This is a genomic window from Neorhizobium descurainiae, assembly GCF_051400715.1.
Classification (GTDB): domain Bacteria; phylum Pseudomonadota; class Alphaproteobacteria; order Rhizobiales; family Rhizobiaceae; genus Neorhizobium.
This window is the reverse complement of sequence record NZ_JBLFFK010000003.1, coordinates 52,987-251,735: the sequence shown is the minus strand read 5'-3', so window position 1 is coordinate 251,735 and position 198,749 is coordinate 52,987. Positions and strand designations below refer to the sequence as shown.

Here is a 198,749-nt window from a genome sequence, read left to right as displayed (position 1 = left end):
AGATGGCGCGAGTGACGGGGCTCGAACCCGCGACCTCCGGCGTGACAGGCCGGCACTCTAACCGACTGAGCTACACCCGCGCATGATGCCGGCTTGCGGCAGCCGCTCCCTTGCGCATGAGCGCCAAGCAGCGGATCGTTCGAGGAGAGAGATGGCGCGAGTGACGGGGCTCGAACCCGCGACCTCCGGCGTGACAGGCCGGCACTCTAACCGACTGAGCTACACCCGCGCATTACTCGTGAGGCGCGAAGCCTCGCGGCCGGCGGCCTCGACCGCCCGGTTGAGCGGCTAACTAAGAGGTTCGGGTTCGGGTGTCAAGCAGGTTTCAAGACAAAAGGATGACGGCTCACTGCTTTGCCCTCCCCGGCCGCCGCAGAGCCACGGCTTTCCCAAAAATTTCAAAAAAACATCATGAAAGCTCTTGCGGTTTTTCCGCGATCCGCATAGATCACGGCCACCGATGCGGCGGGGCTTAAGTCTCGCATCCGCGAAAGGGCGATTAGCTCAGTTGGTAGAGCGCCTCGTTTACACCGAGGATGTCGGGAGTTCGAGTCTCTCATCGCCCACCATTCCCCTCCTTCAAAAACTATTGAAACGTCGCAGTGCCGAACTGCTGCGCGGTGTTGCCCGGGCTTTTCCGAGTAAATGGCCTGATCGTCTCCCACGCGTGAGCGACGACAAATGCCTTTGCGGCTGCCGGTGTCGTTATTGTCTTGCAGCAAACAGACGATAAAGTGCCATGGAAACCGCATTTATTTTCCTCGCAGCCACATCCGCCCGACGCCCGCAAAGGTAGATCATGCGCTTCCGACTCCCCGAACTCGGCCGCCGACCGCCGCCGATCGTCTATGTGCTGTCCGCCCTCGCGATGGCTGGGCCAGCCGCGGCAGACGCAATCCATATCTTCTGGGCCAGCGATCCGGTGAAACCGGGACAGACCGTCCAGGTCAGCGGAATGGGACTGGCCGCGGTCGGGAAGGTGGAAGTCACGGGACTGAATGACGAGGCGGAGGAGCAAACAGACCGCGGGCCGGAACCGGAACAGGCCGAGGTGCTGGCGAAATCCGACAGCAGCCTCTCCTTCCTTCTGCCCGGAAAATTGGCGGCAGGCGTTTTCTCGGTCACGCTTCGAACCGGAAATACGACTTCGAGCTTCCAGTTGAACGCCCCCGACATCTACTGGATGCAGGGCGACAGAGGACCGGCTGCAACTCCCGGCGGCTGGCTGCGGCTCTCGGGACGCAACATGGCCGTAACCGAAAAGGCGGCGGTTAAGTTGATTGCAGCGGATGAAAAGGAAACCAGCCTCAACGCCGCCGGCCCGGACACATGGTCGGCATCCTTTCCAATCCCGGAGGATATGCCGACCGGCTCCTACCGGGTCATGCTGTGGAACGGAACGGGCGACGTCTCCGCTTGGCGGGATGCCGGCACGGTCGAGATAGAGCCCAGGTCTCAAACGGAACGGCCGGTGATGGAGCTCTTCAGCAACCAGCCGGACAGCGCCGATCACGACGATACGGCGCGGATCAACGCCGCCATGAACGCCTTGCACAAGCGGGGCGGCGGTACGCTGCTGCTGCATTACGGCATCTATCGGCTGGCGGGAACGCTCGACGTTCCAGACGGCGTCGTCCTCAAGGGCGAGTCGAGCGATCTCGTGACGCTGATATGGAAGGATACGGAAAACCCTCCCGATGCGCTGATCGAAGGGGTGCGCGACTTTTCCGTGGAGGACATGACGATCAATGCGGTCCGCCATTTCAACATCATCAAAGGCGGCTTCGATGCCGTGTCGGGGAGCGTGGCCGGCCGGAACATCGCTGTAAGAAGAGTGATCATCCGGGCATCTTCCTTCCTCGGCCGAGTAACGGACGAAGACGCGGCCAAGCGGCTGCAGGCCATGCGGGATCATCGTCGGTCAGGCGTGGTTGGACTTCTGCTTGCAGGCAGGAACATCGTCGTCGAGGATTGCGACGTGCTTTCCTCGATGCGCCCCTTCGTCCTCGTGAGGCCAGCAGGCGCGCGACTCGCCGGCAACACATTCCGCACCGGCCGCCGCGGCTGGTACGGCATCTCGGGGCCGGACGGTGTTCTGTTCGAAAACAATCGGATCATCGGGGCGGACTTCCAGGCCTCCGGCGGCGGAATCAATACTCTCGAAGACTATGTCTCCGCCCGCAACGTGCTTATCCGCAACAACCGGTTCGAGACCATGTATGGCAACGATCGCGAGGCCATGACCTCCGATGGCCCCGGTGGCTATTATAGCGGCCCCCTGACCGCGGTGCTCGGCCGATCGGTGCGGATAGACCCTGCCGGCCTTGGCGTGCTCCAAGACAGGAACTGGGAGAGGGCGGGCCTGTTCGTGGTGAAAGGGCCGGGGCTGGGGCTTGTGGCGAGAATTGTCAAAAGAACCGGCGACGTCCTCGATCTGGACCGGGATATCTCCGGACTGGCGGAGGGCGCTTCCATCGTTTCGGTCGTGCCGATGCAAGAAAACCATCTGATCATCGGCAATCATTTTCAAGACGTCGGCCAGGTACAAGTTTACGGCGTGGGTTACAAGCATGTCTTTGCCGGGAATACCGCGTTGAGGAGTGCCGGCTTCGGCGCAACATCACTCTATTACAAACATCTGCAGCCGAATTTCTACGTCCAGTTCCTGGGCAACGACGTCACCGGGCCAGCCTTTCAGCATGCGGCCCGCATCGACATTGCCGGTCGGCAGTTCAAGGACAACGACACCTTTCTCGCCTTCGGGACGGTCATCCGCCAGAACCGGCTGCACGCCGCCGCGACGATCCGCGTGGATGGCCGCTCGGCAATCGCACCGGCCATCCGGAACGTCCTGATCGAGCAGAACGAAATCGCACGCACCGATATCGGTATCGAGATCGGACAAGGCGTGGACGAACTGATCCTCCGAGACAATGTCATGAGCGATGTGCGGATATCCATAAAACAGCCGATCCGCAAACCGGATCAAGTGGTTGGCGGACCGTAAGATTTGTGTGGCTCAGGCCGATCCGCGGATTTCTCCTGATATTTCATCCCCCTCCCCGAACCTGTTCTTACAATCGGAGGCAGACACCCGGTCATTTTACCGGCCGGATACACCTGAAGGAGCAGGACTGGATATGCAGACTTCAACAATGCCGGCAGCGAGCCGACGAGACTATCGCGATGGAATCGCCGCCGCGCACAATCTGACATTTGCAGAGCGACGGTTTGCCGGCATTATAGAAGCCTCTGCGATCGGGAGGTCCTGATGCTCGATCTCAGTCTTTCGGTCGCAGGCCTGCCCGCTCTCGCTAAAGGTAGTGAGAAAAGCCTTCTTTCGCTGTTCGCCAATGGCGAGAGCGGATTCCTGATCTACCCCTTGGACGATCTTTCAAGGTTATTTCAGGATAGCGCAGCCACCACGTCGGTAACGGCCGACAATGATCCGGTAGGATATGCCGGAGACAGCAGCGGCAACGCCTGCAATGCCACCCAAGCCACATCATCATTGCGGCCCCTCTGGCGAGCGAATGGCGGAAAGCCCTATCTCCAGCCGGATGCCGGCGACGACCGGCTCTTGACGACCTTCATCCCAACCGCCGCGCTCACCCTGGCATTCGCGGGTCGCCTCTCCGGCATCAATCAAATCGTTCTTGGAGGCGGCATCAGTCCCGCGAACAATCGCGCGGTATTGGGGACATCGGGCACAGGTAATGTCGCACGCGTAGGTTGGGGAGCATCGGCGGAAGCCCTCGTCGGCGTGACCAACATCACCAACAGCGACCATGTCGTGGTCATGACCGGTAACGCAGACGCCATCGAACTCTATGTCGACGGCATCCGCGAAGCCAATGGTATACCGAGCGGCACACCAGCTGGTACAACTTCGCCTGTCGCGCTCTGCGCTTACAACAATGGCAACAGTCAGTCACTTTTCGCCGGCGGGCGCCAATATGCATTCCTTGGCCTCAACCGCCGTGTCACTTTCGCGGAAGTCACTCTTATCACCAACAAATTCCGGGGTGCATACGAATGAATACATATTACAGCGGGTTGGACGCATAGAGCCATTCCCTAGCCTTAGCTAGAGGGCCAAACCGGTGAGCCGCGCCAGAACCGTACGCTTCTCCTCGGACGTGGCGAGCGCCCGGATCGTCCGGTCGAACTCCAATACCTTGGCGCCCACGAGGAAACGGTACCAGTAGCCTTGCAGGAAATGATAAATCAGCCCTTCACGACCATCCAGGAATCCCAGCTGAATGACATAGCGGAACAGGAAATAACCAAGCGTGGAAAGAGGAAACGAAATCCTGTTGTAGATGCGTTCCTTGATGAACCGCTTGGCGGAAGCCTGCAGCGAAGAGCCGTCGCTCGTCAGCCGCACATCCTCGGCAAACAGGCCGTAGCGTCGGTTGAGAACGTCGACAGCCTCGCGCGTCGCATATTTGTTGTGCTTTTCGGTGAAAAAGCCGAGGTCGTTGAGATTGTGATCGGAGAAAGGCGCGTCGAACAGCACCGTGCGCCCACCCCACACGATGACATGCTCGTCCATCCAGCGGTCCTCGATGCGCCCCTGTCCTTTACGCCAGATGCGGGTGAGAATCAGCGGATAGCGCCCCCCATGGCGAATCCAGCGCCCAAGGAAAATATGCTTGCGCTTTAGATTGACGCCGACGATGTCGGGTCCCAGCCCCGGAAACTTTTCGACGATCTCTCGCGCCAGTTCCGGCTCAATCACTTCGTCGGCATCCAGCCGCATCACCCAGTCCGCAGTGATCGGCGCGTTGTCGAGACCCCATTGGAATTGTTTGGAATAGTTGGTCCAAGGATTGCTGAGCACCACGGCACCGAGGGAACGGGCGATCTCCACGGTTCGATCAGTCGAGAAGGAATCGACGACGAAAACTTCGGACGCGAAGGAGGATACGCTCTCGATCGCCCGGCCGATATGGCGCTCTTCATTATAGGTGAGGATAAGGACAGCAACCATTCGTCACAATTCACATCATCTATATGTTGCGTTTCTAGGAACAATTCTTCCATTGAAAATACCGCATGACCTCTCGCCCAGCATTACAAGTCCCTCCTGCGCCTGGTGGTGGCGCGGGCAGGATTGCCGGCCACGACAGTAAAAGGTTCGACATCCCGCGTTACCACGGAGCAAGCCCCGACGAGAGCATAGCGTCCGACCGTAATCCCCGGCATGACAAAAGCACGTGCACCGATGAAGGCGTCCTCCTCCACCGTGATCTTCGCCGTGACGAGGCGAAGGGACGGACCGTCGAAATCATGGGTACCGGTGCAAATGTAGGCTTCCTGCCCCACAGTGGCCCGATCTCCGATTTCGATCTCGCCAAGACTATAAAGGTTGCTGCGGTCTCCCAGCGTGGCACGGTGATGCAAGGTCACGTGCCAGGGGATCTGGATCCGGGCGCGCTGATGCACGAACGGACGTCCCTTGATCTTGGCGCCGAAGGCACGCAGGACCAATAATCGCCAGCGGTTTGCCGGCTTGGGAGTCCAGGCGCAGAAAAGCAGCCAGCAATATTCCCAGGCCAGCATCGCGACGCGCATTCTAAACGACCAGGGACTATCGTTGGGCGCCTTCTGATGGTCGAACTGCTTAACCTGCGCCATGTCCTGCCAATCTCTGAAAATCCATCAACATCGCCTCGGCAATTCTGGCAGGCGTAAATCTTCGAGCAGTTTCCATGGCCGCGAGCCCCAGCCGTTCGCGCAAGGCGGCATCCTGCATCAATCGCTCAAGGGCGGATGCGAGGTTGGCATCGGCATCATGGCGATGATCGAAGACCAGACCGTTTTCCTCCGATTGCACAAAATCCTGGAAGCATTTCAAAGCGGAAAGGATAGGAGCACATCCGCAGGCCATCGCCTCGACCGGTGCGACGCCGAATGCCTCTCCCTTCTCCGCGATCGAAGGATAGACGAAGATATCCGCTTTCCTTAGATGCGAGATAATATCCTTGCCATCGTAGATCGGCCCGACGAAGCGAATGCGATCTCCCACGCCCGCTGCCAGCGCCTTCAACTCCGCGAGATAATCGTCGCCGTCGCCGCCCCGCGAGATTTCCCAAGGGCCGATCAGAGCGAGCCGCCAATCGGGAAAACGAGGGGCGAGAACCGCAAAGGCCTTGATCAGGATATCGATGCCCTTCTCTCGGCTGATGCGTCCCAGATAAGCGATCTCCCGCTCTCTCGGACCTCGCTCAGCCTCGATCGCCTGGGCAAAATCATGGCTGATGGCGTTGTTGACCACATGGACCTTCGGGGCAATGCTGGGCGATTGTTCGATGATGGCATCGGCGATGTAGCGGGATGCGGCATGCAGGCGAGCCGCACGCCTATAAAGCGCCATCTGCCCCTTCGGGTAACGACCGACGCTGACAGCAATCTTTCCGGCCTTCCGGAGAGGCAGAATGAGCGGAGCGCTGACGCTGTTGGTGACGGTCACGTCGGCCTTCGGCATGTGGAAGCCGACGAGGATGCTATAGAGCGCGTCCATCAGCCGGTATTTAAGACCGGGTTTCGGCGGATCAAAGGAAGGAACCCGAATGTGGTTGACTCCATCCTTGGTCTCCCGGTTCGGAAAACCGGAAAATCGTCGCGAAATCATCGTCACGTCATGCCCCGCCTTGGCATATTCCAGGGCCATGGCATATTGGCGCTTCTCGACGGCCAGTCCCCTCACCGGCGGAATGGGATAGAACGGCCCCACGACGATATTGATCTTCATGCTCTCTCCTGAGAGGGCATTAGCCGCCCCTCGTACAACATACGATCGTAGCGCTCGATTGCGCCGTCGGAGAACCGTCGTTTGATAACCCGAGCCGGATTGCCAGCAACGATGCTGTACGGTTCAACATTCTTCGTGACGATCGCACCCGCTGCAATAACCGATCCCTTACCAACGGTGATGCCCGCCTTGATTGTGGCACCATGTCCCACCCAGACATCCGCTTCGAAGATGGTGATGTTCTGCATCCACCTAAACGCCAGACGCATGGGGGTCTGCTCGTCATCGAAACCATGGTCATTTCCAACAATGGTTACAGACGTCGAGATCATAGCCAGATCTCCTAAACTAATAGGCCCAGCGGAATAGAAACCTTTGCCTATGTAAGCAAAGCTGCCGATCCTACTCCCGGGAGGGATCCTGGTTACGATAGAAGACTGAAATCCTTCCCCAATTTCCGCCAATCGCCATCGAGTGGCAACGCAATAATTCAAAGCCTTTCGAACAGTTGACTTTATCCTACCGTCCACGGTCTTTTTACAAAGAGCCAATATTTCCGGCCGAACAGACATAGGCTTCGGCACTTCTGGCAATGCTCCCCTTCTTTTCATCTTACGGAGCATATAATTGCGATACCGCTTGATCTATAAGACGCCTCTGATTTTGAGGTGTCCAATGCTCCTTAATTTCGGCCATGCATGCGTCCCTCACCAGATTCCTGTCGGTTGATCGACTTAGCCACTCCTGAATCTTATCAGCCAGATCCAAGTAGTTCCCACGCTCAAAAAAAGCTCCTGTAACATTAGGAATAATTGCTTCGGCCTCTGGCATCTGAAAATCCATATCGCCGTGTGTAATTGCTGGCGTTCCATAAGTTAGGCTATGGATTACGGTCAAACCAATCTTTCCAGGAGACACCGTCAGGTCTGAAAAATATATCAATTTCCCTAACACTTCCTCATCGTAACACGCGCCAAAAAAATGAACATCAAGCAACAGTTCTTTGGCCAGAGCCTCTAAATCTGCGCGCTCAGGCCCATCTCCCACCAAAAGAATATTAAGTGGGCGGTTACGCCGTTTCAGTTCAGCAGCAGCTTCGAAAAGCAAATCAAAACGGCAACTCCTTATTAATCTTGAAGTACAAATAACTAGCGGACGCTTTTTTTCTTCAAAAAAATTTTGAGGTTTTCCCGTGTTGCCATTTTTATTCATAGATATACGATTCAATATCTTTTTTGAATTATTAAAGTCCAGACTATTGTATATTACAGCGACATTTTTTTCCGAAAATCCCCCTGCAGCAGCAATTGATTTAGCACGCTCGCCATATACCAAGACCTTATTGGAGAGCCGGAAATAAATATTTCTGATCCTGGCCTTTATCGGCGGCTCAGGCCTGCGCCAGCCATGACTCCAGAACAGCACCCTTTTTCCTAAAATTCTTCCAATACACGCTATTATCCAGCTAGCCGGCATGTTTGGATTCCCCAACACTATGAATACTTTTAAATTACTTCTGAAAAAAATTTTCCAATATCCGCTCAAAAGCCAAACCGGCCCCAAGCGGCGAAATGAGAGTCTATTTATTTCTACTATTTCATCACCTGTAAACGGCTTTATTCCTGAAATTTCTTCAACATCGCCCCAAAACTCATAATTATGCTCCCCATTTATTTTTAATTCTCTCAGTATAGGAGCCCTATAATGGGGATAGTGGTGATAGATAATACAAACATTAATGCCCACTGAAGTTCATCCTTCGTATCCTGGGACCACTTTTAACGATCCTGGCCGCCAGCAGAGCCTGGATCGGAATACGCGATAATCGAAACACGAATTGGAATGCAAAAAGGGCTACCAGCCCAATGAAGGCGGATGACATGTCGAAGCGCCAAAGCGCAAAACCGATGAAAAAGCTCGCGCCGTTTACAAACGACCACCTACGCCCCAGAGTCCTGAATATCCAGGAGAGAAGGTACAACATCGAAAGCAACGCAAGCGGCCAAAAGTAGAGGAAATTGCCATACGCTTCACCAAAGAGAGTTGAATTTAGCGCAAGGCCCGGGACACCCTGAAGGCTCGTTCCGACATCGACACCGAAGACTCCGGGCTTATTAGGCCACAAGGTCGAGGGGATGAAAACCGTAAGCGGCCGCACAATGAACGTGGATCCATATAGCACAGGGAAGTATTCTCCCGTATGCTTTACCAACCAATCAAAGACAATAATATTTTCCGAATCAAAGATCGCATTGGTAGAGCGTCCGTCGCTATAACTACTGACGCTCCTTGCAGTTTCAAAGGCATTCATAAAGCCTGAAATGGAATAACCATCCATCAGCGCGAGCCCACGGATTGCCGTCCACAGGCTACTAAAATAACTGATAAACGGAAGCAGAGGCAGAGACACTAACAAAATCTGTAAAAAATGCTTCCTGAACATCAGCAAGATCACTATTGCAAAATAGGCGAAAGTAATCCTATTAAATGTAATTAGAATATCTACCAAGCACACGGAAAAACCAAATGTAATAACTGTAAATTTTGTAACTTTCCCGTTTGACCAAAAATTGTATAAAATCCCAAAAATAGCTCCCCGGTAAACATTTGCGAAGTTGCCAATTATAATCAATAGAGGATTACTCCGTAGACTAGCCTCCAGATTACCTTGCCAATGCCCACCACCAGCGCGGCCCGAATAGAAAAATGTAAAAACTGCGCACATTATGTACAAAAAAAGTAATACTAAAATCAGGCCGACGCCGCCGTCTGCTTTTTTCTTATAGCCTCCCTTCGACAGGCGAGAAGCTAAGATATGAAAAAGAAGAACTACACCCGCACCGAGCGCAAGGTTTAATGATGTTCGCCAATCAGCGACGGGTTCATAGGGACCCGCCCGCATTTCTGCGCTGGCTATGTCTCCATAAATCAAAGTCAGCGTAATAGGGGCAATCAGAAAGAAGCCCATTCCTACCAGTATGCCATCATGGAATTGAATGTTCCTGTAATTGATGGAACGGAACCTCGCGATAGTTCCCATCATTAACAGAACATACAAGCAGAGCAGCAAACCTTCCATTTCATCGCCTCTCCGATCTGAGCAGCATCAACGTCCCAGATTGTCTTTCCTTGAAACCATCTGCCCGTAAGCCGGATTGAACGGCGTCCTTCTGAGGGCGAACAGTGCTCCCGTCACGCAGAAGGCCTCGCAGGCGACCGTGGCGAGGGCCACGCCCGTAAGTTCTCCGACCGAGGCGCCGATATAGACCAGGATGACGGTGAGCGGCGCGGACAGGACCATGATCTTCGAGAAGTCACCGTGGGAATTGGTGGCCAGAAGCATGTTCGAAACCAGGTACCATCCTCCATGAAGAACCATGGAAACAGCCATCGCGGCCACGAAGATCCTGTCGGGCTGGATAATCCCTCGCGTCCACGCGCTGACGATCCTGTCGCCGAAGAATCCGAAAGCAATTCCGGCCGGGACCAGGACAAAAACCGCGAGTGCACAGTTCAACAGAACAAGCTGCGAGATCTTTCTCTTGTCGTCCCTTGCCAGGGTATGGGCGATTTCCGGCATCGTCGCCCTGTTGACGATGCCCACGAACTGGATGGCGATGCGGCTGAGGGTTCGGACAGGCGTAAAGATCGCCGCAGCGCCGGGAGAAATGACTGCTCCCACCAGGACGACCGTGCCCTGCAGCGTGAAGGACAACGAGACCGGAATGGCCATTCCGCTGACCGCCGGCTTGAACAGCCGCTTCAATTCGGTCCAGGAGACAGCTTCAATGTTGTAACTAAGCCATGGCAGGCGCCGCCTCAGGAGCGCATAAAGCAGCAGCATGTTCAGCAAACGGCCGACAATCATCGTCGATATGGCGGCGGCGAATCCGCCGTGCAACGTGACGACCAGCAAGGTCACGAGCCCTTCGCACAATACCAATGTATCGTAGCTCACGGTTCCGGCCGCATACATTCCATTTGCCCGGAAACCTGCCAGATTTACGCGCGACAGCAGGGTCAACGACGAATAGAAGGCAAGCATATGCAGATATAGCTGGTAATCCCTCACCCAGCCGATATCGACAAGCACCGCAATCCAGACAGCTGCGGCAACAACCATGTTCACAATGATCGCGAAGGCGATAAACAACGCGAAAACGGAGCTGAATATCTCGATGATCGCCTGCTTCTCACCCCTTGCCGACTTCATCGTCATGTCGCTGGTGGCCGCCTGGACAAAACCCAAATCGGTCAGCGCAAGATAAGTCGGTATGGTGGTCAGCATCAGCCAGGTGCCGTAGACTTCAGGCCCCCAGGCAGAGGCAAGTACCGGGACGCTGACGAGTTGCACGAAAGCGCTGATCCCTATCCCGATGGCGTTGGCAACGCTGCTGCGAAAAATATTGGCGACGATCGTCATCGGTTGGAAGCTTCGAATAACTCGCCAAGGGCTTTGGGCTTCGACAATGTCTGCGCAAGCGCAATGCCTGCTTGAAATGCTTCCGTTTTTCTGTCCGGCAAAGACCGGATTGCGACGCACAAGGCCTCCGCTTCACCGGGAGGAACACGCAGGACGCAATCACCCAGAAATCCTGCGAGCTCCGTCCCCTCATCCGCCGTCACCAGGATCGGCCTGCCGCTTGCCAGCATGCCGCCGAGCTTGGACGGCAGGACTAGATCGGCAGCCCCCCTCTCCTGCGGCAGGACATGCAGATCCGGCATGTTCAGAAACTCGTTCAGCCGCGCATAGGGCTGGAACGGGAGGAAGCGGACGTTCTTCAGATGGCCGTAGCGCGTCAGGAGATCCGTCTTGAGAGGCCCCTCGCCGGCAATCACGAAATGAATATGCGCCTCGTCCTTCAGGCGCTCGGCGGCCTCAAGCAGGACGCTCAATCCCTGCTTGGCGCCGATATTGCCGGAATAGAGCACGACGAAATCGCCGCCCGAAAAGCCCAGTTCCGCCCGATAGGGGCTTACCTCTTCCAGCGGATAGATGTGCGAGAGATCCACCCAGTTCCGGATCACCGAAACCTTGTTCTCGGAAATCCCCTTCTCAAGCAGCTTCTCGGCCATGCGATTGGAAATGGTGATGACCTTGTCGAAACCGCGAAGCGTCGAGCGCTCGAAGGCGTAACCGAGCTTCTTGACCCAGGCTCTCGCGCCGAGATGGCCGACGGCGAAGGCCGCATCCACCTCAAGGTCCTGCACATGCAGCACGGTCTGTGCTCCGACGAGCCTTGCCGCAAGCTGGGCGACGGGCGCGGCGAAAAGGGTCGGCTCGACGCAGAACACGGTCTCCGGGCGGCGGCGGAGGATCTGCCAGAATATGACGGGAGCGGAGCTCAGCGCAAAGGAGAGCGGCGCCACAAGCCGCCAGATGCCCTTCATCCTCTGCCGCAGAACCAGCGGCGCGCGGATGATGCCGACTCCGTTTTCTCTCGACGAGGAATACCGGTTCCCGTAACCGGGTTGAACCCTCCAGTCGCCGAAGAATCCTTTGTATTGGAACGAAATCTGACTATTCTACCCGTATATTCGTGAGCCAAGACGAGCGCATGGTTCAGCTTCCTTAAAAGAAGGAAATCGGGCTCTCCGGCGGCGACAATAACGGTTTGCATTACCGATTGACCAGGATTTTCCCATCGAAGACCGCCGGATCTTCAGCCGATACGGCAATGCAACCTCCCAAGCCACGCGGCTTCGGAGTGCTGTTCCTGCTGATATGCCTGGTCGTCGCGGCTCTTCTGGCGACCGTCCTGTTCGCCAACGAAGGGCGAAACATTCTGGCTTTGGCGAAGGCGTTCAACATCGATCTGCGGTTCGGGCGGACGCCGGAACCGGCGGCGGAGCCTGCCGACGACACGACGGGGCCGGCCGCGAATACGGGATGGCCGTGGCGCCCTCTTCCTCCGGCGGAAGGGCTTTCCTTGCAGCCCAACCTGGCGCCCACCCAGATCTGCAATTCCATAGCGGAAGACGGCCAGGAGACACCTTCTCTCGTGACCCGGGAAAACGGCGGCTGGGAGTGCTCGAGCCTGAGGGAATATGCCGCCCCGGAAGGCCAATCCTCGTTGTTCGTGCAGATAAGGGGCATGCGGGACGGCACGTTTTCCGGCTTCCGCATCAAGTTCAATCTCGGCGCCGGCGGCATGACCGCCGAACTCGGCGACCAGGCATCCCGCCTGGTGGCGGCCGGCATCAGGCCCCTGGCGGTCAGCGCAGATATGGAGGCGGCACTGAAGCAGAAACTGATGTCGCAGACTGATTTTTACTTCCTGCTGGGTTATTATCCGATCGCCTTCAAACGGGAAATCAGCGAGGCAACCCGCTTCAACATGATTGCGGCCAACCGGCCCGCTCCGCCGACCGAACTGTCGCAGAGGCCGGTTGCGACAACCGCCAGGGCAGACGCAGATCGGAACATGCGTATCGGCAAAGGTTCGCGACTCCCGGCCCCCACGCTGCAGGTCCCTTAGAGGGTCGAAGTTTTCCAATGGGTAAGCCGCGCATGAGGTTGTCAATGGTCCCTTAGGCAGCCATTTCTCATTGTCGGCACGATTCTCATACAAGGCGGATGACAGCAAGCATGCGTAAGTTGACGGACTGGTTTTCAAGACGCCGATCGAACCAGGTGCCGGAGCCCCGCCGCCGCCGGATCGACCTCGGCTCGAACCCGCCCAACTATCCCATCTATGTCATCGGAGACATTCACGGCTGCATCAACGAATTGAAGCATGCCGAAGCGCGGATCGCCGCGGATATCCAGGCAACCGAACGCAGCGGGCTCGTCATCCTGCTCGGCGATTATATCGATCGCGGACCGAGTTCGCGCCACGTTCTCGAACACCTCATCCGGCCGAGCGAACTCGGCCTGAAAAGGCTTCCGCTTTGCGGCAACCACGACGACGTCTTTTTCCGCTTCCTGAGAGAGCCGGAGCTCTATGCCGAATGGCTGGGACTGGGCGGAGAGCAGACCCTCATCTCCTACGGTATCGACCTGCATCATCTGAGCTCCCGCCAGAAGGGCCGCAGCGCGAAGCTGAGCGAGCTTCTGACCGAGGCCGTACCGATGTCGCACCGACAGTTCCTCTTCGATCTGCCGATCTGTCTGAAAATCGGCGAGATGCTCTTCGTGCATGCCGGGATCAGGCCCGGAATCCCTCTCGATGAACAGGATGACGAGGATCTGCTTTGGATCCGGGAACCATTCCTTACGTTGGGGCCGCAGCTTCCCCTTCTCGTCGTCCACGGCCATACGCCGACCGCCGATCCAGATATCGGCCCCGGCAGGATCGGCATCGACACCGGCGCCTACTATACCGGCAGGCTGTCCGTCCTGAAGATGGACGGCGGGGAGGCCGCCATTCTGTAAAGCCGGTTCTCAGGACGGTTTTCGGGTGTACCACCACATCAGGACCGGCTTCGCCAGCGAGCCGAAAAGGCCGAGCGCCGTTATCGAAAATCCGAAATAGAGCCTCGGCGCGCCGCGATCGATTGCCCGGACGATCCGCTCGGCAACCGCCGGCGCGGTCCAGGGCGGGGCCTTCCCCATGAGGACCTGCGCCTGAGGCGGCCGTTTCGCCAATTCCCCTTCGAGCTGCGGCGTGAACGTATCGGGGGGAAAGCAGACGGAGATGCCAACGCCCGATCCGGCGGCCTCGAACGCAAGCGCTTCGACAAAGCCCGTCAGTGCCGACTTGGAGGCGCAATAGGCCGTATAGCCATGAAGACCGATCAGGGCGGCCCCGGAGGACACGATCATGACGCGGCCGCGCCCTCGCGCCTTCATGCCGGGGTAGACGGCCCTGACGGCATTGGCCGTACCCAGGAGATTGGTCGTCACCTGTGCGGCAAAGGCCTCGCCGGAAAGGGTTTCGAAAGTCCCCGGCTCGACGATGCCCGCCGAGGCGATCAGTACGTCGCAAGCTCCGAGCTTTGCCTCAGCACCGGCGATCGCGGCCGAGACGTCGGCATCGCGGCCCACATCGGCCATGGCGATATGGATATCCGTATCTTGGATACGCCCCGACGAAAGAAGTTCCCGGCGCGCGTTTTCCAGCTTCACGGGATCGCGGGCGACGAGCGTCAGACGCGCGCCGCGCGCCGCATAGAGTTTTGCGACCTCCAGACCGATCCCGCTCGATCCCCCGGTGACGATGACGTGCATGGCCCTACGCGTCCGGAGTTGGCGTTGGCGGTTCAGGATTTGCCGGTGCTCTGCAGCAGCGGCGAAAGCTGCATCACCTTTTCCATATCGAGCGACGCTAGGCCGAAATTGCGGTCCTGTAAATCTTTGAGCTTGCGGGCCGTGACTTCGACCGAATGGCGGATCTGCTCTTCCGTATGGTTGCAGGTGATGAAGAAGCGAAGCCTCGCCATGCCTTCGGGCACGGCAGGGTGGATGATCGGCAGGACGTTGATTCCCTCCCCCAGGAGATCGTTGGAAAGCTGCACGGCGCGCAAGGAATCGCCGACGATCACCGGCACGACGGAAAAGCCGACGCTCAAGCCCGTATCGAGGCCTGCCGCTCTCGCGCATTCGAGGAAGCGCGCCCCGTTGCGATGCAGTCTTTCGGTCCGCTCCGGCTCCGTGCTGAGGATATGCAGGCCTGACCGCGCCGCCGCCGCCAGGACGGGGGCCAGGCCGACGCTGTAGACGAACCCGCCGGCCTCGGCCTTCAGGATATCCACAAGTGCCTGGGAGCCGGCGATATAGCCGCCGCAGCTCGACGTCGTCTTGGAGAGCGTCCCCATCCAGATATCGACCTCGCGCGGATCGACGTCGAAATGCTCGAACGTGCCGCGGCCGTTCCTGCCGAGCACGCCGAGCGCATGGGCCTCATCCACCATGAGCCAGAAGCCGTAGCGGGAGCGCAATTCCAGAAGCCCCGGCAGATCGGCGATATCGCCGTCCATGGAATAGACGCCCTCGACGATGACCATGATCCGCCGGAAATCGGCGGACAGCGTGCCAAGCACGGATTCCAGGTTCTCGATGTCGTTGTGCCGGAAGAGCCGCCGCGTCGCGCCGGACTGCTTGATGCCGGCAAGCGCGCTGTTGTGAATGAATTCGTCGTGAATGACGAGATCCTGCGGTCCCATGAGACAGCTGATCGCCGCGACGTTCGTGAGATACCCGCTGACGAAACAGACCGCGGCGTCGACGCCGTAGATCGAGGCGAGGTCGGCTTCGAGTTCGGTATGCACCGGCCGCTCGCCGGCGACGAGACGGCTTGCGGAAGCGGAAATGCCGAACAGGTCGATCGCGCCCTTGGCCCTCTCCGCCGTCCGCGGATCGGTATTCGTGCCCAGATAATCGTAGGATGCAAAGTTGATGAACTCGCGCCCGGCCATCGTCGTGGTCGCCCCCGCGGCCCTGTCGTGGGAGCGATAGAAAGGATTGGCGACGCCGGTCAACTCGCCCGCCATACGCTGGAGCTGGACGCGCTGATATTCCGCAAGCTCATCGAAGCGCAGGGCCTGGCGTGCCGGCGGCTGCGGTTGCCGGTTCAGCCGTGCGGCGCGGTTGCGTCCGGATGATTCGCTTGCCCGGCGCATCTTGTCCAATAGACCGCGCTTTCCCTCAGTGCCCAGCCCAGAGGGAGTTTCATCATCCGGACCTTTGCTCATCACTGCGTCGCTGCTTTCTGCTGCTGGGAAACGGAATGGCTCTTCACGAGCCTGTCGACCACCGCGCTCTGAGCCGGGGCCGCTTCCTCGCTCTCGTCGTTATGCTTCGACACGCGCTCGCGCAGACGCGTGACGACGTCGCCGACGGTCGTGTCGTCGCCGACGCCGCTCAACGGAATATCGAATCCTGTCTTCTGCTGGAAGCCCATGCCGAGTTCCATCGCCATCAGGCTGTCGAGACCGATATCCTTCAGGATCTTGTCCGGCGTGATCGCCTCCTCCGTCACGCGCAGGATCGCGGCGATCTCGCCGGCGACCAGCTTATGGAGAATCTGCTGCGCCTCCTCCGCCGACTTCCCGCGGATCATCTCCTCCAGATCGATCGTATCGCCGTCGCTCGAAGCGGCATTGCTGCCGGCGTGGCGGATGATCGTTTCGAAGATCGCACCCTTGGCGACCGGCAGCATGCGCACCGCGCTCCAGTCGACCTCCGCGATCATCACGGCGGCCGCATCGACGCTGCCCGTATCGGCGACGATATAGCGCTCCACCTGCTCCAGTGCCTCGCGCGCCTTCATCGCGGTCTTGCCGATGCGCTTGGCGAGCATCTCGTTGACCTCGGTGTTGCGGGCGAGGAAACCCGTGTCGGCGATCGCGCCGAAACCGACCGCCAGGGCGGGAAGGCCGGCGGCGCGGCGGGCACGTGCCAGGCCTTCGAGATAACCGTTGGCGATGACGTAATTCGCCTGCCCCGGATTGCCGATCATCGTGGTCGCCGACGAGAAGAGCAGGAAGAGCTCGAGGTCGTCCTTTTTGGTCAGGCGATGCAGGACCTCGGCGCCCCTCACCTTCACATCCACGACCGGCTTGTTTCGCTCGGGCGTCAGGTTCGAAAGCAGCGCATCGTCGAGGACCATGGCCGCATGGATGACGCCCTTCACGGGACCTTCGGCCCGGAGGCGTTCCAGCAGCGAAGCAGCCGCCGCCTCTTCCGTGATGTCGCAGGCATGGACGGTCGCACGGACGCCCTTCTTCTGCCATTCGGCTATCGCGGCCTTTGTCTCGTCATCCGCCACCCCGCGGCGCGAGCACAGCGCGATGCGGCGAACACCCTTGGCGACCAGCCATTCCGCCGCCGCAAGGCCGAAGCCGCCGATGCCGCCGGCAATCAGGAAAACGCCATCCGCCGAGAAACGCAGCGGCTTGCCGGGTGCGGCCAAAACCTTGTCGCTGCCGATCGCCGGAGGCCGGACGACGATCTTGCCGATATGACCGGCATTCTGCATCAGGCGGAAGGCGCTGCCGATCTCGTCATGGCCGAAGGCGCGATAGGGAAGCGGCGTCAGCTTGCCTTCCGCAAACAGACGGCCGATTTCCGCAAAGATCTTCTTGGTGACCGCCGGCTGGCTGACCAGAAGCTGGTCGGCGTCGATACCGAAATAACTGATATTGCGGCGGAAGGGCCTGAGCCCGATCTTGCGGTCGGAATAATAGTCGCGCTTGCCGAGCTCGAGGAAGCGGCCGAACGGTTTCACGAGCTCGATGCTGCGTTCCATCGCTTCGGAGAAGAGCGAGTTCAAGACGAGATCGACGCCTTCCCCATTGGTGACGCCGCGCACGCGGGCGACGAAATCGAGCGAGCGGGAATCGAAGATGTGATCGGCGCCCAATGCTTCGAGGAAGCGCCGTTTTTCCACCGTCCCCGCGGTGGCGATCACAGTCGCCCCCTTCAGCTTGGCGATCTGAAGCGCCGCGAGGCCGACCCCGCCCGCAGCGCCATGGATGAGGATCGTCTCGCCCTTCTCGATATGGCCGAGGTGAACCATGGCGTAATAGGCGGTCAGGAAGGCAACCGGCACGGTGGCGGCGGCCGGGAAAGCCATCCGATCCGGGAATTTCGTGACACCGTCCCGGCGAACCCGGACATGGGTCGAGAAAGCGGCCGGCGCGATCCCCATCACCCGGTCGCCGGGCCGAAGGTCGTCCACAGCCGGTCCGACCTCGACCACGCGTCCGGCCAGTTCCATGCCGATCGTCGCGCCGGCAAAGCCGTCCTCCAGCGCCTCTTCGGGCAGCAGGCCCATGGCCCACATGACGTCGCGGAAGTTAAGGCCGGTCGCTTCGACGGCGATCACAACCTCGTCTTCGTTCGGAACAGGCAGGTCGCACTCTTCCCAGGCGATGCTGTCGACGCGGCCGGTGACGAACTGGCGGATGGTCGCAGCCTCGTAATCGGCGCGCGTGACGTCGGAGGACGGGAACGGGCCAGCGGCGGCGCGAATTTCCCGAACGCGGCCATCGACGATCATCCATTCGCGGTTGGCCGTCGGTGCGGAGGATATCTCGGCGAGAGCCCGCGACAGGGCAGTACCTTCGGTTTCGGCGTCCAGCAGGTGGACGTCGAATGCGTCGTATTCGTTCTGCAGAACGCGGGCGAAGGTCCAAAGGCCGGCACTGGCCTCGTCCGTCCGCTCGCCGGCAAGCGGCGAACCGCCGGGCGCCACGATGACGAGCCTCGGCCTGACGGCGGAGGCTCCCGCATCCCTGAGATGGGCGGAAAGTGTTTCCGCCAGGCGACCCAGCCGTGTGAGACGATCCTGCGTCAGCAGAGATGCATCGCGATCCCCTCTGCGTTCCGCGACATAGATCAATCGAAGCGGCCGGCCCCCGGTACTCTCGAAAGCTTCCGCCAGCGCTGCCGCGCCGGCTTCGATATCGACCGCCTCAACCTTTGCATCGCCAACCGCGATCGGGCGGTCGGCCCTTTCGGCAAGCACCAGGACCGGGCCGGCGGCGTCGTTTGCGGCAGCCTCTCGCGGCGAGGCCTTCGAAGCTGCGGCCGCCAGAATCAGCGCTCCGTGAGGATAAGCGCGCTCCTCCACGTTGGGCTTCGTGAAGCCGAGAGCGGCGATCAATTCCTCTACCTGACGGGCGGTGCCAAGCCGGCCGACCGGGAATTCCGCAGATTGGCTGTTTTCGAACCAGGCCTCCGACTGCCCGAACACGAAATCGTTGAAGGCCGACGGCGCGCGGTCGACAAAAAGCAGGGAAGCGCCATTGCCCGACGCGGCGCGGATTGCGGAACGGACCTCCTCATGGCTCGACAGGAGCTTCTGGCTCTGCGTACCGGCCGCGATCACCAGATCGGCGACCGGCTGCGCGCCGAGCTTGTCGATTTCGGGAAGAACCACGTGCACGTCCTGCTCGAAAGCGATTTCGAGCGTCCGGCGGACGCTTTCGCGCGGCTCGGCGATGATCAGCATCGCTCCGTTTTCCGCGGCGATCGCCGCCAGGCGGCGGCTCATGGCGACCGAGGTCGCGCCGGCTTCCAGGATATGGCGAATTTCACCCCGCCCCGCAGCAAGGGCCGTCTCCACGGCCTCAACCGCCGCAGCAAGGCGCCTCTCGGCGAGCGGCGAATGGACGAGGACATGGTCGAGCATCGCTTCGCTGGTCGTGTCAGCCCTTGCAGCCTTTTCGCCACCGTCGCGATGGGCTGCGACAGACAGACGTTCGAGCGCATCGCGATAGGCATTGTTGACCAGCACCGCCTCCGCGACGCGGCCGGCATCCTCACGATAGACTTCCTGCAGGATTTCGCTCACCGGCGGCAGCGTGAATTCCTGCGGGATATGCCACTCGTCCTCGTCCGCCGTGGCGATGCCGGCGTCTTCCAGGATGAAGAGGCAATTGGTGAGGAAGGAGCGGAATTCTCCGTCTGCGGGCAGGCGCCGGGCGGAAACGACACCCCTTCGGTCGGCGATCACCGCGGCGATCTCATGGCAGGCCCGGTAGATCGCCGCATCCAGAAGCAGCGTCGCGTTGTCGGAGGGCCTGGTCTGAGCAGCCCCGAACGCCGCCGAGATATTCGGCCGTATCTCCTCGCGGATGGAGAGAAGCGTTGCCGGCACGGTTTCGTAATGGAATGCGACGGACGCGAGCGTGTGGTGACGGCGGAGCGACGTGCGGCGGAAACGGCAATCGTCCAAGGTCGCGACGCAGGTCCCTTCCGCATCCAGCATCCGGAAGCGGACCTTGATGGAATAACCGCTGAACCGCTCGATCTCGATCATCGCGCGAGCGATCGGACCGCCCTTGCCCGAAACGCGGACCGAGCCGAACCGGACGGGGATGTAAGGCGCCCCGGCCTCGTTGCCGGAGAGCTGATCGAACAGCGCAACCAGACCATGGAATGCGGCATCCACCGAGAACGGGTTCAGGTTGTATTCGACATAAGGATGCGCCGGCGCTTCCGCGGGCTTCAGTTCCACCTCGACAAAGGTGCGCCCGACTGCCGTTGCCTTGGACAGGAGCTGGAAGCGCGGGCCGTATTGAAGGCCGAAACGCTCGGCCATCTCATAGGCCTCATCCGCGGTCACGACCATGCCCTGCCCTTCGGCGGGCCTTGCGATGGGCGCGTCGTATTCCCCCTCGATGGGACGGCGGCTGCGGGCAACCGCGTGCACCGTCCAATCGTCGTGGCTCAACCGCTCGCGCGACCGGATCTCGATATTGCCGGTTTCCGGCGACAGCAGGGTCGACAGTTCGACGATGCGGTCCTGGCGCAGCTCCAGCGGCCGGACGATCTCCAGATTGGAGATCTCGACTTCATCCGTGCCGTAATAACGCTGTGCGGCGGTCACCGCGATCTCGATGAAGCCGCTGCCCGGCAGAATGGCGCGCGAATCCACCACATGCTCTGCGAGATCGGGGAAAAGCCGCGCGTCGATATGGTTCTTCCAGTGCGACGCATTGGGATCGCTGCGCCAGCCGAGCAGCGTGTAGGGCTTCCTTCCGTTGCGGCCGAAGACGTCGATCTCGTCGGTCGTCGGCGGGCTTTTCATCTCCACCGGCTCGAACGGCAGGTTCGGCAGATCGACGAAGGCATTGCGCTTGCCGCTATGGCGCGACAGGAGCGGCGAAGCGCCATGCGCGACCGCGCGGGCGAAGGATTGCGCGACCGGATCCCTGCCCGGCACGGGCGTCTCGCGCTGCAGCGTCGCGGTGACGACGGCCTGCACGGACTGCTGCTTGGCGATATCGCTGAGATAGTTCGAGAGGATCGGCCGCGGCGAGATTTCGACGAAGAGATTGCAGCCCATGTCCATGGCGGTCTGCGCCGCGGCCTTGAACAGGACCGGCTCGCGGACATTGTGCCACCAATATTCGGCATCCAGGCCCCGGCCGTCCTGAACGGCGCCGGTCACGGTCGAAATATAGGTGCAGGTCCCCGCCTCCGGCTCGACCTGCGGCAGGTCGGCAAGGAAGGCGTCCTTCGCCGCATCGATGATCGGATGGTGGAACGGATAGTTGATGTCGAGAACATGGGCGACGATCTGCGCCTTGCGGGCAGCATCGCGGAACGCCTGTATTTCCTCGGTCGGGCCGGAAATCGTCACCGAATTCGGCGCGTTGATCGCCGCGATACAGATATCGTCGAGGCCGTTAGACCTGGCGAAGGCGAGTGCCGCCTCCTCGTTCAGGACAACAGCCGCCATCCTGCCCTGGCCTGCGAAGAGGTCCTGATATTTTGAGCGCTTGGCAACGATCGCGACCGCTTCGGCGGCGGTCAAGGCCTTTGCGGCATAAGCCGCCGCGATCTCCCCGACGGAATGGCCGAAAACGGCTTCCGGCCGTACTCCGAGGGCAACCAGGCAGTCCGAGAGCGAAGCCTGCATGGCAAACAGCAGCGGCTGGGCGATCTTCGTGTCGCCGAGCCGCAAGGCAAGGTCCGGCGAGACGATCAGATCGGTCAGCTTCTCCCCGAGATAATATTCGAAGAGCGCGCTGAAGGATTGGAAACACTGACGGAAGTGCCGGTTCTCCTGATAGGCCTCAACGCCCATGCCGGCCCACTGGGCACCGTTTCCGGAGAAGACGAAGGCGATTTTCGCGCTTTGAACCGGCGCTTCGCCACGCTCGCCTTGCGACGCCTCGCCCGCGAGATGGGCTTCGATCGCCGTCAGGACGCCTTCGCTGTCTCCGGCTTCGACTGCGAACCGGTGGCGTAACGCCTCCCGGTTGGCCGCCGCGGCGCTGACGATCCGGCGCGCTTCGGCCGGAGCCGCTACGGCAAGCCGGTTCCGGTAGTCTTCGAGGAGCCGCGACAGTGCGGATGCCGTGTGAGCGCTTGCGACGAACAGGGCGCCTTCGCTCTTCGGAGGATCGAGCGGTGCAACCCGTTCCGGATCGCTGATCACCACATGCGCGTTGGTTCCGCCGAATCCGAAAGAATTGATGCCCGCGAAACGAGCCTCCTTGGCGGGAAGCAGCTTTATCGCGGACGTGTTGACCCGCACGTTCAACCCGTCAAAATCAATATCCTCGTTGACCCTCTCGATATGCAGCGAGGCCGGCAGGAAATTGTTCTCGAGCGCGATCATCGCCTTCAGGAGGCCGAACAGACCGGAGGCGGGCTCGGTATGTCCGATATTCGTCTTGATCGAGCCGATCGGCACCGGCGCGCGGCGCCTCTTGCCGATCACCGTGCCGATCGCCCAGACTTCCGCCGGGTCGCCGACCCGGGTGCCCGTGCCGTGGCCTTCGATGAAGGCGAGACGATTCACGTCGATCTCGTTGTTCTCGTAGATCGAATGCAGGAGCTCCGCCTGGGCCTCTCGGGAGGGCAGGCTGATGAAGTTCGTGCGGCCGGAGGAGTTGACCGCGACCGCATGCAGCCGGGCATAACTGCGGTCCTGCTCCTGCCGTGCCCTGTCCGACCGGCGAAGGATGATGGCAACGCCGCCTTCCGAACGAACATAGCCGTGGCCGTTGGTGTCGTAGGCACGGCAGAGCCCTTCCGGCGACAGCATGCGCGCCTGCGCAAAGCCGACGAAGGATAGCGGGTGGACGAGCAAATTGACGCCGCCGACGATCGCGGTGTCGATATCGTCCCTTTCCAGAGCCGCGACGGCCTGGTCGAGGGCGACCAGCGAGGAGGAACAGGCCGTATCGATCGTCATGCTCGGTCCCTTGAGACCGAAGACATGCGAGATGCGGTTGGAGACGATCGAGAGCGTATTGCCCGTCATGAAATACGGGCTGCCTGCGGCCGGATCCTCGGAAATCAGATTGCCGGCCTCCAGGCTGGAGGCGCCGATGTAAACGCCGACCCGTTCTTCGGCGAGCTTGTTCACCGGCAGGTTGGCGTCTTCGAGCGCCTGCCAGACCAGATTGAGGAGAACGCGCTGCTGCGGGTCCATCTGCATCGCTTCGCGCTGCGACAGACCAAAGACAGCCGGATCGAAAGCGTAGATATCGTCGAGAACACCGGCGGCGAAGGTATAGGTCTTTCCGGGCACGCCCTGGGCCGGATGCCAAAAACGGGCGCTATCCCACCGGTCATCCGGCATCCGAGTGATTGTGCAACGCCCCTCGCTCAGAACCTTCTGTAGTTCCTGTACAGAATTTGCGCCTGGGGCAACGCTGGCCCTGCCGATGATTTCGATCGTCATGGTCGCTCGGTGTTCGTCACATCTATCCGTGGCAAGGTACTCGCCATCCCGGAAGATACTCTAACAACATACTTATCGAAGGTTGTCACGAAAAAATCTGCTTGCATTCGCACCTTCGCACAAAGACCAAGTCGCCACCGGATCATGCCTCGCGCAGCCAACAAAACTTCATCGAAAAGCTGACAGCCGAAAACTCCGGCCGGCGTGCGATACATCCAAAACCGCTCCGGCCCTTCCGGCTCAGTCGCTGATCCGCTCCAGGTTGTAGGCAACCCCGGCGCCTTGCGATGCGATGCCGAGCGGTGCGCCGATGAGCGTCAGGAACTTCCTGAGATCGACGGTGGTATGGCGAGACGCGTAGATCACGTCGCGATTCTTGACAGGGAATGTCTGTCCGACCAGCAAGCTGTCCGGATGCGTCATGTTGAAACTGTAGACGATCGGGTAACGCCCCTCTCTGTCCGGCTTCATTCCCTTGCTCAGGAGTTCGTTGAAGCGCTGCGTGCCGAGCAGGCCCATGACGATATCCGGCTCTTCGTAGCGGAAGAGGAAATAGCCCTTGGCATCGACCGCGGCGTCGTTGCCGCCTCCGCCAAGCGCCACGGCTTCGAGAAGATTGAGGTCGCTGGCGCCAAAGTTGATGCGGGCATTCGCCCTGACCGCGCCGAGCAGCGTGAAGGTGCGCGGATCGCGGGAAACGAAAATCTGATCCCCGGGCTGGACATAGATGTTCTCGCTCGGATTGCCGATGACCGAGGAGAGAAGCGCAGTGCCCGTCCTTTTGCCGCGCACAAGCGTGACATAAGTCTCGTAAGGCTGCCCCGTCGGGCCGCCGGCCTTGGCGATCACGTCCGTGATCTTCTCGCCCACCAGGCCAAGGGATACCTGCGAAGAGCTCCCCACGGCACCCGAAACCGTGACCTTGCGCGACGCCGTGTTGACGCTGGAAACGATGACATCGGGCTCGACCGCCTTGCTTGCCAGCGCCGACAGGATCGCCTGCCGCGCTTCCTCGAGCGTCCTGCCGGAAAAACGCACCGAGCCGACATAGGGGATCGCGGCGGTGCCATCCGGCTGCACGACGACATCGAGATTGGTCTGCTTCGATTCGGATGTGGAAAACAGGCCGTCGGCGCCTGCTTCGAAGATGCTGATCTTCAGCTGATCGCCCACGCCGATGACCACCCGTCCGCCACCGCCGCCGATTCCGAACCGGCGATTGAGAGCAGTCGCCACATAATCGGAAACGAGCTTCGCAGTCCGGTTGTCCACGTTGACGATGTCGAACACCGCCGCATCGATCCGGCCGATCTGGGCGGGGGATTGACCCGCAGCAGCCTTGATATCCGCCGTCAATGGTCCTTCACCGGGTACGGCCTGACAGCCAGCCAGAACCGCACAGATCATGATCGCAGTCACTCGAACCAAATTCGGCACTCCAAGTCCGGGCCATGTGCCTGCCGGGCGACATGACACCTCGCGTGAATCCAACCGCCTCTGAAAAGCACACCGGGCCTTCAACAACAAGCCGGATTGCAAGGAGCCCCCGAAAATAAAATTCGTGTGCGCTTTTAAGGCCATAGTCCAAGGCAGCCTAGTATTCCGAAGGGAACCTAAACAAGTTGAGTTAAATGCCTTCTAATGAATTTGGTTAACGGCGCCGTCCCCGCCCGATCCCGTACGAACATTCGCCGCCGCTTGAAATCCCGCTCTTTCTCCAACATCCTTCTCGCCGCCCGGCATGACCGGCATCGGCCACCATTCTTCCGTCGGAATTCGTCATAATCTCCCCTTGACCGGGCTGGCATGGAGCGGTTTCAGGTTGTCCGGTAGTATGTTATGCGCACTGCCGACCGCCGGACATTCCTCGATCGGAAATGGAGCCCATGCCGGAAGAGGAGGCAAACATTCTGACACCGATAGACCGGCGCCGCAGGCAGCGCACCGCGGCTCTCGTCTTCGGCCTTTTCCTTGCCCTCGTGCTGGCGGGGCTCGCGACGACCGTGCTCGCCGTCAACAACGGCCGGAACTATCAGCGTCTTGTCCGGCAGTTCGGGCTGGAGGACTATCTCCTTCCCGCATCGCCTCCCCCGAACCTGCGTATCGGCAGGCAAAAGCCGCAGCCCCCGGCCGGCCATTATCCGCCCTGGCTTCTCAGAGCCGGTCTCGAACGGAGCGCCGTCTTCGAAAGGGCTCTATCGCTTCCCGCCGAAGAACGCTGCGACCGGCTGGCGAACGAAAGAGGGATCGAGCCGACATTCACCAGCACCGATAATGCCTGGGAATGCCTGTTCTTCGAAGAATTCGGCGCCTCCGCCGAACCCGCCTCGCTCTTCGTTCAGGCCAGGGGTACGGAACCGGACGTCGTGCGCATCCTCCGGCTCAAGCTCAGCCTCATAGACCCCATCTTGGAACGTTCCGTGCTCGACGAGACGATCGCCGCCTTGCAGCGCTTCGGTTTGCCGATGACGCCGGAGACCAGAACCTATCTCGCCGACAAAATTCTCGCGCGCACGGACTTCACTTCGATCGCGGAGAATTACCGGATGACCTTCAGCCGGGAGATGACGGACGCGCGGCGATACAACCTGCTCATTCAGCCGGAGCCGCAGACGATCGCCTGCGGCGAGCCGCCGCCGATGCCGCCGGACAGGGGCAGTACGCCGATATACCACATGCCAGTCAGCTGCCTGGCACTGCGCGGCGTTCCTGCCCGGCCGCAGTCGTCCTCTTAAGCCCTCTCCAGAAGAACGAGGTCGAGGCCGTCGCCGATCTCGCGGCGGGCAGCCTCCACCAGGCTCATCTGGTGGGTGAAGAGCACGGTCTGGAACTTTCCACCCGCCGCGGCCAGGGTGCGGATGCCAGCGGCGGTCCGTTCGTCGTCGAAGGTCTGGAAAATGTCGTCGAGGATGAGCGGGGCAGGCTCGTTGCGGCTGCAATAATCTTCGAGGAAGGCAAGCCGCAGAGCCAGATAGAGCTGGTCGCCGGTTCCTTCGCTGAGGCCTGCGAGCGGAACCTGCTCACCGGTGTTCCGCTCGACGGCGAGCTGCAACTCGTCCGCTTCGTCGTAGAGCTGGACAAGACGCGAGAAGCGGCCGCCGGTGAGACCGGAAAAGACTTCTCCCGCGCGCTTCATCACCGGATCGGCCTGGCGTTCGCGATAAGCTTCCATGGAGCTCGCCAGAAGGCTGGACGCCAGCTTGAGCACCACCCAGCGCCGCGCAAGCTCCTTCGCCTCGGCCTCGGCGGCAAGCTTCTGGAACACCGCACGTTCGGCGCCCATGCCGGTCTCGAGCTCGCGGCGACGACGGAGATTGTCTGCCTCGGCGGTCCTGAGCGCGGAAATCCGGTCCACCTGGCGGCTGTCCTCCGCCTCCAGCCGCTCGATCTCCAGCCCGGCGGCGATGCGGTCGAAACCGGCAAGCGCGTCACGCACCTCCTCCTCGTCGGAGCCGTCCGCCTGTTCGGCGAACCGGGCGCGGCATTGCCGGAGGTCTTTCTCGATGCGGCTGCGCTGCCGCAGGCCTTCAAGCACGGCGTCGAGATCGGAAACGGGCTTCGAGACCGACGCGGCAAGCTCCGCGCGTTCGTTCCGCAGTTCGCCCGCTTCGGCGGCATGGCGCGCCAGGGAGAGTTCGGCACGCTCCAGCGTCGCGCAGAGCGTGACGCGCTGGTTCTCGGCGGTCTTGGCGGCCGCCGCCCTTTCGTTCAGCAGGCCCGCGGCCACGTCCGCTTGAACCGAGGCGAGATCATGCGCGACTTCGGCCGAAAGCTTCCGGATCTCTTCCTCGAACATCTCCATGTCGCGCACCATGCCGCGTACGCGACGGTCGCGGTTTTCCCGTTCGGAGAGGAGGTCGGGCACGATGCGCCAGACGTCCAGCGCGGCGAGCGCCATATCCACCGTCGCCTCCTCCGAAAGACCGGCAAGAACCGCAGCGCGGGCGAAATCGGCACGCCAGCGCTCGACATCGCGGCGCAGGCTGGTCTCGCGCTCTTCCAGCCGCTCCAGCGTCTCCTCGGCCGAATGGCGCTTGCCCTCAAGCGACCGGCTCTCGGTCCAGCGATCGGCAATCTCGCCGATCCGGCGATCGAGCGCACGGGCAAGGGCAAGCGGCGGCAGGGTTGCGGAGGCGAGGCCGATCGCGTCGGCGAGCGCCAGGAGAGCGGGCTTCAGCTTCTCCTCCTTGAGGCGCAGCGCGTCAACCCCGTCCCTTGCCTCGTTCAGCGCGTCCGACAGAAGGGAGAGCCCGTCGACCGCCCTGCGCCACTCGATCATCCGCTCTGGTGTCGAAGGAACCACAGGCGCGGCGTGGAAAAGGTCCTCGAATTCGGTGACGGCATCGGAGGCAGCGATCTCGGCCTCCTTCGCGGCGCGTTCGGCCGCCCCGATCGCCTGCGCCAGTTCCCGCTGCCGCAGCGTGAGCTGCGCATGGCGCGAGACCCGCTCGGCATCGGCAAGTGCGGCATCCGCCAGCCGATCGGCTTCGCCGATCGAGGTTTTCAGCTCGTCCAGTTTCCCGATGGAAGGCTTCGCCGCCAGCGCATCGAGATGTTCATCGCGCAGCGCACGGGCAGCCGTGATGTCCTCGCGCGAGACGATCCGCCCCTGCCCTTCCAGAGCCGCAAGCTGCCCGGCGATCGCTTCCGCCTCGTCGCGAAATGCCGCAAGCTTCTGCGCCGCCTGCGCGCTTTCCGCCTTGGCCGCATCGATCAGGCGGCGATGGTTCGTCAGCGTCGCAATGTCCGGCAGCGGCACGGAAAGAAGCCTTTCCACATCCCGGGCGGGCGGATCGAGACGGCCGGCGGCCATGTTGAAATTGGCCTCGGCCCTGGTCATCCTCACTTGGAGGTTTTCGAGGTCTCCGATTGCATTGATGTCCGGCCTCAGGGCCGCAAGCTGCTCCACCCAGGGCTTCGGGTCGATCAGGCGGCCATCCGCGCCATCCGCCTGCAGCCGACGCAGCGTCTCGCGCTCTTCCCCGATGCGCTGGCGAAGCTGCTTCAGGCTGCGGTCAAGCTCGCTTCCTTCGTCGATCAGCTTGCGAAGCCGGGCTAGATCAGCGTCGGCCGGTTGGGCGCGCTGCAGGTCTTCCGGCTTGGCAAAACCGAGCCGCCGCGCCGCCTGGGAAAGTCGCAGGTCGAAATCGTCCACCTCGCCCCGCACGCGGGCGATATCTTCCCGCGCCTTCAGGTAGGCGCCCTTTTCCGCATGGGCCGCGAGGATTTTGGGAGCCGCCGCGATCAGCGCCCCGTCCACATGCACGGCCTCGATCTCGTCCCCGAGCCGCTTTACTTCCGCCTCGGCCGCGCGGTGGGCCTCGGCATTCTGGCGGGAGGCATCGAGAGCCCTGGCAAGCCTCTCCTCGAAACCGGGCGGCAGCGCGGCAAATTCCGCATATTGCGCAAGAGCCTGCTGCTCGCGGTCGATCTCCCGCAGAACCGGCTCCAGCGCCAGAAGTTTTCGCAGGCCGTCGAGCGCGTGCTTGGCTTCCTGCCTTTCGGCCTGGACGGCCGCAAGCTCCGCCTCGATTTCCGCCCGCTCGGCGATGAGCTTCTTCCAGTCGCCGGATTTCAGCTCGTTGTCGCGCTCGGCCTTGCGGGCCTCCTCGTGCGTGTCGAGCACCTGATAGAAGAGCCGGTCCTTCGATTTGCGCTGTGCAAAGATGCCGTCGGCCTCCGCTTCGAACTGCTTGCGCAGATCGGAAAGTCCCGTGAGGCCGGAAGCGGCGGAGAACAGGAGGCTGCCGATCTCGCCGCCGCTCTTCAGCATGGTCTCCCCGCCGGCGCGCAGCGACGCGGAATCGAGGCCGAAGGCGCGTTGAAAGACGTCGCGGGAGAGCGTGCCGAGGAACGGCGCCAGCGCATCTTCCGGCAGCGCCTCCTCGGTCTCGCTTGCCGCAAGCAGGGTGTTCTTGCGGCCGCGCCGGCGTCGAAAGGCGAGTGTCTGGCCGTCACGCGCGGCGATCTCCGCCCCCACCCTCAACGAGGTCGGGTCGTGCAGGAAACTCATTTCGGCGGCATTGGGGAAACCGAAGAGCAGATCGGAAATCGCCGAGAGCGCTGAAGACTTGCCGGCTTCGTTAGGGCCGTAGATCACATGCAGCTTCGCATCCGGCCTGAAGGCGAGCGACCTGTCCGTCAAGGCGCCATAGCGGAGGATATCGAGACGGTTGAACCGCATCAGCCCCTCGCCGCCCGCGACAGCAGAAGGTCGCGCGCTTCGTCGAGCAGCGCTTTCGCATCGTCTCCGAGCGCCAGTTCGCCCGCGCCGATGCCGCCCGGCAGGCGGGCGGCGATCTCGGCGATCCTGGCATTGGCATCCGCCAGCAGTTCCGGTGGGAAATCCCCCATCGGGATCAGCCCTTCGAGGCCGAGCATGTCGGCCGGTGCCGCGGCCCCCGCCGTTTCCGGCTCCACCCGCACGTCCAGTTTTTCGAGCCAGATATCCTCATGGCAACGGTGGCAGGCGGCCTGCACCTCGTCGCGGAAATCGTCGGCGCGCGCCATGAGTTCCTTGCGGAAACGGCTTCTGCCGGCGAGCCGGATGCGCAGCGCCAGCGGCCTGCCTTCCATTCTCTCCGCGACCGCTTCCAGCGCGCCCTCCAGCCGGCGCAGAATGGCCGGGATATCGTCGTCCGGCTCCACCGTGACGGCGAGCTCGGCGAACCGGGCGCTGTCGGTGATGATCCGCTCGTGGGTTACGCGGCCGTCCTCGACCGTCACCAGAACCGCGCCCTTCGCCCCCTGCTCGCGGATCGAGCGGCCCTGCAGATTGCCCGGGAAAACGACCAGCGGCTCCTCGGCGACGATCTCGAAATCATGCACGTGGCCGAGCGCCCAGTAATCGTAGCCGCGCGAGCGCAGGTCCTCGACCGAGCACGGCGCATAGGGCGCATGCGGCTCGCGGCCGGTGAGCGAGGTATGCAGCACGCCGATGTTGAACCAGCCGGCCTCCGGCTTCGGATAGGCCAGCGCCAGGTTTTCGCTCGCGGAGCGTTCGGCAAAGCCCTGGCCGTGGAGCGCCACCTTCAGATGCTCCAGCTTGAACGTGCCGGGCTTGCTGACCGGGAACTCGCTGACGTTCTTCGGCAGGGTGATGGTCTTGGTGATGACGCTTTCGGCGTCGTGATTGCCCTTCAGCAGGAAGACCGGGATGCCGGCACGCTCCAGCCGCGCCACTTCGCGGTTGAAAAACAGGCCGATCTTGTTGTCCTTCCAGTCGCCGTCATAGACGTCGCCGGCGACGATGAAGAAATCTATCCTGCGCTCGACCGCCTGGTCCACCAATGTCGAAAAGGCTTTGCGGCTCGCCTCGATGAAGAGTTCCGCGATTACCGGATCCTTCAGCGCCAGCCCCTGGAAGGGACTGCCGAGATGCAGATCGGCAGCATGGATGAAACGGAAGGACGTCATTGATTCGCTTGTTTTGATTGCCCGGCTTGAACATGTGTTTTAGGCAAATGCCGGGCAAGGCGGAAGCGCCGCCTGTGGATAGATCGGAGGACATCATGAGACAGCACGCGTTCGGACGCACTTCCTTCACCGTCAGCGAGATCGGCTTCGGTGCCTGGCAGATCGGCGGCGCCTGGGGCGACGTCAGCGAGGCGGACGGCCGGGCGGCGCTGGAAGCGGCGCTCGACGCCGGCGTCACCTTCATCGATACGGCGGACGTCTACGGCGACGGCCGCTCGGAAAAGATCATCGCCGGTGTGCTGAAATCCCGGGGCGGCGCCCGCCCTATGGTCGCCACCAAGGCCGGCCGGCGGCTGAGCCCGCATGTCGCCGACGGCTATACAAAAGCCAATCTCGAAGGTTTCATCGACCGCAGCCTCAAGAATCTCGGCGTCGACAGCCTCGACCTCGTGCAGCTCCACTGCCCGCCGACCAAAGTGCTCTATCGTCCGGACGTGTTCGGCGCGCTGGACGATCTGCGCCGCGCCGGCAAGATCAGGAATTACGGCGTCAGCGTCGAGAAGGTGGAGGAAGCGCTGAAGGCGATCGAATATCCGGACGTCGTCAGCATCCAGATCATCTACAACATCTTCCGCCAGCGCCCGGCCGACCTGTTCTTCAAGGAAGCGAAGCGCAAGAACGTCGCCGTGATCGTGCGCGTGCCGCTGGCAAGCGGCCTGCTCTCCGGCAAGATCACCCGCGACACCGCCTTCGCCAAGGATGACCACCGCCATTTCAACCGGCACGGCGAGGCGTTCGATGTCGGCGAGACCTTTGCCGGCGTGCCGTTCGAGGTCGGCCTCGAAGCGGTCGAGGAAGTCCGCAAGCTGGTGCCGGCAGGCGCCTCGATGGCGGCCTTCGCGCTCAAATGGATCCTGATGAACGAGGCGGTCACCGTCGTCATCCCCGGCGCCCGCAACGCGGCGCAGGCGAAGGGCAATGCGGCAGCCGCCGATCTTGCCGCCCTTTCCGGCGACGTGATGACCGCGGCAAAGGAAATCTATGCGCGGCTCATCGCCCCGCATGTGCATCAGCGCTGGTAGGAATTTCCGCGATCCGTATGGAGACAAAAACCGGAGCATTCGGAACCATGGACGAGATTGCGAAACCGCCGGTCGAAGCCGAACAGGCATTGCTGGCCGCCCGACAATGCCTCGGGGACGCGATCGTAGCGGCTTACCTCCACGGCTCGGCGGTGTCGGGCGGCTTGCGTCCGCAGAGCGACGTGGATCTGCTTGTCGTCGTCGAACCGCCAACGACGCACGAACTGCGGGCGCACCTGACGCGCGCGTTGATGAAGATTTCGGGACAACCAGGCAGGAGCGGTGACCGGCGCCCTTTGGAACTGATCGTCTTCCGCCGTGCCGATCTCTCCGCCTCGCTCTTTCCCGCCCGGAGCGAGTTCGTCTACGGCGAATGGCTGCGGGACGAATTCGAAGCCGGGATCGTGCCCGCCCCCTCGTCGGACCCGGAGTTCACTCTCCTGCTGGCTCAGGCAAGACGGGAAGCAAAGCCGTTGATCGGTCCCGATCCCCATGAGCTCCTCCCGCTTATCCCCGAGGCAGACATACGCCGCGCGATCGGGGCAGCGCTCCCGGCGCTGCTCGGCACGCTCACGGGTGACGAACGCAATGTCCTGCTCACTCTGGCGCGGATGTGGCGAACGTTGACGACGGGCGACTTCGTTCCCAAGGACGTCGCAGCCGAATGGGCCATAGAGCGCTTGCCTACCGAGTCCGGCACATTGATCGCCCATGCCCGGGAAGCCTATCTGGGCATGGTCAACGACGATTGGCGTACCCGCCAGGACGAGGTTCGCAATGTCGCGGACGAATTGGGCCGGCACATAGCTACATTGCTAGATTGAGAATCTGCAGACATCGGGACCCATTCACAACTGAGGCAGCAACCTTTCTTTCGTCATGCTCGGGCTTGTCCCGAGCATCTGCAAACCGGTGACGTTTATAGATCCTCGGCACAAGGCCGAGGATGACGCCGAGCAAAACACGAGGTTTGTCATCAAGCAGAGGCCGGGCGATGCCCGGCCTCTTCATTTCAGTTGCTGGCAACCTTAGTTGGTGACCTTCAGCTCGACCGGGAAGAACAGGGTCTCGCCGGAGCTATCGTCCACACCGTCGTTGTCGGTCACCGCGAAAGCCTTGCCCGACTTGTCGAAGGTGAAGCCTTCGAGCTTGTCGACGACATAGCCGTTCGTCGCGGACTTGAGGTCCGGGATGAAGTCGTGCACCTCTTCCTTCTTCACGAGCGGCAGCTCGCCGCCGAGCTTGCCCGGCTTCAGGTCGGCGATCGCGACACGATAGAGCTTCTTCAGCTTGGCATTGTCGCCGATCTGGTTGTCGCGCTCGATCAGGTAGACATGATCGCCATGAGCGGTGATTTCCGAGAGGCCGACCCAGCCGGCGTCGGCCTTCTCGATCGGATAGCGGACGGCACCCCATTCCTTGGTCTTCGGCTTGTAGGAGACGAGCTTCACGGTGCCCTTCGGATCGTCCTTCCACTCGCGCTGGATCGCCATCCAAAGCGTCAGGTCGTCGCCGGAGCCGATCGTCGTCACGCCTTCGAAGCCGAAGCGGGTCTCGCCGGCAAGCAGTTCTGCCGGCAGGCCGATCTCGGCCTTGATCTCGCCCTTGGCATTGACGTTGTAGAGGCCGTGGCCGACGAGCTTGGCGGAGTCGCCTTCGGAGGCGAGCCAAAAGCCGCCCTTGCCGTCGAGCGCGATGCCTTCGATGTCGAGCTTCTGCGCCGCCTGGCCGTTGCGGGTCACGCGCACCACGCCGGTGATCTCGGCCGGCTTCTTGGTGGTGTCGATGGTGAAGATCGACGGCTGCATGCCGTAGACGCTATCGCTGACGGCATGGAGGATGCCGTCCTTCTCCGCATCGCCGACGAGACCGGAGAGAGCGCCCCAGCCGAGCACCTTGCCATCGACATCGTTGGAGACGAGCATCGGGTAGTTCGGCTCACCTTCGGCGAGCTCGTAGATCATCACATGCGAGCGGGCGAGGCCGTCCTCGCCGAGGTCTACCTCGTTGGCGGTGACAAACAGGTTGCGGCCGGGAATGGCGACCGCGCCTTCCGGCGAAACGCCCGACGGCAGGATCTGGGTCAGTTGCGGCTCTGCGCCGGTGTCCTTGTAGACGCCGACGACCGAGGCGCGCTCGGACAGGATGAAGACGTAGTTCTGGCCGTTGAAGGTGGCGAACTCCATGCCTTCCGGCTCGATGCCCTTGGACTTGGCGCGCGGCTCCGGAAAATGGCCGATGCGGGCGATCTCCCGTTCCAGCGAGGCGCCGGATTCATAGAGGACCTTGCCGGTGCGGTCGAAGATGGTGAAGCTGCGCGAACCGCCTTTCCAGTCGCCTTCGTTGGCGACGACGAGGCGGTTGTTGTCGAGCCACTTGATGGCGTCCGGCTCGCGGACCACGCCTTCGGCCTTGCCGGTGAAGGAGAGCTGGCCGTCCGTCTTGTTGTCGATGCCGTCCAGATCGGCCTTGCCGGCGGAGAAGTGACCGACGACCTTGGCCGTCTTGCCGTCAACGATGGCGATATGGTTGTTCTCCTGCAGGGTGACGGCGATCTCGCCGGCATCGTTGATGGCGACGAATTCCGGCTCCGGATCCTCGGGCGCCACTTCGGCAATCCCGGTCAAAGCGACATGCTTGATCGAGGCGCAATCGGCGATGCCGTCCTTCAGCGAAACGATGACGAGGTCGCCGGCCGGCATCTGCGGAATGGCGCCGTCGTTCACGTCCTCGTCACGCTCGTTCTCGATAGCGATCGCGGCAAAGGTCTTGTCCTTGGAGACGGCGACCGAATCCGGCTGGCCGCCGAGATCGCAGGTAAGGTCCACCTTCTTCGTGGCGAGGTCGACGACGGCGAGCATGCCGGACGGCTTGGCCTTGCTTTCGCTGGTGTTGACGGCAGCGAGAACCTTGGAACCGACAGAGGCCACCGAGGTCGGCTCGCCGTCGAAGCTCAGCGCCCCGAGCGCCTTCGGGACCCTGGGATCGGTGATGTCGATGAAGCCGATCGCGCCGAGCGGGCTGTCCGAATAGATGAGCGTATTGCCGTCTTCGCTGGCGGTGACGATCTCGGCAGAGGTGGTGGTGAGCTTGTCCTTGCCGGCGGGAAGATTATTGGCGACGGGGAAGGATGCGATGCGGTTGAAGACCTGCTCTGCGCCGGCAGGCGTTGCGACCGAAGCGAGAAGCGCCGCCGTCAGCGCGGCGTGAATACGGAATGTCATAGGAGCCCTCCTGTCCATGAAACCACAGGTGGCTTTTGAGCCACGGGTATGACAGGCGGATGACAGTTTTTCCACGTTAGAACTGTCTAATCAGCCAGGAATGAAGTCCGGGCGAAAGCATTTCTGTGCGGAAATGAAAAAGGCTCGGGAATGCCCGAGCCTTTCGAGAGCGACAGGTTGCCCGAAGGCACCGCCTTAGCTGTTGACAGCGTCCTTCAGGCCCTTGCCGGCCGAGAACTTCGGCACGTTACGCGCCGGGATGTCAACTTCAGCGCCGGTCGAGGGGTTACGACCCTTGGACGCTTCGCGGCGGGAAACGGAGAAGCTGCCGAAACCGGCAAGACGAATATCGCCACCCTTCTTCAGTTCACCCTGTACAGTCTCGAAAACGGCATCCACGGCAGATGCGGCATCAGCCTTGGAGAGGCCGGCTTTTTCGGCCACTGCGGATACCAGCTCGTTCTTGTTCATGTTTCCACCCCTTTCAACGGTTTTGGAACGACTCATTCATTTCGGGCTCGACAATAATTTGGTGTCGGGCCTTGGCAACCCAAAAGCTCCGCAATCGCCTGAAAAACAAGGGGGAAGCGTTAGTTTTCACAAAAAAAGCCGGCTTTCTGCCGGCTTTTTTCGTGGATGGTGTCAATTTGGCATAACCAAAAGGCCATCGATCAGTGCGCGACGGCCGCTCCGACGTCGTCCACACCTTCGACGGTGGCGATCACCGGCGTCTCCACCGTACCGTCCCAATCGATCCGTTCGGGCTGGCGGACGAGCGCGTGGCGGATCACTTCGCCCATGCGCGAGACCGGGATGATCTCCATGTTGTTCTTCACGTTGTCCGGAATCTCCGCCAGGTCCTTAGCGTTTTCTTCCGGGATCAGAACCTTCTTGATGCCGCCGCGAAGCGCCGCAAGAAGCTTTTCCTTGAGGCCGCCGATCGGCAGCACGCGGCCGCGCAGCGTGATCTCACCGGTCATCGCGATATTCTTGTCGACCGGGATACCGGTCATGACCGAGACGATCGCCGTCGCCATGGCGACGCCCGCCGACGGGCCGTCCTTCGGGGTCGCCCCTTCCGGAACGTGGACATGGATGTCGCTCTTGTCGAAGCGCGGCGGCTCGATGCCGAAATCGACGGCCCTGCTGCGGACATAGGAAGCCGCCGCCGAGATCGATTCCTTCATCACTTCCTTCAGGTTGCCGGTGACCGTCATGCGGCCCTTGCCCGGCATCATCACGCCTTCGATCGTCAGGAGCTCGCCGCCGACTTCCGTCCAGGCGAGACCGGTGACGACGCCGACCTGATCCTCGCGCTCGGCTTCGCCATGGCGGAAGCGCGGCACGCCGAGATAGTCGTTGACGTTGGCCGCGGTGACCTCGACCGACTTCGTCTTGCCCTTGATGATCTCGGTGACCGCCTTGCGGGCGAGCTTCATCAGTTCGCGTTCGAAGTTACGGACGCCGGCTTCGCGGGTGTACTGCTGGATGATCGCCATCAGGGCATCGTCGCTGACCGAGAATTCGTTCGGCTGCAGCGCATGTTCCTTGATCGCCTTCGGCAGAAGGTGACGCTTGGCGATCTCCCGCTTCTCATCTTCCGTATAACCGGCGATGCGGATGATCTCCATGCGGTCCATCAGCGGGGCCGGGATGTTCAGCGTGTTCGCCGTGGTGATGAACATCACATCGGACAGGTCGTATTCGACCTCCAGGTAATGGTCCATGAACGTCGAGTTCTGCGCCGGGTCCAGCACTTCGAGAAGCGCCGAGGACGGATCGCCGCGGAAATCCATGCCCATCTTGTCGATCTCGTCGAGCAGGAAGAGCGGGTTGGACTTCTTCGCCTTCTTCATCGACTGAACGACCTTGCCGGGCATCGAGCCTATATAGGTGCGGCGGTGGCCGCGGATTTCGGCTTCGTCACGGACGCCGCCGAGCGCCATGCGGACGTATTCGCGGCCGGTCGCCTTGGCGATCGACTGGGCGAGCGAGGTCTTGCCGACGCCGGGAGGACCGACGAGGCAAAGGATCGGGCCCTTGATCTTCGTCGCGCGGGCCTGGACGGCCAGATACTCGATGATGCGTTCCTTGACCTTGTCGAGGCCGAAGTGATCCTGCTCGAGGATCGCCTCGGCATTGTTGAGGTCGGCCTTGATCTTCGACTTCTTGCTCCACGGAATGCCGAGCAGCCAGTCGAGATAGTTGCGCACGACGGTGGCTTCCGCCGACATCGGGCTCATCTGCCTGAGCTTCTTGAGCTCGGCCTCGGCCTTCTCGCGGGCTTCCTTGGAGAGCTTCGTCTTGGAGATGCGCTCCTCGATCTCGGCCATCTCGTCGCGGCCTTCCTCGCCGTCGCCGAGCTCCTTCTGGATCGCCTTCATCTGCTCGTTGAGGTAATATTCGCGCTGGGTCTTCTCCATCTGGCGCTTGACGCGCGAGCGGATGCGCTTTTCCACCTGCAGGACGGAGATCTCGCCTTCCATGAAGCCGAGCGCCTTTTCAAGCCGCAGCTTGACGCTGACGGTCTCCAGCATTTCCTGCTTTTCGGTGATCTTGATCGACAGGTGCGAAGCAACCGTATCGGCGAGCTTCGAATAGTCTTCGATCTGGCTTGCGGCGCCGACCACTTCCGGCGAGATCTTCTTGTTCAGCTTCACGTAGTTCTCGAACTCGGAAACTACGGAGCGGGACAGAGCCTCCACCTCGACGGCGTCCTCATCGGGTTCTTCGAGGGTATGCGCCCGCGCCTCGTAGAATTCCTCGCGGCCGGTATAATCGTCTATCTTGGCGCGCGAACGGCCTTCGACCAGCACTTTCACGGTACCGTCGGGGAGCTTCAGGAGCTGCAATACGTTCGCAACCGTGCCGACCTTGTAGATCGAAGACGGTTCGGGATCATCGTCGCCGGCGTTAATCTGGGTAACGAGCATGATCTGCTTGTCGGAACCCATGACTTCCTCGAGGGCGCGAATGGATTTCTCCCGTCCGACGAACAGGGGCACGATCATATGCGGAAAGACCACAATGTCGCGCAGCGGCAGCACCGGATAGGTTTCGCCGCCAGGTGCCGCAGACGTTGAATTCGTCATTTCATTTCCTTTCCATCGTCCCGTTTCCGGGATACGTCCCAGGTGAATTGCCCGGGCACTTCACTCCCGCCCAAAGTGGAGTTTCTGAAAATTGATTTCAAGCCTTGCAAGGCCGCCGCCGTGAAAGCATTGTGACAGTGGTATTACAAAGCGTGAGCATGACGCTTACGCGGAACGCCAAGGGACGCGAGACGCGATTGCCGGTGGTGCGGGCCTGCCATCGGACAGACGAAGCAGCCGGCGTGACTATGATCTTCCCGCACAGCTTCTAATGCAAGATGAACGCGGCGCAACTCTTCGCGATGCAAAAATGGTGGAATAAGCAGAAAAAGCAAGTCCGTACGCCGGCATGAAAAAAGAGGCCCCATCGGGGCCTCTCCGAAACGATATCCCAAACGGCTCCGATCAGGCCGACACGTTGGCCTTTTCTTCCTGCCGGTCGGCGTAGATGTAGAGCGGGCGCGCGGTGCCGCGGACCACATCTTCGGAAATGACCACTTCGCGCACGCCTTCCAGCGCCGGAAGCTCGAACATGGTGTCGAGCAGGATCTTCTCCATGATCGAACGCAGACCGCGGGCGCCGGTCTTGCGGACGATCGCCCTCTTGGCGATCTCGCGCAGCGCGTCCTCGTGGAAGGTCAGGTCCACGTCTTCCATCTCGAACAGGCGCTGGTACTGCTTGACGAGCGCGTTCTTGGGTTCCGAGAGGATCTGGATCAGCGCATCCTCGTCGAGGTCCTCCAGCGTTGCCAGAACCGGCAGGCGGCCGATGAATTCCGGGATGAGGCCGAACTTCACCAGGTCCTCCGGCTCGAGCTCGCGCAGCACTTCGCCGACGCGGCGCTCGTCCTGCGCCCTGACGGTCGCGCCGAAGCCGATCGAGGTCTTCTCGCCGCGGGCGGAGATGATCTTGTCGAGGCCGGCGAAGGCGCCGCCGCAGATGAACAGGATGTTCGTCGTGTCGACCTGCAGGAATTCCTGCTGCGGATGCTTGCGGCCGCCCTGCGGCGGAACCGAGGCGACCGTGCCTTCCATGATCTTCAGAAGCGCCTGCTGCACGCCCTCGCCCGAGACGTCGCGGGTGATCGACGGGTTGTCGGACTTGCGGGAAATCTTGTCCACTTCGTCGATATAGACGATGCCGCGCTGGGCGCGCTCGACATTGTAGTCGGCAGACTGGAGAAGCTTCAGAATGATGTTTTCGACGTCCTCGCCGACATAACCGGCTTCGGTCAGCGTCGTGGCGTCCGCCATGGTGAAGGGCACGTCGATGATACGGGCGAGCGTCTGGGCGAGATAGGTCTTGCCGCAGCCGGTCGGGCCGACCAGCATGATGTTCGACTTCGCAAGCTCGACGTCGCCGCCCTGGGAGGCATGCGCCAGACGCTTGTAGTGGTTATGCACCGCCACCGACAGGATGCGCTTGGCCTGCTTCTGGCCGATGACATATTCGTCGAGGACCTTGATGATGTCCTGCGGCGTCGGAACGCCGTCTCGGGACTTGACCATCGAGGTCTTGTTCTCTTCGCGGATGATGTCCATGCACAGTTCGACGCATTCATCGCAGATGAATACGGTCGGTCCGGCAATCAGCTTCCGGACCTCGTGCTGGCTCTTTCCGCAGAAAGAGCAGTAGAGGGTATTCTTGGAGTCGCCGCCGTTGCCGCTGCTGACTTTGCTCATATCACTTTCCTTCCAGCACTCCACGCTCACGTCAAAAACGGGCGCTGTCCATTTTACCGCCTGCCGGCACGCGTGCCCGACGGGCTTCACGTGCCTGCTTTGCCCTAGGGGTACTCTACCGATCCGGGCACATCATGCAGATCGGCGGCAACGAAACCCCTAAAGAAACGTACGCCATGTCACAAAAGTTCAACATAGCATTAATAGGTACTAATAGCGTTTTCCGTAGGACTTGAAACCCTTTTTTGCTCACAACGGGGTGAGACCAACGGTTACGCCATCGCCCTCATTCTCCGGAGCTGCCCTCGATTTCCAGACGCGATGTCAGGATCTTGTCGATGACGCCCCATTCCCGGGCTTCGTCCGCATCCATGAAGTGGTCGCGGTCGAGGGTCTTCTCGACCTCCTCGTAGGTGCGGCCGGTATGCTTCACGTAGACCTCGTTCAGACGCCTTTTCATCTTCAATATGTCACGGGCATGGCGCTCGATATCGGATGCCTGGCCCTGGAACCCGCCCGACGGCTGGTGAACCATGATGCGGGAATTCGGGGTGGCGAAACGCATGCCCTTCTCGCCGGCGGCAAGCAGAAGCGAGCCCATGGAGGCCGCCTGGCCGATGCACAGCGTCGATACGGCAGGCTTGATGAACTGCATCGTATCGTAGATCGCCATGCCGGCGGTGACGACGCCGCCCGGCGAATTGATGTAGAGGGCGATCTCCTTCTTCGGGTTCTCCGCCTCGAGGAAGAGAAGCTGGGCGCAGACGAGCGACGCCATATGGTCTTCCACCGGACCGGTCAGGAAGATGATCCGCTCCTTCAGGAGGCGCGAATAGATGTCGTAGGAGCGCTCACCGCGATTGGTCTGTTCTACGACCATCGGCACCAGGGCCATTGCGGTATCAACTGGATTTCTCATGTCCGTCCTTTGTCAAGCACTTGCCGAAGGCAGCCAGGCGCTCCGGAATCAAATGGGAATGGGTCATCCCCTACATAGAGTGTCAACGCCCGGTACTTCAAGACGGAGCACCCGATATCCTTAATTGGCCGGGGCTCAGCCTCAATGCGCAAAGCCGCCGCCAGGACGATTTCCCCGACATCGCAGCCGGTCGGTAGGTCCATGCGACGACGCGCACAGCTTTTTGCGCGATCAGGGTAAAGCAGGCGTGAAGGCATGTCCCTCTTTGCCTGCCGGTCTCCGACAGTGTGCCGGATTTCGGTCATCCGGCAACTTCGTCTTAAAGACTCTCCGTCATTCTTGCCCCGCCCGAAAGAGGGCGCGGGGGTTGAAAGTGGATATTTTGACGGGCCTGATGATCTGGGCGGCGGAAGCGCTGACGCTTGCCGCCCTCCTATGGTCACGCTGGCTTTACGAACGGGACGATTTCTACCTGAGCTGGGGCGGCGGTTTCGCGCTGCACGGCGCGGGCGTGGCGCTTGTGGCGCTTCGTGGCGACATTCCGGACTTCATCTCCATCGAGATCGCCAACACGATGGTGCTTGCCGGTGTCGGCCTGTGGATCATCGGTCTTCTGCAGTTCGACCGCAAACCCGTCGAAGGCTATATAGCCATTCCGCCGCTCATCTGGATCGCAGGCATGTTCCTCAACCCCGTCCGCGAGGATTTCTCAAACCGGGTCGCGCTCTACAACGGCGCGGCGATGGTCGGCTACGCGATCATGATCGGCCTCCTCCTCCGGCATGACGGCGCGTCCAGGACGACGCGGCGCCTGATGGCTTGCTTTATCGGAATCCAGCTCGTCGCCAGCGGCGTGGTCGCCGTCATGAGCGTCGTTGCCGATGCGCAGTCCTTCGAGACCTCGCCGAATGCCGCATGGCTCTTCTTCCCGGCCGCCTTCTGCTTCATCGCCGGCATCATGAGCGGTGGAAAAATGCTAACCGAGCGTTCCGAAGAGAAGCTGAAGGCGCTCGCCGTCACCGATCCGCTGACCGGCGTGCTCAACCGGCGCGGCCTGATCGACGAGTTCCACAGCCTCCGCGAAATCGCGGACCCCGACAAGCCGCTGATCGCGCTCCTGCATTTCGATCTCGACAGTTTCAAGCAGATCAACGACCGCTGCGGCCATCAGGCAGGCGATGCCGTCCTGGTTGCCTTTTCCCAAGTCGGCCGGACTTCCTTGCGGGGCCGGGGATCATTCGGCCGGATGGGCGGCGAGGAATTCGCCGCGATCCTGCGTGTCGCCGATATGGTGGAGGCCGCGAGCATCGCCGAGGCGATCCGCCTCACCCTCAAGCACGAGACGATCACGGTCGGCGAGCACAGGATCAGGGTCACGGTAAGCGCCGGCATTGCCCTTGCCCCAGTCGATGGTGCGGATCTCGACCTCCTGCTGAGCGCCGCCGACCGGGCGCTTTACACCGCCAAGGAAAACGGGCGTGACCGGACTGCGATCGATACCGGCGCGGAAGCTTCCATCGTTCCTGCCGCCGACCGGCAGGGCGAAGGCGAAGCCCCCAACGACATACGCGCCAGCCACCAGGTGGCGGCCCTGAAACGCCTCGCCGCGCTCGGCAAGCGCTGATCCGATCCCTATCTCTGCTCTCTTGTCCTCGGGCCTCTTGCCCCGGGCTTTGTGGGGCCCAAATCAACTGCAAGGATCAAAGCTGCGGAGGGCGCCGCCATGTGGGCGAAGATTTCAACGGGCATCGTGTTTTCTCTTCTGGTCTCGGCCGCGGCTGTAGCGCAACAGGCGTCGGACACCGTGGCGCCGGAACGCGCGACCGGTTTCAGCGCGGCAAAACGTGTCGAGACGAAGAGCTTCATGGTGGCCGCCGCCAATCCGCTGGCGGCGGAAGCCGGCCGCGAGGTGATCGCCAAAGGCGGCAATGCGATCGACGCCCTTGTCGCGGTGCAGACGGTGCTCGGGCTCGTCGAGCCGCAGAGCTCGGGCCTCGGCGGCGGTTCCTTCCTCGTCTATTACGACGCGGCGGCAAACAAGATCACTACCTTCGACGGCCGCGAGACCGCGCCGATGGAGGCGACGCCGAAACTTTTCCTCGATGCACAAGGCCAGCCGCTGAAATTCATGGATGCGGTGGTGGGCGGCCGTTCGGTCGGCACGCCCGGCACCGTGCGGCTGCTCCACGAAGTTCACAAGCGCTACGGCAAATCGGAATGGGCGAGCCTTTTCGAGCGAGCCGAAATCCTTGCGGCTGAAGGTTTCGAAGTGTCCCCCCGCCTCGCTTCGCTGATCGCTGCCGAAGGCGACAGACTGAAGAAATACGACGGGCCGCGCAGCTACTTCTACGACGCTTCCGGCGCGCCTCTGAAAGCCGGCACGGTTCTCAAGAACTCGGCCTACGCGGAAACGCTGAAGACCATCGCGACCGGCGGTGCCGACGCTTTCTACACCGGCCCGATCGCCGAGGCGATCGTCAAGACGGTGCGCGAGGCGGCCGGCAATCCGGGCGTGCTCTCGGCTGCCGATCTCGCCAACTACCGGATCAAGGAACGCGAACCGGTCTGCATCAGCTACCGCGCGCTCGATGTCTGCGGCATGGGGCCGCCCTCCTCCGGCGCCGTCGCCATCGGCCAGATGCTCGGCATCATCGAGAATTTCGATATCAAGGGCCTCGGGCCGCAGAATGCCGAAAGCTGGCGCATCATCGGCGACGCCCAGCGCCTCGCCTTCGCCGACCGTGAACGCTATCTCGCCGATACGGATTTCGTGCCCTCGCCGATCAAAGGCCTCCTGAAGAAAGACTATCTCGGCCAGCGCGCGGCGCTTCTCGACGGAGACAAGGCACTTGCGGCGGATGCCGTGAAAGCCGGCGAGCCGGAGTGGGACCATGCGCTCCTCTTCGGCCGGGATGCGGCGATCGAACTGCCCTCCACCAGCCATTTCGCGATCGTCGACAAGGAAGGCAACGTCGTCTCGATGACGACCACGATCGAAAGCGGCTTCGGCTCGCGGCTGATGACGAACGGTTTCCTGCTCAACAACGAACTCACCGATTTCTCCTTCAAGACCCATGACGGCGCCCTGCCGGTGGCCAACCGCGTGGAGCCCGGCAAGCGGCCGCGTTCCTCCATGTCGCCGACCATCGTGATGAAGGACGGCAAGCCGCTCATCGCCATCGGCTCGCCGGGCGGCAGCCAGATCATCGGCTACGTGGCGCAGGCGCTGATCGCCTATGTCGACTGGGGCATGCCGGTGGAACAGATCGTCGCCCAGCCGCATCTCATCAACCGCTTCGGAACCTACGAGATTGAGGCCGGCACGGCGGCCGAGCAAATGGCCGAACCGTTGAAGGCGCTCGGTTACGAGGTGAAGCCGGGGGAGATGAATTCCGGCCTGCATGCGATCGAGATCACGCCGAACGGCTTCGCAGGAAGCGCCGATCCGCGCCGCGAGGGCGTCGCGGTGGGCGAATAGGCATCTTCCGCGTCATAAGAGATTGCGTTACGCATCGGGCATGACCGCTTTGCCCGACTTCCTCCGTATCGATCCCGCAACCCGCCGCGTTTCGCTCGACGGACGCGACCCCGCCTTCTACGGCGATCCCAACCGCGTCTATGCCCTCCTGCACGAACATTGTCCCACCTTCTACTGGGAAGAGCAGCGGCAATGGTTCTTCACAGGCTACGACCATGTGAACGGGCTTTTGCGCGACCGGCGCTTCGGCAGACAGATCCTCCATATCGCCAGCCGCGAGGAACTCGGCCTCCCCGCCCCCCAGCCGCATCTTCGGAACTTCGACCTTGCCGAGCGCCATTCGCTGCTGGAGATCGAACCGCCGGAACACACGCGGCTCAGAACCCTCGTCAACCGCGCCTTCGTCTCGCGCCATATCGAAAGGCTACGGCCGGAGATCGCCGCGCTCGCGGAAAAGCTCATCGACGGTTTCGAGAAGGACGGCGGAACGGAACTGCTCTCCTCCTTCGCCGACATCATTCCCGTGACGATGATCGCCCGGATGATCGGCATTCCGGACGAGATGGGACCGCAGCTTCTTGCCTGGTCGCATGCCTATGTCGGCATGTACATGTTCAAGCGGACGCGCGAGGACGAACATGCCGCCGACCGCGCAGCAGAGGAATTCGCTGGCTATGTCAAAGGCTTGATCGCCGAGCGCCGCCGGATGCCGCGCGAAGACCTGCTCACCCACATGATCCATACGGAGCACAAGGGCCAGTACCTCACCGACGACGAACTGGTCTCGACGACGATCGTGCTCTTGAATGCAGGCCACGAGGCGACCGTCCACCAGATCGGCAATTCGGTACGGGTCATCCTGGAAAGCGGGCTTCCATCTGCAGACCTCTTCCGCGACGAAGCGATGACGGAACGGACCGTCGAGGAGACGTTGCGCATCTGCGCGCCGGTGCACATCTTCCAGCGCTGGGCGCTCGAAGACGTCGAGATCGACGGACTTTCCTTCAAGCGCGGCGACAAGGTGAGCCTCATCCTCGCTGCCGCCAATCTCGATCCGAAGACGTTTTCCGATCCGCTGACCTTCAGGCCCGGCCGGCAGGAAGCGCCGAACCTCTCCTTCGGCGCCGGCATCCATTTCTGCATCGGCGCGCCGCTCGCCCGGCTGGAACTCAACACCGTGCTGCCGATCCTCTTCACGCGCCTGCCCGGGATGAGGATCGCCCGGGCGCCGACGGTGAAGGATGTCTACCATTTCCACGGGCTGGAGCGGCTGGACTTGGCTTGGTGATGGCATCTTGAATAATTAACCTAATAGGTTATTTTATGAACGAGAAGCGGAAGGCGCACTGCCCGCTGGAAAGAGTGAAATCGCTTGTCAAAGCAGGTCAGGTCCGTACGACCTACTCTGCCTTAGCTGGCGCATCGCGGCTCGATTTCACGCTTTCCGAAATGTACGAGACGGTTCTGGCGTTGACCCCTGTCGACTTTTACAAATCGATGACGACCTATGGCGACCACAAGGTATGGCAGGATGTATACCGGCCGATGACGAAGGCGGGGCGGATCTATCTGAAACTGACCGTCATCGATGACGTGCTGATCGTTTCTTTCAAGGAGTTGGACGAATGAGGTGCCCGGCTTGCGGTGAGGCAGAACTTTCCCGCCAAACCCGCGACATGCCCTATTCCTATAAAGGGGAAGAGACCACGATCGCGAGTGTAGCCGGTGATTTTTGCGCGGCCTGCGGCGAGATCGTGCTAGGCGACGCCGAAGCCAGACGGATCAATGCCGCCATGCTGGAGTTTAACAAGCAAGTGAACGCTGGCAGCGTCGATCCAGCGTTCGTAGCATCCGTTCGCAAGAAGCTAAAGCTGGACCAGAAGGAGGCCGGCGACATTTTCGGCGGCGGCGTCAATGCGTTTTCCCGCTATGAAAACGGGAAAACGAAGCCTCCCGTGGCGTTGGTCAAGTTGTTGAAGCTTCTCGACAAACATCCCGAGCTTCTTCAGGAAATTCGCGCAGCCTGACGCAAGACGGCCGGCGCATGTCCGTGCCAGCCGTCGCGTGCATTCCAGGCGCTGTTCGGCAGAGGTCGCAATCAAGCAGCGTCGGCAAGATAGCGCGCAGCCGGCCTGCTCAATGACAGGTGCGGCCGCAGCTCGCCGCGAGCCGCTTCGAGCTTGTCATAAAGCGCCTTGTCCGCGAGCGAGGGAATGGTGATCAATTCGCCCTGGTCGAAACCGGCGAGCGCCGCATCGACAAGGTCGGTGACATCCATCACCATGTTCGGGTCCATGTTGTCGAACGAGCCGCCGACGCGGTCGAAGATTTCCGTGCGGGTCAGGCCCGGCAGGACCGCCTGGATGCGCACGCCGGTGCCGGCAAGTTCGGCCGCGAGCGATTCCGTCAGGATGAGGACGAAGGCCTTGCTGGCAGTGTACGTGCCGCTGAAGGCCTGCGGCCACAGCGCAACGACGGAGGCGGTGTTGATGATCGCGCCCTCGCCTCTTTTAGCGAAGGCCTGCGCGGCGGCGACCGCCAGCCGGTTCGCGGCCGTGACATTGAGATCGACCATCCGGTCGAGATAGTCGGCATCGCTCGTGAGCAACGGTCCCTTCGGACCGATGCCGGCATTGTTGACGAAGAGGGTGATCGAGCCGTCCTGGCGCAGACGCTTTTCGACCGCAAGCACGTCGGCGCGCTCGGTCAGGTCGGCGCGCAGGACATCCGCCTGAACGCCGTTCTCCCGCGTGAGCCGCTCGGCAAGCGCCTTCAGACGCTCAGCATCACGGGCAACGAGAATGAGGTCGTAACCGCGCTTTGCAAGCCGGTCCGCATAGGTCGCGCCGATGCCGGAGGATGCGCCGGTCACAAGTGCGGTTCCGAGTTTCGATGCCTTTGTCATGGGTCCATCTCCTTTGATTGGAATTTACAGGCATATGCCACTATATATGAAAAGGAGGCTTTGAGGCCGCAAGAGGAGGCCCGCAAATTTTTATCGGGAGTGGAAGCGCCGGGCAAAAACGGGCATTCTGCCGAACCTGACATCAGGACGAGACATGAAGGACGACAGGCATATCGAAGACGGCATCTGGCTCCTTTGCAGCAACAGCGCCGTGCGCCGCGCCGCGCGGCAGCTCGGCCAGCTCTACGAGGATGCGATGGGCGACACGGGCCTCAAGGGCACGCAATTCTCGCTCCTCTCGCAGATCGCCCGCTCCGGCGAGCCGAGCTTGAAGAACCTTGCGGAAGCCATGGTGATGGACCTCTCGGCCCTCGGGCACACGCTGAAGCCGCTCCTGCGCGACGGGCTGGTGGAACTGGTGCCGGACGGCAGCGACCGGCGGGTGAAGCGCGTGCGCCTGACAGAGACCGGCGCGACGAAGCAGCGGGAACTCACCGCGCGCTGGCAGGTCGCCCAGGACCGGTTCGACAGGGCTTTCGGCAAGGAGAGGTCGGAGGAGCTGCGTCGCACGCTCGCCTTCATCTCCTCACCGGACTTTGCAGCGAGCTTCGGCAAAGGCGGAGCGGACTGACGCTTCACACCCGGATCACATAATCCTTGCGAGTCGTTTCAACGACTTCCCAGCTTCCCTTGAAGCCCGGTCTGAGCACCATGCTGTCGCCGGGCTTCAGATGGACGGGCTCGCCGCCCTCTTCCTCCACGATCGAATGGCCGGAGAGGATGTGGAAATATTCCCACTCCTCATAGACGATCTTCCACTTGCCGGGCGTCGCCTCCCAGATGCCGGCATAGAGCCCTCCTTCCGCCTCCTCGACATTCCAGGTGCGGAAGGTGGGATTGCCGGAAACCAGCCGGCCGGGCTCAGGCGCGCCCATCTCCGGTTCGACCGCGTCGATATCGAACTTGACCCAGTTGCTCATGCCCAAACCTTGCCTCTCTCAAATCCTGGAAAGCGCCTGATCGAGGTCGGCGACGATATCGGCGATATCCTCTATCCCGACCGAGAGCCTTACCACGTCCGGCCCGGCGCCGGCAGCGATCTGCTGTTCCCCGGTCAACTGCCGGTGGGTCGTGGAGGCTGGATGGATGACCAGAGACCGGGTGTCGCCGACATTGGCGAGGTGCGAGAAAAGCTGCAGGCTTTCGACGAGGGCCTTTCCCGCCTCGTAACCGCCCGTCACCCCGAAGGTGAAGACGGCCCCCGCGCCCTTCGGCGAGTAGCGCTGCTGCAGGGCATGGTTCGGGTCGTCCTCCAGACCGGCATAACTCACCCATGCGACCTTGGGATGGTTTTTCAGCCATCTGGCGGCGGCAAGCGCGTTGTCGCACTGTCTCTGCATTCTCAAGGGAAGCGTCTCGATGCCGGTGAGGATCATGAAAGCGTTGAAGGGCGAGATCGCCGGGCCGAGGTCGCGCAGGCCCAGCACCCGGGCCGCGATCGCGAAGCCGATATTGCCGAAGGCCTGGTGCAGCACGATGCCCCCATATTCCGGCCGCGGCTCCGAGAGCATCGGGTAGTTGCCGGATTTCGACCAGTCGAACGTGCCGCCGTCGACGATGACGCCCCCCATGGAATTGCCGTGGCCGCCCAGGAATTTCGTCAGCGAATGGACGACGATGTCGGCGCCGTGCTCCAGCGGCCGGACGAGATAGGGGCTCGCCATCGTGTTGTCGACGATTAGCGGAATGCCGCGCCGCTGCGCGATCTCGGCGATCGCCGCAATATCCACGAAAGTGCCGCCAGGGTTCGCAAGGCTTTCGATGAAGATGGCGCGGGTGCGCTCGTCGATCCCGTTATCGAAGCTCGCCGGATCGTCCGTATCGGCCCAGCGGACGTGCCAGTCGAAACTCCGGAACGCATGGCCGAACTGGTTGATCGAGCCGCCGTAAAGCTTGCGCGCCGCGACGAAATTGTCGCCGGGCTGCATGATCGTGTGGAAGGTCAGCAGTTGCGCCGCATGGCCGGAGCCGGTCGCCAGCGCCGCCGTGCCGCCCTCGAGCGCGGCGACGCGTTCTTCCAGCACCGCCTGGGTCGGATTCATGATGCGGGTATAGATATTGCCGAACTGCTGCAGGCCGAAGAGAGCTGCGGCGTGATCGGCATTTTCGAACACGAAGGACGTCGTCTGGTAGATCGGCGTCGCCCGTGCCCCCGTCGCCGGATCGGGTGCCGCGCCCGCATGCACGGCCAGCGTCGAAAACCCCGGATTGATCGTCGGCATCTTCATCCCTCCCTTTTGAAAGGCATCCGTTTTACCGCTCGGCAGTCCCCGCCGTTGATCGCGATCAAGGAATATCATTCCCCGGAAACCTATTCTCCTTGGAAATAGAGAGGAATTGACGATGGGCAACACGACCACCGCACCCGACAATCTTGGGGACGGCAGCGCGGCTCAGGCGACGAGACGCGGATATTCGATCGCCGGGCAGCGATCCATGACGACCTTGATGCCGGCCGCCTCCGCCTTGGCCGCCGCCTTGTCGTCGCGGACGCTCAGTTGCCCCCAGATCACCTTGGGCTTGGTTTCAAGAGAAAGAGCCTCGTCCACAACGCCGTTCAGATATTCGGCGGCACGGAAGACGTCGACCATATCCACCGGTTGCGGCACGTCCGCCAGCGTTCGGTAGACCGTCTGACCGTGGATACGTTTGCCCGCCTGGCCGGGGTTGACCGGAAAGACCGTGTAGCCCTTCGCAAGCAGGAAGCCCATGACCCGGTTGCTCGGACGATCCGGGTTGGGAGAGGCGCCAAGGAGCGCGATGGTCTTGGTCGTCTTCAGGATGTCGGCGATGTAGGCGTTGTCGTAACGGTCGTGATTCATGCGGCGGCTCCCATGATGACGCGCCCCTGGCGGCACAGTCCCTACGCCCTATGTAAGTCGGCAGCCCGGCAAAAGGGATGCAGGTCATGAAAAAATTTCTTGCAGGCCTCGCCTTCACCGTCTGCGCCGCCGCCCTGCTTGCGGCCGGCCCCGCGCTTGCCATCTCGCGCTACAATTCGACCGCCATGTCCTGCGCCGCCGTGCAGCGGGCGATCGCTCGCGAAGGCGCCGTCATCCTCCGTTATCCCTCCCGAAACAGGGCCCGACTCACCCTCTACGATCGCTATGTCGCCGGTAGCGGCTTCTGCGACGGACACGAATTTGCCGACCGCGTGACGGTGCCGACCGCCGATACGCCCCGTTGCCCCGTTCGCGCCTGCAAAAGAAGACCCGATCCGGAAGACTGTTTTCCGCTGCAGCCGGGCTGCCTGCGGTTTTAGCCTTCCCTTGATCAAAAAATCGCAAAACTCAGCAGAAACAAAGGATTCCGCAAATGTTCCTAAAATTTTCCGTTTCCGTACGAGCGCATATTAGCGCCATCTTATAGTTGAATTAGAATATGCTACTAATTTTCATTAGTTACATCTAATACTTTGAAACATGCTCCGAATCATCTCTATGCAATTCCGCAGCACAGCAAAAATATGAATGAAAAACGGCACTTACGTGGTCGATCCCTCTCAATACCCATTAATTTTAAGGGGTTTTTACATTTTGGAAAAGCAATTCCAGATTGTACTATTGAAAAATCAATGGCGACCCAGGTAGCACCGATCCCAATGTTTTATGGATGAGATTTGATAGGCATTTTTTGATTTCCTCCCCCAAATGAGGCTTGCCAGAAGATCATGGATCTGCCGGCCCTGAATTTGCCGATGGATTTTTCTTCACCGCCGGAAGGACCAAAGGCAGCCCGCCATCGAAGAAGCCCATGCCGTTCTCGATCGCGAGTTTCCGGCAATCCGTGCGGGCCGTCGGGTGCTCGCCGCGCCGCTCCCGGGCCCGGCCGGCGGTGATCGAGTGGCTGTTCATCCAGAAAAACACAGGGGAGCCGCCGGTTCAGGCCACCCACGGCCCTTCGTTCCCGGTCAAATAAATTGTGGTATTATAAAACCACATAATCAAACCTTTGATTTCATTTGATATATTTTTATGCCTTGCAGAACCGCTACCTTGACGCTTTTACTCCTCGCGGGTATAAGCCGCCGCAGATTGCGGACCTTCTCGGGCCCGCATTCTTTTTTGCCGCCCTTTTTCCCTTCAGGATAATCGGCCGGCAATCCAAGCAACAAGAAACGCTCTCGCATCCGGCTTTCGGATGCCGCGGGTCCAGATGAAAGAGAAAACCATGTCAACCTTCGTTCAGAAGCCCGCCGAGGTGGAGAAGAAGTGGGTGATCATCGATGCCGAAGGTCTCGTCGTCGGTCGCCTCGCCACCATCGTCGCCAACCGCCTCCGCGGCAAGCACAAGGCCACCTATACCCCCCATGTCGATGACGGCGACAACGTGATCGTCATCAATGCGGAAAAGGTCGCCTTCACCGGCAAGAAATATTCCGACAAGGTCTATTACTGGCATACCGGCTATCCAGGCGGCATCAAGGAGCGCACCGCGCGCCAGATCATCGAAGGCCGCTTCCCGGAGCGCGTCATCGAGAAGGCCGTCGAGCGCATGATCCCGCGCGGTCCGCTCGGCCGCCGTCAGATGAAGAACCTGCGCGTCTATGCCGGTTCCAACCACCCCCATGAAGCACAGCAGCCGGTCGCCCTCGACATCGCCTCGCTGAACAAGAAGAATGTAAGGAGCGCCTGATAATGGCCGATCTCTCCTCTCTGAAGGATCTCGCTCCGGCGGCTGAAAACCAGGCTCCGGTCCATGTCCGCAAGGTCGATAACCTCGGCCGTTCATACGCCACCGGCAAGCGCAAGAACGCGGTCGCCCGCGTCTGGGTCAAGGCCGGCTCGGGCAAGATCATCGTCAATGGCAAGGACTTCTCCGCCTATTTCGCCCGTCCGGTCCTGCAGATGATCCTGCAGCAGCCGATCGTCGCGGCTGCCCGCACCGGCCAGTTCGACATCGTCGCGACCGTTGCCGGCGGCGGCCTTTCCGGCCAGGCCGGCGCCGTGCGCCACGGCCTCTCGAAGGCTCTCACCTATTTCGAGCCGGGCCTGCGCTCGGTCCTCAAGAAGGGTGGCTTCCTGACCCGCGACAGCCGCGTCGTCGAACGTAAGAAGTACGGCAAGGCCAAGGCCCGTCGTTCCTTCCAGTTCTCCAAGCGCTAATCGCTTCGGATTTTGGACTTTCGAAAGGCGGGGCTTCGGCTCCGCTTTTTTCGTTTCGGCCCTTGTTTTTCACCTGCCGCCACAGCACCTTGACGCTCGCATCCGGAGGGGCACATGCCGTCAAAGACCATCGACCACGCCTTCACCGCCAGGAACCTAACCTCGGCGGCGACCGACCCGACGTTCGCGGGCGCGCTTTCCTTCATGCGCCGCCGGTTCACCAAGAACCTCACGGGCGCCGATGCGGTGGTATGGGGCATTCCCTTCGATGCGGCGACCTCCAACCGGCCGGGCGCGCGTTTCGGACCGCAGGCGATCCGGCGGGCCTCCGCCATCTTCGACAACGATCCGCAATATCCCTTCTCGCGCGATCTCTTCGCCGAAATGGCGGTGATCGACTATGGCGACTGCCTGCTCGATTACGGCAATCACCACAAGACGCCGGCGACGATCGAGCGGCAGGCTGCGAAAATCCTCGCGAGCGGCGTCTTTCTGCTCACCCTTGGCGGCGACCATTTCATTACCTGGCCGCTCTTGAAGGCGCATGCCGCCAGGCACGGGCCGCTGGCCCTGGTTCAGTTCGACGCCCATCAGGACACCTGGTTCGACGACGGCAAGCGGATCGACCACGGCTCCTTCGTGGCGCGCGCCGTGCGCGACGGCATCATCGATCCCGTCCGCTCGATCCAGGTCGGCATCCGCACCCATGCGCCGGAGGATTTCGGCATCCGCCTGCTCCATGGCCATGAGGTGGAGGAGATGACGGCGGCGGAGATCGCCAAGGTGATCCTCGACCATACGGGCGGGCGCCCTGCCTATCTCACCTTCGATATAGACTGCCTCGACCCGGCTTTCGCGCCCGGCACGGGCACGCCGGTCGCAGGCGGCCCGTCGAGCGCGAAAATCCTCTCGGTTCTGCGCAAGCTGGGCCCGCTCGATATCCGCGGCGCGGATGTCGTCGAGGTGGCGCCGGCCTATGACCATGCCGACATCACCGCCATTGCCGGGGCGACGGTTGCGATGTATATGCTCGGGCTTCGCGCGGAACGACGGGCCTCGCGTTAAATTTCTTTCTCAACCGGCTGGTAAACTGAATCCGGCTTCCAATCCAAGGCACTGATCTTACAGGACAAAGACCATGACAGCGAAAATCTTCATCGACGGCGAACACGGCACGACGGGGTTGCAGATCCGCACCCGCATGGCCGGCCGCCGCGACGTCGAGCTGCTGTCGATCCCGGAAGCGGAGCGGCGCAACGCCGCAATGCGGGAAGACCTGCTGAACAGCGCCGACATCGCCATCCTCTGCCTGCCCGACGAAGCCTCGAAAGAGGCGGTCTCGATGCTCTCCGGCAACAACAAGGTGCGGGTGATCGACACCTCGACCGCCTTCCGCGTCGATCCCGCCTGGGCCTATGGCTTCGCTGAGATGGACAAGGCGCAGGCAGACAGGATCAGGTCCGCCCGCCATGTCGCCAATCCGGGCTGCTATCCGACCGGCGCAATCGGCCTCATCCGTCCGCTGCGCGCAGCCGGCATCCTGCCCGACGGCTATCCGGTGACGGTCAATGCGGTCTCCGGTTACACCGGCGGCGGCAAGCAGCTCATCGCCCAGATGGAAGACCAGTCCCGGGAAGACGCGATCAGCGCCAACAATTTCCTCTACGGCCTGCCGCTCAAGCACAAGCACGTGCCGGAGATGAAGGTTCACGGCCAGCTCGACCGCGCACCCCTATTCTCGCCCTCGGTCGGCCGCTTCCCGCAGGGCATGATCGTGCAGGTGCCGCTGTTCCTGGAAGACCTGAAGGGTGAAGCAACGATCGAAGGCATCCACAAGGCGCTCAACGAACACTATGCCGGCCAGGACGTCGTCACCGTCGTGCCGCTGGACGAAAGCAAGGCGCTGCCGCGCGTCGATGCCGAAGAGCTTGTCAATACCGACGGGATGAAGCTCTTCGTGTTCGGCACGCCGGGCGGAGCGCATGTCAACCTCGTGGCGCTCCTCGACAATCTCGGCAAGGGTGCTTCCGGTGCAGCCGTCCAGAACATGGACCTGATGCTTTCGGCATGACCGGGAACGGGATGACGGCGAAGAATCTCCCTGCCTTTCCGCCCGAATGGCGTATCGAAAGCGCCCGCCGGATTGCCGACACGGTGGCCGGCACCGTCTATGAGGTGAGCCGCGCCGGCGGCGAGATCGACATTGTCAAGGCGCTGAAGCCGAAGGTGCTTGCCGACAATCTTCGCGGCGTCGATTTCCTGGAATGGCGCGATGGCGTCGGCGCCATCCGCCTGTTGGCGCGCTCGGAAAACGTCATCCTCCTCGAACATGCCGGGACGGTGACGCTGCGTGACCGCATCGTCTCGCACGGGGACGAACAAGCGACGCGGATCGCGGCCGAAGTGCTCGTGGAATACCATCGTCCGTCCGTCACGCCGCCGCCCGCAAGCCTGCTGCCGCTTTCCGGCTATTTCGCAAGCCTGTTCAGGAAGGCCGAGGAAGATCGCAAGGAGGGGATCGAAAGCCCCTACATCGAAGCGGCGGAGATGGCGGAAGAGCTGATCGCACATCAGCAGGACGTCAAGCCGCTGCATGGCGACCTGCATCACGAGAACATCATGCTCGGACCGCGCGGCTGGCTGATCATCGATCCGGCCGGGCTGATCGGCGATGCGGCGCTCGACGTCGCCAACATGTTCTCCAATCCGCTCGACCGTTTCGACCTCACCCGCGATGAAGGGCGGATCGCCTCGATGGCCGGCATCTTTGCCGAAACGCTCAAGCGAGACGTCCGCACCATCCTGCGCTATGCCTTCGCCTATGGCTGCCTCTCGGCCGCCTGGCATGAGGAGGACGGCAGCGAAGAGGAACGCGACAACGAACTCCAGGTCGCCGCCGCGGTCCGCAACGTGCTGAAGCAGGCCTAGGCAGTCTGCCGCGCCGGCACGAGCACCTGCTTCTGCCCCAGATGGATGGCGAGCCTTTCACCCGGTCCGTGCACCGCCGCAAACAGCAGGCCGGCTAAAAAGGTGAAATGGTCGACGAAGAAGCCGAATTCCGCCTGATTGCCTTCCCACCGGCCCGGGCCATGGAAGGCAAAGGCGAGGAAGATGACGTAGGCGCCGGCCAGCAGAGCCGCTTCCGAAAAGAAGGCGCCCGTCAGGAAGGCAGCGGCCAGCCCCAGCTCGAAGATCGCCGCCACCCAGGCCAGGAACAGCGGGAACGGAAAGCCGGCGCCCGCGATAGCGTTTGCGGTCGTCTGCATGTCGATGAACTTGAATGTCGTCGCCATGACGAACAGGCCGCCGAAGATCAGCCTTGCGACGAGAATTGCGATTGTCCTTGCCATTGTCCTGTCTCCTCTCCCTGGCCGCAGCCGTTGAACTCTGCTTCAAGGACGGGGAGCCGGTACGTCGTCCGACATGGGACTTGAAAAATTCTTCGAGGTCAGTTCCGGACTTCGATCGACGTCTCCGGCGCGTATTCGCCGACGAAGCCGCGCCAATGGGCGACGGCAAAGCCGAGAACGACCAGCGCGCCGGCCTGATGCGCCAGCGCCAGGTCAAGCGGCACCTGCATGAGAAGCGTCGCGATGCCGATCACGGCCTGAAGACAGACGAGGCCGAAGAGCAGCACCGAGCGCCGCGCATGGGTCGTTCCCGGCGCGGCCCTCAGCACCGCCACCATGTGCCACAGCGCGACCGCGAGGAGCGCATAGGCACCGATGCGGTGGACGAACTGCACGGTCTTCGGGTTTTCGAAGAGGTTGATCCACCAGGGCTGCTGGATGAAGAGATCGCCCGGGATCACGGCGCCGTCCATCAGCGGCCAGGTGTTGTAGGAGAAGCCCGCATCGAGGCCGGCGACCAGCGCGCCGAGATAGATCTGGAAAAGGCTCATCACCGCCACGAGCACTGCACCGGCCCTCGCCCGGCCTTCCGGCGCCGCGTCGTCGCTGTGCGGCGACAGGCCCCGCATGATCCACACGCAGACTGCGAAGATCAGGCAGGCGATCACCAGGTGCGTGGCGAGCCGGTATTGGGAGACGCTGACCAGCTTGGTCAGTCCGGAAGAGACCATCCACCAGCCGATGAAACCCTGGAACCCGCCGAGCGCCAGCAGGCCGACGAGCGGCCAGCGCAACCGTTTCTCGATGCGGCCGGTCACCCAGAAGAAGATCAGCGGCAGGGCAAAGACCACGCCGATCGAGCGCGCCAGGAAGCGGTGCGCCCATTCCCACCAGAAGATCGACTTGAACTCGTCGACCGTCATGTCCTTGTTGACCTGCTGGTATTGCGGGATGCGCTGGTAGAGGCGGAACTCCTCCTCCCATTCCTCGGCCGAAAGCGGCGGAATGACGCCGTGGATCGGCTTCCACTCGGTGATCGAGAGACCGGAATCGGTGAGACGTGTCGCGCCGCCGACCAGCACCAGACAGAAGAGCGTGAAGACGACGACGCCCAGCCAGATGCGCACCGCCTTGCGGTCGCGCTCGCGGCGCTTCGTCTGTTTGATGACATCGATGATCACGGCATCGGTCGCCGACATGGGGCACGCTCCTGTCGCTCACGCCAAAGACGCATTCATACGCCTTTTGTTCTTTCGCGTTGCTTTGCCCCATCGACCCGTGCAAAACAAGCCCCGGCGCTTTGCGGCATCCAGTCGCGGATAGGCGGTCGCGGCCACATGATCACCGGCCGGCGGCCGCCATAGAGGAGAAGGCATTTTGGTCCCGCGTTTGAGAAGTTTCATCGGCACCATTCTGATCATCGTCCTGGTGATCGTCTATGCGCTCGCCGCCACGACCGTCGCGACGCTGCTTCTCGCCACCTCGCCCTGGTGGGTGCATTTCCTCTATTTCCTGCTTTCCGGCCTCATCTGGATCCTGCCGGCCATGCTGATCATCAAATGGATGGCCGGGCCGAAACCGAAGGGCTGAGCTTTACCGGCGATTAACCAGCCACGGCGGTTTCGCCGAATATAAACCGATTGTTGGCGTCTTCGCCCCATCCTGCCGGCAGAACGGCAGATGCGGGCGAAGCCATGCAGCGGAAGATCAAGCACGAGGAAGCGATCGTCGAGACGCCCGGCGAGCCGACCGGCGCGGAAGCGGTCCGCTTCTCCGCGCTGATGATTGCCGTCGCAAGCGATCCGCGCACCGCCGAAAGCGAATGGCGCCGGCTCGAAAATTTCGCGATCAACTCGCTGCATCAGGGTTTCGGCTGGTGCCTCGGCTGGACCGAAGCGCACGGACGCGAGTTTGCGATCGTTCAAGGCATTGCGAAGGGCCGCACGCTTCTCATCCTGCCCCTTGAAATCGTCCTGGAAAAAGGCGTGAAGATCGCCCGTTTTCCCGGCGACCGCTTCAACAACATCAATACCGGCCTTTTCGATCCAGACCTTGCGGCACCGGATGCGGAAGAACTCCTAAACTTCGCCTATGCGCTGAGGATCGCGCTCAAGGACAGGGCCGATCTCGTCGTGCTCGACAATATCCCGCTCCGCTGGCGCGGCCTGCGGCATCCGCTCACCGAACTGGCGACGATCGAGAACCAGAACCGCTCCTTCCAGCTTCCGCTCTTTGCCGATTTCGAGGCGACGATCGCCCAGCTCAACGCCAAGAGCCGCCGCAAGAAGTTCCGCTCTTCCAGCCGCAAGATCGAGGCGATCGGCGGCTACGAGTATATCGTCCCGAGGGGGCATGACGAGAAGCATGCCCTTCTCGACCTCTTCTTCCGCCAAAAGGGCGAGCGGCTGCGCCTGTTCGGCCTGCCGGACGTCTTCCAGCCCCGGGAGATACGCGATTTCTTCCACCGGCTTCTCGACGTTCCGACGGAAGGCAGCGATACGCCGCTCGTCCTGCATGCCATCCGGCTCCGCGGCGAGCACGAGGGGCATATCCCGGCGATCGCCGGCCTGTCGCGCAAGGGCGGCCACGTCATCTGCCAGTTCAGCTCGATCGACGAGACGGTCTGCCCGGAGGCAAGCCCCGGCGAGCTCCTCTTCTGGCTGACGATCGAACGATCCTGCCGCGAGGGCGCCGCGATCTTCGACTTCGGCATCGGCGACCAGCCCTACAAGCGCAACTGGTGCAGCCAGGAAACCGTGCAGCACGATATCCTGCTGCCGCTGACATGGAAGGGTTCGATGGCGCGCCCCCTGCTGATCGGCATGACCAGGGCAAAGGCCGCGATCAAGCGCAATCCGGATCTCTATTCGGCGCTCCAGCGCTGGCGGGCCGGCCAATCTCTCAAGAAACCGGAGACGGTCACTTCCGATAGCGGCTGACCGGCCTCAAGCCGCGCGGCGGCGGCCCGGGCGCGGCGAGCGCCGGTCGCCGGCTTCCGTCATGATCAGCACGTTGCGGTATCCGGCCGCTTCGAAATCCGTCACCAGCGTCGCCACGTCCTCATCCTTGAAGCCCGGCATCGACAGGACGATCTCGGCCATTTCGTTCCGCGTCAGGCGCGAAATGCCGGAAATCTCGGCCGGGCCGCATTCGATCAGAACGAGGTCGTAGGCATCCGCCAGCGCGTCGATGATCATCGTCAGACGATCGACGCCGCGCATGGCCTGGGCGGGATCGGACACGCCGTGCGGAATGATATGGGCGCCGGAAAGACGGTCCGGATGGATCGCGTCGCCGAAGGCCGTCTCGCCGCAGAGGAGATCGGTGATGCCCGGCAGTCTGGGATTGTCCGCCATCAGGCGCGTCGGGCAGGCCGAGCCGGTCATGTCGACCAGCACGACGGTCCGGCCGCGTCCGGCGATCTCGCGGGCGAGCATGACGCTGGTGGTCGAACCCTCGTCGCCGCCCGGCGAGATGCCGATCGCCACCGGAATGCCATGGCGCTGGAGGTAATGGGCAACGGAAGCGATCGTGAAAGCCTGGTCGCCGGTTGCGGCCACATCCCGTTCCTCGACCGGCCGGGCAGGAGTTTCCTCAGCCGCCTCCTTGGGCTCGGAAGGTGTGGCCGCGGCCGTCTCCTCCTCGCGCGCCGGTTCCGGGGTGTTGAACCGGGCGGCCTCGGCCTGCATCCGATGGACCGGCAGCGGCGCTGCGTCGTTGCCGGCGGGAACCGCAGGTGCCGGGGCGGCCTCGTCCTCGACCTCACGCTCGACATCCCGTACGCCCGACGGACGCAGCGCCCGGCCGGAGAAGAGCTCGACGACCATGACCATCAGGCAACCGAGGATGAAGGTCGCGAGCGACACGACGACGACGATCGGGACGATCTTCGGGAAATAGGGTTCGGAGGGCTCGACGGCACGCGAGACGACGCGGGCATCGGCGGGGCTGGAATTGCTCTCGATACGGGAGGTCGCCTCGCGGTAACGGGCGAGATAGGTTTCGAGGAGCTGGCGCTGCGCCGCCGCTTCGCGTTCGAGCGCGCGCAGGCCCACTTCCTCTTCGCCCGCTTTGGCGGAATCGGCCTTCAGCCCGTTGAGCTGGGCCATGAGCTGCCGCTCGCGCAGGCGCGACACCTCCGCCTCGTTGTCGAGGCTCGCGAGGATCTTCTTCGTTTCGCTGCCGATCTGCTGGCGGATGCCGGAAAGCTGGGCGCGCAGGCCTTTCAGCCGCGGATGGCCCTCAAGCAATTGCGTGGACTGATCCGATATCTGGGCCTGGAGGTTGGCTTCGGCCTCCTTGAGACGCTGGATCACCTGCGAACCGACCACGTCGGCCAGCGTATCGGAGGCGCGGCCGGCTTCTAGCCCGGCGCGGACGTTTTCGGCGCGCGCCTCGGCATTCGCCCGCTCCGCCCGCACGCGAGCAAGCTCGGTGGAAATGTCGTTGAGCTGCTGGGCCGAGAAACTGTTGGTCTCGGTCGTCTGGAAGAGGCCGTTGGAGGAGCGGTAGTCCGCCACCTTCCTTTCCGCCTCCTGGACCTTCTGGGTCAGGGTGGCGATTTCCGGCTCGAGCCATTTGGCTGTCTCGGAATGGGTATCGAGCTTGGCGCCGCTCTGGATCTCCAGATAGACCTCCGACATCTTGTTCGGAATGTCGGCGGCGAGCTTCGGATCGTGCGAGGAGAACTCGATCGCGATGACGCGGGAATTCTCCACCGGATAGACTTCGAGCTTGTCGCGGAATTCCTGGATCACCCGATCCTCCGGATCGAGCATCATCGGGTCCTGCTTGAGGCCGATCAGCACCAGCGGGTCGGGGAGGAAGGACTGCGCGGCCGGGTCGAATTCCTTGAGTTTGGCAAGGCCGAGCTCGCGGGCCACGCGCTTGATCAGGTCGGTCGACTGCAGGACCTGCGCCTGGCTGGTGATGTTGAGCGCGTCGAGGACCGGATCGTTGGCCTGCGGCGCGCCCTCGCCTCCGGTCAGGTTGGGCGAGCGGGATTCGATCAGAAGCCGCGTCTCGCCCCTATAGCTCGGCGTCATCAGGCTGGTTGCGGCGAGAGCGGCGGCGGCGGCGATAACCGTCACGCCGATGATCCTCGCCTTGCGTTCCCAGACCGCCGAAACAATCCGCCCGACGTCGATATCCACGTCCTGGTTGCCGCCGTTTACGCCTGACATGATACGCTCCAACTGATCGGTTTCGGCGAATGGTAAAGGATCATGGTAACGCGAGGGTTAATGCGCCCCGAATGCCGGCGATACATGAGGAAAACATAAAATTCTCCGCATCTTTACCGGGCATTAACCCTAACGGATCGATAACGGGCGCAGATGCTGGAATAGCCGGAGCCCTACGCGCAAATGTCCTTCGCCCAATCCAAACACGTGCTGGCCAAACACGTGCTGGCGCTTGCACTTGCCGCAACGGCGCTTGGCGGCTGCACAAGCAATGCGCCGGCGCCGAAAAGCTTTCAGGAAGCGACGATCCAGCCCTACCGGCTCGATAGCGGCGACCGGCTGCGCATCAGCGTCTTCGACCAGCCCGGCCTCACCAATACCTATACGGTCGATCAGGCCGGCTACGTCGCCTTCCCGCTGATCGGCCAGGTCGCCGCCCGCGGCCAGACCCTCCCGGCGCTGGAAGGCGCGATCGCCGCACGCCTCCGCCAAGGTTATCTCCGCGATCCCGACGTGACGATCGAAGTCGACCGCTACCGGCCCGTCTTCGTCATGGGCGAAGTGGGTCGGCCGGGGCAATATTCCTACGTCCCCGGCATGACCGCCCAGAATGCCGTCGCGATCGCCGGAGGGTTCACCTCCCGCGGCAACCGGCGCGATGTCGACGTCACCCGCAAGATCAACGGCCAGGTGATCACGGGCCGCACCGCGGTCTCCGCGCCGGTTCTGGCAGGGGATACGATCTACGTCCGCGAGCGGCTTTTCTGAGGGATTATGTCGGAGAACGCTCCCCTGCGGATACTCCACTGTTTCCGGTCCCCTGTCGGCGGAATCTTCCGCCATGTGCGCGATCTGGTCGAAGAGCACCGCGCAGCCGGCCACGAGGTCGGCATCCTGTGCGACAGTTCGACCGGCGGAGCGCACGAGGACCGGCTGTTCGACAGCGTCAGACCGCAGCTTTCGCTCGGCCTCACCCGCATTCCGATACGCCGCGCTATCGCCCCCTCGGATTTCGCCGCCATCTACCGGAGCTACAAACATATCAAAAGCTTGCAGCCGGACATTCTGCACGGGCATGGCGCCAAGGGCGGCGTCCTTGCCCGGCTGATCGGCTCAGCCCTGCGGGTCAACAGGTATCGCGTAGCCCGCCTCTATTCCCCGCATGGCGGCAGCCTGCATTTCGACCGGGCGAGCCTCTCCGGGCAGGCGGTTCTCCGCCTCGAACGCTTCCAGGAGCATTTCGGCGACGGTCTCGTCTTCGTCTGCGATTACGAGCGGCGCACCTACGAGGCCAAGGTCGGAAAACCGCGCGCCGTCAGCCGGGTCATCTACAACGGCATCAAGGACGCCGAGTTCGAGACGATCGAAGCCGGCCGGGAGGCGCCGCATTTCCTCTATATCGGCATGCTGCGCGACCTCAAGGGCCCCGACGTCTTCATCGACGCCTTCGCCCGCACCGAACGCGCCGTCGGACACCCGCTTTCGGCGCTGATGGTCGGCGACGGTCCGGACCGCGACCGCTACGAGGCGATGATGGCGGAGCACGGCCTCGGGCGCCGCATCGAGATGCGGCCCGCCATGCCGGCGCGCGAGGCCTTCGCTCTTGCAAAGTTCGTCGTCGTGCCCTCCCGCGCCGAGGCCATGCCCTATATCGTGCTTGAGGCGCTTGCGGCCGGCAAGGCGGTGATCGCCTCGCGGGTCGGCGGCATTCCGGAAGTGCTGGGAGAGACGAGCGCGGCGCTCGCCAATCCCGGCGATGCGGGCGATCTTTCCCGCATCATGACGCAAGCCGTCACCACGCCCGGCTGGAAGGATCAGGTGATGCCGAAGCCGGAGGCCTTCAAGGCGGTCTTCTCCGCCTCGGTCATGGGCCGCGACATGCTCGACCTGTACCGGAATCTGCTGGTCACGGCCGCCGCGCCCGGCCGTCCCTAAAGGCTTCCTTCACCTCTTTCTGTTAGGTGTTCCAAATACTTCCAGTTCCGTCGGAGCATGGGACGCCAGAGGAATCGGTCGATGAACCAGCCGAACAAGTCCGAACAGTTCGATGTCGAGGATCTTCGCAGGAAGGTCGCGGAAATCCGCGCCGGCGAAGAGAAGCAGGCCCCGGCAAGCGCCACGACGCTCAATCCTCTCGCCCGGCAGATCGCCGAGCAGTTCCGCGACGACAGCACGTCGCCCGCCATACTGATCGGCCAGTTCCGGCTGCTCGAACTTGCCGCCCTGCTTGCGATCGGCCTCCTCATCGGCGCGCTGATGGCGCCGGCCGAAGCCGGCGGCTTCCTCGCCCGCTTCGCCCTGATCGCCGCCGGATCGACCCTTACCGTCCTGCTCCTGCAGATCGCGGACGCCTATCAGATCCCGTCGCTGCGCGGCGCCAACCGGGCCGTCAGGCGTGTCCTCACCGGCTGGACGATCGGTTTTCTGGCGACGGCCGCTGCCCTTTACCTGACCGAATCCCGCCCCTACTCCCTTGCCGCCCTTCTCGTCTGGTTCGTTGCCGGCGCCGGCTTCCTCTTCCTCGAACGGCAGCTCACCGCCTTCGCCATCCGCAACTGGGCCCGCAACGGCGTGATGGAGCGCCGCGCCGTGATCGTCGGCGGGGGGGAGCCCGCCAAACAGCTCGTCCGCCAGCTCGAAGCACAGCCCGACAACGACATCCGCATCTGCGGCATCTTCGACGACCGCAACAGCGAGCGCTCGCCGACCGTCGTCGCGGGCTATCCGAAGCTCGGCACTTTTGCCGAGCTCGTGGAATTCGCCCGTCTCGCCCGCATCGACATGCTGATCATCGCGCTGCCGGCGAGCGCCGAACAGCGCATCCTCCAACTTCTGCGCAAACTCTGGGTGCTGCCGGTCGATATCCGCCTCGCCGCCCATGCGAACCGCCTCCGCTTCCGCCCCCGCTCCTATTCGCATGTCGGCGCGGTGCCGATGTTCGACATTTTCGACAAGCCGATCCGCGACTGGGATTCGGTCGCCAAGCGCGTCTTCGACATCGTCTTCTCCGTCATCGCGATCGCGCTGCTCTGGCCGGTCATGCTGGGAGCGGCGGTGGCCGTGAAGACCACGTCCAAAGGCCCCGTCCTCTTCCGCCAGAAGCGCCACGGCTTCAACAACGAGGTGATCGAGGTCCTGAAGTTCCGCTCCATGTACACGAACATGGGTGATCAGACCGCGATCAAGGCCGTCACCAAAGGCGATCCGCGTGTGACCCCGGTCGGCCGCTTCCTGCGCAAGTCCTCGGTCGACGAGCTGCCGCAGCTCTTCAACGTGCTACGCGGCCAGCTTTCCCTGGTCGGCCCGCGCCCGCATGCCGTGCATGCCCAGACCGGCGACCGCAAGTATGTCGACGTGGTCGAGAGCTACTTCGCCCGCCACCGCGTCAAGCCCGGCGTCACCGGCTGGGCGCAGATCAACGGGCTTCGCGGCGAGCTCGACAGCGACGAGAAGATCCGCGCCCGCACGGCCTATGACCTCGACTATATCGAGAACTGGTCTCTCCTCTTCGACCTCAAGATCCTGTTCCTGACGCCGATCCGGCTGCTCAACACGGACAACGCCTATTGAGTTCGCTCGCCCACGAACATCCGGAACGGCTCGGCAGCCGGTTGGCCGCGCTAAGGCTCGCCGGCTCCGGCATGATCGCCTTCGGGGTCTTCCTCTCCGGCTTCGTCATGTCCGAGCCCGCGCCCTACGAACTGATCATGGTGGGCCAGGTCGCGATCTGGTTCCTGCTGGGCCTGAAGATATCCCGCACCGTCGCATCGCTGCTCGTCCTGCTCATGATCTTCAACCTGAGCGGCCTCACCACCATGTTCGTCATGAAGGACATGAGCGGCGCGCCGATATATTTCGCCGTCTCGATCTTCCTGGCGCTGAGCTCGGTCTTCTATGCGGCCGTCATCGAGGACGACCACCGGCGGCTCACCCTCATCTTCAAGGCCTGGGTTGCGGCGGCGATCATCACCGCCCTGCTCGGCATTGCCGGCTATTTCAACGCATTTCCGGGCGCGCATGTGTTCACCCGCTACGACCGCGCCATGGGCGCCTTCCAGGACCCCAACGTCTTCGGCCCCTATCTCGTGGCACCCCTCCTCTATCTCCTTCACCGCCTGCTGACCGGGCCGCTCATCAGGACGCCGCTTCTGATCCTCGGCATCCTGGTTTTGGCCTTCGGCATCTTCCTGTCCTTCTCGCGCGCGGCCTGGGGCCTCCTCGTCTTCGGCGGCGCGGCGCTCGTCGTCATCATGCTGCTGAAGGAACGGACGACCGCCTTCCGCTTCAAGATCCTGGCGATCGCGATCGGGGCCGCGCTCTTCCTGGTGCTCGTGCTCGCCGTCGCGCTGCAATTCCCGCAGGTTTCCGACCTCTTCACGAACCGCGCCCGGCTGGTGCAGGAATATGACGGGGCGCGCCTCGGCCGCTTCGAGCGCCACAAGATCGGCTTCCTCATGGCCATGGAGCGGCCGCTCGGCCTCGGGCCGATGACCTTCGGCAAGATGTTCGGCGAGGACGAGCACAATATATGGCTGAAGACGCTCACCACCTACGGCTGGCTGGGTGCCGTGACCTATCAGATCATGATCTGGACGACGCTCTGGTTCGGTTTCCGCTACATGCTGCGCGAGCGCCCCTGGCAGCCCTATCTGATGGTCGCCTGGGTTATGATCCTCGGCCACGCGATCATCGGCAACGTCATCGATACCGACCACTGGCGGCATTTCTACCTGCTGCTCGGCATCGTCTGGGGCTGCGCGGCCCTCGAACACCGCCATCGGCGATCGCAGGCCGTGCACCGCCGGCCGGCCCCGGCGCGGACTTGACTTCCGGCCCCCGCCGCTCCAGATCAAACCCATGCTGACAGCATCTCAATTGCGCGCCGCACGCGCCATGACGGGAATGACGGTGGAGGAACTCGCCGCCGTTTCGGGCCTTTCCAGATCCGCCATCGAAGAAGCCGAGGCCGCCAAGGCCTTCGCAGGCGCCGAGGTCTCGGACCGCCTGCGCGCCATCTTCGAATCGAGAGGCATCCTCTTCCTCGGCGCCGGCGACGGCGACGATCCCGGCGCGGGCCCCGGCGTGAGGCTGCGCCAAAGGTCCCATGACGAAGGCATCCGCCCGCAGAACCTCAACGCCGCGAACGACGACTGATCTCCAATTGCATCCGGCAACGGTGGGAACTCTTTGACTTCCCATGCGTTTTCCTGCCGTTCAATCCTGCAGGGGGCATGCATGACACGCAGCAACAATCTCTATCTCATCATCGGTGCTCTGATCCTGGTCATCGTCGGGCTCGGCTTTTACGTCTACCGGGAAGAAACAAAGCCCGAAGGCGTGCAGATCAGCATCGGTGAGAACGGTATAAAGGTCGAGGAAAACTGAGAATTACTTAGAGTATAATTTTAACGATAAAGGCGCAGAATTTGATGGAACAAAAATTCACCATGTGAGTTCAGGTTCGGATGGAGAAAGAGGGTTCTCATGACAACGCATCTGAAAGCCGGGGAAATCGAGAACAAGGGTGCGAAGAAGGTCTGGAGCGTGGCCGAATTCGCCAAGCGCTACCGCCTCGACAAGGCGGAGGAAGCCCGCCTCCTGAAGCTTCTCGGGCCGTTCGCCTCCCAGCAGGAACTTCTGATGAACGCCAGCCGCGCCCCGCGCTTCCGCTGAGCATTGACAGCAAGATTGCCAGTATACCGACGCACTTTTCTTTCCAAGGAGAGCTCTGAGCAATTTTGAGCTGCTTTTACTTTCGGCTTTCGTTTCGCGGAACCTTTATCGCCTCCTGCAGTTGGTTTCACAGGGACCAGACCGCGCCCTTCGTTATAGGGCGCAAGGAGGAAACAATGACCAAGATACTTTCCAGAGTGGGCCTTTCGACCGCCCTACTGCTTGGCGCCTTTGGCGCCTTGTCCATCGCTCCAGCGTCTGCCCAAGACATCCAGCTCCGCATCGGTCCGGACGGCATTCGGCCGGAATTACGCGATCGGGATCGTGACTATCGTGGCGGCTGCAGCCCGGGCGAAGCGCGCGCCGCGGCTCGCGACGAGGGCTTTCGCCGTCCGGAAGTCGTTCGCGTGACAGATCGCAGCGTGACCGTCGAAGGCTGGACGAGAAACGGCCCCGACCGTATCCGTTTCGCCAATCGTCGCGGCTGCCCGGAGATCTGATCGTCCCGACTGAGCCCCGCCCCTGAGCGGGGATTTTCTTGAAGCATCATGACCGCGGCAACGCGCATTCGGGATTTTTTCCCTTGCACCCGGGATGGCATGCCAGTATGGAAGGCGTGCTTCGCACGAAGCTGGTCGGGGCGTAGCGCAGCCCGGTAGCGCACTTGACTGGGGGTCAAGGGGTCGCTGGTTCAAGTCCAGTCGCCCCGACCATCTAATCCCCTTGAAATCTCAGTCAGATCAATTGCCTGCTCGGCCGGGCCTTTTCTCCAAACACAACTTACCCGCCCCACCGGATTGGGCAGGGCGGGCTTATCGCCTTCAATACGGCCTCGCTCTCAATAGGGCGAGTAGCACTGCCGGCGCGGGCCGCCATAGGGCTGATAGGTATTGTCATAGGCCCTGTAGGAACGGTACCGCGAATAGCACCAGCTCACATGCGAATTGCCGCCCACGTAACGGCGCGGCGGAGCGTAGCGGGGCTGCGCCAGTGCGCCGCCGATGATGGCGCCGGCGGCCAGGCCGCCGATGATCGCCCCGACATTGGGACCGCGATCATAACGCCGGTAGTAGCGATGTCCGTAGTACCGGTCGCGATAGTAACCGCGGCGGGGACCATAATACCGGTCGCGATAATAGCGGCGGCGTTCCCACCGGTCCCGGCCGCGCAACTGGGGGCCATCGCGCCAATATTGGACATTCTGCACTTGCTGGGGCGCTTCGATCTTCGGGGCGCTGATAGACGGGAACGCCTGGGCCGGCGCTATGCCGCTAAAAGCCGTCACCAAAGACAACACGACGACGGTGATCTTTTTTCTCATAACTCACCTCCTCTGATGCTTTCTATGAGGAAATGATCCTCCTTTGCATCTGAACCAGAGGTGAATGGTAAATTGCGCGTAACGTTCCCGGAAGCCGATATTTTTTAGATACCTCTAACGCACCTGGTCGAGCAGGCGCTTGCATTCGAGAAGATCGAACAGCGCCTCCTGCAGCAGCGCGCGGTCCTCCTTGCCGACGCTCGACTTGCCGACCGACACTTCCGGAACGTCGTCGTCATGCGAGGAGCCGAAGCCGAAGAAACGGCCGCTCGGCTTCACCTTGGGGCGCCCGACGATCTGGTCCTCCTCGGCGGACGAAACCTTCGGCTCGACCTGCTTCTCGCTGTTCGCCGCCATGATCGCTTCCATGGTGGCGAGGTCGCCCGAGGCGATCGCAGCGACGAACTTGTTTCCGTTCGTCTTCAGAAGCTTCTGGACGCCCTTGATCGTATAGCCATGGTCATAGAGCAGGTGGCGGATGCCCTTCAGCAGGTCGACGTCTTCCGGGCGGTAATAGCGCCGCCCGCCGCCGCGCTTCATCGGCCGGATCTGCGGAAACCGCGTCTCCCAGAAACGCAACACATGCTGCGGCAGGTCGAGATCGTCGGCGACCTCGCTGATCGTTCGAAAGGCGTCCGGGCTCTTCTCCAAGTATCACACTCCAAACAGCGAACGGCCGATTCCCCATGGCGACAGGCGTCCAGTCTTCGACGCATGCGACGATTATGCGACGAATCGGACATATCTCAACGGTTTAAGCCGGAAGATTCAAGTATGTTCACAAGATTGGAGAAGGGCCGCAGCCCATTTCAGGCGACCGGGCTTGCCGGTTTCTGCTTCGCCTTGCGTGCCGTATGCGCCTTCAGGATGCGATTCTTCAGCACGTTGGATGCCTTGAAAGTCATGACCCGCCGCGGCGAAATGGGCACTTCCTCGCCGGTTTTGGGGTTGCGGCCGATCCGCTCGTTCTTCGAGCGCACCTGGAATGTTGCGAAGGAGGAGAGCTTGACGACCTCGCCCCGCACGATGGCGTTGCAGATCTCGTCGATGACCGTCTCGACGAGCTCGGCCGATTCGGTCCGCGAAAGCCCGACCTTGCGGAATACCGATTCCGCCAGATCCGCTCGTGTTACTGTCTTGCCGGCCATGATCCCCGCCCAATTTCCGGAATTGATCTTATCAAAGCCGATAGAGAGTATTTTGCTTGGGCGCGGGGGTCAAGCGCCTGTGCGCAATCGCTTATTTGCCTTTTCGGCTTAGAGTGCCGATTTACCACCGCAGAAGCAGCGCGCCCCAGGTGAAACCGCCGCCCATGGCTTCCAGCATCACCAGGTCGCCTTTTTTGATGCGACCGTCGCCGGCAGCGACCGAAAGGGCCAGCGGAATCGACGCCGCGGACGTGTTGCCGTGCAGGTCGACCGTCACCACCACTTTCTCGGACGGAATGCCGAGTTTCTTCGCCGAACCGTCGATGATGCGGCGGTTGGCCTGATGCGGGACCAGCCAGTCGAGATCCTCGGCCGTCGTGCCGGTGGCGTTGAACGCGCCCTCGATCACGTCGGTGATCATCGCGACGGCATGCTTGAAGACCTCGCGGCCCTCCATGCGCAGATGGCCGACCGTGCCGGTGGAAGACGGACCGCCATCGACATAGAGCTTGTCCTTGTGGGAGCCGTCGGAGCGCAGATGGGCGGTCAGGATGCCGCGGTCGGCGATCGTCCCCTCGCCTTCCTCCGCCTCCAGCACGAGCGCGCCGGCGCCGTCGCCGAAGAGCACGCAGGTGGTGCGGTCCTTCCAGTCGAGGATGCGCGAGAAGGTCTCGGCGCCGATGACCAGCGCGCGCTTGGCCATGCCGCCGCGGATGTGGAGGTCGGCGGTCGCCATGGCATAGACGAAGCCGGTACAGACGGCCTGCATGTCGAAGGCATAGCCATGCGTCATGCCGAGGCGGTTCTGGATATCGACGGCGGTCGCCGGAAAGGTGTTGTCGGGCGTCGAGGTCGCGACCAGCACGAGATCGATATCGTCGGGCGTCAGACCGGCATTTTCGAGAGCGGCGCGGGCCGCCTGCTCGCCGAGCGAGGCGGTGGTCTCTCCCTCACCTGCGACATAGCGCTGACGGATGCCCGTGCGCTGCACGATCCATTCGTCGGAGGTTTCGACGATGCCCTCCAATTCCCGATTGGTCACTACCCGTTTCGGGAGCGCTGCCCCGTAACCGCGAACCACTGAACGGATCATTCTTCTTCACATCCTGTCGTCATGCCGCTTCGGGGCCAGCCGGCGGCTGGCGACGGGCATGATAAAAATCCAAATCCTGCGCGATCTTGGCGTTCAGATCGTTGCGCGCCATATCGTAGCCGACATCGATCGCGGCGGCGAAGCCGTCTGCATTGGTCCCGCCATGGCTCTTGATGACGATGCCGTTCAGCCCGAGGAAGACGCCGCCATTGACCTTGTTCGGGTCCATCTTCTCGCGCAGCCGTTCGAAGGCGCCCCTGGCGAACAGATAGCCGATCCTGGCGAAGATGGTGCGCGACATGGCCTCCCGCAAAAGCGTGGAGATCTGTCTCGCCGTTCCTTCCGCCGCCTTGAGCGCGATATTGCCGGTAAAGCCCTCCGTCACCACCACGTCGACGGTGCCCTTGCCGATGTCGTCGCCCTCGACGAAGCCGTGATAGGCGATCGTCGGGAGGTTGGCCTCGCGGATCAGCCGTCCCGCGTCCCTCACCTCTTCCTGGCCCTTCACCTCCTCGACGCCGACATTCAGAAGTCCGACGGTCGGCCGGTCGATCTCGAACAGGGCCCGCGCCATGGCGCCGCCCATCAGCGCGAAATCAAGAAGCTGCTGGCTGTCGGCGCCGATCGTCGCACCGATATCGAGGACGATGCTTTCGCCTTTCAGCGTCGGCCAGATGCCGGCGATCGCCGGGCGCTCGATATTGGCCATCGTGCGGAGACAGAATTTCGCCATGGCCATCAGGGCGCCGGTATTGCCGGCCGAAACCGCGACATCCGCCTCGCCGAGCTTCACCGCCTCGATCGAACGCCACATGGTCGAGACATAGCGGCCGCGGCGCAATGCCGCGCTCGGCTTCTCTTCCATCGAAACGGCGAGTTCGCATTCGTGAAAGATCGATCTGTCCCTGAGTTTCGGATATTTCGCCAGCCACGGCTCGCACTGGGCTTTCAGTCCGTAGATGAGGAAAGTCATATCCGGATGGCGGTCCAATGCCTTGGCGGCACCGGGAATGACGACCTCGGGACCAAAATCGCCACCCATGGCATCGAGAGAAATTCTGATCACGCGTCCCTGATCCTTAATCTTCGCCGAACGCATGGCCAATTGAAGGTCATGCGCCAGTTCTAGCGTCTCCAGCGGCCTCATGCGCGGCCCTGCCGGCGAATTCGTGGCCAAAATATAGTTTTTGTCGTCGCTTACAACAGTCCTCAGTCCTTTTTCCAATCTTTCAGGACCGCGAACGGATTGGGGCGGGCGGACTTCTCGTCCGCATCGCTTTCGATATGATCGGCGAATTCGACGCCCGGCTTGCGCGGATAGGGATCGATGGCGAGCGCCGCGAATTCCGTCACCGCCGCGCCGGCGTCGATCGTATCGCCCGAGAAGGCTTCCGGCAGGTCCGGCCCTTCCGGATCGAGCACCATTTCGGCGGCCTCGTTCGTGACGATCCGCGCAAGTTTCGAGCCTTCGGGCACGAAGACCTGTTCGAAATGCTCGTCGATTTTCGAACTGACCGGATCGAGCGTGACGATGCAGGCCTGCACGATATCCGCCTCGACCCGGCCCTTGAGGCGCACGCCGTCCTTCTTCCAACGGGTGACCTGCAGCTCGGCCTTCAGCGAATTGACCGCGAGGACCTGCCAGAGCTTCGCCAGAGCCTCCAGCTCGCGCTGATTGGCTTCCAGCCGGACCGTCACCGGATTGGCGGAAATATGCCCGACCTTGACGGGATAGGAAAAGGGAGGCCTGCCGCCTCCGCCGTTGTCATTCTTCATGGAACCTCACTTTCCCGCTCAGGGGCCAGGCGACGGCAGAACGGCCTGGCCGCGGGAAATCTCGTCTTCGGAAATGCCGGCGAGCGCGGCCTCCGCCACGATCATCCAATCCGCAAGTCCGCGCATCGCAGGCGCTTCGTCCGCCTCCGGATAGATGTTGCGCCGGAGCGCCTCAGCAAGCCTCTCGCCGTCCCTGGCCTCCAGAGCCGCCGCATAGGCCTCCAGCCGCCCGTAGAACATGCCGGCCAGCTTCTTCATGCGCTTCGGCACGCTCTGGTCGCCGATGCCGAGCTCCCGGATCGAATGGTCGATGTCCTGGAAGAACGCGTCGACGATCTCCTGGGCCAGTTCCTGGCCGCTGGCGCCGGATTTCGCCGTGCGGCGGAAGAACAGGATCATCACGATCGAAAGCATCTCGAACCGGCCCATGACCGTGTCGGGCACATCCAGATCGCTGTAGAAGAAAGGAACGCGTGCGGCCGATGTCAAGGCCGTATATTGCCGATCGACGATCGCCTGGTTCTGGTTCTTTTTCTTGAAAAGGCCGAAGATCATTCAAATTCCCGCTTCTGATCTCCATGAATGGGTTCTGACGGCGCCCAGCCGTGTTGCATGGAAACGAAAGCTGGTTTACCGAAGCATGCACGAATTGCAATGCCGTTCCGCCGGATCAGCGAACGGGGTGGCGTTCTTTGCTGTGACATGCGGCCCGGGGCTGGTCTTACGTCCCCGAATAGCCACAATGGTATGAACAGCAGGGACGGTATGAGCAGCAGGGGCGAGTCGAGTTGGGGATGCGGTTGAACAAGCGGGTTTTCGGATACGAGATGACATTCTTGAACAAGACCGCGATGGCAATGGTCGTCGCTTCCATCACCCTCTCGGGCTGCAATTCCATGCAAATCGGCGATACGATGTATAACGGCTACGTCGTCGACCAGCAGTCGCTGGAGCTCATCCCGGTCGGATCGAGCCGCGAACAGGTGCTGCTCACCATGGGCACGCCCTCGACCACCGCCACCTTCGACAACGAGGTCTTCTACTACATCTCCCAGAAGCGCCAGCGGGCGGCCGCCTTCATGAAGCCGCGGCTCGTCGAGCAGTCGGTTCTGGCGATCTATTTCGACAAGGACGGCGTCGTCGCACGCCGCGCCAACTACACGCTCCAGGACGGCAAGGTGTTCGATTCGATCTCGCGCACGACGCCGACCGGCGGCCGCGACCTAACCTTCCTGCAGCAGCTTCTCTCCGGCGGCGCCGGGGCCAACAGCGGCGGTGCCGCGGCGGCCCGCAGCATCCTGCAGAACATGGGCGGCCGGTAAAGGTCCGCCCGCACCTCTCCAAAACAAAACCCGCGAGGATCTCTCCCCGCGGGTTTTCCTTTTCAGGCTGCGCCGATATCAGCCGGCGAGGATCGCCAGCAGCAGAAGCGCCACGATATTGGTGATCTTGATCGCCGGGTTGACGGCGGGGCCCGCCGTATCCTTGTAAGGGTCGCCGACGGTATCGCCCGTGACGGAGGCCTTGTGGGCGTCCGAGCCCTTGAGGTGCTTGACGCCGTCCTTGTCGACGAAACCGTCCTCGAAGCTCTTCTTGGCATTGTCCCAGGCGCCGCCGCCGGAGGTCATGGAGATCGCCACGAAGAGGCCGTTGACGATGACGCCGAGCAGCGATGCGCCGAGGGCCGCGAAGGCAGACGCCTTGTCGCCGCCGGAGATCAGCAGCACGCCGAAATAGACGACGATCGGCGCCAGGACCGGCAGAAGCGACGGGATGATCATCTCGCGGATCGCGGCACGCGTGAGGATATCGACGGCGCGGCCGTAATCCGGCTTTTCCGTACCCTCCATGATGCCCGGCCTGTCCCGGAACTGCTTGCGCACCTCCTCGACGATCGAGCCCGCCGCGCGACCGACGGCCGTCATGGCGATGCCGCCGAAGAGGTAGGGGATGAGGCCGCCGAAGATCAGGCCCGCGACGACATAGGGGTTCGACAGGCTGAAGGAGATTTCGCCGACGCCATTGAAGTAAGGATACTGGGCGGCGTTGGCGGCGAAATACTGCAGGTCGTTGGAATAGGCCGCGAAGAGCACCAGCGCGCCGAGACCGGCGGAGCCGATCGCATAACCCTTGGTGACCGCCTTGGTCGTGTTGCCGACGGCGTCGAGAGCGTCGGTGGACTTGCGCACTTCCGGCGGCAGGTGGGACATTTCGGCGATGCCGCCGGCATTGTCCGTAACCGGGCCGAAGGCGTCGAGCGCGACGATCATGCCGGCAAGGCCGAGCATGGCGGTGACCGCGATGCCGGTGCCGAACAGGCCGCCGAGCTGGTAGGTGGCGATGATGCCGCCGACGATGACGATCGCCGGCAGCGCCGTCGATTCGAGCGAAACGGCGAGGCCCTGGATGACATTGGTGCCGTGGCCGGTCACCGACGCCTGGGCGATCGAGTTCACCGGTCGCTTGTTGGTGCCGGTATAGTATTCGGTGATCACCACGATCAGCGCCGTCACGACGAGGCCGAGAAGGCCGCAGACGAAGAGCCTGGTACCGGTGATTTCGAGACCGGCGACCGTGCCGATGGCACCCCAGCCGATGGTGAGCGAGGTGGCGGCGCCGAGGCCGAGGATCGACAGGAGGCCGGTGACGATCAGGCCCTTGTAGAGGGCGCCCATGATCGAGCCGTTCGAGCCGAGCTTCACGAAGAAGGTGCCGATGATCGAGGTGACGATGCAGGCGGCGCAGATCGCCAGCGGATAGATCATCGCGGTTTCGAGGACCGGCGCGCCGGCGAAGAAGATCGCCGCAAGCACCATGGTGGCGACGACGGAGACCGCATAGGTCTCGAAGAGGTCGGCCGCCATGCCGGCGCAGTCGCCGACGTTGTCGCCGACGTTGTCGGCGATGGTGGCCGGATTGCGCGGATCGTCTTCCGGAATGCCCGCCTCGACCTTGCCGACGAGGTCGCCGCCGACGTCGGCGCCCTTGGTGAAGATGCCGCCGCCGAGGCGGGCGAAGATCGAGATCAGCGAGGCGCCGAAACCGAGCGCCACGAGCGCGTCGATGACCTCGCGCGAGCCCGTCGGATGGCCGAGGCCCGCGGTCAGAATCCAGTAGTAGATCGAGACGCCGAGGAGAGCGAGACCCGCCACCAGCATGCCGGTGATGGCGCCGGACTTGAAGGCGATGTCGAGACCGGCGGCAAGGCTCTGCGAGGAGGCCTGGGCGGTGCGCACATTGGCGCGGACCGAGACATGCATGCCGATGAAGCCGGCAGCCCCCGAGAGCACGGCGCCGATGATGAAGCCGAGCGCAGCCGTGCCGGAGAGCAGCAGCCACACCAGGACGGCCACGACGCCGCCGACGATGGCGATGGTCATGTACTGGCGCGTCAGATAGGCCTGCGCGCCTTCACGGATATAACCGGCGATTTCCTGCATGCGCGGACTGCCCTGATCGGCAGCCAGCACCGAACGCGTCGCCCATGCGGCATAAATGATCGACAGCAGGCCGCAGACGATCACACCCAGAATTACGGTCATTCGCTTTCCCTCTCCCTGATTGCCGGCTGGCACATCCATCCGGCCATGCACCTTGCGGCGCCGCACACCTCCCGGACGCGCGGATCGCCACAACACTCCACAAGCGCATTCCCGCGAGCGACCGTCTCCCCTCCTCAGGATTCCGGACCGCCGGCGCGGTCGCGAGATTGCGGTGAGGATGAATTGCCGTCAAGCCCCGAAAGGGCAAGTGATCACACGGATTTCGCGGAAGAGGATTTGAACATCAGCGCCAGGACGAGGCCGAGGCAGACGACCGTCACCGGCCAGATGACGAGGTTCATGAACGACCAGCCATAGGCGGTGAAGACCTTGCCGGAGGAGAAGGAGGAGAGCGCCACGGTGGTGAACAGGATGATGTCGTGGAAGCCCTGCACCTTGTCCGCCTCGTGCGGCCGGTAGCTCGAGGCGACGATCGCCGTCGAGCCGATGAAGGCGAAGTTCCAGCCGATGCCGAGCAGCACAAGCGCTGCCCAGAAGTTCCAGAGCTCGATGCCCATATGGGCGACGACGGCGCAGCCCATCAGCACGACGAGGCCGGCGGCGACGATCTTCTCGACGCCGAATCGGGAGATCAGCATGCCGGTGAAGAAGCTCGGCGCGAACATGCCGATCACGTGCCACTGGATGCCGAGCGTCGCCAGCTCGGACGGGAAGCCGCAGCCGATCACCATGGCGAGCGGCGCGCCCGTCATCATGAAGGTCATCAGCGCATAGGAGGCTATGCCGCAGATCATGCCCGTCAGGAAACGCCGGCTGACGACGATCTCGGCGAGCGGACGGGCCGGCGCGGCCGCCGCCGGGCCGCCGGTCGTCTCCGGCAGCTTCAGGGGCGACAGCATCGCGACGGCGACCAGATAGAGCGGGATGAGGGCGACGAAAGCACCGGCGAACAGCACCGGCGCCAGCAGGTCCTTGCTCCAGATGGCCAGCTGCGGGCCGAGGACGGCCGATACGATGCCGGCCCCGAGAATCCAGGAGATCGCCTTCGGTTTGTAAAACGAGGGCGAGGCATCGGCCGCGGCAAAGCGGATCTTCTGGCTGAAGCCGTTGCAGAGGCCGACCATCAGCAGCCCCAGTGCAAACAGCCAGAAGTTCGACTGGAAGAGCGCAATCGCTGCGATCGCGGCCCCGAGCGCGCCGAGGATGGAGCCGAGCATGAAACTCGACTTGCGCCCGAGGAAACGCGAGGCGACGGCGACCGCCACGGCACCTGCCGCCATGCCGATATTGAAGCCGGTCAGCGGCGCGGTCGAAAGCGATTTGTCCTCACCGAGGAGCTCATAGCCGGCAAGCCCGCCGAGCGCGAAGACCAGAGGCGGTCCCGAGCCGAGGATCGCCTGGGTCGCGGCGAGCAGGCCGACGCTGCGCCGGGCGGTGCGCATCTGCGCCTGAAGACCGTCCACGCCAGCGTCCATAATCCCCTGCCCGACTATTTCTTCGTTTCGCCGCGCACCTGCTTGGCGATGCGGTCGAGAACGGCGTTGACGATACGCGGCGGCTCCTCTTCGAAGAAGGCGCGGGCGATCTCGACATATTCGGTGACGATGACCGCGACCGGCACGTCCTTGCGCTCCAGGAGTTCGAACGTGCCCGCCCTCAGGATGGCGCGCAGCGTCGAGTCGAGGCGCGACAGCGGCCAGTCCTCCTGCAGCGACGAGCGGATCAGCGGGTCGATCTTCGTCTGATCGCGCACGACGCCCGACACGATCGAGCGGAACCAGGCGGCGTCCGCCTTCAGATAGGTCTCGCCGTCGAGCTCCTGGCCTAGCCGGTGCGCTTCGTATTCGGCCACGACCTCCAGCACGCCGGTGCCGCCGACGTCCATCTGGTAGAGCGCCTGCACGGCCGCGAGACGTGCAGCTCCGCGCTGATTGGCCGGCTTGACCGGATGCTCGCCTTCCCTTCCACCTTCCCGGGCCATCAAATCAACCACCGTAAAGCTTTTCGCGCAGCGCGATCATGGTCAGCGCCGCCCGGGCGGCGAAGCCGCCCTTATCCTTGTCCGAACGGCGCGCGCGCGCCCAGGCCTGCTCGTCGTTCTCGACGGTCAGGATGCCGTTGCCGATCGCCAGCGATTCCGACACCGCAAGGTCCATCAGCGCACGCGAGGACTCGTTGGAGACGATGTCGAAATGATAGGTCTCGCCGCGGATGACCATGCCGAGCGCGACGAAGCCGTCGTAGTTCACGCCGCCCTCTTCGGCCGCGTCGAGCGCCATGGCGATCGCCGGCGGGATTTCCAGCGCACCCGGCACGGTGACGACGTCGTAGGTCGCGCCGGCCTCTTTCAGCGCATGGGTCGCGCCGTCCAGCAGCGCATCGGACATGTCGTCGTAGAATCGCGCCTCGACGATCAGGATATGGGGCTTGGTGTCGGACATGGGGATTCCTGCTGATTGTCGGCACAAAAGCCGAGAGTTGCCGGGTCAAACCATGCCGGGCGGCGGATGGCAAGTGTTTTTCGAGTTCCAGCCCCGCAGCGCCGGCACGGCAGCCTTGCCGTACCTTGCTCTCGGGTCTCGCCGAGCTCGCCCGAGATGATCGACAGACACACTACGCCCTTGGCGATCTCCGTTGTTTTTGTTTCGGCCGGGACACGTCGTGTGCCTCGATTTAAGTTTTTATAAGTGACACGCGACGTGTCCCGTTCGGTCAGTTTTTCCGCGCAACTCCGGTCCCTCTGCGGCGGTATGGTCTTATGTCCTTGCGGATGCCATACCGGGTTGTGTGCGACACACGCACGCCCCGCCTTAAGACGGGAGGGGGACCATTTTCTGCGCAGCCCCCGACAACCCGCCTGCATCAACGGCAGACCGCCAGGGCACCGGCCCCGTCTCGCCGGCGATGCCTAACCGGTGTAGCCGAAACGGAACGGGCAAAGCATGGCACGGGTTTGAAGGGCGGGGATGAACGGAGGCGATTTTTTCTGGCGTTTTTTTTAAGCTGTTGATTTGCCTCGCCACACCCCCCTCTGCCCTGCCGGGCATCTCCCCCTCAAGGGGGGAGATCGGATGGGTGCACGGGCTTCCTCAAACAATTAAGCTTTCCATCCGGCACGTGCTAAGTGAGGCGGGAAGCCCCGGCCGCTTGTGATCTCCCCCCTTGAGGGGGAGATGTCCGGCAGGACAGAGGGGGGTGTGGCGGTCCGATTGAGCTGGAGAAGCCAAATGCAAGCAATACTGACGCACCGTCTCCCGGCCCTTCGCTCCGGCTCAGAGCGTTCGTCGCTGCAATCGATTCACTGGATCGATTGCTGCCGCTTCGCGGCACCGCTCCTCACTCCTTGCCCGGAAACTCCGCCAGCCGCGCGGCGTAGCGCGCCATGGTATCCACCTCGAAATTGACGAAATCGCCCGGCTGGCGGTCGCCCCAGGTGGTGACGGCGAGGGTGTGGCGGATCAGGAGCACGTCGAAATCCGTGCCGTCGACGGCGTTGACCGTCAGCGATGTGCCGTCCAACGCGAGCGAGCCTTTCGGGGCGACGAAGCGGGCGAGATTTTCCGGCGCACGCAGGCGGATGCGCACCGCTTCCCCCTCCGGCTCGACGGAAAGGATTTCCGCCTTGCCGTCCACATGGCCGGAAACGATATGGCCGCCGAGTTCGTCGCCGATCTTCAGGGCGCGTTCAAGATTGACCCGTGTGCCTTCGGTCCAAGTGGAGACGGTGGTGAGCCGCAGGGCCTCTTCCCAGGCTTCCACCTCGAACCAGCGCTCGTTGCTGCCCTCGGCCGGCAGGCCGGTCACCGTCAGGCAGACGCCGCCATGGGCGATCGAGGCGCCCATATCGATGGTCTTCGGGTCGTAATTGGTGGAGATGCGCAGCTTGACGCCCTCGTCCAGTGGCGTCATCGCCGCGACCGTGCCGACATCGGTGACAATTCCGGTGAACATCAAAAACCCCTCTCGTATTCGAACAGACGGTCTGGGCCGAAGGCGCTTTGCCGGATCAGCGTGAACCCTGCCGGCATATCGGATGGCGTCAGCGGCGATTCAAGCCCGCCCTCACCGATCGCGCCGGCGCCCTCAAACAACAGGATCCGGTCGACGAGGCCCGTGTCCAGGAAGGCTTTCGCGACGATCGCCCCGCCCTCGACGAGCAACGAGGAGATGCCGCGGGCGGCGAAGATCGCCAGAAGAATGTCGAGTTCGGAGGAATCCATGATCTCGACGCCTGCCTGGATCAACATCTCGCGCTTAATTGCGGAGCTACCCCCCTCTGCCCTGCCGGGCATCTCCCCCTCACGGGGGGAGATCGATGGAGCAACCGACCGCGCTACATCTTTTCCCGATGCGGTTGAGCTGTCTTCCCGGTCGGCAGACGCGAGAGTTGATGCCGGGAAAGACGTCGACTTCTTGCCGATCTCCCCCCTTGAGGGAGAGATGCCCGGCAGGGCAGAGGGGGGTGTTGATGGAGCATCGGCCGGAAAGACCGAAGAAGGCGAAGCCGCCACGATCACCGGGACATCCCGCGCCGTCCGGACCAATTTCGAATCCAGGGGAAGCTGCAGCCGGCGGTCCAGCACGATGCGGAGGGGGGACCTGTCCTCCATGCCCGGAATGCGCACGGTCAGTTCCGGATCGTCGGACAACACCGTGCCGATGCCGACGAGGATCGCGTCCGATTGCGCCCTCAGCCGGTGCACCTCGGCGCGCGCCTCGGGTCCGGTGATCGCCACTTCCTCGCCGCGCCGGCCGAGCTTGCCGTCGGCCGAAACCGCAAGTTTCAGAGTCACATAGGGGCGGCCCTTCGTCTGGCGCATGAGATAGCCGGCGAGCGCCCGGCGCCCCTCCTCCTCCATCAGGCCGGTCTCGACCGCGATGCCCGCGTCCCGCAGGATGGCCAGGCCGCGGCCGGAAACGCGCGGATCCGGATCGGTGAGGCAGACGACGACGCGGGCGACGCCGGCCTCCACCAGCGCATTGGCGCAGGGCGGCGTTCGGCCGTAATGCGAGCAGGGTTCGAGCGTGACGTAGACGGTCGCGCCCCTCGCCTTCCCGCCCGCGATATCGAGCGCCTGGGTTTCCGCATGGGGCCGGCCGGCCGGCGCGGTCACCGCCTCGCCGACGATCTCACCGTCCTTCACGATCACGCAGCCGACGGAGGGATTGGTGCCGGTCAGTCCAAGATGCCGGCGCGAAAGCTCCAGCGCCGCCGCCATGAACCGCCGGTCGTCATCCCCGGCCATTCTTCTAGGGCTCCATGCCGGGATCGCGAGCGATCTTGGCGTTGATCTCGGCGATCACCTTCTCGAAATCCTCCGCATGGGAGAAATCGCGGTAGACGGAGGCGTAGCGCACGAAGGCCACGTCATCGAGGCTCTTCAGCGCCTCCAGCACCTGCAGGCCGATCTCTTCCGACGAAATCTCGTTCTCGCCGGAGCTTTCCAGCCTGCGGACGATGCCGGAGACCGCCCGCTCGATGCGGTCGTTGTCGACCGGCCGCTTGCGCAGCGCGATCTGGAAGGAGCGCACCAGCTTGTTGCGGTCGAAGGGCACTTTGCGGCCGGTCTTCTTGATGACCATCAGCTCGCGAAGCTGCACCCGCTCGAAGGTGGTGAAGCGGCCGCCGCAATCCGGGCAGATGCGCCGCCGGCGGATGGAGGTGTAATCCTCCGCCGGACGCGAATCCTTGACCTGCGTGTCTTCCGATCCGCAATAGGGGCAGCGCATCGCCTCTCCTTACTCTCGTCTTACATGTAGGGGTACATGGGGAAACGGCCGGTGAGCGCCACGACCTTTTCCCGCACGCCGGCTTCCACCGTCGCATTGCCCTCGTCGGAATTGGCGACCTTCAGGCCGTCGAGAACCTCGATGATGAGGTTGCCGATCTCCTTGAACTCCGCTTCCTTGAAGCCGCGCGTCGTGCCGGCCGGCGTGCCGAGGCGGATGCCCGACGTAACGAAGGGCTTTTCCGGATCGAAGGGAATGCCGTTCTTGTTGGTGGTGATGTAGCCGCGGCCGAGAGCGGCCTCGGCGCGCTTGCCGGTGGCGTTCTTCTTGCGCAGGTCCACCAGCATCAGGTGGTTGTCGGTGCCGCCGGAGACGATGTCGAGGCCGCCGGCCTTCAGCGTCTCGGCGAGCGTCTTGGCGTTCCTGACGATCTGTGCGGCGTATTCCTTGAATTCCGGCTGCAGCGCCTCGCCGAAGGCCACCGCCTTGGCGGCGATGATGTGCATCAGCGGGCCGCCCTGCAGACCCGGGAAGACGGCCGAATTGATCTTCTTCGCCAGTTCCTCGTCATTGGTCAAAACGACGCCGCCGCGGGGGCCGCGCAGCGACTTGTGGGTCGTGGTGGTCGCCACATGGCAGTGCGGGAACGGCGACGGATGCTGGCCACCGGCGACGAGACCGGCGATATGGGCCATGTCCACCATCAGGTAGGCGCCGACCGAATCGGCGATCTCGCGGAAACGCTTCCAGTCCCAGATGCGGGAATAGGCGGTGCCGCCGGCGATGATGAGCTTCGGCTTGTGCTCTTCGGCCTTCCTCTGCACCTCGTCCATGTCGAGCAGGTTGTCGCCCTCACGCACGCCGTAGGAGACGACGTTGAACCATTTGCCGGACATGTTGACCGGCGAGCCATGGGTGAGATGTCCGCCGGAATTGAGATCGAGGCCCATGAACGTGTCGCCCGGCTGCAGGAGTGCCAGAAAGACCGCCTGGTTCATCTGCGAACCGGAATTGGGCTGGACGTTGACGAAATCGACGCCGAAGAGCTTTTTCGCGCGCTCGATCGCCAGTTCCTCGGCGATGTCGACGAACTGGCAGCCGCCGTAATAGCGCTTGCCCGGGTAACCCTCGGCGTATTTGTTCGTCATGATCGAACCCTGAGCTTCGAGCACGGCGCGGGAAACGATGTTTTCCGATGCGATCAGTTCGATCTCGTGGCGCTGGCGACCCAGCTCCTTTTCGATCGCGCCAAAGATTTCCGGATCGGATTCTGCGAGCGGGCGAGAAAAGAAGGCATTGGCGTTCGACATGTGCGAAGCTCCTCAAACGGGGTGGGCATGCGAATGTCGCGTCTTAGCGTTCCGGCTTTCGCAGGGCAATATGGGGGAGCGACATTTGCCGGCCGGAAGGCGCGGGCAACAAGCCCGCGGACGAAAACGCCGCACCCTTTATGGTGCGGCCGACTGCTGACAAAGGCTCGAAAATCTCTGACCGTCATGCTCGGGCCTGCCCCGAGCATCTGCAAACCATCGACGTTTATAGATCCTCGGCACAAGGTCGAGGATGACGCCGAGCAAGACGTGAGGTTTGTCATCAAGCTGGCCGCACCCTTTACGGTGAGGCTTTCGACGGCTTGGCGACTGCGCAGCGATTATTGCGGCAGCATGTCATCCTCGACCGAACCGGCGGGGCGTTCGATGCCCGTCGTGGTCTGCAGCGCGAGTTCCTGGTTGCCGTCGCGTTCGTAGATGTCGTCGCGGAACTGGACCACGCGGTCCTTGGCCGACCAGGCGGTGACATAGACGATATAGACCGGCACTTCCTGGGCCAGCCTGATCGGGTTGTTCTGGCGCGTCGAGATCACCCTCTCGATCTCCTGGCGCGACCAGCCGGGCGTGTCGCGCAGGAGCCAGGTGATGAGGTCGCGCACGTTCTGCACGCGGATGCAGCCCGAGGATTCGAAGCGCATCAGCTTGTTGAACAGGCCCTGCTGGGGCGTGTCGTGCATGTATTCGTTGTTCGGATTGTGGAAATTGATCTTCGTCGAGGCCATAGCGTTGATCTTGCCAGGGTCCTGCCGGAACATGAAGTTCGGCGCCTTCGGCGCGAACCAGTCGACCGTCTCCGGCGACACTTCGTTGCCCTTGCCGTCGATCAGGCGGATGTTGTTGCGGGTGAGATAGGTCGGATCCTTGCGCATCAGCGGAACGATGTCCTTCTCGACGATCGAGCGCGGCGCGGTCCAGTAAGGATTCAGGATGACCTCGTAGATCTTCGAGTTGATGGCATGCGTCGGGCGGTCGATGCGGCCGACGACCGCGCTGTTGCGCAGCGCGACGCGGTCGTTCTCCACCGCCTCGATATAGGCGGCCGGGATGTTGACCATGACATAGCGCGGACCGAGATCGCCGGACATGGACTGCAGGCGCACGAGGTTGGTTTCAAGCTGGCGCAGGCGCACGTCCGCCGAAATGTTCATCGCCTTGACGCTGTATTCGCCCATCACGCCGTCGGCCGGCAGGCCGTGGCGCGCCTGGAAGCGCTTCACCGCACCGTCGACGTAACTGTCGAACGAGGACGACATGCCGGCTTCGCGCGGCAGATCGCCGGAAATCATCAGGCGCTGGCGCAGAGCCTGGACGGACGGATCGACGACGCCGAGGCGCAGGCTCTGTCCGCCGGCATTGATCTCCGGCCAGCCGCCGTTCGAAACGATCTGCTGGTAGTCGAAGATCGCCTGCTGGATGTTCGCCGGGCCGCCGGGGCCGAGGATCGGATTGTTGGAGACGACGCCGACGGCGGTGCGCGAGGCGGCCTTTGCGTCGAACTGGTCGTCCCAGGTGCCGCGGCGCGGCGCATTGAGCAGATCGTCGAATGCCGTCTGGGCGAGAGCCGGCGCGGCAAGCGCGGCAGCGCCGGCGGAAACGGCCGAACGCAGGAGCGCGCGGCGGGAAAGAGCTTCAGATCCGATCTTCTTCGACATCATACTACCCATCTGGTCCCGTGCATCCCATCAAGACGCCTACAGGGATATGGTTAACAAACGCGCAAACAAGGACGCGCCGCCGGCTCGGCTTCGGTCGTCATCGCAATGTTCGTGAAAACGCGAATTCCCGCCGGCCCTTGCCTCAGCCGGTCCCATAGCAATATGGCGAATTGGTGTCAGGTACGAACCTGTCACAAAGCCGTGTGGGCCTGTGTGATTTTTGCCGCCGGCGCGCGGCGGCGCCGGGCGTCAGAGAAAGGTCTCGGGAATCGGTTCCCATCTACCGTCGACGGTCGTGAATTGCGGGATGTGCGCGAGGCTCCGGATCAGCGCCGCGTCGGCCCCGAGCGTCTCCTGCCAGTCGCGCGCCTCCGTCAGGATGACGCCGATGCCGACGACGTCGCCGCCGGCCGCCCGCACGAGTTCCACCGATCCCCTGATGCTCGATCCGGAGGCGACCACGTCGTCCACGACGACCACCCGCTTGCCCTCGATCAGCGGCACCGCCTGGCGGTCGAGCAGCAGGCGCTGTTCGCCCTTCGACGTGATCGACGAAATCTTCTGCACCAGCGCATCGCCCAGATGGATCTTGGGAGACTTCTGCAGGATGACGTACTGGTCGAGACCGAGCGCGCGGGTGACCTCGATCGCCACCGGAATGCCGAGCGTCGCCGCGCCGACGATGACATCCGGCTTCAGCGGCGCCAGCTTTTCGGCGAGCTTCGTGCCGACATGCTCGCCGAAGCGGACGCCGAGATCGATCACCATCATCAGCGAAATGGCGAAATCCGGCTTGATCGCGACGATCGGCAGCTCGACGGGAAAACCCGCGACGTCGAGGTGATAGCGATCGCCGGTCAGCGGCGAGGTTTCGGACGTCATCTCTTCTCATCCTTATTCGACAGGGGAAAGCGCGGCTCGACCAGGAGGCCGACATTGCGCCAGGTGGTGCGTTTGCGTTTCAGATCGAAGCCGTAGATCGACAGCGACAGCGAGATCGCATGGGCGGTGCGGATCGCCTGCACGAGCAGCGGCACGCCGCGCGCCAGCGCAAACCGCAGCCGCACCGGAAAGGAGACCGCGTCGATTTCCATGCCGCGGGCGCGCTGCGCGTCGGCGATCCGCTCGAAATCCTCGCGCAGCATCGGGATCATGCCGAAGGTGAGCGAGAGGACAAGCGTGACGATGGGCGGAAGGCGGAGCGCGCTGCAGGCCGCCAGGATCGAGCCCGGCGAACTCGTCTCCATGACGAAATAGAAGGCCGCGGTGGTGGTGACGAGCCTTGCCGCCATGCCGAGCGCCACCTGGGCGGCTTCCAGGACCGGCATGCCCTGGATCAGAAGATTGACGGTCCAGCTCGCGATGACGAGCAGCGTCAGCAGGGCGGCGCCTTTCAGATAGGCGCGGAAGCCCGGCGTGCGGGCCGCCCAAAGGAACAGGACCATCAGGACCGACAGCGGCAGGCCGTAAACCCAGCCGGGCACCAGCCAGGCGACGAGCATGATCAGAAAGGCGCAGGCGAGCTTGACGAAGAAATTGAGATCGTAAAGCGCGCTCATACCGCCTCCCCTCGCCCGTCCGCATAAGGCGCCGGCCAGCCGAGCGCGCGAAACGCACGGCTCGTCCAGCCGTTCCGCGTGGCCCCGTCGAAAGCGATGCGGCCATCCTCCAGGATCAACGTGCGCGACGCGACATCGTCGATCAGTTCCAGGTCGTGCGAAATCAGCATAACGGCATTTCCGGCCGAAAGCATGGCATCCAGGAACCGGTCGAGCATGCGCCGGCCCTCGATATCGCGCGCCAGGAGCGGTTCGTCGAGGATCGCCACCCGCACCGCCGCCGCTTCCGCGCAGGCGAGCCCGAGCAAGGCCTGCTGGCGGGCGGAAAGCGAGAACGGATTGGCCTCGGACAACGCACCGAGACCATATCCCGAAAGCATGTCCCGCGCTTTTTCGGCCACGGCCGCGTCCGGAGTGCCCGTCTTCGCCGTCATGGCGAAAGCGACCTCCTCGGTCACGGTCATGTTGAAGAGGATGCGGCGCATGTTCTGTGGCAGATAGGCGATCTGCCGGGCGCGGCGGGCGGGCGTCCAGCCATCCGCCTTTTCGCCGGCGATGGAGATCGAACCCTCACGGATTTTCGAAAGTCCGAGGATCGACTGGAACAGCGTCGTCTTGCCGGCCCCATTGCGGCCGATCAGCCCCACCGTCTCGCCGGCCCTGAGCTCGAAGCCGACATCCTCCAGCACTGCCCGGCCATCGGCGCGCCTGAGTTCGGTGCGGATGCGATCGACGCCAAGAAGCGTACCTCCGGTCGGAAAGCTCTTTCGCGGAACGGATTGCCGCCGCGGCGGCAGGATACCCGCCTCGATCCAGGGCGCCTGAAGCGGCATCAAATCGGCAGAGGGCCGGACATCCGAGAGCCGGCCCTTGGAAAGAAGCGCCACCCGATCAGCGACCGTCTCCAGGGCTGCCGGGTCCTGTTCGGAGACCACAAGGGCCGGCACCTGCCCGGCAAGCCCTTCGATCAGCCGCACCAGTCTGAGGCGCGCGGCGGGATCGAGCCCGGTCGTCGGCTCGTCGAGGACGAGAAGGTCCGGCGGCGCGGCAAGCGCCGCGGCGATCGCCACCATGCGCCTTTCGCCCCCGGACAGCGTCAGCACCCGCCGGCCGCGCAGGGCGCCGAGCTCCATTTCCGCCAGCAGGGTCCGCAGCCGGTCGCGGATGGCGGCCTTTGCGGCCCCGCGATTTTCCAGCGGAAAAGCGATCAGATCCTCGACATTCAGGTCCCAGAGCTGGTCTTCGGCATTCTGGGCGAGGCTGGCGATCGCGGCAAAGAGTTCGTCCTTCGCGAATTCCGCCATCGGCCGGCCGCGGAACGTCACCGAACCGGCAAAGAGCGGTGCGGCGACAAGGCCCGGAACGATGCCGGCGACGACGTTCAGAAGCGTCGACTTGCCGCTTCCGGCAGCGCCGCACACGAGAAGCCGCTGGCCGGCTTCGACGGAGAGGGCGACATCGGCGATGACGGGCGCGTCATCACCGAAGCCGACAGTCAGATCACGGATATCGAGCACGAGTCTGAATAAGCCCCTAGAACCGGGTGAAGCCCGCCGGATGGGCGCTCTTCAGGATCTTCAGCGCCGGGACGACCAGAAGCGGCGTGCCGATGATCATCGGAACGATATCCGAAAGGCCGAGATAACCGACCGCCCACCAGAACGGGAAGATGCCGAGATAGGCGAGGCTCGCCGATACCAGCACGACCATGACCAACCCAACAATCAGGCAGACTGCCGCAATTTTAATCAGCGTCATGCGATCGAAAGTCGTCCTGGCCGGATCGAACAGCAGGCCGGGAACGAGACCGGTCAGGCCCACCATGATGCCGTCGACGATCAGCGAGTGGGCGGGAATGAAGGTGCCGGCCAGAAGCGACCAGACGAGGGTGCCGAGATAACCGCAGATGAAGCCGCTCTTCCAGCCGAGCAGGATGCCGACGAGCGGCGGCAGGAAGGCGAAGATGCGCCACTGGATGACGCCGGGCACAAGCTGGATCGGGTTGGCATAGGCCCAGAGGACCCCGGTCGCCGCAGCGGCGACGATGGAGAGCACGATGGGAAAAAGGATATTTCCGTCGGTTTTGGCGATGGTCTGTTGCATCTTCGTTACCCCTCAAAAGACAGGGTTTACGAAGCAAGATGCGTGCCGGATCGCCTCGCGCCGATCGATGCGACCGCGAAAACCGGATGCGCAGGGGACGCATCCGGTTCCGATCGCTGCTGGAGGTCTTTTTGCCTGCGGTCGTCCATGGATCGGACGGCCGCCGGGCTTGTCGATTACAGCCGATAGAGGATCTGGTCGTTCCAGAAACGGTCGAGGCGCTGGAGCAGCTTGTTCATCTGGGCGAACTCGCCCTCGCCGATGCCGCCGACCTTTTCGATCGAGCCGATGTGGCGCTCGTAGAGCTTGGCCACGGTCTCGGCGATCTCCTGGCCTTCCGGCGTCAGGCTGATGCGGACCGACCGGCGGTCGATGCGCGAACGCTGATGGTTGATGAAACCGAGATCGACCAGCTTCTTGACGTTATAGGAGACGTTCGAGCCGAGATAGTAACCGCGGGAGCGCAGCTCGCCGGCCGTCAGTTCCGAATTGCCGATGTTGAACAAGAGGAGCGCCTGGACGGCGTTGACGTCGTCGCGACCCTGGCGGTCGAACTCGTCCTTGATCACATCGAGAAGACGGCGGTGCAGGCGTTCGACCAGATGCAGGGATTCCATATAAAGGGAGCGAATGGTTTCTTCATGCGGATCTGCTACTGCCGGTGCCGCCTGCGGCTTCAGTTTCGTGTTCATCATGACTGCCTCACTCTGTTTTGTTTGGCGGTGTTTGTTTTGTTCCCGCCTTGAGACAGACACTATCCAATACGCATAAAATTCGACTTAAAACATAGGCTTAACAAGAGCTTAACGCGGTCAGGCGAATTGCGGGCCCCGGTTGCAGGCCATCGGTGCGGTTATTTTCGCCCCTTATGAATCAATGACTTAGCGCCTGTTTTTCCCGCAAATCGCGCCGCAAAAGCTTTAATTTCAGGGTAAATCAATCCTTACCTGCTCCGCCTTCCGGCGCGCTTCGAGCCACAGGGAGAGGCGGAAAACGACGTAAAGCGCGGCGACGAGGCCGTGCATCAGGGGCACGAGCCGGTTGTGGCCGAAGACTTCGGGCCACATCATATACATCAGGACCTGCGAGACGGCGGCGATCGCCCAGAGCACCGGCCCCCAGGAAACGGTGAGCCAGAGGCCGAGGGAGGCGACCGGGAAAAGCACGGCAAGCGACGAGGCCGCCACCTTCCAGGGCAGGCTCAGGAGATCGAAGCGCGCCATGCCGTGCAGCGAATAGCCGACCAGCATCGCCCAATATTGCAGGCCGAACCAGAAACAGGCGACTGCGACCAACCTCAGGAAGATCACGTAGAGAATTTCGGTCAGCGTACGCTTCGGCACTGCGGGTGAATCGGGTTCCATGGATCTACACTAGCCGCCACGGCCGCCGACCGCCAGTACCGAACCTGCCATGCGCACGATCGTTCAAGAGCCTCGCGCCTCGTCCTGATAGGGTTTGCCCCCCGTCAAAGGAGAAGACATGACCGACAGGAACGTTTCATATACGCCGATAAACCTCGCCGAAAAGCTGGAACGGATACCCGACTTCTGGCAGCCACGCGTCGTCGCCGAAATGAACGAGTACCAGTTCAAGCTCGTCCGCATCGAGGGCGACTTCATATGGCACGATCATCCCGAGACCGATGAGACCTTCATCGTTCTCGAAGGAAATCTGCGCATCGATTTCCGCGACGGCTCCGTCCATATCGGCCCCGGGGAAATGTTCGTCGTGCCGAAGGGCGTCGAGCACAAGCCGTATGCGGAAAGGGAGGTCAGGATGATGCTGATCGAACCAAGAGGGACGCTGAACACCGGCCACGAAGGCGGCGAACGCACGGCGCAGAACGACGTCTGGATCTAGCGGGTGCTGCGGCGATCCCGACCATTCGCAAACAAGCCGCCCCGTGGTATTGACCCGCAACAGCAGGAAGAGTGGAGATGACTGCCATGGACAAGACGCATCTGGTCGACGAGATCACCGGCCACCGCCGCATGCGGCGCAACCGCAAGGCCGACTGGACGCGCCGGCTGGTGCAGGAAAGCCGGCTGACCGTGGACGACCTCATCTGGCCGATCTTCATCGTGCCCGGCACCGGCATCGTCGATCCGATCGCCGCCATGCCGGGCGTCAGCCGCATGAGCGTCGACAAGGCGGTGGAAGCTGTCAAGGAAGCCGCCGATCTCGGCATACCGGCGATCGCCACCTTTCCCGACATCGAGATGGAGCTGCGCGACGAGACCGGCTCCAACAGCCTTGTCGCCGACAATCTTATCAACAAGGCGACCGCCGCGATCAAAAAGGCGGCTCCCAACATCGGCGTCATCACCGACGTGGCGCTCGACCCGTTCACCAGCCACGGCCATGACGGCATCCTGCGCGACGGCGTGATCGTCAACGACGAGACGGTGGACCAGGTCGTCAAGGCGGCGATCATGCAGGCGGATGCGGGCGCCGACATCATCGCGCCATCCGAAATGATGGACGGACGCATCGGCGCCATCCGCCGCGGGCTCGACGCCGCCGGCCATCAGGACGTCGGCATCATGTCCTATGCGACGAAATTCTCCTCCGGCTTCTACGGCCCCTATCGCGAGGCGATCAACACGAGCGGCCTGCTCAAGGGCGACAAGAACAGCTATTATATAAGTCCCGCCAACGGCACCGAGGCGGTGCGGGACGCGGCGCTCGACGTCGAGGAAGGCGCCGACATGCTGATGGTGAAGCCGGGCATTGCCTATCTCGACATCTGCTGGCGCCTCAAGGAAGCCTTCGGCCTGCCCACCTTCGCCTACCAGGTCTCCGGCGAATACACGCAGATCAAGGCGGCCGCGATGAACGGCTGGATCGACGGCGAGCGGATCATGATGGAGACGCTCCTCTGCTTCAAGCGCGCCGGCTGCGACGGCATCCTCACCTATTTCGCGGTGGATGTGGCGAAGAAGCTGGCGAAGGCGTGAGCTGCCCCGACCGTCATTCCTGTTTCCCGGATCAAGTCCGAGGACGTCACGGGAATCCAGCCGCGGCGCGTCTGCACCGTGAAAAGAGTCTTCCGCGCCATGGACATGGCGCTGCTGGATCCCTGTGACAAGCACAGGGATGACGAGAGGAGAGGCCGGCTGATCTCTCCGTTCAAAGCAAGGCGTTGCATTCCGAGGCCTTCCCTCCCATATTTCGGGCAGAACAGGAGACGAAACGCGATGAGCCTCGACCCGAATCCCACCTATGCCGCGCCCGACGACTGGCGCGCCTATAGCGGCGTCCTGTCCCGGCGGGTCTTCGCCTTCATCATCGACTATCTGATCGTGCTGCTGCTCTGCATTCCGGCGGCGGTGGTCGTCTTCTTCCTCGGCATCATCACGCTCGGCCTCGGCTTCATGCTCTATCCGGCCCTCTTCGTGATCGTGGCGCTCCTCTATTTCGGCTTCACGCTCGGCGGGCCGGCGCAGGCCTCCCCCGGCATGCGCGTGATGGGCATCGCGATGGCGCGGCTCGACGGACGGCGGATGGATTTCCTGACGGCGGTGGCGCATACCGTGATCTTCTGGATCATCAATTCGGTGCTGACGCCGCTCATCCTGCTCGCCGGCCTCTTCATCGAGCGCTCGCGCCTGGTGCACGATCTGCTGCTCGGCACGGTGGTCGTCCGGACCTCGTAAACAAAGCGTTACCCGCGCAAAGATTTGTCGTGCAAGCCGTGCTGCGCATCGCAGCGCATGGTTGACGTTTTGCTTTTATGCGCCATGGTATGACATTGACGAGAATAAAGACGGGACTCCCGCGGCGCAATGAACACCCAGGCAACGCCCTCACCGCAGTTCTATCTGACGGCCCCGGCAGTTTGTCCCTACCTTCCGGGTGAAATGGAGCGCAAGGTCTTCACCCACCTCGTCGGCCCCCGCGCCGCCGAGATGAACGACCTCCTGACCCAGGGCGGCTTCCGGCGCTCCCAGAACATCGCCTACCGCCCGGCCTGCGAATCCTGTCGCGCCTGCATCTCGGTGCGCATCCTCGCCGGCGAGTTCGGGCCCAACCGCTCGATGCGGCGCGTGCTCGCCACCAACCGGGATGTGGTCGCGACGGTCTACCCGGCGCAGCCCTCGACGGAACAGTTCTCGCTCTTCCGCCGCTATCTCGACGACCGGCACCAGCGGGGCGGCATGTCCGACATGTCGGCGCTGGACTACGCGATCATGGTGGAGGACACCCACGTCAACACCCGCATCATCGAATACCGGCGGCGCGAACCGGGCTCCGGCATCGGCGGCGAGCCGAGGGGCGAATTGATGGCCGTGGCGCTCACCGACATGATGAGCGACGGGCTTTCGATGGTTTATTCCTTCTTCAACCCCGAGTTCGAGAAACGCTCCCTCGGCACCTTCATGATCCTCGACCACATCAGCCGCACGAAAGCGCTCGGCCTGCCGCATGTCTATCTCGGCTATTGGGTCAAGGGTTCGGCGAAGATGGGCTACAAGACCCGCTTCCAGCCGCAGGAGCACCTGACCCCGCGCGGCTGGGAACTCTACGATCCCTCAAGCGAAGCCTGACAGCATTCTCCATGGACAACCACAAGAAGGGCCTCGTGCTCACCACCATCGGCGGGCTCGCGCTCTCCTTCGACGTGCCGCTCGTGAGGCTGGGCCACGGCGAGCTCTGGTCCACGCTCGCGCTGCGCAGCGTCACGACCTTCGCCGCGGCGATCGTCCTGTGGCTTCTCGTCCGCCGCTTCAGCGCCGCCCGGCCCATGCTGGTGCCGGGCCGAGCCGGCCTCGCCGCCGGCCTCTGCTACGGCATCTCGACGATCGCCTTCCTCGGCGCGGTCTTCAACACGGCCACCGCCAACGTCGTCTTCATCGTCGCCTTCACGCCGATGTTCGCGGCCCTGCTCGGCTGGCTGGTCCTCAAGGAACGCCCCTCGCCTTCGACGCTTCTCACCATGCTGGTGATGCTTGCGGGCGTCGGGCTGATCGTCTCCGGCGGCCTTGCCGGCGGACATCTTCTCGGCGACATCCTCGCGGCCGCCGCCTCGTTCCTCCTGGCGCTGGCGATCACCATCGGCCGGGCGGCGCGTATCGACATGGGTTTCGTGCCGCTCGTCGCGACCGTCATTCCGGCGCTGATCGGGCTTTCCTTCGCCAGCGCGTCCTTCCGGGCCGGTACGGGCGGCTTCTCGGTCGCCGATCCGTTCTGGGTGATGCTCGACGGCGCGGTGATCATGCCGCTCGCCTTCTGGTGCCTCGCGACCGGCCCGAAATATCTCTCCGGCCCGGAAGTCGGCATGTTCTACCTGCTCGAGACGATCCTCGCGCCGATCTGGGTCTGGCTGATCTTTTCCGAAATCCCCTCTTCACGCACGCTCCTCGGCGGCGCGATCCTCGTGCTTGCGCTGATCGGCTATTCGCTTTGGCAGATGCGGCGGGTGGAGAGGTTGAGGGCCGATGTGTGCCAGCCACACGTTGTGCCCTGAGAGAACTCATGTTATAACAGCGTTAGAACATGAGGATTGAACCATGAACGCCACCATTCGCAAGATCGGTAATTCCGAAGGCATTATCATCCCCAAGGAAGTCCTGGACCGCATGGGTTTGAAGGCGGGCGACAATGTCGACCTTACCGAAGAAGCAGGCCAGTTGATCCTGAAGCCGATGGATGACGATTTCGCGCGGCAATTAGAGCATGCCGAACGCTTCATGGAGAAATACAAGGTGGCCCTCAAGAAATTGGCCGAGTGATGCGGTTCAATTTTCTATCCAGGGCGGTTGTCGAGCACCTCCACAGACGGCAGATCGAGCGTTTCGGCGGCTCTTACGGAGTAAGAGACGAGGGAGCGCTCGAATCCGCCCTCATGCGGCCAGTGAACAAGGCCTCATATGGTTGCGACGACGTGATCGAGCTGGCTGCCGCCTATCTGTTTGGACTGGCGATGAACCACGCATTCATCGACGGCAACAAACGGATCGCGATCGTCGCGGCAGGTATCTTTCTGATGGACAACGGCTACATCATCGAAACGGACGAAAGCATCCTTTACAAGTTTGTTTTGGGGGTCGCCGCCGGTGAAATCGACGAGGACGGCGCGACGCGCTTCCTGCGCGATCACACCGTTCCTCTCACCTGATCACCCCGAAAACTTGCCGCTTCTCGGAAAGCCCTTCGGCACGAGGCGGCCGGCGGAAGCGCGATCGCCCATCCATTCGGCAAGCTCGTCCTTGTTGCGCGTGAAGGAGCGGCCGGCGCTGTCTTCCCAGGAGAGGCCGTCAGCCATCGCGAAGCACCTGATGTCGGAAATGCCGCCGTCCTTGTAGCGCTGCAGGCGCACGCCCTTGCCGCGGCTCATCTCCGGAAGCTGCACGAGCGGGAAGACCAGCATCTTGCGGTTCTCGCCGACCACCGCGACGTGATCGCCCGAAACCGGCACGACGAGCCTCGCCTCGTCCGGCATCGATACGTTCATGATCTGCTTGCCTTTGCGGGTATTGGCGATCATCTCGCTTTCCGCCACGACGAAGCCGTTGCCGGCGGTCGAGGCAAGGATCAGCTTGCGCGACGGGTCGTGCACGAAGGCGGTCAGGATGTCCTGGTCGTTCTCCATGTCGACCATGATGCGCACCGGCTCCCCATGGCCGCGGCCGCCGGGCAGCTTGTCCGCGCCGAGCGTATAGGCCTTGCCGCCGGTGGTGACGAGCAGAAGCTTGTCGGTCGTCTGCGCCGGGAAGGCGAGCTTCGGCCCGTCGCCCTCCTTGAAGGTGAGGCCGGACGTATCGGACATGTGCCCCTTCAGCGCGCGGATCCAGCCCTTCTGGGACACCACGACGGTGATCGGCTCCTTCTCGATCATCGCCTGCTGGATCGCCGCATCGTCGGCCTCCGGCGCCTCGGCGAACTGGGTGCGCCGGCGGCCGAGCTCGGTCGCCTTGGCAAATTGCTTCTTCACCTCCTGGATTTCCCAGGCGACGGTCTGCCACAGCTTCTCGTCGGAGGCGAGCAGCGCCTCGATCTCGGCCTTTTCCTTGGTGAGATTGTCGTGCTCGGTGCGGATCTCGATCTCTTCGAGCTTGCGCAACGCACGCAGGCGCATGTTGAGGATCGCTTCGACCTGGACGTCGGTGAGCGACCAGCGCGCCATCATCACCGGTTTCGGCTCGTCCTCCTCGCGGATGATGCGGATCACCTCATCGAGATTGAGATAGGCAACCAGCAGGCCGCCAAGGATCTCCAACCGCCGGTCGATCGCCGCCAGCCGGAAGCGCGAGCGGCGGACCAGCACGTCCTTGCGATGCGCCAGCCATTCGGTCAGCACCTCGCCGAGGCCCATCACCTTCGGCACGCGCCCCATGGAGAGCACGTTCATGTTGAGCGGCAGGCGGTTTTCGAGCTCGGTCAGCTTGAAGAGCGATTCCATCAGAAGCGTCGCGTCGACCGTGCGGCTCTTCGGCACCAGCACGATGCGCACGTCCTCGGCGGATTCGTCGCGTATGTCTTCGAGCAGCGGCAGCTTGCGGGCGATGAGCAGTTCGGCGATCTTCTCGATCAGCCGCGACTTCTGCACCTGGAACGGAATTTCGGTGACGATGATCTGGTAGCCGCCGCGGCCGAGATCCTCGGTCTCCCACTTGGCGCGGACGCGGAAGCCGCCGCGGCCGGTCTTGTAGGATTCGACGATGCTCTCGCGGCTGTCGATGATGATGCCGCCGGTCGGCAGGTCCGGACCCGGAATGAACTCGACCAGCTTCTCCACCGTCGCATCCGGATGCTTGATCAGGTGAAGAGCCGCGTCGCAGAGCTCATGGGCGTTGTGCGGCGGGATCGACGTCGCCATGCCGACGGCGATGCCCGACGTGCCATTCGCCAGAAGATTGGGAAAGGCGCCCGGCAGGACGACGGGTTCGTCATCCTCCTCGTTGTAGGTCGGCCGGAAATCAACGGCGTCCTGCTCGATGCCTTCGAGCAGCAAGGCCGCCACATCCGTCATACGCGCTTCGGTGTACCGGTAGGCGGCGGCGTTATCGCCGTCGATATTGCCGAAATTGCCCTGGCCGTCGACCAGCGGGTACCGCTGCGAGAAATCCTGGGCGAGGCGAACGAGGGCGTCGTAGACGGACTGGTCGCCATGCGGATGAAACTTACCGATGACGTCGCCGACGATACGGGCGCATTTCTTGAAGGCCGAATTCGGGCGGATGCCCATCTCGCTCATGGCATGGATGATGCGCCGGTGCACGGGCTTCAGCCCGTCGCGCACGTCCGGCAGGGCGCGGTGCATGATGGTGGACAGCGCATAGGCGAGGTAGCGCTCCTCGAGCGCCGCCTTCAAATCCACCGGAAGAATATGGTCGCCGCCGTCGCCGGAGGGTGGTGTCAGATTTTGTCCCATGGGCCTTGACTAGCGGAAAGCCTGATTCCCGGCAAGAATCATGGGAGAAGCGGCTGTGGAGAACGGCGAAGAAAACGGAACTCATCCAGACTGCCGACAAACCTCACGTCTTGCTTGGCGTCGTCCTCGGCCCTGTGCCGAGGATCTATAAACGTCAATAGCTTGCAGATGCTGGGGCAGGCCCGAGCATGACGATCAGAGGTTTTCGAGCCTTTGTCCATCAAGCTGAATTTCATCTTTCGTTTACCTCGGCGCATAGCCGCAATTTCGCCGCGAGGAATATCGAACAAGGCCATGGATGTTTTACCGTCCTCCCATATAACTGCCGCAGGATTCGAGAACGAACGCGGGCCGGACCTTTGCCCGCCAGGAGGAAAATCGATGCAATACTCCACCAGAGCCCGGCTTCTTTGCGCCGGGGCCGCGCTTTCCATGTTCGCCGGCCCGGCCTTCGCGCTCGACGGCAACGATCTCGTCGCCAAGATCAACAACGTACTCTCCGTACAGAGCGCCGCCGGCTTCTCGGCGGAATCGGCCGCGGTCAACGGTCAGGACGTCACGCTCACCAATGCGAGGTTCACGGCCAATGGCGGCAAGCAGAGCTTTCCGCTCGGAACGATCCGGTTCCAAGGGGTTGCGGAAGACAATGGCGACTACACGGTCGAGACCGTCTCCTTCGACAACGTCAACGTCACCAATGAAGGGGTGAACTTCACGGCCTCGGATATCTCGATGAGCGGCCTCGTCATTCCCTCCGATCCGAATGGCGACAGCCTGGATGCCGTCCTGCTCTACGACGAGGCGCATATCGGCGAGATCGCGGCCACGATCGACGGCAAGCCGGCCTTTTCCGTCGACGAGGTGAACCTTACGACGGATATCGCCGACGACAACTCTTCGCTCGGCTTCGACCTCGAAGCCAACGGCATCAAGAGCGATCTGAGCCTCGTCGAGGACCCCAAGGCCAGGGAGGCGATCCAGCAGCTCGGGCTGACATCGATCGACGGCAAGATCACCATGCGGGGAAACTGGACGCTTGCGGACGGCACCATCGATATCGACGAATATGCCTTCGACTTCGCCAATATCGGCCGCCTCGACATCGCCCTCAGCGTGACCGGCTATACGCTGGATTTCGCCAAGTCCGTGAACGAGACCGTGAAGACGATGGAGGCCAATCCCAACAGGCAGGAGGCGCAGCAGGCGGCAAACCTCGCCATGCTCGGCCTGATGCAGCGGCTCACCTTCAACAGCGCCGAAATCCGCTTCGAGGATGCCGGCATCACCAGGCGGGCGCTCGACTTCGCCGGCAAGAGCCAAGGCACCACGGGCGAGCAGATGGCGCAGATGCTGAAAGGCATGACGCCGCTGATGCTCGCGCAATACAACGTGCCGGAACTGCAGAACATGCTGAGCGCTGCCGTCAACACCTATCTCGACAATCCCGGCAGCTTCACGATCAGCGCCGAGCCGGAGAACGCAGTGCCCTTCCCGATGATCATGGGGGCGGCCATGGGCGCGCCGAACACCTTGCCGCAGGTGCTCGGCGTCAAGGTCACGGCGAACGACTGACCACGCTCAATCTTCTCCAAAGAAAACCCGGCGAGCGATCGCCGGGTTTTCCGCACATTGCGAAAGCCTTATTCCAGAACCTGGATCACCGCCCGGGTCTGCGGATTGACGATCACGCGGCGCTCGTTGACGACCGTATAGGCGTAATCCGGATGCTCCTGGATCGTATGGACCTCGACCGTATCCGGCAATGTGGTGCCGACGGCGACCGTGCCGTCATACGTGACCGACGGAACGCTCTGTTCCATCACATAGGTACGGACCTCGCCCGGAAGCTCCACCGTCGTCGAGCCGGTGACGGCCGGGTCCTTGGTGATGACCGTCGTCTGAGCGTAGGCTGCGCCCGAAAGCGCGATCAAGGCCGCGGAGGCGGCGAGCAGAGTCTTGCGCATATTCTTTCTCCCTGTGTTTGCGGCGCCCTAACAACACAAGCAGAAAGAAGGTTCCCGACCCCTTCTCGACACATGCCGAGTGTATCGCAGCACCTTGACGCCGCGGGCAAAGGCGAGTGAAAACCACTGTGCGGTGCGGCACGACGGTTTACCCGTCGCCGGAAACGACCGTAATCGACGAAAGGCTTTCTTTTTCATGCTGTCCTGGCTTGCGGCCGAAACCCAGACGATCGAGACCCTCGACAGTCCCCGGAAGCGTTTCGAGCCCGCCCATCCTTCCTACTACAGCGGCAAGCCGGGCAATCAGCTGCAGCGGCTGCTGACCGCACGGCGCGATTTCCTGTCGATCTGGCGGCAGAGCGACCACAAGGAAGTGGTCAATGCCGTCACCCTCCTCGGGCGGCAGATCATCGCCGTGAACTCTCCCGAGGCGATCAAATATGTCGTGGCGACGCGTCACGAGAATTTCGAGCGCAAGACCCCGCAGATGCGTCGGGCGCTGGAATATCTTCTCGGCGACGGCCTGTTCATCTCGGACGGCGAGACCTGGAAGCAGAGGCGCCCGCTCGTCGCCGACATCGTCCACAAGCATCGCGTTCCCGCCTTCGGCGACATCATGAAGAACACCTCGCTCGAACTCGTCGAGCGCTGGAACAGGCTCGGCGACGGCGCCTCCGTCAACGCGCTCTACGAGATGGCGGGGCTGACGGCGGAGATCATCTCCCGCAGCGTCTTCGGCAACGACCTCGGCGAGGAACGCGCCGGCATGGTCACCGACGGCTTCACGAGCTACCAGTCGCTGATCGATTCCATCAATATCGGCTATTTCCTCGGCTTCGACGACGGCCTGCCGCTCTTCAAGACGCCCACGCTCCGCCGCTCGGTCAAGCGCATCCACCGCATCATCGACCAGGTGATCGAGGACCATCTGGCCGGCAAGGGCGACGACAATTCCATGGTCGAGCTGCTGGTCCGCAGGCAGAAGCGCAATCCGGAGCTCAAGCTCGACGTGGTGGCGCTGCGCAACGAGGCGGCCACGATCTTCATGGCCGGTCACGAGACGACGGCGGCGACGCTCACCTGGGCCTGGTATCTGCTTTCCAAGGCGCCCTGGGTCGAAGAGGCCGTGCATGCGGAGATCGAAGAGGTCTGCGGCGGCAATGTGCCGACGGTGGCCGACGTGCCGAAGCTCAAGTGGTGCACGGCCGTCATCGAGGAGACGCTGAGGCTCTACCCGCCGGTGCCCATCCTCGCCCGCCAGGCCAAGCAGGCGGACCGGATCGGCAATCTCGACGTCAAGCCGGCCTCGCTCGTCATGATCGTGCCCTGGGTGCTGCACCGGACTCCCTCGCTCTTCCCGAACCCGCATCTCTTCAAGCCGGAGCGTTTCATCGAGAAGCGGCCGGTGCCCTACAGCTACATTCCCTTCGCGAGCGGACCGCGCATCTGCCCCGGCCTGCAGTTCGGCCTCACCGAGGCCATCCTCTGCCTCGCCGTGCTCGCCCAGCGCTTCAGGCTGCGCGTGCCGGAAGGCCACAGGGTGGAGCCCGTATCGCGGCTGACGCTCAGGCCGCGCGGCGGCCTGCCCGTGACGCTGCACCGCCGGTGACCCCCGACGATGGAGCCCGGCCGGACGCCCGAAGAAAACCCGATCAAACGCAAGGCCTGGCTCTACCGGCGGCCGGACTCGCCGCCGCTTGCGGATTTCCTCGCCGGCGGCGAGGCGCGGCGGCGATTCGTCGATTTCTGGCTGCGCGACAATGCCGGCAATGCCGGCGAAATCCTGATGTTTTTCGCCTTCAAGCTGCTGCCGGCCGCTCTCGTCTCGGAGATCGGCGGATTTCTGGGGCGCTTTGCGATGCCGCGCTGGCATAAAAAGGCGCTCTCCCGCGTGCGCAGCAATCTCCGGATCATCCGGCCGGACGCTTCGGAAGCCGATATCGACCGGTGGGCGGAGGAGTTCGCCGATTCGCAGGGGCGCCAGCGGGCGGAATATTCCGTCCTTCGGAGGATCGGGGCAGGCGGCTCAAACATCCGCTATGTGGGCACGGAAGACCTGGCGGCGGAATGCGCCGGCCGGCCGGTGATCTTCATCGGCTTCCATACGGGAAACCTGGAACTGCTCTGGCAATGCCTCATCGACATGGGGCTCAATGTCACCACCAATTACGATCCGCCGAAGCGACGGTCGCACCAATGGATCACCAACCGGGTCCGCCGGAGCGGGGGGCTCGGGCTCCTTCCGCCCGGCATAAGCTACGTCCGGCCGGCGCTCCGGATTCTGGAGGCGGGCGGCAACCTGATCATCTATTGCGACGAGGGCTTTGGCGGAAAGCTCCGCGCTCCCTTCTTCGGACGCCCGGCGCATCTGCAGAGCAATTACGCGCTGGTCGTGCGCATGGCACGCAAGACGGGTGCCCTCATCCGCCCCGTCCATCTCACGCGCGAGGGCGGCATACGCTTCGCCTTCCATGCGCTGCCGCCGGTCGAATTGCCGCCGGAGGAAATCCGGGGAAGCCGGCTCGCCGAAGACGTGATGCTGCTCAATTCCGTCGTAGAGCCTGTCATCGCCGCCAATCCGGGCCAGTGGTTCTTCCTCGACAACCGGATCGTGCCGATCTGAGATCGGCCCCCGATGCTGCTCCCGGGCGACCGGTCAGGCAGCACGCGCACGCGTTGACAGGTCCGGCGCCTCCTCCGCATCCAAGAGCCGGAACATGCCCACGAGCTCGCGCAGCCGTGCGGCCTCGCCCATCAGCATGGCGCTCGCGGCATTGTTCTCCTCGACCATGGCGGCATTCTGCTGCGTGCCCTGGTCGAGCTGGTTGACGGCGCTGTTGATCTCGCCGAGCCCCAGCGACTGTTCCCTGGCCGAAACGGCGATCGCCTCGACCTGCGTATTGATCACCTCGACATGCCCACCGATTTCCCGCAATGCCTCGCCGGTATCCCGCACGAAACGCACGCCGTCCTTCACCTCTTCTCCCGAGGTGCGGATCAGTTCCTTGATCTCGCGCGCGGCGGCGGCCGAACGCCCCGCCAGTTCCCGGACCTCATGCGCCACCACGGCGAAGCCCCGGCCGGCCTCCCCTGCCCGCGCCGCCTCGACGCCGGCATTGAGCGCCAGGAGATTGGTCTGGAAGGCGATGCCGTCGATGACGCCGATGATGCTTGCGATGCGATCGGAGGACTGCTCGATGCGCCGCATGGCCTGAACCGCCTCGTCGACCAACTGGCCGGTGCGGGCAGCCGAAGCATTCGCCTCGGCCGCAACCTTGCGGGCCTCCTCGGCGCGCCTGGCGGCATTGGCGACGTTGACGGTGATTTCGTCGAGCGCCGCGGCGGTCTCCTCCAGCGAAGCGGCCTGCTGCTCGGTGCGGCGCGACAGGTCATCGGCACTCCGGCTGATCTCCCGGCTGCCGCCGTCGATCGATGCGCTCGACCGGCTGATTTCGCCCATGGCATCGGCCAGCCGGCGGATGGTCTGGTTGAGGTCGCCGCGCAGCGCCTCGAAATCGGGGGCGAAGCGTTCCGTCAGTTCAAAGGCAAGATCGCCTTCCGCAAGGCGCTTCAGCCCGGCCGCCAGCCCCTCGGTCGCCTGCAGCAACCGCACGCGTGCTTCGGCTTGCGCCTCATCATGCATGCGCTGGCGCTCGCTTTCGGCGTTGGCGCGCGCAGCGGCGGCCTCGTCTTCCAGCCGGCGATTGTCGATCGCCGCCCGCCGGAAGGTCTCCAGCGCACCGGCCATGGCGCCGAACTCGTTCTGGCGGCCAAGGCTCGGCACGGCGATTTCAGTCTCGCCGCCGGCAAGCCGTCGCATCGCCGCCGTCATCGCCACGACCGGCCGGGTAATCGACCGGCCGACCAGCCATACGCCCGCAAGCAGTACGGCAACCGCGCCGACGAGGAGCCCGGCGACCACGACGAGATTGCGCCCGGCGACCCGCTCGTTCTCCGCAAGCGTTTCGGATTTCTTTTCCTCATAGGCCGCAAGCACGCCATCGACCAGCGGCTCGACGGCGCGATAGGCGTCCGACACCTGCCGGCGGGACTGTTCCTCGCGCAGGCTCGCCTCGGCGTAGAGCTTGAAGGCGCTGCGGTAGACCTCGAGGGCATCCATCACGCGGGTGCGCTGGGCGCCGGGACGGAATGCCTTCTTCACCAGTGCCGTGAAATTCGCCGCCTCCCCGGCATGCTTCTCCATGTAGCCCGCGTCGCGCCTGAGGATGAAATCCTTCTCGTGCCGGCGCATCATCAGCATGCTGGCGCGGATTTCCGCGTCCTCGACGCTTTCGAGCTGCGCTTCGATCGAATGGACCGCCTGGCGCATTGCACCTTCCAGACCCTTTTCCTGGTCGAGGCCGAGATCCTCATTGTCCTTCACCAGCGCCGCAAAGCCTGCCTCGTATGCGGCAAGGCCGGCAGCCAACCGGTCGAGCTCACCGGCAAGTTCCGGTGCCGCGGAAGCGCGCAGGCTATTCAAAACGCTGCGTGCATCGGCAACGGAAGCCCCGAACCTATCGGCCGAAGCCATGTCCTTGCGGAGCAGAAAATCCTGCTCCCAGAGCAGGCTGTCGCGGAAGCTCGCCGTCATGCCGGCGACCTCGGCCTGCTTTCCGGTCAGCCTGTCTGCCGTCCGGCGATACTCCGCCTCGACCTGCCTCTGGCCCAGGAAGATCGCCGCGATCGCCAATATGCCGGCGAGCGCGAGGACGGCGAGCAGCATGACCCGATGGGCGATTTTGAGATTGGAAAGCAGGGCCAAAACAGAACTCCGGCAACATTAAACCCTGCCGATAACTGCCCCATAAGGCTTAACTAAAGCTCACTCGAACATGAAACCTTTGTGACTTTTCTGCGGCGCAGCAATTTGCACACGAATGCAAAAACGGCGGCCCGAAAGCCGCCGTCAAAACTGAGCGCCGAAAAGGAAATCAGTCCTTCTTGGGCGGAATGACCCGGATCGAGAGCTCCCGAAGCTGTGTCGGGGTCGCTTCCGACGGGGCGCCCATCAGCAGGTCCTGCGCCTGCTGGTTCATCGGGAAAAGGGTGATCTCGCGAAGGTTCTTGGCACCCGTCAGCAGCATGACGATGCGGTCGATGCCGAAGGCAGCGCCACCGTGCGGCGGGGCGCCGTACTGGAAGGCGCGGTAGAGGCCGCCGAAGCGGTCTTCCACATCCTGCTGGCTCAGGCCCACCATCTCGAAGGCCTTGACCATGACTTCCGGCAGCTGGTTGCGGATAGAGCCCGAGGCGATCTCGAAGCCGTTGCAGACCGCGTCGTACTGGAAGGCCTTGATCGCCAGCGGCTCCTTGCCCTCCAGCGCTTCCAGGCCGCCCTGCGGCATGGAGAACGGGTTGTGGGCGAAATCGATCTTCTTCTCGTCCTCGTTATATTCGAAGAACGGGAAATCGACGATCCAGCAGAGCTCGAAGCGGTCCTTGTCAGTGAGGTTCAGCTCCTCGCCGACGCGGGTACGAGCCTCGCCCGCGAACTTGTAGAACTTGTCCGGATCGCCGGCGACGAAGAAGCAGGCGTCGTTCTCGCCGAGGCCGAGCTGGGTGCGGATCGCCTCGGTGCGCTCTTCGCCGATATTCTTGGCGAGCGGACCGGCACCCTCCAGCTTGTCGCCTTCCTTGCGCCAGAAGATGTAGCCGAGGCCCGGCTGGCCCTGCTGCTGCGCCCAGGCGTTCATGCGGTCGCAGAAGGCGCGGCTACCGCCGGTCTTGGCCGGGATCGCCCAGACCTCGACCTTCGGGTTGGAGGCGATCATGTTGGCGAAGACCTTGAAGCCGGAACCGGCGAAATGGTCCGTCACCGCTTCCATGACGATCGGGTTCCTGAGGTCCGGCTTGTCGGAGCCGTATTTGCGGATCGCCACGTCATAGGGGATGCGCGGCCATTCCTTGGTGACCGGCTTGCCGTCGGCGAATTCCTCGAAGATCGAGGTCATCAGCGGTCCCATCGTGTTCCAGACGTCTTCCTGGGTCACGAAGCTCATTTCGAGGTCGAGCTGGTAGAACTCGCCCGGCAGCCGGTCGGCGCGCGGGTCCTCGTCGCGGAAGCAGGGAGCGATCTGGAAATAGCGGTCGAAGCCCGCGACCATCAGAAGCTGCTTGTACTGCTGCGGCGCCTGCGGCAGGGCGAAGAACTTGCCCTGATGGATACGGCTCGGCACCAGGAAGTCGCGCGCGCCTTCCGGCGAAGACGCGGTCAGGATCGGCGTCGTGTATTCGGTGAAGCCGACATTGGTCATCTCGCGGCGCATGGCCGAAATGATCTGCGTGCGCTTGACGATGTTCCTGTGCAGCTTCTCGCGGCGCAGGTCGAGGAAGCGGTAGCGCAGGCGCACGTCTTCCGGATAGTCCGGCTCGCCGAAGACCGGCAGCGGCAGTTCCTTGGCGGCGGAGAGGATTTCGATCTCCTGCGCATAGAGCTCGATCTCGCCGGTCGCCATCGCCTTGTTGACAGTGTCTTCCGAGCGCGCCTTGACGAGGCCGTCGATGCGGATCACCCATTCGCCGCGCACGGCTTCGGCCGTCTTGAAGGCCGGGCTGTCCGGGTCGGCGACGATCTGAGTCGTGCCGTAATGGTCGCGCAGGTCGATGAAGAGGACGCCGCCATGATCTCGCACGCGATGCACCCAGCCGGCAAGGCGGACGGTGGAGCCGACATCGGACTTCCGGAGGGCGGCACAGGTGTGGCTGCGGTAACGATGCATTTCAAGTTTCCTGGACTGGTGCTTTTTGCGGCAATGGGCGACGCGCGCGCCGCCGGGGCCGGCATAGGGAAAATCGGCGCGAAAAGCGCATGGCCCGCCCCATTTGTCAAGGCTTGGCAGTGGATGCGGCCGTGGCGAACGCGGGCGCGGAGCCGTCTGCAACGAGATTGTCCGCCATGAAATCCACGAAGGCGCGGATTTTCGGCGACAGGAAGCGGCTTGTCGGCCAGAGCACGCGGAACGTACCCGTCTGGACGATATGGTCATCAAGCAGGGTGACGAGACGTCCATCATCGAGCTGCGGCTTGATCGTAAAAGGTGGAAGGCAGGCAATGCCGAAACCATCCTCGGCGAGGTAGATGATCGGTTCGAGCGTGCTGGCGGTGACGGCGACCGGCAAGGCAAGACGCGCATTCCCCTCTTTAGCGGCGAGCGGCCAGGGCTCAAGCTTGCCGGTGCTCGGATAGCGGTGGTGCAGGCATCTGTGATCCAGAAGATCCTGCGGCGCCTCGGGTCGCCCCCATGTCTCGATGTAGCCGGGCGACGCGACAATCCGGTGGCGGAACACGCCGAGCTTGCGGCTCATCAACCGCGTATCACGTACTTCGCCGGTGCGGACGACGGCATCGAACCCTTCCTCGATCACATCCACCAGGCGATCGGTGAAATCGAGATCCATGGTGATTTCGGGATAGGCGCGCATGAACGCGGAAACGGTCGGCATCAGGAGTATGCCGGTTAGCGGCAGGCTGACGCGCAGAATGCCGCGAGGTGCGGCGTGCAATCTCGACAGTTCCGATTGAACCGTATCCAGTTCGGACAGAACGCGCCGGCAGGTATCCAGAAAATAGCTGCCTTCCTCGGTCAGCGTCATGCTGCGCGTGGAGCGATGGAAGAGGCGCACCCCCATCTCCTGCTCGAGCCTCGCCACCGCCTTGCCCACAGCGGAGCTCGATATTCCGAGGCGGCGGGAGGCGGCCACGAAACTGCCACCCTCGGCCGCATGAACGAAAATCCCGAGCGTTCCCAACCTGTCCATCATTGCGCCCCGATTACGGAATGAATGTCCGCACTGTTGAGAATATCGGATTATTTATCCGCTATCATCCCGCCTGTATCCAGTTTCGGTGCGGCCAAGCCGCTTTTTTTGACCGAAGGAACTCAATTGATGGATACGCTTTTTTCCGCCCATTTCTCTGCAACGCCGCAACCGACCACTTTTATCGTGAACGTCATCCACGCCCATCCCGGCAAGCAGGAAGAAGCCTTCCGCATCATCCAGGACGTCGTTCATTACGTCGCCGAACGGAAGGCGGGCTTTCTCTGGAGCAATCTCGCCAAAAGCACGGACGGCAAGACCGTGGTGAATATCGAAGCCATCAGAGATGCCGGCAATGTGGACGAGTTCTTCTCCGATCCAGTCTTCCGGGAGAAATTCCGCAAGCTAGACGAAATCTCGACATTCGAGTTCCACACATATTCCGTCGGCGATCTCGTCCTGCCCAAACTCGGCCAGCACGGCTAGCCCCATCGGGCGAAGCCCTGCCCGCAGGACTTCGCCGCCGGTGACAAACCTTCCGCAGGGATCGATAAGGTCGTTTATGCGCTGTCTTGGACGGCGCCGACGCGATAGAGATGTTCAGTCATCTCCGACAGCGATTCTTCCCTCGGCATCATGAACCATATCCGTCCGCTGATCCCCCTTCTCGTCACCGCAGGCATCCTGATCGGCGGCAACGGGCTGCAGGGCACCTATATCGCGCTGCGCGGCTCGGCGGAGGGGTTCTCGCCTTCGATCATCGGCATGATCGGCGCAGGCTACAGCGTCGGCTTCGCGATCGGCTGCATCTACGTGACGCGGCTCCTGCGCGCCATCGGCCATATCCGCACCTTCTCGGCCATGGCCTCCGTTTCGGCCGCTTCGGCCATCGGCATGTCGATGATCATCGACCCGACCTTCTGGTTCGCTATGCGCTTCGTGACCGGCATCGCGGTCGCGAGCCTCTTCGCCACCGTCGAGAGCTGGATCAATGCAAAGGTCACCAATGCCAACCGCGCCCGCACGCTGTCGGTCTACCGGCTGGTCGATCTCACCTCGGTGACGGTCGCGCAATATATCATCCCCGCCGCCGGCATCGACGGACCGCTCGTCTTCAACATCATCGCGATCGCGCTGACGCTCTCCCTCGTGCCTATCTCGCTTGCCGACAAGTCGGGCCCTGCGCCGCCGGAGACGATCGCCTTCGACCTCAAGGCGGTCTGGCGCATCTCTCCGCTTGCCGTGGTCGGCGTCGTCGCCGTCGGTCTCTCCATGGCGGCCTTCCGCAATATCGGGCCGATCTATGCCGAAGAGCTCGGCATGAGCATCACCGCCATCGCCACGTTCATGAGCGCCGGGATCATCGGCGGCGTGGTGCTGCAATATCCGCTCGGCATCTATTCCGACAAGCTCGACCGCCGCCGCGTCATCGTCTGGACGACGATCGGATCGATCGTCACCGGCGCCTATCTCTCCTTCGGAGCGGGCACCAACGAGACGGCGAACATCGTCGGCGTCTTCCTGTTCGGCGCCTTCTCCATGCCGCTCTATTCGCTTTGCTCGGCGCACGGCAACGACTATGCCAAGCCCGGCGAGCATGCGCTGGTCTCCGCCGGCCTGCTGTTCTACTGGTCGGTCGGGGCAACCGTGGGACCGCTGCTTGCCTCGATCCTGCTCGAATATTACGGTCCCCGGGCCTTCTTCCTCTATACCTCCTTCATCTTCATGGGCTTCCTCATCTTCACAGTCCGCCGTATGCGGGCGCGGCCTTCCGTGCCGCCGTCGGAACGCCCGTCGCGCTTCCGCTCGCTCCTCAGGACGTCGGCCTATTTCAACAAACTTGCCAGCCCCCCTGATAAAGATGAGCGTGAGTAACGCTAAAGCCCCTTCGTGTATTGACATATGCGGCCGGACGGGAAAGGAAGGTTGAGCACCCTCATACGAACGCAACAATGATAGAAACGACCGCCGCCCTCGAGGAAGCCTGCGCCAAGCTGGCCCAATCGGACTTCATCACCATCGACACCGAATTCCTTAGGGAAACGACCTTCTGGCCGGAACTCTGCCTGATCCAGATGGCGAGCCCGGACCTCGAAGTGCTGGTCGATCCGCTCGCCAAGGGACTGGACCTCAAGCCCTTCTTCGCGCTGATGGCGAACCCTGCGGTCACCAAGGTCTTCCACGCTGCCCGCCAGGACATCGAGATCGTCTATCACCTCGGCAATCTCGTGCCGCATCCGATCTTCGACACGCAGGTCGCCGCCATGGTCTGCGGCTTCGGCGACTCGGTCTCCTACGACCAGCTCGTCAACCGCATCAAGGGCGTGCAGATCGACAAGTCCTCGCGCTTCACCGACTGGAGCCGTCGGCCGCTTTCCGACAAGCAGCTCGAATATGCGCTGGCCGACGTCACGCATCTGCGCGACGTCTATCTTTATCTGAAGGCCGAACTGGAGCGCGAAGGCCGGGCGCTGTGGCTGACCGAGGAAATGGCGATCCTCGAATCCCCCGAGACCTACGACCTGCATCCGGACGATGCCTGGATCAGGCTGAAGGCCCGTCTCCGGAAGCCCACCGAACTCGCCGTCCTGAAATTCGTCGCCGCCTGGCGCGAGCGCGAGGCCCGCAGCCGCAACGTGCCGCGCTCCCGCGTCTTGAAGGACGACGCCATCTACGAGATCGCCCAGCAGCAGCCGAAGGATCCGGAGGCCCTGTCGCGGCTCCGCACCATTCCGAAAGGCTGGGAACGATCCGCCTCGGGAGCGGCGATCGTCGAGGCGGTCAATGCGGCGCTGGCGCTGCCGAAGGCCGAGATGCCGCACCCGCCGAAGCATGTGCATGTCCCGGAGGGCACGGCCGCGGCTGTCGAGCTCCTCAAGGTCCTGCTCAAACTGATCTCCGACCGGGAGGGCGTGGCCGCCAAGATCATCGCCAACACGGACGATCTGGAAAAGATCGCCTCCGAAGGGGAGAATGCGGACGTCGCCGCCCTCGCGGGATGGCGGCGCGAGCTTTTCGGCAACACCGCGCTGAAACTGATCGACGGGGGCGTCGGGCTGCGCTTCGTCAACAAGAAGGTCGAGGCGGTGGAGCTTTAGAGCTCCCAGGGATTGATCACCGGCACGCCCGCCGCCTCGAACGGCGATGTGTCGCGGGTGGCGACGGCAAAGCCATGCACTCGGGCGATGGCGGCAATCTGGCCGTCGGCCATCAGGATCGATCGCCCTTTGGCGCGAGCAGAGGCAACGATGCGGCCGTAGGCGCGAGCAGCGCGCTCGTCAAATGGGAGGATGCGGCTTTCGAACTGATGGGCAAAAGTGCGCTCCATATCGCTTCTTAGGTCAGATTTGCGCCGACCATCCGGCAATATCTCGATCCCGCACATAACTTCCGCCAGACTAATGGCAGTCGCAAAAAGAACTCCAGGTTTCTGACGACGAAGCCAGTCCTCCACTCCAGGGTGAATTTCGATCTTCTTGACTTCGGAAATCACATTCGTGTCAAGAATAATCATTCAAACGAGACACCCCTGGCGGGCGTTTGATCCCGCGAAAACTCGATATCTTCCAGTTCGGGATATTTTTCGCGCAACTTCTGAAACGCGGAAATCAACCCTTCCTTTGGTGTCTCGACCTCAGGGCTGGGCTTGAGTTCGACGGTAGCCAGCGCGTCATTCAAAATGCGTTCCGCCTCGGCTTCCGTCGTGGTGCCGTTCTCTTCCGCGAGCACTTCCAGCGCCCGGCTCGCCTTATCGGACAGGTTCCTTATGGTGATGGCGTTCATCGTGTCACCCTCCGATCTAGTCCTGATCGCATGTATGATATTCGTTCATCCATTGCTTTTCAACGAGAGCCCTTCCTGATGCCGCACACCCTCACCGCCGAGACGGCCCAACATTTCGCGACGATCGCGCTCGGGCATGTGAGGCGCGAATATCCGAACAAGCCGGCCAACGTCTTTTCAGGACCGGAAGACGCGAAAACGCCGGGCGGGCTCCATCCGATCTTCTACGGCAGCCTCGACTGGCATTCCTGCGTGCACGGCTACTGGATGATGGCGCATATCCTCCAGAAATTTCCGGACATCCCGGCAGCAAAAGATATCCGCGCGTTGTTCGACGAGATGCTGGTGCCGGACAAGGTCGCCGGCGAATGCGCCTATCAGGCAAAACCCACCTCGCGTGGTTTCGAGCGTCCCTACGGCTGGGGATGGCTGCTCAAGCTTTCCGCAGAATTGTCTCTCCTTGAAGACCGGCGGTGGTTCGAAAACCTCAAGCCGCTCTCGAACGTGTTCGTGCAGAGGTTCACCGATTTCCTGCCGATCGCCACCTATCCGGTGCGGGTCGGCACGCATTTCAACAGCGCCTTCGCCATGCGGCTTGCGGCCGACTATGCCGAGAGCGTGGATGACACGGCGCTCGGCAAGCTTCTTCGGGAGACGGCGCTGCGCTGGTACGGTCAGGACGAGGCCTGCCCGGCCTGGGGCGAGCCCTCCGGTGACGATTTTTTGTCCTCCGCGCTCGTCGAGGCCGAATGCATGCGGAGGCTGATGCCGCAGGAAGACTTCCTGCCGTGGTTCGGCCACTTCCTGCCGGAAATCGAGGCCCGGAAACCTGCGACGCTCTTCGCGCCTGCTTCCGTCTCCGACCGTTCGGACGGCAAGATCGCCCATCTCGACGGGCTCAACCTCTCCCGCGCCTGGTGCTGGCGTTCGCTTGCCAAGGCTCTGCCGGAGGACGATCCGCGCCGGCCGCTCATGGAGAAGACGGCCGGGGAACATCTCGCCAGCGCCCTTCCCCATGTCGCGGGCGACTATATGGGCGAACACTGGCTCGCCAGCTTCGCCACGCTAGCGCTGGAGGCGTGAAGGGTCCTTACGGGTGCATCCTGGCGCCCTTGGTGATCTTGTCGACGATCCTCTTGTCGGCCCGCAGCGCAATGCCGACCAGCCTGGCATTGTCCGGCGAAAACTCGGCAAAGACCGTGCGGTTGGCGGCGTCGTGGCCGGTCGAAAACATTTCCTCGACATAGGCGGAGGTCGTCACCTCGCGCTCCAGCGAGCGGCGGTGGATGGTCCTGAGCGTCTCCCGGTCGGCGGAGAGCACCACGACCGGCTGGGCGCTCAGCGGATTGTAGACATTCCCCGCCGCATCCCGGTATGGTTCGCCGATGATCGCAGGGTTTTGAGCGACGACGCCGCTCATCAGGAATGCGGTCACGTTGAGCCCCTGCCAGGGGGCGAGGTCATCGCGAAGCACGATCGCGATCTTGGTGTCGAACATGAAGAGAAACTCCGTCGAGGGTTATGCCCGAGGTTATGCAGGTCCGAGCGAGATAGCGGATGCGGATGCGGATCGTCTTGAACGTTCGTGCCAAGGGGCGGAGAAGCCGGACGGCATCGTCGAGGCGCCTTCCTCTCGCGGCATCGAGCGGATCGAGGCGCGTTTTCACGGCAACGGCTTCTCGCCGCACCGGCACGATACCTATGCGCTGGGCTTCACGCTTTCCGGCGTGCAGACCTTTCACTATCGGGGCGCCGCGCGCGCCAGCCTGCCCGGGAACGTCATCGTCCTGCATCCCGACGAGGTGCATGACGGGGCCGCCGGCACGGACGACGGCCTGCGCTACCGCATGCTCTACCTGCCGCCGGAGCGGCTGATCGAAGCGGCGGGCAGCGCAAGGGGCCTGCCCTTCGTGCCCACTCCGGTGATCTCGGATGCGGCGTTCCGCCAATGCCTTGCCGAAGCGCTCGACGATCTCGACGCCGAGCCGCAGGAGCTGCTGCTCGACGACCTGATCGTGCGGCTTTCGGCAGGCCTCTGGCGTCATGCGGACGGCCGGAAGACCGATGCGGGGACATCGCTTGCGCAGGCTGCGGTTCTGCGCTGCCGGGACTATCTGCGGGAAAACTGCGACCGGACCGTCTCTTCCGAAGAACTCGAGGAGATCAGCGGTTTCGACCGCTATACGACCGCGCGGCAATTCCGCCGCCTTCTCGGCACGAGCCCGCACCGCTATCTCGTCATGCGGCGGCTCGACCGGGCGAAGACCCTGCTGTCGCAGGGGGGCAGCCTGGCGGATGCGGCGGCCGATGCCGGCTTTGCCGACCAGGCCCATTTCACCCGCCATTTCAAGAAGACGTTCGGCATGACGCCGGGCCGCTGGCAGGCGCTGCAGAGAAGCGCCTAAAGCCCTCAAACACTTGTAAAAATCCGGTCATCAAAGCTTCATCGAAGCTTCAAAGTTCCATCACCTCACCGTCACGCAGGCACCTTAACCGGTTGGCGTCTTCGACACGCCAACCAACAGGTGCTCCCATGACCCGCTTTCTGCTCGCCACCGTTGCGCTCGCCGCGCTGATCGGCGGTTCCGCTTCTGCCGACGACAAGGTTTTCCCGGCCAAGCTCGCCGGCCAGGCCATCCTGCCGGCCAACACCGTCGTCCCGGCGCCGGCCGATGCGCCCGCCTTCCTGAAGACGTCCGGCAAGTTCACCACGCCCGACCGCAAGCGCACCGAAACGCTCGGCACGCTGCCGGGCAAGGACGGCGCGCGCGTCACCGACGTCAAGCTGCCGCTCGACGGCCAGCCGGTGCAGGGGTTCTCCGGTATCAAGACCATGCCCGACGGCACGTTCTGGACGCTTTCGGACAACGGCTTCGGCGGCAAGACGAACTCCAGTGACGCCATGCTCTTCCTGCACCAGATGAAGTTCGACTGGGCCTCCAACGAGGTCGAAGTGGTGAAGAACGTCTTCCTGTCCGACCCGAACAAGGTCGCGCCGTTCCCGATCGTGATGGAGGGCTCCGACACCCGCTATCTCACCGGCGCCGATTTCGACATCGAATCCATCCAGCCGGTCGCCGACGGCTTCTGGCTCGGCGACGAATTCGGCCCCTACCTCATCAAGGTCGACACCGAAGGCCGCCTGACGGACGTCATCGCGACCATGGTCGACGGCAAGCCGGTCACCTCCCCCGACAACCCGCTCGTCCAGCTTCCCGGCAACCCGGTTTCGAAAATGCCGGTCTTCAACGTGAAGCGCTCGGGCGGCTATGAGGGCCTTGCCATGTCGAAGGACGGCTCCAGGCTTTACGGCCTTCTCGAAGGTCCTCTCTACAAGGAGGACGGCCAGGTGGAGCAGGCCGACGGCCTGACCGCGCTGCGCGTCATCGAATTCGACGTCGCCGCCAAGTCGTGGACCGGCCGTTCCTGGCTCTATCCGCTCTCCAAGGGCGGCGAGGCGATCGGCGACTTCAACATGATCGACGCCACCACCGCCCTCGTCATCGAGCGCGACAACGGCGCCGGCACCGCCGACAAGGCCTGCGCCGACCCGGCCAAGCCGGAGCCGACCTGCTTCAACGCACCGGCCAAGCACAAGCGCGTCTACAAGATCGAGATGAACGACGCCAATGCCGGCAAGGCCGTCCGCAAGATCGGCTATATCGATCTCATGAACATCCAGGACCCCGACAACAGGAAGAAGGCCGGCAATGTGGCGGGCGTCTACGACATGCCTTTCGTGACGATCGAGAACGTCGACGTGGTCGACGCCACACATCTCGTCATCGGCAACGACAACAACCTGCCCTTCTCCGCCGGCCGCGCCGTCGACAAGGCCGACAACAACGAGTTCAGCCTGATCGAAGCCGCCGAATTCCTGGCCGCCAAGTAAGCATCCATACCACCCGAAAAGCGAAAGAGCGTCCGGCGGGAACCGGGCGCTCTTTTCCGTTCATGCTCTTTTCGGTCGGCGTCAGTTCGCGACGGAAGAGGTCCTGCGGCTAACGAGCTTCAGGCTGCGGTCCGGCTGAATGATGTAGGTCTCGCTATAGAGCTGGCCGTTATCGCGGAACTGATGCGGTACAGGACTGCCCACCGGGGCTTTTTCCAGCCGCGTCGCCGGCTGCCCGCCATAGGTGATGCTGCCCGGGATCGGCTCCAGTGCGAAAGCCGAAGAACCGCCGGCAACGGCGGTGAGAAGGGCGATTGCGACTATATTTTTCATGTCCGTATTTCCTTCTTTGCTTTACGCCGGCTTCTTGGGAGACCTCCGTGGTCAACCGGCATGCACCAGAAATCGGAACCAGGCCGCGAATTTATTACTGCCGAAAAACTAATCGCTTTATGCAATAAAAAACAACAATCACGATCGGATCACGCCCGTTTCACGCGTCTTGCGATATCAATGGGTTAAATGACGCCGCCATATCCGCAGAGCCCGGCTTGCTCTTTTTTCAAGAGTGGTCACATGTTTTTTACGGTCTGCCGAGCCGCCCATAAGGCTACAAAAAGCGGCAGCCGGACCTCCCGAAAGTCTACTCGAACCGGAAAGCCAGCCGCTTGCCGGTGAGCCTGGCGAGTTGCTGCAGGCGGCCATCCAGCCGCTCTCCGGCAAAATTGCGGTAGGCGGGCGGCACGACGAATTCCAGGTCGAGATCGGGGTCGGACGACGGGCGGAACGACAGGTTGTGGACGACGCCCGGCATCGAGGCCGAGAAGAGATAGACGACGCGCAGCAGGCCGCCGAGAAGCTTGGCGAGATCGAGGAGGCGCGGCGTGGCGATCGTGGCGAGCGGGCCGGTCGCACCGTCGTCGTGCAGGCCTTCGAAGCGGTAATAATTGGCGAGCGCCAGATAGGCGCGGCCCGGATGGCTGATGCCGACGAAGGAGGAATGGGCGATCAGGTTCAGCGCCTGCAGGCCGCGATAATCCGGGTGGGCGCGCCAGCTTATGTCGGCCAGCAGGCAGGCGGCCTGCCGGTAACGGCTCTCCTCTTCCGTTTCCACGATGCCGAACACCGGCACCATGCGACCGGTCCATTCGGCGAGCTCACGGGCGTGTTCCGGCGAGCGGGCACGCAGGATGGCGAGCTGATCGGCGGCGACGAGCAGCGGATCGCCCGCCCTCTCCTCATCGGAAAGCAGCGAATAGAGATAGCCCTCGCGAACCCCCTGCGCCGAAAAGCTCACCTTGGAGGGTTTCATGGCGTTCAGCACTTCCTGCATGGCGATGGCGCCGAAGGGCAGAAGCGAGCGGCGGTTCTTGGAAACGGCCTGCCAGGCGGGATCCTTCGAATCCTTGGCGGCGATCACCTCTTCGAGGAATTTCTGGATCTCGGCGAGCGGCAGTTCGTAGCCCTGCATCATGTGCAGCGGATATTTGGTCATCTCCATGTGCAGCTTGGCGATGTTTCGCCATGTGCCGCCGACCGAATAGAAGGTGCGGCCCGCGCCCTGTTCCAGGAAACGCGCGGTATTGACCTGCTTGCGGGCGAAAGTGCGCGCCTTGGACAGCGAATTGCCGGAGGATTCCGAAAGTCTCAGGCCCCCGAGCGGCAGGGTGATACCCCGGCCGAATTCCTGCCCCTTGATGTCGATGAGCTCGAGCGAGCCGCCGCCGAGGTCGCCGGCGATGCCGTCCGGATCATGGAAGCCGCTGATGACGCCGAGTGCCGAATAGCGCGCCTCTTCCTCGCCGGAAAGCAGTTGCACCGGCTGGCCGAGGATTTCCTCCACCTCGCGGATGAATTCCGGTCCGTTCGAAGCCTCCCGGGCGGCGGCGGTCGCCAGCACGTAGATGTCCTGGGCGCGAGCCTGGTTGGAGAGCGCCCTAAAACGTCTCAGCGAGGCAAGCGCGCGCTGAACCGCCTCTTCGTCCATTCGGCCGCTGGAACCGAGGCCTTTGCCAAGTCCGCACAGAACCTTCTCGTTGAAGAGGACCGTCGGTGCGCGGGTCAGGCCTTCGTAGATGACGACGCGGACGGAGTTCGAACCGATGTCGATGACGGAGACAGGAGCGATCCCCGGAAGGCGCCCCTGGGCTTCTGATCGTACCATACTGCCTATTTCTTGCGTCCGGACATCACGCCGGCGATGAGTTTCGGAGCGCTCGATTTCAGAGCTTCACCGCGCCCCGAAAGGCTCGGATTGGTCATGAAATAATGCTGCGCGTTAAAAGGTTCTTCGCCCTTGCGCACTTCCATGCGCCGCGACGTGCCGTCGGGCAATATCTCGTAGCTCTGCTGATTGTCAATCAGGTTGCCCAGCATGATCTGTGAAAGAACCTGCTCATGCACAGTCGGGTTCAAGAGCGGCACGAGCGTCTCGACGCGGCGGTCGAGGTTGCGCGGCATCATGTCGGCCGAGCCGATATAGACGAGCGCCTTGTCGGACGGCAGGCCGTAGCCGTTGCCGAAGCAGAAGATGCGGCTGTGCTCCAGGAAGCGGCCGACGATGGACTTCACCCGGATGTTTTCGGAAAGGCCCGGCACCTGCGGACGCAGGCAGCAAATGCCGCGCACGACGAGGTCGACCTCGACGCCCGCCCGGCTTGCCCGATAGAGCGCGTCGATGATCTCCGGATCGACGAGCGAGTTCATCTTCATCCAGATCGCCGCCGGCTTGCCGTTCTGCGCGTGGCAAATCTCCTCCTCGATGTGGCGGAGGATGCGCGGGCGCAGCGTGTAGGGCGAGACGGCGAGCTTCATGCTTTCCGTCGGCTCGCCGTAGCCGGTGATGAAGTTGAAGACGTTCGCCATGTCGTGGGCGATCTTGGGATTGCAGGTGAAGAAGGAAAGGTCCGTATAGATTTTCGCGGTAACGGGATGATAGTTACCGGTACCGAGATGGCAGTAGGTGCGCAGCCTGCCCTCCTCGCGGCGCACCACCATGGACATCTTCGCATGCGTCTTCAGCTCGATGAAGCCGAAGACCACCTGCACGCCGGCGCGTTCCAGGTCGCGCGCCCAGCGGATGTTCGCCTCCTCGTCGAAACGGGCCTTCAGCTCGACCAGCGCGGTGACCGACTTGCCCATCTCGGCCGCGTCGATCAGGGCTCGGACGATCGGGCTGTCGTTCGAGGTTCGGTAGAGGGTCTGCTTGATGGCGAGGACGTCGGGGTCGCGCGCCGCCTGCAGAAGAAACTGCACAACCACGTCAAAGGATTCGTACGGATGATGGACCACCATGTCCTTCTCGCGGATGGCGGCGAGGCAGTCTCCGGCGTGCTCGCGGACGCGTTCGGGAAATCGGGCGTTGTAGGTCTCGAACTTCAGATCGTCGCGCGGCGCCTTGGTTATCTCCGAGAGCGTGTTGAGCGCCAGAAGCCCCGGCAGGACCGCGACGCGGTTGTCCGGCACGCCGAGCTCCTGCACCACGAACTGGCGGAGCGAAGCGGGCATTTCCGAATCCGTCTCGATGCGGATGACCTTGCCGCGGCGGCGGCGCTTCAGCGCCGTCTCGAAGAAGCGCACCAGGTCTTCGGCCTCTTCCTCCACTTCGATATCGCTGTCGCGGATGATGCGGAACGTGCCGGCGCCCTTCACCTCGTAGCCGGGGAAGAGCCGGTCGATAAACATGCCGACCACATCCTCGAGCGTGATGTAGCGGATCGTCGCCTTGTCGTCCGGCAGGCGGATGAAGCGGTCGAGCGTCGGCGGCAGGCGCAACAGCGCCGTCATCGGCTCCTTGCCGAGCTTGCTGACGAGCTGCAGGCCCATGGAGAAGCCGAGGTTCGGAATGAAGGGGAACGGATGGGCCGGATCGATCGAGAGCGGCGTCAGGACCGGGAAGAGGTCGTCCTCGAAATCCGTCGCGAGCCAGGTGCGGTCCTCGGCCGAAAGAGCGGCCGGACGGACGATCAGGATATCCTCCTTGGCGAGATACTGCTGCAGGACCGCGAGCGAAGCCTGCTGCTCCATCTGCAGGTTGTCGATCTCCTGGAGGATCGCGTCGAGCTGCTCGGCCGGCGTCTTGCCGTCCGGGCTGCGGACGGCGATGCCCTGCCGCACCTGGCCTTCGAGGCCGGCGACGCGGACCATGAAGAATTCGTCGAGATTGGCGGCCGAAATCGACAGGAAGCGGACCCGTTCCAGGAGCGGATGGGCGGTGTTCAGCGTTTCTTCGAGAACACGCCGGTTGAACTGCAGCCAGGAGAATTCGCGGTTGATGAAGCGGTCCGGGCTCGCCAGGAGCTCCTCGGCGGGGTTGGCGGCCGCCGCTTCCTGCTCACGCGTTTCCGTCGTCATCGAATCCATTTTCAGTCACCTCCTCGAACCCTTTACAGCGCCGCCTATGCGCGCGGGTCGAAACATAAGTCTGCGACGAAGCTGTCACAGTCAATCGCCGCCTGCGGAATTTCCAAAATCGCTCAGCACCTCGGCCGCCAGCGGACGCGTGATCCTGGTGCCGCGGGCGAGCGCCAGGCGATCCAACCGCTCGACGATCGCCTGCGCCGCCCCGAGCGAACGCTCCATCCGGTTGACGATGTAGCCGACCAGTTTGTCATCGATATAAAGCTGCCGGTCGGCAAATAGTTTCACGATCACCTGCGCCAGCAGGTCTTCGTCCGGCTCGCCGATCTCCACCACGGTGGCTGCCTTCAAACGGGATTTCAGGTCCGGCAGGGTGACGCCCCAGGAGATCGGCCAGAGGCGCGAGGTCATCAGGAGGCTGTGGCCGTTCTCGCGCACGCTGTTGATGACGTGGAAAAGTTCCGCGTCGTCGAAGCCGCGCCGCTCGGCATCCTCGAACAGGACCGGGCCGGCCGCGGCAAGCGCTGCGGCATTCGAGCCGGCGATCGGGTGGATGTCGGCCGCGCCCGCCCTCTCCCGCCAGATATGGGCGAGGTGCGATTTCCCCGAGCCGACGGGGCCGGCCAGCACGACGACCGGCGACGGCCAGGCGGGCCAGTCGTCGACGATCGCGACCGCCGCGGCCAGGCGTTCGGAGACCAGGAGATCCTCCCGGCTCCTTGCCGCATCATGGGTGAATTGCAGCGGCAGCTGCTCGCCTTTCCGCCGCTCGCGTTCGCTCGTCTCGTTCATTGGTCTTTCTGAGCGGTTGTCCGTGCGCCCTTGTCGTCGTGTTCCAGCGCACGCGGCGGGGGCGCCTCCTCCCACGGAAGAGTGGCCGCCCGGCCGTAATAGATGTCGCTGTCAAGATACCGTGAGAGCGCGAAGCGGACAAGGACGCCGACCACGGCCGCCGCCGGCACGGCGATCAACAGGCCGACGAAGCCGAACATGGCGCCGAAGGCGAAGAGCGCGAACATCAGCCAGACGGGATGCAGGCCGACGCTCTGGCCGACCAGCTTCGGCTGCAGAATATTGCCCTCGATGAACTGGCCGACGAAGAAGACGCCGGCGACCGCGACGATCCAGGGGTAATCCGGCCAGAACTGCACGAAGGCGACGCCGACCGAAAGCACGAGGCCGACCAGCGAGCCGATATAGGGAACGAAGCTGATCATGCCGGAGACGAAGCCGATCAGGAGGCCGAAGTTCAGCCCGACCAGCGACAGTCCGACCGCATAGAAAATGCCGAGGATGAGGCAGAGCGAGCCCTGGCCACGGATGAAACCTGCAACGGATTCATCCATCTCGCGGGCGATCTGCCGGACCGTGTCGATCTGATCGCGCGGCACCCAGCTATCCACTTTGGAGACCATGCGGTCCCAGTCGAGCAGGATATAGAAGGCGACCACCGGCGTGACGATCAGAAGCGACACGACATCGACGATCGCCTTGCCGGAGTTCCATATCTGGGCGAGCAGCGAACCGACGAAGCCGGCGCCCTGGCTCAGCACCTCGGAAAAGTTCTGCTTGACGGTGTCGATCTGCGCTCCGATCCAGTCGGGCAGGAACGAGGTCTCGGGGCTCGAGATGATTTCCTGCAATTGCGAGATATAGCCGGGAAGCGCCGCCGCGAACTCGGTGAACTGGTTGATGACGATCGGGATCACCAGCATCAGCGACAGGGCGAAAACCAGCACGAAGCAGACGAGGATGACGACCGTCGCCATCAGGCGGCTCAGGCCCCTGCGCTGCAGCCAGTCGGCAACCGGATCGAGGAAATAGGCGAGCGCCATGCCGGCCACGAAGGGCAGCAGGATCGAGCGGAAGAACCAGAGAAACAGGACGAGGATCGCCAGGGCGCCGATCCAGAACAGGATGTGGCGCCTGAGGCTCGCACCGCTGACATGGTATGGCATCGCCGTTTCCCCTTCAGAGTGACCGGGCCTTTCCAGAGCGACCGGGATCGCGGACAGGGATAGGATGCGGCCGCCTGCCAGGTCAAGAGTTCGGATGCTGCGCGGCGGAGGTTGTGAAAAGCCTTCAAAACCGCCTTCGACGCTTGCATCCGAGGTCACGACGTGCAATTGCGAGCCGCTACAGCAATCATTGGAGATGAATGATGAGCGGGGGCAAGAACGGTCTCACCTATAGCGATGCCGGTGTCGATATCGACGCGGGCAATCTCATGGTCGAGAAGATCAAGCCGGCCGTGCGCTCCACCCGCCGCCCCGGCGCCGACGGCGAGATCGGCGGCTTCGGCGGCCTCTTCGACCTGAAGGCCGCCGGCTTCACCGATCCGGTACTGGTCGCGGCGAACGACGGCGTCGGCACCAAGCTCAAGATCGCCATCGATGCGAATTTCCACGATACGGTCGGCATCGACCTCGTCGCCATGTGCGTCAACGACCTCGTGGTGCAGGGCGCCGAACCGCTCTTCTTCCTCGACTATTTCGCGACCGGCAAGCTCGATCCCGACCAGGGTGCCGCGATCGTTTCCGGCATTGCCGCCGGCTGCCGCGAGGCGGGCTGCGCGCTGATCGGCGGCGAGACCGCCGAGATGCCCGGCATGTATTCCGACGGCGACTACGATCTGGCGGGCTTTGCGGTGGGCGCCGCCGAGCGCGGCCAGCTCCTGCCGGTCGGAGACATCGCAGCCGGCGACGTCATTCTCGGCCTCACCTCTTCCGGCGTCCATTCCAACGGCTTTTCGCTGGTGCGCAAGATCGTCGCGCTCTCCGGCCTCGCCTGGGACGCGCCCGCTCCCTTCCGTGACGGCATGACTCTGGGTGAGGCCCTGCTCGTCCCCACGCGCATCTACGTGAAGCCGCTCCTGAAAGCGATCCGCGAGACGGGTGCCCTGAAAGCGCTCGCCCACATCACCGGCGGCGGCTTTCCCGAAAACATTCCGCGCGTGCTGCCGAAGAACCTTGCCGCCGAAGTCGATCTCGACGGCATTCCCGTGCCGCCCGTCTTCTCCTGGCTCGCCAAGACCGGCGGCGTGGAGGCGAAGGAAATGCTCAGAACCTTCAACTGCGGCATCGGCATGATCGTCGTCGTTTCCGCCGAGAACGCCCAGGCCGTCTCCGACATCCTGACGGGCGAAGGCGAGATCGTCGTGCCGCTCGGCCGCATGGTGGAGCGTGAGGAAGGCGGCCCCGGCGTCATCTACAAGGGCACGCTCGGCCTATGACGGGAACCCGCAAACGCGTCGCCGTCTTCTTCTCCGGCAGCGGCTCGAACATGCTGGCGCTCGCGGATGCCTGCGCCGCACCGGATTTCCCGGCCGAGATCGTCGCCGTCGTCTCCGACAAGCCTTCCGCCGGCGGCATCGCCAAGGCCGAAGCGCGCGGCATCAGGACGCTCGTCTTCGAGCGCAAGCAGTTTGCCGGCAAACCCGAGCACGAGGCGGCGATCCTTGCCGCGCTCGACGAGGTGAAACCGGATATCCTCTGCCTCGCGGGCTACATGCGGCTCTTCTCCGGCGATTTCATCGGCCGCTACGAGGGCCGCATCCTCAACATCCACCCCGCCCTACTGCCGCTCTTTCCCGGCCTCCACACGCACCAGCGCGCCATCGACGCCGGCATGAAGATCGCCGGCTGCACCGTGCATTTCGTCACCGAAGGCATGGACGAAGGCCCGATCGTCGCACAAGGCGCCGTGCCGGTGCTTGCGGACGACACGGCCGAGACGCTCGCCACCCGCATCCTCACCGTCGAACACAGGCTCTATCCGCTGTCTCTGAAGCTGCTGGCGGAGGGAAAGGTCAGGATGGAGGGCGGAAGGGCGGTCTTCAGCGATCTTCCGGCGAAGGACGAGGCGAGGCTCATCTCGCCGGCATTGTGAGCCGTTCGATCCCTATCGCGGATTATTCCAGTTCATCCCCCTCCACCGGCGGACTGCCTTTACCCGCGCGGGCAAGGATGTTCAACGCTTCCGGGATGTTCGCGCGGGCGGCGCGCTCCTCAAAATAGCTTTCCGTTCGCAAGGCGGAGAGCTTTTCCGCGACCGCAACATTAATGAGCTGATTGAGCGCCACCCCTTCCGTCTCGGCCACCTTGCGGGCCTCTTCGAGAAGGGAAGGTTGAAGTCTCAATGCGAAATTACTCTTCCTCATATCCTTGCCTCCAATCGCTTCCATGCATCGCCTGGCGAAAGGACTTCTATGCCGAACTGATGTGCCGCCTTTTCCAGGTCACGCAGATTGAACGTCACGATAGCCTCTGCCCTCCCGTTCACGGCCGCTTCCAGCACCATATCGTCGTCTGGATCGCGCGCCGCCGGCCGCCAGAGGAAAGCAAGCCGGACCGGCTCCGCGACCGCCGCCACGGCATCAAGCAATCCACCCACCTCCTGCGCCGACAGGCCGGCAGCAGCCAAATGGCGCGGCCGTGTCATCACCGCCTGGTACTCGACCATGAGCGGGACCGAAGCGAGCATCGTCAACCGACGTTCCAGCGCCGCCACCAACAGGAGCCGGGAGGCCCCGGCATTGCTGCGGATCGCTGCCACCATCGTCGCCGTGTCGAAAACCACCCTCATGAAGGGTTATATTGGCAGAGTCATGCAATATCGCAAGCAATATCGCACAACAAGCCTGCTGGAGCCGGGGGCGCTTCAGCCATATTCACATTAAAGCCCCGAATCCCGATCAGCTCCTCAAGAACGTCATCAGGTCCTCCCTCAGACGCTCCTTGTGAGACGCGAAGAGGCCGTGCGGCGCGCCGTCGTATTCGATCAGCTTCGAGCCGGGAATCGCGGCTGCGGCCGCACGGGCGGAGGTGTCGATCGGGACGGTCTGGTCGCCGGTGCCGTGGATGATCAGCGTCGGCACCCTGAAGCTCGTCAGGTCGGGCCTGAAATCGGTCGCCGCGAAGGCACGGGCGCAGGCGAGCGTCGGCTTGAGCCCCGCCATCATCGTCTGATTGAACGACCAGTCGAGCACCTCTTCGCTCACCGAACCGGTGAAGACGCCGACGCCGAAGAAACTCTTGAAGAACCCGGCGAAGAAATGCGCCCGGTCCTCCTTCATGCCACGGGTCATCTCGTCGAAGACCGATTGCGGCACGCCGTCCGGATTGTCGGAGGTCTGCAGCATGCAAGGCACGACGGAGGCGATCAGCGCGGCCTTCGAGATGCCCTTGCCGCCATGGCGCGACATGTAGCGGGCGACCTCGCCGCCGCCCATCGAGAAGCCGAACAGCGCGGCATCCTCGGCTTCGGTCGCGGCGATCACGTCCGCCAGGTCGTCGGAAAGCGTGTCGTAATCATAACCCTGCCAGGGCTGATCGGACCTGCCGAAGCCGCGGCGGTCGTAGGAGATCGCACGAAATCCCGCCTCGGCCGCGACCATGGCGAAATCGTCCCAGGTGTCGGAGGTAAGCGGCCAGCCGTGCAGAAGGATGACCGGGCGGCCCCTGCCCCAGTCCTTGACGTAAAGCTCGGTGTCGTCCCGCGTCTTGATCATCGTCATCGGAAAATCCTCGCTGGTGGGGGATTTCTCCTTAACGGCGCGGCTATCCCATTGTTCCGGCCGGAACCAACCCGAAACCGCCGCCCGGTCGATGACCGCTCATGAAACGCCGTTTGACTGGGGATCACCACCGAACTACCTTATCAAATCAGGAGCCGATTGATGACGATCACCGTGAAGCTGGACGATGCCAAGGCTAATCTTGCCGGCCTTCTCACCATTGTGGAGAGGGGCGAAGAGGTCGTCATTGCGCGCGACGGTAAGCCGGTGGCCCGTCTTGTTGGCATCACCGATGCTCGTATCGAAAGACGCAAGCTCATTGAGACTATTCTCGCGGAGCGGTCGGCCCGCAAACCTGCAACTGCGGACGAGATCGACAGCTGGAAACGGGAAGGCCGCCAATAATGGAGGCATTCGTCGTTGATGCTTCCGTCGCCGCCGGATGGTTCATTCCCGACGAATTCAACGATCTTTCCACTGCCGTCCTGAAACGGCTTGAGGTGGCCGATGCCGTCGTGCCCGATCTGTTCTGGCAGGAAATGCGCAGCCTTCTGGCAGTGGCCGCGAGGCGTCACAGGATTACGCAGCAGGATGCCTCGATCTCGATGAGGCGATTGAGAGAGCTGAACATCACAACCCTGTCAGGCCAGGAGGACGATGCCATTCTCGATCTGGCGAACAGGCATCAGCTTTCGGCTTATGACGCCGCCTACCTGCATGTGGCAATCGAACAGAAACTGCAATTGGCGACATCCGACAAACAGCTTTTGGCTGCTGCTCCGAAAGAGAATGTCATCCTCGTCTCGGTTTGAGATCAACCCGAAATCGCCGCCCGGTTGATGACCGCCCATTGCAGGAGCATGATCGTCTTGGCGTCGGCAATGCCGCCGGTGCCGATCATCGTCACCGCCTCGTCGAGCGGCAGCTCCACCACCTCGATATCCTCATGCTCCTCGGCAAGCCCGCCGCCACCGTCGGTCCGGTCGGCAAGGTCGACGGGAGCGAAGAAGAAATGCACGAGTTCGGTGATGGCGCCGGGCGACATGAAGGCCTTGAAGAGGAAGCGCACCTCGCGCAGCCGGTAACCCGTCTCTTCCATAGCCTCCCGGCGGATCGCATCCTCAGGGTGATCCTCGTCGAGAAGCCCGGCCGGCACCTCGGTCAGCCAGGCGGGCTCTCCGGACAGGTGGACCGGCAGCCGGAACTGCTTCACCAGCACGACCCTGTCCCGCCCCGCGTCGTAAAGCAGGATGCAGGCGGCGTGCGTGCGGTGATAGATTTCCCGGTGCAGCCGGTGGGTCTCGCCCGAGCGGTCTCTATAGTCGAGCTCATAGGCCGACAGCCGCGTCCAGCCATCCGACAGCGTCTTCTCGCCAACGATCTCGACCCGGTCGTCCTTGTCCGTCATGCGGCGTCCCTGCGAAGCCAGACCTTGTTGTCGTGGAAGGCCGCGCCGCCATAGGGAGCCACCGCATCGGCGCCGGTCAGCACGTTGATGCCCTCGCCGTCGAGATGTTTTCTGTTCGGCCAGAGCCCCTCGGCGATCAGCACGCCCGGCCGCGCGCCGGGAACGATCCGCGCATGCAGGCGGATCTCGCCGCGCCGGTTACCGAGCCGCACGATATCGCCGTCAGCGATGCCCAGACGTTCGGCATCCGAAGGCTCGATCATCACCTCCGGTCGCCCTTCCCGCTCGTAGGAGCTCTTCGTTTCGCTGAAGGAAGAATTGAGGAAGCTGCGGGCCGGCGACGTGGCCAGCCGGAAGGGATGCGCCTCGTCCGCCACTTCGATGACGTCGACCTGATCCGGGAAGACCGGCAGTTCGCCGATCGGTCCCATCGGCCCGACATTCTTCGGCGGCTTGTCCGGCGACGGGCCGTTCGACCAGTCCGGCCGGAAACGGAATTTTCCGTCCGGATAGCCGAAGCCCTTGATATAGTGGGCCGTTTCGAAGTCCGGCTGCGCATCGATCCACTTCTCCCGCTCCAGCACCTCGACGCCCGGCCAGTGGCTGCCCTTCAGGATGCGGTCGATATGCTCGCGCTCGTCCATACCGAACCCTGGATAATGGTCGACGCCGAGGCGTTTGGCCAGTTCCTCGATGACGAAGAGATTGGTGCGCACGGTCGGGGGCGGCTCCACGAGCTTCGGCCCGAGCAGGATGTGCTGCTGGCCGCCGGCGCGGTAGATGTCGTCATGCTCCAAAAACATGGTGGCCGGCAGCACGATATCGGCGACATCGGCCGTATCGGTCATGAACTGCTCGTGGACGGCCACGAACAGGTCGTCGCGCATGAAGCCCCGGCGCACGAGGCGCTGTTCGGGCGCGACGTTCATCGGGTTGGTGTTCTGGATGAGCATGGCCGTCACCGGCCCGCCGTAGCGGAGCGCCTCTGCGTCGCCGGTCAGGACCCGGCCGATCTGCGACTGGTCGAGCTGGCGGATATCCGGGTCGGCATAGGCGGTGCCCATCAGTTCCGATTTGTCGAGCCGGAAGATCTCGCCGTTGTTGTGGAAGGCGCCGCCGCCTTCGTATTGCCAGGAGCCGAGGACGGTCGAGATCGAGAGCGCCGCGTGCATGGCGACCGTGCCGTTGCGCTGGCGGGCAAAGCCGTATCCCAGGCGGAAGAAGCTCTTCTTCGTGGTGCCGACGAGCTTTGCGAAGGTCTCGATCTCCTCGACGGACAAGCCCGTGATGGCCGACGCCCATTCTGGCGTCTTCGTTGCAAGATGCCTTTCGAGCCCCACCGGATCGTCGGCATATTTTTCCATATAGGCGCGGTCGGCGTAACCGTCGCGGAAGGCGATGTGCATGACGGCGCAGGCAAGCGCCGCATCGGTGCCGGGCCGGACCGTCAGCGCGATGTCCGCCTGCTTCATGGTCGGGTTGTCGTAGATGTCGATGACGACGATCTTAGCACCGCGTTCCTTGCGGGCCTTCACCGCATGGGTCATGACGTTGACCTGCGTGGAGACGGCATTCGTGCCCCAGATCACCACGCAATCGGATTTCGCCATCTCGCGCGGATCGGGGCCGCGCAAGGCCCCCGTGCCCATCACATAGCCGGTCCAGGCCATGTTGGTGCAGATCGTGCCGAAAAAGCCGGAATATCTTTTGGCATGCCGCAGGCGCTCGATCGAATCGCGCTGCACCTGACCCATCGTGCCGGCGTAGAAGTAGGGCCAGATCGCTTCCGAACCGTGCTTCGCCTCGGCCTTGACGAAGGCGCCGGCGATCTCGTCGAGCGCCGCTTCCCAGGAAATCTCCTGCCAATCGCCCTCGCCTTTGCGCCCCTTGCGGCGCTTCGGCGCCATCAGCCGGCCGGGATGGTAGATGCGCTCCGAATAGCGGGCGACTTTGGCGCAGATGACGCCGGCCGTATAGCTGTTGTCGGCCGAGCCGCGCACGCGGCCGATCCTGCCGTCGGCGGTCAGGTCCACATCCAGCGCGCAGGCGGAAGGACAGTCGTGGGGACAGACGGTATGGCCGACGGAATTGTGGCCCAGGGCGGCTTTCTCGGTGATTTGGGTCGCAACGTTCATGGGTTTTCTATATTGCATGCCAAGCCGCGCAAAAAGCGCGATTTGCAGCGCATCAAATTAATTCAAGCGAGGCCCCAGTCGCGATGAACTACCGGCACATCTACCACGCGGGCAATTTCGCCGACGTCCTGAAACACGCCGTGCTGGCGCGGCTCATCCGCTACGCCCAGAAGAAAGACAAGGCTTTCCGCGTGCTCGATACCCATGCCGGCATCGGGCTCTACGATCTTTCCTCCGACGAGGCGCAGAAGACCGGCGAATGGCGCGACGGCATCGGCCGGCTGATGGACGCCGACTTGCCGGCTAATGTCTCGGAACTGCTGGGGCCCTATCTCGCCGTGGTCAGGGAGCTGAACCCGGACGGCGCGCTCAAGCTCTATCCGGGTTCGCCGAAGCTTGCCCGCATGCTCTTCCGGCCGCAGGACCGGCTTTCGGCCATGGAATTGCATCCGGAAGACTGTAACCGTCTGCACAATCTCTTCGAAGGCGACTTCCAGGTGCGCGTGACCGAGCTCGACGGCTGGCTGGCGCTCGGCGCCCATCTGCCGCCGAAGGAGAAGCGCGGCATCGTCCTGGTCGATCCCCCTTTCGAGGAGGAAGGCGAATACAAGCGGCTCGTCAAGGGCCTCGCCAGTGCCCACAGGCGCTTTCCGGGCGGCACCTACTGCCTCTGGTACCCGGTCAAGAAAGGCGCTCCGATCAGGGCCTTCCACGAGGAGCTGCAGGCGCTGGAGATCCCGAAAATGCTCTGCGCGGAGCTCCTCGTGAAGAGCGACCGCGAGACGACCGGCCTCACCGGCTCCGGCCTGATCGTCGTCAATCCGCCCTTCACGCTGAAGGACGAGCTGCACACCCTCCTGCCCGTATTGAAGACCATCCTGGCGCAGGACCGCTTCGCCTCCCAGCGCGCCTTCTGGCTCCGGGGCGAATAGGCGTCAGGGCGCGGCGTCGTCGCGCTGCTGGTCCCCCTTCGCGAACGCGAATTGCGAGCGTTCGAAAACAAGGATCACCACCAGCGCCATCGCGAAGGGTATCAGCAGGTAGAACAGCCGGAACACCAATAGCGCGGCGATGATATCGGCGGGGTCCATGTCGGGAAGCCCCATGACGAAAACCAGTTCGAGCACCCCGAGCCCGCCCGGGACATGGCTGATCAGCGCGGCCGAAAACGACACCAGGAATATCCCGAGCACGATCAGGAATCCCGGATTTCCCGCCTCAGGCAGGGCGAAATAGATGATGCCGGCCGCGCCGATCAGCTCCAGCGGAGCGATGACGAGCTGCATCAGCGTGACGCGGGGCGACGGATAGACGATCCGGATGGGGCCGATCGCGAAGCCGCGAAGCTTCAGAAAGCTGCCGGCGACATAAAGCGCCACGAGCGCCAGGATGAACCCGTCGCGGCGGACGCCGACATGGGCAGCAGATCCCCGAAGCGCTCCGTTATGTCGGGCTCGAGGATCAGCACCAGCCCGGCGAGCAGCACGGTGCCGAGCGCGAAGGTGAAGGAGCATATCGCGATCAGGACGCCGATTTCCGCCGGGGTGAGCCCCTTCGAGGAATAGGCGCGGTACCGCACCACCCCGCCCGATACGACCGAAGCGCCGACATTGTGCGAAAGCGCATATGTCGTGAAGGAGCAGACGGTGATGAACAGCCAGTCGATCTTGCGTCCGAGATGCAGCAAGGCGATGCGATCGTATCCGGCCAACGCGGCATAGGCGAGCAGCGTGGAGAGGCCGCACAGAAGCCAGTTCAGGGGCGAAATCGCGCCGAAGCTCCGGCCCAGTTCGTCGAGCGACAGGCCGCGCAGTTCCTTGTAGAGGAGCCAGGCCGAAACCGTTATCGTCACCGCGCCGACCGCGGGCCAAAAGTACTTCTTGAAAGCCATCCGATATTGCCGTTCCTTCCGCCCCTGTTTAAATCCTGCCGCAAGGCCGCGGTCGAACCAATGACTTTAGGGAACGCACGTTTGACAGATCAACCTCTACGGCACTCTTTCTTGCTGTTCTTCTTCATTTTTCTCGTGTCGGCCGCCTCCGCCAGGGCGCAGGACCGCGCCGGCGCATTCGATTTCTACGTGCTCTCGCTCTCCTGGTCGCCGACTTTCTGCGCCTCGCAGCAGGGCGAGCGGAACGACCAGCAATGCGACACGGACAAGGATTTCCGCTTCGTCGTCCACGGGCTGTGGCCGCAATACGAGAAGGGCTATCCGGATTTCTGCGAAACCTGCGAACCGGGCCGGGTGCCGCGCTCCCTCGGCGAACCGCTCTTCGACATCATGCCGTCCATGGGCCTGATCGGCCATCAGTGGCGCAAGCACGGAAGCTGCACGGGGCTGAGCCAGCGCGACTATTTCGCCAGGACCCGGCAGGCTTTCGAGCGCATCCGGCTCCCTTCGGACCTCTCCCGCGGCGAAACGGCCGTGACGTTCTCAGCCGAAGAGATCGAGGAAAAGTTCGTCGCGGCCAATCCCGGCATGAGTCGCCGCGGCATCTCTACGAGCTGCGAGGGCCGCAGGCTCGAAGAAGTCCGCATCTGCCTCACCAAGGACCTGCAGTTCCGCGACTGCGCGGAAGTGGACGCCGACGGCTGCAGGATCAGCCGGATCACCCTGCCGCCCGCACGCTGAATTTCGACCTGAAAAAGGAAAAGCCCATGAAGCTGCTTTATTCGCCGGCCTCGCCCTATTCCGCCAAGGTGCGCATGGCGGCGCGCCATCTCGGCATCGAGCTCGCCGAGGTGAAGACCGACACCAACGCCAATCCGCCGGAACTCGTCGACAGCAATCCGCTCGGCAAGATCCCGGTGCTGATCCGCAAGGACGAACCGCCGATCTACGACAGCGTCGCCATCATGCACTATCTCGACCGGCTCTCCGGCGGAAAGCTCTATCCGAAGAAGGAGGAAAAGCGCACCGAGGCGGACGTTCTCGAATCACTTTGCGACGGCATCACCGACTGCCTGCTGGCGATCGTCTACGAACGCCGCTTCCGTCCGGAGGAGAAGATCCACCAGGGCTGGATAGACCGGCAATGGGAAAAGGTGGTGCGCGGGCTCGACCATCTGGAACACAACCTGCCGAAAACCGGCAGGAAGCTCAACGGCGGCCATTTCGCGCTCGCCGCGCTGATCGGTTATCTCGACCTGCGCTTCAACGGCCAATGGGCGGAAGGCCGCCCGGAACTCGCTTCCTGGCCCGATGTCTTCGCCAAACGGTTTTCCGAATACGGCGCGATGAAATCGGGCGTCTGAAACAAAAAAGCCCGGACCGAAGTCCGGGCTTTCCCCAGCCTGCGTGAGGCTTAGAACTTGACGCCGATACCGACCTTGACGCTGTGGTCGTCGAAGCCCTTCGAGACCGTGCCGGTGGCAAGATCGTAGTCGTCGGCTGCGAAATCCGTATAGCGGTATTCGATACGAGCCGTGATGTTGTCGGTCACGAACGCTTCCGCACCGGCACCGACGGTATAACCGACCGCGGTGTTTTTGTCGGAAGAAATGCCATCGCTCAGCTCGTTGTTCTGGAAGGCCACACCGGCCGTACCATAGATCATGAACGGGTTCAGGTCATAGCCGAGACGGCCGCGGACCGAGCCCTTCCAGCCGCCTTCGCCGGTGTAGCCATTCGGGCTCGGACCATCCAGGTTGTTGTAGCCTACGTCAGCTTCGATACCGTAGATGATCGGACCGTTCTGGAAGTTGTAGCCGGTAAAGACGCCGCCGCCGAAACCATCGGCATCGTAGTCACCGCCGCCGAAACGGCCCCAGTCATATTCGCCGTAACCACCGAGATAGAAACCTTCCCAGGTTCGTACCGGTGCCGGCTCTTCGACGGCTGCCGGGGCCTGAGGAATCTGCTCAACGGCATCAGCGGCATTGGCCGCGGAGATTGCGATGAAGCTGGCTGCCGAGGCCATCAGAGTTGCGATGAGAATACGCATACATTTTCTCCTTTTGCTGCTGTGCCGGGAATCTCGTCGCGAAAACGTAAGTGACGACGGATTGTTCCCTGCCCGCTGAGGCCGAATGTGGATGCGAATTGAGGAATAGAAAGAGCCGAAATGTGAATTGATTGTGGCAAACAGGAGGCGGAATTTTGATGTTGCTGTATCGCAACAGGTATTTCATTAACCTTAAGGGGCCCTTACTTCAAATAAAAATATTTTCATCTTCACCGGTTACTCTTTAATATGGAAGAATATCTTTATCAATATATTTCTTCCATCAACCAATCCATCCCCTATTTTCCTGCCTCGACTTATATCTCAAGAAAAAGGCTGGCGCCCGCCACACGCGCCGAGAGCTTTAGACATACGAAATAAACGTTTCCGAGCAGTAGCGCCGGAAAGAGACCACCTCGATGAGGCATTCTGCCCAAATTTTGCCTCAAAACAGGCGCGGCACGGCGGGAATTTTCCGGACGATCCGGAAATCCTGTTCCGGCTTTCAAAATCGGCCCCGAGTCACTATGTCTGCGGCAGCGGCCCGCGGCTAGGGAATCCGGCCCGCGTTGCCCTCAATCTTTGACAAGCGGCCGATCAGCGGCCCATGATTCGAATCGATGATGGCCAGTTCCCGGCTTCGGCAAGCCCGATTCCGAGCCGGCTCTGGCGGAGACTTTGGAATGAACGGAACGAAGCTGCCCGACGGCGGCGTTCTCTACGACGAGACCGAGGATGACGACGACGACGCGCTCCTTAGCGAGCCGGCCGAGGGCCCGGCCGCGTCGATCGACTGGAACGAGGCTCTCAAGAACGAGACGGGGCTGAAGGGCGCCGAGCTCATCGCCGAGTTCGTAAAGCACCTGCCGAACGGGCCGGGCGTCTACCGCATGTTCAACGAAGCGGGCGACGTGCTCTATGTCGGCAAGGCCCGCAGCCTCAAGAAGCGCGTCGGCAATTACGCACAGGGCCGCGTCCATTCCAACCGCATCGCCCGGATGGTGCGGGAAACGACCCATATGGAATTCGTCACGACGCGGACGGAGACCGAGGCGCTGCTGCTCGAGGCCAACCTCATCAAGCGCCTGCGCCCGCGCTTCAACGTGCTTCTGCGCGACGACAAATCCTTTCCTTATATTCTGATCACCGGCGACCACCGGGCGCCCGCCATCTTCAAGCATCGCGGCGCGCGCGCCCGCAGGGGCGACTATTTCGGTCCCTTCGCATCCGCCGCCGCGGTCGGCCGCACCATCAATTCGCTGCAGCGGGCCTTCCTGCTGCGCACCTGCACCGACAGCGTCTTCGAGACGCGCACCCGGCCCTGTCTGCTCTTCCAGATCAAGCGCTGTTCCGGCCCCTGCACCCACGAGATCAGCGACGAGGACTATGCCGGCCTCGTGCGCGAGGCGAAGGATTTCCTCTCCGGCAAGAGCCAGAACGTGAAATCCGCGATCGCGGGCCAGATGGCGGAAGCCTCAGAAGACCTCGATTTCGAGCGCGCCGCCGTCTATCGCGACCGGCTTGCGGCGCTCTCCCATGTCCAGAGCCATCAAGGCATCAATCCCGCCGGCGTCGAGGAGGCGGATGTCTTCGCCATCCATCACGAGGGCGGGCTTTCCTGCATCCAGGTCTTCTTCTTCCGCACCGGCCAGAACTGGGGCAACCGCGCCTATTTCCCGAAGGCCGACCCGCAGCTTTCGGGCGCGGAAGTGCTCAACGCCTTCCTTGCCCAATTCTACGACGACAAGCCGGTGCCGAAGCAGATCCTGCTTTCCGAGACCGTCGAGGAACAGGAACTGCTGGCCCAGGCCCTTTCCGAAAAGGCCGGCCACAGGGTGGCGATCTCCGTGCCCCAGCGCGGCGAGAAGAGGGACCTCGTCGACCACGTGCTCGCCAACGCCCGCGAGGCGCATGGGCGCAAGCTGGCGGAGACCTCGTCGCAGGCGCGGCTCCTGCAGGGCTTCGCCGAGACCTTCGGCCTTCCTTATGCACCGCGCCGCATCGAGATCTACGACAACTCGCACATCATGGGCACCAATGCCGTGGGCGGCATGGTCGTGGCGGGGCCGGAAGGCTTCGTGAAGAGCCAGTACCGCAAATTCAACATCAAATCGACCGACATCACCCCCGGCGACGACTTCGGCATGATGCGCGAGGTGATGACCCGCCGCTTCTCGCGGCTCATCAAGGAAGAGGGCCTTCCGGACCGCAGCGCCCATCAGCCGGCGACCGCCGAAAGCGACGATATCAACGATGCCGCCTTCTCCGACTCTTCTTTCCCCTCCTGGCCGGACGTGATCCTGATCGACGGCGGCCAGGGTCAGATGACGGCGGTGCGCGCCATCCTCGACGAACTCGGCATCCGCGATGTCGTCACCGCGATCGGGGTAGCCAAGGGCGTCGACCGCGATGCCGGCCGCGAGCGTTTCTTTGCCGACGGCAAAAGCGATTTCTCCCTGCCGCCGCGCGATCCGGTTCTCTATTTCATCCAGCGGCTGCGCGACGAGGCGCACCGTTTCGCGATCGGCTCGCACCGCGCGCGGCGCAAGAAGGAAATGGTCAGGAACCCGCTCGACGAGATTTCCGGCATCGGGCCTGGCCGCAAGCGCAAGCTGTTGCAGCATTTCGGCACGGCGAAAGCCGTATCCCGCGCGGGGCTGACCGACCTCATGGCGGTGGAGGGCATTTCCGAGGCCGTCGCGAAGCAGATCTACAATCACTTTCACGAGAGCCGGGCGGGGTGAGGAATGGTCGGCGCAGCCGACGAAACGATCCAGTGAATCGTTTCGAATGACGAACGCCCTGAGCCCAAAGCGAAGGGCCGGGTTCGCCCCGCCTGTTGCCCCTCATCCGGCTGCGGCCCCCTTCTCCCCGCACGCGGGGAGAAGGGATATGCCGTACCGTTTCCTCTCTCGACGCTGCGTATGGCATGTTCCCTCTCCCCGCCACAGCGGGGAGAGAGCTAGGGTAAGGGGCAAGAAGGAAGAAGTTCAAAAAAGTCGTCGTGGACAGGCTGCCGCAATCCGCTGCAAAAAAGCCGCGGGAACATGTTGACGCTGGGGCCTCAAAGTTTCAACTAGAGGCAAACATCGCAATAGGTCGTCCATGGCTTCCCGCGCATACAACATCCCGAACCTGCTCACCTATGCGCGCATCCTGGCCGTGCCGGTGATCGTGCTGTGCTTCTTCATCGAAGGCCGGCTGGAAAGCTCGGATTTCGCCCGCTGGACGGGGCTGACGATCTTCGTCGTCGCCTCGATCACCGACTATCTCGACGGGTATCTGGCCCGCATCTGGAACCAGACGTCGAATATCGGCCGCATGCTGGACCCGATCGCCGACAAGCTGCTGGTCGCCTCGGTACTGCTCCTTATGGCCGCCGACGGGACGATCGCCGGATGGTCGCTCTGGGCGGCGATCACCATATTGTGCCGCGAAATCCTCGTCTCGGGGCTGCGGGAATATCTCGCGGCGCTGAAGGTCTCCGTGCCGGTGACGCGCATCGCCAAATGGAAGACGACGATCCAGATGGTGGCGATCGCCTTCCTGCTCGCCGGCCCGGCGGGCGACAAGATCGTGCCCTATATCACCGAGCTCGGCATCACGCTGCTGTGGATCGCGGCGATCCTGACCTTCTACACCGGCTACGACTATTTCAAAGCGGGCCTGAAACATCTGGCGGATGAGGAATGACCACGAAACTCGTCTACTTCGCCTGGGTGCGCGAGCGGATCGGCAAGCCGGAGGAGGAAATCGACCTGCCGGCAGGCGTCGTCACCGTGCGCGATTTGCTGAATCACCTCAAGACCCTGGGCGAGGAATACGAGAACGCACTTCAATACCCGGACGTGATCCGCGTCGCGATCAACCAGGAGCATGTGGAGCACGACGAAAAGATTGCCGGCGCACGGGAGATCGGGATATTTCCGCCGATGACCGGAGGGTGAGATGCCTGGGTTCGGAGCCAGCGATGGTGCGCCCGTCTTTTCCCCAGCGGGGAGAAGTGCCGAGCGAATGCGAAGCGATGAGGGGGTGTACATGAGGCAAACGCTTCGGTCCCCACCGTGGCTTCGCCCCCCTCATCCGGCCCTTCGGGCCACCTTCTCCCCGCAGGGGAGAAGAGGAGGTCGCGTATGACGCTATCGAAAATTGCCCCCACCATCCGCGTCCAGTCGGCCGATTTCGACCTGCAAGCCGAAATCGACGCGCTCACGTCCGGCCGCAAGGATATCGGCGCGGTCGTCACCTTCTCCGGCCTCTGCCGCGACGAACAGGGCCAGCTTTCGGCGCTGGAGCTCGAACATTATCCCGGCATGGCGGAGGCGGAGATGCGCCGCATCGCCGAGCTCGCCATCGAGCGCTTCTCGCTCCTAGGCCTCACCGCCGTGCACCGTTACGGCAAGATCCAGCCGGGCGAAAACATCGTACTGGTCGTGGCCGCCGCACCCCATCGGCAGGCCGCTTTCGACGGCGCCGGTTTCATGATGGATTTTTTGAAGACCTCGGCGCCCTTCTGGAAGAAGGAACACGGCACCGACGGCACCGCGGGCGATTGGGTCGCAGCCAGGGATGCCGACGACAGGGCGCGGGACAAGTGGCGCTGATGGTCTAAGGTCGGGACGTCACCAGAGGCGGCTCAAGCCGGGAAGCGTATCGAAGATCTCATCGGCGGATATCAGCGGCACAGAGTAATGCAGCGCGCTTGCTGCCAGAAGCCTGTCAAAAGGATCGCGATGGTCCCAGGCCATCATGGCACCCTCCAAACAGATTTGCGGCGCAAGCGCCGCCACCCTGCCGCCCTGTTCTTCGAGCAGTGCCGGCAGACCGTCGACATAAGGCGTCATCTGCGGCCATTTGCCGAGGCGCACCTTTTGGCCGATTTCGAAAAAGCTGATCGGGCTCACAAGCACGGCATCCGCCTCAAGAATCGCGGCAACCGCCCTCTCGGACAGGCGCTCGTCGCCGGTCAGGGACCAGGCCCAGGCATGGGTGTCGAGCAAGATCGCGGTCAATCCTTGCCTTCCCACAGGCCCAATTCTTCCTCAGCCATCGACTCGAAGAAATCAGGACCTCCGGGCTCGACCTTGTCCTTCAGCAACCCGATCATGAACCTCGTCTGCGGGATCGGCACGATCCTGGCAACAGGGACCTTTCCCTTCGCGATGACGACTTCCTCGCCGGCTTTCGCCAGCTCGATGAGCTTCGACAGATTGGTCTTGGCAGCATGGATCGTGACTTGCATGGGGACTTTCCTTGGCTGGTTTAAGCCATTACATCTAGCTAACTTAGCTAATCAGAGCGACGAAATCCAGCCTCTGGGACGCTGAAATCCAAACCGTTACGGCACCACCCTCTCCCGCCGGCTCATCACCAGCACCGCGACAAGAACAGAGACGATCAGAAGGTCGCGCCAGACGATCGGGCCGTAACCGCTCCACAGCGTCTCCGCGAAGCCGATCACAGCAGCACCTGCCGCCGAACGGAGCGGATGGGAATGGCCGCCGGCTGCGGCGATCAGCACCACTTTCAGCCCGAACAGCAGGCCGGCGCCGAAATCCATCGTGCCGTAATGGGAGGTCGCCAGCACGCCGCAGACCGAGGCGAAGAGCGCCGCGGAGGCATAGGCCGTCACGAAGACGCGGGAGGCATCGGTGCCGGAGAGTTCCGCCGCCAGCGGATCGTCGGCGACCGCCCGCCACATGCGGCCCCAATGGGTACGGGCCAGCACCAGATGACCCGCGCCGATCATCGCCAGCATCACGGCGACATTGACGAGCTGGATCAGCGTCAGGGTCACCGGAAACCCCTCGCCGCGCCAGAAGACGACCACCCCGTTGAGGAAAGGCGGCAGCCAGAGCTCGCGCGTGCCGGAAGCGAGCCGCGCGCCTTCCATCAGCACCATCAGCACGCCGAGCGAAGCGACGATCATTGCGTTCGGCGAGATCTTCGCGAGCGGCCGCATGACGAACTGCCCGACCGTCACCCCTGCCCCGACGCCGCCCAGAAGCGCCGCCGTCGCGCCGAGGCCGAGTGCTGCCGGCAGGACCAGCCAGAACCTGTCCCAGCCCATATGGGCGAAGAGCAGATAGATATGGCCGGAAAAGGCGAAGATCGCGCCGTAGGTGATATCGGCCCGTTTCGTCACCGCGAAGGCGATCGAATACCCGAAGGCGAGCGCCGCATAGAGCGCCGCCAGCGGAACCGCATTCGCCAGTTGCTGCAGCAGATAGGCCATCGGCTCTCCGGTCAACAGCTTCGAATATAACTGGTCAATTGAGTTTTGCCAGTTATAATCCCGTCCATGAGCTTTTCCTGGACCCCGCATCGTTTCGCCGGCGGCGCGCTGGCGCTGGACGTCGCCAACAGCGTCGTCCTGCGTTCCGATCCCGGGCGCAGCATCGACCGTTTCGCCGAACCCGAACAGATGGACGCCTTTCCCAGGGCTGCAAAGCAATTCTCGGCCGAACGCGCCCTGTTCGGCGAGCCGGCGCCGGTGCGGCCGGGGAACCGCGCGCCTTTCCTCGCACTGCGCGAGGCGATCGACCGCTATTTTCGCGCCCGTGTCCTCAGGGATGACACCCATGGATTGCTCGCCGATTTTCTCGAAGCCGCGGCCGCCATCCTGCGCCAGACGGAAGAAGGGTCGCTCGAAGCGGCGACCGCCCATTCGGCATTGAGGCTTTTGGCGGAGGAGGAAATCGCGCGGCTGAAAATCTGCGGCAATTGCGGCTGGCTGTTCATCGACCGCAGCCGGAACCGCAGCCGCGCGTGGTGCGACATGGCCGTCTGCGGCAACCGAGTCAAAGCCAGCCGCCATTACCACCGGAAGAAGAAGGAGGCCGCGTCATGATGCGCCGGCTCCTGGCCTGCGGCCTTGCCCTGGTCGTGCTGGCCTCCTGCCAGCGGGAGGCGGAGGGAAAATTCGCCGAGCTCTCAGGCCGGATATTCGTCTTCAACTACCGCGTGGCTACGGCGAACTATCTCGTCACGCTGCGCAAGACTGCGCCCTTGCCGGAAGGCGCCTACGCGGAAGCCGAGTTCGAGAACCCTGAGGGTGGCGCGCCGCTCGTGGTACGGCAGAAGCTTTTCCCGGTCATGGAAAAGATCGTGCTGCAAAGCCCGAACCTCAAATGCGTGAAGAAGGACCGGCCGTATTCGGTCAAGATCCGCCTGGTCGACGCCGGTGAAAAGCCGCTGCAGACGATCGAAACGAGCATCACGTCCGACGTGGACCAGACCGTCATGCCGTCGAAGCCGCTCGTGGTCGGGCCTCTCTATACGCCGAACCCGGAAGTCTTTCGCGCCGACGGCAGGGCGGATTACGGCAAGGAAGACAACTGTCCGGCGTGAAACTCCCTCTTCCCCAGCGTGTGGTCGGTGAGACCATCTTCGGGATCAGAAGCGGCGCGGCAAACTCCCGCCGATCTCCCCCCTTGAGGGGGAGATGTCACCGAAGGTGACAGAGGGGGGTGGCGCCACGAACTCAACGGCAGAAGAGTATGCCGCAGCCCCCCTCTGCCCTGCCGGGCATCTCCCCCTCAAGGGGGGAGATCAGTATGCCGCACCGTCCCGCCTCCACAGAGGAAGGCAAAAGCTTCCAGCTTTGCTAACAAAAAAGCCGGGGCAGAACCCCGGCTTCGGCTTTTCAGATTGCTGACAAAGGCGAAAACTTCTCTTTCGTCATGCTCGGGCCTGTCCCGAGCATCTGCAAACCATCGACGTTTATAGATCCTCGGCACAAGGCCGAGGATGACGCCGAGTAGGACGGAAGGTTCGTCAACAAGCTGAAAAGCCGGGGCAGAACCCCGGCTTTCTTGTTCAATCGCTGCCTTCGGCGATCAGCCGACGATCTCGGTTTCGGAGAACCAGTAAGCGATTTCCTGGACGGCGGTTTCCGGAGCGTCCGAGCCGTGGACGGAGTTTTCGCCGATCGACAGGGCGAAGGTCTTGCGGATGGTGCCCTCGGCGGCGTTTGCCGGGTTGGTGGCGCCCATGATCTCGCGGTTCTTCAGGATGGCGTTCTCGCCTTCCAGGACCTGGACGACGGTCGGGCCGGAGGTCATGCCTTCGACGAGCTCGCCGAAGAAGGGGCGGTCCTTGTGGACGGCATAAAAACCTTCGGCTTCGCGCTTGCTCATCCAGACGCGCTTGGAAGCGATGACGCGCAGGCCATTGTCTTCAAATACCTTGGTGATGGCGCCGGTCAGGTTGCGCTTGGTGGCATCCGGCTTGATCATCGAAAACGTGCGTTCAATCGCCATTGTTCTATCCTTTGTTTCCAAGAGGGAAAGTGGGCGGTCTTTACCCGCCCCTTCCGCCGGAAACAAGGGGGTTCCGGCAATTTCACGCGGCTGTCACACGGCGGCCGGTCGCGTCGTGCAGGTCGAGGCAACGCTCGAACCACGAGGCCACCGGATCGTCGTCGGCGAAGACCTTGGAGCCTGCGGTGATGCGCATCCACTGCAGCGCGCCGAAGAGGATGTAATCGGCGAAGAGCGGCCCGTCGCCGCCGAGAAACTCCTGATATTTCAGGGTCTGCCGCACCGGTTCCAGCTTGGCCGCGAAGGCGGCGATCTCCGCGTCGCGTCCGGCCTTCACCTCTTCCAGCGTCCTGCCGAGAAAGGCTTCACGGGTCTTGCGGAAATAGACCTGATCGGTTTCGCCCAGCATGTCATGAATGTCGGCGACGGCGATGTTGACGATCGCCGGATGGATGATGGTCTGCGAAAAGCGCTCGACGAAGCGCGACAGCGCCTTGCCGCCCTCGCCGCCGAAGAGCGTCGGCCGGTCGGGATAGGTCTCCTCCAGGTAAAGCGCGATGTCGAAACTGTCGCGGATGAGCTCGTTGCCGTCCCTCAAAATCGGCACCGTCTTCGAGAACCCGTTCTCCAGGCTCGGGATTTCCGTAAAGGGCGTCGGCTTTTCGACGAAGTCGAGCTGCTTGTGGCGCAGCGCCAGCACCACCTTCCAGCAATGGGGAGAGAAAGGGCGGCTCTCGTCGGCGCCGCAGAGCGAATAGAGGATGCGGGTCATGTCAGCTCCTGATGTTCGGGCGCAGATAATGGAGGCAAATCCGCCGTCAAATCCAGTCAGGAAAATTCATGGATGGCATTCCGGAAACGCCTGCACCTTCTCTTAACCCGTAATGCCTTTTTAACCGTAACACCGGGCGAATTGCCGCTTTTCAGCAGATGTTAAAGGACGATCGCCGATAGGTTGCCGCAATATCGAACAAACCGATTAGACCCCAGGGAACGAACATGGCGGGCGAAACCAGCAAGAGGGCGTGGGACCGGAACCTGCAGATGGTGAGCCAGCAGATGGCGAGGCTGGAGGTGAGCGGCCTGCCGCGCAATTACGAACTTTTTCACGAGGCCCTGTCGGGTTCCGATGCGGCGCTTTCCCGCGACGTGCTGGCTCTGCCGGCCGCGCCGTCGCAGGCAATGCTCGACGAGATCGGCATCCGGCATCAATTGCCGGGCTTCGTCGCACTCGCCACGCCGAGGTCGCGCGACCAGGAGATCAAGCTGCTTCTGGAACTCCGCGAAAAGATGGCAAGCGGCGTGACGCAGAAACAGGGCTTCACCCGCGTTCTGGAAGCCGTCGCCCGCAGTCTCCGTGAGGACAGCGACGCAGGCCCGGGCGATATTCTCGCCGAGATCGAATATCTGAGCGTCTCCCTCTCGGACGCCGTGGTGGCCGAAACGGAACTGGAGGCAGCCCTTCGGGCCGGCGTCGACCGTCTCGTCAACGCGGAGCAAAGGACCGCCGCCGCCCGTTCGGTCACCCTGCGCGACCGGCTCACTTCGCTGCCGAACCATGCCGCGCTTGCCGAGCGCCTGGAGGCGCTCTACGCGTCTCCGGCGGATGACCGCGGCACCGCGCTTTTTCTGGTCACGATCACGGATCTCGGGGATTTGGCCCGCACCTATGGCGGGCCGGCGGCCAACCGCATCGTGAAGAAGGCCGCCACGATCTTCCGCAAGGCCGTCAAGAAACACGACTTCGTGGCGCGCATCGGCGGCGGTGACTTCGCCTTCCTGTTCCAGGCCGTCGAGGGCGACAGCGTGTATCCGATCGCCGACCGGCTCAATGCCTCGATCGCCGACAACCTCGTCTTCGCCGCCTCCGACCGGGCGAGCGCGACGCTGGGTCTTTCGATCGGCGTGGCGCTGACGCGGGACGCGTTCTCTCCGCAGCAATTGCGCCTGCAGGCGACGGCTGCACTGGACCTGTCGAAGGCGAACGGCCGTCCCGCCCTCTTCGTGCCCCACGAATCCCGGGGCTAGTCCTCCGCGCGTATCTCATGGCGACGGATGCCCGCCGGCGTCTTGCCTTCACGGTGAGTTTCGGCCAAAACCGCGGCCATGATCACGATCACCGACCTTTCCGCCCGCGTCGCCGGGCGCCTTCTCCTCGACAATGCCAGCGTGACGCTTCCGGCGGGCACGAAGGCCGGGCTCGTGGGCCGCAACGGCGCCGGCAAGTCGACGCTCTTCCGGGTGATCACCGGCGATCTCGCCGCCGAAAGCGGTTCGGTCACCATTCCGAAGAACGCCCGCATCGGCCAGGTGGCGCAGGAGGCACCGGGCACGGAGGAATCGCTGATCTCCATCGTGCTTTCGGCCGACAAGGAGCGCACCGCACTTCTCGCCGAAGCCGAAACGGCAACCGATCCGCACCGGATCGCCGAAATCCAGATGCGGCTGGTGGACATCGACGCCCATTCGGCCGAAGCGCGCGCGGCGAGCATCCTCGCCGGCCTCGGCTTCGACCACGAGGCACAGCATCGTCCCGCCTCCTCCTTCTCCGGCGGCTGGCGCATGCGCGTGGCGCTCGCGGCGGTTCTTTTTGCCGAACCGGACCTGCTTCTCCTCGACGAGCCGACCAACTATCTCGACCTCGAAGGCACGATGTGGCTCGAAGATTACGTGCGGCGCTATCCGCATACGGTCATCGTCATCAGCCACGACCGCGACCTCCTGAACAACGCCGTCAACGCCATCGTCCATCTCGATAGGCAAAAACTGACCTTCTATCGGGGCGGCTACGACCAGTTCGAGCGGCAGAAGGCCGAGGCCGACGAATTGCAGATGAAGGCGAAGGCAAAGAGCGACGCCGCCCGTAAACACATCCAGAGCTATATCGACCGCTTCCGCTACAAGGCCTCCAAGGCAAGGCAGGCGCAGAGCCGCATCAAGGCGCTGGAGCGCATGGGCACCGTCGCTGCGGTCATCGAAGACCATGTCCAGCCGATCACCTTCCCGGAGCCCGAGAAGCAGCCCGCCTCGCCGATCGTCGCGATCTCCAAGGGCGCGGTCGGGTATATGCCGGGCAAGCCGATCCTCAAGAACATCACCCTCAGGATCGACAACGACGACCGCATCGCGCTGCTCGGCTCGAACGGCAACGGCAAGTCCACCTTCGCAAAGCTCATCTCCGGCCGCCTCGATGCCGAAAGCGGCGAGATGAAGCGTGCCGCCGGTTTGAAGATCGGCTTCTTCGCCCAGCATCAGCTCGACGACCTGATCCCCAACGAAACGCCGGTCGACCACGTCCGCCGGCTGATGCCGCAGGCCCCCGAGGCGCAGGTGCGCGCCCGCGTGGCGCAGATGGGGCTTGCGACCGAAAAGATGGCGACCGCCGCCAAGGACCTCTCAGGCGGCGAGAAGGCGCGTCTCCTCATGGGGCTTGCCGCCTTCCACGCGCCGAACCTGCTGATCCTCGACGAGCCCACCAACCATCTCGACATCGACAGCCGCCGGGCGCTGATCGAGGCGCTCAACGATTACGACGGCGCCGTCATCCTGATTTCCCACGACCGGCACCTGATCGAGGCGACCGTCGACCGGCTGTGGCTGGTCAACGAGGGCACGGTCAAAGCGTTCGAAGGCGATCTCGACGAGTATCGCGACCTGATCGTCTCGTCCGGCCGCAGGAAGGACGAGAAGCCGCAGGCCTCCGAGGAGCCGGCCTCGAAATCCGAACAGCGCAAGGTGAATGCCGAAAAGCGCGCCTCGCTCGCGCCGCTCAGGAAAAAGATCAATGAAATCGAATCCGTGACGGCAAAGCTTGAGAAGCAGATAGAGGCGCTTGATAAAGAGCTTGCGGACCCGGCGCTCTACGACAAGTCGCCTACCAAGGCAGCGAGCAAGGCCAAGGAACGCGGCGAAGCGGCCGCCAAGCTCGCCGCGGCGGAAGAGGAATGGCTGATGCTTTCGGCGGAGTATGAGGAAGCGATGGCGGGTTAACGCGGACTTCCGCGCTCACGATCGTCATCCTCGGCCTCGTGCCGAGGATCTAAACACGGAGCGACAAATCGAACCGTCGCAGATGCTCGGGACAGGCCCGAGCATGACGGTGGAGCAGATCAAAGCTCTGGCACATCATTCCGGATTGATGGAAGCACCGGTTGTCCCGCCCCTCCGCCATGCCTAGGTAAGGGCTTCCAACCACCAGAGGATGCCCTTTTCATGGACCTTTTTCTCGAAACCGACGACGACCCGAAGACGATCGCCTTCGTTGCCGAACGCAACGAACATTCCGACCGCCGGTTCAGGACGCCGGAATTCGAGAAGGACCGTGACGTCCTGAAAGCGATGATCGAGCGCGAGGACCGGCTGATCGTGCCGACGCGGCGCGGCAGGTGGCTGTTCGATTTCCACCGTTCGAAAAACAATCCGCTCGGCATCTGGCGCCGCCTGCCCGCCGACCAGGAGCCTCGCCCGGACGCCCCCTGGGAAACCGTCTTCGATGTCGACGCTTTCTGCAGACAGGAAGGCAAGCGCTGGATCTATTCCGGCGCGATCACCTCCCCATACGAGCCGACGCGCGTGCTGCTGATCCTGTCCGACGGCGGCTCCGATCAGTTGCGGCTCCTGGAATTCGACACGGAAACGAAGACGATCGTGGAGGGCGGCTTCGATACGCCGCCGGCGCGGGCCCATGCCGCCTGGCTCGGTCCCGACGAGATCGCCTATTTCGGCTCGGTCGACGAATTCTCCGCCACCCGCTCCGGCTGGCCGCGCGTCGGCCGGCGCCTCCGGCGCGGCGTCGATCCGAAGAATGCCCCTATCCTATACGAAGCCGGCAAGGACGATGTCACGGGCATGGGCGGCATCATCGATCCGCTCTATTGGGGCGGTGCGCCGAACGAACGGCCGATCGAGATATTCACAGCCGTCCACGACATCGGGAAGGCGAGTTACGAGGTACGGGACGCCGGCGGAAACCTTCGCCGTCTCGACCTGCCGACGGAATCGGACATCGACTACAACCACAGCCATGTTCTGTGGCGGGCGAAGACCGAGGAGCGTTATCCGAGCGGCAGCCTTATCCTGCAGGATTTTGCCCCCTTCGCCTCCGAACCGCTCGGCAAGGCCCGCGTGCTCTTCGCCCCCAGGGAGGGGCAGTCGGTTTCGCAATTCGCACTGCTGAAGACCTGGGCCGTATTCGTGGTCCGCGACCGGATGATGCCGAAGCTCTTCCTCATCGACCTGACGAGGCCGGATGCGGAACCGCAGGAATTGCCGCTGCCGGCCGGCTTGCAGACCGTCAGCTTCCGCCTGCTCGATGCCGACCTGACGCTCGGCGAGGAAATCCTTACCGTCGTCGGTCAGGGTTTTCTTCTCCCTTCCAGCGCCTACCGCCTCGACCTCACCGACCGCAGCACGAAGCCGGAACTCATTCCGGCCGGCTCGTCGCCCGCCTATTTCGACGCCGAAGGCATGCGCTCCGAACTTCTGGAGGCGACTTCGGAAGACGGCACGAAGGTGCCCTATCACATCGTGTTTCCGAAAACCTGGGCGAAGGGCGAGCTGCCGGTGCTGATGTACGGCTACGGCGGATTTGCGGTGCCGCTGTCGCCCGTCTATTCCGGCGCCTACGGGCTGTGGCTCGGGCAAGGCGGCGCCTTCGTGCAGGCATACATTCGCGGCGGCGGGGAACTCGGCCCCGACTGGCATACGACCGCCAAGGGAAAAGGCCGCCACAAGGCCTTCGAGGATTTCGTCGCTGTCGCCCGCGATCTCGTGAAGCGTGGCTATACCAAGCCGGCACGCATTGCCTGCAACGGCGGCAGCAATGGCGGCTTGCTCACGTCGGTAATGCTGACCCGCTATCCGGAAGATTTCGGCGCGGTGTGGACCTCCGTGCCGGTGATCGACATGTCACGCTTCCATCTGTTTCCCTCGGGCAAGGCGTGGATGGACGAGTACGGCAACCCCGAAGTGGCCGACGAGCTCGATTACATGTTGTCTTATTCGCCTCTGCATCAGGTGAAGCCGGCGAGCGAAATCACCTATCCGCCGGTCTATGTCGAAAGCTCGACCAACGACGACCGCGTGCATCCTTCGCACGCCCGCCGCTTCGCCAAGCGGCTTCTGGACGAGGGACATGAACCGTTCTTCCGGGAATATGGCTCCGGCGGTCATGGCGGCGCGGGCGATACGACCGAAATGGCGGAGCGACAGGCCATGGGCCACAGCTTCCTGCGTCAGACAATTATGAAAGATTGACGCATCAGCGCGACCGGAGGCACCCTGCCCTCAGGTTGTCCCTTTGCCGGAGATACACTATGTTCAAGGCGTACTCCCAAGAGGCGTTGCCATGGCCCTTCATATCACTGACCCGAAGCTCGACGAGCTCGCCGAGCAGGCACAGAAAATTCTAAACGCCCCGACCAAGACGGACGCAATCCGGCAGGCTCTGGAACGCGTGGTAGAGAAGGAGCCGGCAGAGGTCGAAAAAGCACCGAAACGTCCTCTGAGAGAGCGGCTTGATCAATTGAGAAAAGAGTTCAACCTGCCTCCGTATGAATCTTTGGAGCGTTTCGACGAGAAAGCGTTCCTGGACGAGATGTGGGGCGAGAACGATGTTCATCGATAGTTCGGCTATCGTCGAGATATTGATCGATGGCCAAAGGGCGGACGAATTGCTTGACCGCATGGCCGGTAGCCCGGCCGTCGTCACCGGTCCCACCGTCCTCTATGAAGCTGCAACGGTACTGACGACGCGGCTCGTCAGACAGCCAGAGGAAACCAAGCTCCTGATCCGACGTTTTATCGAACGTTTCGGCATTCAGGTGCTTCCTGCCTCATCCGAAACGGCCTTTTCAGCGGTGGATGCCTTCGCCCGGTACGGCAAGGGCCGGCATCCGGCAAAGCTGAATTTCGGCGATTGCTTCAGTTATGCCGGCGCCAGGGAGGCAGGCACTCCCCTGCTCTATATCGGCGAGGATTTCGTCCAAACGGACCTTGCCTGAGCTTGTGGCGCGTTTCGGTGCCGCAAACCGCCGGAGCACCTTGCGCGACAGGCTTCAGGCCTTCTTCACCCAGCGCCCCTCTTCCGACTGCTGCCAGTAGGTCAGCGCATGTCCTTCGCCCTTGAGCCTCTTCCACTGGGCGCGGGCGCCTTCGAGCTGGGCGGCGTCGTAGCCGTCGAACATGAAGACGATCCGCTCATAGTCGGCCACCGGCGGCGGCTCGGCGCCGTCCACCAGAAACCGCACGTTCGCGCCGTTGCGGTTTCCGGCGTCGGCGGTCAGGAGCACCGGCTGGGCGTCGGCCATCGGCGTGGCGGCGGTGCCGTGCGGAAGAAAGCTGTCCTCGCGGAAGGTCCACAGATGCGCGTCGAGAAAATCCCGCCGCGCCTCCTCGTTTGTCTGCACGACCACCTTCCAGCCGCGCTCGACGCTCTTTTCCAGGAGCGCCGGCAGGGCGTCCTCGAGCTTGGACTCGGTCAGGTGATAGAAGAGAACTTCGGTCATCGGCCTTCGTAGTGCGCGCGAACCAATTCGTCCAGCAGCCGGACGCCGTAACCCGAACCCCAGGACTGATTGATCTCGCTGGCGGGCGAATTCATCGCCGTGCCGGCGATGTCGAGATGCGCCCAGGGCGTTTCCCCGACAAAGCGCTTCAAAAGCTGGGCGGCGGTGATCGAACCGGCGTAGCGCCCGCCGGTGTTCTTCATGTCGGCGAACTTGGAATCGATCATCTTGTCGTAATCCTTGCCGAGCGGCATGCGCCACAGACGCTCGCCAGTCACCTCGCCGGCCGCCGTCAATTGGCCGGCGAGCGTGTCGTCGTTGGAAAAAAGGCCGGCATGCAGGTTGCCGAGCGCCACCATGATCGCACCCGTCAGCGTCGCGAGATTGATCATGAAGCGGGGCTTGAAGCGCTCGTTGCAGTAAAAGAGCGCATCGGCGAGCACGAGCCGGCCTTCCGCATCGGTGTTGATGATCTCGATCGTCTGGCCGGACATGGTGGTGACGATGTCGCCCGGACGCTGCGCGTTGCCGTCCGGCATGTTCTCGACAAGGCCGATGATGCCGACGACGTTGGCCTTGGCCTTGCGGGCGGCGAGCGTGTGGATGAGGCCGGTGACGGCGGCGGCCCCGCCCATATCGCCCTTCATGTCCTCCATGCCGGCGCCGGGCTTGATCGAAATGCCGCCGGTGTCGAAGACGACCCCCTTGCCGATGAAGGCGACCGGCGCATCCTTCGCCTTGCCGCCCTTCCAGTGCATGACGGCGAGCCGCGGCGGCCGGGCCGAGCCCTGCGCCACGCCGAGCAGCGCGCCCATGCCGAGCTTTTTCATTTCCTTCTCGGTGAGGATGTCCACCTCGACGCCGAGCTTTTCGAGCTCCTTCGCCTTGTCGGCGAACTCGACCGGACCGAGCACGTTGGGCGGCAGGTTGACGAGGTCGCGCGCCAGGAGGACGCCGCCGGCGATCGCTTCCGATTCGGCGAAAGCCTTCTTGGCTGCCGCATGTGCGGCGGTGACGATCGTCACCTTCACCGTCTTCGGTGCCTTGTCCTCGTCGTCGCCCTTCTTCGTCTTGTAGGCATCGAAACCATAGGCGCGCAGCAGCATGCCGAGCGCGAAATCGGCCGCCTGCGCGCCGTCGACCGTCAGGCCCGGGGCATCCAGGAAAATCGCCACCTTGCTCATCGATCTGACGGAGGCTGCCGCAACGCCGCCTGCCTTCAGCCAGTCGTAGGCCGTCAGCGCATCCGCCTTGCCGAGGCCCAGCACCATCAGCCGGTCGGCCGGCGAACCCTGCGGGGCGATGATGTCGAGCACCGTCATGGGCTTGCCGGAAAATCTGCCTATTTCGGAGGCTCTCGCCACGATCCCGGCCGGATCGGCTTCCGCCGCACCCGCCGCCGGTCCGTCGCCGGCAAGCTTGAGCTGAATGGCAAGGCCGCCATCGATCCTGGCGGACTTGGCGAAGGAGATATCGAATTTCAGGGACATTGCGACTCCAGAAGGCTTTTCGAGACGAACGGCGATCATCGCCGTTTCGGCAGCGAACGCAAGGGAAAGAGAAAACGCCGCGATCACGATGAAATTCCGACACACGGATGACATACCGGCGACACGAGATCATCAAATGCCCTTCACACTGCCATGCGAAGCAAAGGACGCCCGGGCTCATCGCGGCCCCGGGGCTGATCAGGTTTCCGTCCGAGCTTCAGGCACCCATCGATGTCGAATGCCCTATCCCTGCCCCAGATTCGGCCTGTGACCACGAGGCAGTTCTTTTCGAGACCCTGGGGGTGGTTCGTCGCGCTGATGGGGGCATGGTGGCTGCTCCTCGCGATCTTCCATCTCTTTCCGCAGCTCGATCTGTGGACGGCGGACGCTTTCTTCATAGAAGCGGCATGCGGCAGCCCCTCCGCCGAGGTCCGGATCTGCGGCAGCTTTCCCTACGGCACGCAAGCGGCCTTCGTCGTGATCCGGCGCGCGCTCTTCTACCTGCCTCCGGTGATCGCGCTTTATCTCCTCTGCCGCCTGATCGCCAATTCCCAGCATCACGGCGCCACCTATTGCCGGCGCAAGACGCGCGACTGTTCGATCGCCCTGACGGCCTTCCTGCTCGGCCCCCTCGTTCTGGTGAACATGATCCTGAAAGAGGTTTCCGACCGTCCTCGCCCCCATCAGACCGATCTCTTCGGCGGCAGGGACGTTTTCATGCCGGCCGGCGATTTCCAGGGAGCCTGCGACGGCAACTGCTCCTTTGTTTCCGGAGAGGCCGCCGGCGCCGGCTGGCTGGCCTGCCTGATCGTGCTCCTGCCGAAACCGCTCCGCCCGGTGCTCGGCCCGCCGCTGATCGTCATATCGCTCATCTCGCCGGCGCTCAGGACTTCCTTCGGCGGCCATTACCTGTCCGACGTAACACTCGGCTGGCTGTCGTCGCTGGTGATCTATGCCGGCGTGGCGGCATGTTTCGAAATGTCACAGCCGCGAAGAAAACTGAATCCGCAAACAAATTTGTGACGCCGGCCCTGTCGCAAACGCCGCGCCAATCGCTTAGATAAGCGCAACCCTCATCCCGGAAGGCGGCAGCAATGCCGTCCCGCCGGATGACAGAAATGCAAGACGTCTAGGCCGGATGAAGCTTCTCGAACGCTACATATTGCGCCGGATTTTCCAGATGTTCCTGGTGGCGCTCCTGCCGGTGCTCACCATCATCTGGACCATCCAGGTGCTCGGACGCATCAACCTGGTCACGGACACGGGCCAGTCGATGGGCTCGTTCGCGACCCTTGCCACCTATATCCTGCCCACCATCATCCCGGTCGTCCTGCCGTTTGCGCTCGTCATCGGCATCACTCAGACGCTGACGGCGATGAACAACGATTCGGAGCTGCCGGTCATCGACGCGGCCGGCGCCACCCGCAGCATCATCTACCGGCCGGTGCTGATGCTCGGCATCGCGCTCAGCCTGTTCTCCTTCCTGGTGACGAATTTCGTCGAGCCGCCGTCGCGCGTCGCCGCCCGCCAGATGGTCGCCGCGGCTTACGCCGACCTGCTCTCCTCCGTGATCGAGGAAAAGACCTTCCGCAGCATCGAGAACGGGCTCTACGTGCAGATCTCGGAGCGTCATTCCGGCCGCATCCTCAAGGGCCTGTTCGTCGTCGACTACCGCGATCCCAATTTCGACCTGATCTATTACGCCCGCGAAGGATCGATCGACGAAAGCGGCACGTCGCTGACCATGCGCGACGGCGAGGTCCACCGCAAAGCCGCCGACGGGCGCATTTCGATCATCAAGTTCGTCTCCTATGCCTTCGACCTTTCGGCCATGGCGAAATCGGAAGGCGGACTGCCGCAATATTCCTCCGACCGCAGCCTCGGCTTCCTGCTGAACCCCGATCCCAACGATCCGGTCTACCAGAAGTCGCCGCATACCTATCGGGCCGAGCTTCACCGCCGCCTTTCCGACTGGCTTTACCCCATCACCTTCGCGCTGATCTCGCTGGTCATCGCCGGCAATACCCGGTCGCACCGGCAGTTGCGCGTGCATCCGATGGTCTATGCGCTGTTCCTCGCCTTCATCATCCGATGGCTCGGCTTCTCGGCGACCAACCTCGTCGAGCGCAATCCGCTTTATGCGCCGCTTCCCTATGCGGTTCCTGTCGTCAGTTCGCTGGTCGCGCTCTATCTTCTCGCCACCAACCGGCATTTTTCGACGCCTGCCTTCGTCACCCGCGGCATCTCGCGCCTGACGAACAGCGTGCAGCGGCGCCTCGATCCCAAACCCAGCTCGGGCGGAGGCGGGGCATGATCTTCTCGACGCTCGGACGGTATTTCTTCCGCCGCTACATCGTCACCGCGCTCTGGTTCATGCTCGGCGTCAGCGCCATCATCTTCCTCGCCGATTTCAGCGAGACGAGCCGCCGCATGTCGGGCTTCGTCGGGTACACCGTTTACGGCGGGCTCGCGATGACAGCCATGCGCGTGCCGTCCATCCTGCAGCAGGTCATCCCGACGCTGAGCCTCTTCATCGGCATGACGGTGCTGATCGCGCTCAACCGGCGCTACGAACTGGTGGTGACGCGGGCGGCCGGCATCTCGGTCTGGCAGTTCATCTCCCCCTTCGTCGCCGGCGCCTTCCTGATCGGCCTCGCCACGCTTCTCGTCGTCAATCCGCTCGCCGCCTGGGGCCAGCGCGAATCGGCCTCCATGGAGGCGAGCTGGCGCGAGGCGAGCAACCGCAGCCGCCCGTCCAAGTTCGTTCCGTGGATCCGCCAGATCAGCGGCGACGACGATACGATCATCGGCGCCAAGAGCTATCAGGAGAACGGAACCTTCCTCATCGACGTGGTCGCGTTCCACTTCGACAAGGATGGCCGCGTCCTCATGCGGCAGGACGCCAAGACCGCAAAATTGGAAGATGGTTACTGGCTGCTTAACAACGTCCTGGAAAACCGGCCGGGCGAAATTCCGGTGCGTCGCGAGACCGCACAGGTTCGCACCAACTTGAAGCAGGAATATATCCAGGAGAGCCTGGCGCAGCCCGAAACCGTTGCGTTTTTTGATCTTTCCAGAAAAATCGAGGTCGGCAAATCTTTCGGCATATCCACAAAGGCGCTCGAGACGCAGTATCACTCCATGCTGTCCCTGCCTGTCCTGCTCGTCGCCATGACTCTCATTGCTGCAACAGTCTCGTTAAAATTCAGCCGGTTCGCCCAGTCCCGGTCGGTGATTCTGGGTGGAATAGTTTCCGGCTTCGTGCTTTATGTCGTCACGGTGCTTGTCAAAGCATTCGGGAGCAGCGGGGCGATTCCGCCTCTCGTGGCGGTCTGGATTCCAGTCATCGTCGCGACGGCGTTGGGGACGACGATTCTGCTTCACCAGGAGGATGGCTAGTGGCGGTAAGTGACCGCAAAAACATAAGACGGCTCGCCGCCGCCCTGTTGACAGGTGTGTCTGTATGCGTTCTCGGCGTATCGGCAACGACAGTGCATGCGCAAAGCCTGGTACCTGCGCCCGCGGCCGCGGATGACGCCAAGCTTCTCTTGCGCGCCAACGAGCTCGTCTACAACCAGGATGCCCAGCAGGTCACCGCCACCGGTGGCGTGCAGATGTATTACAACCGCTACCGCATGGTGGCGCAGCGCGTTCAGTACGACCAGCGGACCGGCCGCGTCATGGCGACCGGCAATATCGAGCTGATCGAGCCGGGCGGAACCCGCGTCTATGCGGACGAGCTCGACGTCACCGACGATTTCGGCGAAGGCTTTTTGAACACCCTTCGCGTCGAGACCACCGACAATACCCGCCTGGCAGCGGAAAGCGCCGAGCGCCAGCAGGGCGACCTGATGGTGCTCAACAATACGGTCTACACCGCCTGCCTTCCCTGCGCCCGCACGCCGGGCAAGGCGCCGCTCTGGCAGGTGAAGGCCGAACGCGTCATCCGCAACGGCCAGACCCACACGATCCGCCTGGAAAACGCGCAGTTCGAGCTTTTCGGACTGCCGCTCGGCAGGCTGCCCTTCGCCATCGAGGTGCCGGACGAAACCGTCGAGCGCAAATCCGGCCTCCTCTTCCCGCGGTTTTCCGCCAGCGACAATCTCGGCTTCGGCGTGACGGTGCCTTATTACCATGTCTTCTCGCCGAGCATGGACGCGACGATCAGCCCGACCTACTATTCGAGCCAGGGCCTGCTGATCGAGGGAGAAGTCCGCAACCGGTTCGACAACGGCGAACATACGTTCCGCTTCGCCGGCATCCACCAGCAGGACCCCGGCGCCTTCAACCCCAACACCAGCGACCGGACGGACAACCGCTTCATGGTCGCGTCCAAGGGCGAGTTCCAGATCAATCCCCGCTGGACCTTCGGCTGGGACGTCATGGCGCAGACCGACAACAACTTCTCGCGGACCTACGACCTCGAAGGCGTCGACAACGAGATATTCACCAACGACGTCTACCTGACGGGGCTTGGGACGCGGAACTACTTCGACCTGCACGGCTATTATTTCAACGTCCAGGACGACGCGGACGAAAACACGCGCGAGAGGCAGCAGGCGGTCGTCTATCCCTCGCTCGACTACAGCTATTATGCGCCGGAGCCGATCCTCGGCGGCGAGTTCTCGGTCACCGCCAACATCACCAATCTCTCCCGCCGGGAGGACGACTGGTATCATGAGGGCACGACCGACCGCTTCCCGGGTCTTGAAGGCAGCTACAGCCGCTTCACCGCGGAAGCGGAATGGAAGCGGACCTTCAACGCGCTCGACGGCCTGCTTCTGACCCCGATCCTCGCCGCCCGCGGCGACGGCATCAGGACGACGAGTTCGGGCACGCCGGGCGTCTATCTGGGCGACCTCGAGGAAGGCGGCAATGGCCGGTACATGGTCACCGCCGGGCTCGAAGCCCGCTATCCGGTCCTGCTCACCACCGAGAACACCAGCCATATCATCGAGCCGATCGCCCAGATCTTCGTCCGTCCGGACGAGCAGATGGCCGGGAGCCTGCCCAATGAGGACGCCCAGAGCTTCGTCTTCGACGCGACCAGCCTTTTCGAGCGCGACAAGTTCTCGGGCTTCGACCGCGTCGAGGGCGGCACGCGCGCCAATGTCGGCGTGCGCTACACCGGCTCGTTCGCGAACGGCGTCGGTGTGAGGGGCATTTTCGGCCAGTCCTATCAGATCGCCGGGAGGAATTCCTTCGCCACCGAGGATCTGGTCCAGGCAGGCGCCAATTCCGGTCTCGAAACCAGCGTTTCCGACTATGTCGCGATGGCGGCCATCGACCTGCCGCAGGGCTTCACGGTCGCCACCAACACCCGCTTCGACGAAAAGACCTTTGCGGTGAAGCGCACCGACGTCTCGTTCGGCTACACCACGCCGCGCCTCAGCGGCACGCTCGTCTACACCCAGGTCGACGAGCAGCCGGAATACGGTTCCGACGAGGCGACCGACGTGCTCAAGCACTCCATGTCCTTCCGGATCAACGAGAATTGGTCGCTCGCCGGCACCGCCACCTGGGACCTCACCGAAAAGGACGTGATCCGCCGCGGCATCGGCATCAGCTATGCGGACGAGTGCACGATCTTCACGCTCGCCTATACGGACAAACCCTCGGACACGGCAGCCAACGACTGGACCGTCAGCGCACGCCTGAGCTTCCGCACGCTCGGCGACATCAACATCGGCTCGACGACGGATTACGACCAGGACTACCGGTACTGACGGCGGCCGCCGGTTGGGCGTTCGTCATCGTTTCGCCGCAAGAATTGTGCAAGCGGGCGCAAATATAGTAAGAGAAGGCGAGGCTGGTGGGCTCAGGTTGAGGATCCACCGGGGCGGGAAAGGAATTGGTATCATGTTTGCAATGACCGCAACGCGCAGGCTGGCGCTGGCCGTGGCCGTCCTGGCCGCTTCCGTCGTCGTCCAGCCGGTCGTCCAGCAGGCCCAGGCCGCCAGCGAGATCGCAGCCGTCGTCAACAGAACGCCGATCACCAGCACGGATGTGGCGCGCCGCGCCGCCTTCCTGAGGCTGCAACGGCAGAAGTCCGATACCAAGACGGCCCGCGAGGCGATGGTGGACGAGGTCCTGAAACGTCAGGAAATCGCCCGCGTGAAGATGTCGGTCAGCACCGACGACGTCGACCAGGCCTTCCAGCGCTTCTCCGCCAGCAACAAGATGACGCCGCAGCAGATGGGCCAGGTCCTCGATCGGGCCGGCGTCGGCGTCGAGCATTTCAAGAACTACATCGCCGTGCAGATGAGCTGGCCGCGCCTGGTCAATGCCCGCTATGGCGGCGCCCGCGGCCGCATGTCGAGCCAGGAACTCGTCACCCGCATGATGGAAAACAAGGAAAAACCGGTCACCACCGAGTATTTCCTGCAGCAGATCATTTTCGTCGTGCCCGCCGCCAAGCGCAACGCGATCCTCGGCAAGCGCCAGCAGGAGGCGAACGCCTCCCGCTCGAAATTCCCGGGCTGCGACCAGTCCAAGGAGTTCGCCGCGACGATGCGGGACGTCTCGGTCCGCAGCCTCGGCCGCGTCCTTGCCCCCGAACTGCCGGAAGAGTGGAAGCCGCTGATCGAAAAGGCCTCGGGCGGCACCACTGCGACCCGCGTCACCGACCGCGGCGTCGAGTTCCTGGCCATCTGCAACCAGCGCCAGGTTTCGGACGACTTCGCAGCCGAAGTGGTCTTCCGCGCCGAAGACCTCACCAAGGCGCAGAAGGAAGGCGCGAACCCGAACGAGAAGAAGTATCTCGACGAACTGCGCGGCAAGGCCCAGATCGACTACCGCTGACAGACCGGAGTGCCCATGCCGCTTGATCGTCCGCTTGACCGCCCTCTGGCGCTGACCCAGGGCGATCCCGCCGGCATCGGTCCGGACATCACGATTGCCGCCTGGGCCGCGCGCGACAGATACGCTCTCCCGCCCTTCCTCTTCCTCGGCGACCCCGCCGTGCTGAAATCCCGCGCCGCGCTCATCGGCATCGACGTGCCGATCCGGGAAGCGGAGGCGGAGAACGCCGTTTCCGTCTTCGCGGATGCCCTGCCCGTCCTGCCGGTCCCTGCCGGCGTGGAAGTCGCCGTCGGCGAGCCGCATGTGGCGACCGCGAGGGGTACGATCGGCGCGATCGAGAAGGCCGTTTCCCTGTGCTTCGAAGGCAAGGCGGCCGGCACGGTCACCAATCCCATCGCCAAGTCGATCCTCTACCAGGCTGGTTTCGGCTTTCCCGGCCATACGGAGTTCCTGGCCGACCTTGCCGAGAAGGCGACGGGCAGAAGAATCCGGCCGGTGATGATGCTGGCCGGCCCTAAACTGCGCGCCATTCCGGTCACCATCCATATCCCTCTGAAGGACGTGCCGGCGGCGCTGACCGAAGAGCTGATCGCCGAAACCTGCCGGATCGCGCATCACGACCTCAAGACCCGTTTCGGCATCGAGAAGCCGCGGCTCGCGGTCGCCGGGCTCAACCCGCATGCGGGCGAGGACGGCGCGATCGGCCGCGAGGACCAGGACATCATTCATCCCGCGGTCTTCAAGCTGCGCGCAGAGGGCATCCACGTCTTCGGGCCGCTGCCCGCCGACACCATGTTCCACGACGAGGCGCGCGCCCGCTACGACGCGGCGATCTGCATGTATCACGACCAGGCGCTGATCCCGGCCAAGGCGCTCGGCTTCGACACGTCCGTCAACGTCACGCTCGGCCTGCCCTTCATCCGCACCTCGCCGGATCATGGAACGGCCTTCGGCATTGCCGGCCAGGGGATTGCCCGCGAAACGAGCCTCGTCGAGGCGATCAGGCTCGCCGGCGCGCTGGCGTCAAGGGCCACGGCATAATGGCGACACTCGATGGTCTGCCGCCGCTGCGCGACGTCATCCAGCGCCACGGGCTCGATGCGCGAAAAGCGCTCGGCCAGAATTTCCTGCTCGACCTCAACCTCACGCAGAAGATCGCCCGCAGCGCCGGTCCGCTCGACGGCGTCACCGTGATCGAGGTCGGCCCCGGGCCCGGCGGGCTCACCCGCGCCATCCTGTCGCTCGGCGCCGAAAAGGTCGTCGCCATAGAGCGGGACAGCCGCTGCCTGCCAGCGCTCGCCGAGATCGGCGAACATTATCCCGGGCGGCTCGAAGTGATCGAAGGCGACGCGCTGAAGACCGATTTTGCTGAGATCGCCGGGCAGGGCCCCGTCAGGATCATCGCCAACCTGCCCTACAATGTCGGCACGCAATTGCTGGTCAACTGGCTGCTCCCCGAAGACGGAAAATGGCCGCCCTTCTGGGAAAGCCTGACGCTGATGTTCCAGAAGGAAGTGGGATTGCGCATCGTCGCCGACGAGGACGACGACCATTACGGCCGGCTCGGGGTGCTCGCCGGCTGGCGGACGGAGACGCGCATGGTCTTCGACGTGCCGCCGCAGGCCTTCACGCCGCCGCCGAAGGTCACCTCGACGGTCGTGCATCTGACGCCACGGGAAAATCCCCTGCCCTGTGATGTGAACAAGCTGGAGCGCGTCACCCACGCCGCTTTCGGCCAGCGCCGAAAAATGCTGCGCCAGAGCCTCAGGCCGCTCGGCGGCGAGGCCCTGCTCGTCAAGGCCGGCATCGACCCGGCAAGGCGGGCGGAAACGCTCTCGGTGGAAGAGTTCGTCAGATTGGCGAATTTACTTTGAGGGCGCGACCGCAGCACCCGATGCACCTGTCGGCTGTCGGCGCCCTTCGGCCTTAGCGGATGTTGCCGTCCTCCTCGCCCTCGGCCGGAGACGTGCCCGTGGCCCACGTTTCCGAAAACGACGCTACGCCGTTGGGTCCGCGACCGGTTTTGCCAGGCGCAGGCCGAGAACAAGCGGTATGCCGATCGCGTAAACGACGACGACCGACAGCCAGATCGCGCCGGGCCATTGCTCCCTGACGACGAAATAGAAGCTCGAGAAAACCAGCGGAGCGATGATCGAGGCGAGGCTCACCGCCGATGCCAGCACGCCCTGGAACTGGCCCTGCCGGCTTTCATCGACCTGGCGGGTCGCCAGGGACTGTAGTGCGGGCACGCCGATGCCGCCGAGAGCGAAGACCGGCATGATCGCGAAGATGACCCAGCTCTCCGTCGCGAAGGCCATGACGATCAGCGCGATGCAGGTACCGGCGACACCAACCAGGATGGCAGCACGCTCGCCGAGCAACCTTACGGCCGGCCCCGGAAGGAGGGCCTGAGCGAGCGTCTGGCAGACACCGAAGGCGCCGAGGGAAAGGCCGATCCAAAGCCCATTCCATTGAAACGTGTCGCTTCCCCAGAGGGCCCAGCAGGTGCCATAGGCCTCGCCGGTCGCGCTGAAGATGAAGAAAGTGAAGACGATGGGCAGCACGCTCTTCACGGAGACGACCCAGCGCAGCGGCCGAAGGGGATTGAGTGCGCTCAGGTCGATCTTCTCCCGGCTGGGCGTGCGCGATTCCGGCAGCATCAGGAACGCCAGCAGAAGATTGCCGGCGTTCAGCGCGGCCGCCGCGATGAAGGGCAGCCGCAGCCAATAGTCTCCAAGGGCGCCGCCAAGCACGGGGCCAATGATGAAACCCATGCCGAACATGGCGTTGAACAGGCCGAAGCGGCGCGCGCGCGCGTCCTCGGAGGAAATGTCGGTGATGTAGGCGGTCGCCACTGAGATGTTCGCGCTCGTGAGACCGGCGATGGCGCGACCGATCAGCAGCATCCAGAGATTGGGCGCAAAAGCCAGGAACACATAGTTGACGGCCGCGCCGGCAAGCGAGATCAGGAGCACGGGCCGACGGCCCAGGCGATCGCTGAGGGCGCCGAGCACCGGCGCGAAAATGAACTGCATGACCGCGTAGAGGGCGGTCATCGTGCCGATGTAGGGCGCCACATCCTCGGCGTGTGTTACGTTCCGCAACAGCGAGGGCAGGATCGGAAAGATGAGGCCGATGCCCACGGCATCGAGGACAATGGCGGTGAAAATGACGACAAGTGATCTGTTCATGGCGCGTTCCGTTGGACGCAAGCATGCAGCGCCGCCAGGCGCCGATGGCTCGCGGTTGGGCCTGAGAGGTTGTCAGGCGTTTCTGTTCTTGGAAAACGCTGGCCGAACCATGCTCGAAAGCGCATGGATGGCGTGTGCTTGACCACCTGGACGACAATTCGTCCACCTGTTTACTCCGCCACTGAGCGGATCAAGGAAAGCGGTCGCTTTTCGCGATAAAGCCCACTTACACCAGGAGACTGGGCGCAACAAGTCCCCTTTTCGCCAATGATGAATGACTTGTAAGCGTTCACCGGGGCCGCCTTTCTCAGGCGGTCCATGGCTCGTTACATCGCCGTCAGCGCGTCTCGGTCGGGAAAACCTGTTCGGTAACGGCGACGCGAAAATCGGCCTTTGCCACGCTCGCCTCCAGTGGCGGAACGCGATGCCTACGTTTGCACCAGGAAATATCCCGCCGATCTTGGCTCTTTGCCGATCCTCAGAGCTTCGGCTCTTCCGTCAGCAGGCCTTCGACGAATTCGAACAGGCCGTGGCGGCGGTCGCGGCGGATGCGTTCGGCGCCGACGATGTGCTCCACCGCGTGGAAGGCGTTGTCGAGATCGTCGTTGACGATGACATAGTCGTATTCCCGCCAGTGTTCGATCTCGGCGCGGGAATTCAGGAGCCGCGTGCGGATCACCTCTTCGCTGTCCTCGGCGCGGCGGTGCAGGCGCGACTGCAGCTCGGTCATGGTCGGCGGCAGCACGAAGATCGACACGACATCCGCCTTCATCTTCTCCTGGAGCTGGCGGGCGCCCTGCCAGTCGATGTCGAACAGCATGTCGCGGCCCTCCGCCATGGCGGTCTCCACCGGCTCGCGCGGCGTGCCGTAGAAATTGCCGTGCACCTCGGCCCATTCGAGAAGCGCATCGGAATCGCGCAGCCGCTCGAATTCGCGGATGGAAATGAAGTGGTAGTGCTTGCCGGCGATCTCGCTCGGGCGGCGCTGGCGGGTGGTGACGCTGACGGAGATGCCGAGGGTCGGATCGGATTCCAGAAGATTGCGGGCGATCGTCGATTTGCCGGCGCCGGAGGGCGAGGAGAGAACCAGCATCAGCCCCCGCCGGGCGATCTTCACGGGCGAGGACGGCTTGCCCTGGGGCGATTGGGCCGGGCTCATGACCTACTCCAGATTCTGGACCTGTTCGCGGAACTGGTCGATGACGACTTTCAATTCGATACCGGCTGCGGTTACAGCAGCGGAATTCGATTTGGAACAGATCGTATTCGATTCCCGGTTAAATTCCTGTGCAAGGAAATCTAGCCTGCGCCCGACCGGCCCGCCCTTGTCGATGAGTTCGCCGGCGGCCGCGACATGCGCCTTCAGCCGGTCGATCTCCTCGCGGAGATCCGCCTTGGTGGCAAGCAGCGCCGCTTCCGCATGCAGCCGGTCGCGATCGAGCGTCGGCGCCTCCTGCAGCAGCGCCGCAAGCTGGAAGGAAAGCCGCTTTGCGATCTCGTCGGGCAGGCGGGACGGATCGGCCTCCACCACCTGAACCAGTTCGGCGATTCGGGCGACCTGCCCCTTGAGCACCGCGGCCAGCGCCGCTCCCTCGCCCTCGCGCATCCGTCCGAGATGGACCAGCGCCTCGCCGAGGCCGGCGAAGATCGCGGCGTCGCGGGCTGCGATCGCCTCCTCGTCCTCTTCCGGCTCGCGGATATCGACAAGTCCCCGGATGCCGAGCAGCGTATCGAGCCGCAGCGGCGACGGATCGACCAGATCGCCGAGCTCCTCGCGCAGCGCCAGCACGGCGGCGAGCGCTTCGCGGTTCAGTACCGCCTCCATCCTGGTTTCGGTGACGGTCAGGTTGAGGGTCGCCTGCAGATTGCCGCGCGAGAACTTTTCCGAAATCAGCCGGCGGACATCCGGCTCAAGCCGTTCGAGCCCCGGCGGCAGGCGCAGCCGCATATCCAGGCCCTTGCCGTTCACCGAGCGCAGTTCCCATGCAAAGCGGTTGCGCCCGCTCGACCCTTCGCTGCGGGCAAAACCGGTCATGGACTGCAGGGTCATCGGCGTCTCCAGATAATGTTCAGGCCGCTGCCGCGCTTCGAGGAGGTAAGGCGGGTCAATTGCTCGTCGGCGGCTTTTCCGCCTCGTCGCCGCCCGGCTGGCCATCGACGACGGCATCCGGACTGGCGGCGCGCTCGGCCTCTATCCTGCGCCAACGGCGGACATTGGCATTGTGTTCCTCCAGCGTCGCGGCGAAGACATGGCCGCCGGTGCCGTCGGCCACGAAATAGAGGTCCTTGGTGCGCCAGGGATTGGCGACGGCCTCCAGCGCCGCCCGCCCGGGATTGGCGATCGGCGTCGGCGGCAGGCCCTTGATCTGGTAGGTGTTGTAGGGCGTCGGCTTGGCGAGGTCCGATTTGAAGATCGGCCGGTCGGAGGGTTTTCCCTCCCCGCCGAAGAGCCCGTAGACGATCGTCGGGTCCGATTGAAGGCGCATGCCCCTCTCAAGCCGGTTGATGAAGACCGACGCCACATGGGCGCGCTCGTCATCCTTGCCGGTCTCCTTCTCGACGATCGAGGCGAGCACGACAAATTCCTCCTTCGTCTTGATCGGCAGGTCCGGATCGCGGCGTTCCCAGATCTGATCGACCATCCTCTGCTGCGCCACGCGCATCTGCTGGATGATGTCGGCCCGCTTGCTGCCGCGCGAGAACTTGTAGGTGTCGGGGCGCAGGCTCCCCTCCGCCGGCAGTTCGGCCGGCAGGTCGCCTTCGAGCACCGGGTCTTCCGCGAGCCGCAGCATCATCTGTCGGACGGTCAGCCCTTCCGGCAGGACGACGGAATAGAGGATCGACCTGCCCTCCTCCAGGACTTCCATGATGTCCTTCATGGAAGCATGCGCCTTGATCTCGTATTCGCCGGCCTTGAGGGTCTCGCCGCCGCGCAGGTAGCTCGCCGTCACATAGCGGAAGACGCGGGCATCGGAGATGATGCCGTTGCGTTCGAGATTGCTGGCGATCTCGGCCAAGCCGGCGCCGGGGCGAACCATGAAATGCGTGTTGGCCTCCAGCGGGCCCGGATCCTGGAAGGCCGAGATCATGTAATAGAAGCCGGCGACCGCGGCCACGCAGATGACGACGACCATCGTCATCACGAAGTTCAGGAAGATGACGACCTGGCTGCGCGCCTTCTTCGAACGCCGCGGCGGCTCGGGTACGCGCTCCGGCTTCAGGGCCTCGTTCGGCGATTTCGGGATGATCGGCCCCCTGCCGTTGCCGGGCGGCAGCTCACTGGCATGATTCGTGTCGCTCAACCGCGCCCCCCTAGAAATTCGTTGCTTTCGACCGCTGTTTGGCCAAGCAATGCGGCAAAAAACAGGTCCAGCAGATGATATCAGCCGGACCGGAAAGTCCAGCCGTCATTCCGGGCACAGCGTTCAACTATGCGTCGTACCGGCGCAGCACGAGGGAGGCGTTGGTGCCGCCGAAACCGAAGGAATTGGACAGCGCCACGTTGATCTCCCGCTTGCGCGCCTTGTGCGGCACGAGGTCGATCGCCGTTTCGACATCGGGATTGTCGAGGTTCAGCGTCGGCGGCGCGATGTTGTCGCGGATCGCCAGCGTCGAGAAGATCGCCTCGACCGCCCCGGCAGCCCCCAGGAGATGGCCGATCGCCGACTTCGTGGACGACATCGATATCCTCGAAGCGGCATTGCCGACGAGACGCTCGACGGCGCCGAGCTCGATCGTGTCGGCCATGGTCGAGGTGCCGTGCGCGTTGATGTAGTCGATATCGGAAGCCACGATGCCGGCCCGCTTCAAGGCGGCGGACATGCAGCGGTAGGCGCCCTCGCCGTCCTCCGAGGGCGCGGTGATGTGGAAGGCGTCGCCGGAAAGGCCGTAGCCGACGACTTCCGCGTAAATCTTGGCGCCGCGCGCCCTGGCATGCTCCAGCTCTTCGAGGACGACGATGCCGGCGCCCTCGCCCATGACGAAACCGTCGCGGTCGCGGTCATAGGGGCGCGAAGCCTTCCGAGGCTCGTCGTTATGCTGGGTGGACAGCGCCTTGCAGGCGGCAAAGCCCGCCAGCGAGATGCGGCAGATCGGCGATTCCGCGCCGCCGGCGACCATCACGTCCGCATCGCCGAGCGCGATGAGGCGCGCCGCGTCGCCGATCGCGTGCGCGCCGGTGGAACAGGCCGTAACGACGGCGTGGTTCGGGCCGCGCAGCTTGTGGCGGATCGATACCTGGCCGGAGACCAGGTTGATCAGGCGGCCGGGGATGAAGAAGGGCGAAATGCGGCGAGGCCCCTTGTCGCGCAGCGTATAGCCCGCCTCGACGATGCCTTCGAGGCCGCCGATGCCCGAGCCGATCAGCACGCCGGTGGCGATCTGGTCCTCGTCCGTCCGAGGATGCCAGCCGGCATCTTCGAGCGCCATGTCGGCGGCGGCCATGCCGTAGATGATGAAGGGATCGACCTTGCGCTGTTCCTTCGGCTCCATCCAGTCGTCGGGATTGAAGGTGCCTTCGGAGCCGTCGCCGGTCGGAATGCGGCAGGCGATCTTGGCAGGAAGGTCGTCGACCTCGAATTCCGTCACCAGGCGGGCGGAATTCCTGCCGGCGAGCAGCCGCTGCCAACTGACTTCCGTTCCGCATCCAAGAGGAGATACCATGCCGGTACCGGTGATAACGACCCGTCTCATCGCCAGCGTTCCACCCTGTATTTTCTCATGTTTAGAACGTTTCCTCACTCCAGGGACCAGCCCTAAGTGCTGAAACGGCCCGTGCGAGCGGGCCGTTGTCGGGATCTGCCTTAGGCTCTATCCCCAATTTATCGCGTCGATCAGGCCTGAGCCTTCTCGATGAATTTCACGGCATCGCCGACGGTCAGAATGGAATCGGCAGCGTCGTCCGGGATTTCAACGCCGAACTCTTCCTCGAAAGCCATGACCAGTTCGACGGTGTCGAGCGAGTCAGCGCCAAGATCGTCGATGAAGCTGGCGCCTTCGACGACTTTGTCGGCATCGACGCCGAGATGGTCAATAACAATTTTCTTCACGCGTTCTGCGATATCGCTCATGTCGGTTTCCTCGACCTTTTGTCTTATCGAATGCCCGCTTGGCATCCGCATCCCTGTTAGAACCCGCAACCGCCGCCGTCTCGACGCCGGTGCCGGCAAACCCGTTCGCCCCTCGTCAGGTTCCAGCCATCTCACGCTCACGCAATATGACGGCCTGCATTTCGGGGTGACCATTCACAGTCATTGGCCCGCTTAACACGGTTTCAGTGTTCCGCAAAGCCAGAATTTGTTCCATCCCACAGCCGCCAACAACCGATTGCAACGCACTTCGAGATGCCGCCCGGCGGATCAGATCATCGCCATGCCGCCGTTGACGTGTATCGTCTGGCCCGTGACGTAACTCGCCTCGTCGGAGGCAAGATAAAGGACGGCGGCGGCGATGTCCGCGCCGGCGCCCATGCGCTTCATCGGGATCGCGCCGAGGATCGCTTCCTTCTGCTTGTCGTTGAGCTTGCCGGTCATGGCGCTTTCGATGAAGCCGGGCGCCACGCAGTTGACCGTCACGTTGCGGGTGGCGATCTCCTGGGCGAGCGACTTGGAGAAGCCGATCATGCCCGCCTTGGAGGCGCAGTAGTTCGCCTGGCCCGGATTGCCGGTGACGCCGACCACGGAGGTGATGTTGATGATGCGGCCATGGCGGCGGCGCATCATCGGATGGGTAAGCTCGCGCGTCAGGCGGAAGACCGCCGTCAGGTTCACTTCGAGGACCGAATCCCAGTCCTCGTCGCTCATGCGGACGAAGAGGCCGTCCTTGGTGATGCCGGCATTGTTGACGAGGATGTCGACGCCTCCGAGCTCGGCTTCCGCCTTCTCGCCGAGCGCCTTCACCTCGGCGCGGTCGGACAGGTTGGCCGGGAAGATCTTCACCCGGTCGCCGAGCTCGGCGGCCAGCGTCTCCAGCTTCTCGACGCGCGTGCCGTGCAGGCCGACCACGGCCCCCTGCTTGTGCAGCATCCTTGCGATCTCTTCGCCGAGCCCGCCGGTCGCGCCCGTCACCAGTGCCTTGCGGCCGGTCAAATCAAACATGATGTTGTCCTCTTTTTAGAGCGAATAGCGAATAGCGAATAGCGAATAGATTTTCATCGCATCATCGCAGGCTCTTTCTATTCGCTACTCCCTATTCGCTATTCGCTATTCCAATCAGCCAACAATGGCGGCGAGCGCCGTCTCGATATCGGCCGGCGTGTTGACGGCAATGCCGGAAATATTCTTGTCGATGCGGCGGGCAAGGCCGGTCAGCACTTTTCCCGAACCGATCTCGTAGAGTGTCGTGACGCCGTTGGCGCCGAACCATTCGACCGTCTCGCGCCAGCGCACCTGGCCGGTCACCTGGGTGACGAGCAGCTTGGCGATCTCGTCCGCGTCATAGGCGGGGGCGGCGCGCACGTTGGCGATCACCGGCACGACCGGGTTCTTCTTTTCCACCTTGTCCAGCGCGTGGCGCATGGCGTCCGCCGCCGGCGCCATCAGGTCGCTGTGGAAAGGAGCGGAAACGGGAAGCATGATGGCGCGCTTGGCGCCCTTTTCGGTCGCGAGCGCCGCCGCCTTCTCGACCGCCGCCCTGGAGCCGGAGATGACGAGCTGGCCGCCGCCGTTGTCGTTGGCGATCTGGCAGACGCCTTCGGCCTTTGCCTCTGCACAGACGGCCTCGACGTCCTCATGCTCCAGGCCGATGATCGCCGCCATGGCGCCCTGCCCGACCGGCACCGCCGTCTGCATGGCGTCGCCGCGGATGCGCAAGAGCCGCGCCGTATCGGCGAGCGAGAAGGTTCCGGCGGCACAGAGGGCCGAATATTCCCCGAGCGAGTGGCCGGCGACATAGGCGACCTTGTCGGCAAGGTTGAGGCCGCGCGCCTCCATGACGCGGATCGCCGCCATCGAAACGGCCATCAGGGCCGGCTGCGCGTTGGCGGTCAGCGTCAGCGTCTCTTCCGGGCCGTTCCACATGATGTCGGAAAGTTTCTGGCCGAGCGCCTCGTCGACGGCCGCGAAGACCGCACGGGCTTCCGGAAAGGCGTCCGCCAGATCCTTGCCCATGCCGACGGCCTGGCTGCCCTGCCCCGGGAACGTGAATGCGATGCTCATGGGATATGTCCTTCCCTCATGCTTTGCGCCTCTCCATTCACATTTGGGCATCCCGAGTCAAGGAAGCACGCCTGCAAAACCGCTGAAAAGCCTGGATATTGCCTCTTGCGCTGCAGCAAATCCCGCTTAAAGTCCGCCTGCTTTTCAGGACGGGACTTCATTTCATGAAATATAAGAGACTCGGCCGCACGGAACTCTCCGTGTCGGAAATCTGCCTCGGCACCATGACCTGGGGAACGCAGAACACGGAAGCGGAAGCCCATGAGCAGATGGATCATGCTTTCGAGAACGGCATCAACTTCTTCGACACGGCCGAACTCTATCCGACCACGCCCGTGGGACCCGAGACCTATGGCCGGACGGAGGAGATCATCGGCACGTGGCTGAAGAAAGGCGGCAAGCGCGGAAACCTCATCCTTGCCTCCAAGATCGCCGGCAGCGGCCGGCCGCATATCCGCGGCGGGCGCGACATCGGCGCGGCAACCATCCGCGAGGCGCTCGACGCCAGCTTGAAACGCCTGCAAACCGACTATCTCGACCTCTACCAGATCCACTGGCCGAACCGGGGCACCTATCATTTCCGCAATTCCTGGACCTTCGACGCGACCGGGCAGGATCGCGAGAAGGCGGCGGCGGACATCGCCGAAATCCTCGAAACGCTGGGCGAACTCACGAAGGAGGGCAAGGTCCGCGCCGTCGGCCTTTCCAACGAAAGCGCCTGGGGCACGCTGAAATACCTGCGCCTTTCCGAGGAGAAGGGCCTGCCGCGGATCGCCTCGATCCAGAACGAATACAACCTCCTCTACCGGCAGTTCGATCTCGATCTTGCGGAAACCGCCCATCACGAGAATGTCGGGCTGATGGCCTATTCGCCGCTCGCCGCCGGCATCCTGACCGGCAAGTACCGGAACGGCGCCCGCCCCGCAGGGTCTCGGGCGACGATCAACAGGGACCTCGGCGGACGCCTGCAGCCGCTGCAGGAGCCGGCGGTGAGGGCGTATGTCGAGGTGGCGGCGAAGCACGGCCTGGACCTCCCGCAGATGGCGCTCGCCTTCTGCCTCTCGCGGCCCTTCACGACGTCCGTCATCATCGGCGCGACATCGATGGCGCAGCTCAGGACCGACATGGCGGCCGCCGATCTGAAGCTTTCCGAAGAGGTGATGAAGGACATTGCCGAGGTTCACCGGCAATATCCGATGACGCTGTAAGCGGAAAACGCTTATGCGAAAACCGTGCCGGGAGCGTTGTTCCGGCACGGCCGGCAATCCGGAGGCGGCGGGCCCGACGCCACTCCCTTGCCCGACGGCGCCCCTCAGAGGCCTGAGCCACCATGATCGCCGCGGATTTTGACATTTGCCTTCGGAATGGGTAGGACCCGCCGCAATGTGCGGCTGCGATCATTGCGGCCACGGCGCGCGCGCCGGAAAAATCCGAAAGACCGACAGATGACCGATTACAACGGCGCCCTCCCGGCGATCGCCAAGGCGTTGGAGAAACGCGGCTACGTAACCCTGACCCCGGTTCAGCAGGCGATGCTCGACCCCGCCCTGGTCGGGTCCGATGCGCTCGTTTCGGCGCAGACCGGCTCGGGCAAGACGGTCGCCTTCGGGCTTGCCATGGCCCCCACCCTCCTCGGCGAAGAGGAAAGGTTCCGCCGGGCCGGCAGCCCGCTCGCGCTCGTCATCGCCCCCACCCGCGAGCTCGCGCTGCAGGTCAAGCGCGAGCTCGAATGGCTCTACGAGATGACCGGCGCGGTGATCGCGAGCTGCGTCGGCGGCATGGATATCCGCAGCGAGCGCCGGGCGCTGGAGCGCGGCGCCCATATCGTCGTCGGCACGCCCGGCCGTCTCTGCGACCACATCCGCCGTAATGCGCTCGACATGTCGGAGATCAAAGTCGCCGTATTGGACGAGGCGGACGAGATGCTCGATCTCGGTTTCCGCGAGGATCTGGAATTCATCCTCGAAGCCGCTCCCGACGCCCGGCGGACGCTGATGTTCTCGGCAACCGTGCCGGCGGCGATCGCCAAGCTCGCCAGGAGCTACCAGCGGGACGCGGTGCGCATCTCGACGGCGGCGGAGGAAAAGCAGCATGTCGACATCGAATACCGCGCGCTGGTCGTCGCACCGGCCGACCGCGAGAATGCGATCATCAACGTGCTCCGCTATTACGAAGCGACCAATGCGATCGTGTTCTGCTCGACCCGCGCGGCCGTGAACCATCTGACCGCGCGTTTCAACAACCGCAATTTCTCCGTCGTCGCGCTGTCCGGCGAGCTGACCCAGAACGAGCGCACCCACGCGCTGCAGGCGATGCGCGACGGCCGCGCCCGCGTCTGCATCGCGACCGACGTCGCCGCCCGCGGCATCGACCTGCCCGGTCTCGACCTCGTCATCCATGCCGACCTGCCGACCAATCCCGAAACGCTGCTCCACCGCAGCGGCCGCACCGGCCGTGCGGGACGCAAGGGCATCAGCGCGATGATCGTTCCGCTGAACGCCCGCCGCAAGGCCGAGCGCCTGCTGGACGGCGCCGGCATCGCCGCCGCCTGGGCTCGCCCGCCATCGGCCGAAGACGTGCAGCAGCGGGACGAGGAACGTCTGCTCGCCGATCCGATCTTCGAAGATGCCGTACGAAGCGAAGACGAAGAGGCCCTCGTCGCAAAGCTCGTCGCCCGGCATAGCGCCGAAAAGCTCGCGGCTGCTTTCGTCAGCCTCTACCGGGGCAGATATTCGGCACCGGAAGACCTGGCGGAGGTCTCGCTCGACGGCGGCCGGAAGCCACGCGATGCCGGCGGCGAACGGGGCGATCCGGCCTCCCGGCCGCTGACGCCGCGGGGCGATTTCGGGCCGGCCGTGTGGTTCTCGCTCTCCGTCGGACGCAAGCAGCGCGCCGAACCGCGATGGCTCATCCCGACGATCTGCCGCAGCGGCGATCTCACCAAGAGCGAGATCGGCGCGATCAAGATGCAGGCGGATGAGACCTTCGTCGAAATCGCCGCCGACCATGCAGACCGCTTCCTGCAGAAGCTCGGCAAGGACCGGATGATGGAACGCGGCATCCGCGTGACGCGGCTCAGGGAAGCGCCGGATTTCAGCAGGTTCAGCCGCGAGGCGGCCGAGGATGGCCGCACGCCGCGGGAAGGACCCCGCCTGGACAAGCCCGGAAAGGACGGCCCCCGGACGGAGGGACCCTGGAAGAATGCCCCCCGGAAAGACAGGCCTTTCAAAGACAAGCCTTTCAAGGACGGGCCTTTCAAGGACGGGCCGCGCAAGGATTGGCAGGGAAAGGGCAAGCCCGCCGGGAAGGACCGCGACGAGCGGCGCCTCGACGACGAGGTCTGGGGCAGCCGGCCGAAGGGCAAGCCCGACAGGAAGCCGGCCGATGGCAGGGGCAATGCCCGGGCCGCCGAGGTACGCGATGCCGGCTCTCCCGAAAAATCCTTCAGGGAGAAGCCTTTCAGGGACAAGCCTTTCAGGGACAAGGCGCCCAGGAAGGACAAGCCGAAAACCGGCGGAAAGGGCAAGCCTGACCGGCGGACCTGACCTGCTGACGGCGGGGTGACGCGCATTCGCACGTCACCGCAAGAACCTGACACCGCAGGAAGATGCTGCAAACGATGTGTCGGCGCCCCCTTGCCTTCTTTCCAAAAATCCGTATAAGCGCGCTGTTCGAAACACCCGGTCTTCTGGCTGGTGGCTGAACGGAGGGCAGGTTCGCGAAAGCGGACCGCAGGGACCAAAGGGTCCAAGCCTCCCGTGTCTCCGCTCTCGACCGTCTCGATCAAACAACTTTTCTTGCTTGGCTTTCCAAAGCCTCTCAGGAGCAGTCGTTGAGGCTTAGCCGCCGAGGTCCGGGTCAAGACAACCGCAAGAAAAGGCAAAGCTTACATGGCTCTTTACGAACACGTATTCCTTGCCCGGCAGGATATGTCGCCGCAGCAGGTTGATGCCCTCGTCGAACAGTACAAGGGCGTCATCGAAGCGAACGGTGGCAAGGTCGGGCGCGTAGAAAACTGGGGTCTCAAGTCCCTCACCTACCGCATCAAGAAGAACCGCAAGGCTCACTACGCCCTGATGGACATCGACGCGCCGGCTCCGGCCGTGCACGAGATGGAACGCCAGATGCGCATCAACGAAGACGTCCTGCGCTACATGACGATCGCCGTCGAGAAGCACGAGGAAGGCCCGTCCGCGATGATGCAGAAGCGCGACCGCGACGACCGTCCGCGCCGCGACGGCGACGACCGTGGCCCGCGCCGCGACTTCGGCGACCGCCCGCCGCGCCGCGAATTCGGCGACCGTCCTCCGCGTGAAGGCGGCTTCGGCGATCGTGGTCCCCGCCCGGACCGCGCTCCGCGCGAAGACCGTGCGTAACCTGAGCTAGAAGGAGAAAAGACAATGGCTGACGTATCCTCCGCTCCGGCACGCCGTCCGTTCCACCGCCGCCGCAAGACCTGCCCGTTCTCGGGCGCCAATGCGCCGCGGATCGACTACAAGGACGTACGCCTCCTGCAGCGCTACATTTCCGAGCGCGGCAAGATCGTTCCGTCCCGCATCACGGCCGTTTCCCAGAAGAAGCAGCGCGAACTCGCCCAGGCGATCAAGCGCGCCCGCTTCCTCGGCCTGCTGCCCTACGTCCTGGCGTGATATGAAATATCAGCCTTCGGATTCCTGATCCGAGGGTTGGACAGACTGCCGGCAAAGCCGCCACACGCTCCTCCGTCATGCTCGGGCTTGTCCCGAGCATCTGCAACGATAAGATTTTATCGAGGAATGCAGATCCTCGGCACAAGGCCGAGGATGACGCCGAGTAAGAGGCAAGGTTTGCCAACAAACCAACCGACCCTTGGATTAGGAATTCAAGAGTCGGACCTCCCTTCCGCGATGGGCGCGGATCGGAAACCCTAAATCCCATGTTGGGGACGAAGGACCTGAGAAGAAGATTCAGGTACCCTCCCCTAACTGCTTGAATTGGCAGGACAGCGAGACCGTGACGAACAAGTATCAGACCGTGCTGCCCACCGGCATCCTCGCCGGCATTGCCGCCACCCTGCTCGTGCTGGGTGCGAACGCGCAGTCGTCTTTCGCGTCCATGCTTTATGCCGCCTCCGCGCTGCCGATCCTGGTCGCGGGCCTCGGCTGGGGCAACCGCGCCGCCGTCGTCGGCATCGTGACGGCGGCCGTGCTCGGCGCTCTCCTCGTCTCGCCACTCTTCGCGCTCGCCATGGCGGTCTTCACGCTGATCCCGGCGGGCTGGCTCAGCCACCTCGCCAACCTGGCGCGTCCCGCCTCCGAGCTCGGCGGACCGGACAACCTGATGGCCTGGTATCCGATCTCGGACATCCTGCTGCATCTCTGCGGCCTCGTCACGGTCGCGGTCATCGCGCTCGGCGTCGTCATCGGCTACGGACCGGAGCTCACCGGGCAGATGGTCGACGCCATGACCGAGGCGCTCAAGACCCAGGAACCCGCCTTCACGCCGGACCCGGCCGGCATGGAACAGACCAAGGCGATGCTCGTGCTGATGCTGCCGCTGGTGCAGGGCGGCATCTGGGTCATGCTGCTGTTTGCCGCCTTCTACATCGCCGTGCGCATCGTCTCCCGCTCCGGCCGGGCGCTTCGCCCGCGCGAGGACATGCCGTCGGCGCTGCGCATGAACCGGCATGCCATCTTCATCTTCCTCGCCGGCATCCTGCTCACCTTCCTGGGCGGCGTTCCGGCGCTGATCGGCGCGGTGATCTGCGGCACGTTCGGCGCCGGTTTCCTGATGGCGGGTTTCGCCTCCATCCATTTCCGCAGCCAGGGCAAGGATTGGCGCGTGCCGGTCCTCGTCCTCTGCTACCTCGCTTCGATGCTCCTCCTGCCGGCGATCGCCATCCTCGTGCTCGGCCTGTCCGACACGCGGCGGACGATCGCGCTCACCCCGGTCAAGGCGCCGATCAATCCCGATGAAAACAAGAATTGAGACTTAGAAAGGAAATCCAACCATGCAAGTCATCCTGCTCGAACGCGTGCCGAAGCTCGGCCAGATGGGCGAAGTCGTGAAGGTTCGCGACGGTTTCGCCCGCAACTTCCTGCTGCCGCAGGGCAAGGCGCTGCGCGCCAACGAAGCCAACAAGAAGCGTTTCGAAACCGAGCGCGCCACGCTCGAGGCCCGCAACCTGGAGCGCAAGGGCGAAGCCCAGAAGATCGCCGAAGTGCTCGACGGCAAGTCCTTCGTCATCGTCCGCGCCGCCGGCGAAACCGGCCAGCTCTACGGCTCGGTCGCCGCCCGTGACATCGTCGAGACGCTCGCCGCCGAAGGCTTCAACATCGGCCGCAACCAGGTCGATCTCAACCACCCGATCAAGGAGATCGGCATCCACAAGGTCACGCTGCACCTGCATTCGGAAGTCGAGATCTCGGTCGACGTGAACGTCGCCCGTTCGCCGGAAGAAGCCGAGCGCCAGGCCAAGGGCGAAAGCCTCACCTCCGTCGACGCCATCTACGGCGTGGACGAAGATGCCCTGCGTCCGGAAGACTTCTTCGATCCGGAAGCCGCCCGCGAGGAAGAAGACGAAGCCTGATCGCCCGCGACAGATCATTCAAAAACGCCCGGCCCCGCAAGGTCCGGGCGTTTTTTTGTCCGTTTCGGTATAGAATGGCGGTTGGCTCGGGCGATTCGGCGCCCGTCGCAGTCAATCGGTTTTACCGTTTCACAGCGTTTTTTGTTTTCTGCTGCGAGCGGCTCTGTGGATTGCTGTGGGAATCGCTTTTGCGCGTATCGCCCCGAGCCCCGAGCATCTACAACCGAAAACCTTGACGGACAGGGACGGATAAAAAGACCATGAACGACGCCGTGCGCAAGCTCGCCAATCTCCAGCCGGCCGAACCTCATTACCGCGAAGCTCCGAACAATATCGAGGCCGAACAGGCGCTCTTGGGCGCTATCCTCGTCAACAACGACGCCTATTACCGCGTCTCGGATTTTTTAAAGCCCGTCCATCTCTACGAGCCCCTGCACCGGAAAATCTTCGAGGTCGCCGGCGATATCATCCGCATGGGCAAGACCGCCAATCCGGTGACGATCAAGACCTTCCTGCCGACCGAGGAGAAGGTCGGCGACCTGACGGTGGCGCAGTATCTCGCCCGTCTCGCGGCCGAGGCCGTGTCGATCATCAACGCCGAGGACTACGGCCGGGCGATCTACGACCTGGCGCTCAGGCGCGCGCTGATCACCATCGGCGAGGACATGGTCAACATCGCCTATGACGCGCCGCTCGACATGCCGCCGCAGACGCAGATCGAGGATACCGAGCGCCGCCTCTTCGAGCTTGCCGAGAACGGCCGCTACGACGGCGGCTTCCAGTCGTTCAACGATGCGGTGGCGCTGGCGATCGACATGGCGGGGGCGGCCTTCGAGCGCGACGGGCATCTCTCCGGCATCTCGACCGGCATCATGTCGCTGGACGCCAAGATGGGCGGGCTGCAGCGCTCCGACCTGATCGTGCTTGCCGGCCGTCCCGGCATGGGCAAGACCTCGCTCGCCACCAACATCGCCTACAATATCGCGGCCGCTTACGAACAGGACGTCAATCCGGACGGTACGTTCAAGGCGAAGAACGGCGGCGTCGTCGGCTTCTATTCGCTCGAAATGTCGGCCGAACAGCTCGCCACCCGCATCATCTCTGAGCAGACGGAGGTCTCGTCGTCGAAAATCCGCCGCGGCGACATCACCGAGGCCGACTTCGAGAAGCTCGTCGCCTGCAGCCAGATGATGCAGAAGGTGCCGCTCTTCATCGACCAGACCGGCGGCATCTCGATCGCCCAGCTCTCCGCTCGCGCAAGGCGCCTGAAGCGCCAGCGCGGCCTAGACTGCCTGGTGGTCGACTATATCCAGCTCATGACCGGCGCCGGCAAGGCGGGCGAAAACCGCGTGCAGGAAATCACCCAGATCACCACGGGCCTGAAGGCGCTCGGCAAGGAGCTGAACGTGCCGATCATCGCACTCTCGCAGCTCTCGCGCCAGGTGGAAAGCCGCGAGGACAAGCGCCCGCAGCTTTCCGACCTGCGCGAATCGGGCTCGATCGAGCAGGACGCCGACGTGGTGCTCTTCGTGTTCCGCGAGGAATATTACGTGAAGAACATGGAGCCGCGCGATATTTCCGATCCGAAATACCCGGAATGGGAAGCGCATATGGACAAGGTGAAGGGCACGGCGGACGTCATCATCGCCAAGCAGCGCCACGGACCGACCGGCACGGTGAAGCTCGCCTTCCAGTCGGAATATACCCGCTTCGCCGATCTGGCCGATCCGAGCTTCACGCAATACGAAGAGCATTGAGATCGGTTCGATTTGACAGACCGCCTTCATGTTGGCATGATCGCCAACATGAAGGCGGAATTGCTTTACCGCTCGAAAAGCGTGCTATCGGACGGTGCCATCGTCGAGATGGTCGTCTGGAAGGTTCCGCATCCCGTATTGGGTAGTCAGCACGCCTACAAATACAGCCTGTTCTACGGTTACGAAGGACGGCGGATCGTCGGCTACGACAATGAAAGAGGCAAAGGCGATCACCGGCATCTTAACGACCACGAAGAGAGCTATACCTTTTCGACTGTTGACGCTCTGATCCGGGATTTTCTTGCCGATGTGCGTGTAAGGAGACAGCGCCGATGACCACCGCCACGATTCGAATCCAGAAGGACGACGAGGCTGTACTTCAGCAGGCCGCCAAAGGCTTCGCCGAGGCTTGGAAAAGCGGCGAGCCGCAGGCCCACGTCTTCAGTTTCTCCTCTCCCGAACAGCTCTTTACGGTGCTGACACCGAAGCGGTGGACGCTGATCGAAACCCTGCAGGGCCTTGGCCCCTCCACCTATCGCGCCTTGGCTCATGCCCTTTCCCGCGATGTGAAGCGCGTCCATGAGGACACGGCGGTGCTGATCGAATGGGGACTGGTAAAAATCAACGAGGACGGCCGCATCCACGTGCCCTATGAGATCATCCACGCGGATTTCGACCTGCGGAGCGTAGCCTGATTTCAGGCGGCTTCCAACCGTTGCCGGTTCCGGGCGGCTGCGGCCGTCCGGTACGCCGGGATCCCCTCAGTGCCCCGCGGGCGCTGCGCGATAGGCCTCCCGGCCGGCGACCCATGTGCGCCGTACCGCCGGCGCGGCGCCTTCCGGCCACTCGACCAGCACGAGGTCGGCCTGCTTGCCGGCTTCGATCACACCGCGGTCGCTCAGGCTCAGGGCGCGCGCCGGATTGCCCGACACGAGAGGCCAGAGCGCATGAAGCGGCCCGACGCCGTCGGCCTTCAGCCGCGCCAGGCCGAGCAGCATCGCCGGGTAGTAATAATCCGAGGCGAGGATGTCGCAGAGGCCGTCGCGGATCATGTCGGCTGCTGCGACCGAATCCAGATGACTGCCGCCGCGCGCCGCGTTCGGGGCGCCGAAGACGATGAAATCGCCGGCATCGCGCGCGGCACGTGCCACCCGCCTGTTCATCGGGAACTCGCTGATCCGCGCGCCGCGGGCGCGGAAGAAATCGCGCGTCTTGATCTGGCTGTCGTCGTGCGAGAGCATCGGGGCGCCGGCGGCCCGGCCGAGCGCCGCCACTTCCTCGATCGCTCCGGGCACCTGCGGCCTGCGTTCCCACATGTCGCGGACGAGCGAGACCATGTCCGGCACCGGGACCTTCGCCCGCTTGGCCCGTTCCGCCATCTTCGCGGCGAAAGCGGGGGTTTCCGGATCGACCGCCGGGAAGGCCGGATCGAGATCGAACGGCCGCTCCTGCAACGGCACGGAGGGATCGAGCATCACCATCGACGTATGATCGTTGAAGGCGATCGAGGGCAGGCGCGGACCGGAAAGCGCCTCGCGGATCAGGCCGACGGCTTCGAAGCAGAAGGTTTCCCAGCGCAGCTGCACGCGGTTGTCCACCGTCAGCCGCGGGGCGAGCGCATTGAGGGCGGAAACGACGGCGCGGCCGTTTTCCACCGATCTGAGCCCCGGCTCCCAGCTCAGCGTCAGGGCATGATAGGCCGTCGCGATGCCGTTGGCCGCAAGCTGGCGGTCCGTGTCGAGCAGGGCGGCGGCGACCGGGAGCATGGTGCCGGGCCGCGGCATGATCTGCCGCTCGAAGGCGTCGCCATGGATATCCACGAAAGCCGGCGCGAGGATATGACCGCGGCCGTCGATGACATCCGCCCCGTCTCGCGCGCCGTCGATCGCCGTGATCCGGCCGTCCTCGACGCGGACGGAGGCTCGCTCCAGACGGTCACAGAAAACCACCGTCGCACCCTCGATCACAGTTGCCGGATTGTTCTGCATCGGCCCCATCCGATAAAAAGAAGAGGCGCGGCAGCCGTGTCACCCTGACCGGCCGCGCGCCATCCGCAGCTTCTATCCAGCCGGTGTGACAGATTTGCGAAACTCCCTGTGCACCGGCGTCGAGTGGGAACAGGATGATTCAGCCTCGCAAGGCCGGGGAGAGCCTCCCCGGAACATCGCCTCCCAAAAGATTGTGCAGCGCGAGGGATTTTCACGCAGCGGTCTTTTTCCCGCCTTCGAAACCGGTAGGATCGCCGGAACATCCCTCATGCGCGACGAGCAGAAATGACCGATTTCGAGACCGAACTTTCCCCTCCCGACGATTTCGACATTGCGCCTGTGCGCCTGACGGTCGATCTCGGAGCGCTCGCCGACAACTGGCGGGAGATGGCGCGGCGTTCGGGAAGCGCGCGGGCGTCGGCGGTCGTCAAGGCGGATGCCTACGGCCTCGGGCTCGAAGATTGCGGCACGGCGCTTTACGAAGCCGGCGCGCGGGATTTCTTCGTCGCCGTCGCGCAGGAAGGGGTGACGCTGCGCGCCTATGCGCCGGACGCCCGCATCTATGTGCTCGCCGGCATCTGGCCGGGCCAGGAGCCTCTGTTCTTCGAGAACGATCTCGTGCCGGTGCTCGCCTCCGAGGAGCAGCTCGCCTTCTGGATGTCGGTCGTGTCGGAGCATGGCGACCACCCCTGCGCCCTGCACGTGGATACCGGCTTCAACCGGCTCGGCATTCCGCTCAAGGACGCGATCGCCTTTGCCGGCGACGTCTCGCGGCCGGCGAGCTTCTCGCCGGTGCTGGTGCTCTCGCATCTCCACAGCGGCGACACGCCCTCCTCGCCCCTCAACAGGCAGCAGCTCGAATCTTTCCGGAGGGTTGCGGAGGCTTTCGAAGGTATCGAATCAAGCCTTTCGGCATCCGCGGGAATCTTCCTCGGCCCGGAATACCACTTCGACCTCACCCGGCCCGGCATCGCGCTCTATGGCGGCGAGTCCGTGCACGGCATGAAGCCGCTCAAGCCCGTCGCAAAGGCGGAGGCACGCATCGTCCAGATCCGCGAGGCCGATGAGGGCAGCACCGTCAGCTACGGCGCCACGCACCAACTGTCGCGCAACAGCCGGCTCGCCGTCGCCGCGGCCGGCTATGCGGACGGCTATCTCCGTTCGCTCTCCGGCTCGGGCGTGCCGCTCAGGGCCGGCGGCACGCCGGGCGCCTGCGGCTTCGTCGCCGGCCGCAGGGTGCCGGCCGTCGGTCGGATCACCATGGACCTGACGATCTTCGACGTCACCGACGTTCCGCCATCCGACATCCGCGCCGGCGACTATATCGAACTCTTCGGCCCCGACATGCCGCTCGACGAGGTGGCACGCGCCGCCGGCACGATCGGCTACGAGCTGCTGACCGGTCTCGGACTGCGCTACGAACGGCGGTATGTCTATCCCGATGGCTGAGCGCCCCTCTTGGAAGCCACGATCGACCATGCTACAAGAGAACAAAAGGAGATCGAAATGACCGAGATCCATCTCAGCGACAAGCACAAGGCTTTCATCGAGGAGCAGGTGAAGGCCGGGGCCTACAAGGATGCCGATGAAGTCGTTGCCGCGGGGTTGAGCCGCCTTGGAAGCGAGAATGAGTTGCTGAAGCAGATGATCGCCGAAGCGGACGCGCAGTTCGAACGGGGGGAGTATCTTACCTTCACCACGGCCGACGCCCTTGCCGATTCTGTTATCGAACGGGGGATGCAGCTATTAAACAGAAAAAGCTGACCTACTCTCCCCTCGCCGATCAAGACCTCCTCAACATCTTCCTTTATATCGCAGCCGAAGACCCGGTGGCTGCCTCACGTTTTGTTCGTGACCTTGTCCAAAAGATGGAATGGATTGCGTTGAGCGGTTTTCCCGGCGCTCCGCGCGATGAACTTTCGCCAGGTTTGAAGGCGCTGCCTTATCGCCGACGTTGCATCTACTTTCGAACGACCAAGACGACGGTACGCATTCTCGGTGTCCTGCACGGCCACCAGGATGTCTCTCCAGACGATTTCAAGACAGACGAAAACTGACCTGACCCCATGGCAAAAGCAAAAACCCAATTCGTGTGCCAGAACTGCGGCACGGTGCACAGCCGCTGGGCCGGCAAATGCGACGGCTGCGGCGAGTGGAACACGATCGTCGAGGAAGACCCGATGGGCGGCATCGGCGGCGGTCCGGGCCGCGTGCCGAAAAAGGGCCGCGCGGTGGCGCTCACCACGCTTTCCGGCGAGACCGAGCAGGCGCCGCGCATCCATACCGGCATTTCCGAACTTGACCGGGCGACCGGCGGCGGCTTCGTGCGCGGCTCGGCCGTGCTCGTCGGCGGCGATCCCGGCATCGGCAAGTCGACGCTGTTGATGCAGGCCGCCGCCGCCCTTTCCCGCCGCGGCCACCGGATCATCTACGTTTCCGGCGAAGAGGCGGTGGCGCAGGTGAGGCTGCGCGCCCAGCGCCTGGGTGCCGCCGACACGGACGTGCTGCTCGCCGCCGAAACCAATGTCGAGGATATCCTCGCCACCGTTTCCGACGGCAAGCGGCCGGACCTCGTCATCATCGATTCGATCCAGACGCTGTGGAGCGACACGGCCGATTCGGCCCCCGGCACCGTCACCCAGGTGCGCACCGGCGTGCAGGCGATGATCCGCTTCGCCAAGCAGACGGGTGCCGCCATGGTGCTCGTCGGCCATGTCACCAAGGAGGGCCAGATCGCCGGTCCGCGCGTGGTCGAACACATGGTCGACGCCGTCCTCTATTTCGAGGGCGACCGCGGCCATCACTACCGCATCCTGCGCACCGTCAAGAACCGATTCGGCCCGACCGACGAGATCGGCGTCTTCGAAATGTCCGACAAGGGGCTTCGCGAAGTCTCCAATCCCTCCGAACTTTTCCTCGGCGAGCGCAATGCCAAGGCGCCGGGGGCCGCCGTCTTCGCCGGCATGGAGGGCACGCGGCCGGTGCTGGTGGAAGTCCAGGCGCTGGTGGCGCCGACCTCGCTCGGCACGCCGCGCCGCGCCGTGGTCGGCTGGGATTCCTCGCGGCTTTCCATGATTCTCGCGGTGCTGGAGGCCCATTGCGGCGTCAGGCTCGGCCAGCACGACGTCTATCTCAACGTGGCGGGCGGCTACCGCATCTCGGAGCCGGCGGCGGACCTTGCCGTCGCCTCGGCGCTGGTCTCCTCGCTCGCCGGCCTGGCGCTCCCCGCCGATTGCGTCTATTTCGGAGAAATCAGCCTCTCGGGCGCCGTGCGGCCGGTTTCGCAGACGGCGCAACGCCTCAAGGAGGCCGAGAAACTCGGGTTTTCAGGCGCCATGCTGCCCGCAAGCTCGGCCGAAGTGCCGAAGGGCGGGAACGGGCGCTGGACCGAGATCGACGACCTGCCGGACCTCGTCTCGCGCATTGCGGGTTCCTCGAACCGGCTCAGGCCGGCCATGGAAGAGGATTGAGCGCCGGGGCGGCAGAACGGACGAAGGGCAACCGGGCTGCCGGACATTCATCCACATGCCGCAAGCCCCGGAAGATGATTGATCTTCCGTTAACAGGTCCGCTGTTGTATGACGGCTGCGAGACGGCGGGGCGCTGTCGCGAAGTCGATCAGTTCGGAGTAGTTCATATATGCCCATCACGATTTTCGACGGTATCGTCATCGGCGTGACGCTGTTTTCCGCCGTGCTTGCCATGGTTCGCGGTTTTTCGCGGGAGGTGCTGTCGATCGCAAGCTGGGTGGGCTCGGTTGCCGCCGCCTATTATCTCTATCCGCTGCTGCTTCCCTACGCGAGGAACTACACGGCCGACGACCGCATCGCGATCGCCGCCTCCGCCGGCATCATCTTCCTGATCGCGCTGATCGTCATCTCCTTCATCACGACGCGCATCGCGGATTTCATCATCGACAGCCGCGTCGGCGCGCTCGACCGCACGCTCGGCTTTCTGTTCGGCGCGGCCCGAGGCATCCTGCTGCTCGTCGTGGCCGTGGCGTTCTGGAACTGGCTGGTGGCCGCCAACGCGCAGCCGGCCTGGGTGACGCAGGCAAAATCGAAGCCTTTCCTCGACACGCTGGTCGCGCGGCTGGAAGCGGTGCTGCCCGACGATATCGAGCCGCAGATCCGCGCCCGCATCATGGGCCGCGAGGAAGCGCCCGCCGATGGCGCCGCCGGACAGGATCAGCCGCCGGCGGAAGATGCGCCTTCAACAAATAATTGACGTTATCTTGCGCTTGATGCAGCGCGAAACGTCACCATTTGTGGTAACATTCGAGTTCAAGCGAAGAACGGGCTGGGTTTCGGGGAGAAATTCCCCGGCCGGCCTTTCCATTTTTCCGAAAGGGATAAGGGGCCAAGATGAGCGAGCCGGTTTCCGAGACGTTTGACGGCAGAAGCGTCCACGAATGGGATGGCGATACGCTTCGCGAGGAATGCGGCGTCTTCGGAATCCTGGGGCATCCCGACGCGGCGACGCTGACGGCGCTCGGCCTGCACGCGCTCCAGCATCGCGGCCAGGAGGCGGCCGGCATCGTCTCCTTCGACGGGCTGCGCTTTCATTCGGAACGCCGCATGGGCCTCGTCGGCGACCACTACACCGACCCCGCGACGCTCGCGAAACTCCCCGGCAACATCGCCATCGGCCATAACCGTTATTCGACGACCGGCGAAGTGGCGCTCCGCAACGTGCAGCCGCTCTTCGCCGAACTCGAGGTCGGCGGCATCGCGATCGCCCATAACGGCAATTTCACCAACGGGCTGACGCTGCGCCGGCAACTGATCGCCGGCGGCGCCATCTGTCAGTCGACGTCCGATACGGAAGTGGTGCTGCATCTCATCGCCCGCTCCCGCTATGCCTCGACCGCCGACCGGTTCATCGACGCGATCCGGCAGATGGAGGGCGGCTATTCCATGCTCGCCATGACCCGCACCAAGCTGATCGCCGCCCGCGACCCCACCGGCATCCGGCCGCTCGTCATGGGCGAGCTCGACGGCAAGCCGATCTTCTGCTCGGAAACCTGCGCGCTCGACATCATCGGCGCGAAGTTCATCCGCGACGTGGAGAACGGCGAGGTCATCATCTGCGAGGTCCAGCCGGACGGCTCGATCACCATCGACGCCCGCAAGGCCGGCAACGGCCAGCCGCAACGCCTCTGCCTGTTCGAATACGTCTATTTCGCCCGGCCGGATTCCGTCGTCGGCGGCCGCAGCGTCTATGTGGCGCGCAAGAACATGGGCATCAACCTCGCCAAGGAAGCGCCGGTCGAAGCCGATGTCGTCGTGCCGGTCCCGGACGGCGGCACGCCCGCCGCGCTCGGCTACGCGCAGGAAAGCGGCATCCCGTTCGAATACGGCATCATCCGCAACCATTATGTCGGCCGCACCTTCATCGAGCCGACGCAGCAGATCCGCGCCTTCGGCGTCAAGCTCAAGCATTCCGCCAACCGGGCGATGATCGAGGGCAAGCGCGTCGTGCTGGTCGACGATTCGGTCGTGCGCGGCACCACGTCGCTGAAGATCGTGCGGATGATCCGCGACGCCGGCGCCAGGGAAGTCCACCTGCGCGTCGCAAGCCCGATGATCTACTATCCGGATTTCTACGGCATCGACACGCCGGACCGCGAAAAGCTGCTCGCCAACCAGTACGACAGCCTGGAGGCGATGTGCCGGTATATCGGCGCGGATTCCTTGGAATTCCTGTCGCTCAACGGCCTCTACCGCGCCGTCGGCGGCGAGGACCGCAACGACGCCCGGCCGCAGTTCACCGACCATTACTTCACCGGCGACTATCCCACCCGCCTGCTCGACAAGGACGGCGAGACGATGGGGCGGAAGGTTTCGGTTCTCGCCAGCAACGGCTGAGGCGGCAGGATCGGTTGCATTCGGCGGCAAACGCTTTAGAAGGCTGCGAACGCAGCCTTCAGTTTGTTGACAGGCCAGCAACCTTTCCGTCGTCATGCTCGGGCCTGTCCCGAGCATCCAAGCCGTTGATCGTGCAGATCCTCGGCACAAGGCCGAGGATGACGCGCGAACCTGGTGGCGGTTTGTCGGCAGTCTCAAGGCGCGGCGACGTAGCCTTCTTTTTTATGCCGTGAGACCCCGAGGTGAGCAGATGAATATCGATTTGAAGGGCAGGATCGCGCTGGTCACCGGCGCGTCGCGGGGCATCGGCTATTTCACGGCATTGGAGCTGGCGCGGACCGGCGCGCATGTGATCGCCACCGCCCGCACGGTAGGCGGCCTCGAAGAGCTCGACGACGCGATCAAGGCCGCCGGCGGCACCGCCACCCTCGTCCCCTTCGACCTTACCGACATGGCCGCGATCGACCGGCTCGGCGCCTCGATCTTCGAGCGCTGGGGCAAGCTCGACATCCTCGTCGCCAACGCCGGCATCTTGGGCGTCATCTCGCCGCTCGGCCATATCGAAGCGAAGGTGTTCGAGAAGGTGATGCTGACCAACGTGACGGCCACCTGGCGGCTGATCCGCTCGGTCGAGCCGCTGCTGGTCCGTTCCGATGCCGGCCGGGCGCTGATCATGTCTTCGGGCGTCGCCAGCAAGGCGCCGGCCTTCTGGGGCGCCTATGCGATCTCCAAGGCGGCGGTGGAGAACATGGCCCGCATCTGGGCGGCCGAGACCAGCCACACGCCGCTCAAGGTCAACATCGTCAACCCCGGCGCCACCCGCACGGCCATGCGCGCCCAAGCGATGCCCGGCGAAGACCCCGAGACCCTGCCGCATCCTTCCGAAGTGGCCGAGAAAATCCTCTTCCTTGCCTCCCCCGAGCTGAAGGACAGCGGCCGCCTGTTCGTGGTGCGCGAGAACAGGTTCGTGGATTTCAAGGCGCCTGAGTGATCGAATTGAAATCTGTACTGTCGGAAAAATCGCCTCTTTAATCTTCAATTTAGAGGCGTTACATTTAAATTGGTAGCGTGAGGCAAACCATGGCAAATGTGGCACTGAAAAAGGAAATTGAAGGTGTAGTGGCGCAATGGCCTGCTATGCCGCAATTCGATCTGCCCAGATTTGCAAACGACAACAAGGGCGATGCGCTCTCTTCCTTCAGCAGGCAAACAAAAGCTTACAACCTGGATATGGCGAAACGGCGTAGCAATATGCTCTTGCTCATCTCGCAACTGGAAGACATTCTAGCACGTGCGAGTGCTGCAGGTAATGAGGAGCACGTGCGTGAGCTTATCTCTGAATTGGCTCCTGTTTGGGAAGTGATCGATGAAAGAATTGACAACGCGATAGCTACTCTCAATGTTGGAGCAGAGCTTCGCGAAGGACTTGATTTTATCTACGCCCACGGTTCGGTGTCTCATAAGAGGGTCGCGAAACATATCGAAAAGAGATATCGCGAACTGGCATTGGAACGGGTCAGGCTTTTTCAGGATATGAAAGATCGCTTGTCCCGTGTCATATGGGACCATGACCCGGATGCTCGCGGCGGTCCTGCTTTTGACAAGGCTGATGATCTGATCGCTTTTCTGAACTCCTGAGGCGAGTAAGCTTGAAACTTACCGCCACTCCCCGGTTTACCCGCGCCTATAAGGCTCTTCCGGAGGACGCGAAGGAGTTAGTCCAAAAGGCATTGAGATTGTTTGTCGAAAACCCAAGGCATCCGGGACTGCATTTCGAAAAGCTCAAGGGAAGCGACTACCGGACGATAAGACCGGACCGGGGCAAATATAGAATTGTGCTGCGAGGAGAAGGCTCTTCGTTCGAACTCGTTGATGTAGATCGGCATGATGTCGTTGATCGCAGGTATGGCTGATCTGCCCCCTTGACCAAACCCTCCCTGCGCGCCATAACCTCGCCCATGAAAACGGCGATTTCCATTTGTGGGATCATTATTCGCTAGCGTATCCGCTGGCCCGGCCGTTTTCGTCTCTCGAAAAGCCTTGAAGACAAACGACCCGGTCCGGCCGGGCGCCTGCTGTCGGGAGATTTTTCGATGAGCTTTTCGCTCAAGCTCTACAATACGCTGACCCGCGAAAAGGCGGAGTTCAAACCGATCGACCGTCAGAACGTGCGCATGTATGTCTGCGGCCCGACGGTCTACGACTACGCTCATATCGGCAACGCGCGGCCCGTGATCGTCTTCGACGTGCTCTTCCGGCTGCTCAGGCATGTCTATGGCGAAAACCACGTCACCTATGCCCGCAACATCACGGATGTGGACGACAAGATCAACGCCCGGGCGCTGCGCGATCATCCCGGCCTGCCGCTCAACGAGGCGATCCGCGCCGTCACCGAAAAGACCGAGCGCCAGTTCCACGCCGATGTGGCCGAACTCGGCTGCCTGGAGCCGACAGTCGAGCCGCGCGCCACCGACAATATCGAACAGATGATCGGCATCATCGACAAGCTGATCGCCCGCGGCCATGCCTATCTGGCGGGCGGCGAAGTGCTGTTCGACACGAAATCCATGCGCGACTACGGCCGGCTTTCCAAACGCCCGCTGGACGAGCAGCAGGCGGGCGCCCGCGTCGCGGTCGACGCGCACAAGAAGAGCCCCGGCGACTTCGTGCTCTGGAAACTGTCGAGCCACAACGAGCCCGGCTGGGAAAGCCCCTGGGGCCGCGGCCGGCCGGGCTGGCATATCGAATGCTCGGCGATGAGCGGGCGCTATCTCGGCGAGGTCTTCGACATCCATGGCGGCGGGCTCGACCTCATCTTCCCGCACCACGAGAACGAGATCGCCCAGTCGCGCTGCGCCCACGGCACGGAGGTGATGGCGAATGTCTGGATGCACAACGGCTTCGTGCAGGTCGAAGGCCGCAAGATGTCGAAGTCGGAAGGCAATTTCATCACCATCTACGATCTCCTGCACACGGAAACCTTCGGCGGACGCAAGTGGCCGGGCGATGTGCTGAGGCTCGCAATGCTGATGACGCATTACCGCGAGCCGATCGACTTTTCCATGAAACGTTTGGAAGAGGCGGAGCGGCTCCTCTCCAAATGGCCGGCGGCGGACCCCTCCGATGCGAGCCCCTGCGACACCGTCCTGGAGGCGCTTTCGGACGATCTCAACACGGTCGCGGCCGTGCAGGCTCTGCATGCGCTGGCGCAGGAGGCTCACTCCGACAAGGCGCTATTGCCGGTCTTTGCCGCCAGCGCCAACCTCCTCGGCGTGCTGCCGCAGAAGACGGAAATCGACGAGGCGCTTGCGTCAGCCGTCGACGCGCTGGTCGCCATGCGGATCGAACTCCTGAAAGCGAAGAATTTCGCCGAGGCCGACAAGATCCGCAACGAGCTTGCGGAAAAGGGAATCCAGCTCAAGGACGGCAAGGACCCCGCAACCGGCGAACGCGTCACCACCTGGGAGGTGAAGAGGTAGGATGGACGCCGTTGCGGCACTTGCATCCACCCCCCTCTGCCCTGCCGGGCATCTCCCCCTCAAGGGGGGAGATCGGCAAGCCGCACCGGCTTCCCGAAACATTAATGTCGGTCTGCGCCGCTTCGGCAATCTCAAACATGAATTGGAGGCGAAGCTCGGCTACTATCCGATCTCCCCCCTTGTGGGGGAGATGCCCGGCAGGGCAGAGGGGGGTATAGTCCGGGCAGGTCATCTCAAGGAGGGTCGAATGCCGCACGCACCGGTCCCGCCGCAACGGCGTGCCAATGCGAAGCGCATGCGCAAGAGCCTGACCGATGCTGAGCTGAAGCTTTGGAACGCGCTTCGCGCCCACCGGTTGATGGGGCTGAGCTTCCGCCGCCAGATGCCGATCGCCGGTTACATCGCCGATTTTGCCTGCCCTACCCATCGCCTGATCGTGGAAATCGACGGAGCGCAGCACGGCAACGATGCCGATCTTCGTTATGACACGGATCGGACCCGGCGCCTCGAACAGGATGGCTGGACGGTCCTGCGCTTCTGGAACGATGATGTTTTGAAAGACATCGACAATGTCTGTCTGCATATTCTGACAATTGCCGGAGAGGCTTAGGCGATCATGAATGGCATGGCTTTCTCCGTTGCACGCACCCCCCTCTGCCCTGCCGGGCATCTCCCCCACAAGGGGGGAGATCGGATTGCAGCGAAGCCTCGCCTCCAGTTCACGTTTGTGATTGCCGAAGCGGCGCAGACTGGCATTACAGTTTCGGGAAGCCGGTGCCTCTTGCCGATCTCCCCCCCTAGTGGGGGAGATGTCCGGCAGGACAGAGGGGGGTAGCACACGGCTAATCTGGCCACAGGAGGAGCATCCATGAGCGACATCATCCATACCGGCGGGTGCCAGTGCGGCGCGGTGCGCTACCTTGCGGAAGGCGGGCTCGGCTTTCCGCATCTGTGCCATTGCCGCATGTGCCAGAAGGCGGCGGGCAATTATTTCATGCCGCTTGCCGGCGTGAAGTGGGAGAATTTCAGGCTCACCCGCGGCGAGCCGGCCTGGTTCCAGTCTTCCGGGACAGTGCGGCGCGGTTTTTGCGAAAAATGCGGCACGCCGCTCTTCTATGACGGGTCGAGCGACCATATCAGCATCACGCTCGGTTCGCTCGACGATCCGGAAAGCGTGAAGCCCCGGCTGCAGACCAATCTCGCCCGCAAAATGTCCTGGTTCGGCGAATTGGACCGGCTGGAACACGACGCGGCCATGGACATGACGCCGGAGGAGGAAAAGAAGGTCGCGGCGGGCAATCGCCAACATCCGGATCACGATACGGAAGTCTGGCCACAGGAGGAGCATCCATGAGCGACATCATCCGAACCGGCGGCTGTCAGTGCGGCGCGATCCGTTTCCGGCTCGCCGGAGAACCCCTCGATTCGTCCATCTGCCATTGCCGAATGTGCCAGAAGGCGTTCGGCGCCTACTACGCCCCGCTCGTGGCGACCGGCGAAGCGGAACTCACCTGGACGCGCGGAAGCCTCAAGTATTTCCAGTCGTCCAACCATGTGAGACGCGGCTTTTGCGAGATGTGCGGCACGCCGATGACCTATGAGGCCGCCGACGGCATCGGGCTTGCGGCCGGCAGCTTCGACGACCCGGCATCGCTGCCGCCGGTCGTGCAGTTCGGCATCGAGGCGAAGCTTCCCTTCGTCGACCGGCTGCACGAACTGCCCGGGCGGCACACGATGGACGATATCGATTCCGCCCCTTTCCTGGACGACATCGTTTCCTACCAGCATCCCGATCACGATACCGAAACCTGGCCGCCGGAAAACTGGCAGAAGGAGAAGAGACAATGACCGAAAAGCTAAAGACAGGCGGCTGCCAGTGCGGCGCCGTGCGCTTCCGCATCCATGGCGAACTGGGGCGCGCCTCGATCTGCCATTGCCGCATGTGCCAGAAGGCCTTCGGCGGCTTCTTCGGGCCGCTCGTCAGCGCGCCGAGGGACGGCGTCGAGTGGACCCGCGGCGAGCCCAAATATTTCCAGTCCTCCGTCAATATCGACCGCGGCTTCTGCGAGGACTGCGGCACGCCGCTCACCTACCGCTATCCCGGCGGGCTGGAACTGGCGATCGGCGCCTTCGACAACCGCGACGACCTCGCACCGAAGATCCAGGTGAACTATTCCTCGCATATCCCGTGGGTGACGACGATCTTCGACGCCCCGATCCGCGACAGCGCCGAGGACATCGCCAAGCAGGAGCAGATCATCTCCTTCCAGCACCCCGACCACGACACCGAGAACTGGCCGGCAAAGGGCCTCCATCTATGACGGAAGTTCTCCGCACGCTCTATCCCGAAATCGAGCCCTACGAGACGGGCCGGCTCGATGTCGGCGACGGCCATGTGATCTATTGGGAACGGGTCGGCACGAAAGGCGCCAAGCCCGCCGTCTTCCTGCACGGCGGCCCCGGCGGCGGCTGCAACCCGAACCAGCGGCGGCTCTTCGATCCGGAACTCTACGACGTGCTGCTCTTCGACCAGCGCGGCTGCGGCCGTTCGACGCCGCATGCGAGCCTGGAGGCCAACACGACGTGGCATCTGGTCGCCGATATCGAGCGCCTGCGGGAGATGGTGAGCGTCGAGAAATGGCAGGTCTTCGGCGGCTCGTGGGGCTCGACGCTGGCGCTCGCCTATGCGGAAACCCATCCCGAACGGGTGAGCGAGCTTCTGGTGCGCGGCATCTATACGCTGACGCGGCCGGAGCTCGACTGGTACTACCAGTTCGGCGTCTCGGAAATGTTCCCGGACAAGTGGGAAGCCTTCGTCGCGCCCATTCCGGAAGAGGAACGCCACGAGATGATGGCCGCCTACCACCGCCGCCTCACCGGCCCGGATAAGGCCGAGCAGATCCGCTGCGCCAAGGCCTGGAGCGTCTGGGAGGGCTCGACCATCACGCTGCTGCCCGACCCGCAGCTCGCCGCCAGCCATGACGAGGACATGTACGCACTCGCCTTCGCCCGCATCGAGAACCACTATTTCATGAATGCCGGCTGGCTCACGGACGGGCAGCTCCTGCGCGACGCGGTGAAGCTCAAGGGCATTCCGGGCGTCATCGTGCACGGGCGCTACGACATGCCCTGCCCGCTGAAATATGCCTGGCGGCTGTCGAAGGTCTGGCCGGACGCGGATTTTTCGATCGTCGAGGGCGCCGGCCACTCGGTCTCCGAACCCGGCATCACCGACAAGCTGATCCGCGCGACGGACCGGTTTGCGGGGAAGGTCTGAGTTCCGATGTGCCCCAACGTTACCCCCCTCTGCCCGGCCGGGTAGAGGGGGGTACCGCGACCACCAGCATAACTTCGCTCCAGGAGGAGCGCCCATGACACGCGAACGCATCTATCTCTTCGACACCACGCTCCGGGACGGACAGCAGACGCCCGGCGTCGATTTTTCCGTCGAGGACAAGATCGCCATTTCCAACATGCTCGACGAGTTCGGCATCGACTATGTCGAGGGCGGGTATCCTGGCGCCAATCCGACCGACACCGCCTTCTTTTCCGAAAAGCGCACGGAGAAATCGAAGTTCGTCGCCTTCGGCATGACCAAGCGCGCCGGCATTTCCGCCTCCAACGATCCGGGGCTCAGCGTCCTGCTGCAGGCGAAGAGCGACGCGGTCTGTTTCGTGGCGAAAAGCTGGGACTACCATGTGCGCGTCGCGCTCGGCTGTTCGAACGAGGAGAACCTCGAAGCGATCCGCGAGAGCGTCGAGGCCGCCCGGCATGCCGGCAAGGAGGCAATGGTCGATTGCGAGCATTTCTTCGACGGCTACAAGGCCAATCCCGAATATGCGCTTGCCTGCGCGAGAACGGCCCATGACGCCGGCGCCCGCTGGGTGGTGCTCTGCGATACGAACGGGGGCACGCAGCCGGGCGAGGTGCGCGCCATCGTCGAAGCCGTGATCGCATCCGGCATTCCGGGGGCTTCGCTCGGCATCCATGCCCATGACGACACCGGCCAGGCGGTCGCCAATTCGCTCGCCGCGGTCGAAGCCGGCTGTCGGCAGATCCAGGGCACCCTGAACGGCATCGGCGAGCGCTGCGGCAATGCCAATTTGGTGACTCTGATCGCGACGCTTTCCCTGAAGGACGCCTATGCGACGCTTTACGAGACGGCGATCGACCCGGAGCGGCTCTCCGGCCTCACCAATCTCAGCCATGCCTTCGATGAGCTCCTGAACCGCTCGCCGAACCACCAGAGCCCTTACGTCGGCGCGTCCGCCTTCGCCACCAAGGCCGGCATCCACGCCTCGGCGCTCCTGAAGGACCCGCGCACCTACGAGCATGTGACGCCGGAAAGCGTCGGCAACTTCCGCAAGGTCATGGTGTCGGACCAGGGCGGCAAGTCGAACTTCATCAACGCCTTGAAACGGCGCGGCATCGAGGTCGCCAAGGACGATCCGAAGCTCGACCAGCTCATCGCGATCGTCAAGGACCGCGAGGCCTCCGGCTATGCCTACGAGGGCGCCGACGCAAGCTTCGAGCTGCTCGCCCGCCGCACGCTCGGCACCATCCCCGATTTCTTCTCGATCGAAGGTTTTCGCGTGATGGTGGAGCGCCGCTTCGATTCCCACGGGCGGATCAAGATCGTCTCGGAAGCCGTCGTGAAGATCGTCGTCGACGGCGAGACGCATATGTCGGTCGCCGAAGGGGACGGCCCGGTCAACGCGCTCGACCGGGCGCTGCGCAAGGATTTCGGCAAGTACCAGCACGAGATCGACGACCTCGTTCTCGCCGACTTCAAGGTGCGTATCCTCAACGGCGGCACGGAGGCGATCACCCGCGTGCTGATCGAATCCACCGATTCGAGCGGCGTGCGCTGGTGGACCGTCGGCGTCTCGGAAAACATCATCGACGCCTCCTTCCAGGCGCTGATCGATTCCGTCATCTACAAGCTGATGAAGAACCGGGAACTGGCGGGGAAAATCGCGGCGGAGTGATGCTTCTCCGGAACCTTGGGTAGGCTGCATGGTTAGGGACTATCAACTAGGAGGAAGTCCCATGAAGCCAATTTCCTTGATCGCGGCTGCCGTCGGGATGGCAGCTTTCGCGTTCCAACCGGCCTTTGCCGACTGCGTCGACGTCACCGGGTCCGTAAACAAGGAGGCCCGCAGCGGCATCGCCAAGGACGGCACCCGCGCGCCTCTGGAAGGCAATGCGGGCACGCAGGCACAGACCGATACCGCAACCGGAACGACGACAACCAGCGCGGATGCCGCCACCAAGCCACCGCAGAAGGACGGCGCAACGATGCCGATGGGTGAAAGCAGCAATCTTGCGACATCCAACCAGGACGCCGTCGCGCAACAGAAGGGCGGGGAAACCGCCGCTTCGGCCGCCACGCAGGATAAATGCGATTAATCCCTCCGAGGCGTGAACCTCGGGTGAGAGCAAGTCACTTGGCCGCAGGTGATGCGGCCAAGTCCGGGCTGGTATGGCGAAATCCGCGGCCCTCAGACCTCCTCGAAAGACAGGCCCCAGTCCTCTTCGCCGTACCACTCCTCCCCCGTGGGCGGTGTGCGCCAGCGAAGGCTACGCACCTGATAGCCCCGGCGCGAACGGAAGGCCTCTGCCAGCCCCGCATGACGGTCTTCCGGCGGCGGCTCCTGCCCTTCCGCCCAGACGAAGGAGACCGGCTGCAGGAATTTCGCGCCGAAACCGGCGGCGCGCCGGTCGACCATCAGGAACCCCGCAATGCGGGTGAAGCCCGCGCGCCTGCCGTCCTCGACCGCCGGTATGCCCAACGGAAAGAGCGCGCGGCCGGAGACCGCCAGGTTGTCGATCCAAGCGGCCGGCGGATGGTCGAGCGCGAAATTGGCGTAGACGACATCCGCGTCGTCCTTCGGCCATTCGGTGGCGTCGCCCGCCACGACCTCGACATTCCGATAGCCGGCAAGGTTCTGCCGCGCCCGGTCGGCCAGCGCCTCGTCATATTCGATCGCGATCACCCGGCCCGAGGGTCCGACGAGCTCCGCGACGATCGCCGTGTAATATCCCGTTCCGGCCCCGAGATGGGCGACCGTCTCCCCTTCCCGGATCGCCAATGCATCGAGGGCCCCCGCATGCAGCGACGGCATGCCGTTGTTGACCCCGCGCTTGGTGTCGAGGCCGATCAGCACGTCCTGATAGAGGACCAGCGGATCGTCGGAAGCCAGTTCCCGGTAGTTGCGGAAATCGCTATAGACCCACGGCGCCGGCCCGACGAATTTTTCGCGCGGCACTTTCGCAAAGGCGGCAAGAAGCCGGCCGTTCCGGGCCACCCCGGCCTTCGCCAGCATCTGCCTCGCATAGATTTGCCGGTGCAGCGGCTCATTCTCAACGGCCATCCGAGCTCCCCACTTGTCTTCTCCATCTCTGCCGAACGGAGGATATGATGCGGCGCCTCTACCGTCCATCGCGTTCTGTGCGCGACGCGAGAGCATGCAGTTCACCCTCTCTGCACATTCTATCGGCGCGTACATCCTATCCCGCTCCCGTCGCCAGGCCATGTCCGGCGCTGCCGGCAGGATCGCGGCAGGTCATGGATCCTTCACCGAAATGAATTGGTTCGGCTCAACCTGTTCGTTTAGAGCGAAGGCAACCAGAACAAGCATCATGGAAACACCCTCATGGCCACCGATACCGCCCCGGACGTGGTGAAGAACGAAGACACGCCGCGCGGGTTCGCCTTCGGGCTGGCGGCCTATTTCCTCTGGGGTTTCCTGCCGCTCTATCTGAAAGCCGTCGCCCATATTCCTTCGCTGGAAGTTCTGGCCAACCGCGCCATCTGGTCGGTGCCCGTTGCAGGCCTCGTGCTCGTGCTCATCCGCCGCACGGGCGATCTCAAGGTCGCGCTCAAGAACCCACGCATGCTCGCCATGGCGACGCTCACCGCCGCGATCATCGGCGCCAACTGGGGCATCTACGTCTGGGCGGTCGCGGCCGGCCGCACGCTGGATGCGGCGCTCGGCTATTTCATCAACCCGCTCTTCAGCGTCCTTCTTGCCGCCGTCGTCCTGAAGGAACGGCTGGCGCCGGCGCAGATGGCGGCGATCGGGCTTGCGGCCGCCGCAGTGGCGATCCTGACGATCGACGCCGGCGGGCTGCCATGGGTGTCGATCGCGCTCACCGTCACCTGGGGCTTCTACGCGCTCTTCCGCAAGACGCTGCCGATCGGCCCGAACCAGGGCTTCTTCCTGGAAGTGCTTCTGATCAGCATCCCCTGCCTGCCCTACGTGATCTGGCTGGAGGCCACGGGCCAGGGCCATCTCACCAATTCGAGCGGCTGGGATGCCTTCATCCTGATGGCCGCCGGCGTCGTCACCGCCGGGCCGCTGATGATCTATGCCAACGGCGCCAAGCTGCTGAAACTCTCGACCATCGGCATCATGCAGTATATCGCGCCGACGATGATCTTCCTGGTCGCCGTCTTCGTTTTCCACGAGCCGCTCAGCTCCGTGAAGCTCGGCGCCTTCGTGCTGATCTGGGCGGCGCTCGTGCTCTACACCTGGTCGATGCTGAGAAGCCGGTAGCCGCGTCGAGGCGGATCAGAGCCTGGAGATGACGGCGTCTTCGCCGTCGGATGGCGGGCGCTCCTCGCCGCGCTCCAGGATCGCCGGAACGATCTGCTCCACGTCCGGGATGACCAGCGGCTGGACGAGATGGGCGCGGTGGATGAAACCCTGCTCGCGCATGTGGGTGATCAGGTCCAGCATCGGGTCCCAGAAGCCGTCGATATTGGCGAAGGCCATCGGCTTCTCGTGGCGGCCGAGCTGCGCCCAGGTCATGATCTCGACGATCTCCTCCAGCGTGCCGATGCCGCCCGGCAGCGTCACGAAAGCGTCGGCCCGTTCGAACATCTTATGCTTGCGCGCGTGCATGTCCTCGGTCACAATCAACTCGTCGAGCTGGCCGAGAGAGTGGCGTGTCGCCTCCATATCGACAAGAAATTCGGGAATGATGCCGGTGACCTGACCGCCGTTCGACAGAACGCCGGCCGCGACCGCACCCATGATGCCCTTCGTGCCTCCGCCGTAGACAAGCCGAAGCCCGTGGGCGGCAATGGATTTGCCGAGCGCGCGGCCCGCCGCGATATAGGCGGGATCGCGCCCCGGCTGAGAGCCGCAGTAAACGCAGATGGATCGAATCGGCAACAGTTTTCTCCGTGAGGCATCGAGGCAAGGGCGGGAACAGGGCCCCGATCGCCAAAATTGACGGGAAATGCCCGGAAGAGCAAGGGTTTATAGCCCGAAAAGCTTGTGGAGGCAGGAGGAAAGGGTTAATCCGAATATGCGACGGTAAAGCATCGTTCTTCAAATCCGACTTGAATTCTGCCGGAAGGATTTTGGAACCCGTCGGGAGAGAGATATTGATGATCAGAAACCGCGCCGGCTGGCTGGCCCTTTTCGCACTTGCCATCGCATCGCTGCTGATGGTGTTCTTCGTGTTGCCGAGGATCAACCATGACGCACAGCCGCTCGGGGATGCGATCAATGCGGCCGGCAATGCCGTCAAGGACGCGGTGACGGACACGCAGCAGGCCGCCAAGCCGCCGGAAACCCCGCTTTCCGGGCAGGCCGCCGTTCCCGCGGCGCCGGCGGCATCCCAGGCCGCCAAGCCGCCTGCCGCGGCCGAGCAGTCCGCTGCCGGCATGACGTCTCCCTCCTTCGACGTGCTGCGCGTCGAGCCGGACGGCTCCACCGTCATCGCCGGCCGCGCCGAACCCCATTCCACGCTCGAAGTCACCGACGGCACCTCCGTCATCGGCAAGGTCGATGTCGGCCCGAGCGGCGATTTCGCCATTCCCCTCGACAAGCCTCTGCCGCCCGGCGACCACCAGCTCGTGCTGAAGGCGACCGGCAAGGACGGCAAGGCGACGATGTCCGAAGAGACCGCGACGATTTCCATTCCGACCGACAACAGCGGCAAGCTGCTTGCCCTGGTGACCAAGCCGGGCAAGGCGAGCCGCGTGGTCGCCATGCCGTCGCCCCAGGAAAGCGGCAAGCCTGCCGCACCCTCCGCGACCGCCGCGACGGTCCCATCGGCGGCACCGGCCGCTCCCGCCACCGATACCGCCGCCGCCTCGCCCCTCTCGGCACCTTCGGCGCCCGCGGCACCGGCTGCAAATGCCCCCGCCGGCACGCCCGCCCTGCCGGCGGCCTCGTCCGATCTCGCCGCCGCAGCACCCAATATCCCCGCTGCCGTACCGGCCTCTCCGCTTCCGGGAGCTGCAACCGCGGCGCCGGAACTGCAGGTCACCGCCGTGGAGATCGAGGGAACCAAGATTTTCGTCGCCGGCGTCGCCAAGCCCGGCATGTCGCTGCGCGGCGCGGCCGACGGCCAGCCGATCGGCACCGCCCGGGCCGGCCAGGACGGCAGCTTCGTGATCGAGGGAACGCGCGAACTTTCAGTCGGCGACCACCGGATCTCCGTCGAAGCGCTCGGCGCGGGCGGCGAGGTCCTGGTGCGCGTCGAAGTGCCCTTCAACCGTCCGGCCGGCGACCAGATCGCCGCCGTCGCCGCGCCGCGCGACGGCGATGCCGCGGCCATGCTCGAGGCCGGCGCCTTCGACAAGCTGCGCAACGAGACCGTGCGCGCCTTCAACCTCTTGCGCGGCCTTTACGAGGCCGGCCGGGTTCCCTCAGCGGAGCAGATGGCCGCCGCCCGGTCCGCGACCTCGATCGCGCTGAAATCGCTTTCCGAATACCGCCTGCCGGCCGATGCCGCGGCCGCCGCCCGCGCGATCGCCGAGACGACCTCCAAGGATGCGGCAACCGCGCTCGCGGCGCTCGACGCGCTTCCGAAGGACGTCGCCGCCGTCGGCGCCGGCCTGAAGCAGATCGGCGAACTGATCGCCCGCGCCGTCGGTCCGGCCATCGCCCGGGGACTCGACGGCGTCGAGGTGGCGGCGAGCGCGCCCGCCGCACCGGCCACGGCGACGGATGCGGGCAGCGCCCGGACCATCCAGCAGGCGCCGCTCACCCAGAGCGAACGTGCGTCCGTGATCATCCGCCGCGGCGACACGCTGTGGCAGATCTCCCGCCGCGTCTACGGCCAGGGCGTCCGCTACACGACGATCTATCTCGCCAACGAGGACCAGATCCGCAATCCGGACATCATCCAGCCCGGCCAGATCTTCGGCGTGCCGGAGGAGTACCGCCCGGATTCGGAAGAACTGCACCGCCAGCGGATGCTGCACCGGAAGTCGTAGCGGTATCTTTCGCCCCTCCCCGCCAGCCGGCAGACACATCGCCCCTCATCCTTCTCCCCGCAGACGGGGAGAAGGGATATGCCGCGCCGATCCGCATCCATCACGCCGCATCGGGGGACGTCCCCTCTCCCCTTAGGTCAGCGGGTTGAGCGAGCGGTTCATCGCCACCATGTCAGCATGGGTCGGGTTCGGGCCAAGCGTCCTCATCTTGTCGAGCAATTGGTCGCGCTTCTTGGGCGCTTCGCCCCTCACTGCAGCGGCGAGTGCCTTGCGCATGGTGGCGGCGTCGTAGTCACAACAGTAAGCCGGTGTTGAGGGCTGCTGCCGCCAGGATTCCGCCAGCGTCCCGGCGTCAACCGGGTCAAAGCCCACTTCGTTGACGATCCCCATGACCACCTGCTTGGCTCCGGCGTCGTCTCCGGCAACTGCGACGGCCAACCGACCGGGAGCGCCTTCGGGCTGGCCGAGTTTCGCCAAGGTTTCGGCGAGGATATTGTTGAATGTCTTGATGACAGGGCGGCCGAGCTGCTTTGACACCCACACGCTCTCAACCTCACCCGCATCAAGGTCAGCGATCTGAGGATCACGCATCCCCGGATAATAGTTGCTGGTGTCAACGACAGGGACACTCTCAGGCACATCCTTGAAAAGGTCTTTTGGCAACTTCTCAAGGGCGGGGAGAGGGATGGACATGATGACCAAATCCGCGCCGGAAATGGCCCCGCGCGTGTCCGCCGCCGTGGCCTCCACCTCGTCCGCGAATGGCTTCACATCGCCAACGCCCTTGGAGTTGGCGACCCTGACCTCATGCCCCGCAGATGCGAGCTTGCGAGCAAGGGTGCCGCCGATGTTGCCAACACCGATAATGCCGATTTTCATGCTGATACTCCTGGTGTTCTGCTCCCCAAGGTAATACATACTGTCATATCGACAAGAACGGACTGGAAGGTGGGTTACCCACCAAAAGGTAAGTATGGCACAGGAACGCGAATGGAATTGCGGTGACCCGCAGCAGCATCTTGTATGGGCAGAAGCGACCACGGACGCCCTGCGTGTGCTGGAGGGCAAGTGGAAGATCGTCATCATCTGCCAGTTGTTCGGTGCGAAGGAGCCGCTGCGTTTCTCAGAGCTTGAGAGGCGCATGGAAGGCGTCAATCAGAAGATGCTCATCCAGCAACTGAAGGAGCTGGAGAAGGAGGGGATAATTACTCGAACAGTCTATCCGCAGGTGCCTCCGAGAGTGGAATACGCGCTCACGGACTTGGGTAAGGCACTTGGGCCAGCCATGGCAGAATTGATCGATTGGACCTACCTGCGTCGGGAAACGCTGGACGCCTCAGGTTCAGCAAAACAGTCCTTATCAGCGACCTCTTGATGTCCGCTTGTGGCGCAAAAATGCTATGAACGCCCCGCGGCTCGCGGCATTTGCTACCGAATCCCGCTCGAGTCTTCGCAGCGACGGGATATTGCGCTGGCGAAACAGGTGGCTCAGGGCCTGAAATTCTCCATCGCACCGGTGGACGATGCGGCCTGACACGTCTCGCCCGCGGCAATGTGCCTTCTCCCGCTTCGGCGTGGACAAATTTCCCCTCCTCAAAAAATTTCCGCGCCGCTTTTCAACCTCGTAACCCCAGCTGCTTTCCCGCATCGTCCCCGCCTCCCGAAGCGGCGCGATAATCATCGGGTCATCGAATGGGAAAACCGGGTTCCGGAACCGGCCTCCTCATCAGGTTCGAAGGAACCCGGTTGCCGGTGATGGTCGATGGAAGCGCAAGGGAGACCTGACTGTACCTCCCGAAACGCCTCCGGGCGATCGGGGCAGGCGGAAAGCCTGAAAACCAATACCCGAAATGCCCCCGCCTGCCCCATTCCCATTTCAACCGTGCGGACAAAACCTCCGGCGCGGGCGCGTGGCCCGTTCTTCTCAAGCTGGGGCTCTCAACGGATCACCGGAAGCGCGGCTGCCCGGGCGGCAGGTTCGACCGGATTTCGTGCAACGGCGCATGCTTCCCGAGTAGCCGCAACAGCTTTTGCTCTTCGGCAACGTCAACGCCCAAACGCTTGCAGTATTTCGAAACGTCGTGTTCACGCGGACCAGGATTATGGACCTGTCTGTTGTTCCGGCCTTTCATCGCTGCCTCCTCCTCAAAGAAAAACACTGTACATGCGAAAATGTTCGGACGAAATCTCCAGGATAAAAGTTGATGCGCGGCTCGGGCTTTGGCCTCACCGCGTTCGGCATGGTTATTGCAACGTTGCCAGTGTCGCAGGCAAACAGAGGCAAAACGTCATGAGATCGGGCAGTTTGCACCAGTTTCAGCCAGTTGGCCTCGCCATGCATGGCATAGGCCGGTACAGCGTCGTGCATTCGGTCGAGGAAGCCGCGGAGGCGCTTCTCAAGGAATGGCCGGATGACGGCGGAGAGCGTTTCTGCGAAGCGGTGAAAGCCTGCCTCGACGGAATTCACGGTCTCGTCACGCCGGGCGAGGTGCGCAAGGCCTTCATAAACGCCGCCCGGGAGGCCCGGGTGATGGTGATCGAATAGGGGCGTGGCCCGTGCGCCGGCTCGTCGGGACGGGCCTGCGCGCGCCTGACGGCCGATCCTTGCCCGGCGAGGCGGGAAGTTTCATCAAACCGTCATTGCAACATGCCGCGCAGCCCCTTATGTGCCGGGTGGCGCTTCGACGCGCCCGCGCGGAGACATTCATGGCAGGACAAAAAAAGACCGTATCGGCGGATGCCAGCAATCCGCTCGGCACCCTCGTCAACCTGTGGCCCTATATGTGGCCCGAGGGCCGGGCGGACCTGAAGACGCGCGTTCTGTGGGCGACCTTCTACCTCTTCCTCGCCAAGTTCGTGCTGCTCGCCGTCCCCTATTTCTTCAAATGGGCGACGGATGCGCTGAACGGCAGGCTCGACATGGCCGGCCTCCTGCCGGCCTTCCTGCTCGGCGCGGTCGTCCTCGTCATCGCCTACAATCTCACCCGCATCCTGCAGCTCGGCCTCAACCAGCTCCGCGACGCGCTTTTCGCCTCGGTCGGGCAATATGCGGTGCGCCAGCTCGCCTACCGCACCTTCGT

At 63.2% G+C, this 198,749-nt stretch carries 188 protein-coding genes, 4 tRNA genes and 1 pseudogene (1 of these 193 running past the window's edge); 104 read left to right on the top strand and 89 right to left on the bottom strand.

Going from position 1 to position 198,749, the window contains the following annotated elements:
- Positions 1-3: 3 nt before the first annotated feature.
- Together ACMGE0_RS07880 and ACMGE0_RS07875 are read right to left on the bottom strand one after the other, a co-directional pair.
- Positions 4-80 (bottom strand) — tRNA-Asp (locus ACMGE0_RS07880).
- A 72-nt stretch (positions 81-152) separates the two neighbouring features.
- Positions 153-229: transfer RNA gene (locus tag ACMGE0_RS07875), tRNA-Asp, on the bottom strand.
- A gap of 264 nt (positions 230-493) precedes the next feature.
- Here ACMGE0_RS07875 and ACMGE0_RS07870 point away from each other — a divergent pair.
- The 3 genes from ACMGE0_RS07870 to ACMGE0_RS07860 all read left to right on the top strand — a co-directional run bounded on the left by ACMGE0_RS07870 (position 494) and on the right by ACMGE0_RS07860 (position 4,039).
- Positions 494-569 (top strand) — tRNA-Val (locus ACMGE0_RS07870).
- A 230-nt stretch (positions 570-799) separates the two neighbouring features.
- Positions 800-3,007 carry a right-handed parallel beta-helix repeat-containing protein gene (locus ACMGE0_RS07865; protein WP_436815313.1) on the top strand — a complete coding sequence of 736 codons (2,208 nt, stop codon included), beginning with the start codon at positions 800-802 and terminating at the stop codon, positions 3,005-3,007.
- 264 nt (positions 3,008-3,271) lie between these two features.
- Positions 3,272-4,039: a hypothetical protein gene (locus ACMGE0_RS07860; RefSeq protein ID WP_436815312.1), complete on the top strand. Its 768-nt coding sequence runs from the start codon at positions 3,272-3,274 to the stop codon at positions 4,037-4,039.
- Positions 4,040-4,087: 48 nt separating this feature from the next.
- On the opposite strand, the gene ACMGE0_RS07855 is transcribed toward ACMGE0_RS07860, so the two are convergent.
- The 8 genes from ACMGE0_RS07855 to ACMGE0_RS07820 form a co-directional block, all read right to left on the bottom strand.
- Positions 4,088-4,993, bottom strand: a complete 906-nt coding sequence (locus tag ACMGE0_RS07855) for a glycosyltransferase family 2 protein (RefSeq protein ID WP_436815311.1) — start codon at positions 4,991-4,993, stop codon at positions 4,088-4,090.
- 83 nt (positions 4,994-5,076) lie between these two features.
- Entirely contained in the window at positions 5,077-5,640 is a 564-nt protein-coding gene (locus tag ACMGE0_RS07850) for a DapH/DapD/GlmU-related protein (RefSeq protein ID WP_436815310.1), read from the bottom strand.
- Entirely contained in the window at positions 5,627-6,757 is a 1,131-nt protein-coding gene (locus ACMGE0_RS07845) for a glycosyltransferase family 4 protein (RefSeq protein ID WP_436815309.1), read from the bottom strand. Before ACMGE0_RS07845 ends, ACMGE0_RS07850 begins: the two co-directional genes overlap by 14 nt.
- On the bottom strand, positions 6,754-7,089 hold the full coding sequence (locus ACMGE0_RS07840) for a DapH/DapD/GlmU-related protein (protein WP_436815308.1): 336 nt from the start codon (positions 7,087-7,089) through the stop codon (positions 6,754-6,756). Before ACMGE0_RS07840 ends, ACMGE0_RS07845 begins: the two co-directional genes overlap by 4 nt.
- A 280-nt stretch (positions 7,090-7,369) precedes the next feature.
- On the bottom strand, positions 7,370-8,503 hold the full coding sequence (locus ACMGE0_RS07835) for a glycosyltransferase (protein WP_436815307.1): 1,134 nt from the start codon (positions 8,501-8,503) through the stop codon (positions 7,370-7,372).
- Complete coding sequence (locus tag ACMGE0_RS07830) at positions 8,493-9,836, bottom strand: hypothetical protein (RefSeq protein WP_436815306.1); 1,344 nt, start codon at positions 9,834-9,836, stop codon at positions 8,493-8,495. The genes ACMGE0_RS07835 and ACMGE0_RS07830 overlap by 11 nt, the downstream gene beginning before the upstream one ends.
- Before the next feature lie 27 nt (positions 9,837-9,863).
- Complete coding sequence (locus ACMGE0_RS07825; protein WP_436815305.1) at positions 9,864-11,180, bottom strand: lipopolysaccharide biosynthesis protein; 1,317 nt, start codon at positions 11,178-11,180, stop codon at positions 9,864-9,866.
- Positions 11,177-12,274, bottom strand: a complete 1,098-nt coding sequence (locus ACMGE0_RS07820; protein ID WP_436815510.1) for a WcaI family glycosyltransferase — start codon at positions 12,272-12,274, stop codon at positions 11,177-11,179. The genes ACMGE0_RS07825 and ACMGE0_RS07820 overlap by 4 nt, the downstream gene beginning before the upstream one ends.
- A 161-nt stretch (positions 12,275-12,435) precedes the next feature.
- Here ACMGE0_RS07820 and ACMGE0_RS07815 point away from each other — a divergent pair, with 161 nt between their 5' ends.
- Both ACMGE0_RS07815 and ACMGE0_RS07810 read left to right on the top strand, forming a co-directional pair.
- Complete coding sequence (locus ACMGE0_RS07815; protein ID WP_436815304.1) at positions 12,436-13,236, top strand: DUF6030 family protein; 801 nt, start codon at positions 12,436-12,438, stop codon at positions 13,234-13,236.
- Between the two features lie 110 nt (positions 13,237-13,346).
- Positions 13,347-14,132, top strand: a complete 786-nt coding sequence (locus ACMGE0_RS07810; protein WP_436815303.1) for a metallophosphoesterase family protein — start codon at positions 13,347-13,349, stop codon at positions 14,130-14,132.
- Between the two features lie 9 nt (positions 14,133-14,141).
- Here the strand turns inward: ACMGE0_RS07810 and ACMGE0_RS07805 are convergent, their stop codons facing one another.
- The 4 genes from ACMGE0_RS07805 to ACMGE0_RS07790 all read right to left on the bottom strand — a co-directional run bounded on the left by ACMGE0_RS07805 (position 14,142) and on the right by ACMGE0_RS07790 (position 25,272).
- On the bottom strand, positions 14,142-14,927 hold the full coding sequence (locus tag ACMGE0_RS07805) for an SDR family oxidoreductase (RefSeq protein WP_436815302.1): 786 nt from the start codon (positions 14,925-14,927) through the stop codon (positions 14,142-14,144).
- A gap of 32 nt (positions 14,928-14,959) precedes the next feature.
- Positions 14,960-16,390 (bottom strand): aminotransferase class I/II-fold pyridoxal phosphate-dependent enzyme, encoded by a 1,431-nt coding sequence (locus ACMGE0_RS07800; RefSeq protein ID WP_436815301.1) that lies wholly within the window; start codon positions 16,388-16,390, stop codon positions 14,960-14,962.
- Complete coding sequence (locus tag ACMGE0_RS07795; protein WP_436815300.1) at positions 16,390-23,844, bottom strand: type I polyketide synthase; 7,455 nt, start codon at positions 23,842-23,844, stop codon at positions 16,390-16,392. Before ACMGE0_RS07795 ends, ACMGE0_RS07800 begins: the two co-directional genes overlap by 1 nt.
- A 240-nt stretch (positions 23,845-24,084) precedes the next feature.
- Positions 24,085-25,272 (bottom strand): polysaccharide biosynthesis/export family protein, encoded by a 1,188-nt coding sequence (locus ACMGE0_RS07790; protein WP_436815299.1) that lies wholly within the window; start codon positions 25,270-25,272, stop codon positions 24,085-24,087.
- A 458-nt stretch (positions 25,273-25,730) separates the two neighbouring features.
- Between ACMGE0_RS07790 and ACMGE0_RS07785 the strand changes: the two genes are divergently transcribed.
- Positions 25,731-26,579, top strand: coding sequence for a DUF6030 family protein (locus ACMGE0_RS07785; protein ID WP_436815298.1), 849 nt, complete (start codon positions 25,731-25,733; stop codon positions 26,577-26,579).
- Here the strand turns inward: ACMGE0_RS07785 and ACMGE0_RS07780 are convergent.
- Positions 26,576-30,028 (bottom strand): ATP-binding protein, encoded by a 3,453-nt coding sequence (locus ACMGE0_RS07780; protein ID WP_436815297.1) that lies wholly within the window; start codon positions 30,026-30,028, stop codon positions 26,576-26,578. The two genes, ACMGE0_RS07785 and ACMGE0_RS07780, sit on opposite strands and share 4 nt — an antisense overlap.
- Positions 30,028-31,260: a metallophosphoesterase family protein gene (locus ACMGE0_RS07775; protein WP_436815296.1), complete on the bottom strand. Its 1,233-nt coding sequence runs from the start codon at positions 31,258-31,260 to the stop codon at positions 30,028-30,030. The genes ACMGE0_RS07780 and ACMGE0_RS07775 overlap by 1 nt, the downstream gene beginning before the upstream one ends.
- Before the next feature lie 95 nt (positions 31,261-31,355).
- Here ACMGE0_RS07775 and ACMGE0_RS07770 point away from each other — a divergent pair, with 95 nt between their 5' ends.
- Both ACMGE0_RS07770 and ACMGE0_RS07765 read left to right on the top strand, forming a co-directional pair.
- Positions 31,356-32,342: an aldo/keto reductase gene (locus ACMGE0_RS07770; RefSeq protein WP_436815295.1), complete on the top strand. Its 987-nt coding sequence runs from the start codon at positions 31,356-31,358 to the stop codon at positions 32,340-32,342.
- Positions 32,343-32,389: 47 nt separating this feature from the next.
- Entirely contained in the window at positions 32,390-33,166 is a 777-nt protein-coding gene (locus tag ACMGE0_RS07765) for an aminoglycoside adenylyltransferase family protein (RefSeq protein ID WP_436815294.1), read from the top strand.
- A 204-nt stretch (positions 33,167-33,370) separates the two neighbouring features.
- On the opposite strand, the gene ACMGE0_RS07760 is transcribed toward ACMGE0_RS07765, so the two are convergent.
- The 5 genes from ACMGE0_RS07760 to clpP form a co-directional block, all read right to left on the bottom strand.
- The gene (locus ACMGE0_RS07760) at positions 33,371-35,566 is read right to left on the bottom strand and encodes an esterase-like activity of phytase family protein (protein WP_436815293.1); all 2,196 of its coding nucleotides are present in this window, start codon (positions 35,564-35,566) and stop codon (positions 33,371-33,373) included.
- Between the two features lie 195 nt (positions 35,567-35,761).
- A complete protein-coding gene (hupB, locus tag ACMGE0_RS07755; RefSeq protein ID WP_085423022.1) occupies positions 35,762-36,037 on the bottom strand; it encodes a DNA-binding protein HupB in 276 nt (91 codons plus the stop codon).
- Between the two features lie 200 nt (positions 36,038-36,237).
- Positions 36,238-38,658, bottom strand: a complete 2,421-nt coding sequence (gene lon / locus ACMGE0_RS07750; RefSeq protein WP_436815292.1) for an endopeptidase La — start codon at positions 38,656-38,658, stop codon at positions 36,238-36,240.
- A gap of 405 nt (positions 38,659-39,063) precedes the next feature.
- Positions 39,064-40,341: an ATP-dependent Clp protease ATP-binding subunit ClpX gene (gene clpX, locus ACMGE0_RS07745; RefSeq protein WP_436815291.1), complete on the bottom strand. Its 1,278-nt coding sequence runs from the start codon at positions 40,339-40,341 to the stop codon at positions 39,064-39,066.
- A gap of 286 nt (positions 40,342-40,627) precedes the next feature.
- Complete coding sequence (gene clpP / locus ACMGE0_RS07740) at positions 40,628-41,260, bottom strand: ATP-dependent Clp endopeptidase proteolytic subunit ClpP (RefSeq protein ID WP_436815290.1); 633 nt, start codon at positions 41,258-41,260, stop codon at positions 40,628-40,630.
- A gap of 373 nt (positions 41,261-41,633) precedes the next feature.
- Here clpP and ACMGE0_RS07735 point away from each other — a divergent pair, with 373 nt between their 5' ends.
- From ACMGE0_RS07735 to ACMGE0_RS07715, 5 genes are all read left to right on the top strand, one after another.
- Positions 41,634-42,884, top strand: coding sequence for a GGDEF domain-containing protein (locus tag ACMGE0_RS07735; protein WP_436815289.1), 1,251 nt, complete (start codon positions 41,634-41,636; stop codon positions 42,882-42,884).
- A 99-nt stretch (positions 42,885-42,983) separates the two neighbouring features.
- Positions 42,984-44,738 (top strand): gamma-glutamyltransferase, encoded by a 1,755-nt coding sequence (gene ggt, locus ACMGE0_RS07730; RefSeq protein WP_436815288.1) that lies wholly within the window; start codon positions 42,984-42,986, stop codon positions 44,736-44,738.
- A gap of 40 nt (positions 44,739-44,778) precedes the next feature.
- Positions 44,779-46,026: a cytochrome P450 gene (locus tag ACMGE0_RS07725; RefSeq protein WP_436815287.1), complete on the top strand. Its 1,248-nt coding sequence runs from the start codon at positions 44,779-44,781 to the stop codon at positions 46,024-46,026.
- Positions 46,027-46,061: 35 nt separating this feature from the next.
- Complete coding sequence (locus tag ACMGE0_RS07720) at positions 46,062-46,367, top strand: type II toxin-antitoxin system MqsR family toxin (protein WP_436815286.1); 306 nt, start codon at positions 46,062-46,064, stop codon at positions 46,365-46,367.
- Positions 46,364-46,765, top strand: a complete 402-nt coding sequence (locus ACMGE0_RS07715) for a type II TA system antitoxin MqsA family protein (protein WP_436815285.1) — start codon at positions 46,364-46,366, stop codon at positions 46,763-46,765. The genes ACMGE0_RS07720 and ACMGE0_RS07715 overlap by 4 nt, the downstream gene beginning before the upstream one ends.
- A gap of 71 nt (positions 46,766-46,836) precedes the next feature.
- Here the strand turns inward: ACMGE0_RS07715 and ACMGE0_RS07710 are convergent, their stop codons facing one another.
- On the bottom strand, positions 46,837-47,643 hold the full coding sequence (locus tag ACMGE0_RS07710; RefSeq protein WP_436815284.1) for an SDR family NAD(P)-dependent oxidoreductase: 807 nt from the start codon (positions 47,641-47,643) through the stop codon (positions 46,837-46,839).
- Positions 47,644-47,797: 154 nt separating this feature from the next.
- Between ACMGE0_RS07710 and ACMGE0_RS07705 the strand changes: the two genes are divergently transcribed.
- Complete coding sequence (locus ACMGE0_RS07705) at positions 47,798-48,274, top strand: MarR family winged helix-turn-helix transcriptional regulator (RefSeq protein ID WP_436815283.1); 477 nt, start codon at positions 47,798-47,800, stop codon at positions 48,272-48,274.
- Between the two features lie 4 nt (positions 48,275-48,278).
- Here ACMGE0_RS07705 and ACMGE0_RS07700 read toward each other — a convergent pair whose 3' ends face one another.
- The 3 genes from ACMGE0_RS07700 to ACMGE0_RS07690 form a co-directional block, all read right to left on the bottom strand.
- The gene (locus ACMGE0_RS07700) at positions 48,279-48,623 is read right to left on the bottom strand and encodes a cupin domain-containing protein (RefSeq protein ID WP_436815282.1); all 345 of its coding nucleotides are present in this window, start codon (positions 48,621-48,623) and stop codon (positions 48,279-48,281) included.
- An 18-nt stretch (positions 48,624-48,641) separates the two neighbouring features.
- Positions 48,642-49,925: an O-acetylhomoserine aminocarboxypropyltransferase gene (locus tag ACMGE0_RS07695; protein ID WP_436815281.1), complete on the bottom strand. Its 1,284-nt coding sequence runs from the start codon at positions 49,923-49,925 to the stop codon at positions 48,642-48,644.
- 171 nt (positions 49,926-50,096) lie between these two features.
- Positions 50,097-50,525 carry a CoA-binding protein gene (locus tag ACMGE0_RS07690; RefSeq protein ID WP_436815280.1) on the bottom strand — a complete coding sequence of 143 codons (429 nt, stop codon included), beginning with the start codon at positions 50,523-50,525 and terminating at the stop codon, positions 50,097-50,099.
- 86 nt (positions 50,526-50,611) lie between these two features.
- Here ACMGE0_RS07690 and ACMGE0_RS07685 point away from each other — a divergent pair, with 86 nt between their 5' ends.
- The 7 genes from ACMGE0_RS07685 (at position 50,612) to ACMGE0_RS07655 (ending at position 55,736) form a co-directional block, all read left to right on the top strand.
- Positions 50,612-50,965 (top strand): hypothetical protein, encoded by a 354-nt coding sequence (locus tag ACMGE0_RS07685; protein ID WP_436815279.1) that lies wholly within the window; start codon positions 50,612-50,614, stop codon positions 50,963-50,965.
- A gap of 491 nt (positions 50,966-51,456) precedes the next feature.
- Positions 51,457-51,621 (top strand): hypothetical protein, encoded by a 165-nt coding sequence (locus ACMGE0_RS07680; protein ID WP_436815278.1) that lies wholly within the window; start codon positions 51,457-51,459, stop codon positions 51,619-51,621.
- A 252-nt stretch (positions 51,622-51,873) separates the two neighbouring features.
- Entirely contained in the window at positions 51,874-52,338 is a 465-nt protein-coding gene (gene rplM, locus ACMGE0_RS07675; protein ID WP_436815277.1) for a 50S ribosomal protein L13, read from the top strand.
- Between the two features lie 2 nt (positions 52,339-52,340).
- Positions 52,341-52,808: a 30S ribosomal protein S9 gene (rpsI, locus tag ACMGE0_RS07670; protein WP_071008702.1), complete on the top strand. Its 468-nt coding sequence runs from the start codon at positions 52,341-52,343 to the stop codon at positions 52,806-52,808.
- 114 nt (positions 52,809-52,922) lie between these two features.
- Complete coding sequence (speB, locus tag ACMGE0_RS07665) at positions 52,923-53,873, top strand: agmatinase (RefSeq protein WP_436815276.1); 951 nt, start codon at positions 52,923-52,925, stop codon at positions 53,871-53,873.
- Between the two features lie 73 nt (positions 53,874-53,946).
- Positions 53,947-54,879, top strand: coding sequence for an N-acetyl-gamma-glutamyl-phosphate reductase (gene argC, locus ACMGE0_RS07660; RefSeq protein ID WP_436815275.1), 933 nt, complete (start codon positions 53,947-53,949; stop codon positions 54,877-54,879).
- Positions 54,880-54,890: 11 nt separating this feature from the next.
- Positions 54,891-55,736, top strand: coding sequence for an aminoglycoside phosphotransferase family protein (locus ACMGE0_RS07655; protein ID WP_436815274.1), 846 nt, complete (start codon positions 54,891-54,893; stop codon positions 55,734-55,736).
- On the opposite strand, the gene ACMGE0_RS07650 is transcribed toward ACMGE0_RS07655, so the two are convergent.
- The gene (locus tag ACMGE0_RS07650) at positions 55,733-56,158 is read right to left on the bottom strand and encodes a DoxX family protein (protein ID WP_436815273.1); all 426 of its coding nucleotides are present in this window, start codon (positions 56,156-56,158) and stop codon (positions 55,733-55,735) included. The two genes, ACMGE0_RS07655 and ACMGE0_RS07650, sit on opposite strands and share 4 nt — an antisense overlap.
- A gap of 98 nt (positions 56,159-56,256) precedes the next feature.
- Positions 56,257-57,357: a COX15/CtaA family protein gene (locus ACMGE0_RS07645; RefSeq protein WP_436815272.1), complete on the bottom strand. Its 1,101-nt coding sequence runs from the start codon at positions 57,355-57,357 to the stop codon at positions 56,257-56,259.
- A gap of 178 nt (positions 57,358-57,535) precedes the next feature.
- Between ACMGE0_RS07645 and ACMGE0_RS07640 the strand changes: the two genes are divergently transcribed.
- Both ACMGE0_RS07640 and ACMGE0_RS07635 read left to right on the top strand, forming a co-directional pair.
- The gene (locus tag ACMGE0_RS07640) at positions 57,536-57,748 is read left to right on the top strand and encodes a DUF2842 domain-containing protein (RefSeq protein WP_436815271.1); all 213 of its coding nucleotides are present in this window, start codon (positions 57,536-57,538) and stop codon (positions 57,746-57,748) included.
- Positions 57,749-57,852: 104 nt separating this feature from the next.
- The gene (locus ACMGE0_RS07635; protein WP_436815270.1) at positions 57,853-59,097 is read left to right on the top strand and encodes a GNAT family N-acetyltransferase; all 1,245 of its coding nucleotides are present in this window, start codon (positions 57,853-57,855) and stop codon (positions 59,095-59,097) included.
- Between the two features lie 6 nt (positions 59,098-59,103).
- On the opposite strand, the gene ACMGE0_RS07630 is transcribed toward ACMGE0_RS07635, so the two are convergent.
- On the bottom strand, positions 59,104-61,341 hold the full coding sequence (locus ACMGE0_RS07630; RefSeq protein ID WP_436815269.1) for a GumC family protein: 2,238 nt from the start codon (positions 61,339-61,341) through the stop codon (positions 59,104-59,106).
- Positions 61,342-61,524: 183 nt separating this feature from the next.
- On the opposite strand from ACMGE0_RS07630, the gene ACMGE0_RS07625 reads away from it, so the two are divergent.
- The 9 genes from ACMGE0_RS07625 (at position 61,525) to ACMGE0_RS07585 (ending at position 67,727) form a co-directional block, all read left to right on the top strand.
- Positions 61,525-62,109, top strand: coding sequence for a polysaccharide biosynthesis/export family protein (locus ACMGE0_RS07625; RefSeq protein WP_436815268.1), 585 nt, complete (start codon positions 61,525-61,527; stop codon positions 62,107-62,109).
- Positions 62,110-62,115: 6 nt separating this feature from the next.
- Positions 62,116-63,276, top strand: coding sequence for a glycosyltransferase family 4 protein (locus ACMGE0_RS07620; protein ID WP_436815267.1), 1,161 nt, complete (start codon positions 62,116-62,118; stop codon positions 63,274-63,276).
- A gap of 81 nt (positions 63,277-63,357) precedes the next feature.
- A complete protein-coding gene (locus ACMGE0_RS07615) occupies positions 63,358-64,911 on the top strand; it encodes an undecaprenyl-phosphate glucose phosphotransferase (protein ID WP_436815266.1) in 1,554 nt (517 codons plus the stop codon).
- Entirely contained in the window at positions 64,908-66,167 is a 1,260-nt protein-coding gene (locus ACMGE0_RS07610) for an O-antigen ligase family protein (protein ID WP_436815265.1), read from the top strand. The genes ACMGE0_RS07615 and ACMGE0_RS07610 overlap by 4 nt, the downstream gene beginning before the upstream one ends.
- Positions 66,168-66,198: 31 nt before the next feature.
- On the top strand, positions 66,199-66,495 hold the full coding sequence (locus ACMGE0_RS07605) for a DNA-binding protein (RefSeq protein ID WP_436815264.1): 297 nt from the start codon (positions 66,199-66,201) through the stop codon (positions 66,493-66,495).
- 81 nt (positions 66,496-66,576) lie between these two features.
- Positions 66,577-66,726, top strand: coding sequence for a hypothetical protein (locus ACMGE0_RS07600; protein ID WP_436815263.1), 150 nt, complete (start codon positions 66,577-66,579; stop codon positions 66,724-66,726).
- Positions 66,727-66,825: 99 nt separating this feature from the next.
- Positions 66,826-67,014: a hypothetical protein gene (locus ACMGE0_RS07595; protein WP_085422997.1), complete on the top strand. Its 189-nt coding sequence runs from the start codon at positions 66,826-66,828 to the stop codon at positions 67,012-67,014.
- A 176-nt stretch (positions 67,015-67,190) separates the two neighbouring features.
- Positions 67,191-67,514: a hypothetical protein gene (locus tag ACMGE0_RS07590; RefSeq protein WP_436815262.1), complete on the top strand. Its 324-nt coding sequence runs from the start codon at positions 67,191-67,193 to the stop codon at positions 67,512-67,514.
- Positions 67,515-67,650: 136 nt separating this feature from the next.
- Positions 67,651-67,727, top strand: a tRNA-Pro gene (locus ACMGE0_RS07585).
- Between the two features lie 125 nt (positions 67,728-67,852).
- Here ACMGE0_RS07585 and ACMGE0_RS07580 read toward each other — a convergent pair.
- From ACMGE0_RS07580 to ACMGE0_RS07550, 7 genes are all read right to left on the bottom strand, one after another.
- Positions 67,853-68,335, bottom strand: a complete 483-nt coding sequence (locus ACMGE0_RS07580; RefSeq protein WP_436815261.1) for a BA14K family protein — start codon at positions 68,333-68,335, stop codon at positions 67,853-67,855.
- A gap of 114 nt (positions 68,336-68,449) precedes the next feature.
- Positions 68,450-68,986, bottom strand: coding sequence for a MerR family transcriptional regulator (locus ACMGE0_RS07575; RefSeq protein ID WP_436815260.1), 537 nt, complete (start codon positions 68,984-68,986; stop codon positions 68,450-68,452).
- 158 nt (positions 68,987-69,144) lie between these two features.
- The gene (locus ACMGE0_RS07570) at positions 69,145-69,483 is read right to left on the bottom strand and encodes an integration host factor subunit alpha (protein ID WP_085422993.1); all 339 of its coding nucleotides are present in this window, start codon (positions 69,481-69,483) and stop codon (positions 69,145-69,147) included.
- A gap of 121 nt (positions 69,484-69,604) precedes the next feature.
- Positions 69,605-70,576: a beta-ketoacyl-ACP synthase III gene (locus tag ACMGE0_RS07565; protein ID WP_436815259.1), complete on the bottom strand. Its 972-nt coding sequence runs from the start codon at positions 70,574-70,576 to the stop codon at positions 69,605-69,607.
- 19 nt (positions 70,577-70,595) lie between these two features.
- Positions 70,596-71,642 carry a phosphate acyltransferase PlsX gene (gene plsX / locus ACMGE0_RS07560; RefSeq protein WP_436815258.1) on the bottom strand — a complete coding sequence of 349 codons (1,047 nt, stop codon included), beginning with the start codon at positions 71,640-71,642 and terminating at the stop codon, positions 70,596-70,598.
- Positions 71,643-71,785: 143 nt separating this feature from the next.
- Entirely contained in the window at positions 71,786-72,352 is a 567-nt protein-coding gene (locus ACMGE0_RS07555) for a YceD family protein (protein ID WP_436815257.1), read from the bottom strand.
- An 18-nt stretch (positions 72,353-72,370) separates the two neighbouring features.
- Positions 72,371-72,907, bottom strand: coding sequence for a ubiquinol-cytochrome C chaperone family protein (locus tag ACMGE0_RS07550; protein ID WP_436815256.1), 537 nt, complete (start codon positions 72,905-72,907; stop codon positions 72,371-72,373).
- Between the two features lie 239 nt (positions 72,908-73,146).
- Here ACMGE0_RS07550 and ACMGE0_RS07545 point away from each other — a divergent pair, with 239 nt between their 5' ends.
- Entirely contained in the window at positions 73,147-73,674 is a 528-nt protein-coding gene (locus ACMGE0_RS07545) for an outer membrane protein assembly factor BamE (protein ID WP_436815255.1), read from the top strand.
- A 78-nt stretch (positions 73,675-73,752) separates the two neighbouring features.
- Here ACMGE0_RS07545 and ACMGE0_RS07540 read toward each other — a convergent pair whose 3' ends face one another.
- The 15 genes from ACMGE0_RS07540 to ACMGE0_RS07470 all read right to left on the bottom strand — a co-directional run bounded on the left by ACMGE0_RS07540 (position 73,753) and on the right by ACMGE0_RS07470 (position 89,597).
- Entirely contained in the window at positions 73,753-75,894 is a 2,142-nt protein-coding gene (locus ACMGE0_RS07540) for a sodium-translocating pyrophosphatase (protein ID WP_436815254.1), read from the bottom strand.
- Positions 75,895-76,106: 212 nt separating this feature from the next.
- Positions 76,107-77,330: an MFS transporter gene (locus ACMGE0_RS07535; protein WP_436815253.1), complete on the bottom strand. Its 1,224-nt coding sequence runs from the start codon at positions 77,328-77,330 to the stop codon at positions 76,107-76,109.
- 14 nt (positions 77,331-77,344) lie between these two features.
- Positions 77,345-77,836, bottom strand: a complete 492-nt coding sequence (gene nusB, locus ACMGE0_RS07530) for a transcription antitermination factor NusB (protein WP_436815252.1) — start codon at positions 77,834-77,836, stop codon at positions 77,345-77,347.
- 4 nt (positions 77,837-77,840) lie between these two features.
- Positions 77,841-78,296 carry a 6,7-dimethyl-8-ribityllumazine synthase gene (gene ribH, locus ACMGE0_RS07525; protein WP_436815251.1) on the bottom strand — a complete coding sequence of 152 codons (456 nt, stop codon included), beginning with the start codon at positions 78,294-78,296 and terminating at the stop codon, positions 77,841-77,843.
- Between the two features lie 895 nt (positions 78,297-79,191).
- Positions 79,192-79,806 carry a riboflavin synthase gene (locus ACMGE0_RS07520; protein WP_436815250.1) on the bottom strand — a complete coding sequence of 205 codons (615 nt, stop codon included), beginning with the start codon at positions 79,804-79,806 and terminating at the stop codon, positions 79,192-79,194.
- Entirely contained in the window at positions 79,806-81,101 is a 1,296-nt protein-coding gene (gene ribD, locus ACMGE0_RS07515; RefSeq protein WP_436815249.1) for a bifunctional diaminohydroxyphosphoribosylaminopyrimidine deaminase/5-amino-6-(5-phosphoribosylamino)uracil reductase RibD, read from the bottom strand. The genes ACMGE0_RS07520 and ribD overlap by 1 nt, the downstream gene beginning before the upstream one ends.
- A gap of 4 nt (positions 81,102-81,105) precedes the next feature.
- On the bottom strand, positions 81,106-81,585 hold the full coding sequence (gene nrdR, locus ACMGE0_RS07510; RefSeq protein ID WP_436815248.1) for a transcriptional regulator NrdR: 480 nt from the start codon (positions 81,583-81,585) through the stop codon (positions 81,106-81,108).
- Between the two features lie 20 nt (positions 81,586-81,605).
- A complete protein-coding gene (glyA, locus tag ACMGE0_RS07505) occupies positions 81,606-82,895 on the bottom strand; it encodes a serine hydroxymethyltransferase (RefSeq protein ID WP_436815247.1) in 1,290 nt (429 codons plus the stop codon).
- A gap of 341 nt (positions 82,896-83,236) precedes the next feature.
- Complete coding sequence (locus ACMGE0_RS07500) at positions 83,237-84,568, bottom strand: L,D-transpeptidase family protein (protein ID WP_436815246.1); 1,332 nt, start codon at positions 84,566-84,568, stop codon at positions 83,237-83,239.
- A gap of 252 nt (positions 84,569-84,820) precedes the next feature.
- The gene (locus ACMGE0_RS07495) at positions 84,821-85,453 is read right to left on the bottom strand and encodes a phosphoribosyltransferase family protein (protein WP_436815245.1); all 633 of its coding nucleotides are present in this window, start codon (positions 85,451-85,453) and stop codon (positions 84,821-84,823) included.
- The gene (locus tag ACMGE0_RS07490) at positions 85,450-86,130 is read right to left on the bottom strand and encodes an energy-coupling factor transporter transmembrane component T family protein (RefSeq protein WP_436815244.1); all 681 of its coding nucleotides are present in this window, start codon (positions 86,128-86,130) and stop codon (positions 85,450-85,452) included. The genes ACMGE0_RS07495 and ACMGE0_RS07490 overlap by 4 nt, the downstream gene beginning before the upstream one ends.
- Positions 86,127-87,647 carry an ABC transporter ATP-binding protein gene (locus ACMGE0_RS07485; RefSeq protein WP_436815243.1) on the bottom strand — a complete coding sequence of 507 codons (1,521 nt, stop codon included), beginning with the start codon at positions 87,645-87,647 and terminating at the stop codon, positions 86,127-86,129. The genes ACMGE0_RS07490 and ACMGE0_RS07485 overlap by 4 nt, the downstream gene beginning before the upstream one ends.
- A gap of 16 nt (positions 87,648-87,663) precedes the next feature.
- Complete coding sequence (locus ACMGE0_RS07480; RefSeq protein WP_436815242.1) at positions 87,664-88,233, bottom strand: aminotriazole resistance protein; 570 nt, start codon at positions 88,231-88,233, stop codon at positions 87,664-87,666.
- 176 nt (positions 88,234-88,409) lie between these two features.
- On the bottom strand, positions 88,410-88,925 hold the full coding sequence (gene ldtR, locus ACMGE0_RS07475) for a transcriptional regulator LdtR (RefSeq protein WP_436815509.1): 516 nt from the start codon (positions 88,923-88,925) through the stop codon (positions 88,410-88,412).
- Positions 88,926-89,159: 234 nt separating this feature from the next.
- Entirely contained in the window at positions 89,160-89,597 is a 438-nt protein-coding gene (locus tag ACMGE0_RS07470) for a DUF6163 family protein (protein WP_436815241.1), read from the bottom strand.
- Positions 89,598-89,715: 118 nt separating this feature from the next.
- On the opposite strand from ACMGE0_RS07470, the gene ACMGE0_RS07465 reads away from it, so the two are divergent.
- The 7 genes from ACMGE0_RS07465 (at position 89,716) to ACMGE0_RS07435 (ending at position 94,354) form a co-directional block, all read left to right on the top strand.
- Positions 89,716-90,096 (top strand): cupin domain-containing protein, encoded by a 381-nt coding sequence (locus ACMGE0_RS07465; protein ID WP_436815240.1) that lies wholly within the window; start codon positions 89,716-89,718, stop codon positions 90,094-90,096.
- A 77-nt stretch (positions 90,097-90,173) separates the two neighbouring features.
- The gene (hemB, locus tag ACMGE0_RS07460) at positions 90,174-91,193 is read left to right on the top strand and encodes a porphobilinogen synthase (RefSeq protein WP_436815239.1); all 1,020 of its coding nucleotides are present in this window, start codon (positions 90,174-90,176) and stop codon (positions 91,191-91,193) included.
- Positions 91,194-91,433: 240 nt separating this feature from the next.
- Entirely contained in the window at positions 91,434-91,892 is a 459-nt protein-coding gene (locus tag ACMGE0_RS07455) for an RDD family protein (RefSeq protein ID WP_436815238.1), read from the top strand.
- Positions 91,893-92,021: 129 nt separating this feature from the next.
- Positions 92,022-92,783 (top strand): arginyltransferase, encoded by a 762-nt coding sequence (locus tag ACMGE0_RS07450; RefSeq protein ID WP_436815237.1) that lies wholly within the window; start codon positions 92,022-92,024, stop codon positions 92,781-92,783.
- 11 nt (positions 92,784-92,794) lie between these two features.
- Positions 92,795-93,703 (top strand): DMT family transporter, encoded by a 909-nt coding sequence (locus ACMGE0_RS07445; RefSeq protein WP_436815236.1) that lies wholly within the window; start codon positions 92,795-92,797, stop codon positions 93,701-93,703.
- Positions 93,704-93,746: 43 nt separating this feature from the next.
- Positions 93,747-93,968, top strand: a complete 222-nt coding sequence (locus tag ACMGE0_RS07440) for an AbrB/MazE/SpoVT family DNA-binding domain-containing protein (protein ID WP_436815235.1) — start codon at positions 93,747-93,749, stop codon at positions 93,966-93,968.
- Complete coding sequence (locus tag ACMGE0_RS07435) at positions 93,968-94,354, top strand: type II toxin-antitoxin system death-on-curing family toxin (RefSeq protein ID WP_436815508.1); 387 nt, start codon at positions 93,968-93,970, stop codon at positions 94,352-94,354. Before ACMGE0_RS07440 ends, ACMGE0_RS07435 begins: the two co-directional genes overlap by 1 nt.
- Here the strand turns inward: ACMGE0_RS07435 and parC are convergent, their stop codons facing one another.
- Entirely contained in the window at positions 94,355-96,610 is a 2,256-nt protein-coding gene (parC, locus tag ACMGE0_RS07430; RefSeq protein ID WP_436815234.1) for a DNA topoisomerase IV subunit A, read from the bottom strand.
- 381 nt (positions 96,611-96,991) lie between these two features.
- On the opposite strand from parC, the gene ACMGE0_RS07425 reads away from it, so the two are divergent.
- Complete coding sequence (locus ACMGE0_RS07425; RefSeq protein ID WP_436815233.1) at positions 96,992-98,182, top strand: aq_1923 C-terminal domain; 1,191 nt, start codon at positions 96,992-96,994, stop codon at positions 98,180-98,182.
- 68 nt (positions 98,183-98,250) lie between these two features.
- Here the strand turns inward: ACMGE0_RS07425 and ACMGE0_RS07420 are convergent, their stop codons facing one another.
- Positions 98,251-98,574, bottom strand: a complete 324-nt coding sequence (locus tag ACMGE0_RS07420) for a DUF1236 domain-containing protein (RefSeq protein ID WP_085422964.1) — start codon at positions 98,572-98,574, stop codon at positions 98,251-98,253.
- A gap of 196 nt (positions 98,575-98,770) precedes the next feature.
- Between ACMGE0_RS07420 and ACMGE0_RS07415 the strand changes: the two genes are divergently transcribed.
- Both ACMGE0_RS07415 and ACMGE0_RS07410 read left to right on the top strand, forming a co-directional pair.
- Positions 98,771-100,183, top strand: coding sequence for a cytochrome P450 (locus tag ACMGE0_RS07415; RefSeq protein WP_436815232.1), 1,413 nt, complete (start codon positions 98,771-98,773; stop codon positions 100,181-100,183).
- A 9-nt stretch (positions 100,184-100,192) separates the two neighbouring features.
- Positions 100,193-101,197: a lysophospholipid acyltransferase family protein gene (locus ACMGE0_RS07410; protein ID WP_436815231.1), complete on the top strand. Its 1,005-nt coding sequence runs from the start codon at positions 100,193-100,195 to the stop codon at positions 101,195-101,197.
- Between the two features lie 33 nt (positions 101,198-101,230).
- On the opposite strand, the gene ACMGE0_RS07405 is transcribed toward ACMGE0_RS07410, so the two are convergent.
- From ACMGE0_RS07405 to ACMGE0_RS07395, 3 genes are all read right to left on the bottom strand, one after another.
- The gene (locus tag ACMGE0_RS07405; protein WP_436815507.1) at positions 101,231-103,300 is read right to left on the bottom strand and encodes a methyl-accepting chemotaxis protein; all 2,070 of its coding nucleotides are present in this window, start codon (positions 103,298-103,300) and stop codon (positions 101,231-101,233) included.
- Between the two features lie 208 nt (positions 103,301-103,508).
- The gene (gene aspS, locus ACMGE0_RS07400) at positions 103,509-105,296 is read right to left on the bottom strand and encodes an aspartate--tRNA ligase (protein ID WP_436815230.1); all 1,788 of its coding nucleotides are present in this window, start codon (positions 105,294-105,296) and stop codon (positions 103,509-103,511) included.
- Between the two features lie 106 nt (positions 105,297-105,402).
- A complete protein-coding gene (locus tag ACMGE0_RS07395) occupies positions 105,403-106,335 on the bottom strand; it encodes a LysR family transcriptional regulator (protein ID WP_436815229.1) in 933 nt (310 codons plus the stop codon).
- Between the two features lie 129 nt (positions 106,336-106,464).
- Here ACMGE0_RS07395 and ACMGE0_RS07390 point away from each other — a divergent pair, with 129 nt between their 5' ends.
- From ACMGE0_RS07390 to rnd, 3 genes are all read left to right on the top strand, one after another.
- Positions 106,465-106,821: an antibiotic biosynthesis monooxygenase gene (locus ACMGE0_RS07390; protein ID WP_436815506.1), complete on the top strand. Its 357-nt coding sequence runs from the start codon at positions 106,465-106,467 to the stop codon at positions 106,819-106,821.
- Positions 106,822-106,971: 150 nt separating this feature from the next.
- Positions 106,972-108,210: an MFS transporter gene (locus ACMGE0_RS07385; RefSeq protein WP_436815228.1), complete on the top strand. Its 1,239-nt coding sequence runs from the start codon at positions 106,972-106,974 to the stop codon at positions 108,208-108,210.
- 77 nt (positions 108,211-108,287) lie between these two features.
- Positions 108,288-109,433: a ribonuclease D gene (gene rnd, locus ACMGE0_RS07380; protein ID WP_436815227.1), complete on the top strand. Its 1,146-nt coding sequence runs from the start codon at positions 108,288-108,290 to the stop codon at positions 109,431-109,433.
- Here rnd and ACMGE0_RS07375 read toward each other — a convergent pair.
- Together ACMGE0_RS07375 and ACMGE0_RS07370 are read right to left on the bottom strand one after the other, a co-directional pair.
- The gene (locus ACMGE0_RS07375) at positions 109,430-109,849 is read right to left on the bottom strand and encodes a type II toxin-antitoxin system VapC family toxin (RefSeq protein ID WP_436815226.1); all 420 of its coding nucleotides are present in this window, start codon (positions 109,847-109,849) and stop codon (positions 109,430-109,432) included. The genes rnd and ACMGE0_RS07375 overlap by 4 nt on opposite strands.
- Entirely contained in the window at positions 109,846-110,118 is a 273-nt protein-coding gene (locus tag ACMGE0_RS07370) for a FitA-like ribbon-helix-helix domain-containing protein (protein WP_436815225.1), read from the bottom strand. The genes ACMGE0_RS07375 and ACMGE0_RS07370 overlap by 4 nt, the downstream gene beginning before the upstream one ends.
- A 78-nt stretch (positions 110,119-110,196) precedes the next feature.
- Here ACMGE0_RS07370 and ACMGE0_RS07365 point away from each other — a divergent pair, with 78 nt between their 5' ends.
- Positions 110,197-111,201 (top strand): DUF2891 domain-containing protein, encoded by a 1,005-nt coding sequence (locus tag ACMGE0_RS07365; protein WP_436815224.1) that lies wholly within the window; start codon positions 110,197-110,199, stop codon positions 111,199-111,201.
- Between the two features lie 7 nt (positions 111,202-111,208).
- Here the strand turns inward: ACMGE0_RS07365 and ACMGE0_RS07360 are convergent, their stop codons facing one another.
- The gene (locus ACMGE0_RS07360) at positions 111,209-111,616 is read right to left on the bottom strand and encodes a DUF2000 family protein (protein WP_436815223.1); all 408 of its coding nucleotides are present in this window, start codon (positions 111,614-111,616) and stop codon (positions 111,209-111,211) included.
- Here ACMGE0_RS07360 and ACMGE0_RS07355 point away from each other — a divergent pair.
- Positions 111,615-112,523, top strand: coding sequence for an AraC family transcriptional regulator (locus ACMGE0_RS07355; RefSeq protein WP_436815222.1), 909 nt, complete (start codon positions 111,615-111,617; stop codon positions 112,521-112,523). The two genes, ACMGE0_RS07360 and ACMGE0_RS07355, sit on opposite strands and share 2 nt — an antisense overlap.
- Positions 112,524-112,651: 128 nt before the next feature.
- Positions 112,652-114,010, top strand: coding sequence for an esterase-like activity of phytase family protein (locus ACMGE0_RS07350; RefSeq protein ID WP_436815221.1), 1,359 nt, complete (start codon positions 112,652-112,654; stop codon positions 114,008-114,010).
- 81 nt (positions 114,011-114,091) lie between these two features.
- On the opposite strand, the gene ACMGE0_RS07345 is transcribed toward ACMGE0_RS07350, so the two are convergent.
- From ACMGE0_RS07345 to ACMGE0_RS07325, 5 genes are all read right to left on the bottom strand, one after another.
- Positions 114,092-114,343 (bottom strand): hypothetical protein, encoded by a 252-nt coding sequence (locus ACMGE0_RS07345; RefSeq protein ID WP_436815220.1) that lies wholly within the window; start codon positions 114,341-114,343, stop codon positions 114,092-114,094.
- A 310-nt stretch (positions 114,344-114,653) separates the two neighbouring features.
- The gene (gene ppx / locus ACMGE0_RS07340) at positions 114,654-116,174 is read right to left on the bottom strand and encodes an exopolyphosphatase (RefSeq protein WP_436815219.1); all 1,521 of its coding nucleotides are present in this window, start codon (positions 116,172-116,174) and stop codon (positions 114,654-114,656) included.
- Positions 116,175-116,179: 5 nt separating this feature from the next.
- Positions 116,180-118,372: an RNA degradosome polyphosphate kinase gene (locus ACMGE0_RS07335; protein ID WP_436815218.1), complete on the bottom strand. Its 2,193-nt coding sequence runs from the start codon at positions 118,370-118,372 to the stop codon at positions 116,180-116,182.
- An 81-nt stretch (positions 118,373-118,453) separates the two neighbouring features.
- On the bottom strand, positions 118,454-119,161 hold the full coding sequence (gene hdaA / locus ACMGE0_RS07330; RefSeq protein ID WP_436815217.1) for a DnaA regulatory inactivator HdaA: 708 nt from the start codon (positions 119,159-119,161) through the stop codon (positions 118,454-118,456).
- Positions 119,158-120,327, bottom strand: coding sequence for an AI-2E family transporter (locus ACMGE0_RS07325; RefSeq protein ID WP_436815216.1), 1,170 nt, complete (start codon positions 120,325-120,327; stop codon positions 119,158-119,160). Before ACMGE0_RS07325 ends, hdaA begins: the two co-directional genes overlap by 4 nt.
- Positions 120,328-120,527: 200 nt before the next feature.
- Here ACMGE0_RS07325 and purM point away from each other — a divergent pair, with 200 nt between their 5' ends.
- On the top strand, positions 120,528-121,601 hold the full coding sequence (gene purM / locus ACMGE0_RS07320; RefSeq protein ID WP_436815215.1) for a phosphoribosylformylglycinamidine cyclo-ligase: 1,074 nt from the start codon (positions 120,528-120,530) through the stop codon (positions 121,599-121,601).
- Positions 121,598-122,257, top strand: coding sequence for a phosphoribosylglycinamide formyltransferase (purN, locus tag ACMGE0_RS07315; RefSeq protein ID WP_436815214.1), 660 nt, complete (start codon positions 121,598-121,600; stop codon positions 122,255-122,257). The genes purM and purN overlap by 4 nt, the downstream gene beginning before the upstream one ends.
- A 22-nt stretch (positions 122,258-122,279) precedes the next feature.
- On the opposite strand, the gene ACMGE0_RS07310 is transcribed toward purN, so the two are convergent.
- The 3 genes from ACMGE0_RS07310 to ACMGE0_RS07300 all read right to left on the bottom strand — a co-directional run bounded on the left by ACMGE0_RS07310 (position 122,280) and on the right by ACMGE0_RS07300 (position 123,884).
- Positions 122,280-122,468: a toxin-antitoxin system HicB family antitoxin gene (locus ACMGE0_RS07310; RefSeq protein WP_436815213.1), complete on the bottom strand. Its 189-nt coding sequence runs from the start codon at positions 122,466-122,468 to the stop codon at positions 122,280-122,282.
- 56 nt (positions 122,469-122,524) lie between these two features.
- A complete protein-coding gene (locus ACMGE0_RS07305) occupies positions 122,525-122,953 on the bottom strand; it encodes a putative toxin-antitoxin system toxin component, PIN family (protein ID WP_436815212.1) in 429 nt (142 codons plus the stop codon).
- A 109-nt stretch (positions 122,954-123,062) separates the two neighbouring features.
- The gene (locus ACMGE0_RS07300) at positions 123,063-123,884 is read right to left on the bottom strand and encodes an alpha/beta fold hydrolase (RefSeq protein ID WP_436815211.1); all 822 of its coding nucleotides are present in this window, start codon (positions 123,882-123,884) and stop codon (positions 123,063-123,065) included.
- Between the two features lie 162 nt (positions 123,885-124,046).
- Between ACMGE0_RS07300 and ACMGE0_RS07295 the strand changes: the two genes are divergently transcribed.
- Together ACMGE0_RS07295 and ACMGE0_RS07290 are read left to right on the top strand one after the other, a co-directional pair.
- Positions 124,047-124,289, top strand: coding sequence for a type II toxin-antitoxin system Phd/YefM family antitoxin (locus ACMGE0_RS07295; RefSeq protein ID WP_436815210.1), 243 nt, complete (start codon positions 124,047-124,049; stop codon positions 124,287-124,289).
- Positions 124,289-124,696, top strand: coding sequence for a type II toxin-antitoxin system VapC family toxin (locus ACMGE0_RS07290; protein ID WP_436815209.1), 408 nt, complete (start codon positions 124,289-124,291; stop codon positions 124,694-124,696). Before ACMGE0_RS07295 ends, ACMGE0_RS07290 begins: the two co-directional genes overlap by 1 nt.
- A gap of 2 nt (positions 124,697-124,698) precedes the next feature.
- Here ACMGE0_RS07290 and ACMGE0_RS07285 read toward each other — a convergent pair whose 3' ends face one another.
- Both ACMGE0_RS07285 and ACMGE0_RS07280 read right to left on the bottom strand, forming a co-directional pair.
- Positions 124,699-125,292 carry an NUDIX domain-containing protein gene (locus ACMGE0_RS07285; RefSeq protein WP_436815208.1) on the bottom strand — a complete coding sequence of 198 codons (594 nt, stop codon included), beginning with the start codon at positions 125,290-125,292 and terminating at the stop codon, positions 124,699-124,701.
- Positions 125,289-127,427, bottom strand: coding sequence for a molybdopterin-containing oxidoreductase family protein (locus tag ACMGE0_RS07280; RefSeq protein WP_436815207.1), 2,139 nt, complete (start codon positions 127,425-127,427; stop codon positions 125,289-125,291). Before ACMGE0_RS07280 ends, ACMGE0_RS07285 begins: the two co-directional genes overlap by 4 nt.
- 83 nt (positions 127,428-127,510) lie before the next feature.
- Here ACMGE0_RS07280 and ACMGE0_RS07275 point away from each other — a divergent pair, with 83 nt between their 5' ends.
- Positions 127,511-128,359 (top strand): 23S rRNA (adenine(2030)-N(6))-methyltransferase RlmJ, encoded by an 849-nt coding sequence (locus tag ACMGE0_RS07275; protein WP_436815206.1) that lies wholly within the window; start codon positions 127,511-127,513, stop codon positions 128,357-128,359.
- Positions 128,360-128,362: 3 nt separating this feature from the next.
- Here the strand turns inward: ACMGE0_RS07275 and ACMGE0_RS07270 are convergent.
- A pseudogene (locus ACMGE0_RS07270) lies at positions 128,363-129,318 on the bottom strand (lysylphosphatidylglycerol synthase domain-containing protein).
- 111 nt (positions 129,319-129,429) lie between these two features.
- Between ACMGE0_RS07270 and ACMGE0_RS07265 the strand changes: the two are divergent.
- Together ACMGE0_RS07265 and ACMGE0_RS07260 are read left to right on the top strand one after the other, a co-directional pair.
- A complete protein-coding gene (locus tag ACMGE0_RS07265; protein ID WP_436815205.1) occupies positions 129,430-130,059 on the top strand; it encodes a ribonuclease T2 family protein in 630 nt (209 codons plus the stop codon).
- Positions 130,060-130,085: 26 nt separating this feature from the next.
- Complete coding sequence (locus ACMGE0_RS07260; protein WP_436815204.1) at positions 130,086-130,682, top strand: glutathione S-transferase; 597 nt, start codon at positions 130,086-130,088, stop codon at positions 130,680-130,682.
- A 50-nt stretch (positions 130,683-130,732) separates the two neighbouring features.
- On the opposite strand, the gene ACMGE0_RS07255 is transcribed toward ACMGE0_RS07260, so the two are convergent.
- Positions 130,733-131,371 carry an outer membrane protein gene (locus tag ACMGE0_RS07255; RefSeq protein WP_436815203.1) on the bottom strand — a complete coding sequence of 213 codons (639 nt, stop codon included), beginning with the start codon at positions 131,369-131,371 and terminating at the stop codon, positions 130,733-130,735.
- Positions 131,372-132,054: 683 nt separating this feature from the next.
- On the opposite strand from ACMGE0_RS07255, the gene uvrC reads away from it, so the two are divergent.
- The 4 genes from uvrC (at position 132,055) to ACMGE0_RS07235 (ending at position 135,975) form a co-directional block, all read left to right on the top strand.
- Positions 132,055-134,115, top strand: a complete 2,061-nt coding sequence (gene uvrC / locus ACMGE0_RS07250) for an excinuclease ABC subunit UvrC (RefSeq protein ID WP_436815202.1) — start codon at positions 132,055-132,057, stop codon at positions 134,113-134,115.
- Positions 134,116-134,476: 361 nt separating this feature from the next.
- Positions 134,477-135,064 carry a CDP-diacylglycerol--glycerol-3-phosphate 3-phosphatidyltransferase gene (gene pgsA / locus ACMGE0_RS07245; protein ID WP_436815201.1) on the top strand — a complete coding sequence of 196 codons (588 nt, stop codon included), beginning with the start codon at positions 134,477-134,479 and terminating at the stop codon, positions 135,062-135,064.
- The gene (gene moaD / locus ACMGE0_RS07240; protein ID WP_436815200.1) at positions 135,061-135,318 is read left to right on the top strand and encodes a molybdopterin converting factor subunit 1; all 258 of its coding nucleotides are present in this window, start codon (positions 135,061-135,063) and stop codon (positions 135,316-135,318) included. The genes pgsA and moaD overlap by 4 nt, the downstream gene beginning before the upstream one ends.
- Positions 135,319-135,504: 186 nt before the next feature.
- Entirely contained in the window at positions 135,505-135,975 is a 471-nt protein-coding gene (locus tag ACMGE0_RS07235; RefSeq protein ID WP_436815199.1) for a molybdenum cofactor biosynthesis protein MoaE, read from the top strand.
- Between the two features lie 18 nt (positions 135,976-135,993).
- On the opposite strand, the gene ACMGE0_RS07230 is transcribed toward ACMGE0_RS07235, so the two are convergent.
- The 3 genes from ACMGE0_RS07230 to ACMGE0_RS07220 all read right to left on the bottom strand — a co-directional run bounded on the left by ACMGE0_RS07230 (position 135,994) and on the right by ACMGE0_RS07220 (position 137,606).
- Positions 135,994-136,383: a type II toxin-antitoxin system VapC family toxin gene (locus ACMGE0_RS07230; protein WP_436815198.1), complete on the bottom strand. Its 390-nt coding sequence runs from the start codon at positions 136,381-136,383 to the stop codon at positions 135,994-135,996.
- Positions 136,380-136,613, bottom strand: coding sequence for a type II toxin-antitoxin system Phd/YefM family antitoxin (locus ACMGE0_RS07225; RefSeq protein ID WP_436815197.1), 234 nt, complete (start codon positions 136,611-136,613; stop codon positions 136,380-136,382). Before ACMGE0_RS07225 ends, ACMGE0_RS07230 begins: the two co-directional genes overlap by 4 nt.
- A gap of 96 nt (positions 136,614-136,709) precedes the next feature.
- On the bottom strand, positions 136,710-137,606 hold the full coding sequence (locus ACMGE0_RS07220; RefSeq protein ID WP_436815196.1) for a branched-chain amino acid ABC transporter permease: 897 nt from the start codon (positions 137,604-137,606) through the stop codon (positions 136,710-136,712).
- A 66-nt stretch (positions 137,607-137,672) separates the two neighbouring features.
- On the opposite strand from ACMGE0_RS07220, the gene ACMGE0_RS07215 reads away from it, so the two are divergent.
- Both ACMGE0_RS07215 and ACMGE0_RS07210 read left to right on the top strand, forming a co-directional pair.
- Positions 137,673-138,221, top strand: coding sequence for a CGNR zinc finger domain-containing protein (locus ACMGE0_RS07215; protein ID WP_436815195.1), 549 nt, complete (start codon positions 137,673-137,675; stop codon positions 138,219-138,221).
- Positions 138,218-138,721 carry a hypothetical protein gene (locus ACMGE0_RS07210; RefSeq protein ID WP_436815194.1) on the top strand — a complete coding sequence of 168 codons (504 nt, stop codon included), beginning with the start codon at positions 138,218-138,220 and terminating at the stop codon, positions 138,719-138,721. Before ACMGE0_RS07215 ends, ACMGE0_RS07210 begins: the two co-directional genes overlap by 4 nt.
- Positions 138,722-139,209: 488 nt before the next feature.
- Here the strand turns inward: ACMGE0_RS07210 and ndk are convergent, their stop codons facing one another.
- A complete protein-coding gene (ndk, locus tag ACMGE0_RS07205) occupies positions 139,210-139,632 on the bottom strand; it encodes a nucleoside-diphosphate kinase (RefSeq protein WP_085422928.1) in 423 nt (140 codons plus the stop codon).
- Positions 139,633-139,714: 82 nt separating this feature from the next.
- A complete protein-coding gene (locus tag ACMGE0_RS07200) occupies positions 139,715-140,404 on the bottom strand; it encodes a glutathione S-transferase family protein (RefSeq protein ID WP_436815193.1) in 690 nt (229 codons plus the stop codon).
- Positions 140,405-140,631: 227 nt separating this feature from the next.
- On the opposite strand from ACMGE0_RS07200, the gene ACMGE0_RS07195 reads away from it, so the two are divergent.
- The 5 genes from ACMGE0_RS07195 (at position 140,632) to ACMGE0_RS07175 (ending at position 146,633) form a co-directional block, all read left to right on the top strand.
- Positions 140,632-141,660, top strand: a complete 1,029-nt coding sequence (locus ACMGE0_RS07195; protein WP_436815192.1) for a GGDEF domain-containing protein — start codon at positions 140,632-140,634, stop codon at positions 141,658-141,660.
- A 78-nt stretch (positions 141,661-141,738) separates the two neighbouring features.
- The gene (locus ACMGE0_RS07190; RefSeq protein ID WP_436815191.1) at positions 141,739-143,622 is read left to right on the top strand and encodes an ABC-F family ATP-binding cassette domain-containing protein; all 1,884 of its coding nucleotides are present in this window, start codon (positions 141,739-141,741) and stop codon (positions 143,620-143,622) included.
- Positions 143,623-143,844: 222 nt separating this feature from the next.
- Positions 143,845-145,887 carry a prolyl oligopeptidase family serine peptidase gene (locus ACMGE0_RS07185; protein ID WP_436815190.1) on the top strand — a complete coding sequence of 681 codons (2,043 nt, stop codon included), beginning with the start codon at positions 143,845-143,847 and terminating at the stop codon, positions 145,885-145,887.
- 91 nt (positions 145,888-145,978) lie between these two features.
- Positions 145,979-146,257 carry a type II toxin-antitoxin system VapB family antitoxin gene (locus ACMGE0_RS07180; protein ID WP_436815189.1) on the top strand — a complete coding sequence of 93 codons (279 nt, stop codon included), beginning with the start codon at positions 145,979-145,981 and terminating at the stop codon, positions 146,255-146,257.
- Positions 146,244-146,633, top strand: a complete 390-nt coding sequence (locus tag ACMGE0_RS07175) for a type II toxin-antitoxin system VapC family toxin (protein WP_436815188.1) — start codon at positions 146,244-146,246, stop codon at positions 146,631-146,633. The genes ACMGE0_RS07180 and ACMGE0_RS07175 overlap by 14 nt, the downstream gene beginning before the upstream one ends.
- 54 nt (positions 146,634-146,687) lie before the next feature.
- On the opposite strand, the gene ACMGE0_RS07170 is transcribed toward ACMGE0_RS07175, so the two are convergent.
- Together ACMGE0_RS07170 and ACMGE0_RS07165 are read right to left on the bottom strand one after the other, a co-directional pair.
- Positions 146,688-147,137 carry a DNA polymerase III subunit chi gene (locus ACMGE0_RS07170; RefSeq protein ID WP_436815187.1) on the bottom strand — a complete coding sequence of 150 codons (450 nt, stop codon included), beginning with the start codon at positions 147,135-147,137 and terminating at the stop codon, positions 146,688-146,690.
- Entirely contained in the window at positions 147,134-148,627 is a 1,494-nt protein-coding gene (locus ACMGE0_RS07165; protein WP_436815186.1) for a leucyl aminopeptidase, read from the bottom strand. The genes ACMGE0_RS07170 and ACMGE0_RS07165 overlap by 4 nt, the downstream gene beginning before the upstream one ends.
- Positions 148,628-148,894: 267 nt before the next feature.
- On the opposite strand from ACMGE0_RS07165, the gene ACMGE0_RS07160 reads away from it, so the two are divergent.
- The 7 genes from ACMGE0_RS07160 (at position 148,895) to rsmA (ending at position 157,302) form a co-directional block, all read left to right on the top strand.
- Positions 148,895-149,650 carry a phosphatase PAP2 family protein gene (locus ACMGE0_RS07160; protein WP_436815185.1) on the top strand — a complete coding sequence of 252 codons (756 nt, stop codon included), beginning with the start codon at positions 148,895-148,897 and terminating at the stop codon, positions 149,648-149,650.
- Positions 149,651-149,765: 115 nt separating this feature from the next.
- On the top strand, positions 149,766-150,941 hold the full coding sequence (gene lptF, locus ACMGE0_RS07155) for an LPS export ABC transporter permease LptF (protein WP_436815184.1): 1,176 nt from the start codon (positions 149,766-149,768) through the stop codon (positions 150,939-150,941).
- Entirely contained in the window at positions 150,938-152,026 is a 1,089-nt protein-coding gene (gene lptG / locus ACMGE0_RS07150; protein ID WP_436815183.1) for an LPS export ABC transporter permease LptG, read from the top strand. The genes lptF and lptG overlap by 4 nt, the downstream gene beginning before the upstream one ends.
- Complete coding sequence (locus ACMGE0_RS07145; RefSeq protein WP_436815182.1) at positions 152,026-154,353, top strand: LPS-assembly protein LptD; 2,328 nt, start codon at positions 152,026-152,028, stop codon at positions 154,351-154,353. Before lptG ends, ACMGE0_RS07145 begins: the two co-directional genes overlap by 1 nt.
- 133 nt (positions 154,354-154,486) lie before the next feature.
- Positions 154,487-155,428 (top strand): SurA N-terminal domain-containing protein, encoded by a 942-nt coding sequence (locus ACMGE0_RS07140; RefSeq protein WP_436815181.1) that lies wholly within the window; start codon positions 154,487-154,489, stop codon positions 155,426-155,428.
- Between the two features lie 15 nt (positions 155,429-155,443).
- Entirely contained in the window at positions 155,444-156,469 is a 1,026-nt protein-coding gene (gene pdxA, locus ACMGE0_RS07135) for a 4-hydroxythreonine-4-phosphate dehydrogenase PdxA (RefSeq protein WP_436815180.1), read from the top strand.
- A complete protein-coding gene (gene rsmA, locus ACMGE0_RS07130) occupies positions 156,469-157,302 on the top strand; it encodes a 16S rRNA (adenine(1518)-N(6)/adenine(1519)-N(6))-dimethyltransferase RsmA (RefSeq protein WP_436815179.1) in 834 nt (277 codons plus the stop codon). Before pdxA ends, rsmA begins: the two co-directional genes overlap by 1 nt.
- Positions 157,303-157,425: 123 nt before the next feature.
- Here rsmA and ACMGE0_RS07125 read toward each other — a convergent pair whose 3' ends face one another.
- From ACMGE0_RS07125 to fabD, 8 genes are all read right to left on the bottom strand, one after another.
- Positions 157,426-158,619, bottom strand: coding sequence for a TCR/Tet family MFS transporter (locus ACMGE0_RS07125; protein ID WP_436815178.1), 1,194 nt, complete (start codon positions 158,617-158,619; stop codon positions 157,426-157,428).
- Between the two features lie 478 nt (positions 158,620-159,097).
- Entirely contained in the window at positions 159,098-159,778 is a 681-nt protein-coding gene (gmk, locus tag ACMGE0_RS07120; protein WP_436815177.1) for a guanylate kinase, read from the bottom strand.
- Positions 159,779-159,781: 3 nt separating this feature from the next.
- Positions 159,782-160,669, bottom strand: a complete 888-nt coding sequence (locus ACMGE0_RS07115) for a YicC/YloC family endoribonuclease (RefSeq protein WP_436815176.1) — start codon at positions 160,667-160,669, stop codon at positions 159,782-159,784.
- A gap of 55 nt (positions 160,670-160,724) precedes the next feature.
- Positions 160,725-161,921 (bottom strand): endolytic transglycosylase MltG, encoded by a 1,197-nt coding sequence (gene mltG, locus ACMGE0_RS07110; RefSeq protein ID WP_436815175.1) that lies wholly within the window; start codon positions 161,919-161,921, stop codon positions 160,725-160,727.
- A 127-nt stretch (positions 161,922-162,048) separates the two neighbouring features.
- Positions 162,049-163,311 carry a beta-ketoacyl-ACP synthase II gene (gene fabF / locus ACMGE0_RS07105; protein ID WP_436815174.1) on the bottom strand — a complete coding sequence of 421 codons (1,263 nt, stop codon included), beginning with the start codon at positions 163,309-163,311 and terminating at the stop codon, positions 162,049-162,051.
- Positions 163,312-163,451: 140 nt separating this feature from the next.
- Positions 163,452-163,688, bottom strand: a complete 237-nt coding sequence (locus ACMGE0_RS07100) for an acyl carrier protein (RefSeq protein ID WP_003502080.1) — start codon at positions 163,686-163,688, stop codon at positions 163,452-163,454.
- A 288-nt stretch (positions 163,689-163,976) separates the two neighbouring features.
- Positions 163,977-164,714, bottom strand: coding sequence for a 3-oxoacyl-[acyl-carrier-protein] reductase (gene fabG, locus ACMGE0_RS07095; protein ID WP_436815173.1), 738 nt, complete (start codon positions 164,712-164,714; stop codon positions 163,977-163,979).
- 114 nt (positions 164,715-164,828) lie between these two features.
- Positions 164,829-165,773: an ACP S-malonyltransferase gene (fabD, locus tag ACMGE0_RS07090; protein WP_436815172.1), complete on the bottom strand. Its 945-nt coding sequence runs from the start codon at positions 165,771-165,773 to the stop codon at positions 164,829-164,831.
- A 164-nt stretch (positions 165,774-165,937) separates the two neighbouring features.
- Between fabD and ACMGE0_RS07085 the strand changes: the two genes are divergently transcribed.
- From ACMGE0_RS07085 to ACMGE0_RS07045, 9 genes are all read left to right on the top strand, one after another.
- A complete protein-coding gene (locus ACMGE0_RS07085; RefSeq protein WP_436815171.1) occupies positions 165,938-166,981 on the top strand; it encodes an aldo/keto reductase in 1,044 nt (347 codons plus the stop codon).
- A gap of 237 nt (positions 166,982-167,218) precedes the next feature.
- Positions 167,219-169,318: a DEAD/DEAH box helicase gene (locus ACMGE0_RS07080; RefSeq protein WP_436815170.1), complete on the top strand. Its 2,100-nt coding sequence runs from the start codon at positions 167,219-167,221 to the stop codon at positions 169,316-169,318.
- Positions 169,319-169,663: 345 nt separating this feature from the next.
- The gene (gene rpsF / locus ACMGE0_RS07075) at positions 169,664-170,149 is read left to right on the top strand and encodes a 30S ribosomal protein S6 (protein ID WP_436815169.1); all 486 of its coding nucleotides are present in this window, start codon (positions 169,664-169,666) and stop codon (positions 170,147-170,149) included.
- A 24-nt stretch (positions 170,150-170,173) separates the two neighbouring features.
- The gene (rpsR, locus tag ACMGE0_RS07070) at positions 170,174-170,422 is read left to right on the top strand and encodes a 30S ribosomal protein S18 (RefSeq protein ID WP_436815168.1); all 249 of its coding nucleotides are present in this window, start codon (positions 170,174-170,176) and stop codon (positions 170,420-170,422) included.
- Between the two features lie 343 nt (positions 170,423-170,765).
- Entirely contained in the window at positions 170,766-171,740 is a 975-nt protein-coding gene (locus ACMGE0_RS07065) for a DUF2232 domain-containing protein (protein ID WP_436815167.1), read from the top strand.
- A 22-nt stretch (positions 171,741-171,762) separates the two neighbouring features.
- Positions 171,763-172,341 carry a 50S ribosomal protein L9 gene (gene rplI, locus ACMGE0_RS07060; RefSeq protein WP_436815166.1) on the top strand — a complete coding sequence of 193 codons (579 nt, stop codon included), beginning with the start codon at positions 171,763-171,765 and terminating at the stop codon, positions 172,339-172,341.
- A gap of 260 nt (positions 172,342-172,601) precedes the next feature.
- Positions 172,602-174,098 carry a replicative DNA helicase gene (locus ACMGE0_RS07055; protein WP_436815165.1) on the top strand — a complete coding sequence of 499 codons (1,497 nt, stop codon included), beginning with the start codon at positions 172,602-172,604 and terminating at the stop codon, positions 174,096-174,098.
- A gap of 48 nt (positions 174,099-174,146) precedes the next feature.
- Entirely contained in the window at positions 174,147-174,434 is a 288-nt protein-coding gene (locus tag ACMGE0_RS07050) for a toxin-antitoxin system TumE family protein (protein WP_436815164.1), read from the top strand.
- A complete protein-coding gene (locus ACMGE0_RS07045) occupies positions 174,431-174,793 on the top strand; it encodes an HVO_A0114 family putative DNA-binding protein (RefSeq protein WP_436815163.1) in 363 nt (120 codons plus the stop codon). Before ACMGE0_RS07050 ends, ACMGE0_RS07045 begins: the two co-directional genes overlap by 4 nt.
- Positions 174,794-174,859: 66 nt before the next feature.
- On the opposite strand, the gene ACMGE0_RS07040 is transcribed toward ACMGE0_RS07045, so the two are convergent.
- Complete coding sequence (locus ACMGE0_RS07040; protein WP_436815162.1) at positions 174,860-176,086, bottom strand: alpha-D-ribose 1-methylphosphonate 5-triphosphate diphosphatase; 1,227 nt, start codon at positions 176,084-176,086, stop codon at positions 174,860-174,862.
- 285 nt (positions 176,087-176,371) lie between these two features.
- On the opposite strand from ACMGE0_RS07040, the gene alr reads away from it, so the two are divergent.
- The 16 genes from alr (at position 176,372) to ACMGE0_RS06960 (ending at position 190,841) form a co-directional block, all read left to right on the top strand.
- A complete protein-coding gene (alr, locus tag ACMGE0_RS07035) occupies positions 176,372-177,535 on the top strand; it encodes an alanine racemase (protein ID WP_436815161.1) in 1,164 nt (387 codons plus the stop codon).
- A 57-nt stretch (positions 177,536-177,592) separates the two neighbouring features.
- On the top strand, positions 177,593-177,850 hold the full coding sequence (locus ACMGE0_RS07030; protein ID WP_436815160.1) for a ribbon-helix-helix domain-containing protein: 258 nt from the start codon (positions 177,593-177,595) through the stop codon (positions 177,848-177,850).
- A complete protein-coding gene (locus ACMGE0_RS07025; protein ID WP_436815505.1) occupies positions 177,832-178,143 on the top strand; it encodes a type II toxin-antitoxin system RelE/ParE family toxin in 312 nt (103 codons plus the stop codon). Before ACMGE0_RS07030 ends, ACMGE0_RS07025 begins: the two co-directional genes overlap by 19 nt.
- A 9-nt stretch (positions 178,144-178,152) precedes the next feature.
- The gene (gene radA, locus ACMGE0_RS07020) at positions 178,153-179,556 is read left to right on the top strand and encodes a DNA repair protein RadA (RefSeq protein ID WP_436815159.1); all 1,404 of its coding nucleotides are present in this window, start codon (positions 178,153-178,155) and stop codon (positions 179,554-179,556) included.
- A gap of 169 nt (positions 179,557-179,725) precedes the next feature.
- A complete protein-coding gene (locus ACMGE0_RS07015; RefSeq protein ID WP_436815158.1) occupies positions 179,726-180,313 on the top strand; it encodes a CvpA family protein in 588 nt (195 codons plus the stop codon).
- Between the two features lie 137 nt (positions 180,314-180,450).
- Positions 180,451-181,953 carry an amidophosphoribosyltransferase gene (gene purF / locus ACMGE0_RS07010; RefSeq protein ID WP_436815157.1) on the top strand — a complete coding sequence of 501 codons (1,503 nt, stop codon included), beginning with the start codon at positions 180,451-180,453 and terminating at the stop codon, positions 181,951-181,953.
- Between the two features lie 250 nt (positions 181,954-182,203).
- On the top strand, positions 182,204-182,944 hold the full coding sequence (locus ACMGE0_RS07005) for an SDR family NAD(P)-dependent oxidoreductase (protein ID WP_436815156.1): 741 nt from the start codon (positions 182,204-182,206) through the stop codon (positions 182,942-182,944).
- Positions 182,945-183,033: 89 nt separating this feature from the next.
- On the top strand, positions 183,034-183,591 hold the full coding sequence (locus tag ACMGE0_RS07000; RefSeq protein ID WP_436815155.1) for a hypothetical protein: 558 nt from the start codon (positions 183,034-183,036) through the stop codon (positions 183,589-183,591).
- A 455-nt stretch (positions 183,592-184,046) separates the two neighbouring features.
- On the top strand, positions 184,047-185,432 hold the full coding sequence (gene cysS / locus ACMGE0_RS06995; protein ID WP_436815154.1) for a cysteine--tRNA ligase: 1,386 nt from the start codon (positions 184,047-184,049) through the stop codon (positions 185,430-185,432).
- Positions 185,433-185,679: 247 nt separating this feature from the next.
- A complete protein-coding gene (locus tag ACMGE0_RS06990; protein ID WP_436815504.1) occupies positions 185,680-186,042 on the top strand; it encodes an endonuclease domain-containing protein in 363 nt (120 codons plus the stop codon).
- A 258-nt stretch (positions 186,043-186,300) separates the two neighbouring features.
- Complete coding sequence (locus ACMGE0_RS06985) at positions 186,301-186,786, top strand: GFA family protein (protein ID WP_436815153.1); 486 nt, start codon at positions 186,301-186,303, stop codon at positions 186,784-186,786.
- Positions 186,783-187,280, top strand: a complete 498-nt coding sequence (locus ACMGE0_RS06980) for a GFA family protein (RefSeq protein WP_436815152.1) — start codon at positions 186,783-186,785, stop codon at positions 187,278-187,280. Before ACMGE0_RS06985 ends, ACMGE0_RS06980 begins: the two co-directional genes overlap by 4 nt.
- Positions 187,277-187,753 carry a GFA family protein gene (locus ACMGE0_RS06975; RefSeq protein ID WP_436815151.1) on the top strand — a complete coding sequence of 159 codons (477 nt, stop codon included), beginning with the start codon at positions 187,277-187,279 and terminating at the stop codon, positions 187,751-187,753. The genes ACMGE0_RS06980 and ACMGE0_RS06975 overlap by 4 nt, the downstream gene beginning before the upstream one ends.
- Positions 187,750-188,709, top strand: a complete 960-nt coding sequence (pip, locus tag ACMGE0_RS06970; RefSeq protein WP_436815150.1) for a prolyl aminopeptidase — start codon at positions 187,750-187,752, stop codon at positions 188,707-188,709. Before ACMGE0_RS06975 ends, pip begins: the two co-directional genes overlap by 4 nt.
- A gap of 94 nt (positions 188,710-188,803) precedes the next feature.
- Positions 188,804-190,420 (top strand): citramalate synthase, encoded by a 1,617-nt coding sequence (gene cimA / locus ACMGE0_RS06965; RefSeq protein WP_436815149.1) that lies wholly within the window; start codon positions 188,804-188,806, stop codon positions 190,418-190,420.
- 61 nt (positions 190,421-190,481) lie between these two features.
- Positions 190,482-190,841: a hypothetical protein gene (locus ACMGE0_RS06960; protein WP_436815148.1), complete on the top strand. Its 360-nt coding sequence runs from the start codon at positions 190,482-190,484 to the stop codon at positions 190,839-190,841.
- Between the two features lie 92 nt (positions 190,842-190,933).
- Here ACMGE0_RS06960 and ACMGE0_RS06955 read toward each other — a convergent pair whose 3' ends face one another.
- Complete coding sequence (locus ACMGE0_RS06955) at positions 190,934-191,806, bottom strand: protein-L-isoaspartate O-methyltransferase family protein (RefSeq protein ID WP_436815147.1); 873 nt, start codon at positions 191,804-191,806, stop codon at positions 190,934-190,936.
- A gap of 282 nt (positions 191,807-192,088) precedes the next feature.
- Here ACMGE0_RS06955 and rarD point away from each other — a divergent pair, with 282 nt between their 5' ends.
- Positions 192,089-192,991, top strand: a complete 903-nt coding sequence (gene rarD, locus ACMGE0_RS06950; protein ID WP_436815146.1) for an EamA family transporter RarD — start codon at positions 192,089-192,091, stop codon at positions 192,989-192,991.
- Positions 192,992-193,006: 15 nt separating this feature from the next.
- Here rarD and ACMGE0_RS06945 read toward each other — a convergent pair whose 3' ends face one another.
- Entirely contained in the window at positions 193,007-193,612 is a 606-nt protein-coding gene (locus ACMGE0_RS06945; protein ID WP_436815145.1) for an LOG family protein, read from the bottom strand.
- Between the two features lie 218 nt (positions 193,613-193,830).
- Between ACMGE0_RS06945 and ACMGE0_RS06940 the strand changes: the two genes are divergently transcribed.
- On the top strand, positions 193,831-195,669 hold the full coding sequence (locus ACMGE0_RS06940; RefSeq protein ID WP_436815144.1) for an Ig-like domain-containing protein: 1,839 nt from the start codon (positions 193,831-193,833) through the stop codon (positions 195,667-195,669).
- A 132-nt stretch (positions 195,670-195,801) separates the two neighbouring features.
- Here the strand turns inward: ACMGE0_RS06940 and ACMGE0_RS06935 are convergent, their stop codons facing one another.
- The gene (locus ACMGE0_RS06935) at positions 195,802-196,548 is read right to left on the bottom strand and encodes an NADPH-dependent F420 reductase (RefSeq protein ID WP_436815143.1); all 747 of its coding nucleotides are present in this window, start codon (positions 196,546-196,548) and stop codon (positions 195,802-195,804) included.
- Between the two features lie 94 nt (positions 196,549-196,642).
- Here ACMGE0_RS06935 and ACMGE0_RS06930 point away from each other — a divergent pair, with 94 nt between their 5' ends.
- The 3 genes from ACMGE0_RS06930 to ACMGE0_RS06920 form a co-directional block, all read left to right on the top strand.
- On the top strand, positions 196,643-197,044 hold the full coding sequence (locus ACMGE0_RS06930; RefSeq protein WP_436815142.1) for a winged helix-turn-helix transcriptional regulator: 402 nt from the start codon (positions 196,643-196,645) through the stop codon (positions 197,042-197,044).
- A gap of 915 nt (positions 197,045-197,959) precedes the next feature.
- Positions 197,960-198,214 (top strand): DUF982 domain-containing protein, encoded by a 255-nt coding sequence (locus ACMGE0_RS06925; RefSeq protein ID WP_436815141.1) that lies wholly within the window; start codon positions 197,960-197,962, stop codon positions 198,212-198,214.
- Between the two features lie 161 nt (positions 198,215-198,375).
- Positions 198,376-198,749, top strand: the 5' end (the start) of a protein-coding gene (locus tag ACMGE0_RS06920) for an ABCB family ABC transporter ATP-binding protein/permease (RefSeq protein ID WP_436815140.1). Its footprint extends 1,516 nt past the window's final position; 374 of the gene's 1,890 nt are visible here — the first part of the coding sequence; its start codon is at positions 198,376-198,378; its stop codon lies beyond the right edge, outside the window.

What these genes read in the sequence shown, in the direction of transcription:
- nusB (WP_436815252.1), bottom strand. Translation starts at nt 77,836, where the DNA reads ATGGCCCGGGAAGGTGGAAGGGAAGGCGAGCATCCGGTCAAGCCGGCC.
- ACMGE0_RS07690 (WP_436815280.1), bottom strand. Translation starts at nt 50,525, where the DNA reads ATGAATCACGACCGTTACGACAACGCCTACATCGCCGACATCCTGAAG.
- ACMGE0_RS07810 (WP_436815303.1), top strand. Translation starts at nt 13,347, where the DNA reads ATGCGTAAGTTGACGGACTGGTTTTCAAGACGCCGATCGAACCAGGTG.
- ACMGE0_RS07185 (WP_436815190.1), top strand. Translation starts at nt 143,845, where the DNA reads ATGGACCTTTTTCTCGAAACCGACGACGACCCGAAGACGATCGCCTTC.
- ACMGE0_RS07080 (WP_436815170.1), top strand. Translation starts at nt 167,219, where the DNA reads ATGACCGATTACAACGGCGCCCTCCCGGCGATCGCCAAGGCGTTGGAG.
- ACMGE0_RS07500 (WP_436815246.1), bottom strand. Translation starts at nt 84,568, where the DNA reads ATGTCGAAGAAGATCGGATCTGAAGCTCTTTCCCGCCGCGCGCTCCTG.
- ACMGE0_RS07410 (WP_436815231.1), top strand. Translation starts at nt 100,193, where the DNA reads ATGGAGCCCGGCCGGACGCCCGAAGAAAACCCGATCAAACGCAAGGCC.
- aspS (WP_436815230.1), bottom strand. Translation starts at nt 105,296, where the DNA reads ATGCATCGTTACCGCAGCCACACCTGTGCCGCCCTCCGGAAGTCCGAT.
- ACMGE0_RS06925 (WP_436815141.1), top strand. Translation starts at nt 197,960, where the DNA reads ATGAGATCGGGCAGTTTGCACCAGTTTCAGCCAGTTGGCCTCGCCATG.
- ACMGE0_RS07760 (WP_436815293.1), bottom strand. Translation starts at nt 35,566, where the DNA reads ATGACATTCCGTATTCACGCCGCGCTGACGGCGGCGCTTCTCGCTTCG.
- ACMGE0_RS07295 (WP_436815210.1), top strand. Translation starts at nt 124,047, where the DNA reads ATGACGATCACCGTGAAGCTGGACGATGCCAAGGCTAATCTTGCCGGC.
- ACMGE0_RS07725 (WP_436815287.1), top strand. Translation starts at nt 44,779, where the DNA reads ATGACCGCTTTGCCCGACTTCCTCCGTATCGATCCCGCAACCCGCCGC.
- rpsR (WP_436815168.1), top strand. Translation starts at nt 170,174, where the DNA reads ATGGCTGACGTATCCTCCGCTCCGGCACGCCGTCCGTTCCACCGCCGC.
- ACMGE0_RS07795 (WP_436815300.1), bottom strand. Translation starts at nt 23,844, where the DNA reads ATGACGATCGAAATCATCGGCAGGGCCAGCGTTGCCCCAGGCGCAAAT.
- ACMGE0_RS07780 (WP_436815297.1), bottom strand. Translation starts at nt 30,028, where the DNA reads ATGCGGTTCAACCGTCTCGATATCCTCCGCTATGGCGCCTTGACGGAC.
- ldtR (WP_436815509.1), bottom strand. Translation starts at nt 88,925, where the DNA reads ATGAACACGAAACTGAAGCCGCAGGCGGCACCGGCAGTAGCAGATCCG.
- ACMGE0_RS07655 (WP_436815274.1), top strand. Translation starts at nt 54,891, where the DNA reads ATGACGGCGAAGAATCTCCCTGCCTTTCCGCCCGAATGGCGTATCGAA.
- rsmA (WP_436815179.1), top strand. Translation starts at nt 156,469, where the DNA reads ATGGCGACACTCGATGGTCTGCCGCCGCTGCGCGACGTCATCCAGCGC.
- ACMGE0_RS07005 (WP_436815156.1), top strand. Translation starts at nt 182,204, where the DNA reads ATGAATATCGATTTGAAGGGCAGGATCGCGCTGGTCACCGGCGCGTCG.
- ggt (WP_436815288.1), top strand. Translation starts at nt 42,984, where the DNA reads ATGTGGGCGAAGATTTCAACGGGCATCGTGTTTTCTCTTCTGGTCTCG.
- ACMGE0_RS07855 (WP_436815311.1), bottom strand. Translation starts at nt 4,993, where the DNA reads ATGGTTGCTGTCCTTATCCTCACCTATAATGAAGAGCGCCATATCGGC.
- parC (WP_436815234.1), bottom strand. Translation starts at nt 96,610, where the DNA reads ATGGGACAAAATCTGACACCACCCTCCGGCGACGGCGGCGACCATATT.
- ACMGE0_RS07255 (WP_436815203.1), bottom strand. Translation starts at nt 131,371, where the DNA reads ATGCGTATTCTCATCGCAACTCTGATGGCCTCGGCAGCCAGCTTCATC.
- ACMGE0_RS07540 (WP_436815254.1), bottom strand. Translation starts at nt 75,894, where the DNA reads ATGACCGTAATTCTGGGTGTGATCGTCTGCGGCCTGCTGTCGATCATT.
- ACMGE0_RS07850 (WP_436815310.1), bottom strand. Translation starts at nt 5,640, where the DNA reads ATGGCGCAGGTTAAGCAGTTCGACCATCAGAAGGCGCCCAACGATAGT.
- ACMGE0_RS07645 (WP_436815272.1), bottom strand. Translation starts at nt 57,357, where the DNA reads ATGTCGGCGACCGATGCCGTGATCATCGATGTCATCAAACAGACGAAG.
- ACMGE0_RS07830 (WP_436815306.1), bottom strand. Translation starts at nt 9,836, where the DNA reads ATGGAAGGTTTGCTGCTCTGCTTGTATGTTCTGTTAATGATGGGAACT.
- ACMGE0_RS06990 (WP_436815504.1), top strand. Translation starts at nt 185,680, where the DNA reads ATGCCGCACGCACCGGTCCCGCCGCAACGGCGTGCCAATGCGAAGCGC.
- ACMGE0_RS07625 (WP_436815268.1), top strand. Translation starts at nt 61,525, where the DNA reads ATGTCCTTCGCCCAATCCAAACACGTGCTGGCCAAACACGTGCTGGCG.
- lptG (WP_436815183.1), top strand. Translation starts at nt 150,938, where the DNA reads ATGATCTTCTCGACGCTCGGACGGTATTTCTTCCGCCGCTACATCGTC.
- hupB (WP_085423022.1), bottom strand. Translation starts at nt 36,037, where the DNA reads ATGAACAAGAACGAGCTGGTATCCGCAGTGGCCGAAAAAGCCGGCCTC.
- ndk (WP_085422928.1), bottom strand. Translation starts at nt 139,632, where the DNA reads ATGGCGATTGAACGCACGTTTTCGATGATCAAGCCGGATGCCACCAAG.
- ACMGE0_RS07115 (WP_436815176.1), bottom strand. Translation starts at nt 160,669, where the DNA reads ATGACCCTGCAGTCCATGACCGGTTTTGCCCGCAGCGAAGGGTCGAGC.
- rarD (WP_436815146.1), top strand. Translation starts at nt 192,089, where the DNA reads ATGGCCACCGATACCGCCCCGGACGTGGTGAAGAACGAAGACACGCCG.
- cysS (WP_436815154.1), top strand. Translation starts at nt 184,047, where the DNA reads ATGAGCTTTTCGCTCAAGCTCTACAATACGCTGACCCGCGAAAAGGCG.
- ACMGE0_RS07200 (WP_436815193.1), bottom strand. Translation starts at nt 140,404, where the DNA reads ATGACCCGCATCCTCTATTCGCTCTGCGGCGCCGACGAGAGCCGCCCT.
- ACMGE0_RS07570 (WP_085422993.1), bottom strand. Translation starts at nt 69,483, where the DNA reads ATGGCCGGCAAGACAGTAACACGAGCGGATCTGGCGGAATCGGTATTC.
- ACMGE0_RS07600 (WP_436815263.1), top strand. Translation starts at nt 66,577, where the DNA reads ATGACACGCAGCAACAATCTCTATCTCATCATCGGTGCTCTGATCCTG.
- ACMGE0_RS07545 (WP_436815255.1), top strand. Translation starts at nt 73,147, where the DNA reads ATGCGGTTGAACAAGCGGGTTTTCGGATACGAGATGACATTCTTGAAC.
- ACMGE0_RS07210 (WP_436815194.1), top strand. Translation starts at nt 138,218, where the DNA reads ATGATGCGCCGGCTCCTGGCCTGCGGCCTTGCCCTGGTCGTGCTGGCC.
- ACMGE0_RS07000 (WP_436815155.1), top strand. Translation starts at nt 183,034, where the DNA reads ATGGCAAATGTGGCACTGAAAAAGGAAATTGAAGGTGTAGTGGCGCAA.
- moaD (WP_436815200.1), top strand. Translation starts at nt 135,061, where the DNA reads ATGACCACGAAACTCGTCTACTTCGCCTGGGTGCGCGAGCGGATCGGC.
- clpP (WP_436815290.1), bottom strand. Translation starts at nt 41,260, where the DNA reads ATGAGAAATCCAGTTGATACCGCAATGGCCCTGGTGCCGATGGTCGTA.
- ACMGE0_RS07595 (WP_085422997.1), top strand. Translation starts at nt 66,826, where the DNA reads ATGACAACGCATCTGAAAGCCGGGGAAATCGAGAACAAGGGTGCGAAG.
- ACMGE0_RS07685 (WP_436815279.1), top strand. Translation starts at nt 50,612, where the DNA reads ATGAAAAAATTTCTTGCAGGCCTCGCCTTCACCGTCTGCGCCGCCGCC.
- ACMGE0_RS07435 (WP_436815508.1), top strand. Translation starts at nt 93,968, where the DNA reads ATGCGGTTCAATTTTCTATCCAGGGCGGTTGTCGAGCACCTCCACAGA.
- radA (WP_436815159.1), top strand. Translation starts at nt 178,153, where the DNA reads ATGGCAAAAGCAAAAACCCAATTCGTGTGCCAGAACTGCGGCACGGTG.
- ACMGE0_RS07865 (WP_436815313.1), top strand. Translation starts at nt 800, where the DNA reads ATGCGCTTCCGACTCCCCGAACTCGGCCGCCGACCGCCGCCGATCGTC.
- ACMGE0_RS07550 (WP_436815256.1), bottom strand. Translation starts at nt 72,907, where the DNA reads ATGATCTTCGGCCTTTTCAAGAAAAAGAACCAGAACCAGGCGATCGTC.
- gmk (WP_436815177.1), bottom strand. Translation starts at nt 159,778, where the DNA reads ATGAGCCCGGCCCAATCGCCCCAGGGCAAGCCGTCCTCGCCCGTGAAG.
- ACMGE0_RS07220 (WP_436815196.1), bottom strand. Translation starts at nt 137,606, where the DNA reads ATGGCCTATCTGCTGCAGCAACTGGCGAATGCGGTTCCGCTGGCGGCG.
- ACMGE0_RS07125 (WP_436815178.1), bottom strand. Translation starts at nt 158,619, where the DNA reads ATGAACAGATCACTTGTCGTCATTTTCACCGCCATTGTCCTCGATGCC.
- ACMGE0_RS07555 (WP_436815257.1), bottom strand. Translation starts at nt 72,352, where the DNA reads ATGAAGAATGACAACGGCGGAGGCGGCAGGCCTCCCTTTTCCTATCCC.
- pip (WP_436815150.1), top strand. Translation starts at nt 187,750, where the DNA reads ATGACGGAAGTTCTCCGCACGCTCTATCCCGAAATCGAGCCCTACGAG.
- ACMGE0_RS07720 (WP_436815286.1), top strand. Translation starts at nt 46,062, where the DNA reads ATGAACGAGAAGCGGAAGGCGCACTGCCCGCTGGAAAGAGTGAAATCG.
- ACMGE0_RS07165 (WP_436815186.1), bottom strand. Translation starts at nt 148,627, where the DNA reads ATGTCCCTGAAATTCGATATCTCCTTCGCCAAGTCCGCCAGGATCGAT.
- ACMGE0_RS07605 (WP_436815264.1), top strand. Translation starts at nt 66,199, where the DNA reads ATGCTGACAGCATCTCAATTGCGCGCCGCACGCGCCATGACGGGAATG.
- ACMGE0_RS07355 (WP_436815222.1), top strand. Translation starts at nt 111,615, where the DNA reads ATGAAGAGAAACTCCGTCGAGGGTTATGCCCGAGGTTATGCAGGTCCG.
- ppx (WP_436815219.1), bottom strand. Translation starts at nt 116,174, where the DNA reads ATGGTACGATCAGAAGCCCAGGGGCGCCTTCCGGGGATCGCTCCTGTC.
- ACMGE0_RS07260 (WP_436815204.1), top strand. Translation starts at nt 130,086, where the DNA reads ATGAAGCTGCTTTATTCGCCGGCCTCGCCCTATTCCGCCAAGGTGCGC.
- ACMGE0_RS07615 (WP_436815266.1), top strand. Translation starts at nt 63,358, where the DNA reads ATGAACCAGCCGAACAAGTCCGAACAGTTCGATGTCGAGGATCTTCGC.
- ACMGE0_RS07225 (WP_436815197.1), bottom strand. Translation starts at nt 136,613, where the DNA reads ATGCAAGTCACGATCCATGCTGCCAAGACCAATCTGTCGAAGCTCATC.
- ACMGE0_RS07650 (WP_436815273.1), bottom strand. Translation starts at nt 56,158, where the DNA reads ATGGCAAGGACAATCGCAATTCTCGTCGCAAGGCTGATCTTCGGCGGC.
- ACMGE0_RS07470 (WP_436815241.1), bottom strand. Translation starts at nt 89,597, where the DNA reads ATGGAACCCGATTCACCCGCAGTGCCGAAGCGTACGCTGACCGAAATT.
- ACMGE0_RS07455 (WP_436815238.1), top strand. Translation starts at nt 91,434, where the DNA reads ATGAGCCTCGACCCGAATCCCACCTATGCCGCGCCCGACGACTGGCGC.
- ACMGE0_RS07535 (WP_436815253.1), bottom strand. Translation starts at nt 77,330, where the DNA reads ATGGACGCTGGCGTGGACGGTCTTCAGGCGCAGATGCGCACCGCCCGG.
- ACMGE0_RS07845 (WP_436815309.1), bottom strand. Translation starts at nt 6,757, where the DNA reads ATGAAGATCAATATCGTCGTGGGGCCGTTCTATCCCATTCCGCCGGTG.
- ACMGE0_RS07280 (WP_436815207.1), bottom strand. Translation starts at nt 127,427, where the DNA reads ATGAACGTTGCGACCCAAATCACCGAGAAAGCCGCCCTGGGCCACAAT.
- purN (WP_436815214.1), top strand. Translation starts at nt 121,598, where the DNA reads ATGACGGGAACCCGCAAACGCGTCGCCGTCTTCTTCTCCGGCAGCGGC.
- rpsF (WP_436815169.1), top strand. Translation starts at nt 169,664, where the DNA reads ATGGCTCTTTACGAACACGTATTCCTTGCCCGGCAGGATATGTCGCCG.
- ACMGE0_RS07290 (WP_436815209.1), top strand. Translation starts at nt 124,289, where the DNA reads ATGGAGGCATTCGTCGTTGATGCTTCCGTCGCCGCCGGATGGTTCATT.
- ACMGE0_RS07300 (WP_436815211.1), bottom strand. Translation starts at nt 123,884, where the DNA reads ATGACGATGATCAAGACGCGGGACGACACCGAGCTTTACGTCAAGGAC.
- argC (WP_436815275.1), top strand. Translation starts at nt 53,947, where the DNA reads ATGACAGCGAAAATCTTCATCGACGGCGAACACGGCACGACGGGGTTG.
- ACMGE0_RS07785 (WP_436815298.1), top strand. Translation starts at nt 25,731, where the DNA reads ATGCCGGAAGAGGAGGCAAACATTCTGACACCGATAGACCGGCGCCGC.
- ACMGE0_RS07050 (WP_436815164.1), top strand. Translation starts at nt 174,147, where the DNA reads ATGAAGGCGGAATTGCTTTACCGCTCGAAAAGCGTGCTATCGGACGGT.
- hdaA (WP_436815217.1), bottom strand. Translation starts at nt 119,161, where the DNA reads ATGAACGAGACGAGCGAACGCGAGCGGCGGAAAGGCGAGCAGCTGCCG.
- cimA (WP_436815149.1), top strand. Translation starts at nt 188,804, where the DNA reads ATGACACGCGAACGCATCTATCTCTTCGACACCACGCTCCGGGACGGA.
- pdxA (WP_436815180.1), top strand. Translation starts at nt 155,444, where the DNA reads ATGCCGCTTGATCGTCCGCTTGACCGCCCTCTGGCGCTGACCCAGGGC.
- fabD (WP_436815172.1), bottom strand. Translation starts at nt 165,773, where the DNA reads ATGAGCATCGCATTCACGTTCCCGGGGCAGGGCAGCCAGGCCGTCGGC.
- ACMGE0_RS06940 (WP_436815144.1), top strand. Translation starts at nt 193,831, where the DNA reads ATGATCAGAAACCGCGCCGGCTGGCTGGCCCTTTTCGCACTTGCCATC.
- ACMGE0_RS06985 (WP_436815153.1), top strand. Translation starts at nt 186,301, where the DNA reads ATGAGCGACATCATCCATACCGGCGGGTGCCAGTGCGGCGCGGTGCGC.
- ACMGE0_RS07190 (WP_436815191.1), top strand. Translation starts at nt 141,739, where the DNA reads ATGATCACGATCACCGACCTTTCCGCCCGCGTCGCCGGGCGCCTTCTC.
- ACMGE0_RS06935 (WP_436815143.1), bottom strand. Translation starts at nt 196,548, where the DNA reads ATGAAAATCGGCATTATCGGTGTTGGCAACATCGGCGGCACCCTTGCT.
- ACMGE0_RS07275 (WP_436815206.1), top strand. Translation starts at nt 127,511, where the DNA reads ATGAACTACCGGCACATCTACCACGCGGGCAATTTCGCCGACGTCCTG.
- ACMGE0_RS07440 (WP_436815235.1), top strand. Translation starts at nt 93,747, where the DNA reads ATGAACGCCACCATTCGCAAGATCGGTAATTCCGAAGGCATTATCATC.
- pgsA (WP_436815201.1), top strand. Translation starts at nt 134,477, where the DNA reads ATGGCTTCCCGCGCATACAACATCCCGAACCTGCTCACCTATGCGCGC.
- ACMGE0_RS07325 (WP_436815216.1), bottom strand. Translation starts at nt 120,327, where the DNA reads ATGCCATACCATGTCAGCGGTGCGAGCCTCAGGCGCCACATCCTGTTC.
- ACMGE0_RS07015 (WP_436815158.1), top strand. Translation starts at nt 179,726, where the DNA reads ATGCCCATCACGATTTTCGACGGTATCGTCATCGGCGTGACGCTGTTT.
- ACMGE0_RS07775 (WP_436815296.1), bottom strand. Translation starts at nt 31,260, where the DNA reads ATGACGTCCTTCCGTTTCATCCATGCTGCCGATCTGCATCTCGGCAGT.
- ACMGE0_RS07055 (WP_436815165.1), top strand. Translation starts at nt 172,602, where the DNA reads ATGAACGACGCCGTGCGCAAGCTCGCCAATCTCCAGCCGGCCGAACCT.
- lon (WP_436815292.1), bottom strand. Translation starts at nt 38,658, where the DNA reads ATGACGAATTCAACGTCTGCGGCACCTGGCGGCGAAACCTATCCGGTG.
- ACMGE0_RS07825 (WP_436815305.1), bottom strand. Translation starts at nt 11,180, where the DNA reads ATGACGATCGTCGCCAATATTTTTCGCAGCAGCGTTGCCAACGCCATC.
- ACMGE0_RS07175 (WP_436815188.1), top strand. Translation starts at nt 146,244, where the DNA reads ATGTTCATCGATAGTTCGGCTATCGTCGAGATATTGATCGATGGCCAA.
- fabG (WP_436815173.1), bottom strand. Translation starts at nt 164,714, where the DNA reads ATGTTTGATTTGACCGGCCGCAAGGCACTGGTGACGGGCGCGACCGGC.
- ACMGE0_RS07480 (WP_436815242.1), bottom strand. Translation starts at nt 88,233, where the DNA reads ATGCAACAGACCATCGCCAAAACCGACGGAAATATCCTTTTTCCCATC.
- ribH (WP_436815251.1), bottom strand. Translation starts at nt 78,296, where the DNA reads ATGTCCGACACCAAGCCCCATATCCTGATCGTCGAGGCGCGATTCTAC.
- purF (WP_436815157.1), top strand. Translation starts at nt 180,451, where the DNA reads ATGAGCGAGCCGGTTTCCGAGACGTTTGACGGCAGAAGCGTCCACGAA.
- ACMGE0_RS07100 (WP_003502080.1), bottom strand. Translation starts at nt 163,688, where the DNA reads ATGAGCGATATCGCAGAACGCGTGAAGAAAATTGTTATTGACCATCTC.
- hemB (WP_436815239.1), top strand. Translation starts at nt 90,174, where the DNA reads ATGACTGCCATGGACAAGACGCATCTGGTCGACGAGATCACCGGCCAC.
- clpX (WP_436815291.1), bottom strand. Translation starts at nt 40,341, where the DNA reads ATGAGCAAAGTCAGCAGCGGCAACGGCGGCGACTCCAAGAATACCCTC.
- ACMGE0_RS07815 (WP_436815304.1), top strand. Translation starts at nt 12,436, where the DNA reads ATGCAACCTCCCAAGCCACGCGGCTTCGGAGTGCTGTTCCTGCTGATA.
- ACMGE0_RS07335 (WP_436815218.1), bottom strand. Translation starts at nt 118,372, where the DNA reads ATGGATTCGATGACGACGGAAACGCGTGAGCAGGAAGCGGCGGCCGCC.
- ACMGE0_RS07770 (WP_436815295.1), top strand. Translation starts at nt 31,356, where the DNA reads ATGAGACAGCACGCGTTCGGACGCACTTCCTTCACCGTCAGCGAGATC.
- ACMGE0_RS07680 (WP_436815278.1), top strand. Translation starts at nt 51,457, where the DNA reads ATGCCGTTCTCGATCGCGAGTTTCCGGCAATCCGTGCGGGCCGTCGGG.
- ACMGE0_RS07415 (WP_436815232.1), top strand. Translation starts at nt 98,771, where the DNA reads ATGCTGTCCTGGCTTGCGGCCGAAACCCAGACGATCGAGACCCTCGAC.
- ACMGE0_RS07620 (WP_436815267.1), top strand. Translation starts at nt 62,116, where the DNA reads ATGTCGGAGAACGCTCCCCTGCGGATACTCCACTGTTTCCGGTCCCCT.
- ACMGE0_RS07045 (WP_436815163.1), top strand. Translation starts at nt 174,431, where the DNA reads ATGACCACCGCCACGATTCGAATCCAGAAGGACGACGAGGCTGTACTT.
- alr (WP_436815161.1), top strand. Translation starts at nt 176,372, where the DNA reads ATGACCGATTTCGAGACCGAACTTTCCCCTCCCGACGATTTCGACATT.
- ACMGE0_RS07715 (WP_436815285.1), top strand. Translation starts at nt 46,364, where the DNA reads ATGAGGTGCCCGGCTTGCGGTGAGGCAGAACTTTCCCGCCAAACCCGC.
- ACMGE0_RS07630 (WP_436815269.1), bottom strand. Translation starts at nt 61,341, where the DNA reads ATGTCAGGCGTAAACGGCGGCAACCAGGACGTGGATATCGACGTCGGG.
- ACMGE0_RS07405 (WP_436815507.1), bottom strand. Translation starts at nt 103,300, where the DNA reads ATGCTGCTCGCCGTCCTCGCGCTCGCCGGCATATTGGCGATCGCGGCG.
- ACMGE0_RS06930 (WP_436815142.1), top strand. Translation starts at nt 196,643, where the DNA reads ATGGCACAGGAACGCGAATGGAATTGCGGTGACCCGCAGCAGCATCTT.
- ACMGE0_RS07350 (WP_436815221.1), top strand. Translation starts at nt 112,652, where the DNA reads ATGACCCGCTTTCTGCTCGCCACCGTTGCGCTCGCCGCGCTGATCGGC.
- ACMGE0_RS07450 (WP_436815237.1), top strand. Translation starts at nt 92,022, where the DNA reads ATGAACACCCAGGCAACGCCCTCACCGCAGTTCTATCTGACGGCCCCG.
- ACMGE0_RS07365 (WP_436815224.1), top strand. Translation starts at nt 110,197, where the DNA reads ATGCCGCACACCCTCACCGCCGAGACGGCCCAACATTTCGCGACGATC.
- lptF (WP_436815184.1), top strand. Translation starts at nt 149,766, where the DNA reads ATGAAGCTTCTCGAACGCTACATATTGCGCCGGATTTTCCAGATGTTC.
- rnd (WP_436815227.1), top strand. Translation starts at nt 108,288, where the DNA reads ATGATAGAAACGACCGCCGCCCTCGAGGAAGCCTGCGCCAAGCTGGCC.
- ACMGE0_RS07360 (WP_436815223.1), bottom strand. Translation starts at nt 111,616, where the DNA reads ATGTTCGACACCAAGATCGCGATCGTGCTTCGCGATGACCTCGCCCCC.
- ACMGE0_RS07700 (WP_436815282.1), bottom strand. Translation starts at nt 48,623, where the DNA reads ATGAGCAACTGGGTCAAGTTCGATATCGACGCGGTCGAACCGGAGATG.
- rplM (WP_436815277.1), top strand. Translation starts at nt 51,874, where the DNA reads ATGTCAACCTTCGTTCAGAAGCCCGCCGAGGTGGAGAAGAAGTGGGTG.
- ACMGE0_RS07235 (WP_436815199.1), top strand. Translation starts at nt 135,505, where the DNA reads ATGACGCTATCGAAAATTGCCCCCACCATCCGCGTCCAGTCGGCCGAT.
- ACMGE0_RS06975 (WP_436815151.1), top strand. Translation starts at nt 187,277, where the DNA reads ATGACCGAAAAGCTAAAGACAGGCGGCTGCCAGTGCGGCGCCGTGCGC.
- ACMGE0_RS07180 (WP_436815189.1), top strand. Translation starts at nt 145,979, where the DNA reads ATGGCCCTTCATATCACTGACCCGAAGCTCGACGAGCTCGCCGAGCAG.
- ACMGE0_RS07040 (WP_436815162.1), bottom strand. Translation starts at nt 176,086, where the DNA reads ATGCAGAACAATCCGGCAACTGTGATCGAGGGTGCGACGGTGGTTTTC.
- ACMGE0_RS07215 (WP_436815195.1), top strand. Translation starts at nt 137,673, where the DNA reads ATGAGCTTTTCCTGGACCCCGCATCGTTTCGCCGGCGGCGCGCTGGCG.
- ACMGE0_RS07840 (WP_436815308.1), bottom strand. Translation starts at nt 7,089, where the DNA reads ATGATCTCGACGTCTGTAACCATTGTTGGAAATGACCATGGTTTCGAT.
- ACMGE0_RS07465 (WP_436815240.1), top strand. Translation starts at nt 89,716, where the DNA reads ATGACCGACAGGAACGTTTCATATACGCCGATAAACCTCGCCGAAAAG.
- ACMGE0_RS07425 (WP_436815233.1), top strand. Translation starts at nt 96,992, where the DNA reads ATGCAATACTCCACCAGAGCCCGGCTTCTTTGCGCCGGGGCCGCGCTT.
- ACMGE0_RS06955 (WP_436815147.1), bottom strand. Translation starts at nt 191,806, where the DNA reads ATGGCCGTTGAGAATGAGCCGCTGCACCGGCAAATCTATGCGAGGCAG.
- ACMGE0_RS07765 (WP_436815294.1), top strand. Translation starts at nt 32,390, where the DNA reads ATGGACGAGATTGCGAAACCGCCGGTCGAAGCCGAACAGGCATTGCTG.
- ACMGE0_RS07375 (WP_436815226.1), bottom strand. Translation starts at nt 109,849, where the DNA reads ATGATTATTCTTGACACGAATGTGATTTCCGAAGTCAAGAAGATCGAA.
- ACMGE0_RS07395 (WP_436815229.1), bottom strand. Translation starts at nt 106,335, where the DNA reads ATGGACAGGTTGGGAACGCTCGGGATTTTCGTTCATGCGGCCGAGGGT.
- ACMGE0_RS07635 (WP_436815270.1), top strand. Translation starts at nt 57,853, where the DNA reads ATGCAGCGGAAGATCAAGCACGAGGAAGCGATCGTCGAGACGCCCGGC.
- rpsI (WP_071008702.1), top strand. Translation starts at nt 52,341, where the DNA reads ATGGCCGATCTCTCCTCTCTGAAGGATCTCGCTCCGGCGGCTGAAAAC.
- ACMGE0_RS07800 (WP_436815301.1), bottom strand. Translation starts at nt 16,390, where the DNA reads ATGAGCAAAGGTCCGGATGATGAAACTCCCTCTGGGCTGGGCACTGAG.
- ACMGE0_RS07345 (WP_436815220.1), bottom strand. Translation starts at nt 114,343, where the DNA reads ATGAAAAATATAGTCGCAATCGCCCTTCTCACCGCCGTTGCCGGCGGT.
- nrdR (WP_436815248.1), bottom strand. Translation starts at nt 81,585, where the DNA reads ATGCGCTGCCCCTATTGCGGATCGGAAGACACGCAGGTCAAGGATTCG.
- rplI (WP_436815166.1), top strand. Translation starts at nt 171,763, where the DNA reads ATGCAAGTCATCCTGCTCGAACGCGTGCCGAAGCTCGGCCAGATGGGC.
- ACMGE0_RS07370 (WP_436815225.1), bottom strand. Translation starts at nt 110,118, where the DNA reads ATGAACGCCATCACCATAAGGAACCTGTCCGATAAGGCGAGCCGGGCG.
- ribD (WP_436815249.1), bottom strand. Translation starts at nt 81,101, where the DNA reads ATGGCCGGGGATGACGACCGGCGGTTCATGGCGGCGGCGCTGGAGCTT.
- glyA (WP_436815247.1), bottom strand. Translation starts at nt 82,895, where the DNA reads ATGTCGAACGCCAATGCCTTCTTTTCTCGCCCGCTCGCAGAATCCGAT.
- ACMGE0_RS07385 (WP_436815228.1), top strand. Translation starts at nt 106,972, where the DNA reads ATGAACCATATCCGTCCGCTGATCCCCCTTCTCGTCACCGCAGGCATC.
- ACMGE0_RS06960 (WP_436815148.1), top strand. Translation starts at nt 190,482, where the DNA reads ATGAAGCCAATTTCCTTGATCGCGGCTGCCGTCGGGATGGCAGCTTTC.
- ACMGE0_RS07590 (WP_436815262.1), top strand. Translation starts at nt 67,191, where the DNA reads ATGACCAAGATACTTTCCAGAGTGGGCCTTTCGACCGCCCTACTGCTT.
- ACMGE0_RS07170 (WP_436815187.1), bottom strand. Translation starts at nt 147,137, where the DNA reads ATGACCGAAGTTCTCTTCTATCACCTGACCGAGTCCAAGCTCGAGGAC.
- ACMGE0_RS07390 (WP_436815506.1), top strand. Translation starts at nt 106,465, where the DNA reads ATGGATACGCTTTTTTCCGCCCATTTCTCTGCAACGCCGCAACCGACC.
- ACMGE0_RS07580 (WP_436815261.1), bottom strand. Translation starts at nt 68,335, where the DNA reads ATGAGAAAAAAGATCACCGTCGTCGTGTTGTCTTTGGTGACGGCTTTT.
- ACMGE0_RS07495 (WP_436815245.1), bottom strand. Translation starts at nt 85,453, where the DNA reads ATGACGTCCGAAACCTCGCCGCTGACCGGCGATCGCTATCACCTCGAC.
- ACMGE0_RS07140 (WP_436815181.1), top strand. Translation starts at nt 154,487, where the DNA reads ATGTTTGCAATGACCGCAACGCGCAGGCTGGCGCTGGCCGTGGCCGTC.
- ACMGE0_RS07695 (WP_436815281.1), bottom strand. Translation starts at nt 49,925, where the DNA reads ATGCCGACGATCAATCCGGGGTTTTCGACGCTGGCCGTGCATGCGGGC.
- uvrC (WP_436815202.1), top strand. Translation starts at nt 132,055, where the DNA reads ATGAACGGAACGAAGCTGCCCGACGGCGGCGTTCTCTACGACGAGACC.
- ACMGE0_RS07490 (WP_436815244.1), bottom strand. Translation starts at nt 86,130, where the DNA reads ATGAGCGCGCTTTACGATCTCAATTTCTTCGTCAAGCTCGCCTGCGCC.
- speB (WP_436815276.1), top strand. Translation starts at nt 52,923, where the DNA reads ATGCCGTCAAAGACCATCGACCACGCCTTCACCGCCAGGAACCTAACC.
- ACMGE0_RS07285 (WP_436815208.1), bottom strand. Translation starts at nt 125,292, where the DNA reads ATGACGGACAAGGACGACCGGGTCGAGATCGTTGGCGAGAAGACGCTG.
- ACMGE0_RS07445 (WP_436815236.1), top strand. Translation starts at nt 92,795, where the DNA reads ATGGACAACCACAAGAAGGGCCTCGTGCTCACCACCATCGGCGGGCTC.
- ACMGE0_RS07805 (WP_436815302.1), bottom strand. Translation starts at nt 14,927, where the DNA reads ATGCACGTCATCGTCACCGGGGGATCGAGCGGGATCGGTCTGGAGGTC.
- fabF (WP_436815174.1), bottom strand. Translation starts at nt 163,311, where the DNA reads ATGAGACGGGTCGTTATCACCGGTACCGGCATGGTATCTCCTCTTGGA.
- purM (WP_436815215.1), top strand. Translation starts at nt 120,528, where the DNA reads ATGATGAGCGGGGGCAAGAACGGTCTCACCTATAGCGATGCCGGTGTC.
- ACMGE0_RS07705 (WP_436815283.1), top strand. Translation starts at nt 47,798, where the DNA reads ATGAAGGACGACAGGCATATCGAAGACGGCATCTGGCTCCTTTGCAGC.
- ACMGE0_RS07030 (WP_436815160.1), top strand. Translation starts at nt 177,593, where the DNA reads ATGACCGAGATCCATCTCAGCGACAAGCACAAGGCTTTCATCGAGGAG.
- ACMGE0_RS07710 (WP_436815284.1), bottom strand. Translation starts at nt 47,643, where the DNA reads ATGACAAAGGCATCGAAACTCGGAACCGCACTTGTGACCGGCGCATCC.
- ACMGE0_RS07520 (WP_436815250.1), bottom strand. Translation starts at nt 79,806, where the DNA reads ATGTTCACCGGAATTGTCACCGATGTCGGCACGGTCGCGGCGATGACG.
- ACMGE0_RS07085 (WP_436815171.1), top strand. Translation starts at nt 165,938, where the DNA reads ATGAAATATAAGAGACTCGGCCGCACGGAACTCTCCGTGTCGGAAATC.
- ACMGE0_RS07860 (WP_436815312.1), top strand. Translation starts at nt 3,272, where the DNA reads ATGCTCGATCTCAGTCTTTCGGTCGCAGGCCTGCCCGCTCTCGCTAAA.
- ACMGE0_RS07195 (WP_436815192.1), top strand. Translation starts at nt 140,632, where the DNA reads ATGGCGGGCGAAACCAGCAAGAGGGCGTGGGACCGGAACCTGCAGATG.
- ACMGE0_RS07305 (WP_436815212.1), bottom strand. Translation starts at nt 122,953, where the DNA reads ATGAGGGTGGTTTTCGACACGGCGACGATGGTGGCAGCGATCCGCAGC.
- ACMGE0_RS07565 (WP_436815259.1), bottom strand. Translation starts at nt 70,576, where the DNA reads ATGATCCGTTCAGTGGTTCGCGGTTACGGGGCAGCGCTCCCGAAACGG.
- ACMGE0_RS07420 (WP_085422964.1), bottom strand. Translation starts at nt 98,574, where the DNA reads ATGCGCAAGACTCTGCTCGCCGCCTCCGCGGCCTTGATCGCGCTTTCG.
- ACMGE0_RS06980 (WP_436815152.1), top strand. Translation starts at nt 186,783, where the DNA reads ATGAGCGACATCATCCGAACCGGCGGCTGTCAGTGCGGCGCGATCCGT.